This window comes from Pseudomonadales bacterium, from assembly GCA_041395945.1.
GTDB lineage: Bacteria > Pseudomonadota > Gammaproteobacteria > Pseudomonadales > Azotimanducaceae > SZUA-309.
On the sequence record JAWKZN010000002.1, the window covers coordinates 173,014 to 403,699 of the forward strand.

Sequence of the window (230,686 nt, forward strand, 5' to 3'; positions counted from 1 at the left end):
GAATTCCGTCATGTTGGTGCGGCCGATCAGCACCAGACCCGCGCGCCGCAGGCGGGCCACTGCCGGACAGTCCGCCGCTGCAGGTGCTGCTTGCGCAAGCAGTTTCGAACCGGCCCGGGTGATCTGCCCGCGGACATCGAAGAGGTCCTTCACAGAAATCGGAATCCCGCAGAAAGCGGAAGGCGGGGCACCCCTGCGACGCAGTTCGTCCATGGCCTCCGCCTGCTGCAGTGCTCCAGCCGCATCCAGTTGAAGGAATACCCGTGCACCCTCCCCATCCACATCCGTCGCCCGGGCCAGGCAGGCTGCCACCAGCTCGCGGGAGGTGATCGCCCCACCGGCAAGGGCCGCACTCAACTGGCGCAGGGTCTGCAGTGTTGTCCGTTCCGCAACCATGATCTCAATGCACCCCATGCATCCAGCGTTTCAACCAGGGAGACAGCAGCGCAATACCGCAACCCACACCAATCGGCACGACGGCCAGGAGCAGGTAGAAACCGCCCAGGCCTTCCACCACGAAGGTCCATTCGCCGCTCTCCAGACGCAGCGAGTAGCGCGCCACCAGGCCCGCCAGCAGATTGGAGACTGAAAAGGAAAAATACCAGAGCCCCATCAGCAGTGACTGCAGATGCGCGGGCGCCAGCCGGGTTACCATGGAAAGACCAACCGGCGACAGACACAGTTCACCCCAGGTGTAGACCACATAGGTGATCAGCAGCCAGTGCGCGCCTGCCAGTTCCCCGGAGCGCGCCTGCAAGGCGCCGAACACCATGGCAAAAAAGCTCAATCCCAGCAGCCACAGGCCGATGGCGAATTTCACTGGCGTGGCGGGATCCCGCCCGCGCCTCGCCAGCCAGGGCCACAGCAGCGCAAAAGCCGGCGCGAATAGAATCACCGCCGCCGGATTGACCGCCTGGTACCAGGTGGCGGGAAAAGGCCCGCTGAGCCAGCCCCAGAGCGTGCGATCGGTGTGGTGGGCGGCAAATACATTCAACGAGCTGCCCGCCTGCTCGAATGCGGTCCAGAACGCAATGTTGCCGACAAAGGCCAGCACCAGGATCACAGCGATCCGCTGCCACTCGATTCTGCTCAAGCTCCGGCCCACCTTCCGGACTGCCTGCCGGTCTGGAACCTGTACGCGCGCGTTCTCCGGGACGCGGCCGATCTCACCCAGATAGCGGGGTCGCAACCGGACATAACCCAGCAGACCGGCGAGCATACCCAGCGCTGCCGCACCAAATCCCCAGTGCCAGCCGACGGTTTCGCCGAGTGTGCCCGCGACCAGGGGTGCCAGTACCGCACCGAGGTTGATGCCCAGGTAATAGATGGTGAAGCCCGAGTCTCTGCGCGGATCATCCTGGGTGTACAGCTGACCCACCATCACCGCTGCACAGGGCTTGAAGAAGCCGGTGCCGATGACGATGAGCGCCAGCCCGGTGAGAAAACAGATTAGCGCACCGGGTGCCGATGCCAGCACTACGGCGCCATCCACAGCGCCCGCAAACAGCTCTGTCCCCGCCAGCAGCAGATGGCCGGCGGCGATGAGACAACCGCCGATCATCAGGGACCTGTGGGTGCCCAGGAGCCGATCGGCAAGCCAGCCGCCGAAGATGGGAGTGAGGTAAACGGCCCAGGTATAGACCGCGTAGAGCAGGTAGGCGGATTCCTGGCTCCAGCCGAAGCCGGGATTGAGCGCATCGGGTGTGTTTGACGCGATCAGATAGAGCACCAGCAGGGCGCGCATACCGTAGTAGCTGAAGCGCTCCCACATCTCGGTGATGAAAAGCACCCAGATACCCGCCGGCTGCCCCATGCTGCAGATCCACTCCCCTGACACCAGGGGGCGAGCATAGCAGCAGCCTGCTGCACGCCGGTTACCGGTGGCCGCGGATTTCCGGTTGCCCGACTTCACCCGGCGCGGTTAGCATTGGCCCATGTCATCCCGCACGCATCTTCTGTTCCGTAGCAGTCCGGCTTCTGCCCGTCGCTGGTGGGCGCCCGCCCGCTAATCTTCGCACCCGCAGTTTTCCATTCCCCCTTTTCTCTACCCGGTGGCGAGGACTTAAGCCATGCTGCTCATGATCGATAACTATGACTCCTTCACCTACAACGTGGTGCAGTACCTGGGCGAGCTCGGCGCCGAAGTGGTCGTACACCGCAACGACGAGATCACCCTCGAAGAAATCAACGCCCTGGCCCCGACCCGGATCGTCATCTCTCCCGGACCCTGTACGCCGAACGAAGCCGGCATCTCCATGGCGGTGGTGCGACGCTTCGGTCCACGCATCCCCCTGCTCGGCATCTGTCTCGGCCATCAGAGCATCGGTCAGGTCTTCGGTGGCAAAGTTGTGCGGGCACGGGATGTCATGCACGGCAAGACGTCGATGATTCACCACTCGGATACCGGCGTATTCAGCCGGCTGCCGAATCCCTTCGAAGCCACCCGCTATCATTCGCTGATCGTGGCTGCAGATTCGCTGCCCGACTGCCTGGAGGTCACTGCCTGGACGGAAACAGACGGGGAGCGTGACGAGATCATGGGGTTCCGACATCGCGACTATCCAATCCAGGGGGTACAGTTTCACCCGGAATCCATATTCACCCGGGCAGGTCATGACCTGCTGCGGAACTTCCTGCAGTCTGCCTGAGCGCACCTAAGGAGCATCGGATGGATACTCAATCCACCACGGCCATACAGTCCGCCCTGGCACAACTCGCCGAGGGACAGGATCTCAGCCAGGAGCAGACACAGGCGGCATTCCGCGAGGTGATGTCAGGCAGGGCCACCGCCGCCCAGATCGGCGGACTGCTGATGGCCCTGCGGGTGAAGGGGGAAACTCCCGCCGAGATTGCCGGGGCGGCCCAGACCATGCGCGAGCTGTCACTGCGGGTGGCAGTCGAGGTGCCCTACCTTGTCGATACCTGCGGCACGGGCGGCAGCGGCGCCAAGCTCTTCAATATCTCCACGGCGGCCGCCTTTGTCGCCGCCGCGGCAGGGGCAAAGGTAGCCAAACATGGTAATCGCAGGATGACGAGTGTGAGCGGCAGTGCAGACGTGCTGGAAGCGGCCGGAGTCAATCTGGCCCTGCAGCCGGAGCAGATCGCGCACTGCATCCGTGAAGTCGGCGTCGGTTTCATGTTCGCCCAGGCACATCACAGCGCCATGCGCTTTGCTGCACCCGTGCGCCAGGAACTGAAAGTCCGAACGCTGATGAACGTGCTGGGCCCCCTCACCAATCCCGCTGGTGCAAAGTGCCAGGTGATCGGCGTGTTCAGTCCGCAATGGCAGACCAGGCTCGCCGAAGTACTGAAACTGCTGGGTTCCGAACACGTGCTCATCGTGCACAGCAACGGGCTCGACGAGATTACCCTGAGTCATCCCAGTCGGGTAGTGGAACTCAAGGCGGGCGTGATCAGCGACTATGAGATCAGCCCGGCAGACTTTTCGATCACATCAACGTCTCATGACGGTCTCTGTGCCGACACGCCTGAAGCGAGTCTCGCACTGCTCAGGCAGTCACTGAACGAGCCAGACTCCCCTGCGGCGGATATCGTCAGTCTCAACGCCGGCGCGGCCATCTACGCCGCCGGTGTCGCCACCAGTCTCGGTAACGGTGTGCTCATGGCTCAGGATGCCATCTCGACCGGACTTGCCAGCGAGCGGCTGCAGGAACTGGTGCGCATCACCCGACTCATGGGTGAATCGTGAGCGGAACCATTCTCGATCAGATCATCGAACACAAACGCACCGAGGTCGCTGATCGCAAACAGCGCCGGTCGGCCACCGAATTACTCGCGGCTGGATTCCCATCCACACCGACACCCTTTACCGGTGCCCTGAAAAATGCGATTTCCCGGGGCGGATCTGCCGTCATCGCTGAAGTGAAAAAGGCGTCCCCGAGCAGAGGTGTGATCCGCGCCGATTTCGATCCTGTGGAGATTGCCCGCAGTTACTTCGCAGGCGGCGCCAGTGCACTTTCGGTATTGACCGATGAGCGGTTCTTTCAGGGACAGGATGATTATCTGCAGGCGGTGAAGGCGACGGTGCCGCTGCCTGTGCTGCGCAAGGATTTCATGATCGATGAGTATCAGATCATCGAATCACGCGCGCTCGGTGCGGACTGCGTGCTGCTCATCGTCGCCGCACTCGATGCCGGTACACTCGGTGATTTCTACCGTTGCGCGCGGCAACTCGATCTGGACGTACTGATCGAGGTACACGATCGCGATGAGCTTGAAATCGCATTGACACTGAACGCGCCGATGATCGGTATCAACAACCGCAATCTGAAAACCTTCGAAACCCGCCTGGAGACCACCTGGGATCTGCTCGATGCAGTTCCCGCCGGCACTCTGGTGGTCACGGAGAGCGGCATTCACACACCGGATAACGTGACCGCCATGCGTGAACGCGGCGTGCACGCCTTTCTGGTCGGGGAAGCCTTCATGCGCGCCGGGGATCCCGGCACCGCACTGAGAAACCTCTTCGGCTGAATGATGTGCGGGCCCCGCGGGGCGGCCCATTCATCATTTACGCTCACTGCACCCGGGCGGTCCTTCGCCCCGGAGTCGGACAGACCTCAGCGGGTTCCGTACACCACCATGGTCTTGCCCTTCACCGAGACCAGTCCCTGGTCTACCAGTGTCTTCAGCACCCGACCCACCATTTCCCGTGAGCAGCCCACGATGCGCCCGATTTCCTGCCGGGTGATCTTGATCTGCATACCATCGGGGTGAGTCATTGCATCGGGCTGACGGGTCAGTTCGAGCAGGGTGCGAGCCACCCGGCCGGTGACATCCAGAAACGCCAGATCGCTCACCTTCTGGGTGGTGCGCGAAAGACGCTCGGCCATCTGCCGGCCTACCGCGTAAAGCAGATCCGTATGCTTTTCCGCAAGTTCTCTGAATTTGCTGTAGCTGAGTTCGGCAACTTCGCATTCGATCTTGGCCTTTACCCAGGCCGATCGGGGCGTGTCGTCGGTGAACAGCGGCATCTCTCCGAAAAAGTCGCCTTTATTCAGGTAGGAGACGATGATCTCGCGACCGGATTCATCTTCCACCAGAACCGTGACCGATCCTTTGAGGATGTAGTAAATGGAATCGCTCTTGTCGCCTGCGTAAATCAGCGTACTCTTCGCTGGATACTTGCGACGGTGAGCGGCTGCCAGAAATGCGTCCAGATGAGAATTCTCCTCCGGTGCATTGACCTGGAAACCTTTGGCGGCCAGTGGTCGTCCCGGAGTCATTCCGGTTACTGGCGAAGACTTTGGCGAACTTTTCGTAGCAAGCATTTGTAAACGCTCCTTCGTGACATCTTGCACGATTGATACTTGCACAGGGATTGCAGTCAGTGTGAGAACTGGTCGACAAACGGTACAGTTCACAGTTCGGACGGTCGCAGTTCTCTCAGAAAGACCTTAGAGAGTCACGCCAATACAAACCTATGCATCGGAATTGCCGCTCGTGTACGCAAAAATACAATGGATAGATAAGGTTCATTTCAGGGCCCGGGCGGACTCCGGTCATGACGTGCTGATGGATGGACCGGAAAGCAGTGGCGGCAGCAATCGCGGCAGCCGCCCGATGGAACTGGTGCTGATCGGGCTGGGCGGATGCGCCTCCTACGATGTCGTCACCATCCTGGAAAAATCGCGTCAGAAAATCGCCGGTTGTGTGACCGAACTCACGGCCGAGCGCGCCAGCACCATTCCCCAGGTCTTCGAAACCATCCACCTGCACTTCGTGGTGACCGGTAACGGCCTGGATCCGGAAAAGGTGGCCAGGGCAGTCTCACTGTCAGCGGACAAGTACTGCTCCGCGTCACGGATGCTCGAAAAAGGCGGGGTAAAGATCTCCCACGATTTCGAAGTCCGGGACGCTCCTCAGATCTCGTAGGTAGTCCGGGTCATGACCCGGGACGCCAGCGACATGGCATCTTTCACAGGCCGGGGAAATTCCACACCACCGGCTGCAAGTGCCGCTGCACCATGCCTGGCCTCATCGCTGTGCATCTGTTCAATGATGCGCCGGCTGCGCTCATCCTGACTCGGCAGAGATTCCAGATGGGACTCGAGGTGCCGACAGACCTGGTCTTCCGTGGCCTCCACAAAACCGAGGCTGACCCGATCCCCCATCAGCCCTGTGGCTGCCCCCAGCGCATAGGAGGCGGCATAGAACAGCGGATTGAGCACGCTGGGGCGGCTGCCGAGTTCCTCGAGACGCTCTTCGCACCAGGCCAGATGATCCGTTTCCTCCCGTGCTGCAGCCAGCAGAGCCTCCCGGGTGTGCGAATCCCTTGCAGTCAGTGCCTGACCCTCATAGAGCGCCTGAGCACAGATCTCCCCGGCGTGATTGACCCGCATCAGTCCGGCAGCGTGACGCTCTTCTTCCTCGCTGAGCGAGCCATCCCGGACATCCAGCCCCGGATTCGGTCGCTCGGCTGCTACGGCTCCGGTCAGGGTACGCAGCGCGCCGTCCACGCCGCGAATCAGATCATCGACGAATGACATCAGCCAAGTGCCTTCAACTGACGACCACCCAGCAGGTGCAGGTGGATGTGGTAGACCGTCTGGCCACCTTCAGCATTGCAGTTGAAAATCAGACGATAACCGCTTTCTGCGATGCCCTTCTCGACCGCGAGTGCTTTCGCCCGCAAAATCAGCCCACCCGGCACATCGATGTCTGCAACGGTTAAGTCGTTCACTGTTGCGAAGTGTTTTTTCGGAATAATGAGCAGGTGTGTCGGCGCCTGAGGGCTGATGTCGTTGAAAGCGATGAAACCGTCGTCTTCGAAGACGATGTCGGCAGGCAGCTCCCGATTGACGATCTTGCAGAACAGGCAATCTGTGCTCATTGACTCGAGGCTCCGTCACACTCTGGTTAGGATGCGTAGGGCAGGAACTTTACCCCAACGACTACGGGGCGCAACAGGCACGGCAGACGCGGCTGGTGCAACAACGGGCGTCCGGACTTACGGGTTCCGGCAGAAATTTCAGAGCGGATCGGGTCGCAACGGATGGCGGACACCAAAGATCTTAGCATGATCCTCGATGCGAGGATTCCCATCGTCGTCGTGGAGTCCCACGACGAACGGCGGGTGCTGGCACTGCTGCTGCGATTCGCCATGCAGCGCCAGATGGCCTTCTATGAATGGCGCGTCACCCGGGGGCTCGAGCTGGGCGGATTCGGGTCTGCTGTGGCTGACGCGGGCGAGATGGTGGATCCGGAAGCGCTGCTGAAACATATCGCGGTCAATCCGGGACCATCGCTCTATGTGCTCTGCGATTTCCATCCCTATCTCACGGATCAGCCGAAATCGATCCGCTACCTCAAGGACATTGCCCTCGATCACGATCGGCTCAACAACACGATCGTCCTGCTCAGTCACCAGTTCAGCGTACCCCAGGAACTCGGTCGGGTAACGGCCAAATTTCATCTGCATCTGCCGAGTGATGAAGAACTCATGGCCCTGGTGCGCACCCAGGCCAGGGAATGGGCGGAACAGCATCAGGGCCGCAAGGTCCGCACCGACAACCGGACCTTGAAGAAACTCATCGCCAACCTCCGCGGTGTTTCTCATGCGGACGCCCGCATGCTGGTGCGCCACGCCGTTTATGGCGACGGCGCCATCACCGAATCGGACATCCCGGAAGTCAACAAACTGAAATTCGAGCTCCTCGATTCCGAAGGGGTGCTGAGATTCGAGTACGACACCCAGACTTTTGCGGATGTCGCAGGGCTGGACAATCTCAAGGCCTGGCTGGAACTGCGCAGAGACGCTTTCCTGCACGCAGACGACGACCGGCCGCGCGGTGTGATGCTGCTCGGCGTGCAGGGTGGTGGCAAATCCCTGGCCGCAAAGGCAGTCGCCGGGTTCTGGGGGATTCCGCTGCTGCGCCTGGACTTCGGCACGCTCTACAACAAGTTCTTCGGCGAGACAGAGCGCAACCTGCGCAACTCCCTCAAACAGGCAGAACTGATGGCGCCCTGTGTGCTGTGGATGGACGAAATCGAAAAGGGCATAGCCACCGGTCAGTCCGACAACGCAACCTCGAAACGGGTGCTGAGCACGCTGCTGACGTGGATGGCGGAGAACAACAAACCGGTGTTCATCGTCGCCACCGCCAACGACATCAGCGATCTGCCGCCTGAACTGGTGCGTAAGGGACGGATGGACGAAGTGTTTTTCGTCGACCTGCCGGAGTCTGACATTCGCGAGGAAGTCTTCCGCATCCACCTGGGCAAACGCGGACTCGATCCGGCGGATTTCGATCTGATCGAACTCGCCGCAGAAGCCGAAGGCTTTACCGGCGCCGAAATCGAAGAAGCCATCGTATCCGCCCGCTATCTGGCGAGCTCAAAACGGGACAAAGTGACCCAGGCCGATGTGGTGGCCGCCCTGAATCGCACCTATCCGATCTCGGTAATGCGCGCGGAGAGCATTGCCAGTCTGAGGCAGTGGGCCAACGGGCGTACGGTCAGGGCCTGAGTGCTGAATCCGGCAGCAGACCGGGCAATTGGACGCAGCCACCGCCGGTAGCCCAGAATGCGCGGTTATGGCGAAGCAACCGCGAATACTCCGGGGCCTGACCGACTGCAGCGCGGCCCTCTCTCGTTCCCGATCGGCCGTCACGACATGATCGAATCGCTGCTGCTCTCCACGGCGCGCATTCTGACCTTCGACGGTCAGAAAGGGCTGACCAATGCGAGCGGGTTCTTCTTCGCGCGCGACGATCGGCTGTTTCTCGTCACCAGTCGTCATGTGGTCATCGATGAGGCAAGTGGACACAATCCCGACCGCCTGGAGATCGAACTGCATATCGACCCGAAGAACATCGCACACGCGACCGGCTTTTCCATTCCCCTGTACCAGGGCGGTCGCAGTGTCTGGCGCCAGGCCACCGATGCGGCTGGCGAGGTCGACGTCGCAGTCGTGGAAATTCACCGCCCTGCACTGCCTGCAACAGCCTATTTCCGCGCTTTCACGCCGGCTCATCTGCAGGATCCAGCGGACCAGGTGGAGGTCGGTACCTCTCTGCTCGTGGTGGGTTTCCCCCTTGGCTTCCACGACGCCCTGCACCGTACCGCGGTAGTCCGCCAGGCGGTGGTGGCCTCCTCTTTCGGGCTGCGCTTCCAGGGTGAAGGCTACTTTCTCACCGATGCCCGCACCCACAGAGGCACCAGCGGGGCGCCTGTGGTGATGCGCGCCCGGGTAGAGAATCCGGCGCTCGGCGATCTGCAGTGGGTCCTGCTCGGCGTCCACTCAGCACGCCTGGATGTGGGTACCCGGGATCTCGAACTCGACGAAGCACTGGGACTCAACTGCGCCTGGTACTCGGACATCCTGCTGACGCTGACTGAGCACTAGGGCGATCGTCGAGCAGCCACCTCGCCAGCAGCCCGGCTACCAGCCAGCAGCACAGCGCAGACCACAGATCGTGTGAGAGGAAGTGCGCGCCGCGCAACTGCTGAGCCATTCCGAACACGCCACCCAGTATCAGGGGCACAAGCAGCATCGGCACACGACAGGAAGGCGCATAACGGCTGGCAAGAAAATACAGACCGAGCAGACAGAATCCAGCACCTGCGTGCCCCGCCGGAAAACAGTGGCCGGCTACACTGTCCCCGGCAGCGGACTGCGACAGGTCGCCACCATAGCGCGCCAGACTCCAGGGACAGGCATCCGCACTCACCGACTTCCAGGCGGCTATCAGCAGCGTACTCAGCGACATCGAAGCGAGCAGGTAGCCGAGCGGCCTGCGCAATGATCCGAAGCGTGTGCTGCACAGCGTCAGCAGCCACAGGCTCAGCACGGCAACACCGAAGCCGACGACCAGCCAGCGTCCGCCACGATGCAGTCCGAGATCGAGCAGCGGATTCTCCCGCAGCGACCAGGCGCCGCCTTCGAGTCTATAGAGCAGGTCAGCCATCTGCCGATCGAGATCGAAAACCCTGACCGCTGCCAGCGTCAGACCGAAGGCGCAGAGAAGTCGCAGCTGATGGCCGCTGTTCTGCCGGCAGATCAATTGCAGTCCATGCGGTTTCAATCCGTCAACCGCTGTGCAGCGCTGGAAGTTGCCGACGCTCCCAGTCGTTGAGCCGGTGTTCGTATATCCAGGCCGCGGCCTGGTAATAGCTCTGGGCCTTGAGGATGTACGGCGAGTTCTGCGCGACTTCGAGCGTCACTGCCTCGGGAGAGGCATAGTCATACTGCTCCACTCTCCGGCGTGGTTCGAGAATGGTCATCTGTTGGTCTTCCAGCAGCCCGAGGTACTGATAGTTGCCGATGAGCGCCCGGGCGGACGGCGAGCCCTGCAGCAGATCGTCACCGAAGGCACTGGAGTCGTAATCCATGTGCATCAGCCCGAGAAGCGTGGGCGCGACATCGATCTGACTCGCCAGGCGCTGATAATCCTCCGCCACCACATGCCCGGGTGCGTAGACCCACATCGGGATGTGGTAACGCTCGACGGGCAGGGATTCCTTGCCCGCGCTGCCGGCGCAATGATCCGCCACGATGACGAACAGCGTGTTGTCGAACCAGGCGTGATGACGCGCCTGTGTGAGGAATTGCCCGATCGCGAAATCGGTGTACATCACGGCACCCTGCCTGCCGGTTCCGGAAGGGATGGGAATACGACCCTCGGGATAGGTGTAGGGCCGGTGATTCGAGGTCGTCATCAGATGAAAAAAGAACGGCCTGCCCGCCGCCTGATCGGCGTCCGCCACAGACAGCGCGAAGGAATACAGGTCTTCGTCCGCCATACCCCAGGCGTTGCTGAAGCTGATCGCATCGTCCGGAACGGAAGACTGGTCTGAAACCTCGTAACCATTACCGGCAAAAAAAGCGTTCATGTTGTCGAAGTAGCCCCGGCCACCATAGATAAAGCGCGAGTCGTAGCCTTTTTCCCTGAGCACATTGCCCAGCGACCAGAAGCCGCTTTCCCGGCCGAGGCGTTTGACGATGGAACGCCCCGGTGTCGGTGGCATCGACAGAGTCACGGCCTCCAGTCCCCGTGTGGTTCGGGTGCCGGTGGCATACAGATTCGAGAAAAACAGGCTTTTCCCGGTCAGCCGGTCCAGATTCGGCGTGATGTCCGCATGCTCCCCGAACCGGGTCAGATAAGAGGCGCTGAGACTCTCCACCATGATGAGCACAACATTGAACCGCCGCTCCGCACCGGGGTTGTCGATGTGGCGATAGACACCCTGGGGATCCGGATCGAACAGCACCGCATTCGCTGCATCGAGCCGGTGTCTCAGTTCGGTTGAGACCGCCGACCCGTCCGCGGTGAGATAGAGCTGGTCGTAGTCGAGTTCATTGTTGCGGAAGGCGGCGAAAAACTGGAACGGCCCGGAAGAAGCCAGTTCACGGCTGTAGGCATTGTGGAACTGCTCCCGGGGTGCCTGGTCGAGGAGGATGCAGGCAAGCAGCGCGAGTGCCAGAAGCGTAAAAAAGTAGCGGGTCCTCACAGGGAAAGGCTGGCTGCAGACAATGGCCGCGGACAGGCGGCGCCGGACACCGAAGCTGATGGCGAGACTCAGCACCAGAACACCCGACAGCAGCCAGGCGACCGGATAGGATTCCCAGATGTTTTCCGTGACCTCCTGCCGGTAGACAAGATAGTCGACGGCGATGAAATTGAACCGGGTCTGAAACTCTTTCCAGAACAGCCACTCGGCCACGCTGACAAAGCCCAGGGTGTAAATGCAACAGAAGAACGCTCCATGCACGAGTCTGGCGCACAGCCGTGTAGACCACAGCCCTTCGGGAATCAGCCAAAGAATCAGCGCACAGGGTAGACTCGCCAGAAGCAGAAACCCACAGTCGTAGAGTAACCCCGCAGCCAGCACTGCCGGCAGTGCGTCCGCACTGACTCCCTCCGAGCCGGGCAGCTGTGCCCAGAGACCGAGCCGGACAATCGTTGCCAGAAGCAGGTAAACGCCCGCCACCACCAGCATGATGGTGAACCGCCCTGGAACCATTGTCCGACCGCGGAAGCGGCGCGCTATGAAATACGCAGCGCCAGACATCGCATGCAGCCTCAATGTTCAGATCAGTCTTAGAGGCGGCGCTGCCGAAAAAACAATCTGCCCGATCCGCGCATCAACTCGAAGACACCCACCAGGATCAGCCGGTGGCAGTGTCCTCGGCTCTGCACCTCAGTCGAACGTCCAGCGCACGCCGATTGAAGGCACCAGTGGCAGCAGGGTCACAGGCTCGGATATCACCCGATAGTCGTCGCTGTCTTCGATCTCTTCAAGGCTGTATTCGTACGCTCCCACATTCTCGTGATTGAGCAGGTTGGTGATTTCAGCGAACAGCGTCAGGGTCTGCCGCGGCCAGTGCCAGGATCGGGCGATCCGCACATCGACGGACAGATAGTCCGGCAGCCGTGAGCTGTTGCGTTCGAGGGCGAGGAGATTGTCCGCATCGATCAGATCCGGCAGCCGGGTGGTCTGCCAGCCCGAGTGCCAGAGCACGGCGGCGGAAAACGCCCATTGCCTCGCTTGCCAGAGGAAACCGCTGGAGATGGCATGGGTCTGGTCCCAGCCGCGGCGCTGCCAGTCCCCATCAATACGATCCTCCGCCCGGGAGCGCGTGTAACTGAGCCAGCTGCGGAATGCATCGTTCGGCTGATAACGCAGAGTGGCTTCCAGACCACGCACCTGTGCTTCTTCCGGCTCGACAGCCACCCGGTCCGAAGCCAGCTCCGGCATCAGCACCAGTGCATTGAACAGGTTTTCGTAGCGCCGTTTCGGATCTCTGATGCGCTTGTAGAACCCTTCCACGCGCGCGCTCACTCCGCTGTTCGCGAAGCGGTGGCTCACGCCCAGGATGTAGTGATCCGAATACTGGGGCAGCTGGAAGTGCTCGACACCGTCCGCCGCCTGCAGCTCATGAATCTGTTCCGCCTGGTGGAAGCGGCCCGCCGACGCCCGCAGCTGGGTGTCATCGCCGAGATCGATGAGTGCGGAGAAGCGCGGACTGAACTGCTGCTCGAAGTCATCACCAAAATCCTGAAAATCCCAGCGCACGCCCAGTTCCAGCGCGAGCCAGTCCGCAGGCAGGATTCGCACCGACCCGTAAGCGTCGCCGCTTGCTCCATCGGGATCCACCCGCACCCGTCGTGTCTCCTCCTCCGTCAGCCCCGTCAGCTCGGCAAGCTCACCCCGGATGATCTGGGCCCGGGTATCGTACCTGCCACTCTGATAAGCGTACTCGGCACCAAATTCGAAACCGAGCTGATCCGAGTAACGCCACTGCTGGCGATGGCCGATGTTCCACAGATCGAAGGATCGATCGTCATCGAGGGTGCTCGATCCTTCCTCGGGGTCTTCATCTACGATGAATCCTTTGCGTTTGTGCCGGATGTCACCGTAGGAGATCACCGTGCTCGAAAAAGTTCTGGGACCCCACTGATGGTGGAGCTGGGTCCAGACATAGGCGTTCTTGTAACGGGATTCCGCCTGCTCACCTTCCACGCCCAGTTCGCTGCCGGGGAGATCGTCCAGTTCCTGGAGCAGCACGTCATCGTTGTAGACGATGAAGCCTGCTTCCACTTCGGTAAGTGGCGCAAGTTCATAGGCGAAGCTGCCGAAGAGATCCGAATAGGTCGGGTCCCCCACCTGCTTGTTTACCAGATCCACCACCAGATCCAGATTGCCGCGACGCGCGGATGCCGACCAGCGACCCCGACCCTCATCCACCACTCCCACGGCGGAAGCCGAGGCAGTGAGAAAGCTCAGCATCAGTTCAGCGCCGAATCGATCGATGTCGTCCGCCGCTTCGATGTCCAGCACCGCACTCATGCGGTCACCATAGCGCGCCGGAAAACCACCGGTATAGACGTCGACAGATTTCACCAGACTCGGATTGAAGCCGGAGAAGACGCTCTGGAAGTCCCGCAGATGAAACGGCTCGAGCAGCTCGACGCCGTTGAAAAGCACCAGGGTTTCATCCCGCAGGCCGCCCCGGAAATGGGGTGCTGCGGACAGTCCGATGGTTGCGGCTCCGGGCAGATGGTTGGCGACACGCAGTGCGTCGTCGCCGATCTCCGGTACCGCATCGAGTTCATAGGCGTCGATGGTGTGGACACTGCCACCGTGGCTGCCCCGCAACGCATAGCGACTGGAAACAACGATGATTTCCTCGATCTCCGGGCGCGGATCAAGGGGAATTTCCAGCAGGGCGTCCAGGGAGGGGGCTGCTTCGATCTGTCTGCTCTGATAGCCGTCGCGACTGACATGCACAGCCTGAGCCGGCCGCGCTCGAACACCAGAGGCTGGAAACCTGAATCGGCCCTGGGCATCCGTATAGAGCACGAGGCCGCCGATCTCCACACGGACACCGGCCACGGGTTCGCCGGATTGCGCATCCAGCACTCTGCCTTCCACCGACGCCGGTGGCGGCGCGCCCCTTTCCCGGGTATCGATGGGGACAATCAGCCAGCTCTGCCCTGTACCCCGCTCGAGGGTGAGATCCAGTGCTCTGAGTCCCCGACGCAGATCGTCCAGGGAAAACGGACGGCGGTCCGGGACATCAATCAGCGTGTCCGGCCGAATCAGATCGCTGGAGTAAACGAACACTTCGCCGGACGCTTCGAGCGCAGTGATGACATCGGCCAGAGGAAGGCCGTCGACCGGATGCCCGTCGTCCCGACTATGGTCGGGGCCTGACGGGGCCTGAGCGGCAGCCAGGGACAATCCCGGCAGCAGCGCTACCGCAATCAGCCATCCGATTGCCCGCAGGCGGAGTTCCCTAACCCGCAGAGAACCCCACGACAAGCTCATGCACTGCATCCTTTTTGAGCTGGAATCGTGTTGTACGGAGTATCTGCTCCACGTTGGTGTCGGCTTCGCCTTTGCCGAAAAATTCCTGCAATCCTGCCTGCTGCCGCACCAGTTCACTTTCAAATACCAGGCGTTGACCGGTCTCCCGTGCGACCCAGTCGAGGTACTCAGCCACACTGCGTCCTCCCAGGCTGAACAGCGGGCGCGCACTCTGGGTCCACTGCCAGTGGGGGTCGGTGGGCGCGATCGATGTCCGATCCGCCAGAGTCATCCCATCCAGTGCGATCATTTCACCCATGCCCTCGCGGACTCCGGCACGGATCAGCTCACTGCTGGTGGAGACTTCCACATCCCCTTCACGCACTGCGATCGTCAGCCGCTCACCGTCCAGGGAGACTTCGAATTGAGTCCCTATGTCTCTGATCGAGGCATTCGGTGTCGTCACCTGCAGCGATCCTGCGCCAGCAGCATCCACATAGATCCGACCACGATGCAGCCAGACTTCTCTGCCACTGTGGAAGGTAGCACTGCTGAGCTGATCGATCCGCACTGTCACCCCATCACTCAGTTCGAGCAGCACTCGACCCTGGGTCGACGTCTGGACGATGGTGCCGGGTGCGATCCACTCCGCATCCGGTTTGCTGGCACTTCCGCGCACCGTATAGCCGCCGGACGCGAATGCAATGCGTGCCGCTGCAGCGTCATGCCCGCCGATTCCTGCGCCCGCGAAGTAGTAGGCCACAACCACCGCGAACAGCACAGAAGCGGCCACGGCAAAGGCCGGCACCCGAGGCAGCATTGCGCTGACGCGGAATCGATCCCGGCCCGGGTCAGGCAGCGCATCCACAGCGTCCAGTACCGCCGCCCGTACTCTGCGCTCCATCTCTTCAGGGGGCTGGGGTCTCGGGCCGGACGCCGCGAGAAGACGGCGGATGTCTTCGTCCCGCCCTTCGAGTGATGTCCCGGCCGGGATCCCGGGTCCGGTTCGCGTATGCCGACTCATGCTGTTCCTCCAGCAGCTGAAGCGCCAACTTCCAGCTGCACTTCCCTGAACCCGGTGCGGAATGCCGTACGCGCTCTTGCCAGCAACGACTGGGCAGCGACCACCCCGGTATCCAGACGACGGGCGATTTCCTCAACGGTCATTCCTTCCAGATACTTCCACTCGAGTGCGCGGCTGTACTGATCGGGCAGATAATCCAGGGTCAGTTGGACGATCTGGGTGATCATCATCCGCTCAGCCGGATTGTCGTTCTCAAGGCTCAGACTTTCGAGGACAGCCCGCACCTGGGGATCATCGTCCAGACTTACCAGCGGTGCCTGTTTGCGCTCGTGGTACCGATAGTAGTCGCTGATCTGATTCCGGGCGATCTGACACAGCCAGGTGAAGAGGGCGGCCTCCCCCCGGTAGCCTTCGAGATGTCGAATTGCTTTGATCAGGGTTTCCTGCACCAGATCCTCACAGACACTGTCCTGTGGTGCACGCAGGGCGACGAATCGATACAGACGCGGGAAATAGCTGTTGAAGAATTCCTCAGCAGCTCTCCGGTCCTTGCGGACGACGCGCTTCGCGAGTCTGAGATCTTCGTCGTGCACTGACGCTCACCGATCTTCGATACCCCATATAGACCGCCGGGATCCTCCGGATCAATCGTGTGAACCTGAAAATGCCGATTCCGGACGGTAAAAAACGCCCGCAGACCGCTGCCGGCCAGCAAACTACTTTCCGGTAGCGGTCAGCCCTGACGGGCGCGGATGCCCCGCTGCCGCAACAGAAACAGCGCCAGCGCCACGAGGCCCGGATCATCGCCCTGGAGCAGATAGCTGCCGCAGGGATCCAGACTCTCGAGACGTTCACGCAGGCCGGTGGCGACATCGATCCGCACCAGGCTGCTGGCGATGTTGGAGTACCGCGAGGAATCCGGCTGCCCCTGGGGCAGTTTCGCAGCAGCACTTTCGGCGTCCATGGCGCTGAGCAGGAAGCGCTGAAAGTCTGCCGCATCGAGTCGCATCACCCGGATTCTGTCGAGGGCGGTCACCGTAGCATTGCGGGGCCGCCCGGAGAGCAGAGCATCCTCGCCGAAGAAATCCCCGGGGCCGAGGCGCCTGAGCAGCCGCGCGCAGGCCCCTTCCCGGCGATGGATGACTGCACGGCCGGCGGCGAGGATGTAGCAGTGCGGGGCTGCGGATTCCGCGCTCGCCGCACGCGCTACGGTCACAGGCCGCACCGGCATACCTTCCACCACCACATCTGCACCGGCCTCGTACACCCTGGGTTCGAGAACACGCAGCAGACTCTGCCAGCAGGACATGGGCAGCGACGCCATCATGTGCGAGCGCAGGAAGCGCAGCTGCCAGTGATCGCCCGCTTCATCCACAGAGCCACAGCCCGGCAGCCGGCTTTCGAGCAGAAATTCCAGCTCGCTGGAACCGATGCGCAGCATTTCCACGTCTGTGAGTGTGAATATTCCCGCATGGCCGGGAAACAGAGGCGCGCGAGCTTCCGTGCGCGAGGCACGCACCACCCGTTCGGGTGACAGGGTGCGCACTTTGCCGCTGAGCAGGAAATGATGGTGATTCAGCGAGCGCCCGGGGCGCAGCAGCCAGCGGCCGGCGGGAAATCGCACACGACTGCACAGCCTGCTTATGGTGCTGAGCAGAGCGTTATCCAGATCCGCAAAGGTATCGAAGCGACGCAGCAGTTCGTGCATGCACGAAAGCTAACGCGACGAAAAAACCGCCACCGTGAGAGATCTGCGACAGCGCGTGTGCGCCTCAGACTCCGCACTGTGCCAGGCGGGCACCCCTGCGCCGGTCTCAAGGCTGTGTGGAATCCGGTTCAGCTGCGGGAAGCTCCGAGGCATCGAAACCTGATCAGAGATGCCCTAAAGCAGCGCCTTCTCCCGGGCGAGCGCCCGGTGCCCGATATCGCGACGGAAGTAGTGATTGCGCCAGCTTATCCGGCTCACCCCTGCATAGGCTCTGGCCTGGGCTTCCTGTACCGATTCACCGAGACCGACGACACAGAGGACGCGTCCACCGTTGGTGACGACCCGGCCATTCTGGAGAACTGTGCCGGCATGAAACGCTTTGATGTCCGGATCCGACACATCATCGAGACCATCGATAGGATCGCCTTTCTCGTAGTGATCCGGATAGCCACCCGCCGCCATCACCACACCCAGCGCGACCCTGGGATCCCACTCGAGCTCCACTCCGGCGAGATTTCCCGACAGTGCAAGCCGGCACAGTTCAACCAGGTCCGATCGCAGCCGCATCATCACCGGCTGGGCCTCGGGATCACCGAAGCGGCAGTTGAATTCGATGACCCTGGGCGTGCCATCTGCCGCGATCATCAACCCGGCATAGAGAAAGCCCACATAGGGCGACCCGTCCTCGCGCATCCCTGCAATGGTCGGCTCGATCACTTCACGCATGATGCGTTCGTGGATTTGCGGGGTAACCACCGGCGCGGGTGAATAAGCCCCCATGCCTCCCGTGTTCGGGCCCAGATCGCCATCATCCCGAGCCTTGTGATCCTGGGAACTCGCGAACGGCACCGCGTTGTGCCCGTCACACAGACAGATGAAACTGGCCTCTTCACCTTCCAGAAACTCCTCAACCACCACCCGGCGACCAGCCTCACCAAAGGCGCCTCCGGTGAGCATGTCGGCCAGCGCCTGCTGAGCTTCCGCCATCGTGCGCGCCACGACCACCCCTTTACCCGCGGCCAGCCCATCCGCTTTGATGACGATAGGCACACCCTTGCCGGAAACATAGGCGCGCGCTTCATCCAGTGTGGTGAAAGTTCTGTACTCAGCCGTGGGGATTTGATGACGGGCCAGAAAATCCTTGCTGAAAGCTTTGGATCCCTCGAGCCGGGCGGCCGCACGGCCGGGGCCAAAACAGGCCAGTCCACGCTCGCTGAAATAGTCGCAGGCGCCAGCTACCAGGGGGGCTTCCGGTCCGACAATGGTCAGATCCACACCCTTTTCCCGCACAAAGCCGACCAGCGCTGCGAAATCCAGCGGATCGATGGCGACATTTTCACAACCCGCCTCTGCCGCGGTACCGGCATTACCGGGTGCGACGAAAACCCTGTCGACAGACGTTGATTGAGCCGCCTTCCAGGCCAGCGCGTGTTCCCGCCCGCCGCTACCGATCACCAGAATCTTCATCAATCGACCTCGAACAGTGGGAGTGAATGCACGCTCGCCCGCTTCAGTGCCGGAAGTGGCGCACACCGGTGAACACCATTGCCATGCCATGCTCGTCCGCCGCGGCGATCACTTCCTCATCGCGCACGGATCCGCCCGGCTGAATCACGGCGGTAATTCCCGCCTGGGCCGCCGCATCGATCCCGTCCCGGAAGGGAAAGAAAGCATCCGATGCCATCACCGAGCCTGGCACGGTGAGTCCTTCTTCCGCCGCCTTCAGACCGGCGATCTTCGCGCTCACGACCCGACTCATCTGGCCCGCTCCCACACCAATGGTCTGACGGTCCCGGGCGTAGACGATGGCGTTGGACTTGACGAACCAGGCAACCTTCCAGGCAAACGCCAGATCTACCAGTTCGGCCGCGGTGGGCGTCCGCTCGCTGACGACCTTGAGTCCCGCTTCCTGCCAGCACAACTCATCCGCAGACTGCACGAGTATTCCGCCACCCACCCGCCTGATGTCCAGGCCGCGACCACCACGTTCGAGGCTGCCTGTGCACAGCAGCCGAACGTTTTTCTTGCGTGCGGCAACGGCTGCCGCATCCGCCGTGATTTCCGGTGCGAGTACCACTTCAACGAACTGACGATCGAGAATCCCATTCAGCGTATCCGCATCCAGCGCTCTGTTGAACGCAACGATGCCGCCGAAGGCAGAGGTCGGGTCGGTCGCAAATGCGCGCTCATAGGCTTCACCGATGTCCGCACCTTCCGCCACCCCGCAGGGATTGGCGTGTTTTACGATCACACAGGCTGGTTCATCGAAAGCCTTCACACATTCCAGCGCCGCATCCGCATCCGCCACGTTGTTGAATGACAGGGCCTTACCCTGCAGCTGCTCGGCGGCGGCTACCGTGCCGGGACGAACCCGGGGCTCCACGTAAAAAGCCGCCGCCTGATGGGGGTTTTCGCCGTAACGCATGTCGTCGCGCTTGTCCGCTGTGAACGTGAAGGACTCCGCAAACAGCACGCCTGCCCCTTCCGCCTCCTGCGCTGCAAACCAGCCCGCGACCATCGCGTCGTAGCGGGCCGTATGCCGGAAGGCCTTCGCCGCAAACGCCCGGCGCATTGCCAGGGAGGTCGATCCTGATTTGAGGGCAGCTACCACGGCCTGGTAGTCGGACGGATCCACCACCACCAGCACATCAGCATGGTTCTTGGCCGCGGAACGCAGCATCGCAGGGCCACCGATGTCGATGTTTTCAATGGCGAGTTCCCGGGTGCAGTCCGCTCGCGCCACGGTTTCGGCAAAGGGATAGAGATTCACGATCACCAGATCGATGGGGGCAATGCCATGGGCCTCCATCACCTGCGCATCCTGAATCCGGCGACCGAGAATTCCGCCGTGTATCTTCGGATGAAGGGTTTTCACCCGGCCATCCATCATCTCCGGAAATCCTGTGTGCTCGGCGACTTCCCGGACCGGGATACCCGCAGATTTCAGCGCCGCGAAGGTGCCGCCGGTAGACAGGAGCTCCACACCAGTCTCCACCAGCGCGCGGCCGATCTGTTCGATACCCGTCTTGTCCGAGACACTCAGCAGAGCCCGTCTTACCGTTGCCTGCTTGTCCAGATTGGTGTCCAGAGTCGTTACCCCTTATCTGTCGGATTGTGTATGCGGTCCATCAACCAGGCCCGGCAGCGAAGGGACCCTCACGCCGCCACCCTGGGCAGCAGCCCGTCGAGCAGACGCAGCTGGTCGGCTGCGTTATCCAGCGTGTTGAACCTACGGCTGAGATCCCGTCGCCACAGGGGTTCACCCAGTCCGGTGAGTTTTTCGAGATACCACTGCACGTGTTTACGCACCACGCGCACGCCTGCATCACCATAGAATGCCTGCACCAGGGTGACATGCTCACGCAGGGTGAGCAGTTTGTCCGCGAGCGACAGTTCGCCGGTCACACCCGCTATCTGCCCCGGCAGCCAGGGTGCCCCGAGGGCGCCGCGACCGATCATCACCCCATCCGCTCCGGTGCGTTCGAGTACGGCCCGCGCCTGGGCGGCGGAGCCGATGTCGCCGTTGGCGAACACCGGAATATCGACAGCGGCCTTGATGGCCGCTGTCGTATCATGTTCCACCGCGCCTTCGAATCGACAGGCACGGGTCCGTCCGTGCACCGCAATCGCACGCACGCCGAGGTCCTCGGCCATACGCGCGATGGCAGTGCCGTTTTTCTGCCCCGGGGAAAAGCCGGTGCGCATTTTGATGGTTACCGGAATGGGTACGGCGGCTACCGCCGCTGCAATGATGCGGGCAACCAGAGGTTCGTCCGCGAGCAGTGCAGAACCCGCCGCTTTACGGCACACCTTCTTGGCGGGACAGCCGAAGTTGATGTCTATGATGTCTGCGCCGTCCTGCCAGAAACGGCGGGCCGCATCCGCAACCATCTGAGGGTCACCGCCTGCGATCTGCACCACCAGCGGATCGACGCCATCGGCGGCCTGCCGGCGCGCTCGGGATTTATCGGTGTCCCAGAGTGCCACCCTGCTGGCAACCATTTCGGACACCACCAGTCCGGCGCCGAAGCGCCAGGCCAGTGACCGGAACGGCACATCGGTGACACCGGCCATCGGGGCCAGTACCACGGCGTTGCGGAGCTGATGTGAGCCGATAGAAACCAAGACGGGCAGGAATTCGCAAAGGAGTGCCATCATACCCGATCGTTTGGCGGATCCGTATGACTGGATGCAGTTGTGCGACTCCGCAGCGCTCGAGGTACATCCACCGCGGCAGGATCACCTCAGTGGGATCACCGCAGTGGAAGCGCATCAGTGGAAGCGCATCAGCGGAAGGTCAGAAAATAGTTCACCGCTTCCGGTCCGGGATCCTCGATTTCGAGTTCAACCCGGATCGGCGTATGGGGCGGCATCTCGCCCCCGGCCAGATCTCCGGAGAGATACTCGGATGCCTTGAAGCGGCGGCCGGCAACCAGTTCCCCATCGAGGGATTTGAAAGTCAGCTCCAATTCGGGATAGGGCTGTGCATAGTCCCACTCGTTCACGATCACCGCATCGACGATGAGGGCCCTGGCCGTGTCCGGATGACTGCGCACGATCAGATTGCGGGTGCGCATCTGTCGCAGGTCCTGCATCACCGGCAACGTGCAGCCGAGCAGGCTGCAGCTCGCCGCGTACAGAGGGCGCAGCACCGGGTCTCGACCCCAGACCTGAAACTGGTACCAGAAGATCTGCAGCAGCAGGGCCACCACACCGACGACAATCGCGATCGGTACCCACCAGCGTCGCGGTTCCGGTGCGAAGCTGATCGGCTCCCTGAGCACGGCATCCAGACGCCCGACCGGGTCGGTGTCGACTATTTCAGGCGCTTCCAGGCCATCCGCTTTCTCCACCTCCTCAACCGGCAGCGGATCGGGCGCCCCTTCGAAGACATCCCTGGCTTCGGCCCCGGTATCAGCAACCGCTGCAGCGTGCTCCTCCTCCGACCCAGCCCGCGGCGCCGCTGCAGGTTCAGACGCCTGTTCGGAATCGGAATCGAACCCGGACCCGGACTCGATTTCAGGTTCGGGTCCGAGGATCTTGAATGGTGCGTTTTGCCAGCTTTCCAGGTCGTCGTCCCGAGTCGCCTCCTGCTCATCGCCCCGGGAGTCGGTGTCGGTGTCGGTGTCGGTGTCGGTGTCGGTGTCGGTGTCGAAATAGGCATCCGGGTTGACCCGCTGCTGTCCAGCGCCGCCGGGTGTTTCCACCGGTTCCCGTCCACCGAAAAAAGGCGCACTGCGTTTGACCCAGGGTTCGCTGGCCGACGTTTCCTGAGGTGCCGTCTGCTCAGCGGCCGGTCCGGCCGGCGCCTTCTTCCCGGGCATCTGAGGACCGTTCAGCTCTTCGAGCACTTCGTCGAGCACGTCTTCCGCACGGGCACCACCGGCAAGGCTTTCCCTGCCATCCCAGAGCAGATGATCCACACCGTGGAATACCGTCAGACAGGCACCACAGCGCACCCGGCCATTCGCCAGCTGGAGCTGGGTTTCGGTGACCCGGAATCGCGTGCGGCAATTCGGACACTCGGTGATCAGCGGTTCGAGTTCGTCTTCGGCCATTGATACTCGATTGCAATACTCGTGTGACGGCGCCCGGCTCAGATGCGGCGGGTAGCCTCCAGTCTAGCCCACAGGGCACCATGCTCGTCGGCCTCACAGGCGGGATTGTCAAAGTCCATTTGTGGATACGCGGCCTGCACCGCTTCCGCCTGCCCGGCCAGCAGTCCGGAAAGTACGATGCGACCGCCAACCCGCGTCTGCCGGGTGATCTCCGCCGCCAGCTCGATCAGGGGGTTCGCCAGAATGTTGGCCACCACCAGATCGAAGGTCCCATCCCCGGCAGAATCTGCAGATTGCAGATCCGCCGGTTCACCGAGCACCAGCCGCTCGTCGGCCAGCGCATTGTAGGCAGCGTTGTCTTTCGTAGCGAGCAGGGCCTGGGGATCGTGGTCGATGGCGTGCACGCTGTGGCAACCGAGCTTCAGCGCTGCCAGCGCCAGGATGCCGGATCCGCAACCGAGATCCAGAACCTCGAGCCCTTCCAGCGGATGGGTGGCCAGCCACTCCAGGCACAGCCGGGTTGTCGGATGGCTGCCCGTGCCGAAGGCGAGTCCCGGGTCGAGCCGCAACAGGGCGCCCCTGGCAGATCCTTGCGGCGCTGCAGCGTCCCGGGGCAGGACCCAGAGTCGTCCACCGAAACAGGCCTGCACCGCGTGCTGACGCCAGGCGTTCTGCCAGTCGGCATCGCCGAGAATGTCGATCAGCAGTGAATCCGGAAGGAACGCGAAGTGCCGGAGGGCAGCGCGCACACGCTCCGGATCAACCGCTTCTGCAAACAGTGCTTCGACCCGAAGCCGGGCCCACAGCGGCGTTTCCCCCGGGGCGGGTTCCACGATCGGCTCGTCTCCGGCGTCACTGCTGGTCACCGCTAGCGCACCCAGCGCTTCCAGACCGGCTTCCAGCAGTGGCAGTTGTGCAGAGGAAGCCTTCAGACGTACCCGCAACCAGGCCACGATCAGCTTTCGAAGCGCAGCAGTACCTGCCCGGTGCTCACAGCTTCCCCGTCATGTCCGACCACGGCCACGCAGGTGCCGGGCCGGTCGGCGGTGATCTCGTTCATCATCTTCATGCTCTCGATGATGCAGACCACGTCCCCGGCCTCCACCTTCTGACCGGGCTCGACAAAGGGGCGCTGTCCCGGTCCTGGCGCACGGTAAAACGTGCCCGCCATGGGCGAGCGTATTTCCATGATGCTGGTGCGCCGGGCGGGTTGAGATGACGGGCGGTCGTCTGCCGGGACCCCTTCTGCGGCCTCAGCACCCGCGCCCATCGCGCTGCGCGCGGGCATCGAGCCGGCGGGTCGGGTAGCCAGGCCACCGAAAGGCCGCGCGATGCGGATGGTCTCTTCCCCATCCCGTACTTCGAGTTCGGAAATACCGGACGCTTCCACAAGTTCGATCAGCTTCTTGATTTTACGCAGATCCACGCTCATCACCCGCCCTCCGAATCGGCCTTTTCGAGACCCGCAAGGGCGCTGGCCAGTGCGTGCTCGTAGCCCCTGGCGCCCAGACCGGTAATCACGCCAACCGCCACATCACTGAGGTAGCTCCTGCGGCGGAAGTCTTCCCGGGCGTGGACATTGGACAGATGGACTTCGATGAACGGAATGCCGACGCCGAGCAGCGCATCCCGCAGGGCGATGCTGGTGTGGGTGAAGGCGCCCGGGTTGATCAGGATATAGGCAACCCCCGCGTCCCGGGCTGCATGCACGGCGTCCACCAGTTCATGCTCCGCGTTGCTCTGTACACAGGAGAGTTCGTGGCCCGCCTGGGTCGCCAGTTTTTTGAGCCGGTGATTGATGACTTCCAGGGTGTCGCGACCATAGATTTCCGGTTCGCGGGTGCCGAGCAGGTTCAGATTGGGGCCGTGCAGGACCAGCAGTTTTGCCATGATCGTCCTCTTATCCGGAAAGCTACGGAATGTCGGCGGGAATTCTGCAGGATCACGGGCGCCAATGCCACCGTCTGTGCGTGTTAACCGCCTATTGGCCGATGTTAAACGCCATTTCGCCGAAATTATTCTGCTCCAGCTGGGCCAGAACTGCCGCCAGATGCCTCGAGAGGACCTCTGCGCCGACCTCCCCTTGAATTCTTACTTCGGACATCTCGCTGCTATCTTCGCCGAAAAAGACCAGGCTTGGCGGCCCGAACAGACCGTATTCAGCCATCAGCGCCTTGTCCTCGGCATCATTTCTGGTCACATCCGCACGCAGCAGATAAAAACGGGCCAGGCGACTGGCCACCTCTGGTTTCGGAAACACGGAGCGCTCCATCACCTTGCAGGAGATACACCAGTCGGCGTAGAGGTCGAGCAGTGCGGGGCGCCCTTCGGCAGCCGCCCTGTCGAGCTGGCTGCGCAGATCGGCCAGATCGGCAACCGGGTTCCAGACCAGACCATCACCGGCATGCCGCGCCTGGGCAGAGCCCCCGCCAGGTGCGCCTGTGTCGGTCATCAGAATCGGCCCGCCGGCGAAGCGACCGAGGGGATTGAGCGGATCCTCGGCCCCGGACGCCGCGCCGATCAGCAGCAGGACCCCGTAAACGAAGCCAAATGCGCCACAGGCTTTCCACAACTGGCCCCAGCCCTGCCGGGGAGAAAAGTCCATCGCACCCAGATAGACGCCACAACCGATGGCCAGCGCGGCCCACAGCACCAGCGTGAAGGAAGGCGGTACCACCCGCTCGAGCAGCCAGATCGCAACACCCAGAAGCAGCACACCGAACACGGCCTTCACCGTGTTCATCCAGACGCCGGCTTTCGGCAGGAACTGTCCACCGCTGGCCCCGACCACCAGCAGCGGCACACCCATGCCGAGCCCCAGCGCAAGCAGCGCCAGACCCCCGAGCACCGCGTCGCCCGTGGTCGAGATATAAATGAGCGCACCCGCCAGCGGCGCGGACACACAGGGAGACACCACCAGGCTCGACAGCGAGCCCATGACCACCACGCTCAGATGCTTACCGCCTCCGACCCGATCGCCCAGGGCGTTGAGGCCGTTCTGCCAGCTCGCCGGCAGCTGCAGCTCGTAGAAGCCGAACATGGACAGGGACAGCAGCACAAAAACCCCGGCGAAGACCGACAGCACGGCCGGTGACTGCAGGGCCGCCTGCAGATTGAGACCGGCTCCGAACAGCCCGACCAGCACCCCGACGGCAGCGTAGGTCAGCGCCATGCCGAGCACATAGGCCACCGAGAGACTGAGCGCACGGCCCCGGCTCAGATTGTCTGCCTCCCCCACGATGATGCTCGACAGAATGGGCACCATGGGCAATACACAGGGTGTGAATGCGAGCGCGATGCCACCGAGAAAAAACAGCAGCAGTGAGGTAAGCAGGCCACCTTCCGCAAGCATGGTGGCCAGTTCGCGCTCCTCGGTCCGGGGGATTGCGGACGGGGTCGGGCCTGAGCCGCCGCCTGTGTCGGCGCCACCGCCCGCCGCGGCGAGCCGCAGACTCAGCCACTTGGTTTCGGGGGGATAACAGAGTCCCGCATCTGCACAGCCCTGATAGCTGACGCCGACCTCAACGAGACCGGCACCGGAAGCGACAGGCACCCGCGCCTGGGCCTCGTGGTAGTAAACTTCTACTTCACCGAAATATTCATCGATTTTCTGCTTTCCCGGCGGAATCTCCGGCGCACCGAGGGTGACGGGCGAGGTCTTCTCCCCGGCACCCGACCGGGTATCGAAGCCGAAACGATGGCGGTACAGATAGTAGCCGTCGGCCATCGTCCAGCGCACGAGCACCGCACCATCCTGCCCGACTTCGGCGGTCACTTGAAAGGCTTCATCCACGGGGAGAAAGTCCGGCTCTGCAAAGCTCCAGACTTCCTTTTTCCTGCCTTCCGGCAACTCGGCGCCCAGGGTCAGGGGGCTCAGCAGCAGCAGTCCGAGCAGAGCACTCCACAACAGGTTTTTCGGCGGGAGGGCAGACCCCATCGCAGCGGGTTTCCGGGGGCGGGTGAGTTTCTGTCTGTTACCGGCTGTCATCTTTTTCTTTATCCGCTTCCCGCTTCCCGCTTCCCGCATCCGCTTCCTGCAGGCATCTGCTTCCTGCAGGCACACAGCACGTTCTTCGGACACGCCAAATCCTTTGGAGTTCGGCCCTCGACCCGGCAATATAGCGCCCGCCGGCCACCAAAACCGTGAACTGAGCACGGCCATTCTAGGCAGACTCGGAACAGGTAGCCACGCTGACGGGTGGCCGTTTCGCCATTGACCACAGTCGAGCAACACCGCGGAAATCCCTTGCTGTACAGTTTCCCGACCCACGAAACACCCTGGATACAGTCCTTCTGCAGGAATCCGACGCTGATCCCCAGACGCGCAATCCGTTTCACAGTCCGCCTGCTCCTGCCGGTGTTTCTGTGCGGTACCGCCGGTTACGCAACCGCTGAGGGACCCGGGTCGGACGCCGCTCTGATCCGCGGGCTCCTGGATCGCGCGGAAGCCGCTCTGCGCACCGGGCAACGCATCTACCCGGTGCGGGACAGTGCCATGGACCTCTACCAGCAGATTCTCCTGCTCGACTCTGATAACCCGGATGCCCAGCTCGGCCTGACTCTGATCGCCGAGCAGTATCTCGAGGAAGCCCAGATTGCCCTGGATCGCAATGACCTGTTCAGTGCGGATATCGCTCTCTCCCAGGCCCGGCTGGTGTATCCGGAGTACCCGGGTCTGGCCGCCATCGAGCAGCGACTGCGCATGGAGGAGCGCGCTGTCCGTACCCGGGTGGTGCTCGACTGGCGGCTGGTAGCCGAGCGCAGTCCGACCCTGAGTCCCCAGCTTGGCCGCCTCGGTGGCCAGGCAAAAGCCGGTGACTGCCGGGTCATCATCCAGGTCAGCAATGATCCGGAGGGGCGCTGGATCTATCAGCGGATGAACGCAGCACCCGGACCAGGCCGCCTGCGCGCCGAAGTGCGGATCGCCTCCCCGGCGGCGGTCGAGGTCCGATGCTTCCCATCGGATTAGGTCCGATGCTTCCCCTCGGATTAGGTCCGATGCTTCGCATCGGATTGAGTCCGCTGCGACACAGGCCATTGAGCGCTGAGGTTCGTCTGCCGGACGGTGTCGGGTTACCATCACCCTTCACCAACGGAAACCGGAATCAGCTGGGTCCAATGCCTCGAATGATCGTCACCGTCGCCTCGGCCCCGGAATTGATTTCACGCCTGGGCAGAACAATCCTCACTGCAGCGCTGCTGGCCTGGTCAGTATCCGCAACCGCCGGGCCGAACGACCTGCATTTCGACAACGCCCGGATACGCGCTCTGATCCCCGGCCAGGACAAAACGGTCGGCTATTTCGAAGTCCGCAACGAAGGCAGGCAGGACGTCGAACTGGTTGCGGTCAACGCCGCCTCTGCGCGGGCGGCTGAGTTTCACACGGTAGTCCGGGATGGCGACATCATGCGTATGAGACGCCTCGAGCAGGTGATCGTCCCCGCCGGTGGCACACTGAGTTTTGTGCCCGGCGGCAACCATCTGATGCTGTTCGGCGTAACATCTCTGACCGAGCAGAACCCGGTCACCTTCACCACCCATACGGGCGAAGAGGTCGTCCTGTCTTTTCGCCAGATACCCGTGGGAGCAACACAATGAACTGGAAGTTCTGGGAGAGCGTCGACACCAGCGGGTCGAATGCGGGGCTCGCCGCGCGGGCAGCCGGGGGTCTGCTGGTCGCCTATCTTCTCGTCTGCCTGCTCGTTGCCTGGTGGTGGGACTACGAACCGGATCTGTTCGCCGTGCGGGAAAACGCTGCACTGCACGCCGAATCCCATAACCGCACCCTGGTGACCGGCTACATCACCACCGCAACCCTCATCCGCCTCGGTGAAACCCTGCTGAACAAGCGCGGCGGCTTTCTTTCCAACGACCTGTTTCCTCCCGGCGTCTGGCTCGACAACGTACCCAACTGGGAATTCGGGGTGCTGACCCAGATCCGCGACGCCGCCCGCGCCTTCCGTATCGACTTTTCCCGCTCCCAGAGCCAGTCGAAGGAAGACCCGGATCTGTCCGAGGCGGAAGGAAAGTTCTTTTTCGACAACTCGAGCTGGGCCTTTCCCCAGTCCGAAAGCGAGTATCGCGATGGCATCAAGGGCCTCGAGGACTACCTCGCCCGTCTTGCCAACCCCGCCGAGACCGGGGCCCAGTTCTATACCCGGGCAGACAACCTGCAGAAATGGCTGCAGGGGGTGGAAACCCGGCTGGGCAGTCTCTCCCAGCGCCTGTCCGCCAGCGTCGGCAAACGTCAGCTCAACCTGGATCTGGCCAGTGATCCCGCCGCACGGCGCGCAACCGATGCCCCGGAGGAGGAGGAGACCAAAACGCCCTGGTTGGAACTGGATGACGTCTTCTACGAAGCCCGGGGCCACACCTGGGCCCTCATCCACCTGCTCCGGGCCATGGAGCGGGACTTCGGCGATGTGCTGGACAACAAAAACGCCCGGGTGAGCCTCCAGCAGATCATCCGCGAGCTGGAGCCTACCCAGGATGCACTCTGGAGCCCCATGGTGCTGAATGGGGACGGTTTCGGGATTCTGGCCAATCATTCGCTGGTGATGGCCTCCTACATCTCCCGGGCGAACGCGGCAATCATCGATCTGCGATCCCTGCTGGCCCAGGGCTGAAGGAACCGGCTGCCGGGGTTGTGATTATCCCGCTCAAATCAGCGAGGCGGGGCGGGACTTACCAGGACCCCGAAATTCCCGGGGCAGCCGCCGGTTCTTATTCCCCCGCCCCTCCGTTAGAATACGCGCCGCTTGAGGGGGGGCACCCAGTATCCTGTCGAATCCTCGCGACCACGGGCTCACAAGCTAGCGGTCGCACAGCGCCAGGCTGTTGCCCGAATAATTTCTATGTCGTCGAGAGAGTTGGGGATTCCCATGATTGATATAACCCTGATACCGCCCTTGTTCGGTATCGCCGGCCTCATTGTGGCCTTCATCATTTTTGGACTGGTGCTGCGTTACGACGCGGGCAATGAGAAAGTCAGGAAAATCGGCGATGCCATTCACCTGGGCGCCATGGTCTTCATGCGCCGTGAATACAGCATGCTTGCCATGTTCGCCGGCGTGCTGCTGGTCATTCTGTATATCGCCCTCGGCACCGAGACCGCCATTGCCTTCCTGGTCGGTGCCGTGTCCTCCGCCACGGCTGGCTGGATCGGCATGTACACAGCCACCAAGTCCAATGTGCGCACCACCACCGCAGCACACACCAAAGGCGCAGCCGCGGCCCTGAGTGTGGCCTTCTTCGGTGGATCGATCATGGGTCTCACCGTTGCGTCCATGGGCCTGCTCGGACTGGGCTCCCTCTACTATTTCTTCGGCGGCGATCCGGAAACCGCACACAACATCCACGGCTTCGGCATGGGCGCATCCGTCGTCGCGCTGTTTTCCAGGGTCGGTGGTGGCATCTTCACCAAGAGTGCCGACGTAGGCGCTGATCTGGTGGGCAAACTCGAAGCCGGTATTCCGGAAGACGATCCGCGCAATCCGGGCGTGATCGCCGACAACGTCGGCGACAACGTCGGCGATGTGGCGGGTATGGGATCGGACATCTTCGAAAGCTACTGCGGTGCGATGATCGCCACCATCGCGATCGCTTCCACCCTGGCCATCAGCCAGCTCGACATGGCGACCCCCGGCATTGCCGACGAAGCACAGGCCCGTGCCGCGCTGATGGCCCTGCCCCTCATGCTGGCCTCTGCCGGCCTGATCTGCTCGATGTTCGGCATCGGCATCGTCCGCGCCATGTCTGCCCAGCAGCCGGCGGTCGCGCTGCGTTTCGGCACCATCGGGGCGCCCATCGTCTTCATCGCTGTCGCCTACTTCGTGATCGATTCGATGGGCCTCGACAGCGCGATCTGGTGGTCGGTGCTCGCCGGCGCGGTCGGCGGCATCGTGATCGGGCTGGTCACCGAGCACTACACCTCGGGCAGCCCCATCATCCGCATCGCCAAATCCGGAGAAACCGGATCTGCTACGGTCATGATCACCGGTCTGGCCGTCGGCATGCAGTCAGTGGTGGTACCCGTGCTGGCCATCTGCGGCATCATCTATGTTTCGACCAGCCTCGCCGGCCTGTACGGCGTCGGCATCGCCGCCCTCGGCATGCTCGCCACGGTGGGCTTCACCATGGCCATCGACGCCTACGGCCCGGTGGCCGACAACGCCGGCGGTATCGCGGAGATGAGCGGCCTGGGTAAGGAAACCCGCAGGATCACCGACTCCCTGGACGAACTGGGTAATACCACCGCCGCCATCGGCAAAGGCTTCGCCATCGGTGCCGCAGCCCTCGCCGCACTGGCCATCATCGCCGCCTATGTGGAAACCATCTCCCATCACGATCCGAACTTCACCCTGCACATCGGTGATCCCGACGTGCTCATCGGTCTGTTCATCGGCGGTCTGATCCCGTTCCTGATTGCCTCCATCACCATGACCGCAGTGGGTGATGCGGCGATGGAGATGATCCAGGAGATCCGTCGTCAGTTCCGCGAGATCCCCGGTCTGCTGGAAGGTAAAGCCGAGCCGGATACCGCCAAGTGTGTGGACATCGCCACCACCGCCGCACTGCGCCGCATGCTGTTACCGGGCACCATCGCCGTGCTGGTACCCCCCGTCGTCGGTTTCGGTCTCGGACCGGCCGCACTGGGTGGCACCCTCGGTGGCGGACTGCTGGGCTGTGTGCTGCTGGCGCTGACCATGGCCAATGCCGGTGGCGCCTGGGACAACGCCAAGAAATATGTGGAAAAAGGTAACCTGGGTGGCAAGGGTTCACCCGTACACGCGGCGACCGTGGTCGGCGATACCGTGGGTGATCCGTTCAAGGACACCTCGGGCCCGGCGATGAACATCCTCATCAACGTGATGGCGATTGTGAGTCTGGTGATAGCACCCCTGCTGATCTGAACAGACCTGATCGTCTGCGCCGGCGCGCCTGCTCAGGCAGGTGTGTTCAACATGAGCGGGACAGTGCAAAAAGGGGAATCCGCTGATTCCCCTTTTTTTCTGCCCGGGTAACAGACATCCGCGCCGCCGTTATCTGAAGCGCAGCTCCGGGCTCAGACACTCTCAAGAAACTCAAGCTCCGGAACCGGCCTGCCGATGTGGTAGCCCTGCAGCACATCGCACCCGAGTCTCTGCAGCGCAAGCGCAGTCGCTTCGTCTTCTACACCTTCGGCAACCACCTTCAATGAAAAATTGTGGGCAAGATCGATGATGACCTTCACGATCCCGGCATCCCTGGGCTGATCGAGCATTTTCGAGACGAAGGCACGGTCCACCTTCAATTCGTCTACAGGTAAGTCCCGGAAGTAGGACAGGGACGAATATCCGGTACCGAAGTCGTCGATGGCGACACGGATACCCAGAGTTCTGAATTCCTCCATCACCAGCATCGCGGCCTCCGGATCTTCGATCATCGCGTCTTCCGTGATCTCCAGGGTCAGTCGCTGTGGCGCACAGCCGAAAATCGCCAGTGCGTCGGAGACCACCGCCTGCAGGCTGGAATCTCGCAGCAGCACCGGCGGTACGTTTACCGCAACGCCCAGCGGCTCGGGCCAGCGCGAAACTGCAGCGACCGCGGATTTGATGGCAAACCAGGTGATCTGCCGTATCAGCTCAGGTTTTTTCGCGTAGGGAATGAATTCAGCCGGTGGCCGGACACCGTGGGCAGGTGAGTGCCAGCGCATCAGAGCTTCCGCCCCGAGCAGGTTCCGATACGCTGCATGGATCTGGGGCTGGTAGTAGAGCACAAACTCTCCCCGCGCCAGCGCCTGCTCGACTTCCCGCTCCCGCTTCGTTTCGATATCCGTGTGCCGGGATTCCTGAGCATCGCGGATGATGTAGATCCGCTCGGTTCTGCGCACTTCCCGCAGCGCGGCCTCTGCAATCTGAATCCGCTCTTTGTTCCCCAGCTTCTGAATACCGGGAGGCACGAAGGCCGCCCGCACGTCGGGTTGAATATCTTCGCCGAGCAGTTCGATGGGTACTGCAAACAACCGGCCGATTTTCGCACCCGCCAGCTCCAGCATCTGGGGATCCCAGACGTCGCGCAGCACCACGCAGATCTTGTGAGGTTCTATGCGAATGTACTCGTCCTGGGGCCGGACCAGCTGTCTGACCCGTTGTTCGAATTCGTCCAGGAACAGTTCCAGGCAGCCGGCGCCGAGATCGGCTGCCACATCATTCCGATTGGTCAGTTCAATGAGCGCCAGGGTATCGGCCATCAGAGGAAATACTCGTCCGGACGAATACCGTAGGCCCCGACCTCCAGCTCCCGATTGATCCAGAGATCCGATCCGGCATTCTCGGAGCCGTATTTACCGAGATCGACCACCACCAGTTTGGCGTGGCGCTGCTTATCCTGATCCAGGATCACGACGACTTTGGGACGCAGGCGCCTGAGGGCATTCTGGGCAACCACCACACCGACCTCACCCGTGTTGAGCTCGATCACCGAACCGGTGGGAAACAGCCCGATGGCCTGCATGAACTGCTCCACCAGCTCCGCCTGGAACAGGCCGCCTTTGAGATCCGCAAGTTCCTGAATTGCTTCGAAGGATGAGCGGGCGCCGACGTGCGGCCGGGTCGATATCATCGCGTCATAACTGTCGACCAGACCGACGATCCGCGCAAAAAGCGGAATGTCCATGCCGGAAACTCCGGCCGGATATCCGGAGCCATCGAAGCGCTCATGGTGAGCGAGCACAATCGCCTTCACATCAGAATGGGTACCTTCGGTCCGGCTCAGGATATCCACACCCATCTGCACATGACCACGCACCAGCTCACGCTGCGCGACCGTGAATTCGGCGGTCGAGGAAGTCATTGAGTCGTCGAGTCTGGTCATCCCGATGTCGACGACGGCAGCACCGAGCGCGAGGTTCTTCAACTGATCCCGACCCAGCCCGAGCTGACGACCGAGCACCGAAGACCAGACCGCGTTCGCAATGCTGTGGTTGAACAGATAGTCGCCCTTGGCTTTCATGCGGACGAGCGCCGCCAGCGCCTCGCTGTTGCGCAGTACACTGCTCACCAGCGGATCGATGACCTGCTGCATCACTTTCAGATCCAGATGCCGGCCCGAGCGAAGCTTCTCAAATACCTTGCGCATGGCTTCACTGGCGCTTTCGAGCTGCATTTTCGCCATCGGGATTTCACGCTTGAGACTGGTGGCGTCCTTGCGCGCGGCCTTCGTACCGCTGTCCGAAGCTGCTTTCTGGAAATCGCGATTGTGCCGGCGGGGATCTACGAACACATAGGCGCAGTGTTTGGCGACGACATCCACATCACTGCGATCCCGGATATAGAAGCCCTGTACGGCAAACGGCGTATCGAGCCAGGGTCTGTCCAGCTCGGCCACATACATGCCCGGCTGCAGATTGCCCGCAGGCACTTCCAGAAGATTGCTGCTACCTCCATCCATACCGGAAAGTGTAGACAGACTTTGCGAGTTTGCCGGGACCTCGGACTCCCGGGGAGAACTCAGTTACCCGGCCGGTTTAACCAGCCCATGTCGACGACCGGCCTCCCTGCCTTCGGATGCTTACTGCTGGCTTACCGGCAGAGGATTGCCGAACAGCCGATCGATCTCCGCGATCATGTCGGGGCTGTCCCACTGGCGGGCGCCATACACTTTCTGAACCACCCGACCGTCGGCATCCACAATCACGGTGAGGGGCAGCCGCGACGCGCCGAGCATGGTTTCCACACGCAGTCCTGAGTCGATGAAGTGGGGTATGGTCGCGTTTGTTTCGCGCAGCAGCGACCGGGCCCGCTCCGGGAAGTCATCGGTAGAAACACCGATCACGGCGAATTCCGCCGGATGTCCCATCCACGCGAGCCGCTCCAGGGAAGCCATCTCCGCCCGGCAGGGTCCGCACCAGCTGGCCCACACGTTGATGATCAGAGCCCGGCCCCGGTAGGTGGACAACCTGCGCGAGGGTACATTCAGACCCTGTATCCGCACGTCATCCAGCCTTTCACCGGCAGCGATGGCTCGAGGCTGATCCGCCAGCGCTGCAGCGGTGCAGAAACCCAGCGCGAGCAGCGAAACAAGGAGACGCGGCTGTCTGACGATCGAGGTTTTCGACGGGACCGGCCCAACCAGCAACCGCCCAGATGTCCGGATGGAATCCACCTCAATCAAAGCCGCTGTCACTGACCCTGTGACAGCCGCGCCCGCCGCCACTGCAATCCCGGTTCTGGGAGACCGTGCCGTTGCTGCCACCGATATGCTTGTCCTTGCGCCTGAAATCGCCCGCGTGACAGGCCGCGCAATCCGGTGCGTACTGTGGCGTCGGATACACAAAGATCGCATTCACACTCGGTCCATGACAACCGCTGCAGCCTGGGTCCCGGCGGTGGTTGCCGGGGTAGTTGCCCTGGGGATCGTGCAGGAAGGTGGTCGGCGCCCAGCGCTCGGTCGTATGACATTCATCGCACTGCACCGTCGTTGCCAGGTGATTCTGGGGTTTGAACGTCGCCCCGCCACCCGGACTGTGGCAATCGTCGCAGCGCCCGACAGTGCTGGAATCGTGCACCCAGGTGCCGCCAGCGAAGGTCGCCGTGGTATGGCAGAAATGACAGTCCGTCGCCGTATTCAGGTGCGCGGGAACGGCGGAGTCCTTACCGATTGCGCTGACGCCATCATGGCAGGATTCACAGTTATCGACGATGCCGGTGTGATCGAAGCTCGCCGGAGTGAATGCGCGGGTGTTGTGGCAGACGCTGCAGTCCTGGCCTGTGAGCAGATGGCTGTTTGATTTGCCCCTGGCGAGACCGGTGTCATGACAGGACGCGCAGTTGTTTACGATGCCGGTGTGATCAAATGTGGCCGGAATGAAGCCGGTGGTCTGGTGACAGTTCACACAGTCCCGATTGGTCGGCACATGATTGTTGTCTTTGCCGGTGGCCGTATTGCCGTTGTGGCAGGAGGCGCAGTTACCGACGATTCCCTGATGATCAAAATGAGCGAGGGCAAAGCCTGCCGGGGTGTGACATACAGAGCAATCCTGTGTGATCGGGATATGCGGCGGATTGACCTTCGCGCCGGTGCCTGTCGCATCGACACCGTTATGGCAGGACGCGCAGTTGTTCACGATCCCCTCGTGATTGAACAGCGCCGGAGCGAATGTCCCGCCAGGAACATGGCAGACAGCGCAATCCTGACTGGTCACCACATGGGGCGGATTGACCTTGGCATCCTTGCCGGTCGCATTGGTGCCGTTATGGCAGGAATCACAGCGACGACCCACGACATCCGGCCCGGAGTGATCCACAAAGGCATCCGCGAAGCTGGTCGTGTTGTGGCACACCGAGCAGTCACCGCTGGTGTTCTGGTGGACGGGTGTCGCTGGCGCTCCCAGGGCGCCGAGCGCGGCATTCGCTGCGCTGCCGCTGTGGCAGGACGCGCAGTTTCCGGTAATGCCCGCGTGGGAGAAGGTCGACGGGGTGAAGCCGGTAACCCTGTGGCAATTGGAGCAGTCCTGCGCCGTGGGCAGGTGCCCGGATGCTTTGACCAGGTCCCCGCGCGCCGGGAAGAAGCGGCTGACATGGCAGCCTTCGCAGCCTGAGACGATGTCCTGGTGCACGTTCGCAAGGAACACGGTCGATGCGAACACATCCGTGGAGTCATGGCACAGGCTGCACTCCGTCTGCGCCGGGATGTGATTGGTGATCTTCGGCGTGGCGATGCCCGTGGCGTGGCAGGCAGCGCAGTTACCGGGATCTATCCCCAGATGACTGAATGTGATGCCGGCAAAGGTGTCGTAGTTGAAGACATCGTGACACGAGGAGCAGTCCAGCGTTGTCGGCAGGTGATTGAGGGGCTTGCCAGGGGCGATACCCGTGCCGTGGCAGAGTGCACAGTCACCCGTATCTGTGCCCACGTGGTCGAACACCGCGTTCGCGAAGTCAACCGTGTCGTGGCATACCACGCAATCCTGGGTGGTCGGAATGTGGTTGTCGAGCTTGCCGAGTGTGATCGTATTGTTATGGCAGGACGCACAGTTGTTGATCACACCGAAGTGGTCGTAGACACCGGTCGCAAAGGTACCGGGAGTGTGGCAGACGCTGCAGTCCTCCGGCGTCGGCATATGACTGGCGTGCATGCCCGTGGCGGTGACGCCATGGCAGGAAGCGCAGTTGTCCACGATTCCGGTGTGATCGAATACGCCACCTGCGAAACTGTCCGTGTTGTGGCAGGTGCCGCAATCCGCTGTGGTCGCGGGGTGACTGGGCACCGCGGAACCCTTCCCGGGTGCGTTGATGCTGTTGTTGTCGTTGTGGCACGATTCACAAGGCTGCAACGCTGCTTCGATCCTGTGATTGAAGACACCTCCCAGACTGAAGGTGTTGATACTGTGGCAGGCGGCACAGTCGACGAACGGCTGAGGGTGGCCCGCGATCGGTCCGGTTGCCGTCACACCATGGCAGGAATCACAGCGGTTGCCGACCACTGCAGGCCCCGTGTGGTCCGGATACGCGCCTTCGAAGGTTGCCGTCGTGTGGCACGAACCGCATTCAGTATTCGTGTCCGGATGCGGCGGGGTGGGTGTCTTACCTATGGCAATCGCGCCGTTGTGACAACCCGAGCATTCGCGCAGGATGCCTGAGTGATCAAAACTGCCGTCGGGCAGAAGGGTCAGAAAAGCTGTGGTGTTGTGGCAATCATCGCACTCGGCGTTGGTCGCCGCATGGAACACCGACTTGCCGACCGCGACACCGCCATTGTGGCACTCGCTGCAGTTGCCGAATACTTCCTGGTGATCCACCGAAGGGACGACGGCGAATCCCCGCAGCGTCGCCGTATGACAGGTCGCGCACTGGTTACCGGTGGCGACATGATCTGCCGACTTCCCTGGAATACCGCTGAGCGTGCCGTTGTGGCAGGTCATGCAGTTCGAGGACAGGCCTTCATGGAAAGTCTCTGATTCCGGAGGCTCGCTTGCCACCACGAGTTGCACCGAACGGGAACTGGTAACACCATCCGCGCTGACCCTGAGCTGAGCGACATAGCTGCCTTCAAGATCGGCGGTAAAGCTCGGATTCTCGTAACTGGCGTCGTCCAGTTCGGCAGCGCTGCCTCTGGGTCTGGACGTCAGCGCCCACTGAATGCTCAAAGCTGCCGCGGGCACCGAGACTGACTTGCTGCCGTCCAGCAGAGCAGTGTCGCCGGGCCGCACCCTGACGATCGGGCCCGCCCTTGCCGTGACGCTGACCAGTCCGTCTGTGGCCGTATTGGATGGCTGGAACTGGATACCATCCCCATCGCCGCCCCCCGGCGAGCAGCCAGCGACCATCAGGAACGCTATTAACGCAAGTAAACTGTATAAAGACCCTCGGATAGCCCTTCTCTCCACGTGGAGCCGCACGAGACAACTCTGGTGAGAGTCGCTGCTTCCCGGAACTCAATCGCAGATCGATTGCAGCGGGCGGTTCAGTGCGGAAAATCTAAGCCCCGCGTGTAGTTATAGCAGACGAACCCGGCCCGAAAATGAGAACGGGCGCAGGTTCTGCCCGCAGCGATCCTCAATAACTCAAAGTGCGTCGGATTGTCAGGGACTCCGTTCCGCGAGAGGGCGGTTTACCGGACGAAGGGTGTCAGCTTTTTCGCCACCAGCTGATTCTTCAGCCGCACGTACCGGGGCATGCCGTCCCGGTAGGGTGGATAGTCTTCTCCGCGGATGAGCGGCGCCAGGTAGCGACGCCCTCTGGCAGTGATGCCGAAGCCGTCGGCAGAAATGTAGCTCTTCGGCATCCTGCGTTCGATGTTGGCCACCTTCGACAGGGCCACCGAATCGATTTTCCATCGATAAGGGCTGTCACTGGTGCGCACGATAACGGGCATGACCTTGTTCTTCCCCGCCAGTGCGAACTCCACTGCCGCCCTGCCCACCGCATAAGCCTGATCCACATCGGTCTTCGCGGCGATGTGACGTGCCGCGCGCTGCAGATAGTCGGCCACCGCCCAGTGGTACTTGTAACCGAGTTCCGCTCTGATCATCTGCGCGATCGTGGGGGCTACCCCACCCAGTTGCGCATGACCGAAGGCATCCCGGGTGCCCGCTTCCGCCAGGAACCTCCCATCCGCGTACTGGGCGCCTTCGGAAACCACGATCACACAGTAGCCTTTCGCCTCCACGGTCTCCTGCACCTTGGCCAGGAAGCGCTGGGGATCGAAGGCGACTTCCGGCAGCAGAATGATGTGCGGAGGATCTCCGGGTGCATCCTGGGCCAGTGCTCCGGCAGCGGCGATCCAGCCGGCATGGCGCCCCATGACTTCGAGGATGAAGACCTTGGTGGAGGACTCGCACATCGAAGCGACATCGAGAGCGGCCTCCCGGGTTGAGACCGCAACGTATTTTGCGACCGAGCCGAATCCGGGGCAGGTATCGGTGAAGGGCAGGTCGTTATCCACCGTCTTCGGAATACCAATGCAGGTAATCGGATAACCCAGTTGTTCACTCAGGGTGGAAACCTTGTGTGCGGTGTCCTGGGAATCTCCACCACCGTTGTAGAAGAAGTAGCCGATGTTGTGGGCCCGGAAGACCTCGATCAGGCGCTCGTACTCCCGGGGATCGTCGCTGTAGGCGCGCAGCTTGTGTCGGCAGGAACCGAAGGCTCCGGACGGTGTGTAACGCAGTCCGGCGATCGCCCGGGCCGACTCTCTGCCCGTATCGATCAGTTCCTCACGCAGTGCGCCAATGATGCCGTTGCGGCCGGCGAACACCCTGCCGATCCGGTCCCGGTGCTTGCGCGCGGTCTCGATGACCCCGCAGGCGCTGGCGTTGATGACAGCGGTGACGCCGCCGGATTGTGCGTAGAAAGCATTGCGTTTCGACATGGGTTTAAGACAGTCCTTTCCCTGGTCCTGGATTGATATCGCGCGCACATTCTGTGGATCAGTGCGCACATTTCGCGCCTTTGGCGCGCATTCTCCGCGATAGCTGCGTTTTGTGCGAGAATTTCTCCGCAATCACAGACTGAGAATTATGAAAGCAGTACTGCAGCTGTTCTGGCGGATCTGTCTCCTGCGCCAGAGTCCGGAAGTCGTCCCGACTCAGAACTGGTTCGTCGCCACCGTCATCGCCTTGAATCTGCTCGGCAGCATGATCGTGTCATCGTTCCTGGATTCCACCACAGACAGTCTCACCACCCTGACCCGCATCGTCGTCGGTCAGGCGACCAACGCCGGACTGGTATGGCTGGCACTGCAGTTCCGTGAGCACCCCCAGCGCCTGGTGGCGACCCTGACCGCGTTGTTCGGCTGCGATCTCATCATCACGGCCTGTTTCGGTCTGCTGGTGCCCCTGCTGCCACTGTTCGGTGAATCGGGCATGAACTTCCTGTCGCTGGGTTTCTTCGTCTGGTCAGTGGCGGTGGCGGGTTTCATCATGTCCCGCGCGCTGGCGGTGCCGGTTGTCGCCGGTTCAGTCATCGCCATGGGTATGATGGTGTTCAGCGTCGCCATGAGCCAGATCGCCACCCAGGGAGCCGCGTGAGCAGACACATCCATTTTCTTGGCATCGGCGGCACCCTGATGGGCAGCCTCGCCCTGCTCGCGCGGGAGATGGGCATGCGGGTGTCGGGATCGGACAAGGCCATCTACCCGCCGATGAGCGACCAGCTTGCCGCAGCCGACATCGAAGTGTTCGAAGGATTCGATCCCGCCCAGCTCGATCCCGCACCGGATCTGGTAGTGATCGGCAATGCGGGTCTGCCCCGCGGTCACCCGGCGGTGGAACATGTGCTCGAGAGCACGATCCCCTATACCTCCGGTGCTGAATTCCTCGGGCGCGAGATTCTTACCGGCCGCTGGGTGCTTGCGGTCTCCGGCACCCACGGCAAAACCACCACCGCCAGCATGCTTGCCTGGATTCTCGATCAGGCGGGTCTCGAACCCGGGTATCTGATCGGCGGAGTGCCGAAGAATTTCCCCGTATCTGCCCGGCTCGGCGCTCGGCCCTTCTTTGTCGTGGAGGCAGACGAATACGACACCTCCTATTTCGATCGCCGTTCAAAATTCGTCCACTATCGTCCGCGTACCCTGATCATCAACAACCTCGAATACGATCATGCGGACATCTTTCCCGATCTCGACGCCATCCAGCGCCAGTTCCACCAGCTCATCCGCACCGTACCGGGTAAGGGCCTGATCATCGCACCGAGCAATGACGAACACGTCACCGAGACCCTGGCCCGGGGATGCTGGACGCCAGTAAGCCGCTTCGGGGCAGCGACCACCCGCCAGCCGCTGCCTGCAGATATCGGCGAGCGCTGGGACGCAGCGCTGCTGAAACGGGATGGCAGCGCCTTCAATGTACTGCTCAACGACACACCTCTGGGTCTTCTGGAATGGAATCAGGTGGGCGAACACAACATGCACAACGCCCTGGCAGCCATAGCGGCTGCCCGACACGCCGGTGTGCCACCCGCGCAGGCGATCGCCGCACTGTCCCGCTTCGAAGGTGTGAAGCGCCGGCTGGACCTGATCGCCCGGGTCGGTGAGGTCAGCGTCTACGACGACTTTGCGCACCATCCCACCGCCATCCGCACCACACTGCAGGGCCTGCGCCGGAAAGTCGGTAACGAGGAGATCGTGGCGGTCGTGGAGCCGCGCTCCCACACCATGTCGCTGGGCACCCTGCAGGCCGACCTCACCACCTGCTGCGCACCGGCCGATTTCGTGCACTGGTTTCGCGGCGATAACATCAAGTGGGATCTCGGCGAGGTCGTGCAGAACTGTGTCATTCCCGCCGAGCAGCACGACGACCTCGATCGGCTCATCGACACACTGGCGAACCTGCCGACACGCAAGCGTCACATCGTGATCATGAGTAATGGCAGCTTTGGCGACATCTACCGCAAGCTCCCGGCGCGGATGCAGACGGCACTTGCAGCGGCAGCAGAGGGCTGATGGAGCTGCTCGCGGAGAACCTCACCGCAGTGCAGACCCATCTGCAGGAACTCGGCTGGCTGGCCCGGGGAGAGCGCCTCGTCAATCTCACACCCGCTGGTCCGGGAAACATGAATCGGGTGCTGCGGGCACGCAGCGAATCCCGCTCATTCATTCTCAAACAGGCAGTTCCCTATGTTGCCCGCTATCCGCAGATCGCGGCACCGATCGAGCGTCTGGACGTGGAGGCCGCCTTCTACGAAGCCATCGCCCCGGAAACGAAACTGAGCCGCCACACACCGGGCATCTGTGGCTACGATCGAAAGACACATCTGCTGTGTCTCGAAGACCTGGGCGAACTGGGCGACTACACGAGTCTTTATCCCTCTCAGGAGCAGCCTCCTCGGTCCCCTCCCCAGTCATCTGCCGCCGCCAGCCGCTCCCCAGCCACACAAGTCCCACTCCCGGAACTCGGTACATGGCTCGGCGCGCTGCATGCGCTGCCTTTGGACGACACGCTCAGGTGCCGGTTCACCAATCGGGCGATGCGCGAACTCAATCACGCCCACATTTTCGAGATCCCCCTTCAGGCCGACAACGGCGTCGTGCCACTGGAAGGTACCGCTGAACTCGCCCGCGCTTTTGCCTCGGATCGTCGACTGAAAGAGCGCGCCGCCCACCTCGGCACCCTCTATCTGCAGGCCCCGGGGAACAGCGGACGCACGGTGCTGCTGCACGGCGATTTCTACCCGGGCAGCTGGCTGCGGGGCAGCAGCCCGGATGAGGTATTCATCATCGACCCGGAATTCGCCTTCATCGGCCCGGCGGAATTCGACCTCGGGGTGTGGCTCGCCCATCTGCGCCTGCTCGGCAGCGATGCCGCTGCCGAGACCGCCGCCCTCACCGCCTACCCGTACCGCGACCGGGTAGAGGAAGACCTCATTCGACGTTTCGCTGGTATGGAGGTCATCCGCCGGCTGCTCGGTGTTGCCCGGCTGCCGCTCCAGGCGGACGCTGAGCGGTATCGCCAGTGGCTCACCATGGCTCGAGAGGAGGTCTGTGCATGACGGCTCTGATCATCGATACCGATGTGGCACTGGGGGTGCATCACGAGGGTCGGCCGCGGGACATCGATGACGGTTTCGCCATCGTCGAGGCGATCAATTCTCCCGAGATCGATCTGCAGGCGGTCACAACCGTGTTCGGCAATGCGCCCCAGATCGACGTCTATCGCGTAGCCGTGGAGATTGTCAGTCTGAAACAGGCAGACATTCCGGTCAGTCCGGGCGCCGCCGAGCCGCTGCCCGCAGACGGCGCTCTGCCGGTGGCCAATGAGGCCGTGGAGCAGATGGTCGCCGTGTTGCGCAGGCAGTCCTGCCACATCGCCGCCATCGGTCCGCTGACCAATCTCGGCCTGCTCGTGCACCACCATCCGGAGATCCTCGACCGCGTGCTCAGCGTGGTGATCGTCGCCGGCCGCAGCCGGGACAACGAGTTCTTCATCGGCAAGGCCGGGCCTGTGCGGGATTTCAATTTCGAAAACGACGTCCGTGCCACGCGCCTGCTCCTCGAATCCGGCGTGCCCGTGGTTCTGGCCGGCTTCGAACTGACCAGCCAGGTCGTCGTCACCGAAGCCGACCTCGCCACTATCGCCGCCGCCCGCTCACCGGCCGCCGACTACTTTCACCGCAACTCGCTCGCCTGGTGCCGTCACTGGACCGGACAGTTCCCCGTAGACGCTGGATTTCACCCCTGGGACTCGGCCGCGATCTCCTGGCTCAAACATCCCCACTATTTCATCGCCGAACAGCGTGGCTGGCAGATACGACCGGTGGGAAAGAAGCACTGGCTCGAATGTGATTCAGACCTTCCGGGCGCCAGGATCACCTATCTCAGCGGTTTCGCCCCGGATGGCGCGACTGCCTTCGTTCAGGACGTGGTCGATCATGTTTTCTGATTTTCGGATGTCTCTTGCAAGGAGCCTGTATGGGTATGCTCGATAACAAACGCATCATCGTCACCGGAGCCGGTTCCGGCATCGGCCGGGCAACCAGCCTCCTGGCGGCGAGCGAAGGTGCGAAGATCGTCGCCGTGGATCTCACCGAGGCGGTACACGAAACCGCAGCCCAGATCGAAGCGGCCGGTGGCCAGGCTGTGGCTGTACAGGCGGATGCCAGTGACGAATCCGCAGTACAGGCATTCATAGCCACCTGTCAGAAAACCTGGGGCGGTGTCGATGGCATCTACGCCAATGCCGGAGTCTCCGGAGGCAGGAAGACGCTCACCGAGCTCACCGTCGCCGACTGGGAGAAAACCCTTCGGGTGAACACGATCGGCGTGTTTCTCGCGGTCAAGCACGCGGTCCCCGCGCTCACCGCCAGTGGCGGTGGCGCACTGCTGTGTACCGCATCCGTCGCCGGCCTGCGCGCCAACGCCGGCGGCGTCGACTACAGCGCCAGCAAGGCCGGTGTGATCAGCATCGTGCAGACCGTCGCCTATCAGCTCTACGGCACCGGGCTGCGCATCAACGCGATCTGCCCGGGACTGATCGAAACCGGAATGACGAAGCCGGTATTCGAAATGGCAGCAGAGAGAGGCAGTCTCAGCCGTATCGGTCAGATCAATCCGACCGCGCGCGCCGGTCAACCGGTGGAGATCGCCCAGATGGCCTGTTTCCTCCTGAGCGACCGGGCTTCTTACGTGAACGGTCAGGCGATTCCGGTGGATGGAGGCCTGTCTGCCTCCCATCCCTGGTCTTTCCCGAGGCAGCGGACATGAGAGCCGCATTCACGCTGTCGGTACTGCTCCTCGCAGCCTGCGGCGATGGCGGCCCGGCAGCAGGGTCGGGGGGTGAAAGTGCTTCGATGCAGAACAGGGCGCAGGCCGAAACACCGACCCGGTCGGGAGTCGCGAGCGCAGCCGCATCCACCGATGAGGCCGCGGATCCGGCTGAACCTGTCGAGTATGCGCCCGGCGAACAGCTCCTCGCCGGAGCTCCCCCTGGCTGGAAAGAGGCCTTTGCCAGTGAGGCACCCGGACTGCGCATGGCGGAGTTCATACCCGAAGACGAAAGCATCGAAAGCTGGACCCGCAAAATCACCTTCGAATCATCGGCCGGTGCACCGCTGCCCGATCCGATCGAGTTCGTGAAAGGCATCAGTAAGGATCAGGAGGGAACCTGCGAAGGTTTCGAATCCTTTTCGACCTTTTCAGGCTTCGAAAACGGCTACCCCACCTCCGTGCATCTGCTTGTCTGTCATCACAGCAGGATCATTGATCGCTCCCAGGTCACTATGCTGAAAGCCATTCAGGGCAACGAGCGGTTTTTTGTGATCACCCGCGCACTGCGTGGCCCGCCGATGGAAGAAGGCACCCGGGTCATCTCGGCAGACGACATCGCAGCCTGGTCGCTCTACCTGCGCTCTATCACCCTGTGTGATCCGGGTAGAGCCGGGCATCCCTGTGAAAAATCGACCGCTGCAGAACCGGTCTAGAAAGCTTCGTCGGCGAGTCCCATGACACTGGCAGACGCGGACATCACGCTGGCTTCGAGGCCCAGGGTGCGCGGCAGCAGTCGCGCAAAATAGAACTCTGCACAGGCCCGTTTGGCCGTACCGAATTCGTCCTGTCCGGCAACAGTCGCCATGCGTGCTGAAAACCAGGCATAGAGCGTGTATCCCAGCAGATCGAGGTAATCGGTGGAGACCGCTCCCGGCAGTTCCGGATCCGCATTCGCCTGGCGCACGATGTGTGCCGTTGCCTGACGCACACGCTCGAAGGCCCGGGACATCGGCTGACGGTAGGCTTCCGCGAGCGTCTCCGGATCAAATCCTTCGAGGAGCTCTTCCAGAGTTGCCGCGTTATCCCGCAGCACCTTGCGCCCGATCAGATCGAGCGCCTGCACGCCGTTGGTACCTTCGTAAATCTGGGCGATCCGACTGTCTCTGACAATCTGCTCAACACCCCATTCCTGCACGTAACCGTGTCCGCCAAACACCTGCTGGGCCAGCACCGCACAGTCGAATCCACGATCGGTTAGAAACGCTTTGGCAATCGGAGTCAGCAGTTCGGCAAAACGGCCCGCCTGTTCGTCACCGGCATATTTCGCAAGATCGAGCTGCAGCCCGACAAACATGGCAAAAGCCCGACCCGCTTCGGTGAGCGCACGCGCGCTGAGCAGCATCCGGCGCACGTCCGGGTGCACGAGCAGAGAGTCCGCTGCACCATCCGGATTTTTCGGACCCGTCGGTGAGCGGCCCTGCAGCCTTTCCCGGGCATAGCGGGCACCCTGCTGGTAAGCGAGCTCCCCGGCACCCAGCCCCTGCAGGCCGACCGACAGGCGCTCATAGTTCATCATGGTGAACATGCAGGCCAGACCCTGATTCTCTTCACCGATCAGATAGCCCACCGCACCGTCATAGTTCATGACCGAAGTCGCGCTGGCGCGGATGCCCATCTTGTGTTCGATGGAACCGCTGCCGAACTGATTGCGCGCGCCGAGGTTGCCGTCCGCATCGGTCAGAAACTTCGGCACGATGAACAGTGAAATTCCCCGGGTGCCCTCGGGCGCATCAGGTAACTTGGCAAGCACCAGGTGCACGATGTTCTCCACCAGATCATGCTCACCGGCAGTGATGAAAATCTTGGCGCCGGTGATCCGATAACTGCCATCGGCATGCGGCTCCGCCCGGGTGCGCATGATGCCGAGATCGGTGCCCGCGTGCGGCTCTGTCAGAGCCATGGCCCCCGTCCAGCGGCCGCTGTAGAGCCTGGGGAGATAGAGGGATTTCTGAGCTTCGCTGCCATGGGTGTCGATACAGATCGAAGTTCCCACCGTCAACGTGCCGTAGAGATAAAGGCTGGCATTCGCCGCCCAGAACATTTCTTCGAGCAGGCAACCGAGCAGCTTGGGCATGCCCTGTCCTTCGTATTCCGGGTTGCCGGACAGGCCGAGCCAGCCTCCGCCAGCGAGTGCATCGAAGGCAGCCTTGAAGCCAGCCGGTGTGCGCACTTCACCTGCCTCCCAGGTACATCCTTGCTGATCACCGCTCTGGTTGAGTGGCGCCAGTACTTCTGCCGCGAGTCGACCGCCTTCACTGACGACCGCCCGGGCAAGATCCTCACCGAAGTCCGCAAGGGCCGGAATTTTCGCCCAGGTTTTCTGAACCTCGAAGACCTGAAAGAGCAGAAATTCGAGATCCCGCTCCGGTGCCTGATACTCCAGCATGTGTCCCCCGTTTGCGCGGCGCTGCCGCTTATCAGTCTTTTCTGTCGGCTTACGCCGACAGCGCCGCGGCCATTTACCTTTTCTGTCGGCTTACGCCGACAGCGCCGCGGCCATTTACCTTTTCTGTCGGCTTACGCCGACAGCGCCGCGGCGCTTGGCCCCATGAGAGTGTCGGGGCCGGCGTCGATGGCGGCCTTGTGGGCGCGGGTGCGCGGCAGCAGGCGGGCGTAGTAGAACTTCGCTGTTGCGAGCTTGCCCTGGAGATAATCTTCATCCGTGCTGCCGGCGGCAAGTGCGGCGCGGGCGGTCAGTGCAATTCGGCCCCAGCAATAGGCGAGTGCGGCATAGCCGCTGTAGAACAGAAAATCCACTGCGCCTGCACCCACTTCCTGCAGATCCTTCCCAGCCCGAGTACCCAGATCCATCGCCAGTGTGCCCCATTCTCCTGCGATTTTTTCCAGAGATTCGCCCAGAGCGGCGAGTTCCGGATCCGCCTTGAGCGCCGCCGCCGTCCCGCCGATCTCACCGAGCAGCACGATAAGCCCGGGCCCCCGGGTCTGCAGGACTTTGCGGCCGAGCAGATCAAGTCCCTGAATGGCGGTGGTTCCTTCGTAGATCATCGTGATACGGGTATCCCGCACAAACTGTTCCATGCCGGTTTCCCGGATGAAGCCGTGGCCGCCGAACACCTGCATGCCGTGGTTGACCGATTCGAAGCCGAGTTCGGTAAGCGTGCCCTTGACAATGGGTGTCAGGAAATCCAGCAGCGCCTGTGCATCTTCGGCCGCCTTGCCTTCGAGTCTGTCAGCCCGGTCAGCCGCCTGCCCGGCGAAATAAACGAGCGCACGCCCGCCTTCCACCACCGCTTTCTGAGTGAGCAGCAGCCGCCGCACGTCCGGATGGACGATGATCGGATCGGCTGGCTTATCGGGTGCCTCGGGTCCAACAAGGGAGCGCATCTGCAGTCGCTCGTTGGCATAGACCACCGAACGCTGCAGCGCTTCCTGAGCCTGACAGACACCCTGCAGCCCCACCACCAGTCGCGCGCCGTTCATCATCGTGAACATGTAGCGCATGCCCTGATTCACCTCGCCCACCAGATAGCCGCGTGCCTCTTCAAAATACAGAGTGCAGGTGGCATTGCCGTGTATGCCCATCTTCTCTTCTATGGCGCCGCAGACCACTTTATTGCGGCTGCCATCCAGGTCGACCTTCGGCACCACGAACATGCTGATCCCACCTGTGCCTTCCGGTGCATCCGGTGTACGTGCCAGCACCAGATGAAGGATGTTTTCCGCAAGATCGTGCTCCCCGGCAGAGATGAATATCTTGGTACCGCTGATACTGAACACACCCTCTTCGTTCAGGGGCTCTGCTCTGGTACGCGCCAGCCCCACATCGGATCCTGCGTGGGGCTCGGTCAGACACATGGTGCCCGTCCACTCACCTGTGAGCAGTTTGGGCAGAAAACGGGATTTCTGACGCTCGCTGCCGTGATGTTCGAGTGATTCGATCACCCCGCGTGAGAGTCCCGGATACATGGTCCAGGCCATGTTCGCGCAGCTCATCAGATCTTCGAGAAACAGCGTCATGCTGTCCGGCAGACCCTGCCCGCCGTAGCTCGGATCGCCGGAGAGGCCCGCCCATCCTCCAGCGATGTAGGTGGCATAGGCTTCCTTGAAGCCCGCCGGTGTGGTGACTGCCCCATCCCTGAACTCACACCCGGTTTCATCGCCGGAGCGGTTGATCGGCGCGAGTTCGTTGTCCGAAAAGCGGGCGGCTTCATCGAGCACCGCATCGAGCAGTTCACGACCCAGAGGTTCATCGAGCCCCAGTCCCCGATAGTGCCCTTCGTAATCGAGCACATCGTGAATCAGGAAGCGCATGTCTTTCAGTGCGGCTGGCATGGGTTCACCATTTACAGTTACAGGCAACTACAGGTACAGGCAACCATAGGTATAGACAAAAACGGGGGCGGAAACCGGGCCAGAACCTTAGCGATGCTTGCCGGTGCTGTCAAAATACAGCGTCTGGGGGTCGAAACCGGACCGGGCCGGCGGGGGGCGGTGCCCGGAGGCCAGTGTCAGGCCCGCACGTCGAGCAGGAAGCCGAGCACTTCGTCTGCGGTTTCCACCACTTTTGCCGAGGCCTGGACCTGGCGCTCGTAGAGCTTCAACCGGGTGATCGCATCCGTGACGTCTTCAATATCCGCATAGGTTCGGCTGCCATCTTCCGCGGTGCCCGTCTTGTTCAGTTCAGCGACTTCCTGTGCAGCCTGTTTCACACCTCTGATCGCCGAATTCATCCCATTGACGCCAGCGTTGAAAACGCTCTCCATCATCGGATTCACAGCCATCTCGGACCTCTTCCGCCTGCAGCGGTTTTCGAATGCCCGGCCAGCATAGGCCCGGCGGCCGTCGCAACACAGCATCCGGGTGTAAGAAGTGCCTGGATTGTGACCCGAGTCTCACAAGTCGACTTGCCAGACGCCGCTTGGTCGTCTGCGCCACGGCAGCGACACTTGCCGGATGTTCGCGTACCTGCCCGGTCTGATCTGCCTGCTCTGTCACATCCGACTGTCCGTCCGTGAGGCGGGAGGAGCGGGAGAGATCCAGCTCTGCTCCTCCTGCCTTGCCTCTCTGCCCTGGCGAAACAGTGCAGCACCCTTCGAGACCACACCCGATCTCGACCCCCTGATAGCACCTCTGGACTACAGAGCCTGTACAGCTGATTGGGTCGTTCGCGCAAAACGCTCGGCCGGGCTCGTGGAAGCCCGGGTGCTCGGCGCCCTGCTCGCCCGGGCCCTCGTCGACGCCTACCCGTTTCCCGAGAGAAGACCCGAGTTTCTCATACCTGTGCCCCTGTCCTGGCAGCGGCTCTTCCGGCGGGGCCACAACCAGGCCGCGCTCATCGCCGGACCCGTACATCGCGCCCTGGGCATTCCGGTGGCGCACACCGCGGTGCGGCGGACCCGTCACAGTCCCATTCAGCCGGGTCGCGGCAGCAGAGGCCGGCGGGAGAACGTCGAAGCGGTTTTCGCCGCCCGCCGACGTTGGCAGGGTGAGTCCCTGGCCATCCTCGACGATGTGTATACCACCGGTGCAACCGCCGCCGCGCTGGCGCGCTGTCTGCGCCAGGCCGGCGCCGGTGACATACATGTCTGGTGTGCAACGCGCAGCCGTGCAGAATCCGATGAGCCCGCGCGATGATTCCGGCGATCAGGATCTTTCCGGTCCAGTGACTTAGAATGCCGCCCCGAATCCGCGGCCGGAGCGCCACCATGGACAGCCACAGATCCCGAAACCACCCCGCGGAGACGCCGCTCGGGTGTCCAGGTCCCTGCGGCGGCCGCCGGTGAGCGAAACGACCGAAACGCCGTACGACGGACTCACGCCGGATACCATCCTCGATGCCCTGGAATCGGTTGGATTTCTGCCGAGCGGCAGCCTCCTGCCATTGAACAGTTTCGAAAACCGCGTCTACCAGATCGGTCTCGATACCGGTGATTTCGTCGTCGCCAAATTCTACAGGCCCGCCCGCTGGAGCCTGGCGGCAATCGAGGAAGAGCATGCTTTCTCCTTCGAACTGGTGGAGCACGATCTGCCGGTGGTGGCCCCATTGCGCCGGGAGGGCGCAAGTCTTTTCGAGCATGCGGGATTCCAGTTCGCCGTTTTCCCACGCCAGGGCGGCCATCCCCCCAATCTCGAAGATCCGGACGATTTCGAGGTGCTGGCCCGCACCCTCGCTCGCATCCATGCCGTGGGTGCCGTACGTCCATTTGAGCATCGCCCGGCGCTGACCATCGAGCGTCTCGGAATCGAAAGCCGCGAACTTCTGCTCACCGGTAACTGGCTGCCACCAGACACCGAGGCCGCCTATGCCAGCACTACCGAACACCTGCTTGCAGCTATCGGAGAAATCCTTGCGCCGCCGCTTCGCACCCAGCGCATCCATGGCGACTGCCATATGGGCAATGTGCTGTGGCGCGCCGATCTGCCGCATTTTGTCGATCTGGACGACTGTGTGATGGGACCGGAGATCCAGGATCTGTGGATGCTGTTATCCGGAGAGCGGGTCGAACGCCAGGCCCAGCTGCAGATACTGCTCGACGCCTACCTGCCTTTCCACGAGCTGGACCTGCGTTCGCTGCGCTACATCGAAGCCCTGCGAACCCTGCGCATGATGCACCATGCTGCCTGGCTTGCCCGGCGCTGGCACGATCCGGCCTTTCCCGCAGCGTTCCCCTGGTTCGATTCGCCCCGATACTGGTCCGAACACGTGCTCAGTCTGCGGGAGCAGCAGGCGGCTCTCGACGAACCGCCCCTCGAATATTTCGCCTGAGTGCGGGCACACCACGGTGTGCGCGCGCACACCTTGCTGCGAGCTCAGTCAACGAATCCCATTTCCCGCCGGTTGCGGACCAGGTTGGCATATCCTGCCAGCAGCTGTTTGCGCTCCTCGGCCGGAACGCGCGCGAGACGCGCTGTGAAGTCGGCACGGACTGCGGGCAGCCACTCATCGATCCGCTTTACAGGCGGCATACCCAGTTCCGCCGCTGCCGCCGCATGGGTGGGAAACACCTTCAATCCCCCGACAATGGCCTTATCGAGTGCCCGGGCGCAGTCGTCGGCATCCTCGAAATCGCCCGCCAGGGGTGCAGACAGATGCAGCTGCACCCGGCCTTTGAAGCCCGTCATACCGGCCACGATGCTGCGCAGATCCTCTCCAGGCGCCTTCTCGTACTTTCCCTCCCGTTCGATGACAGCCAGTTCATGTGCCTTCATTTCATCGCAGGGATCCAGCTCATAGGTCACGGAGACCGGAACCAGTTGCACTCGCCCCAGGAAATCGCCGAATGCCTCCTGTTCGCCTCTGTAGGCGAGCGCGAGCATTTTCAGAACAGCCGGTTCGGTTCTATCGAAACCATCCTTGGCCCGGCCCTCGCGCTGGGCAATCCAGACCGAGTGGCCCTGTTCCAGCGAGTGGCGGATGAAATTCGAGGAGCGACTGAGAGCCGCATAGATTGCACGCTTACCGGTCACACTGCGCTCAATCACAAAGCTCTTGTTGACCCGCATCAGATCCTCGACATAAGGCTCTGCAAGCAGATTGTCCCCCACCGCCACCCGACAGGTCTGCTGGCCGGACTGATAGAGCCGGTAGTTGAGCAGCCCGCTGTCCATGAAGATATCGCGGTGGTTGGAGACAAACAGATAGGCCGTGCCGGGCTCGATCTGCTCAAAGCCGGTTACCGTCAGCTCCACCACGGTTTCCTCGACCAGCCGGTGCATGTAACCGGCCAGGAATCTCTGCACATCGGCGATCGTGGCCAGATCCCTGGTCCGCCGTAACAGACCCTGCCGCGCCAGCCAGGAAGCGGCGGCAGGTGCAAAACGCGCAAGTCGCGGAGTGAACAGATGGGATGCGCCATTGAGCAGCTGCGGGTTGCTCACCAGTCGGCGCACCACCGGTGGCACCTCGTCATCCGTATACGGGCGAATGGCATCGAATTCCTGCATGCGCGCACGTTAGGGAACCTCTGTGAAATTAGCAATTCCCCTCAGTACAGGCAGATGCTTCCAACCCGCAGCGCATCGGCTACCATGGCGAGCAGGCGCGGCAGACTGTACGCCGGGTCGCACGAGAGGGAAGCACATGGGACTGGGTATCCGGCCTTACCACCAGGGCTTAGAGGATCTGGGTAACGGCGCTTATGCGTGGCTGCAGCCGGATGGCGGCTGGGGGTGGTCCAATGCGGGGCTAGTGACCGACGGTGATTGCTCACTGCTCGTCGACACGCTGTTTGACAAGACGCTCACCGCCGCCATGCTCAAGGCCATGCGCCGGGCCGCCCCCGTGGCCACCCGGCGATTCGATGTCCTGGTAAACACGCACTCCAACGGCGATCACTGCAACGGCAACGAACTGGTGGAAGGAGCGGAGATCATCGCCTCGGCCGCCTGCGCAGAAGAACTGAAGCATGAAAACCCGGCCATGATGGCCACCCTCATCGATCGCGCACCCCAGATGGGAGAGGTCGGCGAGTTTTTCCTGCACTGCTTCGGCGCCTTCGATTTCCGCGACATCCGCCAGACGCTGCCGACCCGAACTTTCGAAGGCGCACTCGACATCTCTGTGGGTGACAAGCGGGTGACCCTGCAGCAGGTCGGACCCGCGCATACAGCCGGAGACATCCTGGCCTTCGTCCCCGCGGACAGAATGGCGTTCACGGGAGACATCCTGTTCATCGAAGGCCACCCGATCATCTGGGCGGGACCGGTGCAGAACTGGATCGGTGCCTGCGACTATCTGCTTGGCCTCGATGTCGATCTGATTGTGCCGGGGCATGGTCCGATCACCGACAAACGCGGTGTGCGTGCGGTACGCGAATATCTCGTATACATCCGCGATGAGGCCCGTCGACGCTACGACGCGGGCATGCCGGCGCTGGAAGCCGCACTCGACATCTCGCTCACCGACTATGACAGCTGGGGTGATGCGGAACGCATCGTGGTGAACGTGACCACCCTGTACAGGGAGTTTTCCGGTGATCAGACCCCCAACGACGTCATGGAGCTGTTCAGCGCCATGGCCAGGGTCCACAAAGCCCGCCGACGATGAATGTGATTCGACCCATCCGCCGGGACGATCTCGGTGCGGTGACTGAGATCTACAACCATTATGTGAAGAACTCCCACGCAACTTTCGATGTGGAACCCTTCACCGTCGAAACCCGTACACCCTGGTTCAGCCAGTTCGGCGACACCCGGCACCAGTGCTGGGTCGCACTCAGTGACGGCCAGCTCACCGGGTATGCCTGCTCCATGCCGCTGAAACCGAAAGCCGCCTATGCCACCTCTGTCGAAGTCAGCGTGTACATGAAGGAGGCCTTCAGCGGTCAGGGCCTGGGCCGGAAACTCTACGAAAAGCTCTTTGCGGCCATCTCTCCGCATGACGTGCATCGCGCCTACGCACTCATTGCCCAGCCCAACGAGCCCTCGATGAAGCTGCACGCGGCATTCGGGTTCCAGGAGGTTTCCCGCCTCAATGAAGTGGGACGAAAATTCGGCCGCTACTGGGACGTGCACTGGCTCGAACGCCGCTTCTGAACGGCCCCCGCTGAGTGCTCAGGCTCCCATCTCCAGCAGACCGCCCAACAGTATCCAGCAGCCCATCAGCAACAGCAGTGCGAAGACGACACGTTTCAGCACCTCGTCGGAGACCGGCGGCGGATTCTCCCGCCCAAGCCAGGTACCCAGCACCACCAGTGGTATCGCCACCATCGACAGCAGCAGCACCTCGGCGGTGAGTCCGCCCTGCACGCCAACGATCAGAGTACGGCTGCTGGAGGTGAGTGCAAAAAAAGCAAGCAGCGAAGCCCGGATCGCCGGCAGACTCAGAGGCTGCCGGTAGCAGAACCAGCCTATTACCGGGCCGCTGGCTGCAAACAGTCCCCCGATCAGCCCCCCGGCAAGACCGCCAGTAAGCGCCGCCCAGGGTGGCGATACCCGGGTGATCGGCTTCGGTCGCAGCAGCATGGAAAGACAGCCGGCGATCAGAAATCCACCCAGAAGCAGCTGCAGCAGCCACTGCAGATTGCGGTCCAGCACGGTCAGCAGCCACACACCGACACCGATTGCGGGAATCTGTCCCAGTGCCAGCCAGAAGACGAGGGGTCGATGCAGCGAGCCGGTGTGTCCCTTGAGCGCGAAGACGATATTCACCAGGGAAATGATACTGGCAGCCGCGGTCAGCACCGGCAGTCCAATCAGGCCGCTGGCACCGGCCACCGCGATCACGATCATGCCCATGGCAAAGCCCGTCACCGCCTGCACATAGCTGCCGATGAACGCCGCACCCAGAAAAATGAGCCAACCCAGCCAGTCCATGGGGGCGGCAGTATACGCGCGCGCCTGATGCGCGCGCGCAGGTGCATGAAGTGTTGGTGATATAGTCCGCCAGGTATCGCAGAACAGCTTCATCACCCATGGAATTGAATCTCAAAGGCCGGCAGGCACTGATCACCGGCAGCTATCGCGGCACCGGACTGATCATCGCGCAGATGCTGCGCAAGGAAGGCGCAGAGGTCTGGGTGCACGGCCTCGAAGCCGGACAGGCGGAAGCGGCGGTGCAGGAAATCGGTGGTGGCACGCCGGTCTGCGGCAACATCATCAGCGAAGCGGGCACCGCACAGCTGATCGGTGAACTCGAGGGCCAGTGCCCCGACATCCTCGTCAATAACTACGGCACCGCCGACGCCGGCACCTGGGAGTCAGCCGACACCGATGACTGGCTCGACGCCTACCAGAAAAACGTGCTGTCGGCCCAGCGCCTGATCCGTCACTGGCTGCCCGCCATGCGTCAGCGCGGCAGTGGCAACATTCTCAATCTCGGTACTGTCGGGTCCACACGTCCGAACGCGCGCATGCCCCAGTACTACGCTGCCAAAGGCGCGCTGGCAGCGATGACACTGAGTCTTGCGAAAGAGGTCGCAGGCAGTGGTATCCGGGTGAATCTCATCTCGCCGGGTCTGATTCTCACTCCGGAAGTGCAGACCGCCTATTTCGAGTCCGGTCGGCGCAAGGGCTGGGGAGAGACCTGGGAAGATATCGAACCCCGGGTTGCCGCAGACATCCCCATCGGCCGGATCGTGACCCGGGAGGAAGTCGCCGCACTGGTCACATTCCTCGCAAGCCCCCTCGCTGCTGGCATCCATGGCCAGAACATCCGTATCGACGGCGGCGCACTGGGCATCGTGACGTGAACGGTCCGGGCTTGTGGCTCCGCGGTACCGGCGTCGGGGTGCTGATCCTCTGTCTGCTCTGGTATGTACCGGGCGCAGACAGCACGGCACAGCGCCTCTGGCTGCCCCTTCTCATGGCGGCCGGTACCTGGGCACTGACACGTAATCTCGCCGCAGTCGCGCTCGGTGGCACGATGCTCGCCGCCATCCACAGTGATCTGCAGGCCACACAGTGGATCGATCGCCTTGCCTATCCTCTACTCGCCCTGCTGGGTGCCCTGATACTCGCTGTGATACTCCTCCGCCGTTTCCGTGCGCGGATCGCCGCCACCCACGATGCGCGCTGGGCGAACCGTCCGGGCAGACAGGACGCCACGGTGGATAAGGGTACCGGCAGCGGGCCCCCACAATGAGTGCAGGCGTGTGCCTGATTACCGGCACCACCCACGGCATCGGCCGGGTGACGGCGAGAGAACTCGCCCGCGCCGGCATGACCCTGGTGATGGCCTGTCGCGATCTCGAACGGGGCAGGATGGTGCAGGAGGAACTCACAGGATGCACAGGCAGCGGACGGATCGAACTGCTGCACTGCGATCTGGCTTCGTTTGCCTCGATTCGCGCAGCATCCGCCGAGTTCCGCGCACGGCACCCGCACCTCGATCTGCTCATCAACAACGCCGGAATGATGGCCAGTACAGCGCATCGTTCCGTCGATGGTTTCGAAATGACCCTGGCAACCAACTACCTGGGTCCGTACCTGCTCACCCGCCTGCTCATCGAATCCATGAGACAGCGGGGACAGGCGCGCGTCATCAATGTCGCATCGAAAGTACACGCTCTCGGCCGGCTTGATCCACAACTGCCACAGCCGGATGGCAGGTTCCGGGGCATGCGGGCCTATGCGAGCTCGAAGCAGGCCCTGGTGATGTTCACATTGAGTCTCGCCGAGCGGCTTGCCGGGACAGACGTTACCGTCAACTGTCTGCATCCCGGAGTGGTGGCGACCAATATCATTCCCGACACCCGACCCTGGCTGAAAAAGGCCGGCCATATTTTCCGCAGATTCATGTTCGACGAAGAGCGCGGCGCGCGCACCACGCTGCATCTCGCGCTGGCGGAGGAACTGGCCGGTGTCACTGGTGCGTATTTCGATGAACATCAGAAGATCCGGCCGGTTGCCGCCGCCGCGCAGGACCCCGCAGCCCGGGAGATTCTCTGGCAGCGCAGCGCGAGCCTGACCGGGATGAGCCCATGACAGACCCAGCACACAACGCTCTCGCCGAACCCGGTGACCTGAAATAGTGGATCGTAACGGACCACCGGGTAAAGGCATTCAGACTCTGGTCCGGGCCACGGGCAGTGAGAAGCTGCGCGACCTCGGTGCGATGACCGGGATGCGTCGCCTCGGCCTGATGCAGGGTCGACTGGAATCCGGCGGGATGGATTGTGAACTGCCCTGTCTCTCACGGGATGAAATGTTTCTGCAGATCATCGCGGGCAGCGGCGCGCTCGAATGCGACGGGCAGCGGGTTGCCCTGGCAGCCGGCGACCTGCTGTCCCTCGCCCATCCGGACAGCGCGCCGATCCTGCGCAATACGGGCGAATCGCCGCTGGTCTGGTTTATGGGTAGCCACGCGCTGGACTGACCCGGAATCGTCATCGATTCCTGGCTGGGGCTGGCGGGCGGGAGCCTGGACAGCGATGCTGGGACTTGGGACGGGTCCTCGAATCCCGCAGAGATTGTCGAAAGCAGTCGTGAGGGAGGGTAGGGCTGAGACCTCGCGCAGCCCTTCCAGGGTGCCACTGCTCTGCGGACTTGCCTCGTGAGGAACACGAGTCAATCCGCTGCCGCAGTGCTGCGCTACAGGGTCCCAGCCCTACCCTCCCTCACGCCTGCCTGCGAGAGCCTGCGCTGTTCGTGACCCGTCCTCTCCCGGAATCTCTTCCAGTGTTGCCTGCGGACAGTCCGAACTACAGGTATCTCCCACCGCAGGAAGGCGCACCTGTTGTGTGATGTCACCTCACAAACACCTGACTGGCTGCGGACCACTCAATTCGACAGCACACACTTTCGAAGACGGACTTGGAGCGCGCTGCAGATGCGGGGGTGGGGCAGGGTATGGCGGACCGTGTAGCGACGCCAACGACGCCGGATTGACCCGCCTCGGGGCAAGCCGGTTGAGGCGGGCAGCGCGGAGCGCCGGAGCGAGGTCCGCCATCCCCTGCCCCACCCCCGCATGTGGATCACCCCCTCCCAGTCCCTTCTTCGAACGTCCGCACCGTCGAATAGATCCGGACCTTTTTCCACCATTCATTCCCCGCGTGAAGTCTTTATCATGGGCGACCATCCACACGAAGGGAGACGGACGTGCCGGAAGGACTGACCAACCACGAGATCACCATCTGCCTGCGCGGCGGCGCCATCCTCGGACCCTTCCGTGCCACCTGGAGCCGGGAGATCGTGAGCGATGTGCGGGAACTGACCAAAGACTACGACGCTTTCCTGCAGGGCCAGAAACAGAAACGCTTCAAATACCATCTGCACGATCAGGAGAAACACCTCTCCCACTCGCTGCTGCTCAATTTCAAACAGGTCACCGCAATCTACGATCGGGTGGAACTGCAGGACTGAACCTCGCAGAGCCGCGGATCAGAGCTCCATGGCCAGGGTCATGATCAGATTACGCCCCGGCATGTTCGTCCCCGAGCCGTGGATCCGATAGTCCCGATCCGTCAGATTCTCGATACCGAGGGTAATGGCGAGCTGGGAACTGAATCTGAAACCACCACGCAGGTGCACGACCGCATATCCCGGGGTACCCCCTGGCGGAATCCGGCTGGTGTCCTGCGCATCCCGCGTGGACAGATCTCTCTGGCCCTCTGCCGCCACCAGTTGCCCCTCCAGCCATAAGCGACCGGGATCCGGACTCCAGCGCAGGCCAATGGCACCGCTCGGTGGCATCAGCCGATCGATGGGCTCACTCGCAGGCACCGGGTTTGAGGTCGGATAGGTCTCCAGACAGCCATCCATCCAGGTCGCATGACCAAAAAGAGAAGTCCCTGCATCGAGCGCCACCTGCCAGGACAGTTCCATACCTTTCACAACACCATCACCCACATTCGCCTTGCTGACCACGAACTCGCCATCGAACACCTCACCCGTGGGCACTCGCGTAATGAGATCGTCGATATCCGTGTGGAAATACGCAAACTGCAGATCAACCCGTTCTGTATGGATCTTGAGCCCTGTTTCCAGCGACAGAAATCGCTCCTCTTCCAGCCCGGGTACCGGCACTTCTATCTCGTTGGTCCGGGCACTGTCGAATCTCGTGAGATCGGAGAGGTTGGGAGCACGATAGCCCTGGGCGATATTCGCAAACACGGACATCCGGTCGGGAGACAGCGCCCAGCTGATCCCCCCGCTGGCGACCGTGGCGGACCAGTCTTCCTCGATTCGGAAGGATTCGCTGGAGAGCGGGTCCAACACCCGTCTGACCCTGGTGTCGACTTCGGTATGTCGCACACCGAGCAGTAACTCACCCCGTTCGAGCCAGCTGAACCGATTCTGCAGATAGACATCCAGATTCTGATATCGCGCATCGTCGCCGACCGGGCCCTGTACCGGATTCGTGGTGGAGGAGGAATCCACCGAATCCAGATAATAGTCCACACCATAGGTCAGCAGACCGAAGGGTGTCTCTGATTGCAGGGCTGCGAGCAGGCCCAGAGTGTCAACCTCGAAGTCGTGTTTTTCGCGGGTGCCGCTGGAGCGGATCCGATCGGTCAGTTCCTTGACCCGCGATCCGGCTGCTGTCAGAGACACGCTCTGCACCACACCCGGGAGACCAGGACTGCTCAGGCGGAGATAGCCGAAGTTCCGCTCCTGATCGAGTTCACGCCGGAGATCGCTTCCCACTGTTGTCCCGTGCCAGGACACCGCCTCCCGGGTGCTGTGGGTGCGGGGCACATTGTTCTGCCGCACCTGCTGCAGCAACCCGTCGAGCGTCCACCCGGCACCCAGCCGATGGGAAACCTTGAGATCCATTCCATGTTCGTCGAAGCCAACACCGCCCTGCTTGCCGACATGACGTCCGCCATCCAGATCATCCGACGTCCTGCCGGTGACTGCCGCAACGAGCGCCGTCTGCGCTCCCGGTTGCCACGCCGCCTGTACCCGACCCGACGCCGACTGCTCGGCGGAAGCCACTCGTGCCAGCACGCGGGAGTCGGCGTCGAAGGGATCGATGGTGAGCGCGTTGACCGTGCCGCCGATGGCATCGCTGCCATATAGGGTGGAGGCAGGTCCCTGCACCACCTCCAGCCGATCGATTCCGAACAGATCTACGGTCGCCCAGTATTGATTGGGCCCATCCCTGAACACCGCGTTGTTCAACCGTACGCCATCGATCAGCATCAACGTGCGGAAGCCTGTGAAACCCCGCAGATGGGGCGAGCCCTGGCCGAAAGCGGTCTCCTGCACCATGATTCCCGGCACGTCGCGAAGCGCCTGCGGCAGCGTCCGAAACTGTCGCTGGTGAATCTGCTGCTGGTCGATCACATATACGCTGAAGGGCAGCCGCAGCGCGGCGATCGGTTCCCGCACCGCCGTGACCACGATTTCGTCGATCTGCGTGTCATCGCCCCAGGCAGCCGTCACCACCCAACCGAGCAACAGCGCAAGCAGCCGACTGCGGCACGACAGTTTGAGCATTCGAACATCCAGCAAGATGTGTGTTCCCTCCGGCACTGGGACACGGCAGCGCTTTTTGCCACTTCCGCTTCAACCAGCTCAGCCAGTTTCGTGCCATTGTTCGATATTTTCGGGATGCAATTAACCCCTGCTGTATCAACGGGTTGTAAGGCGCAATCCCCATCCGGGTGCGAGCCGGACGCGAACCTGTCGAAGAAGCGTACTTGGATTGGGGAACCCGTGGACAACCCGCGGCCTGAGGCCGGCGCAAAAAAGAGCCCGCCTGGGCGGGCTCCCGTTCTTTCGGCAGCAGTCTGAGCAGCGGCGCTAGCGGGCCCTTGCCGAAGGTGTCGCAGACGCCTCGTTGGACGGCGTCGTGGATTCGACCCCATCCACCACCGCTGTGACCACGTAGTACAGGCGAACACCGTTCGTCAGGCCTTCATCCAGATAGGTGGAGTAGGTCGACGTCGTGTTTGCGATCATCGTGTACGGACCACCCGAGCTAGCCGAACGGTAGACGTTGTAGCTGTCCGCGCCCGTGTGAGTCCATACCAGTTGAATCTTGCCGTTCTTCGGTCGGGCGGAGAGATCGGTCGGTGCCGGTGGCGGTTCGACTTCGTCCTGTTCCACCGTCACCAGCAGCGTATCGCTGCCGATACCGCCGTCATCGTCGGTGACCGTCACTGTCACCGTGTAGTCACCGGCCGCCGCATAGACATGACCGCCCGCCACGGTGCCGCTGCCGGCACCCTGGGTCAGTGCGCCCGGCTCCACCGTGCCGTCACCCCAGTCGATGCTGGCCGTGTGAGTATCTTCCACACCCGCATCCGTGAAGGTCGCCGGATCCAGGTTCACCGTGCCGCCGAAGGCCACCCCGGGCTGGTCTGCGCCCGCATTGACCACCGGTGCTGCGTTGTTCACCACCACCGTCGCGGTATCCGAGTTCGAACCGCCCTGGCTGTCCGCCACCGTCACCGTCACCGTATAGGTGCCGTTGTCGGCATAGACATGGCCCAGCGTGAACGCCATACCGGCCAGCGTCAGCGGCTGCACGCCGCTGCCGTCGCCGTAGTCCACCGTCGCCGTCCAGGTATCCGCATCCGGATCCGTGAAGCTGCCGGCACCATTGAAGGTGTCGCCCTCAACGATCGTGGCACCCGCACCCGCATCCGGAACCGGCGCCGTGTTCGGCTGTGCCAGCACTGTCACCAGCAGCGTATCGCTGCCGACGCCGCCATCATCGTCGGTGACCGTCACCGTCACCGTGTAATCACCGGCCGCCGCATAGACATGACCGCCCGCCACGGTGCCGCTGCCGGCGCCCTGGGTCAGTGCGCCCGGCTCCACCGTGCCGTCACCCCAGTCGATGCTGGCCGTGTGAGTATCTTCCACACCCGCATCCGTGAAGGTCGCCGGATCCAGGTTCACCGTGCCGCCAGAGGGTACGGCCGGTCGATCCAGACCTGCGTCGACCACCGGCGGCGTATTGCCCACCGTCACGATCAGTGTGTCGGAGCCGACACCGCCGTCGTCGTCCGTGACCGTGAGGGTCACCGTGTAGACGCCGTCTTCGGTGTACGGGTGAGTCGGGGTCAGAGAACCCGATGCGGCCGCACCGTCACCGAAATCCCACTCGATGGTGTGCGTATCCGCGGTACCCGGATCGGTGAAGGTGCCGCCGAAGGTCACACCGCCACCTTCCGAAATCGAGGTATCGAGACCGGCATCGACAAGCGGAGCCACGTTGTTGACTGTCACCGTTGCCACATCGAAGGCATCCAGCAGCGAATCGGTGACCCGCAGCCCGATCGGATAATCGCCATCGTCCACCCCGAGGAAGCTCGGGCTCGCGCCGAGCGCATCGTCGTATTCGCCATCCGTATCGTAGTCCCACAGGAAGGTCAGCGGATCCCCGTTGGGGTCGCTGGATCCGGCGGAGGTCAGCACAATGGAGCTGCCTTCATCGATCACATAGGGCCCATTGGCGTTCGCGACGGGTGGCAGGTTGGCGACTACGGTTACCGAGGTGAAGTCGACGTCGGTCAACCGTTCCTCGGGATCCTGCAGGCCGTTGCCGTTCACATCGTTGAGCACAGCGTTGTCGTACACCCGCAGGCTGATGGTATGCAGCCCCTCCGCGAATATGGGGGTCGGGTTCGGACCCGTGGCCCCGGTGTAGTCGAACGGGAATCCGTCGAGATCCCACTCATACAGCGTGATAAAGTCCGTCGGATCAATATCGAAGGAAGCGGTCCCATCGAGCGGACAGGGAATGCCGGCGGTGCAGGTGTACGGCCCGGCGGCTTCTGCATGCGGCGGATGGGGTGGAATCGCGATGATGATTTCCACCGTGTCGGTATCCGTCAGCGCCGGTATGTTGTTGTCCGTGACCCGCAGTCGCGCAACGACTGCCTGGGGCAGGCTGGCCTCGGGATAGTCGGCGGTCGTGTAGGTATAGGTGGCCGTCGGCTCGTTGCTCGAATAATCGAACACCCCATCGCCGTCGAAGTCCCACTCGTAGAGCACCAGGGAGCGGAACGGATCCAGGTGGAAGGAACCCGAGCCGTCGAACTCGAGCGGAATGTCCACGCCCCAGACCCGATCGCGCCCGGCGTCCGCCACCGGCGGCTGCTGGAACAGCGAACGGCTCAGCATGATCACGCCCCAGGCGCTGCGCAGCTGGCCGGTGATGAGACTGGTACCCGGGAAGCTGCCGTCCGCCGACTGATCATCGACCAGAGTGCGGGCGAGACCAAGGACCGGATCCCGGAACCAGTCGAAACCGTTGTAGCCAAAATTCTCCACCGCCTCAGGCTCCGCCAGGCGCATGGCTTTGGTCAGCGCATACATCGCATAGTAAGGCCGGTTGCCGGGAGTGATGATGTACTGGGTGGTCCAGTTCTGCGCGACCCACCGTTCTGAGGCAATCCAGCGATGGTCGTTCTTAGTCTGGTCGCCGAGCACCATCTGTACCAGGCCGGAAGGGGTTCCGGCCTGGGTAGCTCCACCACTGGTGTAACCCCAGCCCGGATTGCCGTAGTTGGTGTTCAGCAGAACCTGATTCTGTTCTTTCACCCAGGCAGGGATTGGAATGCCGAAAGTATCTTCAGCCGCCTTCATGCCGATCGCGCCCCACTGCGCGGCCGAGTTATCCGAATCCGCATTCCACGCGTAACGCCAGCCACCCGTGGATGAACCGCTTTCCGACTGTCCCCAGGCGAACTGATCCGCCATGTCGGTCAGGATGTCGAAGTAGCTGCGGCGCAGGATGCCCGCAGCTCCTGTAACGGTTCGGGCGAGCGGATTGCCCGCGCTCGCGATGGCATCCATCACCTGACCGCCCTGGTAGATGGGCTGACCGCCGGATCCATTCAGCCCGGTCTGGATGCCGATGCCGTTGCCGTTGGTGTCGGGTTCGCCGTGCACCTGGGTGCCGATGGCAACTGTACCCAGATCCCGGAACAGCTGACGCAGCCCGCGCGCCACCGTTTCCGCATAGGGATCATCCCGATGGCTGACGCTTTCCAGGTGACCGTTCACCTGGAACGACTGAATTGCCGATGCAGTGGCGCTGGCCCTGGCGTTGCTGGTCCAGTAGCCGGTGTCGAAACCTTCGGCTGTCGACCGCGTCTGAGTCTGGTGCAGATACCACAGGCCTTCGTCGATGGCGATGTTGATCTCGGTTGTCAGATTCAGCGGCCGCACGATGACCGGATAGGTGGCCGATCCGGTGTTGCCGACGCTGTCCGTGACCGTCAGCGTGGCGGTGAACGGCGTGCCGATGGGTGCTGCCGGATAGGTATGAACCACCGACAGGTCGTAGGGATTGGTGACTGGAAGTACCGCGGATGCTGTTCCATCTCCGAAGTCCCACTGATAGGTCACCGGGTCGGCATCACGCACGATGCCCTTCACCCGGATGGCCTTGCCGCTGTAGGTCTCGTGCGGCACCAGCGGATCGAAGGCGACCCAGGGCACGGTGATCACGTCTGGTGCCACATTCTGCTCCACGGCGACCTGAGTCTGGGTGGTCGACGTCTGACCGGCACCATCCTCGACAGTCAGCGTCGCCACGTAGGGACCAAGACTCTCCACCGAGAAGTTGTCGAAACTCGCATCCCCTGAATTGACGACCGCGTGCAGTTTCAGCGGATTCGTGGTCGAGTTGAGCGAGGTATAGCCGGTCAGCTGGGTCCAGTTGGTCTCGCCCGTCTGCCGGATAAAATAGTTCGCCCCGGCCGACAGCAGATCGATGCGCAAATCGTACTGCACACCGCGGATATAGGTGCCCACTGCGCCGCGGTTAAAGCCATTTTCGTAGATGTACAGCGTACCGTTATAGAAATAGAAGGCGTGCGGCATCACCGTGTAGCTGTAGTTGGTGCTGGTGTCCTTCACGCCCCACATCAGGAATCCGTTACCCACTGTGCCCTGCAGCACCTGACCGTAAACGGATTGCCGACCACGATCGAAATTCTGGACGCTGGTCACATAGCGGTTGCCCCAGCCGCTGATTCCGGTCAGGTTGACTGTGCCACCGCTCTGAATCGCACCGGCGCTGAGCCAGACCGAGCTGTCCAGTGCCGGACCGTCGAAATCGTCCTCGAGTATTACTCCGGCAGGTTCCGCGGATGAAGGATAAACATGGAACGGCGTCGCACCCACTGCGTCGATATCGTTGGTGAAATTGCCATCGCCGTCGCTGTCTACATCCGCATCGAAATCCCAGCGGTATTCGGTGATACCGAAATCATCACTGGACGGGGTGGCATCGAAATACACCGGCGGACCATTGGCACCCCCGGTGGTCGGTGCACGCACCGCGGCTACCGGTGCATCACCGACGATGACATTCACCGTGGTGGTATCTGTCCCGGTTTTGAGCGTGTTGTCCGTGACCGTCAGCTCGACGTCATAGGTGCCGACCGTCTTGTAGAAATGCCGGGCAGCTGCACCCCTGTCGGTGTACTCCAGATTCGCCGTCTGCGAGCCCGCTGCGTCCGGTCCGCCGGTCATCTCGCCGAAGCCCCAGTGGTACTGCTGTATTGCATTGTCGTCCGTCGAGCCGGTGCCGTTGAAAGCAACGAAGCTGCCGACTTCGGCCGTGTAAGGGCCTGCCGCTTGCGCTACCGGCGCATCGCCGTCCTCAATGGTGATGGTGGTGGTGTCGAAGGATTCCTGCAGTGCATTGTCACGGACCCGCAGGGTGACGGATTCAACCGTCGGCTCGCTGTATTCCCGTGTCACGACGGCACCCGAGAGATACGGCACCACACTGGTATTGTCGAAGCTCGAGGTGCCACTGTAGACGCTCGCGCCGGGCTGCAGAGGTGATTCGGTCGAATTCAGTGATGTGAAGGCAGTGAGTTGCGTCCAGCTGCCGGCTCCGGCCTGGCGGAGGTAGTAGTCGGCGCCCTGGTCTCGCAGCACGATGCGCACATCGTACAGCGTGTTGGCCGCGAAGCTGCCCTGATAGCCTCGATTGCTGCCGTTTTCATAGATGTAGACACTGGCGCCGGCGAAGTAGATGGCGTGTACCAGACTGGTGTAATTGAAATCGGCTACGCCCACCGGGAAAACGCCGACCATCGTGTTGGCACTGGAGATGACCTGGGTCCTGAACTCGGTGCCCGCCGCCCGCTCGACCGGCGCACCGGCATGCCGGAATCCCTGCAGGGCCCAGTTGCTGCTGCCCGCAATGGTCATCCGCCCGGCGGCTTCGGTGGTATTGCTGCCGACGGTCCACAATCCCGTATCGACAACACCGTCTTCGAAATCGTCGACGGCGGTCGAGGGGAATTCCCAGCGGTAGTCGAATATGCCGGCATCGTCGGTGGAACCGCTGGCATCCAGCGTGGCTGTCCAGACGCCGTAGCTCGCAGCGGCTTCCCCGAACACATAGGGACCCCCGGCATCGGCGTTCGGGCCGGCACCGAGTACCACCTCCACAGTGGTGGAGGTCGAGACAGCCTGACCGGCGTTGTCGGTGATGGTCAGCGTCACCTCGTAGGACCCCGTGGCGCCGTAGTCGTGACTCACCTCGGCGCCGCTGCCGGTGGTTCCGTCACCGAAATCCCATTCGTAGCTGAATATCCCGAAGTCATCACTCGATCCGGTTGCATCGAAGTCCACCGTCCAGAGACCACCGGTGGCGAAACTCTCATCCGCAACTGCCGGTGCCACCAGGTCGGGCACCGGGGGATCGTTGGCCTGCACGTCCACGGTCGTGGTCGCGATGTCCGTCTGACCCGCATTGTCAGTCACTGTGAGTGACAGCGTGTAGGTGCCGGTCGCCGTGTAGCGGTGGCGCATGCTGTTACCACCGAGATAGGTGCCCATATCATTGAAGGCGTTGGCACGACCCAGGGTCTGGATGAGCACAGGTCGGGAACTGACAATGGTGTGCACGCCAGAACCACTGGCGAAGTCAGTCGGTGCTAAAGCCAGGTACTGATCCCGCTGCAGGGTGCTCGCGGGCGCACCATCGATACTGATGTCGGTTGCGTTGTTCGGCGCGAATATGACGATACCGTCCATCAGGTTGTGCAGCACGAATTCGGTGCCAGCACGACCACCGGCAAAGGACACGTCGTCGCCCAGATTGATGATGGCCGTGCCACCCTCGGTATCACCGGCCCAGACTTCCACGTCGGCCGTGCTCGCCAGCCGGAGGCGCCGGGTGCCAACCGCATTCTGATACCACATATCTCCCGCCGCGATGGTGGCGGTATACAGCGAGGCTCCGGTATCCAGATCGAAGACCTCGACATCGGCGGCTTCATGAGCGAACGCCGCGATCGCACCGGTGCCGGCGGTGGTGGCGAAGTAGAACAGGCGTCCGGCGCCGTCGCCGTTACTGGCCGGGACCGTGGTATAACCGCCGACTCCGGTGGTCTGCATGGCCACGTCGCCCGTCGCTACTACCCGGTAGACGGCGTCGCTCAATCCCGAGATCAACTGGTACTCACCCGCCCGGATGTTGAAGCTCCGCAGCGCAGCACCCGAGGTATTGAAGAAGGTGACTGCTGCGTCCTGGTGCGCATAGAGATAGAAACCGGAATTGTTGTCCAGATGGAAGATGAACTCCCTGCCGACCGGGCTGGCATCGAGGGAGGGCATGAACGCACTGTGGTTACTGAGGTCAGTAAAGTAGGCCGCGACCGGTTTGCTGGCCCGCACCTTGTAGTACACACCATCACCGGGAGAGACGCCGTTCCAGGTCTGGAAACGGTTCAGCGTGTTGCTCAGCAGTACGCTTCGGGTCTGCAGATCGATGATCTCGATGAACGTACCATCTTCAGTGGCGACGATGCGTTGCAGACTCGCATCCGTGGTGTCGTAGCCATAGAGATCGGTGCCGACAGCGAAGTAGGTGCCCCGGTTTCCATCGGGCATGCCCGAGGTGTAGACCGTGCCATCACCGAAATCCACCGTATAGCGTTGTATGCTGGTGTCATCGCTCGACGCTGAGGCATCGAGGGCGAATTCCCAGTGCGAACCGTAGGCGTCCGCCTCATCGACTACGTAAGGGCCACCCGGATCCGCAACCGGGGCATCACCAGCGGCCGCGCTCGTGGTCAGCAGCACCGCGTCACTCTGATCCGCATGGTCGCTGATGGTCAGGGTGACGTCATAGTCTCCCGCCGAGGCGAAGCCATGAGTAATGGTACCGAGCGTGGCGCCACCCTGTGTCCAGTCACTGTCGAGCGGTGTCACCTTGACGTTGTCGTAGCGCATGCTCTGGTTGTAGGCGAGCAGGCCAATGCCACCTTCCGGGTGCGCGGCGCTGGTTGCCTCGACCTGTAAGGTCTCGGTGCCACCTTCGGGGGTAACAAAGAGCTGCATGGTGTCGCCCACCACACGCAGACGCATGTGATACCAGCGATCCGGATCGAAACCCACGCCTCCTTCTGCCAGTGTCGCCGCAGTGTTCCAGTCGTAGAACCGCCAGAAATCCCAGCTGTTCAACGAGTAGAGCAGGAAACTGTTCTGAGCACCCGAATTGCCCGCGGTGTTGGGATGGTGGAACGCGATGCCAACATATCCGTCGGTGGTGCCAGGCAGCACATTGAAGTCGAATTCGAGCTCGAAATCCTGATAAGTGCGATCGACATCCTGCAGCCAGCGCCAGGCACCACCCGACGCGATCACATTGACTTCACCGTCGACGACGGTCCAGGTGCCACCGCCGTTCACCGTCCAGCCGGCGTAATCGCCATCATCGAAGTTGTCCGCCGTCGGTGACAGAGTCAGCGACGTACCGTCATCCCAGTCGAGCAGATAGCTGGCTATCCCCTGCACATCAGCGGATGCCGCCACGTCATACCAGCCGGTCCAGGTGCCCAGCGAAGCAGCTGTCTCATCGAGGGTCGCCGGTCCCACCAGATCAGCAACAGGCGTATCGGCACCCTGTGCGGTCACCGTGGTGGTGGTGGTGCCCGTCTGACCCACCTGATCATAGACCGTGAGGGTGACAGTGTAGGTGCCTGCCGCGGCATAGGTCGGACGGGGATAGACCTCAACCGAGTCGACCTGCAGGCCATCGGCAGCGTCGAAATCCCACTCGTAACGGACCACCGGACCATCCGCATCGCTTGAAGCTGTGCCATCGAGAGTGCCATGCCAGTGGCCGTTAATGGCGTTCTGCTCACCGAACACATAGACCCCGCCGGTGTCCGCGACCGGATTGTTGCCGTAGACGACGACCCGCACACCGAAGCTGTCCATCTGGCCGTCGTCATCGGTAACCGTGAGCACCACGGTGAAGTCGCCCTCGTTCAGGAAGGTGTGGTCGACCGTCTCACCGGTGCCGACGTTGCCGTCGCCAAAATCCCAGTCATAGCTTGCGATGCTGCCGTCGTCATAGGACGCGGTCGCATCGAAACTGACGACGCCGCCTTCATTGACCGAAGCAAGATTTGCTGTGGCACGGGCGAATGGCTGCCCGTTGACGCGGCCGACCGGTGCGGCGACACCCATCGAACTGGAAGGCATGGCACTGACCAGCTGCCGCGTTCCAAAGGTGGCATCTCCGTTACCCGGGTAATACCAGATCTGATTGAGCGTGTACGTGCTCGCAACGATGTCCGTGTTCCCGTCATTGTCGAAATCGTAGGGTGCATAGGCACCGTATGTTCCGAGATCGAGACTGGGTTGCAACACCCCGCCGAGGAAGGTGCCGTCACCGTTGCCCTGGTAGAAATAACCGTCCCCGGTGCTGCCGTTAGCGCCGAAGACATCCAGCAGACCATCGTTGTCGAAATCAGCCACCGCGATGCCATATACATCGCTCAGCGTGCCTATCTGACTGGTCGTGAATCCACCCGCGCCGTCGCCCCGATAGAGGTATATCGGTCCGTTGCTCAGGCCCCGGACAAAGTCCATGTTGCCATCGTGATCCACATCGCCCGCATCCATACCCCGGCCTGAACCGGTACCTGCATCGGGCAGTTGCGTCGCCGTGAACCCGGACACCATCCGCGGTCGCGTGAAGCGGAAATCGTCGAACCAGAACTGCTGGCCCGTGGTTGCATTGTTGGCCGTATACCACTCGAATTCAGCCAGTCTGGTCGCGGTGGGATATACGCTGCGGACCGCCTGATAAATGTCGATCTCGGCCGTATGCCAGGCATCATCATCTATCAGTGGCACGGCGTGGGGTGATACCGGGTAGATGCCCGGATCGGCACTTGCCGTGCCGCCGATCTGCACCCATCCCAGCAATGTGCCGTTGATGTCGTAGACGTTCAAAAGCATACCTACCGGGGTACCTGCAGGAATTCGGTAGTCGAATCGCACCGAGGATCCACTGGTGAAGTACATATTCGACGGATTGATGTCGATCGACAGTTCGGTCGGCGTGCCGGTGGCGAACACGCGCATCGACCAGGTGCTGCCGTTCGGAGGAGCCGTGGTGTTATCGCGGGCGAGGGACGTTCGGACGAGCTGGCCGCCCCAACCATCGTTCCCGGTCTCGAAGTCTGCAACCAGGAAATTCTCGGCCTCGGTCACCAGTGGTCCGGTATTTTCGAAATACCAGGCACGTGCGGTGTTGGTGTCGAGCACGAAGTCCATGTCCGCGTCGTTGTCGAAATCTTCCGCTGCCATGTCCATCAGATAGCCGGGGTTCGAACCGTCGAATCCACCCAGATACACGGGTGCCAGGAACTGGCCGGCCTCGCGGCGGAACAGATACAGATCAAGCAGCGCGCTGTTCGGAGTACCGGTGATCAGATCGAAATCGTCGTCACCGTCGAAATCGGCGATGACCACGCCTGCAGTGGTCCCGCCGGTCGATACATCCTGTTCCGGACGGAAATCGAAGGTACCGTCACCGCGGCTGGTACCTGTAAACAGCCGATTGTCGTAAGTGATGGCGCCGATGTAGACCTCAGCACCCATGGTGATCGTATAGGACTGGCTTGCGGTTGCGCCGAAGCTATCGGCTACTTCCACCGTCACGTCGTGGCGCAGAGCAATCCCGGTGCCCGGCAGCCAGGAGATCAGACCCGTCGCCGGGTCGATGGTCATCCCGGCTGGCATCGTGGTCAGAGCGTAGGTGATCACATCACCTACTGCGATCTCCGCATCGGCGACGGCGACCTGATAGCGATAGGGAACGGCTTCCGAGGCTGCCGTGTTTGGTGTCGAGACAATACTGGGCGCAGTGTTGATATCGCCCACCACCACGGTGAAATTGGTGGTGTCACTGTGGCCGTCGGCGTCAGTGACTGTCAGGGTACCCTGATGAAAACCGGGTGCCGTGTACTGATTGAAACTGATGAAGGGACCGGATCCAACATAGCCATTGTCGAAATTCCACGCGTAGCTGACGATACCGACATCGTCCGTCGACAAGGAGCCGTCGAACAGAATGCTCTGGCCCGGAGTGATCTGCAGATAGGGTGCCGCCACCCGTGCCTCTGGAGCGCCCGGTTCGACCAGGCGTATGTCGTCCACCAGCACTGCAGAATCACGGCGACCGTCTCCCAGATCTTCGATCCGCAGTTCCAGGGTGACCAGATCGCTGCCGTTGGCCGAGCCGGCGACATTGGCCACCATGGTGCGGAAGCCGGTCTGCAATCCATAGCCGGTCCAGGGGGCCTCGTAAAAGCTGTCGAAGGTGTCTGAAGTCAGCAGAGTTTCTTCACCGCCGGCAGTCACCAGCACCAGCTTCACACTGAAGGCATCGTTGGCAAAGCTCGGATCCGGCTCGTCGGTGAGGAGGTTATAGTCGATCCTGAGGGTTTCGTACGCCGGATCGATGGTGAAACTGGCGATTGAGATGGTGCTCACGTCCGCATCCGCCGGTGTCGAGCCGAAGTCCGGCTCGGTCGTCAGCAGCAGCGCCTGACCGCCCTCGGTCGCCTCGAGGATGCCGAGACCGGTGACGATCATCGCATCACCGGTAGTCGTCATACCACCCAGACCCGTTTCGAAACTGCCGTCGGCAGCACCGAGGATATTGGTCTCGGCGAGGATGGTGCCCGGCAGACAACTCAGCAAGACCGAGGCAGCGGTGAGTCGACGGATATAGGCGGCTGTTTGTCGTTGTTTATGCATGGCCATCACTCAAACAACCCCGGGCACGCAGGCTCGTCACCGAATAGAGATGGATCGTCCGCGGGTTGCGGTGCAGGATGCTGATCCGAAACGGTGTTTCCCACGAGCGCCAGGAAGGTGAAATAGGACAGATAGATCGCAATGATGTTGGTCGCCAGACTGAACCGTTTCGCCGCTGCCAGTCCGGTCACCAGTCCCAGCGCATACTCCTTCTTGACGAAGTGGTTAAATCCGCAGTTCACATAGTGCGCGGGCTTACCATCATGTTCAGGCAGCCACTTCATCCAGGTGGCCGAGTTATTGGCGTGTATCAGCGATACCACCTTGCCTGCGGTGGTGGACATCTTGTAAACGACACCGTAAGCCTTCTCGACCGCGCCGCCGCCGAGATTGACCACCTGCGTGATGTCCTCTGCATCCAATGCGGCCTCGACAGATGCAGCATTGAATCCGAGCGCCTCCCTGGTCGAGCTCTCGTTCAGACGCAAATTCGGGATATTGATGGCGATCTCGTTGATCTCGTCGTAGACCTCCTTCGCCGGTTTCAGGATCGTGTTGTAGGCGAGGGTCGCCAGTGTCGCCGAGATTGATATCGAAATAGAGATCGAGATCATGCCGAATCGCCCGGTCGGGTCGATTGCGTTCACCGGATTGTTAAACGCGTACTGATACGGGTGCAACGTCATCGGCATGAACGGATCGCCCTGAGCGGGGTCGCGGCTGATGAACCGCGCTACCTCGGGATCGTAATAGCGCTCACGCATATAGTAGAGGCCCGTATCCGGGTCGAGTCGCTGGCCTGCGAACCTAAACTCGTTGGTCGTGGTGACCGTGCTGCCCGCATCGGTACCGTAGGCATCGTAGTCATAGCTGTCTGTTACAGCACCGCTTGCGTTCGTCAGCAGTCGCGCGCTGCCGAGCGCATCCGGATGGAAGTATGCCGCGATACCGCTGCGATCCGAACTCACCAGACCGTGGCCATAGACGTAGCTCGCCTGCACCGTACCAGCCCCATCGCGCTCGAGCAGTGTCTGTGCGAGACCGCTGGGATCGGTGAGGTCCACCACGTAGCCTGTGGTCACGCCGTTGACCGTACGGCTGACCCGGTTACCTGCAGCATCGTAAGTAAACTGACTCACCGTCCCGCCGGGTTCCACGCGTTGAATCAGACGGTTGCGTGCGTCGTAGGTGAAGGTGGTGACATCCACGCCGTCGGTTATCGTCGTGAGATTTCCGCGCGGGTCATAGGCAAAGGACCGGGCGCCAACCGTGAGGATCCGATCATTCACATCGTAGGTTGCCGTTTCGGAGCCGCCACCGGGAAGTGGAATCGAGATGATGTTGCCGACCGCGTCATAGGAATAGCCCGATGTACTCGTGCCATCGGTTACCGAGGACAGCCGGTTGAGCACATCGTAGCTGTAGTCGAGCGTGCGGCCTGCTGTTTCGATGACCTGAACCCGGTTGCCGGCTGCATCGACATCGTACAGATAGTCAGCAAGTACAGTGGTGCCATCCGGCGCAAGGTGAGTCACCCGGGCTGTACGATTGCGCGAATCGTAGGTGAGAACCGCACTCGTACCATTCGGATAGTCGATGCCGGTGACATTGCCGGAAGCATCGTATTCATAGCCGGTCACACCAGCATCGGGATCCGTGACCGAGATGATGCGGTCAACCTCATCGAAGGCATACAGGATAGTGCCCTCGGGCGACGTGATCGAGATGCGGTTACCCGCCGTATCGTAGACGTAGTTCAGCGTCACACCATCAGGCGATGCCGCCGACACAAGACGATCGCGAACGTCATAACCAAAGGTCCAGGTTCCGAGCGCACTGGTGGCAGTAGCGAGCATCCCGCCATTCGTATACGTGTAGCTCTCGACGCTGCTGTCGGGGAAGGTCCGGCTCACGAGCCGGTCGCGGCTGTCGTAGGTGTAGGTTGTCGTCGCGCCGGAGAAATCAACGTGCGTGAGCACGTTACCCATCGCATCATAGGTCCAGGACTCCGCCTGACCGCCCGGCAGAGACTTCGACAGCATTCGGCCGAGCGCATCATATGTGAAGGATGTCGTGCGACCGAGTGCATCGGTCTGGGTGAGACGATTGCCCGCTTCATCATAGGTGTAGCTGGTGACCCCACCCAGCGCATCGGTCACGGTGAGCAGATTGGCTGCCTCGTCATAGGTATAGCTCGTGACATTACCGCGCGGGTCTGTCACCGAAGTCACCCTTCCGTTTGCACCGTAGGTTTTTCCGACCGTCGCACCATCAGGCAGCTGGGTTTGTGTCAGGTACTCGGAAAACAGCATCGTAGTGTCGTACACATAGGTGGTCACGTTGCCGTTCGGATCGGTTTTTGTCGCAGGACTCACCTGATCGAAGTCATAGGTGTAGGTCGTCACACCACCGGCCGCGTCTGTTTCAGTAAGTACCCGGTTCAATCCGTCATAGGTATAGGTGGTGACGTTACCCAGCGTGTCTGTCTGGGTGAGCAGATTGCCACCCGCATTGAATGTACTCACAGTGGTGCCGCCATCGGCGTAGATCACCCTGGTGAGCCGGTCGCCGCTGTCGTATTCGAAGAAACTCGTCCGCCCGCCCGTATCCGTGTGCGCCGTCTTCCGCGAACGCAGATCGTAGGAGAACAGTTCCGACGTGCCATCGGGATGGCTGATACGGGACAGGTTGCCGCGACTGTCATACTGATAGCTGGTCACTCGACCCAGTGAATCGGTCAGACTGGTACGGCGATTGCTGCCATCGTAGGCATAGGTGGTCACGCCACCTAAGGGGTCCGTAATCGTGAGTACATTGCCGTTGCCGTCGTAGGTGTAGGCCGTGGACTCCACCACCGGAGAACCACCCACGGTTCTGGTAATCGCCGACGAGGTGCGCCTGCCCAGCGTATCGTAGTTAAACGACCTGACCAGCCCGTTTGGCGAAGTGATCGTGGTTGCGTTACCGGAAGCATCGTAACCAAGTGTCGTGACCCCGGCAGCCGTGGTCAGTGCGGTGGGGTTGCCCTGCGCGTTGTAGGTCAGCCCCTGCACAAGATCGCCGTTTGCATCGCGTTGCGCGGTCACGTTGCCATTCGTATCAAAGGAGAAGTTCAGCTCCTCGCCACCGGCCGCCGCGATCTGGGTGATGCGTCCGGCCGAATCGTAAGCGTAGCTGGTGAGGTTGCCTAGCGGATCGGTCTCCGAGGTCATCTGGTCATTGGCGTTGTACGTGAACGACCGGACAAAACCGTTCGGATTCGTCTCGGTCAGCTTGTTGCCACGACTGTCGTATGTAAACGTGCTGGCTGCGGCACCCACGCTGCCTGAAACGACATTGCCGTCCTCGTCGTACTGCACCACCCGGATCGTGCCACCACCATCTGTAACAGTTTCGGTGCCGTTGATGACGTCATGGTCGTACTCGCGACGGTTACCAGCACCGTCGATCTGCGCGATGAGGCGTCCGCCCGCATCGTATTCGTTGCGTAGAGGGGTATTCCCCAATGGATCAATTATCTGAGTGAGATAGTGGTCCGGCGCATAGACGAAGGTCGTGGCATTGGCCGCACGATCAGTGACAAGACTCAGATCGCCATTGCTGTCGTAACTGTAAGTAATCGGGTTATTCACCGGATCCCGGATGGTGGTGATGCGGCCCTGACCGTCGCGGGTAAAAGACACGGACTTGCCGCTCGAATGCACAACGCCGCTGTTGCTGATGAACAGTGAATTGCCGTTGGCATCGCCGATGCGTTCGACCCCGTTGATCAGATTGAGATCGTACTCCCGTCCGTCGAGGGTGGTGAGGCGCACATCCTGCGGGTTGTACACCAATCCAAATCGAGAATCGAAGATGTCATAGGTCAGTGAGTCAGAGCCGTTCATCCACGCCACTTCATTGGTGCCGATTATGTCGAGCGTCGCTCCCGGCACGCCGCCAACCTGCACGAATGACACCTGGCCGCCCGTACATCCACCGCTGATTGCACTTCCGAATCCGAAGAATTCCACCTGAAACGCAAATTTGTAAAACTCGGTATCCGAAAAGCGGACTTCGGTGATGTGGAACAGGTCTTCATTCGCGATGCTGCATGGCGGATTGAAGAATCCCCCGCCTGGGGTGATGAACCAACCCGCCCCCAGTTCCCTGTTGTTGGTGTAGGTGCCTTCGTTCTCCACTTCCAGATGCCAGCCGTTGCCGAAATCCTCCACTGCGCTGCGACGTCGACTGTCGTAGGTGCGCTTGATGGTGATCGGTATACCCGCCACCGGTACCTTCAGGTCCGTGTAGGTGATCGTGAAGACGCCCGGTTTGAACTCACCGTCCGCCGTGTATACGCGTATCGTCTGCGCCGACAGTCCGTTGATGTCGATCGCACTCAGGCGGATATCGTAGAGCCCGTTCTCCAGCACGCTGGTGTCGAGTGCGCCGAGCACACCGCTCTCCACCGCCTGGGTGCCGGTATCGAAGGTCGTGAACGGATCTCCGCTGCCGGTAGCCCGGTAGGCGAGTTCGTAGCTCACCAGGGTGAGGTCCGTGGCCGTTCCGGTGAACTCCGCCACACCCGTGATATCACTCCCCTCCGCGGGTGCCGTGATCGACACGACCGGGGGTGCCGTATCCGTCGACGGATCCACCGCGTTGAACACCACGGTATCGGTGCCGGTGTTGCCGGTCGGGTCGGTAGCAGTGGCTACCGCCGTGTAGCTGCCAAGCGTTGGGGGCACGAACTGAGCCTGATGGCTTGCGTCGAGGACCAGCGGTGCACCGTTCACCTCGAGGGTCCGACTCAGCACGAAGACATTGTCGGTGGCGTTGACTGTCAGAGTCACAGTGCCGCCCGGGATCGTAGCACCCGGTACCGCGACCAGATCGACTACCGGTGCCTCGTTGTCCGGAATCCCCGCGGCGACGACGGCCACGACCTGGGTCGCGACGTTACCCGCCGGATCCGTCGCGGTGGCGGTAAAGGTATAGGTACCGGGAATAAACGGCGTGTAGCTGCCTGCACCCGCAGCGTTCAGTGCAATCGGCTGATCCACCGGGCCGCCGGCAGGACCGGTCACCGTCACGCCGAAAGACGCTACCGCGATGTTATCCGTTGCACTGGCATTGATTGCGATCGGATTGGTGATGTCGACCGGATCCGGGGTTGCGCTCAGGGTTACCACCGGATCATCGACATCCGCCAGTACCGTGATCGTCGTGGACTGGAAGCCCGAATTGCCTGCAGCATCTGCAGCTTCGGCAAGCACGGTCAGCGCACCGATGGCAAGCGGCGCATAGTTCGCTGTACCAGCAGAAGTCAGCGGAACGTTGACACCGCCGACGGTCAACGTACGGCTGACGACACCGCGATCATCGGTCGCGGTCACCTGGAAGCTGGCACTCTGACCCTGTGTGACAGTGTCCGGGGTCACGTTGACCGTGACTATTGGATCGGCCACGTCATTGGCCTGCGCAAGGAAGGCGGCCTGTCGGTTCGAGACATTGGCGAGGTTGTCCGTCGAGGTGACGCTGACGCTGTGCACACCGATCTGGCTCGGCACGAAACTGTACTGCCCACCACCGAGATCGGTGGGTGCTGTGGTGCTGGTATCGGGCTGCACGATCTGTACCGAGGTGGATGCCACGCCGTCCTCATCGAAGGTGCTGACCAGGATGCTGACCGTGTCGGTCACCTCAATGTAGTCCGGTGTAATGTCGATCAGAATCCGCGGCGCGGCTATGCCGTTGTCGTAGTAGCGGTTCTGACCCTGGGGTGTGGCCACCAGCAGGTCGAGATCGAAGTCCTCGTCCGCATCGACAAAGGCCACTCCAAAGCTGCGACGATCATCGACCGGCAATTCAGTCGCCGTGGCGTCGCTGAAGGTACCGGCACCGTCGTTCAACAGCAGATGATCCTGGCCGAGCGCTCCTACCAGCAGATCCAGCGACCCGTCGAAATCGATGTCACCGGTCACCACCTTCACCGCAAAGCCGTTGACTACCGGCACCTGCCCCGCGCCCGCCTGCACAAAGGTCCCGGCACCATCACTGTTGATCAGCAGCCCGACACCGGCGCCGCCTTGAGCTACCGCGATGTCGTTGTCGCCATCCCCGTCCGCATCGAAAATCACCGCATCACCGGAGCCATCGAGTGCCACTGGCAACTGTGCTGCCGTTACATCCGTGAATGTGCCCAGGTTGTCGTTCAGATGCAGACGGTTCTGACCGGAAAAGTTGGCAAAGAAAATGTCGGGTGAGCCATCGCCGTTGACATCATCCAGTGCAACGCCGTAACTCAGATCCGTATCCGCCGCGAGTCGTCCTGCCGGAGCACCTGCAAACACCCCCGCTCCGTTGTTCAGCAGCAGTTGATTGGCCGATGCACGATTGGCAACCACCGCATCGATGTCGCCATCGCCATCCACATCGTCCAGCGCCACATCGAGGCTGGTGGCGTTTCCGACCGGCAGACGGGCAGCTGTCTGATCCGTAAAGAAGCCGGAACCATTGTTGATCAGGATCCGATTCTGACCATCTCCCACCAGCAGAGCATCCACACCATTGACGCCGTCGACATCGGCGAAGGCCACAGCCAGCGTGGTGTGCAGCATCGCCGGTAATCTGGTCGCGGTCTCGTCGACAAAGTTCCCGGAGCCGTCGTTCACCAGCAGCCGGCTCTGACCGCGATTGGCCACCAGCACATCGAAACCGTTCACCCCGTCGATGTCAGCGACCGCGAAATCGTAGGAATCATCAGTGTCTACCGGGAAGCGGGTGTCGGTCTGATCGTTGTAGGCACCAAAGGCGGAGCCGATCAGAAACCAGGGCTGCAGCAGCGCGATGATGAGCGCGTAACTTATCGATCTCAGCCCCGGAGTTGTCTTTCTCAATGCTCGCACAGCCTCGTCTCCTGATGACGTCCGTCAGCCGGCTTCGCGGTTCAGATCGGGAACCGCGTCGTCGCCGTCACCTGTTGGTTTGTGTTGTTCGTATAGTTCGCGCAGTGAATGCAGCGCGCTGAAATCCAGATCTGCCGGTAATTGCGACAGATCGTTGAAATACAGGTCCCAGAGTTCTGCGGCATCCATCCACCCGCGGCCGGGGATGTAGATCTGATCGCCGGATTCGTTGTAGCGCAGGCTTGTGGACAGCTGCGCTGAGTCGACGGGCTGGTCGACCGGGCGTTGGTCTGCAGACTGGTGGAGCGAGGAATCCTGGATGGCTGCGGCCCGAGAGGCCTCCATGGCGGGATCCGCCACCTGGCGGGTCGCGGACTTCGGCTCGCCACATCCCCATGACAGAAGCATGACTACGGCAACGAGTCCGTAACGGACCCGGAATACCCTCGTCCCTTTGCTATCGATCAGCTGAACCAACCATCCCCCTCAAGCCCGTACATCCCCTGCAGTCCCGTGCCGTCTTCAGGACCTGCGAATACCCCGGAATTCCAGCCATGGCTCCGTGGACCATGCCGCAAGCAGTCAGAATTCCTCAGGCAGACAAAATTCGGAAAGCAATATTCGAGCCGATTCTGGATGTGCCCCCGAGAAGCCTGTCAAGTCAATGACTTAACTGATGGCACCTCGCCGCATTGATGAATGTTTAGACAGGGGTGTCAGAAATTCCGACACGGGGGATCTCGATTCATCGCCCGCCGATACCGCATCATGGACCGCACTTCGCTTCAGATAGTCAGAAAATTCAGCAGGTTAGTGATCACCCTGCATTGCTTTGGCGGGTAACCGGTGGCACCGGATACCCTGTCGGTTTTCTTTCCAGCCATGCGGAGAAAATCATCAACCGCGCGGATGGACCGCTCCAGGCAATTGCCCGAATGATGTCTGGAAAGCCTCAGCCAGCTCGGCTAGCCTGCCGCGCGTGAAACAGGGCCTGTCCAGAACCGCCGGAGTGGTCGCAATCGCTTTGCTGATGCCGATCATCCCGTTTGTTCTGCTGGGTGAATTGCCAGGCGAGCGCTGGCTTTCGGCAAGTGATGACAACAGCTTGCGATTCGCCCTCACCGGCGCCGGTCTGCTGGTGATCGACGTACTGCTGCCGGTACCGTCGAGCATCATTGCTACCCTGCTGGGTGCCCGTCTGGGGTTTCTCGCCGGATGGCTGGCAGGCTGCCTGGGACTGACGCTCGGTAACCTGATCGGCTACGGGGTGGGTCGGCTGTGGCCCGCCCGCTACGCGCCGGACATCCCAGACCGGCCGACGTTACTCGCGCTGATCCTCAGCCGGCCGGTACCGATCGTCGCCGAAGCGGTAACCATTGCGGCCGGAGCCGCACGGGCGCCTTTTGCCCAGGTTGCTCTCGCAAGCCTCGCCGGTAATCTTGCCTATACCGGAGTACTCGCCGCCAGCGGTGCGGCTCTACTGAGCACGCAGTGGCATGCTGTCGGACTGCTCGTGACACTCGCGGCGCCTGTCCTGGGCTGGCTGCTCTGGCAGCGATCGCGGACCGCACCCTGACGCGGGCTGATCGCGGGGTCAGCTACCGCGATCGAGCCATCGTCCACCGACGCCGGGACAGACCCAGCGCAAGCAGTCCCGCACCCAGCAGCAGGCTGGTGGCAGGCTCCGGCACCGAAACACTCCCGATACTGAGAACCGAGGAAAAGTAGACGACCTCCGCACTGTCCGGATCCGCATGGGCAAGGAAGAACCCGCCCGCAGGCATGATGGTGCTCAGGAGAAAATCGATGGATGCGACCTCACCGGCGGCCAGCACGAAATCCCAACCCAGTGCCATGGAAACGTCATCTACGAGTCCCGCCGGTACGCCATTGGAATTGTCGAGCAGTGACGAGAAGAAGTTGTCAAACACGTCGCCGAACACATACCCGGGCTCGTCGATTTCCCAGCTCTGACCCGCGCTCGCCGCGCCCGAGACAGCACCGTACTCGTTGAAGAAAGTGTTGACCCCCTCGCTCATCTCATGGTCGACGAACAGATCGACCGAATGCATCCCGGCGCCGGTCACGGTAAGACTGAGGGTGCCCAGCCCGGTCCCGTAGTCGAACAGCGTATCGTTGACACCGGCCGCTGAGAGCAGGGCGAAGTCACTGTCACAGGGGCCAAAATTACAGGTCGTGACGCCATCGATATTGATACCGTAATCGAACAGCACGATATCGGCCGCGCTCTGCGCCGCCCACAGCGTTCCGAGCAGCATCAGTCCGGAAATGCCAAGTTTCTGTGAAAAGGTTTTCAACTGCCTACCCTCACCGGTTTTACAATTCGTCTCTTCATACGGCTCCTGTGGAACGTGCCCTGCAGCGAGGCCGCGGTCGCGGAGTTTTTCACGCAAGTTTTGCACCAACCAGAAATAGACATGGTTAATCAATCAGTTAGCAACCCAGACCAGGGCTGCGTGGTGCCGACTGTCTTGCCCGCTTATCACCCCAGGTGCCCTGCTGCTGATGAAATTAACCGCCGTCAGGCGCCTAACCCCATGTTTTCACAGCATATATTGGATATCAGAACGACAGACCGACAGGAACAGCGCCTGGCATAAACTGTTCAGTTTTTCGACACTCACCGTACCTGACTGCGGGAGACGAGCACTTCGACACGCGTGGCCGCCGGCGGCATCAGCGTCGGATTCGCTGTGACGGCACCGTAATCACCCAGCCCGAGGCCGGTACGATGCTGCAGGATGCTGTCCGGATCGTGCACCACACCGATCAGCGTGCCGAATGATTCCGCCATATAGGTGCCATCTTCTGTGAACCGGGAGCCAATGTAGACCCAGTCATGAGTCACAGGCCCGCCTTCGTTGCGCAGCAGTTCCCCGAGCGGATATTCATGCTGCTCACCTCGCTCCAGCCAGCGCACCCTGAGATCCACAGCGTCCCCCCGCAGTACCGCAGGATCGAAATGGTAAGCAGGCGGCGTCGCATGCTCTGCATCGAGGCCGATCAGGATACAGGCGAGGTTGAATGCCACTGCATTCGTATCGAGCTCTATGGTTGCCTCGTAGGCTTTGAATCCACCCCGGGTGACGGCCAGGAATTCGATGGGCATGGCGTCCGTGTCAATTTCGAGCACTGCACCCGGGACGCTGAAACGGCCGGCGCGCTGGTCGATCTCGATGGCGCCGATTCGATACCGCCCTTCACCGAGATCCTCGACATCGGATGCCGGCGCCTGCGCGCGCGCATACTCCTGCGGGAAACCCAGCAGTACCATGAGGGCGATCAGCGCGAGGGCTTTCGATCGAACCATCAGTTTTTCACTCCGCTGACCACACGATGCGGCATCGGTGGCGGAAACGGCTGCACGGTGATCGCCGTCATGCCTGCCTGTCTCATCCAGGCAGCCACATCCGCATCGGCATGCACTCCACCGTCCGGGGCGGTGAGCATCATGTTGATTCCGAACAGGGCCGCAAACGGAGGGCTGATGCCACCCGCATCCGTGAATACGTCACTGACGATCAGCCTGCCGCCCGGCAGCAGTGCGTCCGCCGCTCTTCCGATGAGTCGCCGACAGCTCTCCGGGGTCTCACGATGCAGCAGCCCGGAGATAAGGACGAGGTCGTTGCTGCCCGGGAACACCGTGTCCTGGAAACTACCGGCCAGGGTAGTTACCCGCTCGGCAACGCCCATCGTGGCAATGATTTCCCGTGCGTGCGCTACGATGCCCGGAAGATCCAGTACCACGGCGCGCAGCTCTGGGTGGCGTTGTGCGAACAGGGCCGCATAGGTGCCCGGACCACCCGCCACATCGAGCATCTGTCGGACACCCTCGAAGGGCACCAGCTCCACCAGCACCCGACCGATACCCAACGCCCGGTCGTGCATGCCGTAGACGAAATCCCTGGTCACCGCGGTATCCTCACCCAGATACGTGGCGCTCCCCAGCTGCGGCTCATCGTTGCGCAGTGCCTGTTCGAGCCTTCCCCAGGTCTGGTAGAGATTGTCGCTGTAGCGGATTGCATTGCCCAGATAGCCGGGTTGTCCGGACACCAGAAATCCAGCCGCCAGCGCGCTGTTCGCATAGCATCCGGCATCCTCTGTCAGCAGGCCGAGTCCGACACAGGCATTCAACAGCAGCCGGGTGGGGCGCGGTGCCGTGGCGAGCCTCCCGCACAGAGTCTCGAGGTCGGCAGGGCCATCCGCGAGCCGTTCGAAGACACCGATCCGATTGGCAGTCAACAGCACCTGGGATTCCCAGAACGCGGTCGACAACGCCATGACCGGTCCCGGATCCTGTCCCGGGACGGTTCCATGCGACGGGGAGGAAGCTGTGGGCTTCACGACGCGCTGCCGCCCGCAGCGCATTCCGCGTCGATGTCACACTCCATCTGCATGTAGGCGCAGCGACGACACATGAAACCGTCCCAGAATTCGACACCGTGACGTTCACGAACAGCCCGGTAACCGATCATCAGTCGTTCGAAGTAGCTGCGCAGACGGGACAGGTACTCCGGATGATCGCGACCGCCGATCGGCCAGTAGAGGGAATAAATCGGAGTGATACCGCGGCTGCACAGATCTTCCGCTCCCGCGATCGCAAGATCCGCCGCCTGCTGCCAGTCGAGTTCGAATTCGGGTTCGAGCTCGATTCCGGCAACCATGGCGCTGTACACACGGCCACGGCCCCACAGTCCGACAGCGTATTCGAGCGCCCTGATCCAGCGCTCGTAGCCGACGTAACGATCCTTGCCGGGGCAGATCTTCGAAAACAGCGGCTGCGACCAGACTTCCAGATTGAAGGAGACCGAATCGACGAGTTTGTCCCGATGCAGCGCCTCCATGCAGTCGTCGGGCAACGCACCGGAACCGCAGGCCACCGGAATTCGCCGTTCGTTGACATCCTGTACGGCGCCAGCGATCTCGAAGTAACGTTTGCCCTCTTCCCGCCAGTCGGTCAATGAACCGGCCACCAGATAGAGATGCCGGGGTGCGGATTCTGCGATCACGGCGCGCAGGGTTTCCCCCAGACGGTGATAGGTGCGGGTCGGCAGCGACGTGACACCGGCGACCTGGCCGAGGTGTTGCGTGCGTTTGTCCGGCGCACCGTAAGCACAGAAGGTGCATCTCATGGACACACCCTGCTGCTTCTGCAGAAAATACTCGCAGCCGGGTGCCACGTTGATGACCGCCATGTCGCCGTGCAGGCTCACTCCTGTCTGCGCCATGGGAAACCCATCCGAGGTCGTTGCCTGCATCCATTGCGGCCGCGGTTCAAATTCGATCGGCAGACCCTCGCCACCGCCGTCGCGCAGCAATCGGTAACCGTCCGCAGCACTGCCCATCACATGCCAGGGTGACTCCGCAGCACCTTTGATTCTGACCATAGTGCCATCTGCGGTCCGCAGCATGTAGGGGATCTCGACCTTTCCCTCTCCCGTAGGATCGTGCTCTCCGGGTGCGAACCGGTAGGGGTAAAAATTGGGAAACGAACGCTCCGCGGCCGCACCGAGGGAGTCGGTGTAACGCAGGCCTTCAAACAGCAGATCCAACTTCAGACTCGCAACCGGACCGAGAGACTCAATCACAACCGCTCCCTATTCCTGTACCCAGAATTTCCTGCACCCCGAATTTCCTGTACCCCGAATTTCCTGTACCCCGAAACCCGGCGCCGCCGCAACCGAATCGAGCTGCAGGCTCGAATCGAGACTTTCCATCAGTGGTTCCGACGATCGCCAGTATAGCTTATGGTTGTCCATCGCAATGCGCAGCCCAACGGCCTACGAAGTTCGCAAGTGAAGTCCGGCATCAGTCTCTACCTGCGGGTTTTCCTGCCGTTCTCGGCAACACTCGTCATCGCCATGCTGGTCGCCTGGTGGGCGGCTTCCGGTCTGCTCGCCGGTGCCCTCGAAAACAGGGTGCACAATCAGATTACTCATGCTGCGGAAATCATCGCGCAGGGCACCTTTCCATTCACCCGCGACCTGCTCGTGCAGATCGGAGCTCTGCAGAACGCTCACTTCGCGCTGCTGCGCGCGGACGGCACTATCGGCCTGGCGACATTCAGCGAGTCCGAATGGTCCACACTGGCAGGGATCGTAGAGTTCGGCAGAACGCATCCGCAACAGAAATTCACCGAAGATCACGCCATCGTGATTGCACCCTTCGCGAGCGGACGCGCCAGCGAGTACACCCACGTTGCAGGCCTGGCATCCCTGACGGTTGTGCAATCCGCAGCCCGCCGCACGGCCCTGATTCTCGGGCTCCTGACCCTCGCCGGAGTAGCTGTGGTTGCCTGGTGGGGACATCGCCTGAGCAGCGCTGTCACCCGACCGATCCGCGAACTCGCCGATATGGCGCGCAGCATTGCCGGTGGCGGCCGGGAGCCAATCAGCGTGCCCAGGAAGGTGCGGCCAGGCGTGCGGGAGATCGCCGAGCTGGCACAGGCCCTGGACGATATGACCACCCGACTCGGCGACTATGAACGCGATCTGTTACGGGCAAATCGCCTCGCCAGCCTCGGCGAAATCACCTCACGGGTAGCGCACGAGATCCGCAACCCGCTGACCGCCATCAAACTGCAGCTGCAGCTGCTCGAGGAGCGGCTCGACGGACACGACGAGGCAGTGCTTGCCGGACGGCTGCTCGCGGAAATTCAGCGCCTCGAGCTGATCGTGGCCAGCACGGTCGCCATCGGCCGGCCCCAGGTCATCGAAACCCGCCTGGAAAACCTCAGTACGGTGGTAGAGGACGTGATAACTCTGATCGGGCCTCAGTTCGAACATCTCCGAATCGAACTCCAGCCCCGACTGGAGACCATCGCACCGATCGCAATCGACAGCGCCCGCCTGAAACAGGTGCTTTTCAATCTCCTCACCAACGCCACCGATGCCATGCCGGCGGGCGGCACCGTGCGGATCACCACCACGAGAGATCAGGCGCAGGTACTGCTGCAGGTCGAGGATTCGGGTCCGGGTTTCCCGAAAGAATTCCGCACCGCCGATCTCTTCGCGGCCGGTGACTTCGGCACAACCAGTACCAAACCCAATGGTCTCGGACTCGGGCTCGTCGTCTGCCGGGAGATCATCGAGCTGCATGGCGGCACCATCGCCATTGACCGCAGCCCGTCCCTGGGTGGTGCCCGCTTCACCATCCACTTGCCGGTGCAGGACGGGTGATGAGGTACACTCTCTGCCCACGTCAGTCACCCTGATATGTCACCCATGGCGAAGATCCTGGTCGCGGACGACGAACGTGCCATCTGCGAAGCCTTCAGCCTGCTGCTTAAGACCGAAGGCCACACACCGCTGATCGCCTCCACCGGCCGCAGCGCGCTGGATGTTTTCCGTCGTGATCGACCGCAGGCAGTCTTTCTCGACGTGCAGATGCCCGACATGTCAGGGATCGACGTCCTCCAGCAGATCCATCTCGACGAGCCGGATCTACCGGTGATCATCATGACGGCGCATGGCTCCGTGCAGACGGCCATGCGCGCAATGCAACTCGGTGCTTTCGACTACCTGGGTAAACCACTGGAACTGCCGCAGATCAGGGCCCAGCTCAAACGCATGCTGCATCAACCCCGCGGCGAACCCGAGGCCAGCACCGCTGCATCCTTCGACGTCGCAGATCAGCGGATCCACATCATCGGCAGCAGCAGCCCGATGCAGGATCTGTTCAAGATGATGGGACTGCTCACAGACAACGATCTGACCGTGCTCATCACCGGAGAAAGTGGCGTCGGCAAAGATCTCGTAGCCCAGGCAATCCACCACCATGGCCCCCGCCACGAGCTGCCGTTCGTGGCAATCAACTGCGCGGCGATACCCGAGAACCTGCTGGAAAGCGAACTGTTCGGTCATGAGAAAGGCGCATTCACCGACGCCCACACACGCCGTATCGGAAAGTTCGAGGCCGCGATGGCAGGTACCCTGTTTCTGGATGAAATTTCGGAGCTGCCTCAGCACCTCCAGGCAAAACTGCTGAGGGTCCTGCAGGACCACAGATTTGAACGGGTCGGGGGTTCGGAATCGATTCCGCTGCGAGCCAGAATTATCGCGGCGACCAATCGCCAGCACCAGCCGGACTCAGCGCAACGACCGCTGCGCAGCGATTTCTACTACCGGCTCAGTCTGGTCAACCTTCACATCCCGCCGTTGCGGGAGCGCCGTGGTGATATCCCCGAACTGGCCCGCCATTTCCTGCGCATGGCAAACGCAAGCCTTGGCCGCACACTGCAGAGCATCGAACCCCAGGCGATGGCTCGGCTGCTTGAACATCCCTGGCCCGGCAATGTCCGGGAACTCGAAAATACCGTCAAACGATCGGCGCTCATCGCCAGAGGCGACATCCTCACGGAGCAGGATCTGCAGTTCGATCCCGTGCCGTTTCTGGAGCCTCACCCCCAGGGCACCGTGCGGCAGCATCTCGACCAGACCGTGCGCACCGCAATGGCCGAACTTCTCGAGGAAACACCCCGGGTAACTGCGCCTTATCGCACCATCGTCGAGCAGGTGGAGCAGACACTGATCGACGAAGCTCTGCGACGCTGCGACGGCAATCAGGTCGCCGCATCCAGTCTGCTCGGCATCAACCGCACTACACTGCGCAAAAAACACCAGGGATAGTTCGCCTTTACCGGGGGCAACGAAGCACCGCTTGGAGCAGGCGCTGTACAGGTACTGCACAGCGCCTGTACCAGTTTGCACGGATAGAAACCCTGTACCACGCGGTGCGAATCTACACCGCCAGCACATACATCTGTTAATTCAACGGCTTAGGCTTACAAAACCAGGCAACGCAGCTGGCACAATACCTGCCTTACAGTTAACTGCTTTCGACAGGGTGGAGTATCAATGGCTGCAACACAGCAGAACCTGGGAATCAGCGCAGTGCCTGTCCCGGCGACACCATCACTCCACCGACAACCGAGGTTTCCACGATCATGAAACTCCTCCTCGCAACGTTGCTGTTGCCGGTCAGCCTGACTGCAATTGCCGCCACACCCGAGCCCATGGATGCCGCTTTGCGCGAACGCGCCGGCCGCTCGGTAGATGCCGGTCTGCACTATCTCCGCTATCAACAGGCCCCGGATGGTTCCTGGTCCGATTCCGTGGGTATCACGGCTCTGGCAGTGCGCGCCTTTCTCGAAAGCCACCGCGGCTACGACGATACGGACGGTCCATTCATCACGCGACCTATCTCCTACATTCTCAGCTACGTCAACGACGATGGTTCCATCAGCGAATCGAACCAGAATCGCAGCTACAACACCGCGGTGGCGGTCACCGCTCTGGTCGCCACTGACAATCCCGCTCACGCAGAGGTGATCGCAAACGCCCAGCGTTTCCTCAGCGGCCACCAGATCGACGAAGGCGAAGGCTATACACCGCAGCACCGCTATTATGGCGGCATAGGCTATGGTGGTGATGAACGCCCGGACATGTCGAATCAATATCTCGCGATGGAGGCACTCTCCAGATCGAAACTGTCGGCGGATGATCCTGTCTGGCAACGGGCATTGATCTTCATCTCCCGGTCGCAGAACCTCAGCGCTACCAATGACCAGGAGTGGGCGGAAGACGACGGTGGCTTTACCTACATGCCCGGCAGCAGCCCACACGGCGGCACGGGATCTTACGGCGGGGTCACCCACGCAGGACTCATCAGCCTTTTATTTGCCGGCGCCGATCGCAGCGATCCGCGGGTGCAGGGAGCCTACAACTGGATTCGTGCGAACTATACCCTCGACGAAAATCCCGGCGCACCGGACAAACAGGGTCTTTTCTACTACTACACCGCGTTCGCTAAAAGCATGAAAGCCTTCGGTGAGATTACAGTCGTGGATACCCAGGGTGTGGAGCACAACTGGCGCAACAATCTGGCTGCCAAGCTCATCAGTCTGCAGGCTGCCGATGGATCCTGGGTCAATGATCTGTCTCCGCGCTGGATGGAAGGAAATCCACATCTGTGCACCGCAAGATCGGTGATCTCGCTCAATCAGGCACTGGCAAAGTAGCAGCACAGCAGTGAAAACTGTCATCATAATTCTGGTTCTTGCACTGGCCCTGCCGGCCGCTGCCGCAGAATCTGCCGGGATTGAATCCGTGGTGGTAACCGGCAGCCGCCTGCACGGCACATCGACCGACATTCCAGCTCACGTGACCATTATCGATCGTGCCATGCTCGAAGCGAGGCAATCGCGCGACGTACTCGACGCGCTGCGCTCGGTCGCCGGTCTTCAGGTGACTGAGAATGGCGGACGTGGTGGCATTTCGTCGGTCTACCTGCGCGGTGCAGAGGCAAATTTCACAGTCGTGCTGATCGATGGCATGCGTGTCAACGATCCGAACAACACCCGGGGCGGGTCCTTCGATTTCTCGACGATCAATCTGGCGGAAGTCGAGCGCATCGAAATCGTTCGTGGCGCGCTAAGCTCCGTGTACGGGGCGGACGCACTCGCCGGAGTGATCAACATCATTACCCGGGAAACCAGCAGCGAATCGAAGCTGGCCATAGATGCCGAACTTGGAGAAGACGACTTCTATCGGGGCTCGATTTTCCTGAATGCCGCCATGGGCAGATCCACTCAGATAAACCTCACGGCAACGGCGACTGACGAAGGCGACGCGATCGAGGGCAACTCCTTCTCGAGCCAGACCATGACAGGTCGCCTGTTCAGCGCACCCGGCGACACGGTGGAGCTGGAGTTGTCCGGCCGCTACATGGATTCGGACGCGAGGGCATTTCCAGAAGACAGCGGTGGTCCGCAGCTTGCAGTCCTGCGCAACACGGATCGACGGGATCAGTCCCAGTTGAGTATTTCAGGAAAAGCGCGGTGGGCGGCAACCGGGGCCCTGCTGTTGAGCTTCGATGCCGGGTATCTGGAGCATGATGAAACCTACGTATCTGCGGGGATCGCCCCCGGTGTGCTGAGCGGCGTGCCTCCCAACAGCTCGGGCTCCGATCTCGAGCGCACCTCACTTGGAGCCAACGCGACCCTTGATGCCACGGACTGGCTGCAGACAATCATCGGCATCGATTTCATGGACGAGCGAGGCAGACAGGAGGGCGAGGTGGAGCTCTTCCCTGGCTTTTCGTTACCAACGGATTTCGATCTGGATCGGGATATTCTCGGGCTGTTCACAGAGCTTCGCGCCGCGGTTCCGGCTGGCTTCCTGTTCAGCGCATCCCTTCGCCATGACGATCCCAGCACTCATTCCGCAAGAACCACAGGTCGCATCGGAGTTCAATATCAGCGCGGCGACACCCGTCTGTTCGCCAGCTGGAGCGAGGGATACAAACTCCCCAGTTTTTTTGCATTGGGTAATGCACTGGTCGGGAATCCTGACCTGCGACCGGAATCCAGCACCAGCTGGGAGGTGGGTGCTTCCCAGTCGGCCCTGGATGGCAGACTGGATCTGACCATCGCTGCATTCAAGGCCGAGTACGAGGATCTCATTGATTTCGACTTCGATCTGTTCACCAACATCAATCGTGACAAGGTCGACACCCAGGGATTCGAACTTACCGCCACCGCCCGACCGGCACCGCAGATCGATCTGACCATGCATGTGACGTACGTGGATATCGACGTCGCAAACTCTGACGTTACCCTGCGTCAGCGACCGGAGTGGCGCGGCGGCCTGTCCGCGTCCTGGGACATAGCACCTGATGTGACAATCAGTGCGGACTGGCTGAACGTGGGTTCGACATTCGATTCATCCGTGCCCACGGCCGGTCTGACGCTCGATGGCTACGATCGGGTGGATGTCGAGATATCCTGGCGTCCTGCGGAGGATCTGCGCCTCTGGCTCGCGATCGACAATGCACTCGATGAGAACTACCAGGAAACCATCGGATTTCCAGCGCTGGGAACCCGCTCCCGGCTGGGCTTCCGGTACCGGTTCTGATCAATCGGCTCCCGGCGCGATGAACCAGCCCGTCGGTGACTGCGGACTGTGTCGCGTCTCCACCTCCGCCAGCTGTGCCTGATGTGCCCAGCGCACGGCATTGCACAGTACCCGACCGATCTGCGGCTGGTGATAGATCGGATAGGTTTCATGGCCGGGACTGAAATAGAACACCCGGCCCTTGCCGCGGTGGAAACAGCAGCCGCTGCGGAACACCTCTCCACCGCTGAAGTTACTGACGAATACCAGCTCATCCGGCACCGGAATGTCGAAATACTCGCCGTACATCTCATGGCCTGGCAGCTGGATCGGCTGGCGGATGCCCTGAGCGATGGGGTGCGTGGGCGCCACGCACCAGATCAGTTCCCGGTCTTCGGCTTCCCGCCAGCGCAGATTGCAGGTGGTGCCCATCAGCCGGGTGAAGATCTTCGACAGGTGGGCCGAGTGCAGCACGATCAGTCCCATGCCCTGCAGCACCCGATCCTGCACCCGTCTGACCACCGCGTTGTCCACCAGATCATGGCCGAGGTGCCCCCACCAGATCAGGACATCCACGGTATCGAGACGCGCTGCAGTCAACCCGTGTTCCGGCTGATCGAGGGTGGCGGTCCCGATCACCGCCTCCGGCAGTCCAGTCCGGATCTGGCCGGCGATTGCCGCATGGATGCCATCCGGATAGATGCTCCGCACCGCCTCATCGCGCTTCTCATGCAGAAACTCGTTCCAGACCAGAACATTCACCAGCCGCTCTCCACGCCTATGGGAATTTTCGATTCGTCGCATAGAATACCCGCACTGACAGGAGACGCGAATGGCAGGCAAGGCGACGGCAGTCAGGAATGAAATCGGCCCGCTGCTCGATCAGCTGATCGTGCAGCTGACCCTGGAAGGCAGCGCCACCCAGCGCGCCTATTTCGATCGGATCCGCCGCTCGCTGCATCTGGCGAGCCTCGACACCGATCTGGCGCCGCCCATACTCGCCCTTTCCACCAGCGCTGCCGTGGGCTTCCGCTTCTCCCGGGAAGCGGACGCGCTCGTACACCGGATCCTCGAGAAAGCCGTGCAGCTGACCGGGCTGACCGAAGATCCGCACCCCAGAATCCACTGATGGCGCAGTCCCGACCAGACCCGGACCCGGAGCTCATCACCGGCGGCTGCCTGTGCGGCCGCTACCGGTTCGCAGCCAGACCGCATCCGCTCTGGATCGCCCACTGTCACTGCCGATCCTGTCGGCTCGCAACCGGTGCTCCGATTGCCACTTTTGTGGGATTTCCGCAGGGTCAGGTGAGCTTCGAGCCGGCACCGCCAAAATTCGCCTCATCACCCCCCGTGCTGCGGGCTTTCTGCGAGCGCTGCGGCACAGCACTGAGCTACGAGGCCGAGTTCCATCCGGGTGAGATCCACCTCTACCGGAGTACCCTGGATCGGCCGGCAGACTTTTCCGCTACACGGCATGTCCTCTTCGATGAGCGGGAGCCGGATTTCGACGTCTGGGACGACCTGCCCCGCTACGGCAGCGGGAGTCGCGCTGCAATTGCCTGGGGGCCGAAACCCGCACTGCGCGTTCTCTTCCTGTGCACGGGCAATTCCGCCCGCAGCATTCTCGCCGAAGGGGTGCTGAATCGTCGTGACGCCGAACTGGATGGGCAGCGGGTGCTGGCACACAGCGCAGGCAGTCAGCCGACGGGTAAGGTGCATCCGGACGCCCGTGCGCTGCTGCAGGATCGCGCCTGGCAGTTCGATGCGCAGCGCAGCAAGTCCTGGGACGAATTCCGGCTCGCGCCCCATATCGACTGGGTGATCACCCTGTGCGGGCAGGGGGCAGAAGGCTGCCCCGTGTTTCCGGGCAGGGCGCAGCGGCAGCACTGGCCGCTGCCGGACCCGGCCAGCGGTGCTGCCAGCTTCCCGGATACCCTGCAGGCGATCGAGCAACGGGTGGATGCGTTCCTCGATGAGCTCGGGGCAAGCCCGATCAGTTGCCGGTCGGCACCTCGTTGAAGGGAATGCCCTTGTCTACCCGCACATCCTGGGGCAGACCGAGTACCCGCTCGGCGATGATGTTGGCCATGATCTCGTCGGTGCCACCGGCAATCCGTAGTCCCGGAATCGCCATGTAGGTGCCCTGATAGATGCCGGCTTCTTCGGCGAACTTGTCGTCCCAGATCGCCCCGGACTGCTCGAGCAGATCGATGGCGAAGGAGGCCATGTCCTGGGTCTTGGGTGCTCCGACCAGCTTGCCGATGGAGTTCTCGGGACCCGGGATCGCACCCCGGGACAGCGCCGACAGGGTGCGGTAAGACGTGTACTTCAGACCTGCTTCCTGGCAGTACCAGTCCGCCAGCCTGGCTCTGACCGCATCGCTGCGGATGGCCGGCTTGCCATCGATCTGCACCCTGGATGCGAGTTCGAACACCGAATCGAAACCGACGTTGGAACCACCCGCGCCGATCGACGCCCGCTCGTTCATCAGGGTGGTCAGTGACACCTGCCAGCCCTGCCCCACCGCGCCGAGGCGCTGGCTGTCCGGAATGCGCACGTCGGTGAAATACACCTCGTTGAAGTTCGCATCACCCGACAGCTGCTTGATCGGTTTGATCTCCACGCCGGGCGACTTCATGTCCAGATAGAAGTAAGTCAGGCCCTTGTGCTTGGGCACGGTGGGATCCGAACGTACCACCAGGATGCCGTAATCCGAGTAGTGAGCGCCGGATGTCCAGATCTTCTGGCCATTGATGACCCACTCATCGCCATCTTTCACCGCCTTGGTGCGCAGTGCGGCCAGGTCAGAACCACCGGCCGGTTCGGAAAAGAGCTGACACCAGATGTCTTCACCACTGGCCAGCCGCGGCAGGTAGCGCTTCTTGGCCTCATCGTCCGCCCAGGTCATGAGGGTCGGTGCAGCCATGCCCTGGCCGATGCCGAATACGCCGCCGGGAAGTTCGTACTTCGATTCTTCCTGGTTCCAGATCACCTGCTCGATGGTGCTGGCACCGCGACCGCCGTATTCCTTTGGCCAGGTGATGCACGCCCAGCCCGCGTCGTATTTGCGCTTCTGCCAGAGTTTCGCCTGCTCGATGTAACCCAGACCTTTGAGTTCTTTCTTCTTCGGCACATTCGCCTTCAACCATGCGCGGGCTTCTTTGCGGAATGCTGCTTCTTCCTTGGTATCACTGAAATCCATGCTGCTGCTCCTGAAATTCTCTACTCAAATATTCTTACGCCGTGATGCGGGTGCGTTTATGCGGCCCGGCTTGCCTCGATCGCGCTGATCAGCCGGTCCTGCCAGAGACCTTCACTGCCGATGTTCACACTCAGCACCTTCGAGCGGCGATAGAAGAACTGACAATCGAACTCCCACGTGTAGCCCATCCCGCCATGGGTCTGGATGTTCTCTTTCGACGCGAAGTAGTAGGCCTGGATCGCGGATACCCGGGCGGTGGCGGCCGCAATCGGCAGTTCGGCCGCGTTGGTATTCAGGGCCCACGCGCCGTAGTAACAGTTGGACCGCGCCAGGGTGTTCTTCACGTACATGTTGGCGAGTTTGTGCTTGATGGCCTGATAAGAAGCAATCGGTCGACCGAAGGCGTAGCGGCCGAGTGCATAGGCCTTGGCCTGTTCCAGCGCCGCCTGGGCGCCCCCCACCTGTTCCCAGGCGAACAGTACCGCCGCCCGATCGAGGAGGGTGTCGAGCAGACGCATGCCGTGCCCGGCCCGGCCGAGGGGCTGGGCCTTTGCAGCAGCAAACTTCACCCGGCTGTGACCCCGGGTCGGGTCGAGGGTCTGCACCGGGGCGATGTCGACCTTCTTTCCCTGATCGAGCGTGACCAGCTGCAGGCTGGCGCCGTCACCCCCCGAGTGGCGGGCGAGCACGATGGCAAAGTTGGCGATGGCACCGTCCGCCACGGGAATCTTGGTGCCGCTGAGTTTGCCGTCCTTCACCCTGGTCGTGAGTTCCTTGGCATTGAGACGCCCCGGGCCTTCCGCAAAGGCAAAGGTACCAATGGCCTCTCCGGTTGCCAGTTTCGGCAGCCACTCCTCCTTCTGGGCTTTGGAGCCGGCGAGCAGCAGGGCCTCGGTGGCGAGATAGACCGAAGATGAAAAGGGTACCGGTGCCACCACCCGGCCGAGCTCTTCGGCAATCACACACAGCTCCAGGTAGGAAAGGCCGAGTCCGCCGTATTCTTCCGGAATGACCGTGGCCGCCCAGCCCATTTCCGCGATTTTTCCCCACAGGCCGGCATCGTAGTCGCTGTTGCCATCCAGGACCTTGCGGACCAGCCCGGGCGGGCAATTGTCCGCCAGAAACCCCTGCGCCTGTTCGCGCAGCATGTTCTGTTCTTCAGAAAACTCGAAGTTCATGACATTCCTTACCGATAAATTCGAGCCGCCAATAATGGCCAACTCCTCTGGAAAAGGCGAGTCGGTAGAACCACGGGGTCCGACACCGGTGTAGAATTCATCGATGAATCCAGCTCAACCCCGCCACAGGGCGACTGATTTCGGCGAACTCGGTTTCCTGCGCGTCGCTTCGATCGCCCCTGCACTGCACCTCGCAGATCCGGAAGCGAACGCAACCCGGATTGTCGAGCAGCTGAACGCGCTGCAGCAGCAGGCTGTTGCCCTCGCCCTGTTTCCGGAACTGTCTGTAACCGGCTACACCTGCGAGGATCTGTTTTTCAGTGACGATCTGCACCAGCGCACGCTCACCGCGCTGGCCACCATTGCCACGGCCTGCACAGACATCGCCGCCGTCGTCGGTGTGCCCTGGCGTCTGCGCGACGGTCGTCTTCTCAACTGTGCGGCCGTACTCTCCGACGGCCGCCTGCGTGGCCTCGTACCGAAATCCGAGCACCCCAACTATGGGGAGTTCTACGACCGTCGCTGGTTCGCCCCGGGTGCCGGTGTGCATGAACTCATCGACGCAGCAGACCCGGTGCTGGTTGACCACCGGCAGCTCTTCGAGATCGCCGGCGTCTGCTTCGGGATAGAGATCTGTGAGGACTTCTGGGCACCGGAACCACCCGGTATCCGTCACGCTCTGGCAGGTGCGGAGCTCATCGTGAATCTGTCGGCAAGCAACGAACTCGTCGCCAAAGCCGAATACCGTCGCGAGCTGGTGCGCATGGCCAGTGCCCGGGGCATCTGCGGTTATCTTTACGCCGGCAGCGGCCCGCTGGAATCCACCAAGGACGTTGTCTACGGTGGACATCTGCTGGCGGCGGAAAACGGTGTGATTCTCGCGGAGAGCGAACGGTTCAGTTTCAGCACCAGTGTGCTCATCACCGAATTCGACGTGCAGAAACTGCGCCACGACCGGATGCAGAACAGCACCTTCGCCAATGCCCGCCGTCCTGAGGGTTACCATCGGGTGTGGATGGGTACGAAAGTCGCGGAGTTGCCCGAACTCCTGCGACCCATCGACGCCCATCCTTTCGTGCCGGCGGACGAGGCACAACTGGACGCCAGGGCCAGCGAGATTCTCAACATACAGGCCACCGGGCTGGCCAGGCGCATGCTCTCAACAGGCGGCAGCGAACTGGTCATCGGCCTGTCCGGCGGACTGGATTCCACACTGGCCTTCCTGGTATGCCTCGATGCGCTGAAAAAACTCGAGGAGCCTCTCGACGCCCTGCATCCGTTGACACTGCCGGGCCCCGGCACCAGCGAACACACCCTGCACACGGCACACCAGCTGGCCCGGGCCGCCGGTGTGCGACTGAAAGAAATCGACATCTCCGCTGCGGTGAAGCAGCACCTGGAAGATCTCGGTCACACCGACCGCACCGATGTGGTATTCGAGAACGCACAGGCCCGGGAGCGCACCCAGATTCTTTTCAATCATGCCAACAAGGTACGCGGACTGGTGGTCGGCACCGGCGATCTGTCGGAACTCGCCCTCGGCTGGTGTACGTTCAACGCCGACCACATGGCGAGTTACAACGTCAACGCCAGCGTCCCGAAAACCATGATGGCTTACCTGCTGCGCTGGTATGCGGTGCATCGCGCCAATGACGCCCTGGCCGCAGTCCTGGAACGGGTACTCGCCACTCCGATTTCACCCGAACTCATCGAACCCGGGCAAGGCGCTGAGCAGACGGGAGCCATCGTGCAGCGTACCGAAGAGATTATCGGACCTTACGAACTTCACGATTTCTTTCTGTTCCACTTTCTGCGCAACGGGGCCGGCGTGAAGAAAATATTCGCACTCGCCACGGTGGCATTCGCCGGTTCCTATCCGCCCGAAGTCATTCAACGCTGGCTGCGTATTTTCGTGCAGCGCTTCTTCTCCCAGCAGTTCAAACGAACCACCCTGCCACCAGGTCCCAAGATCGGTTCGGTGAGCCTTTCACCGCGCGGTGACTGGCGCATGCCGGACGAAGCTTCCGCCGCAGGCCTGCTTGCGCAGATCGACGCACTGTCGGAGCAACTCTGAAGGCGCGGATGATCGATCAGCGTCTCCCTGACCACTGACCTCCCGGAGTCACCCGTGACCAGAATTCTCCATCAACGATCCATCGTGCAATTTGTCGCCGGCCTCGGCGCTGTGTGTTTCACCACCCTGCTGGCTTCAGACGCGCTGGCAGCCAGCGGCTCCCGGCAGTGCGGAGCGGAAGGCGTCTGGGTGCAGATTCTGGGTGCCGGCGGATCCGAACTCGATGATGGACAGTCGGGTTCGAGCTATCTGGTGTGGATCGACAACCAGGCACGGCTGCTGGTGGATACCGGCCCGGGATCGTCTCTGCGTTTCGACGAATCGGGCGCCGTTTTCCGGGACCTGGATGCCATCGTGTTCACCCAGTTGCACGCGGATCACACCACTGACTTTCCCGCCTACGTGGAAGGATCCGAGTTTGCCGAGCGGGACCGGCCGCTCCCGGTCTACGGCCCGGAAGGCAACGCCGATTATCCGGATACCGAAACCTTCATCACCCGTCTCATCGGGCCCAGTGGTGCGTTTTCCTACCTGCAGGACTTCCTCAGCCATCGCTCCAGGGGCGGCTACAAGATCAACCCGCGCAACGTGCCTGCAACCGGTCAGAGACGCTGGGCGCGATTCGGCAGTGAATTTCTGCGCCTGTCTTCAATCCCGGTTACCCATGGCAACGTCCCCGCCATCGCCTGGCGCGTGGAAATCGGCGAGCAGAACATCGTCTTCACCGGCGACTTCAACAACACCAAAAACGTGATCCCGGAGTTCGCGGCAGGGGCAGACGCCTTGGTAGTGACCCACGCGATACCCGACAACGCCCGCGGCGAAGCCCGTGACTTCCATGTGACACCGACCCAGATCGGTCGTATTGCCCGCCAGGCCCAGGTCCGCATGGTGATTCTCAGTCATCGCATGAATCGCACCCGGGGCAGAGAATCCATGAGCCGCAGCGCGATCGAAGCCGAGTACATGGGTCCGCTCATATTTGCCAACGACCTGGAGTGCTGGGGGATCTAGTGGCCGAAGCGCTGCTGCACTTCTGGTTTGGTACGTTCACCGATGGTTTCTCGGATTCCGCACACAGAAAGCGCTGGTTCTCGGGTGGGGCGGACTTCGACGAAGAGTGCCGTCTGCGCTTCGGTCCGCTGAGTGCGGCGATCATCGCCGGAGAGCATGAAGACTGGCTCGATACACCCCGCGGCCGCCTTGCCTGCATCCTGGCCTGTGATCAGTTGCCACGGAACATTCACCGCGGCACAGCGGCCGCATTCTCGGGAGACGCCCGGGCACTGCAGATCGCAAAGTTGGGCGTGGAACTGTCTCTGGATCGGGATCTCGAATTCGATGAGAGAGCGTTTTTCTATATGCCCTTCGAGCATTCGGAGCGTCTTATCGATCAGCATACGAGTGTCGGGCTGTTTACCCGGTTGCGGGACGCAACGCCCTCCGGCAGACGTCATCTCAGCGGCAGTTACCTGCAGTTCGCCCAGCAGCACCGGGATCTGATCGAGCGCTTCGGTCGCTTCCCCCACCGCAACGGTGTGCTTGGAAGAATCTCGACTCCGGAAGAGCTGGAATATCTGCGCGGTGGCAATGACTTCGGTCAGACAAGCCACTGAACGCCAACTGGTCCGTCCGGATCGGTAGGGCTTTATTCGATCCGCACCACGTAACTCAGCGTGAATTCCGCCTGCCCCGGGACACCGGGCGCAGACATGGCGCCCGCAGGTGCCACCCGCACATAGCGGACGGCCGGATCGAAGCCGGCGCCATCGGGCACCGGCGTATAGCTGTAGTCCACCCCATCCAGCGAGTAGGTCACATGGGTGGCATAGCTGTAGGTCAACCCTGTTGGAATCGGCGATGCGGAAGCGTCATAGGCCACCGGATCAACCGGCGTGCAGGGACTGACACAGGTACAGGCCGGCAGCACGCACATCTGCACTGTCGCTGGAATCTCGTCCACCAGAATCACACTGTTGTTGTCCGCCGCACTTGGCCCCTGGTTCACCACCCGAACCTGATAGCGCAGCCAGGAGCCCGGCAGATCCTTGGGCAGACTCCCTCCGGCAGGATCCTGCAGTGTGGAGATCGTCTTGGTGAGCTGCATCCGGGCACCGGCGAGGATGAACGTCTGCTCGTCGATGTTGAAGTAGTTGGCCTGGATCTGGGGTGCCGCCGGCTGACCGGGAATCCGCAGCAGGCCATTGGCCAATCCCCCAATGGACACCGAACCGTCCCGGACAAAGGTCCGCACCCGCCAGTTCGGACCCGGAGTATCGGCCACCAGAAAACTGTAGGTGGGATCCGCAGGCACACTGCCGTTGTTACTCCAGATCAGATCACCGGCCACCGCATCACCGTGTGTGCCATCGTTGTACATGCGGATGCCACTCACCACCAGCGCGCCGCTGTTGTCATAAAGATCTGCAGTCACTGCCGTGGCACGCGCATCGGCTATGGTGCGCAGGGAGAGGGTCTGTCCGCTGGAGTACTGTGTGGCGGGGCCTGCTCCGGTGTCCGCCGGTGAGATCAGATTGGCCCCGAAAGCCTGGGCCGCACCCAGGGTCGCGTTCTGCCGGCTCCACTGCACATCATCGACCTTCACCCAGCTTCGATAGGAGTTGTCACTCGCCGAATGCCAGGTCTCGATGCGGAAATTGATAGTGGTACCTGCATAAGCAGAGAGATTGAGTCGTGCGCGCTTCCAGCCGAAATCGAGTATTGAACTTCCGTAGTTGTTCCGTCCCAGCCTGCCGGTTTCGATGATCAGCGTCGGCGAGCCTGTGTTCACGATGCCCAGTGCGGTGTGATTCACGGGGCTGCCGTTCACATTGAAGGTGACCCAGTCGTAGTTGGTCGAGTTGGCGATGCCGTCAAAGGACTGAACCTGAAAATAGAATTCGAGCTCACCGGCCGCTGCACCCGCTGGTACAGCGATGTCCCTGGACAGCCGCACCCTTTCGTTACCCGAGCCATCTTCGCAGTTGTTTCTGTAACCGAGCAGATGCCAGGCTTCACCGGTCGCGTTGCCGGAAATGGAGTTGGGACTGGTGTTAAGACCATTGGCCGCGTTGTTGCTGCAACCGGCTGCAAGATTGATGGTGCTGCCGAGGGTCGTCCGATAGACCTCGTTGTTCTGATCACCGCCGGTATTCACACTGGACACCACCCAGCCGGTGGGCGTGCTGCCGGCGGACTGTTCGAAGTGTCCGTTGATGACAGTCACACCCGGGGCCGCCGGCTTCGCGCCGTTACCCACGATATCGAAATACAGGAAGTGCGCGGCTGTGTCCTGTGCGATGAAGCGCACTTCACCGCGCCCGTTGCCCGCCGCATCCAGTACCCCGCCGTAGACCCGGTCGGTGAATTCCTGGCGGGTCGCCAGGGTGCCATTGCCGCGCACCACCCGAACCGAGGATTCATCGAAGTCGACGGCCGCCGTGTTAACGCCCAGCGTGGTGAGCAGTGCATGAAAGTCCACGTCGGCCACCACGGTGCTGTTCACCGTCGTGGGCGCCGGCAGGGTCAGCGGTACCCGGTAGTGCCATCCGCCGGGAACGCCCGCCTCGGTGTACCAGCCCGGCACGGCAAGATCCGCGCGCACCGACACGCTGCACAACAATGCGAGCAGCAGGCAGGCGCGGACAATCAGCAGGGGATGGATGTGCCAGTTACTGGACACGTGGCATCCTGTTCACGTGTGAAGACCCATTATTCGGTTTCCGGTCAGTCAGGGGCGTGAACCAGATCACATTGGTGCAAGTGTGCAGCCGGGAGTCCGACGCGCAAATGCCCCGGCCGCGTCAGAGTCCCGCTGCCGCGGCAGACACGAAAAGATCCGACCTGCAGCCGGACCTTCACCCGTCGTGCCAGACCCGCTGGATAATCACGCACTGGCCGGCAAGTCGTCCAGCGATGTGCGATACACTCGCCCGCCGGATGAATTCAGACCACTGACCCACCAGGTTGTTTAAGGAGAAGGAATTGGGATTCGATACCGCCATGACCGATGAGCTGCTTGCCACCACACGTGCGGTGCGCAAGCGCCTGGATCTGCAGCGGCCTGTACCAAAGTCCATCATCGAAGAGTGTCTGTCTCTCGCGGTGCAGGCACCGACAGGATCAAACTCCCAGACCTGGCGCTGGCTGGTCGTGGATGATGCAGAAAAACGCAAGGGCCTCGCCGATCTCTATCGCAAAGCGGCCGAAGGCTACCTGTCCACCGCAGGGAAGAAAGCGGGGGATGCCCAGACCCAGCGCGTACTCAGTTCTGCCGCGTACCTGATGGAGCATCTGCACGAGGTACCCGTACATCTGATCCCCTGTGTGAAAAGCCGACCGCCGGCCAATTCCCCCGCAATCGCCTACGCAGGTCTGTTCGGCTCGATTTATCCCGCGGTATGGAGTTTTCAGCTCGCCTTGCGATCCCGGGGACTGGGTTCAGTGCTCACCACCCTGCATCTGGCCCACGAAGCCGAGGCTGCCGAACTGCTGGGTATTCCCGACAATGTGATGCAGGTGGCTCTACTGCCGGTGGCCTATACCCTGGGCACGGACTTCAGGCGGGCCAACCGGCCACCGGTGAGCACGATTACCCACTGGAACGAGTGGTAGCTGTACATTCAGGGCAGACGGTCTGAACCCCGGCGTGCCGGAGGCTTGAGAACATCCGGGAACGGCGGGATTCTGATAAGAGATCAGGGACGCCCCAGCCGGCGCGCCATTTCTGTCTCGAATTCCGGAAAGTAACGGCCGATCTCCTCCAGATCGAATTCCGGAAGAATCGACGTATTGGCCTCCCGCTCCAGGAGGAAGCGGAAGGCCTGCACGATCACCCACTCCTGGGTCATACCACCGCCGCACAGTTTGCGGTGATATTCCGGAGACAGACCGACCCGATGCACGGTCTCGACGGGTTTTTCCACCACCACTTCCCAGACGTTTGCCGCCACCATGGAAGCGCTGATCACCGTCCTGTCCGCCGAACCCGCTGACCTTCGAGCTCAGTAGCCGTTGTCGACATCGCCGTCTGACAGCCGGAAACGGACCGTGCTCAGTACATCCTGCACCGCTTCGGCCTGCCCTTCCCGGATTCTCGGATTGTACCGCCAGGATCGCACCGCAGAGAGCGCGGCCTCTTCGAACACGCCGGCCGGATCGGCTCTTTCCACCCGCACATTTTCAACGGCACCGGTAATCGAGATGTCGTAACGCACCACGACCTCGCCTTCGATCCCGGCGGCTTTTGCCTCGGCGGGATAACTGGGGCCTGATCCGGCGATCAGCTGCATGGGACGGTTCTGTGCACCCATGCAGCCGCTCAGCAGCAGCGCGGTGAGCAGGAGCAGTTGTCGCAGCCGGTGTCTATTCACGATCCCTGTCCTTAGATGGTCCGCCGAGGGCGACGGACTGACTGCGCAGGATCGCATCGGGAATCCTGCGCCGCAACTGTTGCGATGCGTCGCTCCCGTAACGCTGCTGTCACAACCCGCCGCAGTGACCAGATCGGGTCCTGTACGGTGTGGCACGCGGCAGTCATGCTAAGCTCGCGCGATGCCGCAGCGACAACAGGTTCTTGTGCTCTATCTCGCCAGTTCCGCTCTGGATACCGGCGTCATAGCCTGGGCAAATTACGATGGTACCGGACGGGAAGCGCACTGGGCGGGAGATGGTGAAGCACCACCTTACAAAACGGGCCTTCACGCGCTGCGTGATGGCTGGCGTCTGTTCCAGGCCAGCCAGTTGTTACCCCACACGAGCGGCGATGAGTTCCGTACCGGTTACCTGAAGTACGAATTTTTTTTCGAGAAGCTTATCGACGTGCCGCAGGACAGCGAAGGTGCATGTGACGACGACTGACAGCCTGCGTCTCACCACCCGCCAGATGGCGGAATTTGCCGCGAAGGGATATCTGCGCCTCGACTCGGTGGTGCCCGAAGCCCTCAATCAGGCATTCCTGAGTGAGATCGGCCATACCGAAGACGTCGCCAGCGTCGCCGAGCACTACGATCGCATCATGGGTTCGAGCGCCATTCCGATTGTCCCTTCCGGCACACCACTGGCCCACGCCTATCCTCAGGGATCCGCGCTGGGACGCATCATCGATCTGCCCGCGGTGCGCGGTGCCATCGAGAGTCTGGTCGGCCCCACCAGCCGTATCGACCATCATTTTCTGCACATCACCTTTCCGCCGAGTCTCACCGGCCGCGCGCTGCCAGCCCAGCACACCCACCAGGATTCCACCATCGATCCCCGCCGGGCGTTTGACGTGCAACTGATGTACTTCCCCCATGCTGTGACCCGGGAGATGGGTGGCACCCGTTTTGTCCCCGGTTCCCATCTGCGCATCGTCAGCGAGGCTGCCATCGGTCGCTACCAGAACATCGTCGGCCAGCAGCACATGGTATGTGATGCCGGCACTGTGCTGATCGTGCACCATGGCATCTGGCACGGAGGTGGCGCCAACCGATCCGATCGCCTGCGCTACATGTTCAAGATCCGTCTCTGCCCCACCCAGCGTCAGTGCCGCCTCTGGGATACATCGGACCTGGACACCAAATCGCCGCAGAAACCGACCTTCTGGCTGGGTGCGCAACCCGATCCGGCGGACGTGCACACCATTCTCACCCGCCCGGAGCCCTGGCACGAAGCGGATACCGGGCGCCTCGAATATCTCAATCGCATACACTTCTGGCGTTATCTCACCGGAGACGAAACATTTGACGCCGACTACTGGGCAACCCGGATCGAAAATGAATACACCTGAAAAAAAACCCGAATCAGACAGCGATCGACTGACCCTGCTGCAGATGATCGGCAGCACCCTGGCTGCCGCCTTCGGTGTGCAGTCGAGCCGCAATCGGGAGCGGGATTTCAGCCGCGGTAAACCGCTCCACTTCATCATCATCGGCGTGGCTTTTACCGCACTGTTCGTACTTGCCGTCGTGGGCGTGGTTCGCCTGGTACTCGGCAATCTGACCTGAGCCTGACTCCGCTCAGCCCGGTCCTTTCAACTCGACCGTATTGCCTTCAGGATCCCGCAGATACATCGAGGGACCAGTTCCGGTCGCACCGTAGCGCTTGCCGATTTCTCCCGGATCGACGCCGTTGGCGCTCAGGTGCGCGGATATCCCTTCGGCATCCCAGGGTGATACTGCAAGACACAGATGATCCATGTTCGGCGCACCGGGATCCGGTGTCCCGCCGCCCTGTCTGCCGAGAACACCAGCCACATCGATCAGGTCGATCAGCGACCGGCCAGCCCTGAGCTGCCACAGACCGAGATCGTCGAGATGCCTCTCCAGTCGGCAGCCAAGCACGTCGCAATAGAACTCGAGCATTCGTAGCGGATCTTCGACGCGCAGCACCACATGATCGATCCCGGTGATATTGATGGGGTTCACTGTCCTCATATTCTCGCTCCTTCACCCGGATCCAACCGGATCCCGTGGGATTCGCACGGATCCGCCAGCCGCTTCCCACTTCAGACAACCTTCGCCAGACCGCCGTCCATATTGATCGCGCATCCGGTGATGTAGGACGCCGCATCCGAGGCCAGAAAGTGCGCCAGATTCGCGACCTCCTCCGCTTCACCCATCCGACCCAGAGGCAGTCGCGCGCCCGCAGCAGCGACAAACTCCTCGAAGCTCTTGTCAGTACCCGATGCCGTGAAGCGACGCTGAATCTGATCGCTCTTGATGAATCCGATGAGCATCGCGTTCACCAGGATGTTGTGCGGCGCGCCCTCGCCAGCGAGAACCTTGGTCAGAGCCATACCCGCTGCCCTGCTGACCGAAGTCGGCGCTGTGCCGGCATCCGGCGTCTTCGCGTACACGTTCAACAGATTGATGATCCGCCCCCAGCGCTGAGACTGCATGTGTGGCCAGGCGAGCCGGCTCAGCCGGATCGCCGCAAAGAGTTTCAGATCCAGGTCTTCCTGCCACTCGGCATCCGAGATTTCAGGGAAGGGCTTTGCCGCCGCATGACCGGCGTTGTTGACAAGGATATCCACGCCGCCCAGATCGCCGGTGACTGCATTGAAAGTGGTGCTCAGTTGACCGGCATCAGCAACATCACAGACATAGCCGATCACCTTCGCCCCATCCGGTGCCTGTTCCGCGTTCAGCGTACCGCAGGCATCATCCAGCGGCCCCTGTCGCCGGGCGAGAATCGCTACCCGGGCCCCGGCGCTGTGAAAGGCCCTGGCCATCGCGTAGCCGAGACCCAGACTGCCGCCGGTGATCAGCGCCGTTCGTCCGTTCAATCCTGTGTTCATGACCTCCCTCCTTCAATGAATTCTGCTCACTTGAGCACGCCTTCGATACCGGTCAGAGCGCCCCTCAGCCCGGTTACAGCGGCTTCGATGGATTCCAGCAGCGCGAACTGCCGCCGCGCCCGCTGGAGGTTGTCACCCCGTGCTGCCACCTTGAAATAGGTATCATCGTCGAGATGATCGGTGAGGTAGCGCACACCCAGCATGAAGGTCATGTAGCGGGGTGCTGCTGTCAGCTCTCCAGCCGTTGCCCTGATGCCCGACCCGGTCAGAAACCCTCGGGTTACCGCGGCAAACGCCTGTGGCCACATATCAGGCCGGGTCGCGGTGAGTACCGAGCGCACCAGATCCCCGTAATCCCAGGCCCAGTGACCGAGCATGACCGTATCGAGATCCAGCACACAGCGTACCTCGGACCGGGACCCATCGAAGAGCAGATTGCTGAGTTTGCAGTCACCGTGAATGTGGCCGGTCGGATCGGACAGATGCTGAGCAAGATCCCGATGGCGATCGACGAAGGCGGCATCTTTTCCCCGGTCTGTCCGCTCGGCTGCTGCCACATGATCGAACCTGAGCAACACCTTTTCGAGCTCATGAAAGCCCGGGATAACCGGCGCAAGGGGTGGCTGGGGGAGATCCGCGAGCACCTGCTGAAATCGTCCGAATGCGAATCCTGCCGCTTCCGCGAGCGCTGTCTGTGTCACCTGACTCACAACCCGGCAATCGCCGACTTCCTCCCAGAGCCGCCACACACGACCCCGCTCATCCGTATGAAATCCGTCACCGGAACGGCTCCGGACGAGAACCGGCGTCAGTCCGGGCGCGTGTGCCGACGTGTGCGCCGTCACCCGCATGACGTTGTGCATCACCTGCACAGGGTCGGCGAACACCCGGTCGTTGATCCGCTGCAGCACGAACCGCGCACCCCTGGCGTCCGTCGCCCGGAAGGTGTCGTGAATGTGACCTGCGCCCAGCGGTGCAACGTCTCTGGCAACGAACCAGCCTGCCGCCAGGACTGCCTCAGGGGAGTTCAAGGTGATTCCATCAGCCAGGCGCGCAGTTGCGGTCCGATCGCCAGCATCAGTTCACCCTGCGGACGACTCAGCGCTTCCATCCGCGCCAGCTCGATCCGCTTTCCTGTACGCAGACGTTCGTCCATTGCCCGGGCAAGTTCTCCCAGCGCCTCCTGCAGCGGGCGCAAGGCACCGGCCTGACCGCCCCCACCGGGTCCGGCAGCGAGCCGCTGCCAGGTCTGTATAAGACGCGCCAGTTCGTCCCGGTCCGTCTGATTGAGTGCGTCTGCGGCGGCCCGCGCGCAGATGGCCTCGATCCGGGACGAAAGAAAGCTCTCCGGCGGCAGATAGTCGGCAACGCCTCTGAGCGGCGTGTGGGTCTGATAGGGTCGCGCCTTCGGCATCTCGCTTCCCTGGATGCGTGCCGCCAGCGCGCGGGCGCCGAGCAGTCGACCGTACCACTTCACCGGCTCGAGCATGTCCAGCAGCGGACGCCAGTGATCGTCGAGACCCAGACCTGCGAGCTGACCGCGGCTGCGCTGCGCAACATCGACACCACCCAGGGGATGAATCTCCGCAAGATACCAGGCAAGACGCCCGGTAAGACCTTCACCGGAACACTCCCGGTCCGTCGACCAGAAGCGTTCCGCCAGCGCCGGAAGACGCGACCACAGCCGAACGTCGAGTACTTCCGCATCCACCAGCTCTCCCCATAGACAGGCTTCGCCGCCAAGCACCAGTTCATCGAGCACGGTCCGCTCGACCGGTGCCACTGCGTCATCGCGCCACTGCAGTGTCCAGCGCAGACCGTCCGCCACATGGGCCAGACGCGGATCGGCCATCTGCTCGTCTTCGAAGCGCAGCAGCGTCTGCTGATCTGCACCGGGATCGAAGTCGTAGTGCATACCCGCGGGAAAGCTGAGATCCAGATAGTAGGGCGCCGAAACCAGTACCCGATTGCCTCGCGCCGCCGCCCGATCCCGCGAGGTCGCACCGCGCCATGCCTGCACGATCCAGTCCCGGGCAAGGTCATCGTGGAGCACTTCGTCCCAGCCGATCACCTGCCGATCCCGATCCAGGACCAGTTGTCGAACCCGGGCATTGAACTGCGCCTGGAGATCCCGGGGCCCTGTCAGGTTGTGCTGCGCCATATACGCACGGATGTGCGGATCTTCGGACCACCAGCGGTGATGGACCTCGTCTCCGCCGATGTGAATGCAGGGATCCGGAAATACCGCAGTCAGCTCGTCGAGCAGACCACCGATTGCTTTGTAGACCACCTCACTGGTGGGATCCAGGCAGGCTTCGTGGACCCCGAAGCGCTCAGAGGCTGCAGTCTGTCGGCAGCCCCACTCCGGATACGCGGTCAGCCAGCTGGTCACATGCCCTGGCATATCCAGTTCGGGAATCACCCTGATGCCGAGATCGGCCGCCGTCTCGACCAGGTGTTCGAGTTCATCCCTGGAATAGCAGAGTGTACTCGGCAGCTTCGGGTAGGCGGCGGACGGGAAGCGGAAACCCTGATCGTCCGACAGATGCAGATGCAGCACATTGAGTTTGCACAGCGCCATGCCGGCGAGGGCCCGCTCAATCGTGGAGGTGTCGAGAAAGTGCCGGGCCGGGTCGAGTAACAGGCCACGCCACGGGAACCGGGGCGCATCTTCGATGGCCACATGCGGCACCCATCCGGGCCTGGTGACCGTCTGCAGCAGCGTGACCAGACCGCGCAGTACCCCCCACTCGGTCGGTGCCTCGAGATAGATGCCCGCATCATCGATCGCCAGCCAGTAGCTTTCGTCTTCCACGATTCCGGGATACCGGGGACTGAGTTCCGCGCAGGAGATGCGTATCTGTGTCGCCGGTTCCTGCAGCGGCAGGCCGCTGCGGGCCGCGAGCGCCCGGGTAAATCTCTCCACCGCCTTTTCCAGTCGCAGGCTGCGGACACCGGTAAATTCAGCGCTGACCCGTGCGCTCGTCAGCCGTTGCCGACCCGTCCCGCAATCCACCGCGCGCGGCAGGGGCAACAGCTGCGGGGGTATTGCAACATCCAGTTGACTCGACATGCGGCTCGCTTCAGTCTCACAACGCTTATCACAGGGCGATGAGTGTACCCCGCTCGAGGGCTCACTGGCTCGCAGAAGGAAGCTTGAGCACCATGGATATCAGACAACGCATGCGCGCCGTCATCGAAGCCGAAGCAGATGCTATCCGCGCCATCGACGTGAACGACGACTTCGTCCGTGCCGTCGAAGTGATGAAGAACTGCGAAGGCAAAATCATCACCACCGGTATCGGCAAAGCCGGCCACATCGCCCACAAATTTGCCGCCACCCTCTGCTCGACGGCGACACCCGCGGTGTTCGTACATCCCGCGGAAGCCGCTCACGGCGATCTCGGTCTGGTGGACACCCACGATGTGATGATCGCCTTTTCCACCAGCGGCAAGAGCCGGGAAGTGCTGGAAATTCTCGAACTCGCCCGGCATCTGGGTGTTGCGACCGTCATCGGCGTCACCTCCCACCCGGATTCAGATCTGCGCAGACTGTCTGATTTCGTGCTCGACATGGGCGAAATCAAGGAACCCTGCCCTCTCGGCCTGACACCCAGCGCGAGCATGGCGGTGATGCTGGCAATCACGGACGCTATCGCACTGGCGCTGCTGGAGCACAAGGGTGTCACCAGAGAAGACTACGGCCTGCGCCACCATGGAGGTTATCTGGGTCGGGCGGCGCGGGCGGACAACGTGCCTCACTCGAAGTGAGGCTGACCAGGAACCACACACAGCATCATCGATGACCACGAACACCGCGACCCGCTCTTCCCTGCTCGGCCTGCTGATCTTCCTCAGCATTCCCATCGCGCTCTATGCCTTCGTGTTCCAGAGCGGCATGGCCGGCGGCACGGATTTCCACGAACGTTTTGCCACCATGCCGGTATTCGCCGCCTGCCACATTCTCGGCAGCGGCGTTGCCCTGCTGCTGGGCGGATTTCAGTTCCTGCCCGCTCTGCGCCGGCGCCGGCCCGAGCTGCACCGCTGGCTCGGCCGCACCTACCTGGTGGCGGTGTGTGCGGGCGGAATCGGCGGGCTGGTGCTGGCCAGCAACGCGACCGGCGGTCTGGTGGCCCGGGTCGGTTTTTCCGGTCTCGGTATCGTCTGGCTTTACAGCGGCTGGCAGGCCTATGCAGCCATACGCAGGCGGGACATCCGCAGCCATCAGCGCTGGATGGTGCGCAACTTCGCCCTCACTTTCGCCGCAGTGACCCTGCGCATCTACCTCGGGCTGTCCGAAGCTGCCGGTATTCCGTTTCAGGAATTCTATCCGGTCGTCGCCTGGCTGTGCTGGGTGCCGAATCTGATCCTGGTGGAGTGGCTGCTGCTGTCCCCGCTCAACCCGGTACCGCCAGGGAGACTCTGATCAGGCCTCCAGGCCTCAACGGCTGCCCTGCGCAAAGTAGCGGTGGCAGATCCCGATAAAGCGCTTCGCACCTTCCGACAGCGCCTTGTGTTTCTTGTAATACACGCCGACTTCCCGATCGAAGGAGGAAACCTCCAGCGATTCAATCGGATGATAGCCGGCAAGGCTCGCAACCAGGCTGTCCGGCAGATAGGTGATGCCTCTGCCGGCTTCGCACAGCGCCAGCCGCAAACCCAGATGGCTGACCTCCCAGACGTCCTGCACCATGTCCCGGATACGCTGACTGCCCGGGCGTTTGACCGGATCGTCGAGAAAGGACGTCAGCAGAGTCTGAGATCCCAGCATGGAACCCGGGTCACGCCTTAAGGCGTGGAAGTTCGGGTGATTCTCGTGCACGACCAGTCGACGGGTTTCCTCAAAGAAAGGCACGCACTCGAAGTGTCCGGGCATGCGGGTCTGAAACGGACCGAAGGCGATTTCCCAGCGATCCTCGTCCACTCCGTAGACCATCTCCCGGCTGGGTGCGACGTCGAGCTTCAGACGGGTCAGCGGATTGCGCTCACAGAACTCGAGCAGCAGAACTTCACCGTAGAAACGATTGACCGCACTGCTCATCGCCAGATTGAGGGTTGAAAGCTCGCCCAGGCGGATACGATGAATGTCATCCAGCGCCTGCTCTTCTTCATTGATAACCGTGCGTGCAAAACTGAACAGCCGTTTACCCGACTCGGTGAGTTCCGGCCGGCGCCCGCGCAGCAGCAGCTGACACTCCAGCTTGTGTTCGAGATTGGCGATGGCCTGGCTCACCGCGGACTGGGAAACATCCAGTTTCTCTGCCGCGCGTGAGAACCCACCTTCCTCGACAACGGTGGCAAAGATACGGATTTCATGGCGTTCGATCTGCATGGACTGACACTAAGATGACTCAGATCAAGTATCAATGTCCCGGAGACCTTCGAAAGAAGAGAATCTCATTCTGCACTTATCCAACGATAAGCAGGGCTTATGCATAAGCGGAACTTCAGCATCCGCAAGTCTGAGGGTCTGGGAGCCTGCCGCACTGGAACATAAGCTCTTCGTCAGATTGTCCGGAGTCGAGTACCGGACAAAAAAAACCGGAGGCCGACATGACCGAGACGATGAAGATAGCGAAGGGGCTCGAAGGCGTGGTGGTGGATACGACCGCCATCTCACTGGTAGATGGCGACAATGGCATACTGAGCTATCGTGGCCACCCCATCGACACCCTCGTGGACCGACCCTTCGGCGACGTGGCCGCCCTTGTCATCGATGGTGAATGCTCCTATCGCCTTGCCGGGGAACTGGCGCTCGAGGCGGACCTCTCCAGGCGCGAACTGGCGCTGGTGCTGTCCCTGCCCCGGGACACCCATCCGATGCACGTGCTGCAGGGTCTCACGCCTCTGCTCGACCGGACGAAAGCCTTTGCCGATCGGGGGGAAGCGGCCCAGGGTTTCGCCGTTGCGGCAAAAATGCCCGCGCTGCTGGCGAGTTTCCTGCTCGGGGCTGCACCCCCGGCGACGGATCGCATGGATCCTGCCGGACGCTTTCTGCATCACATCGGCGCACCGGACACGGACATCGCCAGGCGCGCCTACAACACCACCCAGATCCTGCAGATCGAACACAGCTTCAATGCCAGTACCTTTGTCGCCCGGGCTACTGCAAGCACCCTGGCCCCGGTGGAAAACGCACTATCCGCCGCCTTCGGCGCCCTCCACGGCGTGCTCCACGGCGGCGCCGATCAGGCTGCACTGGAAACTGCAGATGAAGTCGGCTCACCCGAAGCGGCCCCCGCCTTCGTCGATGCCTGTCTCGCCGGAAAGCGCAAGGTCATGGGTATGGGACACCGGGAGTACCGGGTGCTGGATCCGCGAGCCCGCCATCTCAAAGCCCTCGCAGAGTCACTTTGCGCAGGCACACCACACGAACGCACCTACCGCACCCTCGTCGCCATCGAGGCGCGATTCACCGAACGCATGGCGGAACAGAACAAGTCGCTCTATGCGAATCTGGAATTCTACAAAGGTGTGATCTACCGGGCGCTGGGATTACCCGGCCGGTTCTTCACGGCGAATTTCGCGATGGCCCGGGTGTTCGGATACCTGGCCCACTTCATCGAGTCCAGGGAAGACAACCGCATCGTGCGGCCGAAGGCGGCTTACATCGGACCGCCTGTTATCGATCACCGAGAAGCCGGCGGGTTCACTCCGGTGTCAGCGTAAACAGCAGACCGCCATCCACGGCCACAAAGCCTGTACGGGCGAAGAGTCCGCGCAGTGGTACGCCGGCCACAAAAATTTCCCGGCCACCGTTCGTTTCGGTGAGACCGATCGCATGGCCGAGCAGCCAGCGGCCCAGTCCCGCGTGTCGATAAGGTCTGGCGACCACCAGCGTGCACAGCTCCGTGCGGATGTCGGAGCGTGGGCGGATCACGTAGGCGCCTATCGCCACCCCATCGTATTTGGCCACCCGGATCAGATCCGGATCGGTGTAGGCCATCACCCGGTGTTCATCCGGATCCGCTTCCAGCAGCAGGTCCCAGGGAATCTCATCACTGTAGGGGCGATAGATGGTCGCGTCTCTGACACTGAATGTCCGGTTCACCGGTTGGACCTCAATGCCAGCTCTGCCACCACTTGCGCAGCCGGCCGGCGGCACTGCTGTCACTGCGCGAGGCCTTCTCCGGCGGTGCCATCAGATGTCGCATCAGCACCGGCGCGAGCAGGTCATAGTGGGCCCAGTCGTCCTTCACTGCGTAGGTGTCCGCACCGAAGACCTCGCGATAGTCGTCAAGGAAATGCGGGTAGTAGTGGTCGGTGAAGGCCTGACCCCGGGCATTGAGCAGACTGCGTTCGAATCGACCCCCGCAGGCGGCGATGAAGAACTCAGCACCCGTTATCTCCCGATAGCGCAGGCGCAGCAGCAGCGATTCATGCTGCTGCTGAAAGTCGGTATCGAGCAGATGCAGATTGGCGCACCAGGCGAGGTACATGCCGGTCGGAACTGCCGCCGCTGCGAAATCGTCGGCTTCGCCGAGATGACGTTCGATGTCGTCATACATGCGGGGCTGCATCGGGTCAGGCTGCATCGAGTGCCTGGTTCAGGTCATCGAGCAGATCACTGCCGGTCTCGATACCCACAGACAGCCGCAGCAGACCGGCACTGATACCCAGCTCCTTCTGCCGCTGGGCGCTCAGGCTGGCATGCGTCATCAGTCCCGGGTGTTCGATCAGGGATTCCACGCCGCCCAGACTCTCTGCCAGGGTGAACACCTTCACCGCACCCAGAACCGCCCGCGCCGCGGCCAGGCCACCTTTGAGCTCCATCGACAGCATGCCGCCATGTCCCGACGTCTGCCGGCGGGCCAGCGCATGCTGCGGGTGGGAGGAAAGACCCGGATAAGCGACCGAAGCCACCTTGGGGTGTACGTGCAGCATTTCGGCTACCGCCTGGGCATTGGCGGCATGGGCCTGCATGCGCAGGGCAAGAGTCTTCACACTGCGCATGCACAGATAGGAATCGAACGTGCTCTGGATTCCACCCATGGACTTGTTGAGAAATCCGAGGGACTCGGCCAGAGATTCGTCGTCCGTGACCACGATGCCGCCGATCAGATCGCTGTGCCCGTTGATGTACTTGGTGGTGGAATGCAGGACCAGATCTGCGCCCAGTGCCAGCGGCCGCTGAAAGTAGGGGCTCATGAAGGTGTTGTCCACCATCAGCCAGGCACCTGCCCCATGCGCAATCTGCGCCAGCCGTTCAATATCGAGCAGCTTCATGAGCGGGTTGGTCGGGGTTTCGATCCATACCATCCGGGTGTTCGGCCGCAGGGCGGTGCGGAGCGCTTCGGGATCGGTCAGATCCACATAGTCGAAATCGAGGCCCTGTTTGCGGAAGACCTGTTCAAAGAGCCGATAGGTACCGCCATACATATCGTCGCAGCACACCACATGATCACCCTGAGCAAGCAGGTGCATGGCGGTGGTCGCTCCCAGACAGCCGGACGCGAAGGCGAAGCCGAAGCGCGCTCCTTCGAGGTTGGCCACACAGCGCTCATAGGCCGCACGGGTGGGATTCCCCGCGCGGGAATAGTCGTAGCCCGCATACACGCCCGGTTCCGAATGCACATAGGTGGAGGTGAGATAAAGGGGTGTGACCACCGCACCGGTGGTCGGATCCGGCGCCTGCCCTGCATGAATGGCCCGGGTCTCGAAACCGAATATTTTGTCTGACCAATCCATCGCAATACCTTCACTGGTTTGTCCGCTGGCACGGAAAATCGCCGGGCACAGTAGCCGCTGGGCGCGCTGTGAACAAGTATCTGTCGCGCACGGGTCTCCAGGAGACGGATTCTGGTGGCCTGCAAACAGCAGGTTTTGCGATAGACTCCCCCCGAACCCTTCTCCTGGAGAAAGCCCGTGCCCGCCGCTGGAAAGTTCCGCCCGCTCCTGTCTGTGCTCGTGCTGCTGCTCTCGGCGCCCACCCTGAATGCGGCGGGAACACCCGGATCCACCACACCAGACGCCCCGCCCGCGGGCGAGGCCGCGGAGTCCCAGGCACTCACACTGCATCGATCGGGTATCGAAGCGAAGGAACTGGCCTGGCAGGCGGAAGCCCGGGCAGCTCAGACCACGGATCCCCAGGCGAAGGAGGCATTGATCCAGGAGGCACAGTCCCACTACCGGCAGGCGGCGGACGCCCAGGGTGCGGCCCTGAAAATCGATCCCCGCTACGCCGAAGCCGCGAATGAACTGGGCTATGCTCTGCGCCGCGCAGGTGACTATCGCAAAGCGCTCGGTGCCTACAACTACGCGCTGATGCTGAAGCCTGATTTTCTTGAAGCGGTGGAATACCGGGGGGAAGCCCTGCTCGGTATCGGCGATCTCGACGGCGCCAAGGCCGCCTACCTGCGTCTGTTCCGCGAAGCACCCGAACTGGGTGAGCGTCTGCTCAGTGCGATGGAGACCTGGCTGGAACAACAGGTGGCGGAATCAGCCCAGCTGCAGGCTTTCGGGGACTGGGTCGAGGAGCGACGGGTACTCGAAACCGCGACCCGGGAAGTCAGCCAGGCATCCGTACGCCACTGGTAGAACGCTCAGCCGCTGCCGGCAAGCGGCACCTCACCCCGCACGATCACACGCTGCATTTCCCGGCGTGCGCCCGGATAGTCGTTCAGCGGGTTGTGCAGCAGGCAGCGGTTGTCCCAGATGGCCAGGGTTCCGGCCCGCCAGCGCAGTCGGGTGCAGTTTTCGGCTCGAACAATGAGGGCATGCAGTCTTTCCAGCACAGGCAGACTCTCCGCACGGGACATGCCGACGATGTGGGCGCAGTGGATGAGGCTGACATAGAGGGCGCGGCGTCCGCTGTCCGGATGCAGCCGGACCAGCGGATGATCCGCCTCAGTCGCCACCGCTGCCGGCCGTCGCGCAACGCGCTCGCCGGCAACCGCGGCGTGAGCGCCCTGGGCGTCATGCACCAGCGACGCTGTACAGTGCACGCGCATTGCATCCAGGCGTTCACGTTGAGCAGGCGCCAGACCTGTGCAGGCCTCCTCATAGGCACCGTACAGATCCGCAAACAGGGTATCTCCGCAGATTTCCGGCACCTCCTTTGCATAGAGCAGGGTGTAACTCGGCGGCCGCGTGAGATAGGCGGTATCGGTATGCCAGGCGCCGCCGAAGTTGGCCCGGTCCTGGGGTTCCTTCAACACCCGCACCACATAGGGGGCGTCGTCCAGAGGCTCGGCAAAGGGATAGCGATCCAGCTCTCCCAGCCGGGCGGCGAACTCGGTCAGCGTGGCCGGCGTGAGCTGCTGATCGCGAAAGACCAGCAGCTGGCTGGCCGTCATCGCCCGACGCACATCCTCCGCCGCAAGCGTGCGCACATCAATACCGCGACACTGCGCACCGATAGCGCCGATGAGCCTGGTGCACGGCAGATCAGGCACCGCCGACAGACTGCGCACTCACCCCGACAGGGCGCGCACCCTGGATGGTGATGCGGTGCATCCTGCGGTGCTGGGGAAAGAAGTCGTTGACCGGCTTGTGCTGGGTCGAGCGGTTATCCCAGATCGCCACAGTGCCCGGCGACCAGTTGAGGCGCACGGTGAATTCATCCGTGACCACATGCCGGTAGAGAAAGTCCAGCAGTGCGCGGCTCTCGCCCCGGCCCAGACCCTCGATGCGGGTGGTGAACAGCGGGTTCACATAGATGGCCTTTCTGCCGGTTTCCGGATGCACGGCGATCACCGGGTGGAGCAGCGGGGGATTGGCAGCAGTCGCTCCGGCCAGACGCTCCGGGCCACCCGGCTCTGCCAGACTTTCCTGGAAGCCGTGGCGGAAATCGTGGACAGCCTGGAGTCCGTCCAGCAGACCCTGCAGCGGTGCAGAGAGCGCATCGTAGGACGCGGTGATGCTCGCCCAGAGGGTATCGCCTCCAAAGGCTGGAATGATCTGGCCGTGCAGCATGGTGATCATCGGCGGTGTGCTGCGGAACGTCATGTCCGTATGCCAGGCCTCGATCTTGCTCGGCGCGGCTGCCGTGCTCTCCAGTATCTGCACCTGGGGCGCTTCGGCCACCACAGGATAGGCCGGGTGTACTTCGATCCGTCCGAAGCGTGCACCCAGGCGCTCGTACGCTCCGGGTGTCAGTTCCTGGTCCCGGAAAAACAGTACTTCGTGTTCGAGCAGCGCCGCATGCACCTCGGCGAAAGCGTCGGCAGACTCTGCGACTTTATTCAGCTGCACGCCCTCCGCGAAGGCGCCCAGCGCTCCTGCTGCTTTTTTAAACCGCAACGTGGCATCCTTGACTGCAAGATTGAAGGGAAGATCCGAAGCGGATTGTAACCAGTGGCGGATTCCGAAGGCATCATACGTTTCGCCTACGACCTGCAGCCGAGTGTCTCATCCATCGTGGACGAAGAACTCTTCGCTCAGCTCAAAGCCTGGCGCACCATTCTCACCAAACTGTCCCTCCTGGGCCGGCATCCGCGCCGCTACGATGGACTCGGATTCGGCAACCTCAGCCTGCGGGATCCTGAGCGGCCGGGAGAATTCATCATCACCGCCAGCCAGAGCAGCGGCATCCGGCGCATCGATCAGCGCAATATTACCCGCATCACGAACTACAACCTGCAGCGCTTCTGGGTGGATGCCTGCGGCGAAGAGCCGCCCTCCTCCGAGACCATGACCCACGCCATGATCTATGCCGCCGATCCGCGGATCTCCTGGGTATTCCACGCCCACAGTCCGGAAATCTGGAGTCGCGCCGCGGCGCTGGCGCTGCCCTGCACGCCGGATACCGCGGTGAACGGCAGCGGCGAACTGGTTCAGGCCGTGTCAGATCTGCTCAACCGCTACCACTCGCGGCCGATCGTTTTTGCCACCCTCGGACACACGGACGGCATCTTCGCCTGCGGACCGACCGCCCGGGATGCAGGCGGTCTGCTGGTGAGTTACCTCGCCAAGTCGCTGGTCTAGACGGGGTGACGGTGCCATCCGCCATCGTCTGGGAAGCTGGCAGGCTGCGGCTGCTCGATCAGCGGCGCCTGCCGACGACGGTCGAATACCTGGATATCGACAGCGTCGACTCTGCATTCCAGGCCATCCGCACCCTCGCGGTGCGGGGTGCACCCGCCATCGGTATCGCGGCCGCTTACGCGCTGGCGCTGTCCATGCAAAATGCCGGTGCCGCACAGTTCCGTACCAGACTCGAGGAGAACGCCCGGCGTCTGAAGTCCGCGCGTCCGACCGCGGTGAATCTCGCCTGGGCGGTAGATCGACTCCTGCGGGCCGCATCCCGCTGCGCCGATTACCCCACCCTGGCACGGGAAGCGGAAGCCATTCACCAGGAAGACCGCGCCCTGTGCCGGGCCATCGGCCAGGCGGGGCGGGTACTGATCACACCCGGTTGCCGGGTGCTCACCCACTGCAATGCCGGCGCACTTGCCGTCTCGGAGTTCGGTACCGCCACTGCACCCCTCTACCTCAGCCACCAGGAGGGTGTGCCCTTCAGGGTCTACGCGGACGAAACCCGCCCGCTGCTCCAGGGTGCCCGGCTGACCGCCTGGGAACTGGGCCAGGCCGGCATCGACGTACACCTGCTGTGCGACAACGCGGCAGCAAGCCTGATGGCCGGTGGCGGCATTGATCTGGTGCTGGTGGGTACAGACCGGGTGACCGCCAATGGCGATGTGATCAATAAAATCGGGACACTGAATCTGGCGATTCTCTGCAATTACTACAACATCCCCTTCTATGTCGCCTGCCCGGCTTCAACCTTCGATCCGGACACGTCCTGTGGGGCCGATGTGGTGATCGAGCAGCGCGATCCCGAAGAAGTGATCGGACCCCACACGGCCCAGGTACCCGTCTACAACCCCGCCTTCGACGTCACACCCGCCGCACTTGTCCGGGGTCTTGTTACCGATCGCGGTCTGATTCCTGCGCCGGGCACCCGGAACCTTAAGGACATATTCTCCCGCACCTGACACCGCCTCAGTGGGTGTTCTGATGCTGAATTCGCTCCGGTCTTTTGAAGGGATTGATCAGCGTGGTGTCTTTGCCGCAGAAACGCACGTTGGGGAATCCCATATTCATGATCTCCCGCACCCGCGCCCTGGTCCGGTCGTTGACATCCACCATGATCAGGTAGCGGCCGGCTTCTATTTCATGATGGAACGGTTCGAGTTTGTAGTTCTCGCGGGACAGACCCACCATGCCGCCCTGCCAGGCACCGAAGAAGGCACCCACCAGGGTGCACAGCACGACAGTCATGCCGCTTGGCGCCCAGGGCAGAGCGTCTGCAAGATAAAGGGCCATCCCCACTGTGAACCCCACACAGGCGCCGATCATCGCCCAGCGCTCGCCGGTGTGAATGATGTCGAGCTGCTGGTAGGTATTGGCTGAGTGAATGTGATGCTGATAGAGGCCGCTTTCGTTTCTGGCCACCACATGAAAATTCCAGTCGGTGATCCCTTCATCGTGCAGCGTTTCGGAAATCGCCTTGGTCGTTTCAAGACTGTCGGCAATGTAGTAGAGACGGCGCATGGCTAACCCTCCTTGCTCGCTGTCATCGAGTATACGCAGGCCGAATCGGAGCGTTAGACTCATTCTTTCTATGGGAGCGGGCTCATAAACAGCATGTGGTCTGACATTCTGCCAGCGCAGCACCGGCCCGTCGGGCTTCCAGAGGCATGAGCCGTTACCGGCCACCCTCACCCAGGTCTTCGCCCTACATCACACCGGCCGGTCATGCGCGCCTGCAGCAGGAACTGAAGTATCTGTGGAAGGAGAAGCGCCCCGAGGTCACCCGCAAGGTGTCCGAAGCCGCCGCGATGGGCGATCGTTCTGAGAACGCGGAGTACATCTACGGCAAGAAACAGTTGCGCGAGATCGATGCCCGGGTGCGATTTCTCTCAAAGCGCCTGGATGAAGTTCAGGTGATCGACAAACCTCCGAGAGATCCGAGCCGGGTCTTTTTCGGCGCTCTGGTCACCCTCGAAGACGAGGACGGTCACTGTTTCCGCTATCGCATCGTAGGGCCGGATGAGTTCGATGCAGCACCCGGCTACATCAGCATTGACTCACCCATGGCCCGCGCGCTGCTGAAAAAGCAGATCGATGAGGAAGTGGGGGTCACCCAGAAAGACAAGGTGAACGTCTACACCATAACCGCAATCGCCTACGAAGACCTCGACTGAAGGCCTCAGCGGACGCCGGTTGCAGTACCCTGTGCGGCGCTCTGTGCAGGGCGGAGGGCCTGCTGAAAAAATCCGGTGGTCCGAGTAACGGACGCCGCCCGGGCGACGGGATCCGACCGGAAACGCACCACACCGCCACGACCGAGATGACTGAATGGATCCTCCAGCTGCAGGTCGGCACCGAGTGCGTTGAACCCGTGATAGGCGTCCGCATACACAACCACTTCGAACACACCCCCATAGCGCCGGGACAGTTCGGGACAGGTACCGGGCTCGTCGTAGTCGTCCCTGGCACCCGTCTGCAGCAGCACAGGTGCTGCGGAAAGCGCGCCGAGTTCGTAGCCCGGCACCCGATCATAGACCCAGCACACCGGATAAAAGGGCGCATGGGCAGCAAAGCGTCGACCGCCGCCGTATTTCTCGATGTTCTTTTCGGTGGCCGCCAGCATTGTCATCACACCACCCCAGGAAAAGCCCATCACGCCGATCCTCGCGCCATCCACTTCCGGCATGTCTGCCAGGAACTGCAGGGCCGCAAAGGCATCCGGCAGCGTCTCCGGCACCCCGGATGGACGACCGCTGCGATCGGCCATCCAGCCCCGTGCGGCCCACAGGTCCAGTTCCAGAGTGACAAATCCAGCCGCATTGAGCGCCCGGGCGTGCAGTTCACCGCGGCTGTCCACACCCGCCGATCCATGCAGGATCAGCACGGCCGGCGCAGGCTGCTGTGCAGTCACGGGATAGCGCAGGTTACCGGCAACCGACCGGGTGCTGACTTCCCCGACACCCGGTTCCTGCCGGACACCCGGCTCCTGCCGGACACCCGGCTCCTGCCGGACCACAGGCACACTCACATAGGACGACCGCACCGGGTCAGCACAGGGCTGCAGGCTTGCGACCACATCGATTTCCACCGCGATGGCACCACCGAAATCGAGGCCCGGCACCAGACTGCGCGCGGGCAGCCGCGCACCCCGACTCTCGAAGTAGGCACGATAGAGTTCGTTCATCCGGGGGATATCCGCCGGATCATTGAGATAGACCGTGATTTTCAGCACTTCGTGTACGGAAGTGCCTGCCACCTCCAGCGCAGCGTCGAGACGCGCAAGGGCACGCGTCATCTGGGCATCGAAAGCGGGAGGCGGCCCGTCGCTGCCGGGATCAACCCCGATCTGACCGGAAATAAACACCAGTTCGCCACCGCGTGTATAGGTGACATAAGGCGCGGATGACACATCCGCACTGCGATCCGGCGTACAGACCCCGCCCGTCAGGGCGGCGGCCGCAGGGACCGCGGGCCAGAACGCGAGGGAAACCAGCAGAAGTATCGACATCACAGCTTCTTTCAGTCTTACCAGCACAGAATTCTCCGCTGCATGTTCAAAAGCGGCGCTACTATAGCCGAAAGACTGCATGCGGATTTTTTCTGCACCGCTGCGACGGGTTTGCTGTCGAACTTCGTAAGAGTCAGCAACACAACCAGGAAGATGCTCATGAAACACCCATCCCCATTGCTCCGGCCCCTGCTCACCGCAGCGGCCCTGGTCACCGCTCTCGGCGCATCCGCAGAGGATGCCAACCAACCCGGTGAGCCAGCCGCCACCCGGGAGCATCGTTTCCCGATCAGCGTGGCTGATCTCGAAGCCCGGGCAACTGCCATGTTCGCCAGGATCGACGGCAATGCAGACGGCGTGATCGACGCCGCTGAGTTCGCAGCCCATGACCCCGGTAAAGGCCGCCACGGCGAACACCGCGGATTCCGTGCCCCGGGTGCGCCCCACATGAGAGGTGAAAGGCAGTCCCCAGGGGCAGCGGGTTCCGCGCGAGCAGCGAATCGCGCGGAACACGAAGCAGAACTGTTCAAACAACTCGACCAGGATGCCGACGGCGCACTCTCTGAAGCCGAATTCGCCGGCCTGCAGGCTGCACGCAAAGTGCTGATGCAGCAGAGAGCGTTTACCCGTCTCGACGCCAACGGCGACGGCGTGCTGGACCGGGAGGAATTTCCACCGCGCAAACTTGCCGGTCTGGATGCCGATGGCGATGGCGAAATCAGCCGTGAAGAGATGCGCAGTCAGGTTCGCGGCGCCCGGCAGTCCGGCAAGCAGCAGAAAGCTGGCTGACAGTCCCCCGGTGTCATCCCGGCAGTGCGCCGCTGCAGCGGAGGCCTCCACTGTGGTGGGGGTCTCCACTGTCGTGGAGGCGTCAGCGGAGGCAGACGCCTCTGCCTGCGCCGACGATGCTCTGCTGCAGCGTGTGCGCGATCGCGACGAGGCTGCGTTCGCCGAACTGGTACGTCGACACCTCGGAGCGGTCCACACTTATCTGCTGCGGATGACCCGCTCGAGCGCCGATTCGGAGGATCTCGCCCAGGAAACTTTTCTGCGGGTCTGGCAGAAGGCGTCAGCCTATAAGCCCGGCAAGGTCAGAGCGACGACCTGGATACACCGTATCGCGCACAATCTCTGCGTGGATGGTTTCCGTCGACACAGCGCAAAAGGCGGACACCTGGTGGATTCCGATTTATCCAACGCGGGCGGTGGCTCTGACGAGCTCGCGGACACAGGCAGCGATCCCTTTCTGCAGCAAAGTGCCACCGAGACCAGATCTCTACTGCTCGCCACGCTCAGCGCGCTTCCCGAATCCCAGCGCGCGGCCTTTGTGCTCTGCCAGATGCAGGGATTCAGCAATGCCCAGGCTGCTGACATCCTGAGGGTGGATGTGCGTGCGCTGGAATCCCTGCTCGCCCGCGCGCGCCGGACTCTGCGGGAAGCAATTTCTGACGGCAATGAGGTGAATGCCTGAGACCAGGAGTACAACGAATGAACGAAAGCACTTTTAACGACCTGCTCGATCAACACGGCGCCGACCTGTCACAGTGGCCGGCGGATGAGATCGCCGCCGCACAAGGTCTGCTCGAGCGCTCTCCGGTCGCACAGAGATCCCGGGCCGCAGCAGAAACCCTGGAGCGGGTGGCCCGTGAACTCGGGGCGGCAGACACCCCCACCGGCCTGCAATCACGCATCCTCGCAAGAGCAGGCGAACCTGATGTTTGGGAGCGATTGGCAGACTGGTTCCAAGCCGCCCTGTGGCGGCCGCTGACCGCGGGCGCACTGCCCCTGCTCATGGGTTTTGTGATCGGAATGCAGAGCCCCGCCTCCACCGACACCGCGCTGCTGGCAGAACTGAGCGCACTGCCGCTGACACCGACCATCGAGGACATCGGGTATGACGAGTAAACGCTGGATGATCTCTGCGCTGATTCTGTCCCTGGTCGCAAACGGGGTCCTCATCGGCTACCTGCTCGGCAACTTCTCAAGGCATGAATTCAGGCCCCCGCTGGTCAATTCCATGGTGGGAGCACGCCATATTCTCGCTGAGCTGCCGCCCGCACGCCGGGATATGCTCGAGCCGCTCCTGAATCAGCACCTGCGCGACCTGCGCCCGAACCTGCGGGAAATACGCAGCGCCCAGTCAGATATCCGCGCGGCGATACTGGCGGATCCTTTCGACCCCGAAGCGCTGCGTGCAGCTCTCAACCGTTTTCAGCAGCGGCTTGGAGCATCCCAGGCTGGCGGCAATGACTCCTACGTCGCCTTTGTCGCAGCGTTGAATCCCCGGGAACGGGAAATTCTGGTGAAGGGCATGAACCGATCGCCGGGCAGGCTCCCCAGCTATCCGGAACACCGCTTTGGTGGTCATGCAGACAGGGACGACCGTCCGTGAGGGTCACCCACGCACTCACGAATTTCGTAGACGCTTACTGCAGGACCTATCCCGTTCTGGACACCGCCTACGATCCGGAGTGGACGTCTCCCTGCGAGATCGGCGAACCCTATTCGGGATCGGACGGTGAGCGGCGCATCCACTGGCGACCCATCGCGCGGGAATCCGCCGACGGGGATTTCGCACCGCTGGAACGCGCGCTGGAGACAGCCGTGCATCCCGACATCAAGGCCTACTACGGCGCCTACTGGTCCGGCAGTCTCGAGGCGGAGGCCCCGGACGGGCATGTCAGTCTGCTGTGTCTGTGGAATCCCGACGACATCCAGCGGCTGACGGAAAATCTCATCGGTCACGTACTGGCCGGTCGACGCGCGCGGGGCCCACTGAGCATTTTTTTTGCCTGCACCGAACCCGACTCCGAGTACTTTCTCAGCGTCGAAAACGCCACCGGCGCGGTATTGCTGGAGCGGCCGGGCTCAAAGCCCGTGCGCCGGGTCAGCGACTGCCTTGCCGATTTCATCACCACACTGGTACCCGCCCTGCCCCCGGGCACCCCGCTCCCCAGGACTGTGGGAGGCTCAACACCCAATGCGTGAACCAGTTGCTGGCGCCCGTCGACCCGGGAGCTAGTATCGACGGCATACGGGGACAGAAACATGCCAGTCGGATATCTGAAAAACAGTCGCATCATGCAGACGATTCGCTCGCGGGTCGCATTCCACATCCGCCAGCACGGTTTCGACCATTGCATGCAGCGCATCGTGGACGGTCAGGAGCGGCCGATCCCGGGCAGTCTCATCGCCGAGGCTTTCGCGCAATGGGGAGACCCCTTAAGCGCCAGCGATGAAGGCTATCTGCGCAGCTGTCTCGCCGAAGTCTCAGCCACCAGTGGCGCCATCCTGCAGTGTGGTGCGGGATTGTCGACACTGGTGCTCGGTGCCATATGTCATGGCAGCAACACCAAGGGCCACCAGCTCTGGTGTCTGGAACATGATCGACACTGGGCCAGCACCATCCGCTCCTGGCTCACCGAATACCGGGTCGCGAACACCCATGTGATCCACAGCCGGGCCCAGATGTTCGAAGGCTATACCTGGTACTCGGTAGACACTGCCAGACTGGCGAAAACCTACAGTCTGGTGCTCTGCGAGGGCGTCCGGGCCTCCCCCCGGGGGGCATTCGGCGCACTGCGGCGCCTCGAAGGTCATCTCGCCTCTTCCTTCGTGATGCTGGCGCGGGATGCCGGACAGGCAGCCGACCTCAAACTGCTGAAAAGCTGGGCCGATGCGAATGAGGCCAAGTTCGTCCTGGTAGACCGCCAGGAAGGGTTTGTGAAAATTTCCCGTCAGGCCACCCACCAGGTCAACGCCGCTGGAGTCCAGGCGAACTCGAAGATGAAGCGCGCTTACTGAGCCGACTCGCCCGCATGGGTGCGATGGTGTTTAATGCCGCGCCATGCGCACTCTCACCCTGAAACCTGCGGCCGCGCTGGCCGGACATGTCACCATCCCGGGCTCGAAGAGTATTTCCAATCGAGCTCTGCTGCTTGCGGCCATGGCCGAGGGTGACACACGCCTGCACAACCTGCTCGACAGCGACGACATCCGCTTCATGCGCCTTGCATTGCAGAAACTCGGTATCGGGCTGCGGGAAGGCGTCGATACCTGCCTGGTCGAAGGCCGTGGTGGTCCGCTGGTGACCGACGCCCGCGAATGCGAACTCGATCTGGGCCTTGCCGGCACTGCCATACGACCGCTGGCTGCCGCACTGACTCTGGGCAATGGCACCTTCACCCTCGACGGCATCGAGCGCATGCGCGAGCGGCCCATCGGACCTCTGGTGGACGGTCTGCGCCAGCTTGGCGCGCGCATGGATTACCTGGGTGTCAGCGGTTACCCGCCGGTACGCGTGCAGGGCACAGGTCTGGCCGGTGGCCGCATAACCATGGCCGGAGATCTGTCGAGCCAGTTTCTCACCGCCCTGCTCATGGCAGCCCCCCTGGCACGTGGGCCGGTGCACGTCGACATCGACGGTGTCCAGGTATCCAAGCCTTACCTTGCCATCACCCTGCATCTGATGAGCCGTTTCGGTGTGATGGTCGAGCACCAGGATTTCCAGCGCTTCGACATCACGCCCGGTCACTACCGTTCGCCGGGAGATTTTCTGGTCGAGGCAGATGCCAGTTCAGCATCCTATTTTCTCGCAGCAGGTGCCATCGCCGGCAATGGTGTGACCGTGCACGGTATCGGTTCGGACAGCGTGCAGGGCGATGTTGCGTTCGTTGACGTGTTGAAACAGATGGGCGCACGTGTGGACGTTCACCCCGCCAGCATCAGCGTGCGACCTGGAAAGCTGCACGCAGTCGATCTTGATCTGAATGCGATTCCAGACGCGGCCATGACTGCCGCAGTGCTGGCCCTGTTCGCGACAGGCACCACCACGCTGCGCAATATCTACAACTGGCGGGTGAAGGAAACCGACCGACTGGCCGCCATGAGTACCGAATTGCGGAAACTCGGCGCCACCGTGATCGAAGGTCGGGACTTCCTGTCCATCACCCCGCCAGGGAAACTCTTCAGCGCGGCAATCGATACCTACGGCGACCACCGCATGGCGATGTGTTTCTCACTGGCCTGTCTGGGGGGAGTATCCGTCGACATCCGGGATCCGGACTGCGTGAGCAAAACCTTTCCTACCTACTTCGAGCTTTTCGAAAAGCTCCGGGTTGATCAGGCTGGCTGAACCCTGGGCTGGAGTTTGATCCGGGGCTTCTGAGTCTCCGCCGCAGCAACCGCACTGAACCTGCGCATCAATCCCGCCATGGCCACATGCCTGTCTTCGAGCCCGGCAAAGGGGCCCAGTCGCGACTCCACAAGATCCGGCAGCAGGGCTTCGAGCAGCTCCAGCGCGATCAGCACCAGTGCGCGGCTGCCGGCGTCGGCCGAATCCGGCTGGGGCAGCCAGCTGTTCAGACTTTCACTCAAGCGCAGGGGCATCGACCGACCGCTGCCGGACAGCCCTGCCAGCAGCTGCCAGGCTTCGACCCGGCAGGCGTCCCGCTGCCAGGGCGGCTGGGACAGTTCCTCCCGCAACTGCTCCAGGCAGTCTTCCAGGGCTGCATCAAAGAGTGCCTGCTTGTCGCCGAAGTAGTGATAGAGCATGCGTTTGTTGACGTCTGCATTAGCGGCTATGGCATCCACCCGGGCACCTTCCAGCCCATCCCGGGCAAACGCCCTGCGGGCGGCATCGAGAATCCGGCGCTTCTGGATTTCCGGGGTACGTCGCATGGCGCGACTATAACCATCCGGTTACTTCCAGGTCCAGTACTTCCAGGTCCACTGCTTCGTCGCCCACTACTTGCGGATCCATGCTTTCCAGGTCCAACACTCCGAGGAATCACGCCCCTCTCGCGAAGCGCAAAGCATGCTCCCGAAGCCACAAGCCGGATCCAGAAGTAACCATTTAGTTAAAACCAGCCGTACAACGTTCAGCTCAACCTCCAGGAAGTGATCCGTCACCAATTCGGGGCATCTGGCAGGGTGGCAGCGAGGCACTGAGACCTCGCGCAGCCCTTCCAAGGTGCCACTGCTCTGCGGACTTGCCTCGTGAGGAACACGAGTCAATCCGCTGCCGCAGTGCTGCGCTACACGGTCCCAGTGCCTCCCTGCCACCCGCCTGCCGCAACAGCCTTCCGGAGTCAGTCGCACGCCCTCCCCCAGCAATCCGTTTCGTTTTCCCTTAGGACGAACGGCTGCCCACCATCGATACGCAGCACAACCCTCGGAGCAGACTACGACCGCACAGCGGGTCAGCGCAGTATTTCGCTGGGGTTATGGATCAGGCGCTGGATCACGAAGCTCGGAAGCATTCATCCAGCGTGGTCGAGGACGGGCTACCCCGGGCCGTGTAGCAAGGGCACAGCGGAGCTGCCGAGCGAGGCCCGGGGTAGCCCGTCCTCGACCACACTCTGATCAACCTCTTTCCGTACTTCTTGAACCGCGCCAACGTACATCGGCAACGGATTCAGTCTAGCCTTCCCGGGCAAACAGCCCCGAGTGACTGCGCTCGAGATCGAGCAGGAAGCGTTTGGCATCGAGACCGCCACCGAATCCGGTCAGTGAGCCGTCACTGCCGATCACCCGATGACAGGGGATCACAATGGGAATCGGATTGTTGCCATTGGCACTGCCGACCGCACGCACCGCCTTTGGATTCCCCACCGCCACCGCGATGTCCTGGTAAGAGCGGGTTTCGCCATAGGGTATCTCCTGCAGTGCACTGAGCACGGATCTCTGAAAGGGTGTCGTATCCGGTTCGAGGTCGAGTTCGAACTGCCGGCGGCTGCCTTCGAAGTACTCTTCGAGCTGCCGCCGTACCTTGCGGAATGGCTCGTCATAGCGCTCCCAGGCCTCTTCCGCGCCCCGGGCTTTAGCCCCCCGGGGAAAGCCGATGACCTTCAGGCGCGCGCGGTCTCCGGCCAGCAGCAGGCGGCCGACCGGGCTGTCCATATAGGTGTAAAACATCATCGCTCTCCTGTTCTGTTACCGATTCCGGCGCAGTTGCTCCGTACGCCACAGGTACATCACTGCATAGGCCCGCCACGGCCGCCAGGCTTCCGCCAGAGTCCGTGCCCCGGCGGCAGTTTTTTCGAGCACCTTAAGGACCACCCAGTCATTGTCGGGAAACGCATCCGGATCCCGGGCCACCCGCATGCCGACATAGCCGGCCGTCCAGGGACCGATGCCGGGAATGGCGCAGAGCCGTTCGCGCAGCTGCAGCGGATCTACGCTTTCATCGAGGATCAGATCCCCGTCGAGCACCGCTCGCGCCAGGGTCTGAATGGCCGCCGCCCGCCTGCCCGGCATGCCCAGAGACACAACATCCGCTTCGGCAAGCGCCGCAGGATCCGGGAAACCACCGGCACCAAAGCGCTCACACATCTGCGTGGCCAGGGCGGTCGCCCGGGCAACGCTCACCTGCTGGCCGAGCACGGCCCGCACCGCGGTTTCGAAGCCGTCCCAGGCTCCCGGTACCCGCAGCCCCGGGTCTGCGGCCACCGCCGTGCGCAGCTGTCGGTCTGCACCCAGCACCGCTTCCAGCGCGTGAGGGTCGGCGTCCAGATCGAAGAGGCGCCGCACCCGTTGCAGAAGGGCACCCAGGTCAGTGACCGCCTCGGCGGGTACCGCAAGGTGCAGCGCGCCCGCCACCCAGCTCACCTGCAGCCAGCCCGGGCACTCGCCTGCCCCTTCTGTCGCAACGAGCCTGCGCCGATACGTATGTCCCTCCACCTCTTCGAGGCCGGGCAGGCCACGCTGACGGAGAAAATCGAATACCCAGTCCGCATGATAGGGCTCACGTACCGGCAGAGTGAGCTGCAGCAGCTGATCGCCGGCAGCCAGGCCATCGGCGGCTTCGTCCTGGGCCGGGGAACGGGCAGCACCGGTCTTTCTCCCCGGGGGTCTCCCCCGCAGAGTGCGGGCCCGCAGGATGCGGGGGGCGCGACCGTAGGTCGTCCGAATCTCATCATTGAAACGCCTGACGCTCCGGTAGCCGGCCCGCAGGGCGACATCCGCAAAGGGCAGCGGACTGTGGTCGATCAGGCGCTTGGCCAGCTGCACCCGGCGCACCTTGGCAAGGCTCTTCGGGCTCGCACCAAGTTCGGCATTGAACAGGCGATTGAGATGTCGCGTGCTCAGCGCCAGCTCGCGTGCCAGGGCGTCCAGATCCCGGTCGTCGAGAAAACCGGCGTCGATCAGGCGCAGACCGCGGATGACCGTCTGGCTGGTGAGGGTCCACTCGGGCAGACGCCGCGCGGTTTCCGGCCGGCAGCGCAGGCAGGGCCGGAATCCCGCTTCCTGGGCGGCGGCCGGGGTCTGGAAGTAGCGGACATTGTCTTCCGCCGGGATCCGGGCCGGGCACACCGGCCGGCAATAGATTCCTGTGGTCAGCACACCGACGATGAACCGGCCATCGAAGCGGGGGTCCCGGGACAGGCGCGCCCGTTCGCAGATTTCCGGCTCCGGTAACATGGGAACTCCCGGATGTTGAGGGATGAGAAGCGACTATAATGGCCGGCCGCGGAAAAAACTCGCCGAAACCGGACATTGCTGCGAAACCATGAATCCCCACCCAGCATGAAATATCCAGACAGTGACAGGCTGCTGGAAACCGCCATCCACGCCTGGCGCAACCGCTTGCCTGCCCCCCCGCCAGTTTCACTGCGGCTGGATCGACCCTGGTCCGAGTCCGGCGCACCGGCCGATCTGCACCTCGACTATCAGTGCCGCGGCAATCCCGAGGATCCGGATCTGACCTTCACGGTGGACGGTGTGACATTCGGCCTCCAGGATCCTGTTGCACTCGAGGCCGTGCCGATCGCCAAGCCCTGGGGGCAGGAAATCTGGTACACGGGCATCGAGGCACGGGGGGAGAGCCGGGTGGTCGGGGCCGGTGGTACGGTCAGCCTTGCCCACTATCTGGCTGCAGCGCCGGACGCCCTGTGTCGGCGCCAGGCCATTGTGCTGCTGAAGGTGCTGGATCCGCGACCGGAGCCCGTGCTTGGTGAGCTCTATTTCGAAGTCCATGAAGAGAAACGCGAGGTCTACGTGGTGAGCCACGTGGACGCCGGGGCCTGGCCAGAGGGTCAGGGCGCCATCCGCTTCGGCATGGATCAGAGACGGCGCGAAGCAATGGGGGATGAGGCGTTCAGGGCCGCCTTCCTCGACGCCGTTGCCCGCTATGAGCGCCTGCGCGATCAGGTGGACGCCGGCAGCCGGGAGCTGGGTGAAGAAGAAGCCGCGGCCAGGGACGCTGTGCACGCCTTCACCGCGCTCAGACCGCTCCGGGTCGGGGACGTGGTGGTGGTTCCGACCTGGACACCCCACGCCCTGCTGCACGGTGTGCGGGTCGTCGAGTTTCAGACACCCACCTACGAGCGCCATATCATTTCCTTCGGCCAGAAAGTGCTTACCCAGGCACACTGGGACAGCGCGCTGGCCATATCCCGGATGCAGCTCGAGCCACCGGAACCTGCACAGTTCGAACCCATCACTCCGGGCGTGAGCCGTATCGCCCGCTTTCCGGATTTCGGCGTCTGGCGCGCGGCTGTGGAGCCCGGCGGTCGCCTGCAACTGCCCGCAGACCTGCCCTATGCGCTGTGCCTGTGTGTCGACGGTGAGATTGAGCTCGCGGGCCGCACCGGCAGTCTGAACCTGACCCGGGAAAAGGCGGCCTTCATTCCGCATCGTGCCCTCACTGCAGCAGTCGCCAACGCATCCGGAACACACCCGGCCATCGTTCTCATCGCGGCTCCTGGACTGTGAGCGACGTCCGTATCAGCAGCGCCGGCGGGCGACACTGGCTGCGTGCCCTGCAACGGCGCGCGCTGCCCCTGCTGGTGGTGAACCTGTTCTATTTCGGCGTGCTCGTCTATCCGGTGCTGCGCATCTGGAGTCTCCTCACGCCTGTGCCACCGGGCACCGTCGCCCTGCTTGTGATCATGGTGGGTCCGATCATCGGACGCCTTGCCTGCGAATGGCTGCCGGGCACTTTCACCCGTCTGCTGTCCGCGCTCGCGCTCACCTGGCTCGGCCTGTGTTTCATGGCTTTTACCCTGGTCATCTGCTGGGAGGTCTTCGGCTGGCTGCTGCCACTGGAGGATCGAACCTGGGGTCTGATTCTGCTCGGCGCAGTATCCCTGGTCGGGCTCTATGCTCTGCAGAACGCACAGACCCTCGCAGTGAAAACCGTGCCCATGACCGGGCCTGCCAGCATGCGCGGTCAACGCCTGGTGCAGATCAGCGATATCCACGTCGGCTCCAGACACGGCCGCTTCCTGAGCAGAGTAGTGGAGCGCGTCAACGTGCTGGCACCGGATCAGGTGCTGATCACAGGCGATCTGATCGACTTTGCAGATATCGGAATCGACGAGATCGCCGCCCTTGGCAGACTGAACGCCCCAGCCACTTTCATCATCGGCAATCATGAGCGCTATGTGGATCTCGAGGCGATCTGCCAGCGCCTGCGCAGTCTCGGCGTGCGGGTGCTGCGCAATGAAACCGCAATCGTGGGCCCGATGCAGCTCATCGGCATCGACGACGCCGAGCCGAAAACCCAGGTGGCAGCCGAACTCACCCGCCTCCGCCCCGCCGGCGACAGTTACCGCATCCTCCTCTATCACCGGCCGGATGGTGCCCAGGACGCCGCAGACTGGGGCGCGCATCTGATGCTCTGCGGGCACACCCACAATGGTCAGATCCTGCCATTCAACCTGCTGGTGCGGCGCATTTTTCCGCGCATCTGCGGGCGCTATGAGGTCGATGGCATGACACTCTATGTCTCACCCGGCACAGGCACCTGGGGACCGGTGCTGCGCCTGGGCTCGCGCTGCGAGATCAGCCTGCTGACATTTGCGTGAAGGGCTGTTTTCATGAGCGGTGCGCAACAATGATTCACCTGCGACAGAGGGCTCTCAGATGCCGGAGATCGATTCAGAAGAACAGGAACTGATCATCGAACAGATCGAGATCGGTCCGATGCAGAATTTCACCTACCTGGTGGGAAGCCGCACCACCCGTGAAGTCGTGGTGGTCGATCCCGCCTGGGACATCGCCGCACTGACCGAGCACATCGCCAGCCGCGACTACAAACTGCGGGGCGCCCTGATCACCCACTACCATCCGGATCATTGCGGTGGCTCCTTCGGCGGCCATACCGTGGAAGGGGTCGCCGAACTCCTCCAACACCAGGGGCTGAAGATCTATGCGCATCGTGAGGAAGCGGCAGGTCTGAAAAAGGTCACCGGCATCTCGGATACCGACATGATCAAGGTCGACTCGGGAGACACCCTCGATATCGGCGAGATCTGCGTTGAGTTTCTACACACTCCCGGACACACGCCGGGGTCGCAATGTTTCCGTATCAGACACACGCTGGTATCCGGCGATACCCTGTTCATCAACGGCTGCGGGCGTGTCGATCTGCCCGGGTCGAACACCGAGGACATGTTCCGCAGCATGCAGAAACTGAGCGCCCTGCCCGACGATACGCTGCTGCTGCCCGGTCACAACTACGCCCACGTACCCAACGCCACCCTGGCCGAGACGAAGAAGCACAATACTTATCTGCGTATCCAGGATCTGGCCACCTGGAAGACGATCATGGGTTAGCACGGGGAGCACATCATCAGAGTCTTTATCAGTGTCGACATGGAGGGGATTTCCGGCCTGGTGCGCTGGATGGATGTCTCATCCAAAGGTATCGACTTCGCGCGCAACCGGGATCTCATGACCCTGGATACCAACGCCGCCATCGAAGGTGCTTTCGCAGGCGGGGCCACTGAGGTCACTGTCGAGGAGAACCACGGTGTGGAAGACCTCTGTGTGCTCAACATGACGCTGATCGATTCACGCGCCCGGGTGATCCGCGGCGCCGGTCGGCCGGGTGCGACCACCATGGCAGGATTGAATGAGCAGGTAGGTGTTGTGCTCCTCATCGGTCACCACGCCGGTGCCGGTTCTTTCCCGGGCATCATGGCGCACACGATTTCGTACGGCGGATTCAGACTGGTCCGACTCGCCGGATCCCCCATTGGCGAACCGCATTTTTTCGCGATGCGCGCCGGTGAGCTGGGTGTGCCGATCGGCATGGTCAGTGGCGATCAGGTAGTCGCCGCTCAGGTATGCGACCTGTGTCCCTGGGCGGAAGCGGTGATCGTCAAACAGGCCCTGGGAAACCAGGCAGCGGACTGCCTTGCCCCGGCGGCGGCCCGGAAGCTGATTACTGCAGGCGCCCGGCGCACCCTGGAGCGCGCAACAGGCGGCGAACTGCAGGCGCTGAGCGTTTCGGGACCTTACGAATTTGAAGTCGAGCTGCGTAAACCGGTCAGCGAAACCATGCGCGACAATCTCGACTCACTGCCGGGATTCGAGATCATCGATGAAGCGGTGATCAGGGTAATCGCACCGGACATGGATCTGGGATTCCGCCGGGTCGCCTATCTCGGCTATGCAGACCGGGCGGGAGTGACGCGTCACTGAGTCGGTGTACAGGCGGGCTCATCGATACCGGAAGTGCTGATCATTTTGAGGATGTCTTCATCGCACACTGCTACCGGCAGCAGTCCTGTGCTGCGACCCAGCCAAGGCATGCCGAGGATGAAGCCGCGGACGTGCAGTTCATTGTCTTTCACCCGGATCCGCGCGCTGAAAGTGCGACCGCTTTCCGGTGAATAGACCCTGCCGGACCAGCGCCCCCTGCGGAATTCGAAATCGCTGAACAGCTCCAGGCCGAGCAGCGGACGCTCGCGCAGAGCAGGATCCGGATTCTGATCATCAACCTTCACGGCACCCACCTCACCGCGCCCGTCTTTGCGACGATACAGCGGATGCTTGAGGGCAATCAGCCTGGCGCTCAATGACGCCCCCTGGGTCGTCACCTCGATCAGGGTACCGCCGGTGGACCAGCGGCCGATGGGCGCCTGGCGCTCCGCGTTATCCTCGGCTTCGCTCGCATGCATCACACCCGCCCACAGCAACAGCACGAACACGGACAGTTGCGCCCCAGGGGCAGCAGATCGCACTGAAATCACCCTCCGTAAAATCTCACCCGGCCTCAGTTCGGCCAAACTGCCGGCGCCGTGGGCAGTTGCCATCGCAAAGGTGCGGTGCTGGCGCCAGTGACTGAAACGCGGTATGAAACCACAACCAATCTGAATCGCACATTAATCCGAGAGGGGGAGCAACGATGAACACCGGCAGTTTCACCGGATTCGACCTGAGCCTGCGCGAGCCCGGTATCGCCTGGTTCCAGTTCAACACACCGGCACGACTCAACGGCATGACCACCGCCATCAAACGCGATCTGATCGAAGCCGTGACCCAGGCGCAGATGGACAACGCCGTCCGTGTCCTGGTGTTCACCGGTACCGGCCGGGCCTTCTGTGCCGGTGATGATCTGAATGCCTATCGCGACGCGGATCTGCCAGGCACCCGTCTCGTTCCCGACATTCCCCCGGGGCACGACAACGCGCTGGGTACCTACAACGGACTGCGCACCATATCCCAGCAGCTCAATACCGTGGTACGCAACCTCGACAAGCTCACCATCGCCGCCATCAACGGCGTGGCGATCCAGACCGGATTTTCCCTGGCATTGTCCTGTGATTTCCGCATCGCCGCCGAAGGGGCCCGCATGGGCAGCGCCACCCTGCGCTTCGGCCTGCTGCCGGACGAAGGGGGCCAGTGGCTGCTGGTGCAGTTGCTCGGCGTTGCCCGCACGCTGGAATTTCTCATGAGCAAAAAAATCGTGGACGCGGAGGAGGCCCTGTCCCTGGGTCTGGTGAACCGGGTGGTGCCGGCCACCGAACTCGAGTCTGCCGCCATGCACTGGGCACAGGAACTCGCCGCTGGGCCCCAGGTCTCCATGCGACTGCTGAAACGCTCGGTGTACAACGCGGCGGAACTGGGCTGGTCCCAGGCACTGGACGAAATCGCCGCCAAGACTGCGATCTCCGATCATCATCCGGACGCCCGGGAAGGGGTCATGGCGTTCCGGGAAAAACGCACCGCAAAATTCAACGACTGGCTGGAGAAGCGCTCATGAGCGATGCAAGCGACGTGGTGACCTACGAGTCCGCAAACGGGATCGCCATCATCACCATTAACCGGGCGGACAAGATGAACGCCTTGAACGAGGCGGTCATTCAGGGTCTGCGCGCAGCCTGGCAGCGGCTCGAGGATTCCGATGACCGCGTCGCCGTGCTGCACGCTGCCGGTGATCGGGCGTTTTCGGTCGGTGCGGACATCAAGGATCCGCCTGCGGAGATGTGGCAGGGCGTGCCGAGCGTGGGTGAGGCGGTGAGCAAGCCGGTGATCGCCGCCGTGCATGGCTGGTGCATCGGCGGCGCTTACGTGATCGTGCAGATGTGTGATCTGGTGGTGGCCTCGGAGACCACGATTTTCAAATACCCGGAAGCCCAGCTGGGCTTCACGGGCGGGCTTATCGCCAGCGCAGTGGCGCGTATTCCCCACAAGATCGCCATGGAGTTCATGCTGCTCGGCCAGGATCTCGATGCCAACCGCGCCGCCGCCGTGGGCATGGTCAACCGGGTTGTGCCGAAAGGCACTGAGCTCGCCGCCGCACTCGAATACGCCGAAATCCTGAAAAATTCAGCGCCACTGGTCGTGGCGACCCTCAAGGAATTCTCCCTGCACACCATGAATCAGAGCCCGGCGGAAGCCGCCGCAATCGCCCGGGATCAGCTGCTCGGGGTGCGCAACAGCGCAGACGGTGCCGAGGGCCGGCGTGCGTTCGCAGAAAAGCGCACACCGAGGTTCCAGGGGAGGTGATCCGCTAACCACTCACCGGTGGATTTCTAACAGGCTCGTGAATACAGAGTCCTGGGAAATTCCATCCACTCACTGTAGCAGGCTGGTCAACACCAGCCTTGCCGCCAGGCCTGGTACTCGGCCGGGCGCAAGCGGTAGCGCGCGATGTTGCCTTCGTGAAGGCTCATTATTTCGGTCTCCACGACCTCGACAAATCGCGCCTGGTCCGCCGGTGGTACCTGCTCCGCCCCGCGTTGTCGCGCCAGCGCGGTCGCGGCTTTCTTGTCCATTCCCGTGCGCACCACCGCCGCAACGAGCTCGGCGACCAGCGTCCGGTACCGCAGGCGGAACGGGTCTGGCTCGCCGAGGGATTGGCGCACTGCAGAGTACCGTGCGCTCGAGCGTCCGCAAGCCCAGACGAACACGTCGCGCAACAGCTCGACGCGATTCAGCTCATAGATGGCCAGCACGCCGTCAATGTAGGCTCGCTCCGGCACGTCCACAAAGGACAGGGGGCAGAGATTCTCGCGGATCAGCGGAATGTTGGCGGCAAGGCGAGAGACCCGCTTGTTGACATCCTCGAAGCCCTGCAGATAGGCGAAGTGCACGAGCCCGAAGAAGGCCTGCTCAAAGGGATCCGTGATCGCAGCTGCGGTATTCAGGATCTTCTCGAAACATTCCTCGATCAACTGAGGCAGCTCCGGCGGATGGTAGACCGTGCCGTCGATGCCCACTGGAATCCGCCGCAGCCGGCCGCCGGCCTGGGGGTCGGCAAGCAGGTTATCCGCGAGCAGCGCGTGCAGATTCAGGATGGTGTAGCGGTTGAAACCAATCTCCCCGGCCTCGCTGACGAGCAGTTCGATGGCAGCCTTGTGGTTCAGGATCATCTGCGCTTCCAGTGCATCCTTGCCCTCGGCGGTCTCGCCAAGCTCCAGCAGACGCTCGGTTTCCAACAGCGAGTAAGTGTTGCCTTCCAGGCGGCTGGAATTCCATGAAAGGTCGATCAGCAAGCGACTGTAGATCGCACGGGCATAGGTTCCCGCCGGGTGCTCGCCGTCGGATGGACGGCCCAGTTCGAGTAGCCGTCGGCGCGTCGCCGTTGACAGGTAGTAAGTTTCGTTGGGCCGGTAGTCATCCAGAAAAGCGCGCTGGTAGCCGACCGGGCGCCGTTGCTGGATCGGCAGGCGAACCGCTTGCCTGATCGCTGCCGCCTCTGGCGAGATCGGCACATAGACCTCTCCCCCTCCCTCGATGCTCGCACCACCCGCGACCAGATTCCCTGCGCCGGTTATCGCGACGGGGATCCGATAGCGACGGCCCTTGCGCTGCCCTGAGGCAATCAGCCGCTCCAGTTCCACCAGCAGAGCGAGGCGGCGCTGCAGCATCCGCGGCGGCATGTCGAACGGCAGGCCCTCCCGGATGGTACCGACACGCACACCCTCAGGGTGTGCCGCGACGACTGCGAGGATGGCATCGAGCTCTTGTTCGGGGATCCGCTTCGGCATGTTGCGGATTATATGTCGCTAAAACACCTTATACGACATATAAAACACGCTATATGACGCATATTGTCTTTTATGTCGTAAAAAACGCTTTTGTCGTCGCAAACGTACCGCTCTTAACAATCCTTCTTGCGCATCGAACGTGCGCATCGAACAGGGAAGCCGCCAGGTTCGCGGTCGCATGGACGCCGTACAACACATCGTGCGGCATCGCCGCTCTGACCGAGGGTGGATTCCAATCGGCGATCGGAGCTGAGTATTCCGGCGAGTCGATCAGACCCACCAGTTGTTTCTAGTCGGTTGTTGAAATCGCGTTTGTTACCGTTGGACAAAAGAAGATCTATCGGTGATTGAGCCTGACCTTTAAGTGTTTCGGAAAGTCTCGACCAAATTGTCTTGGGAGCTTAATTTAGACTTCGGTACTAGAGTAGATTGTTAAGACCAACTCATGCTCGTCTAGTCTGATCTCCTCTATTGCATCCCATGTTAAGTAGAAATTCCTGGGCTTTATGATCGGGTTGCGGTGAAGGGAAACGTGTACGCCTCCCACTTCAAACAACGCAGCCAGGTGGTATGGTTCGCCGGAGATCGAGCCAATCCCTTCCGTATCTGATTCCGATTCACTGTGGAGGTGTCGTATAAATCGGCGGTGGAGTGGGAGTCCGAGCCTGCGCTGCTGTCGGTATCGCAGTTCGCCCGCAACCTCATGCTTGAGCATCAGCGTGCGCGCAGCACCACATGGTAGCTCCAACCGCCCTTCAGTTACCTGGCATCCTCAACCAGGCAATAGATGGGCCACCGCGTCACGCTCTTCGGTCAACTCCTGCTCGGTCGCCTGCATCTTCGCGCGGCTGAATTTGTTGATCTCCAGCCCCTGCACAATCTTCCAGTCGCCGCCTTTGCAAACCACCGGGAAGGAGTAGATGAGTCCGGGCGCCACGTCGTAGCTGCCGTCCGAATACACTGCCATGCTCACGGTGCCCTGACTGCCGAGTGCCCAGTCGTGCATGTGGTCGATGGCGGCGTTGGCCGCTGAGGCGGCACTCGAGGCGCCTCTGGCCTTGATGATCGCAGCACCGCGCTGCTGCACGGTGGGAATGAAGTCTTTTTCATAGTAGGCCATGTCCACCAGATCGAGCGCCTTCTTGCCCGCCACGGTGGCGTGGTGAATGTCCGGATACTGGGTGGCGGAATGATTGCCCCAGATGGCCAGACCCGCAACGTCCGTCACCTGCTTGCCTGTCTTGCCAGCGAGCTGTGCGACCGCCCGATTGTGGTCCAGGCGTGTCATTGCCGTGAACTGACGCGGATTGAGATCCGGCGCGTTGCGCTGGGCGATGAGACTGTTGGTGTTGGCCGGGTTGCCGACCACCAGCACTTTCACGCCACGGCTCGCGTGATCGTTGAGCGCCTTGCCCTGTACCGAGAAGATGGCCGCATTGGCTTCGATCAGATCCTTGCGCTCCATACCGGGTCCGCGCGGACGCGAACCCACCAGCAGTGCATAGTCACAATCCTTGAAGGCCACGTTGGCATCGTCGGTGGGGATCAGACCCTGAACCAGGGGAAAGGCACAATCCTCGATTTCCATGATCACCCCTTTCAGGGCATCGAGGGCCGGGGTGATTTCCAGCAGCTGCAGAATCACCGGCTGGTCTTTGCCGAGCATCTCACCCGAAGCGATTCTGAAAAGCAGTGCGTAACCGATCTGGCCGGCCGCACCGGTCACTGTGACTCGTACGGGTTTTTTCATGTGGTCTCCCAACCGTTGGCTGTCAGTGAGTTAGTATCAAAGCGGGCGCGCATTGTATGCCAGCGGGCCGCAGGGTGAAAAATGTAACTTGTCCGCTGTGCCTGGACTCAATCCCACGCCAGTTCCTGATACCAGTGGCCGCGAGCCCTCAGATCCAGGGCGGTTGCGATCCAGGGCGCCATGGGGCCCGGCAGATTTTCCACATCACACCAGACCAGCAGATCGAACACCGGCTCATTGATCCGCGGCTCACCATCGAAGCCTGAGCTGGCGAACACCAGGTTGACACCCTGATGTCGACCGGATCGATAGGGCAGCACACACAGCGGCGCAACCTCGAGAGGGCACACACCGAGCTCTTCCTGGCACTCCCGGCTGATCGCAGCAAGAGGACTTTCGCCCGCTTCCTGATGCCCGCCCGGCAGCGCGTACCAGCCGTCCATGAAACCCGTGTTGGCCCGTCGTAACAGCAACAGGCGATGCTCGCTGAGTGCCAGCAGATGCACGACCACCGGAAACCGATCCCTCTCCATGCTGCCTCCAGCCCCTCTCAATGCCGCTCATCGTGCAGCCGGTGAAAGGCGGCGTCCACCCGCACCAGGACCCTGCCCGGGATTCCAGGCCTCTGAGTCGTGCACTGCCGGCACCTTCTGAATTAACCTGACCGTCATCCGAGCATCGCCCAGGAACCCAGACATGATCTACCCCGCGACCCAGACGGCTGCCGGGCTGCCCCCACCCATACCGGGGCAGGCCCGGGAAACCGCGACGGGCCGCCAGTTCGTGGGCGCTCTCGGACTGCTGCTCGGCATCCTGATGCTGATCACCGGCTGTGACCGGACCGTTCAGGATTCCCTGACCACCGGCGTATCCCCGCAAACCCAAAGGCTCGCCGCCACCGCGGAACGCATCACCATTCTGCGCGACGACTTCGGTGTACCCCACATCTACGCCCCCACGGATGCGGATGCCGTGTTCGGCCTCCTTTACGCCCAGGCCGAGGATGATTTCCCGCGCATCGAGCGGAACTACATCTGGGCCATCGGCCGCCTGGCGGAAGTGCTGGGCGAAGCGGCCCTCTACAGCGACCTGCGGGCCCGACTCTACATGAGCCCGGAGGAAGCCCGGGCCGCCTACGACGCGGCACCCGACTGGCTGCAGGCCCTGTGCGATGCCTTTGCCGACGGACTGAATTACTACCTGCTGACCCACCCCGAGGTGACACCACAACTGCTCAACCACTTCGAACCCTGGATGCCCTTCTACTTCTTCGAAGGATCCATCGGTGGTGACATCGAGCAGATTCCCCTCGAAGGTATCGAGGCCTTTTACAGCCTCGGGCGCAGTGTGGAAGACACACTGCCCGGCCCGGATCGGTCGCTCCCCGCAGCTGCACAGGCGCCACGCCCTGTCCAGGCCAGCTCCCCTGCCTCAGTGGCCGAACGCTTCGCAGAACCCCGCGGATCGAACGGCATCGCCGTTGCCGGACATCTCACTGCCTCCGGTGCACCCATGCTGCTGATCAATCCGCACACGTCATTCTTCTTCCGCGGCGAAGCCCATGTGGTGAGCGAGGAAGGGCTCAACGCCTATGGCGCGATCACCTGGGGCCAGTTTTTCATCTATCAGGGTTTCAACGAGCACACCGGCTGGATGCACACCTCCACCGGTGCCGATTTCATGGACGAATTCGTGCAGCGCATCGTCCGGGACGGATCCGGACTCTATTCGGTTTACGGCGGACAAATGCGCCCGGTCACGGTTTCTGAAGTGAGCCTGAAGATCCGCGAAGCCACCGGAGTCAGCCAGCGAACCTTTCCCATCTACCGCACCCATCAGGGACCGGTGACACACCGCAGCGAGGGCCGCTGGGTAGCCACCCGTATCAACTGGGACCCGGTCAATGCACTGCGTCAGTCTTATCTGCGCATGAAAAACGCAAACTATGCCGAGTTCCGGCAGATGATGGACATCCGCACCAACTCTTCGAACAACACCGTGTACGCCGACAGTGCCGGTAACATCGCCTACTTCCACGGCAACTTCATGCCGAGACGTAATCCCGACATCGACTACGGAAAGCCCGTCGATGGCAGCGATCCCGCTACGGACTGGACGGGATTGCACAGCCTCGACGAGACAATCCAACTGCTCAACCCGCCGAACGGGTGGATCCAGAACGCCAATTCCACACCGTTCACCGCCGCCGGCAGCCACAGCCCGAAACCGGCGGACTTTCCAGCTTACATGGCGCCGGACGAGGAGAATCATCGGGCCGTGCACGCCATTCGGGTGCTGGAGGAGGCCCGGGACCTGACCCTGGAGGGACTCATCGAGCTGGCTTACGACCCATGGCTGCCGGGTTTCGAGCAGCTGATCGCCGGCCTCATCGACGCCTACGACACCCGCAGCGAGCCGGACAGCTGGACGGAGCTGGCAGCGGCCATCGACGTGCTCCGGGAATGGGACCTGAAAGTACGGCTGGATTCCGTGGCCCTGTCCCTGGCCCACTATTACGGGCTGAACATGCTGGAAGGCGTCGAGCTGCCTTCCGGCTACACCCGCATGGCCACCATCGACTGGCTGGGTACCGGCAGCGATCCCGGGCAGCGTCTGCAGATTTTCGCCGGGACACTGGCTGAACTCACCACGGACTTCGGCAGCTGGGCCACCCCCTGGGGCGAAATCAACCGCTACCAGCGTCTCGATGGCGCCATCGAACCACACTTCGACGATTCGGCCGCCAGTCTGGGGATCCCGATGGCGTCCGGAAACTGGGGCGCACTCGCCTCCTTCGGCGCCCCGCGCCGGGACGACGTGCGCCGCCTCTATGGCCGGTCCGGCAACAGTTTCGTTGCCGTGGTCGAATTCGGCGAGCGGCTCAAGGCAAAATCTCTGCTCGCCGGCGGCCAGAGCGGCAGTGCGGATTCGCCACACTTCAGCGATCAGGCCGAGCGTTACGCGGCCGCGGACTTCAAGGAAGTGGCCTTCTATCGCGACGACGTGGAGCGTCGGGCTGCACGCCGGTACCGTCCCGGCCAGGACGCTGCCACCCGATGACCCCGAACATCCCTCCGCGGCGCATCGAAGAGGCCTCCATCAATGCCTGGCCGGCACTGCGACAGATGCTGTTCGATGGCTGGCTGCTGCGCTTTTCCGGCGGTTTCACCAAGCGGGCCAACAGCATCCTGCCGCTTTACCCATCGGAACAGCCACTGCCTGAGAAGGTGCGCTACTGCGAGAACCTCTACGCCAGGGAGCGGCTGCAGACAGTGTTCCGGCTCACTTCCATCGGCGCGGCTGGTGAGATCGACGATTATCTGGACCGGCGCGGCTACCGGCACGACGATCCAACCGAGGTACTGTGCGCACCCGCCCCGCGCACCGCATCCTTCGAAGGGCCGCGAATTCACCTCTGCAGTCGCGAGCGCTGGCTCGATATTTACACCGAACTCACCCATCTGCCTGCCAGCGCCCAGCCGCTGCACCGGGCCATTCTCAAGGGCATCCAGACCGAGTGTGCCTACGCAAGCCTGGAAATTGACGGCGTGCCCCTGGCCTGCGGGCTGGGGGTAATCGAACAGGATCTCCTCGGCCTGTTCGATGTCTTCACCCATCCCGAGCAGCGTGGCAGGGGCCTGGCCCGTGCGCTCGTGAGTCAGCTGATGGCATGGGGCGCCGACCAGGGCGCGGGAATGACCTACCTCCAGGTCTCCGCCGGAAACGCCGCGGCGAAAGCGCTCTATGATCGGCTCGGTTTCCGGATGAGCCACCACTACTGGTATCGGATCTCCGGCTGACCGGCAGAAATGTGCAGTTGACCCTTTTCTTCCCGAATGCGCCGGGCTTCCCTTGATTCGGGGCCACATATTTGAGATGTTTCGCCCTTCGTGCGGACCGGGCACCACCGGTCCGCACGAAGTCGCGCCCCAGTACCGTACGCCTGAAAACAACGATATAAAAAGCTGACAGGCGGGTAAAAGATTGATCCGGGCGCACCGGTGGCTTCAGGACACGCCGCGCACTCACCGGCACGAGCAATTCCGACAGGTCCGAACCGCTCGGTACACCGAGCAGACGGCGGGTTGCGCGCCAATCTGAGGCGGCACTGTCAGCCCATCCGCCAAGGGGCACTGGCGGCCGATGGGATATGTGTAGATTTGAGGTAGGAACTGCATGAGCACAACCACGCCTGTGGAAAGGACGGACGGACTGACCGGTGACGGCAGAGCGTACGGCTTTCCGCAAAAAAGCGGTCTCTACGATCCGGCTGAAGAGAAGGACAGCTGCGGCGTTGGCTTCATCTGCGATATCAAGGGTCGCCCGAGCCGCGGGATTGTCACCGACGCCCTCTCCATGAACTGCTGCATGGAACATCGGGGTGGCGTCGGCTACGAGAAAAATACCGGTGATGGTGCCGGCATTCTGGTCGGTATGCCTGAAGCGTTCCTGGCCAAGGTCGCCCGTCGCGACCTGGATATCGAGCTTCCGGCAAAAGGCCAGTTCGGCGTGGGCAATGTGTTCCTGCCCAATGATGCCCGTGCGCGCAGCCATTGCATGGCGGTGATCGAGGCACAGATTGCAGCCGCAGGTCAGACGCTGCTCGGCTGGCGCGAGCTTCCCGTGCATCCGGACGGCGCCGGTATCGGCAACGCTGCACGCGCTGCAATGCCCGCCTTTGCACAGCTCTTCATCGCTGCAAAAGGCGTATCGGGCGATGACTTCGAACGCAAACTCTATGTCATCCGCAAACACGCCACTCATCTGCTGCGCGGAGACGAGAATCTGGCGGAACGGAAGGCTTTCTATGTCTGCAGCCTGTCCTCCAAAGTCATCATCTACAAGGGCATGCTCACTCCGGAACAGGTCGAGCGATTCTATTCAGACCTGAGTGATCCGGACTTCCATTCCCATCTGGCAATGGTGCACTCGCGGTTTTCGACCAACACCTTCCCGTCCTGGGATCGTGCTCAGCCCAATCGCTTCATGAGCCACAACGGCGAAATCAACACGCTGCGCGGTAACGTCAACTCCATGAACGCACGCCAGGGCAACATCAGCTCGCCCCTGTTTGGCGCGGATATCGAGAAACTGTTTCCAATCGCCGAGAAGGACTGTTCCGACTCCGGAAACTTCGACAACGTCCTCGAATTTCTGCTCATGTCCGGCCGCACCCTGCAGGAAGCCGTGCTGATGATGATTCCGGAAGCCTGGCAGCAGCATCCGACGATGGATGAAGCCAAGCGGGCGTTCTACGAATACAACTCCTGCCTGATGGAGCCCTGGGACGGTCCGGCATCGATCGCCTTCACCGACGGCAACTACATTGGCGCCGTACTGGACCGTAACGGCCTGCGTCCGAGCCGCTACTACATCACCAGCGACGACAAGTGCATCATGGCCTCGGAAGTCGGGGTGGTGGACGTCGATCCGGCCACGGTCATACAGAAAGGCCGGTTGCAGCCCGGGCGCATTTTCCTCATTGATTTCGAAGCGGGCCGGATGATTCCGGACGAAGAGATCAAGGCCCAGTGGGCGGGTGCCAGACCGTACAAAAAATGGCTCGACGAACAGCGCATCGATCTCGACCACCTGGACCCGGCCAGCCGTTCACACGGCTTCTACCCGGAAACTCTGCGTCCCCGCATGCAGGCCTTCGGTTACACCGTGGAAACCATGCAGATCATGCTGCAGCCCATGGTGACCGAACTGCGCGACCCACTGGGTTCGATGGGCAATGATGCGGCACTCGCCGTCATGTCCGACAAACCGCGCATGCTTTACGACTACTTCAAGCAGCGTTTCGCCCAGGTGACCAACCCTGCCATCGATTCGATCCGGGAAGAGGTCATCATGGCGCTGAACTGCTATGTCGGCCCGGAGCAGAACCTGCTGGATCCCACCGAAACGAACTGTCATCGACTGCGGATCGATCATCCCATCCTCTCGAACGAGGAACTGGCCGCCCTGAAGGAGATGGACCATAGGGGCTGGCGCAGCAGGAAGATCGACATCACCTTTGCCCCTGGATCCGGAAAGAAGGGTCTTACGGAAGCTCTGGATCGCATCTGCGCGGAAACGACACTTGCTCTCACCGAGGGCTACAGCCTGATCATCCTGTCGGACCGCAAGGTCGATCACGATCACATGCCGATCAGTTCACTGCTGGCGGTAGGCACAGTGCACCATCACCTGATCCGCACCCATGCCCGCACCCGGATCGGCATCATTGTGGAAAGTGGTGAAGCGCGGGAAGTCCACCACCACTGCCTGCTGATCGGTTACGGCGCAGACGCAATCAATCCCTATCTTGCCTTCGAGGCCCTCTGGGATGTCCGCGCAAAAGGCTACCTGGACGATGCGCCCCACATCAATTCGGATCAGGATGTGGTGGCCGCCTACCGCAAGGCCACGGCGAAGGGCATTCTCAAGGTGATGGCCAAGATGGGCATCTCCACGCTGCAATCCTACAAGGGTGCGCAGATTTTCGAGGCAATCGGCATCGCCGATGATCTGATCGAGCGCGCCTTCGTCGGAACTTCCTCCCGGGTTCAGGGGGTCGGGCTGGAAGTACTCGCGGAAGAGACACAGCGTCGTCATCAGATCGGCTACCCCAGTCGCTCAAATAATGTGGCCGTGCTCCCGAACCCGGGCGACTTCCACTGGCGCAAGCATGGCGACACTCACATGTGGGATCCGGAATCCATCGCAGAGCTGCAGGTGGCCGCGCGGGTCGGCAGCGAGGACGCCTACTGGCGTTTTGCGAACCATGCGAACAACGAAACCACCCGCCACAGCATGCTGCGCGGACTGCTGACTTTCCGCGAGGGTACCAACGGCGGTCCGATTCCGATCGAAGAAGTGGAGCCGGAAAAGGACATCGTCAAACGCTTCGCCACTGGTGCCATGAGTTTCGGCTCCATCAGTGCGGAAGCGCACGAGTCGCTGGCAGTGGCGATGAACCGCATCGGCGGCAAGTCCAATACCGGTGAAGGCGGTGAGGACTCCTCGCGCTTCATCCCCCTGGCCAATGGCGATTCGAAGCGCAGCGCGATCAAACAGGTCGCCAGTGGACGTTTCGGTGTCACCATCGACTACCTTACCAATGCAGACGAACTGCAGATCAAGATCATTCAGGGCGCGAAACCGGGTGAAGGCGGCGAACTGCCCGGACACAAAGTGGACGATGTGATCGCCAGCATCCGTCACTCCACACCTGGTGTCGGTCTGATCAGCCCGCCGCCCCACCATGATATCTATTCGATCGAGGATATCGCCCAGCTGATTCACGATCTGAAGAATGCCAACCCCCTCGCCCGCATCAGTGTGAAGCTCGGTGCGGAAATTGGCGTTGGCACAGTCGCGACCGGTGTCACCAAGGCACGGGCCGACCACCTGGTGATCGCGGGCGACACCGGCGGTACAGGGGCATCACCACTGACTTCGATCAAACATGCAGGTGTGCCCTGGGAACTGGGCATCGCGGAGACCCACCAGACGCTTGTGATGAACAATCTCCGCTCCCGGGTGGTGCTGCAGACCGACGGTCAGATCAAGACCGGGCGGGATGTGGCCATCGCCGCCCTCCTCGGCGCGGAGGAGTTCGGTTTCGCCACGGCGCCCCTGATAGCGCTCGGCTGCATCATGATGCGCAAGTGCCACCTCAACACCTGTCCGGTGGGTATCGCGACTCAGGATCCGGCACTGCGCAGGAAGTTCGCCGGCAAGCCGGAACATGTCGTGAACTATCTGTTCATGGTGGCGAAGGAGTTGCGGGGCATCATGGCGGAAATGGGATTCCGCACCATCAATGAGATGGTCGGTCGCGTGGACGCCCTGGAGGTCAACGCAGCAGTCGACCACTGGAAAGCCCGGGGTCTGGACCTTTCAAGTCTGCTCACCCCGGCGAAGGTACCACCCGAATTTCTCGGTTCCTATGCGATTCACCAGCAGGATCACATGCTGAAATCGGCTCTCGACAACGAGCTGATGGAACTGGCCGAACCTGCGATCGCCCGGGGAGAGAAGGTCTACGATGAGCTGACCATTGTGAACACCAACCGGGTCGTGGGCGCGATGCTTTCCAACAGGATCATTCGCGAAGTCGGTCCACAGATGCTGCCCGACGACACCATCCACTTCAAATTCCACGGCAGTGCGGGCCAGAGTTTCGGCGCCTGGCTGGCAAAAGGGGTAACGCTGGAAGTGGAAGGCGATGCCAACGATTATGTCGGCAAGGGTCTGTCAGGGGGGCGTGTCGTGATCTACCCGCCGAAGGACTGCCTGTTCAAACCCGAAGAAAACATCCTCGTGGGCAACGTCGTGCTTTATGGCGCCACCAGTGGTGAGTGTTATCTGCGCGGGGTGGCCGCCGAACGCTTCTGCGTCCGCAACAGCGGAGCCAGCGCGGTGATCGAAGGTGTCGGAGATCACGGCTGTGAGTACATGACCGGTGGCAGAGTTGTCATCCTCGGGCCCACCGGGCGCAACTTCGCTGCCGGTATGAGCGGAGGAATGGCCTATGTGTGGGATCCCCGCAGACAGTTCCCGCGCCAGTGCAACATGGAAGGTGTAGAGCTCGAAGCGGTCGAGGCTTCGGCAGATATCGCCGAGCTCAAGACCCTGATCGAGAACCACTATCGATACACCGAATCCAGTGTCGCTCGCGCCGTGCTGGACAACTGGGAACGCAGCCTTCGGGAATTCGTGAAGGTGATGCCTACCGACTACAAACGGGTCCTCGAACAGCGCGACGCCGTCAGCGCGGGTTGAAAAGAGTCAGCGCGGGTTGAAAAGAGTCAGCGCGGGTTGAAAAGAGTCAGCGCAGGGTGAAGAGAGTCAGCGCGCAGTAAAGAGCGACTGCGCGGGTTAATCAGAAGGTTCTTCAGGTAGTTATGGGAAAAGTCACCGGTTTCATTGAGTTCGAGCGCAGGACCGAGTCGTACCGGGAGCCTGGCTCCCGCCTGCTCGACTTCAAGGAGATTTACACCGAGCACGACACTGCGCAACTGGAGATCCAGGGATCGCGCTGCATGGACTGCGGGGTGCCGTTCTGCCAGTCAAACGAAGGTTGCCCGATTCACAATCTGATTCCGGAGTGGAACGACCTGGTCTATCGCGGCCGCTGGCGGGCCGCCCTGGATCGCCTGCACAAAACCAATAATTTCCCGGAGTTCACCGGCCGGGTCTGCCCGGCACCCTGCGAAGGCGCCTGTGTGCTGGGCATCACGGACCCGGCGGTCACTATCAAGAACATCGAGATGGCCATCGTCGACCGCGGCTATGCCGAAGGGTGGATTGTGCCCACGCCACCGCTGGAGCGTTCCGGCAAACGGATCAGCATTATCGGTTCCGGCCCCGCCGGGCTCGCAGCCGCGGATCAGCTCAACAAGGTTGGCCACAGTGTTACCGTTTATGAGCGCGCCGACCGCATTGGCGGGCTGCTCATGTACGGTATTCCGAATATGAAGCTGGACAAGCTCGAAGTCGTGCAGCGGCGCATCGACCTGCTCCGGGAGGAAGGGGTGACCTTTGTGACCGGCGCCCATGTCGGCGACGGCGAGAACGGCACTCTGTCGGTGAAGGCTCTGATGGATGATTCCGATGCCCTCCTGCTGGCGACCGGTGCTACGGTACCCCGCGACCTTCCGATCCCCGGCCGCTCCCTCAACGGGGTGCATTTCGCCATGGATTTTCTGACCCGTAATACCCGCAGCCTTCTCGACAGCAATCACGAGGACGGTGCGTACATCAGTGCGAAAGACAAACACGTGATCGTGATCGGTGGCGGCGATACGGGTACCGACTGCATCGGGACTTCCCTGCGCCACGGTTGCCGCAGCCTGGTCAATTTCGAGCTGTTTCCCCAGCCGCCGGAAGGGCGCGCGCCGGATAATCCCTGGCCCACCTGGCCGAAGATCTACCGGACCGATTATGGTCATCAGGAAGCCGCGACTCGCTTCGGCGCCGATCCCAGGGTCTACAGCATCTCCTCCACCGAGTTTGTGGATGACGGTGCCGGCAATGTGAAGGCAATCCGCACTGTCGACGTGGTCATGAAGAACGGCAAATTTGAGAACGTGCCAGGCAGTGAACGGGAATGGCCGGCGGATCTGGTGCTGCTAGCGATGGGCTTCCTGGGCCCCGAGCACCTGGTTTCGGACCCGATCGGTGTGCAGTACGACCCGAGATCGAATTACCTGGCCGAATATGGCGTGTACCAGACCAGCACCGCCAAGGTGTTTACCGCCGGTGACTGCCGGCGCGGACAGTCCCTGGTGGTGCGGGCAATCAACGAGGGGCGCGAAGCGGCCCGGGAAATCGACCGCTTCCTGATGGGAGAAACCCAGCTGCCTTGAGCTGCTGCTGCCGGGCCTGCTGATTCCGGCTTACCGGCGCATCCTTCGGCCTTCCGTTCCTGCGCTACTGCCGTTGCACCGTGCGGATTGCCGTATGCACCTGCGCCAGTGTTCTGATCCAGGGTTTCACCTTGGCCGCACTGCCGGTCAGCGCCCGGGCAGCTCTTTCTGCCTCCGCTTTCGAATCAAACACACCGTAAACCACCACATGCAGTGTCCTGCCATCCCGCGCCAGCTGGTAGGTGGCAAAACGCTGGGGTTCCGCCTGCTCCGCAACGAACGCGGCCGCGCGCTCTGCCGACGACAGCGTGACGAGCTGGACCGTATACGCACCCGGTGGCTGCTCGAGCAACCAGCGACCGTCCTTCCCACCGGCAGCAGAAGGCGCCGGTTTCGGCGCAGGAATCGGCGTCTGCGACTGAGGCACTGCGCTGACTGCTGGAGAAGGACCGGAGGCTGCGACAGTGGGTGCTGGTCTGGATTCTGACACAACGGCAGCCCGCCCGGGCACCACGGGCGCAGCCGCGGATGAAGTCACATCCCGGCCGGCCAGGGAGGTCGGTTGCTCTGCGACTTCGGCAGTTGCAGACGCTGCCGCTTCGACCGAATCGGTTCCCGCGGTTTGCCGGGCGGCAGATGCTGCGCTGCCTACAGGCGCAGGGCCGCTCACCACAGATCCGGTGTCCGCCGCGGTTTTCGTGCTGCCGACCGCCGGCGCAGGCAGGGGCACTTTTACCACCTCAGCGGGAGTTTCATCTCCGCCATCGTCGGTGAACAGCACCCAGCCCAGCGTCGTCAGGATGATCAGCAGAATTAGCAGCGATGTATGCAGACGGGGAAAGCCCGGTCGGGACTGACCAAAACCGCCGCTCTCCAGTTTCACCAGCAGTACGTTGGCCATCTGATTGATTCGCCCGGGCAGCCCTTCCGACAGCCTCACGATCTCTTTCACCTGCTGGTCGGTGAAGGGTATACGGCCGCGATAGCGTACCTGACGGAAGCGCCACTCCAGATATTCCCTCGTATCCGCCTCGCCATATCCGGAAAGACGGATTTCATGCCAGCCTACGCCGGCTCTGTCCGCGGCCCTTTCAATACCGGCAACCAGCCGTACCTCACCGAACAGCACCATGCGCAGTCCGGACCGGTCTGCCAGGTTGATCAGTTCATCGATCGCCCGCGGTTCCAGCAGTTGCGCGTCATCAATCAGCACCACACACTGGCGCCCGCCCTTTTCCTGTTCGCTGACATGATCCTCGATCAGGGATTTGAGCAGCTGGACGTTGGCATCCGCAGGTGCCGCCAGCCCGAAACCCCGGGCGATCGCCATCACAACTTCATGGCTGGTGTTGATAAGGGCAGCGTTCACCCGGGCAGCCTTCACCCGCGGCTCCAGACTCGCCGAAAGCTGACGGTACAGGGACGTCTTGCCCACCCCTTCCGGACCGGTAACCAGCAGCACGCGTCGCGACCAGTGACTCAGATGACGCAACTGTTCGAGGTGGGTCTTGCGGTCACCACGGTCAAAGAAGCCCTGATCCGGCTTGCTGAAGGGATTGTGTGTCATTCCGAGAAAAGTGCGTTCCTTTTCGATTGGCCTGCCGTCCGGGGAACTTTCTACAGAAGACACAATGATTCACCTGCGCTCAGAGTTGCTCGCAATTCCCGTTGACCCACGTCCTGGGCGACATAGGCTTCTCCGATACGACGGGCAAGGATCAACCGTAACCTGCCATCCACCACCTTCTTGTCCATGCCCATGGCCAGCGCCATCTGCTCAGCCTGCAGAGGGGGTGGCGCCACCGGCAGGCCGAAATCGGCAACCGCTTTCCGGATCTGCCGCGCGTCTGCGGCCTGCAGCACGCCCAGCCGGGCAGACAGATCGGCCGCCATGACCATCCCGATCGCTACCGCTTCACCATGCAGAAGACTGCTGTAGTGGGTGAGTGCCTCGAGGGCGTGTCCGAAGGTGTGACCGAAATTGAGCAACGCCCGCACACCGGCCTCCTGTTCATCGGCCGCCACGATCTGCGCTTTGATTTCGCACGAGCGCGCCACCGCATGAATCAGCAGCGTTTTTTCCCTGGCCAGCAGACCGGCACGGTTCGCACACAGCCAGTGGAAAAATTCACTGTCGGCTATCACCCCGTATTTGAGCACTTCCGCGAGCCCGGCACGGAACTCCCGATCCGGAAGGCTGTTGAGCAGATCGAGGTCTGCCAGCACGAGAGCCGGTTGATGGAAGGATCCGATCAGGTTCTTGCCTGCGCTGTGATTAACGGCCGTCTTACCGCCCACCGATGAGTCCACCTGGGCGAGCAGGGTGGTGGGAATCTGAATGAAACGAACCCCCCGCTGGTAGGTTGCCGCCGCAAACCCGGTGATGTCTCCCACCACGCCACCACCAAGCGCTATCAGGGTAGTCGTGCGGTTGTGTCGCTGTGTGATCAGGAAATCGATGATCCGTGTGTAGTTCGCCAGGCTCTTCTGAGCTTCACCGTCCGGCAGGGTGAACACATCCACCTGCGCATTGCTATCGAGCAGACCGCGCAACCCCTCCAGCATGAGAGGACCAACCACATCGTTGGTTACGATCGCCACCTGGCTGCCTGCAATGTACTGACGCAGAATGTCCCGGGCTGACTCGCGACCGGCGGCCAGCATCCCGGTTCCGATGAAAATCGGGTAGCTGCGCTCGCCCAGATCCACCAGGACTGTCCGCGCAATGCCTGGTGTGCTGCTCATTGCGCCGCTCCGCGCGCTGCTCATACGATGCTGTCTTCCTTGAGTTGCCGCACGATGTCGCGCACGAGTGTTTTCGGGGTCTGTCGATCGGTGAGGAACCGGTAGTCGGCGATTTCCTGATACAGCGGATCCCGTTCTTCACGCAGCCTGGTCAGTGTCGCGGCTCTGTCGACGTGCTGCAACAACGGCCGCTTCCGATCTTTCGCGGTGCGCTCCAGAAGCCTCTCCAGCGGGCTGTCCAGGTGCAGCACACAGCCCCGAGCGGCCAGCATGCAGCGATTCTCCTGACGAACCACAGCCCCGCCTCCGGTTGCCACCACGACAGCCGGCCGGCTGGTCAGATCATCGAGAACCTGGGTTTCCCGCTCCCGGAACCCCGCTTCTCCTTCCACGTCGAATATCCAGGCGATGTTTGCCCCGGCCCGCTTTTCGATCTCATGATCGGTATCGAAAAACTCGTAGCCCAGCGCCTGGGCGAGCAGACGTCCGACGGTGCTCTTACCCACAGCCATCAGACCGACGATGAAAATGCTTTGATCGCTCATAAAAAAACGGCGCCATATGGCGCCGTCTAGTGTAGTCCTTAGCGGACGTCAGAGCGACGTGACGCTGTCCTGGATGATCCTCGGAGTGATGAAGATCAGCAGCTCGGTCTTGTCATCCCGCTCCAGCGTTCTGCGGAACAGCCGTCCGATGTAGGGCAGGTCGCCGATGAAGGGGGTCTTGGTGACCGAGATGTTCTTGTCGGTCTGGAAGATGCCGCCCAGGACAACCGTCTGACCGTTATCAACCAGTACCAGGGTCTCGATCTGATTGGTATTAATGGAGGGCACTCCGTTGAACACCTGACCGACCGTGTCCTGTTTGACATTCAGCTCCATGATGATCCGGTCATCCGGCGTGATCTGCGGCGTCACTTCCAGGGCCAGGGTGGCGTCCTTGAAGGATGTCGAGGTCGCGCCGCTGCTGGTGGCCTCCTGATAGGGAATCTCCACACCGGATTCGATGGTGGCAGGCGACTTATCGGCGGTGATCACCTTGGGTCGGGCAACCACTTCCGCCTTCCCATCCGACACCAGCGCCGACAGCTCGAGGTCGAGAATGTAATCCGCGCCGGTGACGCCGATGCCGAAGGTCGTGGCACTTCCCGAGGTAGAACCCAGGTCTACAGCCAGATACTCAGGTGAGGTAACTGCGCTGCCTGTCTGCAGTTCATTCAGCGTCTGCAGTGAACCGCCTATTCTCACAGCGGTGTCACCATCATCGTCGAGAGCCGCACCGCCCCAGCGTATGCCGAGTTCTTCGGAGAAGGTATCGGATGCCGTCACGATGCGCGCCTCGATAAGCACCTGCCGTACCGGAACATCCAGCTGGTTGATCACGCGCCGGAATTCCTCCAGGCGATCAGCGGTCTCGGTGAGGATGATCGCATTAGTACGCTCATCGACAATCACACTGCCACGCTCGGAAAGCACCGACTGAGTGGATCCACCCGCACTGTTGAAAAGCTCAAAGAGCTGAGTCGCACTTGCATAGCGGATCTGAATGAATTCAGTCCGAAGCGGTGCGAGTTCCGAAATCTGCTTCTGGTTTTCGAGTTCGAGTTTTTCCCGTGCCGCAATTTCAGCGGCGGGTGCGACCAGCAGGACGTTGCCCACCTGACGCTTGTCGAGGCCCTTGGTCTTCAGAATCAGTTCCAGCGCCTGATCCCAGGGCACGTTCTTCAGCCGCAGGGTGATGCGACCGCTTACGGTGTCACTGGCAACCAGGTTCAGATCGGTGAAGTCGGCAATGAGCTGCAGAACCGAACGAACCTCGATGTCCTGGAAATTCAGAGAGAGCTTCTCGCCCGTGTACTTGAACAGGTCCTTACGCTGCTCGACCTCTCTGTTCGTCAGCGGACGGACATTGATGGTCAGCGTGTTGTCCGCCTGATAGGCGAGATAGTCATAATCACCATTGGCGGTCACCGTGAAGGTGGTGTGCTCGCCCTCCTGCAGTGCATCGACGATGCTCACCGGGGTCGCGAAGTCCCTCACATCGAGGCGCCGGCGGAATTCAGCCGGAAGCTCCGTGTTGCGTACTTCAACCTTGACCTTACCGGAAGAACTGGTGACGTTGACCGGCGCCTTCGGATTGGACAGCTGCACGATAATCCGGCCATCACCCGAATCGCCGCGACGGAAATCCACGCCGGTGATCCGGGATTCCTTGAGTGAGCGCGACTGAAAACTGGAGTCGGTTGCGGAACTGAGCTGCTGTGATGCCGGCATCCCGGAGGAAACGCCCCCCCCGACAGTCACATAGAGAGTGTTCCCCTGAATCTCGGTCTCGTATCCGACCAGCTCGGTGAGGTTCACAATGGCCCGGGTGCGGTCCTTGGTGGATATCACCGAAACCCGACGCGCATTGCCAATACCCAGATCGTGGTGCTTCTCATCAAGCGTGCTCTGCACGCCTGGCATATCGAGCACGATCCGGGCGGGTTTTTCGATGGTATAGCCGGTGGGCTCCGGCGGTGTGCCGTCGAACTGCAGGCGGATTTCTGTTTTGTCACCTGGAAGTGAGGAGAACTCGATCGACTCGAGCGTCGATGCAGCCCAGGCAGGAGCGACGAACAGGATCGCCAGCAGCCCGAGCAGCCGCTTCGCGGTGTCCTTGAAATTCGCGTTGCCTCCGTCAGCTAAGGAGTCAGCCATAGAGTTTGCCAAAGAGCTGATCATTATTTTCATCCTCTGTTTCCAAGACCCAAACTGACGGTGCGAAGGCGTTCCACCCAGCCACCCGTTCCGTTCGGGACAATCTCGACGAGTTCAATTTCCGTTTCGTCGATAGTCTGAATCCTGCCGTGATCCGTGCCGATGTAATCCCCGGCCTGTACACGATGCACGCCACCCTCGCCATCCTTGATGAGAGCATACATCGCACTGCCCTGGGAGAGGGTACCCACCATGGACAGCGACGATATGGCGAACTGCTCGAGATACTGCTTGACCCTGTTGAAGTTGGGCGTGACTTCCGGCCCGCCGTCCGGGCGATCCGGCACCCGCACCACTACCGGTGGTTCGAACGGGCTGCGCAGGCCGCTGGCATTGTATGCGAAGGGCTCCACCTGCTCGAAAGAGGGGAGCGGCTCGATGGTCCCCTTGGGCCGGGCATCCACCTCATCCATGAATGCCTGCAGATCGGAGAAGTCGTCATTCGAGCTGCAACCTGAAGCCAGCACGGCAAAAAACAGCAGCCCCAGCCCCCGGAAGAGAGACCCCGACCATGCAGACAGAGATTCACTCAGCATTTTGGTCATCCTTACCAAGCCCAACCTTGCCATGCCCATCACTGAGCCACATCCAGGTAGCGATAGGTCTTCGCAAGGATCGACATTTTCAGAAAGTCCGGCGAGCCCTGCGGTTGAATATTGAAGTCGTGCAGCGTGACGATTCGGGAAAGCGCTGCCACCCCGCTGACGAAGGAACCGATCTTGTGATAGTTACCCTCAACTACGATGTTGATGGGCAGTTCCGCATAGAATTCGGTGCGCTTCTCTTCACCCAGATCGATACTCTCGATGGTGAGTTCATTGTCCACAGCCGTACGCGTAATGTCGTCCAGCAGACCCGGAACTTCCGTATCTTTCGGCAGCTGCTTGAGCAGAGCTCCGAATGTGGCTTCCATCTCCAGCTTCTGTGCCCGGAGTTCTTCGAGATTCGCCGCCTGACGGCTCTTGCTCTCGTAGTCCCGGCGCAGATCCAGTTCTTTGGCGGCAACCTGCTCGAGTGTGCGCTGCTTGTCGGTCAGATAGAAGTAGTAGCCACAGCCCAGAATGAGCGCCAGCAGCAGCGTCATGATGATGGCTTTTACGGCGGTCGGCCATGCTCCGATGTTGTTGACGTCCAGATCATTGATATCAAAGTTCCGGAGCTGTTCGAGTGTGTCCTGCAAAGCCATTCGATTAACCCCCCTCGGCCTGTTCAGCTGCCTGGCCGGGACTGACCTGAACGAAGGTCAGATCGAAGGTACTGGCTTGCGGGCCGTAATCCGCATTCTTCGGATCTTCCTTGATGCTGCGAAGATTCGGTGACGCGAACCACTCAGACTCATCGAGATTGCGCATCAGGGAAGAAATGCGATTGTTGGATTCTGCCGCGCCCTGGACCTTGAGATTGTGCCCGGCCATCTCCAGCTTTCTGTAGTGCACGCCCTTCGACAGCGTCCGCACCATCTCATCGAAAACTTTCACGATCACCGGCCGGTTGCCCTGCAGCTCCTGGATCACCCGCATCCGTTCGAGGAGTTCCTGACGCTGCTTGCGCAGATTCTGGATCTCCGCGATGCGCTGATCGAGTGCTGCGATTTTTGTTTCAAGAAAGCCGTTGCGGTTCTGCTGGTTTTCAATGTTGTTGTCGAGCACCCATCCCCCGAGGAAGACGAGCATCGCGCCCAGCACCAGAACACCGGCCAGGTTGCCGAAGAATTCCTTCTTTTTCCGCTCGCGTTCCCAGTCGCGCCAGGGAAGCAGGTTGATATGTGCCATCTAGTCGAAGCTCCTCATGGCCAGGCCGCAGGAAATCATCATCGCCGGAGCATCATTCGCCAGAGCGTCCGCATCGACCTTGCTGGAGAGCGACATTTCTCCGAAGGGATTGGCAATGATGGTCGGCGTGCCGAGCTTGTTCTCAATCATCTCTGAGAGACCATCGATGGAGGAGGTGCCCCCAGCCAGCACGATGTAGTCCACATCGTCGTATTGGGAAGAAGAAAAGAAAAACTGCAGCGAGCGGGTCACCTGCTGGAGCACAGCCTCCTTGAAAGGCTGCAGCACTTCCTCTTCATAGTCATCCGGAAGACCACCCTGCTTCTTGGCAAGGCCCGCCTCCTCGAAGGAAAGGCTGTAGCGGCGCTGAATTTCTTCCGTGAGCTGTTTGCCCCCGAAAAGCTGTTCCCGGGTGTATATCGAGCGGTCGTCCGCCAGCACTGAGAGCGTGGTCATGGTCGCGCCGATGTCTATGATTGCGACCACCATGTCATCCGCGTTCCCACCCAGCTGGGGCTTCAGCAGTTCGAACGCGCGCTTCATGGCGTGTGCTTCGATATCCACCACGGCAGGCTTTACCTGGCCCAGGTCCAGTGCCGCCTCCCGCATTTCGACGTTTTCCTTCCGGCAGGCTGCGAGCAGAACTTCCACCTGATCCGGATTGCGCTCGGAAAGGCCCTGAATTTCGAAGTCGATGGCGACTTCATCCAGCGGATACGGAATGTACTGATCCGCCTCGACGGTGATCTGGTTTTCCATCTCCTCATCGGACAGGCCGGCATCCATCTCTATGGTCTTGGTAATGACGGCAGAGCCGGCAACCGCGACTGCGGCAGCCCGGGATCCGCATTTCGAACGGCTGATCACCCGTTTGATTGCTTCACCTACCCCTTCCACATCGCTAATATTCTTCTCGACCACGGCATTAGGCGGCAGAGGCTCCACCGCGTAGGCTTCGACCCTGTACCGGTCGTTGGTCTTGGAAAGTTCGAGCAGCTTTACGGAAGTGGAGCTGATATCTAATCCAAGAAGGATATTGGACTTCTTACTCAGGAATCCCAGCACGGTAAAATTTCCTTACGTTCGCGGGCACTTACATCCAATTCATGCAGTTCAACATTAAATACCAGGATTACCTTATCCGCAATCCGATCCCTGTATCGTTGCCGCGACCATGACACCCAGGTCCCGACGCGTCACGTTCCGTATTATGTGGCTGGCCCTGGCCGGTGTATGTGCCACAGTGCTCAGTCTCGCGGGCATGTATCTCTATCTGGACCCCCAGATCCCCAGAGCCGAGACCTACAGGCACGTAAAACTGGAGACTCCACTTCGAGTGTATACGGCCGACGCCCGGCTTATTGCAGAATTTGGTGAACGACGTCTCATACCTGTAACCCTGGCTGAGGTGCCCGGGCACTTCATCAGCGCCCTGCTGGACACCGAAGACAAGCGTTTCTACGAGCACAACGGGGTCGATTTCGTCACCCTGACCACCGCAGCGCTGGATCTCGTGATGAATATGGGTGAGATTTCCCGCGGTGGCTCGACCATTACCATGCAGCTGCCGAGGAATCTGGGGACTTTTTCCCGGGATCAGGTCTTCATACGCAAATTCAAAGAGATTCTGCTGGCTCTGAAGATGGAGCGGGAGCTCTCGAAAGACGAGATCCTCGAGCTCTACATCAACGCCGTGCCCTTCGGTAAGCGGGCCTACGGTGCCCAGGCCGCCGCCTATACCTACTACGGCAAACCCCTCGCGGAGCTCACCCTCGCTCAGCTTGCCATGCTGGCGGGCATACCCCAGGCACCCACCGCGGGCAATCCGATCAACGGACCCGAGCGGTCCATCAACCGCCGCAACCTGGTATTGCGGCGAATGCTGGAGCAACGCTCGATCACCCCGGCAGAGTTTGATGTGGCCGTCGCAGCCCCCATTACCGCCCGCCTGTACGCCCGGGAACTCGATGTGCCCGCGCCCTATGCGGCCGAATGGGTCAGGCAGCAGCTCATCCGTCGATTGCCGGACCTCTATTCCGGTGGCTACGAGGTCTACACCAGCCTGCAGAGCGAGCTCCAGGCGGCTGCAGACAGCGCACTGCGCAAGGGGCTGCTGAGCTACGATCGCCGCCACGGCTATCGCGGCCCGGAAGCGCAGCTGATGATTCGCGAAGACGAGCCACTGGATGACACCCGCATTCAGCAGACCCTGGCCGAAATGCCGCTGTACGGTAATCTCGAAGCTGCTGTCGTCAAACAGGTTGATGAAAACGCCGCAACCGTCCAGCTCGCCGGCCGTCGGGAGGTCGTGCTCGACCTGGACGCTGTGCGCTGGGCGCGCTCATTTATCGATGTGGATACCAGAGGACCCGTCATCACCCGGGTTACCGACGTGCTGGGCCCGGGTGATCTGATCCGGGTCGAGTACCTGGGGAAGGTGGCCCGGGAGATCGACGACAGCCAGGCTGCGGAAGCCGCGGCGGCAACCGGAGGCGGTGCCCTGGCTTCCGCTCCCGTAACCGAGGTTCTGGTGGACGCCTGGCGCCTCGCCCAGCTTCCGGAAATTCAGGGCGCCCTGGTCTCCCTCAATCCGGATACGGGCGCGGTGCTTGCGCTCTCCGGTGGATTCGATTTCGGCATGAACCAGTACAACCATGCCATCCAGGCCGCCCGTCAGCCCGGCTCGGGTTTCAAACCCTTCGTCTACTCGGCGGCTCTGAATTCCGGTGTCACGCCGGCCAGCATATTCATGGATGCCCCGCTGGTCTTCGACGATAAGAACCTGGAATCCGAGTACCGACCTGACAACGACAACAATCAGTACAACGGGCCGACCCGCCTGCGCGTCGCCCTGTACCGGTCCATCAACCTGGTGTCGATGCGGGTGCTGCTCGATGTCGGCGCCGGCAACGTGCTTTCCCACGCCCAGCGTTTCGGCTTCGATACCTCAACTTTCCCCCGCAATACCCAGCTGGCTGTCGGTGGCGGCACCATGGCCGTGACCCCCCTGCAGATGGCCAGCGCCTATGCCATCATCGCCAATGGCGGCTGGAAGGTAGAGCCCAATCTCGTCACGCGGGTGGTCGACATCACCGGCACGGAAGTCTTCAAACCCATGTATTCGGTCGTGTGCAGAGAGTGCAGCGAAGACGCTCCGGCATCTCCAGCGAGCGAAGAACCTTCGAGTCTGGAAGATCTGCTGGCACAGACGGCCGAAGGCGGAACACCCGCCGCCGTGGTACCGCCTGCGCCCAGAACCATCGACGCCCGCAATGCCTGGATCATGAACAACATGCTGCAGGATGTGATCAAGCGCGGCACCGGACGCCGGGCCGCAGTCGAATTGCAGCGCTCGGACATCGCCGGCAAAACCGGAACCACCAACGACGCAGCCGACACCTGGTTCAACGGCTACAACCCGGACGTCGTCACCACGGTTTGGGTCGGCTTCCCGAATCACCAGGCTCTGGGCTCCAGAGAATACGGATCCAACACCCCGCTGCCGATCTGGATCGACTATATGAAAGTGGCCCTGGCGGATCGACCCCAGATCTCCCGGCCGCAACCTCCGGGTATCGTCACCCGCAAGATCAATCCGCGCACGGGCGAACTGGCGAGCGCCCAGGATTCAGATGCGATATTCGAATACTTCCTGCAGGAGCATGTGCCGACCACGTCGATCGCCGAGCGGCGGATTGAGCGGAAGGATGATGAAATCAAGGCGGTCGATATTTTCTGATCCTGTCTACTGCACGATCTTCACAAAATCCCCCGCCCGGGGTTCCCCGATCGGGTGCATGCCATTGATCACCCGCAGGGTCTCTGCCGGATAGGTCTTGATCGAGGATTTCTTCGCAAGACTTGCAAAAGTGTCCGAAGGACTGGCGACTACGACCTTGATCCGTTGACTGTTGGCAACCTTGAGATCCTCCGCCGTCATCGCACGGAAGGAACTCAGGGTAGCCAGCCAGTCCTTGCCGAACTGTTCCAGGTCGCTCATGGGTCCTGCCTCACCCCGGAACAGATAGACATTCGATTCCTTGAACACCACGGCAATCGTCCGTGCTTTCGCCGAGCCGTCGGTGACCTCGATGCTGGCGAGAAAGGCCTTGTAGCCGTTGATGTCCAGCTCCTGGCCATCCACCACATCCTGCTTGAGGGTTTCAGCGACATATTCCGCTGGTGTCTGGGGTGTCGCGGGACCCGGCATCAGCCGCACGCTGATATTTGCATCGCTCGTGCCGGGCGCCTTGCCGAGCACTTCTGTTGCAGTATTGGCCACATCCCAGTTTTCCGGGAAGCCGATCACCACCCGCAGTGACCCGTGGTAGTAGGAAGTGCCTTTGATCAGTCCTGTTGCCGCCTCATTGCCATAGACCAGACCATCGATCATTTCCCAGAAATCTCTTTCCGGCTCCCGCAGTTCCTGCGGAAACAGGTGCAGTGATTTTTCCACCGCCTCGTGGAGGCGTTTGTCATTCTTGGGGTGGCTGGCAAACAGACCGTGATACACGGTGGGCTGCTTGAGCACGTTCTTGGCAAACAGCGAATGGTCCTTGAGCACATGGATCACGTCGATCATCGCGAGCGGGTTGTATCCGGCCCTGGCCAGAAACTCCCCGCCATACTCATCCGACTCGAGTTCGAAGTCCCGGCGGTAGCCCGAGGTGATGGTGGCCGTCGCGGTGTTGGAGAGATCCGCGATGGCTGTGGTGCCGGTAAAGATCGAGCCGATGATGCCCGCGACCGTACCGAATGCACCCATGAGGTTCGAGCGCTTCGCGTGCTCTCCCACCACATGGCCGATCTCGTGTCCGATGACACCGGCAAGCTCGTCCTCCGAGCGCATGTAGGCGATCAATCCCCGATGGATGAAGATGTAGCCATCCGGCAGCGCGAACGCATTCACCGAGGTGTCGTCGATCACGTAGAAGTGGTATTCCTTGCCCGCATCTGCACTGACCGCGACCAGTCTCTGGCCGATTTCGTCCACATACGCCTGCCACTCGGGATCGTCGTAGAGACCGCCGCTTTCGAGCAGCGACTGATAGGTCTTGGATCCGGGACCCGCCCAGCACAGAGCGCCTGCAAGCAGCAGCAGCGGGAAAAGCCTGGCAATGCGTTGGGCGGTCGTGGTCAAGCAATCACCTGAACTGCGGCACCCTGTCCGACAGGTACCAGCACGTCATACTCAGTATCGGCCCGACATTAGACCGCAAATACTGAGCCGGTTCAGCTCGAGCTGTTCCGGGAAGGTGATTCGAAAAAAGTGGGGAAGCTGAGGGTCCTCAGTTCCCGGGAAAGACGGCTGACCTTACTTGCTCAGGCCGCGCGTACCGAAACGCTTACGGAAGCGCTCAACCCGTCCGCCTGTATCCATCATCTTCTGCTTGCCGGTATAAAACGGGTGGCAGGCGGAGCATACGTCCAGATGGATGTCGCTGCTGAGCGTCGAGCGGGTTTCGATCACATTACCGCAGCTGCAGGTAGCTTTGATGTCCTGATACTCGGGGTGGATGTCCGGCTTCATGGTCTTTCCAGTCTTCCCCCGGTGGCCGCGCAGCCCCGTATTCGGGCTCGTTCCAGGGCACTCGAGGGTATTAAAAAAGGCCGCGCAGTGTAGTCAGATGCCGCCGGGAAGGCAATCCCTGGGGTAGTATCCTCGGCCCATGACGCCCAGCTCCAGCAACCCGGCACCAGCCAGTCCACCCCCCCGGGTCGCCCGGGTGGCGGTCGCCGTGCCCCTGCATCGGCTGTTCGACTATTCGGTACCGGCGGAACTGCCGATGCCTGCCATCGGTGCCCGGGTCGCGGTGAAGTTTTCCGGACGGCGCACCGTCGCAGTCTGCGTCGCGCAGAATCCGGCCGACGCCCACGACCGTCTGAGCCCTCTCATCGAGGTACTCGATGACGACAATCTGCTTGGCGAAGATCTCTGGCGGCTTGCCCAATGGATGGCCGACTACTACCAGCACCCCCTTGGGGAAGTCATCGCCACCCTGCTGCCCAGTGCCGCCCGGGTGCCGAAACGTCTGAAGATCGTCCGACCCGAATGCTGGGAGATCTGTGGCCCGGCGGGTGACTTAACGCGTGCCCCCCGCCAGGCCCGGCTCTACGAATGTCTGCTGGCGGCCGGTGGACGGTTGCAGACCGAACTCCTCTACGAGGCCGGCTTTCAGCGCTCTCACATCGTCGCACTGGCTGCCAGGGGCCTGATCCGCAAGGCACAGGGTGTTGCGACCGGCTCCCTTCGCGCCTCGCTTCCCGTGGCAGGCCGCGCAGATCAGCTGGAGCTCAACCCCGAACAGGCGCTGGCACTGGCAAAGCTGGGTGCTGCCAGTGGCTTTAAGCCCGCGCTTCTCGATGGCGTGACCGGCAGTGGCAAGACAGAAGTCTATCTGCGCCTCATGGAAGAGGTGCTCAAACTCGGACGTCAGGTGCTCGTGCTGGTCCCCGAGATAGCACTCACCCCCCAGACCCTGTCCCGTTTCGAAGACCGCTTCGGCAAAGCCGCCGTGCTCCACTCGAATCTGACGGACCGCGCGCGCCTGCAGGTGTGGCTCAGGGCCCGGGCAGGAGAGGTCGGCATACTCATCGGTACCCGATCCGCGGTGCTCTCGCCCTTCGCTGACCTCGGCCTGATTGTGGTCGACGAAGAACACGATGCCTCCTTCAAGCAGTCTGAAGGCCTGCGCTACTCGGCACGGGATGTCGCGGTCAAGCGCGCCCAGAATCTGGACATACCGCTGATACTCGGCAGCGCTACACCTTCCTTTGAAAGCCTCCACAACGCCCGCAGCGGCCGCTACCAGCACCTGCGCCTTACTGAGCGTGCCGGTCGGGCCAACATGCCCACATACCGGCTGCTCGATATCCGCGGACACAGCCTGCAGGACGGTTTTTCCGATACGCTGGTGCGCAACATCGAACGGCACCTCGAAGCAGGCGGACAGGTGCTGGTCTTCCTCAATCGGCGCGGCTTTGCGCCCGCCCTCTTATGCGGTCACTGCGGTTGGCAGGCGGAGTGCGCGGCCTGCGAACGACGCATGACCATGCATCGCAAGCCACCCTGCCTGATCTGCCATCATTGTGGCCGCAGAGCAGATCTTCCCGATGAATGCCCCGACTGCCGTCATCAGACGCTCATCGCCGTCGGCCTGGGTACCCAGCGCAGCGAAGCCTTTCTCAGCGAACGGTTTCCGGAGGTTCCCGTGTACCGGATCGATCGGGACACCGTTCGCAGCCAGCGCCGTATGGAGGAGCGGCTTGCCGCCATCCACAGCGGCGAGCGGGCGATTCTGGTAGGTACCCAGATGCTCGCCAAGGGGCACCACTTTCCCGACGTATCCCTGGTCGCCGTCATCAATGCAGACGGCGGCTTCATGAGCCCCGACTTCCGCGCGCCGGAACGAACCGCACAGCTCATCGTGCAGGTGGCCGGCCGGGCGGGTCGCGCCGAGCGCCCGGGCGAGGTACTGATTCAGACCTATCAGCCGGACAGCCCGCAGCTCAGAGCTCTGATCGAAGAAGGCTACGGCGCATTTGCGCAACGGGAGCTGGCCGGGCGGGAAGCAGCAGACCTGCCCCCTTATCAGCCGATTGCGCTGGTGCGGGCGGAGAGCGGGGACGCCGATCTCGCCCGCAGCTGGCTGGAATCCATCCGCTCGCAGCTGGGGAAAGATCTCGAATGCTTCGGGCCGGCGCCCGCACTGATTCCCAGAGTGGCAGATCGATGGCGCTTCCAGCTCATGGTCGGCGCTACCACCCGGGCTGTGCTGCATCGCGGACTGCACCCGCTCCTGGCGGTGGGTAACGGACCCCGTAATCTGCGCTGGTCTCTGGACATCGATCCGTACGACACTTTCTGAGCCCGCCGCAGTGATTTCTCCCTGCGCCTGTGCCGACGCGCAGTAACCGGGAGTCATCCCGAGCATCATTAAACAACTGCAGGCTTTTTAAGCGGGTGAGCCTTGCCTATGATGCGTTGCCATGACCAGAGACTACGCAAACCGCACCGCCCCCAAGAGCAGGCCTCGCAGGAAGCCGGCCGCTCGCGTTGACCGCCGCGGTCCGTCGAGAGTCTCCCGGGGTGTATTCAGCGCACCGAGTTTCTCTGCCGGTGTGGTATTCGGGGCCGGACTGGTGCTGCTGGCCGCCTATGCACCCGCCATCTTCGAGGAGACCCGCACGGCCGTTCGCGGTGAGGAAAAACCAGTCAAGCCGGAAATCACCTTCGACTTTCCGGACGTACTGCGGGACAGCAAGGTCCTCACCAACCCCGAGGCCTACAAGTCCGGCACCCCGGAGCAGCACGATTCCGGGCCCCAGCTCTACCTGCTCCAGGCTGCATCCCTGCGAGCCGACACTGACGCCGAAGCCCTCCGGGCCCGGCTGACCCTGCAGGGACTGCCTGCCAGTTCCGACAAAGTGGTCCTCTCCAGCGGCACCTGGTACCGGGTGACGGTGGGGCCTTTCACCAGTCAGGTGGAGGCGAACCGGGCGATGACGCGGCTGCGGGAGATGAACCTTTCGGCGCTGATGCTCAAGCACGGTTGATCGCTTCTCCACTCGCGATTTGCCACTCCCAGGTCCGCAGAGCGCTGGCACCGCGGAGCGGCTGCGCGCGGCACAGCACCGTCTGCCACACGACACCCCTGGAAGCGCATGATCAGAAAATCTATCGCGCACCAGTATCCGATCGATTGCGGCGGAGGTCGCATTGAAAACCCCTCCCCCCGCCCCCACTATTCCCGATTCGACCTAAAAGGATCTCCATACCGTGATTGAATCACCGCACGGCACCACCATCGTCTGTGTGCGTACCGATACCCAGGTGGCCATGGGCAGTGATGGCCAGGTGTCCCTGGGTCAGACCATCATGAAGGGCAACGCGCGCAAGGTACGCCGCCTCTACGACGACAAAGTGCTGGCAGGGTTCGCTGGGGGTACGGCCGACGCCTTCACCCTGTTCGAGCGCTTCGAAGCCTCGCTGCAGAAGTTCCATGGCAATCTCACCCGGGCTGCGGTGGAGCTGGCCAAGGACTGGCGCTCGGACCGCGCGCTGCGGCGGCTGGAAGCCATGCTCCTGGTCGCAGACACTACCGCATCGCTCCTGATCAGTGGTACCGGAGACGTCATCGAGCCGGAAAGCGGTGTGATCGCCATCGGTTCCGGTGGTCCATTCGCACAGGCTGCCGCCCGTGCGCTTGCAGAAAATACCGAGTTGGATGCGAGAACCACAGTGGAAAAAGCACTCACCATCGCTGCGGATATCTGCGTTTATACCAATCATCACCGAACCATCGAGGTACTCGACCTCCAATGACCCAGATGACCCCCAGAGAAATCGTTCACGAGCTCGACCGTCACATCATCGGCCAGGACGACGCCAAGCGTGCAGTCGCCATTGCCCTGCGTAACCGCTGGCGCCGCATGCAGCTCACAGAAGAGATGCGCGATGAGATCACGCCCAAGAACATTCTCATGATCGGACCCACCGGCGTCGGCAAGACCGAAATCGCCAGACGCCTCGCGAAACTGGCAAATGCGCCATTTCTGAAAGTGGAGGCCACCAAGTTCACCGAAGTCGGCTATGTCGGGCGGGATGTGGAATCCATCATCCGGGATCTCGCGGACGCAGCGGTGAAAATGCTGCGGGAAAGCCAGATAGCCCAGGTGCAGCATCGGGCAGATGACCTGGCCGAAGAGCGCATTCTCGACGCCCTCCTGCGCCCACCGAAGAAGTCGGGTACTCAGGCCGAAACAGAACCCGCCGACAGCACCACCCGACAGCTCTTTCGCAAGAAGCTGCGCGAAGGAGAGCTCGATGATAAGGAAGTGGACATCGAACTCGAGGCCGCCACAGTAGGGGTGGAAATCATGGCGCCACCCGGCATGGAAGAGATGACCAGCCAGCTGCAGAGCATGTTCAGCAACTTAGGCGGTGGTCGAAAGCGCAGCGCGCGTCTGAAGATCCGGGAAGCGCTGAAGAAGCTGCGCGAACAGGAAGCTGTAAAACTCGTCAACGAAGAAGAGATCAAGAGTCGCGCTGTCGAGGCAGTGGAACAGACCGGCATCGTCTTCATCGATGAACTCGACAAGGTGGCCAAACGCAGCGAAAGCGTCGGCGCAGATGTTTCCAGGGAAGGGGTGCAGCGCGATCTGCTGCCGCTGATCGAAGGCTGCACCGTGTCCACCAAATACGGCATGGTGCGCACGGATCACATCCTCTTCATCGCTTCGGGTGCGTTTCATCTCGCGAAGCCGTCCGATCTCATTCCGGAACTGCAGGGTCGGCTGCCGATCCGGGTAGAACTCGGCGCCCTGACCACTGAAGACTTCCGCCGCATTCTGGTGGAACCCAACGCCTCGCTGACCGAGCAGTACCAGGCACTGCTGGCCACCGAAGGTCTGTCGCTCACTTTTACCGATGATGGCATCGCACGCGTCGCCGAGCTGGCCTGGCAGGTAAATGCCGGTACGGAGAACATCGGTGCCAGAAGGCTTCACACCGTGATGGAACGCCTTCTGGAATCCGTCTCTTTCAACGCATCCGAAACCACGGGAGAGGCTGTGCACGTATGTGTAGACGCCGCTTTCGTGGACGAACATCTGGGTGCGCTGGTGAAAGATCAGGATCTGTCCCGGTTCATTCTGTAGTTTTTCCGGAGATTTTCGTAAACAGGTCCGGCGTCACCATGCAGCCCCAGAAGATCGTCTACCACAAACGCTCGAAGACACTGGAACTCGGCTTCCCGGGAGAATCCCTTTCCCTGCCTGCCGAACTGCTGCGCGTCTACTCTCCTTCGGCGGAGGTGCGCGGCCATGGCAACGAAGCGCGAAAACTGCAGACCGGCAAGAAGCACATCGGCATCACGGCCATCGAGCCCGTGGGCAACTACGCGATCCGCATCACCTTCGACGACGGCCATGATTCGGGCCTGTATGCCTGGGACTATCTGCGGGACCTTGGCGAGAATCTGGATCGCTACTGGCGCGAGTACCTGGACGAGATGAAGGCGGCAAACGCATCCAGGCTGCCGGTGATTCCGCTGGGCCACTGGACGCCGCCGAAGGGGTAGCGACTGCTCGCCGGTTCGCAATGTTGTGTTCATGGCTTGAGTGGCGGGTTTGGTACCGCCCCCTCACCAGCGTAAACTCCCAGCTCGCACCAATTCACAAACGCAAGTACCCATGGATCCCGTCGATTTCGGCTTCAAAAAGGTCTCCCCGGACGAAAAAACCTCCCTGGTCCGTGGCGTATTCGACAGCGTGGCCGATCGCTACGACCTGATGAACGATCTGATGTCCTTCGGCACTCATCGGCTGTTCAAGCGCATGACGCTGCAGATGTCAGGTGTGCGATCCGGGCAGAAGGTTCTCGATCTGGCTGGGGGCACCGGGGATCTTGCCGCCCTGTTCGCGCCGGTGGTCGGCAGCGAGGGGCTCGTGGTGCTGACCGACATTAACGACGAGATGATGCGCGTCGGACGGGACCGGCTGCTCGATGAAGGGCTTGCCCAGGTGCAGTTCTGCCAGGCCGACGGCGAGCAGTTACCGTTTCCGGACGCCAGCTTCGACTGTGTCAGCATCGGCTTCGGCCTGCGCAACTTCACCGACAAGGCCCGCGCGCTCAAAGAGCTGCTGCGCATTCTGAAACCCGGCGGTGTGCTGCTGGTGCTGGAATTCTCGAAGCCCGAAAATCCCCTGGTTGACGCCGGTTACCGGATGTTTCAGTCGTTGTGGCCGGGCATGGGGCGGTTGCTTGCCGGTGACAGCGCAAGCTATCAGTATCTGGTCGAGTCCATCCGTGTGCACCCCACCCAGGCCGCCCTGAAGCTGATGATGGAGGATGCAGGCTTCCAGGACGTGGAGTATCACAATCTGTTGAGCGGTGTCGCAGCCATCCACCGTGGTGTGCGCGGGTGAACGGCTCTTCACCAGCGGCCGATCTGATCCGCCTGCTCAGCGGTGCGCTGAGCGCGCTCAACGGTCCCCTCGGCACCATCGGCAACAGAACTCTGGCTCTCGATCCGCGCAGCCGGGCGAGGCTCGCCGCGCTGGACACGGCCGTCGTGCAGTTCGAAATCGTACCCCCCGCCGACGGCCCCGATACTCTGGTTGTTCTGGAGATCGAAAACGCCACAATCAGCTTCCACACCTCAGGCCGGGCTGCTCCGAACGCGATCGTGCGGGGCACCCTGCCGGCGATGATCGGCTGGCTGGCCAGCGGCACAGGCACCGCGCCCGCAGGCATCACCTTTGAAGGCGACGAAAATCTTCTGCGGAATCTCGCCGCTGTTGTCCGCAGTTATCGACCGGATCTCGAGGAACCGCTCGGGCGGCTGCTCGGACCTGCAGCTACCCGGGAATTGCTCGGCGCAGCTGAAACAACGGTGAACTTTCTGCGCTCGGCACTCTCGAGTCTCAGTGGAGCCGCCACCGCCTCAGCTCAGGCTACCGCCAGGGCCGGTTTCGTTGCCGAGCCCGATATGCCGGAAATGCTCGACACTCTGGACGCTCTGCAGTTGCGGGTGGATCGACTCAACGCGCGGGTGCGGGAGCTCGAGGGCAGGCTGCCGCAGCCTTCTGCGGAAACCGCAGGAGAGTGAAAACACTCCAGTCAGCGCGCCGGGTGATGCGCATCTCCATCACCGCCGCACGCTACCGGCTCGATGCACTGGTCACCCCCTTTGTCAGTGAGCGCTTCAGCTGGCTGCTGCGCTGCTCGCCGCTGCGGCTTATCAGGGAAGGAGACCGGGGGCGCGGTGAGCGCCTGAAACTCGCTCTGGAAGAACTCGGGCCAGTATTCGTGAAGTTCGGTCAGATGGTTTCCACCCGTAGAGACCTGGTACCCCACGACATCGCCGATGCCCTCGCCAGCCTGCAGGATTCGGTTCCCCCGTTTCCCAGTGCAACAGCCCGCCAGCTCCTCACCGATGCGCTGGACTGTCCGATAGAGCAGATCTTCAGCACCTTCGAAGAACAGCCACTGGCCTCCGCTTCGGTTGCGCAGGTCCATGCGGCCACCCTTCGCACAGGTGAAGACGTCGTCGTGAAAATCGTTCGACCCGGTATTGCCCAGGTGATTCGCGACGACATCGAGATGCTCAAATCCCTGGCGGAGTTTCTGGAACGTCACGTCGCAGACGCCAGCCGGCTGCACCTGTCGGAAGTGGTCGCCGACTACGAGGCCACCATATTCAATGAGCTGGATATGGGCCACGAAGCCGCTAACACGGAAAAACTGCGGGGGAATTTCGCAGGCTCTCCACTGCTCTACGTGCCTCGCGTGTTTCGCGAACACTGCCGGCAGAACATCCTGGTACTCGAGCGGATCTATGGTGTGCCGATCTCCGACATCGCTGAGCTGCACAGACGCAACACCAATCTGCGGGTACTCGCAGAACGCGGTGTGGAGACCTTTTTCACCCAGGTATTCGAAGACAATTTTTTTCACGCGGACATGCACCCGGGAAACATTTTCGTCAACGTCGACGATCCGCAGAATCCATCCTATATCGCCGTGGATTGCGCCATCATCGGCTCGCTTACCCGCAGCGATCAGACCTATCTGGCCCGCAATCTTCTGGCCTTTTTCAATCGCGATTACTCCCAGGTGGTGCGGCTGCACCTCGAATCCGGCTGGATCCCCGAGAGCACCGATCCGGTGGCGTTCGAACGCGTCATTCGCGAGGTCTGTGAGCCGATTTTCGCCAAGCCCCTGCATGAAATCTCCTTCGGCCAGTTCCTCCTGCAGCTGTTTCAGACCGCGCGTGAATTCGACATGGAGATCCAGCCGCAACTGGTGCTGCTGCAGAAAACGTTGCTCTACATCGAAGGACTCGGGCGTGAGCTCTACCCGCAGCTCGATCTCTGGCAGACGGCGAAGCCTTTCATGGAGCGCTGGATGGCCGAGCACCTTGGCCCAGCCGCCGCTCTGCGGGAGTTTGCGGAACATGCACCCGCCCTGCTGGACCAGCTTCCCGAGTTACCCGGCGCTCTGCTGTCTGCTGTCAGCCGCCTGAAGTCACTCGAGCGCACCAGCCGCAGACACGCCAGCAGCCTTGCCCTCCTGGAAGCCGAGATCACCCGGGTGACACGCCGACGCCGCCTCCAGCGTGCCTCCGGAACCGCCCTGCTCATCGTCGCCGGACTGCTGCTGTTCGAACCGATTGCGCAATCCTTGAATAACGGCGACGATCTCGGCACCTCGGCGGGTCTCGTCAGCGCCCTCGCCGGCGCCCTGCTGCTGCTGCGATCCTGATCCGACCCTCACCCAAAGGCGCTACATGGACACTCTCGACAAACTCACCGCCACCCTCATCGAACGCCGCAATGCCGCGCCGGAAGACTCCTATGTGGCCTCGCTTTATCACCAGGGACTGAACAAGATTCTTGAGAAGGTTGCCGAGGAATGTACGGAAACGCTCATCGCCGCGAAGGATGCGCAGCGCAGCGGGGACAATTCGGATCTGATCCACGAAGTGGCAGACCTCTGGTTTCACACCATGGTTCTGCTGGTGAGCCGGAATGCCTCCCCGGCCCAGGTACTCGAAGCTCTGGAAGCCAGAATCGGGGTTTCCGGCCACGATGAAAAGCGCGCCCGGCCAGGGTCCGGCGCACCTTCGGAATGAACGCACACTTCCATCACCGGCAAACGCCTATAATGGTCCGGTAACTCACGGAGATATCCCATGTTTGGAGGATTTGGACTTACTGAACTGCTGGTCATCCTGGCCATCGTGCTGCTGGTTTTCGGCCCGAAGCGCCTGAAAAACATCGGCTCGGACCTCGGCAATGCGATCAAGGGATTCAGAAAGGCCGTAACCGACGATGAAAGCGCCGCTGCGCCGGATAAGGATCCCAGTGTGATCGAAGGCAAGGCAAGCGAATCAACTTCCGAAACCCGGAGCAAACAGAACAGCAATGTTTGATATCGGTTTTCCGGAACTGGTACTGGTCGCCATCGTCGGCCTGCTGGTGATCGGACCCGAGCGGCTGCCTGAAGCACTGCGCACTCTGGGCCTGTGGTTCGGCCGTATGCGCCGCAGTTTCACCGCGGTAAAGGCTGAAATCGAAAAAGAGATCGGCATGGACGAGGTGAAGCGCCAGCTTCACAACGAAGCCATCATGGATGAAATGAAGCGGATCGAGTCGGAAGTCCGCAGTACCGCGACCAGTGCCAAGAAGAGTATAGGCACTTCCCTGGACAGTGTCGGTTCATCCATCGACGCAGCCCGCAAACCGCCAGCCCGGTCAGGCAGCGATACCGCGCATCAGGACGCGGCGGAAGCGGATACGGACGCTGCCTTGCCGCCAGCGGAGACCCCGGTATCCGACGAGCAAGTCAACGCCACAGGCCCCGGCAGCGGGAATTCCATCCAACCTCCCGGCGACAGCAGCAAAGTCAATCGTGGCTGATTCAGGACTGCCGAAAACTACATCGCGGGAAGAGACCCCCAGCGAGACGAAGTCCGCTCACGATGAACTGGTGGACAGCCGCGAGCAGCCATTCCTCGATCATGTGATCGAGCTGCGCTCCCGCATCCTGCGCACCCTCATGGTGATGCTGGTGCTGTTTTTTCCCATCTACTACTTCGCGAACGACCTGTATTCCTTCGTTGCCGCGCCGCTGATGGCGCACCTGCCGATCGATTCGAGCATGATCGCCACGGAAGTCGCATCCCCCTTTCTGACCCCTTTCAAGCTCGCGATATTCGCAGCGATCTTCGTCGCCATGCCTTACCTGCTGCATCAGATGTGGGGGTTCGTGTCACCGGGCCTGTACCTGCATGAAAAGCGTTTCGCGATGCCGCTGCTGCTCTCCAGCATCGTGCTCTTCTATGTCGGCGTTGCCTTCGCGTATTTCATCGTGTTTCCGCTGATCTTCCAGTTTCTGGCAGGGATCACGCCAACTGGCGTGACCATGATGACCGACATCAACCGCTACCTGGATTTCGTGCTGAAAATGTTCTTCGCCTTCGGTTTCGCTTTCGAGATACCGGTCGCTGTGATGCTCCTGTCTCTTACCGGCATCCTCAGCGCGCAGAGCATGGCGGCCAAGCGGCCCTATGTTATTGTCGGCTGCTTTGTCGTCGGCATGCTGCTCACGCCACCGGATGTGATCTCACAGCTGCTGCTGGCGATTCCGATGTGGATACTGTTCGAGGTAGGCGTTTTCTTCGCCGGATTCGTGGAGCGCAACCGTAAAGAAGTGATGTAACGCGCGGCAGTCCGCAATTGCCTGCGGCCCGCACTGCTCAGCGCTCGAGCAGAAAGGTCACCGGTCCATCGTTGACCAGCGATACCTGCATGTCGGCCCCGAACCTGCCTGTCTGAACATCCGGCCAGCGCGTGATCAGCGCGTCAACGAACGCAGCAAACAGCGGCTCGGCCACTTCCGGAGGCGCTGCGGTAGAGAAGCCGGGGCGCCTGCCGCGACTGAGATCCGCCGCCAGGGTGAACTGGGAGACCACCAGCAGGGATCCCTGCACGTCCATGACACTGCGGTTCATCGTTTTGCCGGTACCGCCGGCGGCACTGGACCCGGCAGCAGCCGAGTCCTGTACGGCGGCCGTATCCGGGAATATCCGCAGGCCGACAATCCTGTCTGCAAGCCAGTCGATCTGTGGCGCACCGTCACCGGGGAAAATACCGGCCAGCACCACCAGCCCGGTGCCGATCTGAGCGATCGTCTCGCCCTCCACGCTGACACTCGCCCCGCTGACTCTCTGCAGCACGACCCGCATCGAATATTGGCCGTCAGCTCGCCATGCGTCCGGACTCAGCCCGGCGGCGGTCGTTTTCGCGCAGCAGGAACTTACGGATGCGGATGGTCTCCGGAGTGACTTCCACGAGTTCGTCGTCGTCTATGAATTCCAGCGCCTGCTCCAGTGTCAGCCGCAGCGGCGACGTGAGCAGGATGTTCTCATCGCTGCCGGAGGCGCGGACGTTGGTGAGCTTCTTTTCTTTCAGGGGATTCACCGGCAGGTCGTTGTCCCGGCTGTGTATGCCGACCACCATGCCTTCGTAGATCAGATCATTCGGACCGACCATGAGCCGGCCGCGATTCTGCAGATTGAACAGCGCATAGGCGACCGCCTTGCCCTCCGCCATGGACACCAGCACGCCGTTGCTGCGCTGGCCGACCTCCGCATCACAGCGTGCACCGTAACCGGCGCTGCCGAAAGTGAGGATTCCGGTACCCGAGGTGAGTGACAGGAACACCGGCCGGTATCCCATCAGTCCGCGGGTCGGAATACGGAAACGCAGTCGCACCCGGCCACGACCGTCCGGGAGCACGTCTTCCAGTTCCCCGCGTCGCTCGCCGAGGCTTTCCATGATGCGGCCCTGGTGCGCCTCTTCCACATCCGCGGTCACCAGTTCATAGGGCTCGAGAATTTCACCGTCGATCTCCCTGGTGATCACCTGGGGCCGGGTCACCGCCAGCTCATAACCTTCCCTGCGCATGGTTTCGATCAGTACGGACAGATGCAGCTCGCCGCGACCGGAAACTTCGAAGCGATCCGGGTCTTCGGTCTCTTTAACATTCAGGGCAACGTTGTGTGATGCTTCCCGCAGCAGTCGTTCGCGCAACTGCCTGCTGGTGAGAAAGGTGCCTTCCTTACCGGCAAAAGGTGAGGTGTTCACACAGAACATCATCGTCAGGGTCGGCTCATCCACGGTCAGTCGGCGCAGTGGTTCAATCTTTTCAGGCGCGCAGAGGGTGTCGGAAATACTGATACCGTCCACACCGGTGACACACACGATGTCACCGGCACCCGCGGTTTCGAGTTCGATTCGATCCAGACCGCGATAGCCGAGTATGGTCTGGACCCGGGATTTACGGGGTTTGCCGTCCCGGTCCACCACCACAACCGGCATATTGCGCTTCACCGTACCCCGCTTGATCCTGCCTATGCCCATCACACCCACATAGCTCGAGTAGCCGAGCGAGCTGATCTGCATCTGCAGCGGACCTGCCTCATCCACGGCGGGCGGCGGCACTCTATCGATGATGAGGTCGAGCAGCGGGGTCATATCCTCTGCCAGGGCATCCGGTTCCATACCCGCTTTGCCGAGCAGAGCCGAGGCGTAGATGATCGGAAAATCGAGCTGGGTGTCGTTGGCACCGAGATTGTCGAACAGATCGAAGACCTCATCGATCACCCGATAGGGCTCCGCACCCGGGCGATCGACCTTGTTCACCACAAGAATGGGGTTGAGTCCTGCCGCAAAGGCTTTCTGGGTGACAAAGCGGGTCTGGGGCATGGGACCTTCCACTGCGTCCACCAGCAGCAGCACCGAATCCACCATGGACAGGATACGCTCGACTTCTCCGCCGAAGTCCGCATGACCCGGGGTGTCGACGACGTTGACCCGGTAGCCGCGATATTCGATGGCGGTGTTTTTGGCAAGAATGGTGATCCCGCGCTCACGTTCGAGATCGTTGCTGTCCATCACCCGCTCTACTTTCGCATTGGCCGCAGACAGACCGCCGGTCTGCTGGAGCAGACGATCTACGAGGGTAGTCTTGCCATGGTCGACGTGCGCAATGATGGCGACATTGCGAAGCTCAGTGTGGGACACGAGGGAAACCTCTGGCGAATTGCCTTATCAAAGGAGGGCGCTACATGAGAAGCTTTGAGCGGGAGGAAGCTGTCGATCGGTGGTCATCTGCGATCGAAGGCTTCCTGGATTGTTGCTCGGCGGTTCTCTAGACTGCCCGGCCGGAAAAAATGGTGCGCAATTATGCCCAAACAGCACAAGGCTGTCGCGTTGATTTCCGGAGGCCTGGATTCAATGCTGGCTGCCCGGGTGATCATGGATCAGGGCATCCACGTGGAAGGGGTGAACTTCTTCACCGGCTTCTGTGTGGAAGGTCACACCCACGCCATACGGGAAAAGCAGCGCGCTACCCCCAGACGCAACAACGCCCTGTGGGTAGCGGAGCAGCTGGGTATCAAGCTGCACATCATCGACGTGATCGAGCCCTATAAGGACGTTCTCCTCAACCCTAAACACGGCTATGGCGCCAATCTGAACCCCTGTCTCGACTGCAAGGTGTTTATGGTGAAAAAGGCCGTCGAGCTGTGCCTGACCGGCATCGACGGATACCTGGACAGCCACGATTTCGACTTCATCATCACCGGTGAGGTGGTCGGTCAGAGGCCGAAGAGTCAGCGCAAGCAGACTATGCCCCTCATCGCCAGGGAGTCCGGCGCCGAGGACCTCCTGTTGAGGCCGCTGTGTGCAAAACTCCTGCCGGAAACCCTGCCCGAACGCGAGGGCTGGGTGGATCGGGAAGCCCTGTTCGCTTTCAACGGCCGCAGCCGCAAACCCCAGATCGAGCTGGCGGAAAGCCTCGGGTTCACCGACTGGTCCCAGCCGGCGGGCGGCTGCTGCTTCCTCACTGACGCCAGCTATTCCTCAAAACTCACCGACCTGTGGCGCGCCCGGGGCAGCCGGGAGTACGAACTCGACGATGTGATGCTGCTGAAAGTAGGCCGCCACCTGCGGCCAGCGCCGCACTTCAAGCTCATCATCGGCAGGGAAGATGGAGAAAACCGTTATCTGGAGGGCTACAGAAACCGCTTCGTGTCGCTGCAGAGCACCAGTCACAACGGACCACTGTGCCTGGTGGACGGCACGCCCGGTTCTGCCGATCTCATGCAGGCCGCAGAGATCCTGGCGCGCTATGGCCAGGGCCGCGAGGAAGCCGCAGTTACGGTGCAGGTTCGCACGCCCGAAGGGGTCTGCAGTGACCTCCAGGTCACGCCTGCCGCCCCGGAGGCCATCGAGCCGGACTGGCACATCGGTGCTTGAAACATTGGATACGAGAGGGTTACTGTGCCCGCTGCCCGTCATCCGGACACAGGATAGAATTCGCAACCTGGCGCCCGGTGCCCTGCTGGAGGTCATAGCGACCGATGCAGGCACACTGCAGGATATTCCTGCCTGGTGCCGGGTCCACGGCCACAAGCTGGAAAAAACACAGGCCGAGGAAGATACCGCCGGGGGAGCGAGGACCTACAGGTTCCAGATCCGTGTCGTTCGCTAGTGCACCAGCACAGTGCGCGGACGCCTGTGATCCCATCGGATGACGTCCTTGACTGATTTGCACCGTTTTGGTGCGAAATCAGCGCAAGGTGGGGGTTGGAGCCCGCAATTGCACCAGAAAAGGGCGCAAGCGAGCGGGTACTAACCGAGACATCCACGGAACCTCTCAAAATCCCCGTGGCACATTTATTGCGTTCTCCCATAGCCAGTGTGGAGACGCAGGGTGAAGGTGCACCCACCCGATTCAAGGGGCACGCGCACGCAAATCACGCGCGCAATCGACCGTTCGAGACTTTTCGGGTCTCCACTTAAAAACAACTACTCACACATCCGATGCGAAGGAGCTGGACCAGGAAATGGCTGCAAATACACTGAAAATGATCAAAGACCACGACGTGAAGTGGGTCGATCTGCGATTCACCGATCCGAAAGGGAAAGAGCAGCACACGACGGTACCTGCCGAACGTGTGGATGCCGACGCGATGAGCGACGGCTTCATGTTCGACGGTTCGTCGATCTCCGGTTGGAAGACCATCAACGAATCCGACATGATTCTCATGCCGGATGACGACACCCCGGTGATGGACCCTTTCCGCGACGACAACACCCTCATCCTGCGCTGCGACATCGTCGAGCCCAGCACCATGCAGCCCTACGACCGGGATCCGCGCTCCATCGCCAAGCGCGCAGAAGCCTATCTGGCTTCCACGGGCATCGGTGATACCGCCTATTTCGGCCCGGAAAACGAGTTCTTCGTGTTCGACGACGTCCGCTGGAAAGTCGCGATGAGCGGGGCCTCCTACGCGATCAGCGCAGAAGAGGCTGCCTGGGAATCCCATTCCGAATTCGAAGGTGGCAACCTCGGCCACCGCCCCACCATCAAGGGCGGCTACTTCCCGGTTCCACCCGTGGATTCACACGCGGATCTGCGCAGCGCAATGTGCAACGCCATGACCGCCATGGGTCTGAGTGTGGAAGTGCATCACCACGAAGTCGCCACAGCCGGACAGAATGAGATCGGCGTGCGCTTCAACACCCTGGTGAAGAAGGCGGACGAGGTCCAGATCTACAAATACTGCGTGCACAACGTGGCGGACGCCTATGGCAAAACGGCCACCTTCATGCCCAAGCCCATCGTCGGTGATAACGGCAGCGGCATGCATGTGCATCAGTCGATCGCCAAGGGCAAAAAGAACATCTTCGCTGGCGATGCCTATGCGGGTCTTTCCGAAACAGCGCTGTTCTACATCGGCGGTGTCATCAAGCACGCCCGGGCAATCAACGCCTTCTCCAATGGCAGCACCAACTCCTACAAGCGTCTGGTGCCCGGCTTCGAAGCCCCCGTGCTGCTCGCCTACTCGGCCCGTAACCGCTCCGCGTCGATCCGGGTGCCCTACATCCAGGGCGGCGACCCGCGCGCCTACCGGATCGAAGTCCGTTTCCCGGACAGCACCGGCAATCCCTACCTGACCTTTGCCGCACTGCTGATGGCTGGCCTGGACGGTATCAAGAACCAGATCCACCCCGGCGATTCCTTCGACAAGGATCTCTATGACCTGCCGCCGGAAGAGCTGCAGGGTGTACCCACCGTCTGTCATTCCCTCGAGCAGGCGCTGGATGCCCTCGACCAGGATCGCGATTTCCTGCGCGCGGGCGACGTATTCAGCGATGCCATGATCGACAGCTACATCACTCTGAAGCGTCGGGATGTGGAATACCTCAACATGACCACCCACCCGGCCGAGTTTGAGATGTACTACAGCCTCTGAGCGCAACAGCGCCGGGCGCCGGATCCGCTTCCGGTGCCCGTTAACAGGGTCAAAATCCCCGAAACGCTTACGAATCGACTCAAATCGTTTGCGAATCGGGGCTTTTTTTTGCCCATTCGCTGTCACAATGTCTGTTGCGAACCGGCTTTCCGGGTGCACTGGTCGATGTCAGACCGGTATCCGGGTCGGACAGACGGAGTGCGGAACCCATGCAGAACCATAGTTTTACCCTGATCCTGCCGCTGGTCTGCGTTGCAGCTCTGCTGGGGCTGGCGGGCGGTGCCCTGGCGGAATCGAAGATCTATCGGACCGTGGACGAACAGGGCAACGTCGTCTTTACAGATATCGCGCCCAGAATCGATCAGCCGGCGGAGACCGTGGAACTTCCGAGCACCAACTCCTTCGGTGTCGAGGAATCACTCGGCGAACGCCAGGAATGGGTGGTGGAAGGTGCTGGAGATGCAGCGGCCGGCGATCCCAATGAGGCTTCCAGTTACGGTTCCCTGGTCATTGTGTCGCCATCCAACGATGCAACCATCCGCGAAAACACCGGCAATATCAGCATTCAGGCCCGGCTGACACCAGAAATCCGGCCGGGCCATCGCATGCGTCTGCTCCTCGACGGTGCTGTGGCAAGTGAGAGTGCAGGCGGCACATTCGCTCTGCAGAATGTGGATCGCGGTACCCATTCGGTGGTGACGGAAGTGCTTGACCAGTCCGGAAATGTCCTCATCCGCAGCCCGGCCACGACCTTTCACCTGATGCGCTACGCTCAGCCACCACCGCCTCCGCCGAAGCCCGCACCCCGCTCCGGATAAGCCGTCCCGAACGGGCTGCACCGCCAATCCTGTACCGTCGCACCAATTTGGTGCATCATTTCGGCGCCTCCATAGCCACTGTCTGCCAGCGGGCTCACAAAGAGAATGCTCTCCTGAGTAAGTGATCGCTTACTTTATTGTCAATGGCAGTCAACCGCAGTTGGACCGGATCTTGCCGGGTAAAGGAGTGAAGTCGGGGAAAATTCCCGGCCAGGTACAGGAACACCGCGGCCATGACACGTGCACCAGAACAGATGGATGTCAGCTCAGGGGATCTGCTCGATACCCTGAGCACGGCCATCCTGGTCATGGACCGCCGGCTGCGCATCCGCTATCTGAACTCCGCCGCCGAAAGTCTGTTCGGGATCAGCTGCGCGCGCGCCCGCGGCACAGCGGCGGGTGAACTGTTCCAGGACGGTGTGGCCATCATCGAGCGGCTCAGCGTCCTGCCGGAAGCGGAGCAGTCGGTAACAGAGCGCGCCGCAGAATTCGAAACCCGCAGTGGCCAGCACGTGGTCGCGGACACCACCATCACTTTCGACTCGGAAACCGGCCAGCTGGTGGCCGAACTTCAGCCCCTGAACCGCCTCCATCGCATCAACCGGAACGACCAGTCGCTGCATTCACTGCGGACCTCGCGGGAACTGATCCGCGGCCTCGCCCACGAAATCAAAAATCCACTCGGCGGTCTTCGCGGTGCCGCCCAGCTGCTGGAACGGGAGCTCGACGACTCTGAGCTCACCGAGTACACGAGCATCATCATTGACGAGGCCGACCGCCTGACCCGTCTGGTCGACCGCATGCTCGGGCCTTCACAACAGCCCCAACTGAGCTGGTTCAACATTCACCGGGTACTGGAGCACGTGATACGCCTGCTCGACGCGGAAAAGCCTGGTGCAGTCGATTTCCTGCGCGACTACGACCCCAGCCTCCCGGAAGTTTTCGGGGATGAATCCCAGATCATCCAGGCTGTGCTCAATATCGCCCGCAACGCCTGCCAGGCGCTCGAGGATGCCGGAACCCGCCTGCCAACCATTACGATTCGTACCAGGGTGGTCCGCACTTTCACGATCTCTTCGACCGTACACAGGATCGCGGCACAGGTGGATATCATGGACAACGGACCCGGCATCGGTGCGGACATCATCGACAGAATCTTCTATCCGATGATCAGTGGACGCGCCGCCGGTTCCGGACTCGGACTTGCGATCGCTCAATCCATCATCGGTCAGCACCGGGGGGCGATCGAATGCGAAAGCCATCCCGGCAGGACCTGTTTTTCCATTTTCCTTCCGCTGGAAGCACAGCCAGGAGGTGTCGTGAAACCGGAGCAGAACCAGTCATGACCAGCCCGGTATGGGTCGTCGACGACGACCGCTCAATAAGATGGGTGCTCGAGCGTGCCATGACCCAGGCCGGACTCAGCATCAAGGCATTCGCTTCCGCGGACAGCGCCATGCACCATCTGGACGACGAAAGACCCAGCGCGGTGATCACCGACATACGCATGCCGGGGACCGACGGACTGGACTTCATCGGTCACATTCACAAAGCCTATCCGGATCTGCCGGTCATCATCATGACCGCACATTCAGACCTCGACAGTGCCATCAGCGCCTATCAGAGCGGCGCCTTCGAGTACCTGCCGAAACCCTTTGATGTGGACGAAGCGCTGGCTATCGTGCAGCGCGCCATCGCCGCGAGCGAGGCGGCGCATCCCATCACACCCGAACCCGCCGCCGCAGAACCCACTCAGGAGATCATCGGTCGTGCGCCGGCGATGCAGGAGGTATTCCGTGCGATCGGCCGCCTCGCCAATTCCAACGTCACCGTGCTCATCCGCGGTGCGTCCGGATCCGGTAAGGAACTGGTCGCGCGTGCACTGCACCGTCACAGTCCACGTGCCAGCGGTACCTTCGTGGCGCTCAACATGGCCGCGATCCCGAGAGAGCTGGTGGAGTCCGAGCTGTTCGGTCACGAGAAAGGCGCCTTCACCGGCGCCAACAACCGCCGTATCGGCAGATTCGAGCAGGCCAACAGCGGCACCCTGTTTCTCGATGAGATCGGCGACATGCCGGCGGAAACACAGACACGCCTGCTGCGCGTACTGGCCGACGGAGAGTTTTACCGGGTCGGTGGACACTCCCCGATCAAGGTCGACGTGCGCATCATTGCCGCCACCCACCAGGATCTGGAGATCCGGGTACGGGAGGGCGGCTTCAGAGAAGATCTGTTTCACCGCCTCAACGTGATCAGTGTGCATGTGCCGACACTCTCGGAACGCCGCGCAGATATCCCCGTGCTCGCCCGACACTTCCTCACGCTGGCCGCCCGGGAGCTCAACGAGGACCCCAAGATCCTGCGCCCGGAAACCAGCGAATATCTCTGTTCGCTGCCCTGGCCGGGAAACGTCCGCCAGCTGGAAAACACCTGCCGCTGGCTGACGGTGATGGCCTCAGGCCGGGAAATCCACATCAGCGACCTGCCACCGGAACTGAGATCCGACAACGCGCCGGAGCACCCGATCCATGTGGGCTGGCAGCAGTCTCTGGAACTCTGGGCTGCCCGGGCCGCTGCGGAAAACCCTGCGAAACCGCTGCTCGACGTCGCCATGCCCCAGTTCGAGGAGACCATGATCCGGGTGGCTCTGCGTCAGACCGGAGGCAGAAAACAGGATGCTGCAAAACTGCTGGGCTGGGGTCGCAATACCCTCACCCGGAAGATGACAGAGCTGAAGCTGACGGATCTGTAAAGCCCGGTGCCGGCTCACCCTGCACAGCGGATCACAAGCCGACCCGGGAAGATCAGGGCGACTCGCGCCAGAATATGATGCGGTCGTGACCCCTGAAACGTCCGAAGGTGGCCAGACCCGAAGGATCCTGGTTGCCCGCGCCTGACCAGTCGAATTCAAGCCAGTCCGGCACATCCGCGCTGAGCATCAGGACACCGGCGGCACCGCCGGCCGGTGCCATCAGATTCAGATTGAAATCACCGCCCAGTGGTATCGCGCGGTACTGATCCGCAGCCGCACCCGCACTGCTGCAGGCGAATGCGCCGCTGGCACCGGCCGCATCCCAGATGCAGGTGTCCCCCGGCAGGAGGGTGTCTGTGGTGTCGGCGTCCGCGATCGCAACCGTGCTGATGCTGGTACACAGGTCTGCGGCGTTGTCCTGAAAACGGGTGGTGGGGCCGGCAAAGTACTCGATACGCATCGGTACCGGCAGGGTCTGCAACTCGGATCCGAAGGCATTGGCAATGCGCACCCGGCCATAGCGGATCGGCACACCGCTAGGTGAAAGCGTCTGCGGTAAGCCGATCGCCGTTGTGCCGTCTTCGGTATCGGTAACCGCCATGATCTCGCGGGACACATCGCTGACGAACTCGCCAACCAGGCTGTTCGGGTCCCGTGCGTAGGTGAAGGTATCGCCACTCAGGTTCAGCAGCAGCGTGCCATCTGAGTTGTCCGTCAGATTGCCGGAGCCCATGACATGACTGATCCCGACCGGTGTTACACCATCTGCACCTGGCGTGCCCGCATCGGCGCTCAGGCTGGAAAGTACGATTTCAGACACCGAAAGCTTGTTGTAAGCGCCGGTGTAGTTGCGGGTGATCGCGCCACTGGCCGCTCTGGCGGAAATCAGGATCGCCGGATCCGTCGCATAGCCTATGGCGGTGCCGGCATAGCTGAACCCGCTGCAGGTATTGTCGAGCGCACCGTGATCAGGCACCACCACTTCGAACCGGCCTGGAATGAATCGCCCCACCCAGGGGGAAGCCACAGGGTTCGCAAAATCGCACCCGATGAGACCGCTTCCATCCGCCACATTGGCTACGCTGCCGGGGATACAGTCACCCGACTGATCGACCGCGGTAAAGGTCGAATCGCGTATGGCTTCCGGCAGAAACCGGAAACTGCCGACTTCGCTGTAACTGAAACCGTTTCCGGTCGCGACACCCGAAGCGATATCCGCAGCGCTGAATCCCCCGCCCAGTGTCCCGACTGCGACAGCTCCCGCATGCGCCTGGAGCGGATCGGCTGCAATGGTCGGGGTGCCGCCATAGCCGGGTGTGGACGACACAGAAAGCTCAAAGGCAGCCTCGACTTCGTGAGCTGGAGCGCCCGACGACCCCGCATTGTTCAGCGCAGGGGTTTGCAGCGTGAAGGCGGCGGGTCGCACCGAAAACCTGTCTGTGGAACAGCCGACCACGGCAGGGGTTTCATTGTTGTCCGTAACCCTGCAGCCCAGAGACGGGTATGCGCGGGCAAGACTGAAGCCAGCGCTGGACTTGCGACCGGCGTCCGCAGCCTGAAACAGGACCGATTGGGAAGCCGGTGGCGACAGTGCGGGCAGCGCCTGGCAGGATCCAGCGGCGGAGGTATCCACCAGCTCCACACTCACAACACGATCTTCCACCTCGGCAAAGCGGGGTTCTATCGCGTCGGCGACATTGTCATTGTCGCTGTCCTGCAGCGCCACCACGTCGAAAACGAAGGATGAGCCGACCAGTCGGGTCGGCAGCCGGCCATTGATCGCGTCGGCACCGGGGGCTACGCAGTTGAAGGCGAATGCAGGCTGGTTCGGATCTTCGTAGGATGCACAGATGTGGGTTTCGTTCCGCAGGGCGGCGAGCTCGACACCGCTCAAGGGACGCTGAAATATGGTGACTTCGTCGATCTCACCATCGAAGCGCCATCGCGGCACCCCCTCGGAGGTGCCGTCGACTTCTCCACCGACACTCGCAGGACCCGGATCCGTTCCCCAGGAACCTGTATAGGTCGCCTGGGCCACCGGAGTCGTACCGCCATCCACATAGATGCTGCGGGTTCTGTTGACCACATCGTGGACGACGGCTACGAACTGCCAGGCACCGGCTGTGATGACCGGCGGACTGTCCAGGCTCACCGGGGATACCCGACGCGAGAAGAATCTCAATCGACCCGCACCACCATCTCCGAGACTGAATGCGTAACCACCGCTGTTGTTGCGATCATCGGCGAATATCCGCTGATCGCCGGTTAATCGATTCGGGCGTATCCAGGCGGCGATGGTGAAACTGCCGGTGAGATCCGGCAGAGTCGGAAAACTCAGATAGTCGTCCTGCCCGTCGAATACACCGTAGCGGCAGGTGCCGGGGGAATTCGGCACGATCGGATCATCGAAACTGGTGACCGGGCCATTCGCTGCCGCCCCCATGTAGCCATTACCCGAGCTGTCATTGACGTTGTCCCAGCTGGTCTCATCCAGATGCCACACCGCCAGGGCTTCGCAGGTCAGCGAGGTTTCCAGTCCGATTTCCGCAGCACCCGTGTAGGTGTCACCGAAATTGTCGGTCGTGTGCAGGCGGAACAGACGCGCAGTAGCCGGCGTGAAATTCCAGCTCTGGGATGCGACCCCCTGAGCGGCGGAGAACAGATAGGACGGTCCCACAGGATCTCCCAGTACCTCGAACTCGCGGGCACCGATGTAAGAGCTGTCACCGTGATTGTTGAGCGTACGCACCCTGACCGCCACGACACCGCTGACCACATCTTCCGGATCGAGCACGAAGGTCTGCCGTACCGACGAGTCGGCTGCCTCGAAGGTGTGGGACGGGGATACGGAAGCGCCGAGCAGGCGCAGCTCCCGGATTCCCGTATAGGTGTCGCCGTAATTGCTGATGGTCTGCAATCGAACCGCCGTTACCCCGGTCGGCCGATCGGCTGGATCGATGACAAACACCTGCTCCGCCGACCCCTGTGTGGCTTCGAAGGTTGTACTGCGGGTAACGCTGGCACCCAGCACCTTGAACTCGCGTGCGCCGGTGTAACTGCTGTCGCCATAGTTGTTGATCGCTCGCAGCCGCACAGCCGTCACCTGAACCGGCTGCGCAGCCGGTGGGAGGTTGACGATCTGTTCTGCCGCGCTCTGGGCGGCGGTGAAGGTATGACTCGGGCCCCGGGCATCTCCAACCACCTCCAGCTCGCGAACGCCCGTGTAGGTATCGCCGTAGTTGCTGAGCGTACGGAACCGGACGCCTGAAACATTGCCTGGCACCGCGACAGACCAGCTCTGTACCGCACTGTCCTGAGCAGCGTTGAACACGGTGCCGCCCCCTGGTGCTGTAACTGCCTGCCACACTCCACCACCCCGGCGCACATCGATCTCGAAGGTTGCTACCGAGCGGCTGCTGCCGTAGTTCTGCATGCGCAGGGTGGCGAAGTCCACTCCATCACCCGTAGTGCCATCCAGCCTGGTGTCGAAGGCGAATTCCAGAGTATTGGTCTGCCGATCACTCAGCCAGATCGAGTTGGGGCTGCCGTCGTGGATGTTGGCTGCTGCCCAGCTGGTGCTGTTGAGTTCGCGATTGATGGCGGTCAGCCGACCGCCCTCATGCACTGACAGGAAATTGAATCCCGGGTCGCCGGAGCCGCTGCCGGGCACAGTCAGTTTCGTCCACACCGGCACTGCCGCAGTCATCACTTCGACCTGGTAGTCTCTGATCGATCTGGCGCTGCCATAGTTTTCCAGCGCAAAACTTTCGAACCTGAAGCGATCCCCGGCGCCGCCCGTGCTTCCGTCACCGTCGGTATCGAAAACGAAATCGAGGCGGTTGTTGGCCTGGCTGCTGAGCCAGATGGTCTGGCTGGAACCATCATGAACATTGGCCGCCGCCCAGCTCGTGCCGTTCAGCTGGCTGTCGATCACATCCAGTCGGCCACCCTGGTGCGACAGCAGAAAATTGAAATCCGCTGATCCCGGGACACTGCCCGGCACCGGAATGGCTTTCCAGGCGGGCTCCATCGCCGTCTGAACCAGCACCTGAAAGTGACGTACCGAACGGCTGCCGCCATAGTTTTCAATGGCAATGCGCTCCAGCGTGAAATAGTCGTCCGCGTCGCCATTTAATCCGGTCGTGCCGTCGCCGTCCGGGTCGAAGGAAAAATCCAGATTGTTGTTGGTGCGATCACTGAGCCAGATACTCTGGCTGGTGCCATCATGAATGTTTGCAGCCGCCCAGCTTGTCGCATTGAGCTCCCTGTTGATGACGTCGATCGCGCCACCTTCGTGTGTCAGCGCAAAATTGAAATCTGCCTGACCACCGCCACTGCCCGGAACTTCGAGGCGCTGCCAGGTAGTACCGTCCTGACTCACTTCGACCTGAAACCGCGCGATAGAACGCGTACCACCGTAGTTGTGCAGAGCCAGCTCGCGCACATTGATCGCATCCCCCGTGGCGCCGTTCCAGTCAGTATCGAAGGCGAATTCCAGTGTGTTGTTACCACGGTCGCTCAACCAGAAATCGCCGAGGTTGCCGTTGTTGATATGCGCGGCCGCCCAGCTGGTGCTGTTGAGTTCACGATTGATGGCCGTCAACCGACCACCCTGTCCCCAATGCAGATGATTGACGAGTCCGCTCGGGGTCTGATCGGCAACGATAGGCGTCCAGCCGTTCGTGCCGGTATCCGCACTCAGCGATGCATCCATCGTGTGCAGCAGCATGAACTCCCGGATCGATCGATTGCCACCATAGTTCTGCAGTCTGAACTCGCCGAAGCAGCGCGCTGCCATGGCCGGGTTGAAGGCGAAAATCAGATCATTGTCACGCCGATCGGAAAGCCAGCGGGTCGAGCCGTTGTCATCCAGCAGATTCGCCGCCGCCCAGGTGCTGTTGTTCAGTTGTCGATCGGCCAGCGTGATGAAGGCCGGATACGTCGGATCCAGGAGATCGTAGGCCTGAACCTGACCCGCCAGCAGCAGGCCGAGCAGACAACGGCACAGAGTTCTGCTCATGGTTTGGCCCTCACCAGTACGCGGCGCTGAGCCACATAGCCACCCAGATCGCAACGGCCATCGCTCTGCACCGTGTAGTAGGGCACGCTGTCGACCACTTCACTTCGACACTGCACCGCTGCCTGACACGCGCGCAGCCCGATGGTCTCAAAGGTGAAGGTCCAGCCGGCACAAACGCCACTGCCGGAAGGTGCGAATATCCGGTTCAGACCGAGCTGGGATCCGGACTCGGCAGCCAGGAACGCCCGGTAGTTGAGCACATTCTGTGCAAACTCATCTCCGGATGTCCGCACCATGGACGTGATGGCGACCACCAGCAGGCCCACCACCACGATCAGGAAGATGGCTGACACCAGGCCGATACCCGTCTGCTTAAGGTACATTGCGCACCTGCACGAGGTCATCGATTCGCACGCTGTCGGTGCCGCGAACGAACTCCATTTCTATTTTCACCACCGCATTGCGGGTGAGGCTGGCCACAGCGATGGTGAAGGGCGCAGGATTTGCCACGCTCTCGGCGATCAGCGCGCGGTCTGGTCGGCCGGCGGGGAGATCGACGGCCACCGGCTGGGCGGGGAGAAACCCATAGTTCTGATAACGCCACAGGCGTCCGCCATCCACGCAGTAGCTGATCGGCGCGTCTACGAGGAATACCCGTTCGCTCGGAGACTCCAAGCTGAACTGATGCGGCGCCGCCATGGTCACCGTCACTTCATTGTTGGCATCCGCAGCCGAAACGCTGACCGGCCCGCTGATGACTCCGGGTGAACTCATCGAGTACAGACTCGCACCCGGATACACCACAGAACGCAGCCCCGCAGGAACCGGGAGCGGGTCAAACGGCACCGCCAGGAAGCTGCTGGCCGCAGCCGCAACCGGGAGCGTACGGTAGCTGGAAGCCGCCACAACCGGCACAAACTCTATGCAGGAGCCCGCAACCCGTACCGAATTGGGCAGCGCATCCCGCAGACTCCGGCTGATCCGTTCGACAGCGAACAGCGTATCGCCGGCAAGTTCGGAGCGGGAAATGGTGGAGGCCAGACCGGAAGTGGAGTCCGTGATGAAACGTACTGTGCCGATGGACAGAATGCCCAGCACCATGATCACAGTGATCAGCTCGACCAGCGTGAATCCCTGCTGTTCCCGCCCACCCATCAGAAATTCGTCCGCAGCACGGGGAAGCTCATCGTCGACCCGCCGGGAGGAATCACGGAAACCAGTACGAGCTTGGCGTCGGTCGCATCATCGAGGTTGAGCGCACCGATCTGTCCGGCATTCATGTATTCGACCGAGATCAGCACCCGATAACCTTCATATCCCGGGCGCGCACTACCCTGGGCATCCCGGGGCGGGGATTCATTCAGACCGTCATAGTCATCGACATCGTCGAACAGTGCGCGTGACTCTCCTTCAGGACCCGGTGCTGTGCAGGCCGTGGTCGAAGCGGAACAGGGGGGTACCCCACCCACCGGAGTCATCTCATCAAATCGACGGGCACTGATTTCTTCGATGTACGACTGTGCCAGTGCGATACTCTTCACCTGCCACAGCCCGTCGCTCTGGTGACTGAAGGCAAAGCTCAGCGCATAGCTGATACCGAGTACGGCCACACTGATCAGCATCATGGTGACGATCAGCTCCACCAGCGTGAAGCCGCCCATGGCTTTGAGATCAGATGCAGGCGGCACTGGCCGAGTACCCGGACGGGTGGATACAGACCTGGCGGTCGCTGTCACCGGCAACGAGGAGATCGACACCCAACGTGGCATCACCCACCGTTGTGCCAATGAGCACAGCACTGAGATCACCGGATTGTGAGTAGCCGACAGACAGGGCCGTCGCCGCAGTGATGAAAGCACTCGCACCGCCGCTGGTTGCCTGTATTCGGGAGTTGTCCGCATCCACCAGCTCAGTGCGAAGGACGCCATCGACGTCGGTGCTGACCTGCATGCGCCAGTCACCACCCTGCCGGTCCAGCCGCAGTGAGACTCTGGCATCGGCCCGGGACACTGCCAGCTGCTGAGCGATCCGACTCTCGGCGACGAGCTTCTGGCCGACGATACCCGGCACGAAGGCACTGGGCTGAACAAACCTGGCCATGGCGACCATGCTCAGAATCCCGAGCAGAATGATGACCGTGACCAGCTCGACGATGGTGAATCCACCTGCAGCGGATACCGGCGCGCCCCGGTCAGTGCCGGGGTGCAGATCATTGATTGCCGGAACCTCCATCACAGGCACACCCGCGAGTCGGCGGAATCATTACAGCGTGGCGGTAGTCGCCGTCACGATACCGGTCGTTGAGTCGTAAACCAGCATCGGGATGACGTCTCCAGCCCTGTTGCCCTGGGCCGTGTAGTAGTAGTTGCAGTTCGGGGCCACCTGTACCGCTGTGAAGTCTGTGGTGCGGCCGATGACAGCAGCTGCTGTAGCTGCGGCGGAAATTGAAGGGCCGCCCTGCAGAACGCCCCGGAAGACCTCCATGCAGTCGGCCGACGTCGTGACGTTGCTGGTCCCCGCACTGCGGTTCGCCTGACCATAGGGATAGCCGGCAGCATTGGTTCTCAGGTTCCCGTACTCGGCGACCCGGGTGTTCGCACTGGGTGCGCCATTGGCGATCCATTGCGCGTGAAACAGGGAAACACCCGTCTGCAGACCGCCGGTTACGCCCTGCACAGCGGCAGCATGGGCGTCGTCGTCCACATCGATGAATCTCGGCAGCGCGGTTGCGGCGAGGATCCCCAGAAGGATGATCACCACAACCAGCTCCACGATGGTAAATCCGGTTGAAATGCGTTGCATGAAAAGCTCCTTGCGTTCTATAGCGACTCAGTCAGAGGCGTACCCACGGGGAATACCCGAAGACTGGCTCGACTCTGACTTAAGCGTAGAAGAGATCTGGAAACTTGCGCGGCGATGATCGACCGATACTGGAAAGCCTCAACGCCTCGTCGCGACCGATGACAGATCCCACAGCGGCAGGAAGACTCCCAGTGCCAGTATCAGCACCATGATGCCGATCGCGATGATGAGTATCGGTTCCACCGCGTCGGTAAGTGACTTCAGTTCGTAATCCACTTCCTCTTCATAGAAACTGGCCGCCTGTTCCAGCAGTTCATCCATGGAGCCGGTCTCTTCGCCTACCGCGATCATCTGCAGAACCACGGGTGTGAACATGCCGCTCTCTCTGGCAGTCTGGGACACACTCGAGCCACGCTCTATCCCCTGGCGCATGCCGGTCACCCGATCGGCCATGTATTCATTGCCGATCGCTTTGGCGACCACAAACAGGCCCTGGGTGATGGGCACACCCGCGCGCAGCACCATGGCGAACGTCTGGCAGAACCGGCTCAGATTGATCCTTTCGAATATGCTGCCGAGAATCGGCAGACGCAGCTTGATCCGGTCCCAGTGAAATCGACCTTCCGGTGTCTGCAGATAGCGCAGCACCGCATAAGCTGAAGCGGCAGCGCCCGCCAGCAGGAACATCCAGTAGTCCACAAAAAAATCCGACAGCCCGATGATGGCCCGGGTCTGCCAGGGCAGCTCGGCATTGAATTTGGCAAATACCTGTGCAAAGGCCGGGATCACAAAGATATTCAGAATCACAATTGCGATGGCGATCGTTGCGAGCACAAAGGACGGGTACCGGGTTGCGGCCTTGATGCGCTTTCTGGTTTCCCGCTCAATCTCGAGATAGCGGGCGATCTGACGAAAGGCCGTATCGAGTCGACCGGTGTTCTCGCCGACATGAATCACGCTGGCATAGAGCTCTGAAAATACCCGCGGGTGACGACGGAAGCTTGTTGCCAGGTCGATGCCGGACTCCAGGTTGGTGCCGATATCCGCAAGTACTTCCGAAAAGTAGGGATTCTTCTGCGATTCGGACAGTCCTCTCGCTGCACGCACGATGGAGATACCCGCCTTGGTCAGGCTGTGCATCTGTCGGCTGAACAGAATGACCTCATCGATCGACACCTTCGGTGCAAAGAGAGGAATGCTCGAGACACTGTGATCCTCGACGATTTCCTGCTCGACAATAGACAACGGAATGGCGCCGGCACCGCTCAACTCCCGGGCGAGTACTCCGGCGGAGGGCGCCTCGCGATGACCGGAAACCGTCTGACCATCCGGCTCCCGCGCTGTAAAATTGAATTTCGGCATCTGTCAACCCACGGCTAGTGCCGCGGACCTGCCTCTCCCGGATGGATCGATCCCGGATGAATAGATGCCTCCTGCGTCATGCCACGGAAACCGGGCGCACCTTCGATCTGCAGATCTTCGACCTGCCCCGAAAGCGCCAGCACTTCGCTGATGGCCGTGTGTCCTTCTATTGCGTAGTCGAGGGCACTCAGCACCAGCGGTCTGTAGCCGGGCTGCTGCCTGGCCCGGGTAGCGAAGCCCACTGCATCATCCGCTCGCAGAGCGTTGGCGAGATCCTCATTGAGCTCCAGCAGCTCGAACACCCCGATGCGTCCACGATAGCCGGTCTGATTGCAGTGGTTACATCCCCGACCTCGAAAGAATGTCAGCGAATGCGCGCGCTCGTCACCGACAATGGCATCCAGCCAGGCATACTGCTGATCATCGAGCACGGCGGGCTCATTGCATCGCTCACAGAGCCGGCGTACCAGCCGCTGTGCGATCACCCCCCGCAGGGAACTCGCCGCAAGATAGCCTTCGACACCGATATCAAGCAGTCGTGTGGCGCTGGAGATGGCATCGTTGGTATGCAGCGTGGACAGCACCAGGTGCCCGGTCATGGACGCGCGCAGCGCGATCTCCGCTGTTTCCCGGTCGCGGATCTCGCCAACCAGCAGAATGTCCGGATCCTGGCGCAGGGTCGCCCGCAGCACGGCAGCGAAGGTCAGGCCGATCTTCGGATTCACCTGGACCTGGTTGATCCGCTGCAACTGATATTCCACGGGATCTTCCACCGTGATGATCTTTTTTTCCGGCGAGTTGAGTTCGTTCAGTGCGCCGTAGAGCGTGGTCGTCTTACCACTGCCGGTCGGCCCGGTCACCAGCACCAGGCCGTTGGGTCGTGTGATGAGAAAGCGGAATCGCTTCAGCATGGCGTCGGACATACCCAGCTGCTCGAGACGTCCGGCTGCACTCGAATGGTCTGCCAGCCGCATAACTACGGATTCACCGTGACTCACCGGCATGGTCGACAGGCGGACATCGATGCCGCGGTCCTTGACCCGGATCTCGAAGCGGCCATCCTGGGGCAGGCGCTTTTCAGAAATATCCAGACCGGCCATCAGCTTCAGCCGGGAAACCAGCGCCGATGCGATTCTGGTTTCCTTCACTGTCTGTTCCTGCAGCACACCGTCGACCCGCTGACGGATTCTGAGCACGCTTTCGTCGGGTTCGATGTGTACATCGGAAGCGCGGATCTGTACCGCATCTTCCATGATCGAATGCAGCAGCCGGGCAACCGGAGTGCTGGCGTCGTCCTCGCCTGCTTCATAGCTCAAGGTGAACTGATCGGCGGACAGTTCACCTTCGAGTTCGCTGGCAAAACTGACGATGTCGCTGGTGCGGCGATAGGCCATGTCGAGCATCGCCAGCAGCTCGCTCTCCCGTACCACGGCCACGCTGATCGGCTGACCGAGCTGTCGTGACAGCTCGTCGTAGGCGAATATGTCCATGGGATCGACCATGCCCACGATCAGTTCACCCTCCTTCTCTTCGAGTACCAGTGCCCGATATCGCCGCGCATAGGTTTCCGGCAGCCGGGATACCACTTTCAGATCGAAGTTGAAGGCCTTGAGGTCGTAAAAAGGTGCTCCGAGCTGCTCGGAAAGAAACATCAGGAAGCGGTCTTCCTCGACGAAGTCCCGGTCCACCAGGATCCGGCCGAGTTTCAGCCCCGACTTCTTCTGCTCCGCGAGTGCTTCCTGAAGCTGAGCCTCGGTAATCTCGCCCTTGCTGACGAGCAGATCACCGATGCGAACCTTGTGTCGGGCACTCGACATCAGGTCACACCAGGTGCTGTATCGAGTCGATCCAGGGCCAGTCGCTGCAGATCACTGCCTTCCTCGGTGAGGCGTACCACTTCTTCGTAGATGGCGGTGGCATCCGCGCCCAGACGTTCCTGGCACACCGCGAGCCCCATCCACCAGCGCGAATCCAGCCGGTCCAGCTTGATGAGTTTCTCGTAAACCAGCAGCGCTTCCCTTGGCAGCCGCTGCTCCAGAGCAGCTACTGCCAGCAGAGCCAGATACTCTTTGTCGTTACCGGCTACCCGCACGTTCCGCATCAGCACCCGGAAGGCCCGACCACTGTCACCGCCGTTGAGCGCCTTGCGGGCTTCACGCCGCAGTGCAACGACTTCCTCGCTCACACGAGGGGTAGAGTTCGAGACAGCTCGCTTCTCCATTGATGCTTCCGGCACCGCCCCTGACACTGGCGCTCGCTCGCTCGATGTCTCATCAGGCCGTGCATTGACTTCCCGGTCACTCGAGCGTTCTGCACTCTTTACTGTCGCGATTCCGGACACCGCATGTCCGGCCACTGGGGCGGAGGACCTCCGGACTTCTGACAGTGGAGGCGACACAGCCTTGTCCACCGACTCACGCCCGGGCTGCCAGCGTCCGGCCATTACTTCGCTCTCGCTCAGCGCGGCATCGAGATCGACCCTGAATTCACTGTCGGTAACGAGTGATGGCACCGATGCCAGGGGTTCAAATGCGATGGGAAGTACAGACACAAGGGCAGCATCGGCTCGATAGAAGCCGCCGGTGAAGAAGAGGATCCCGAGGCTCCACACGAGAAGATAGGCCGGGTACTGCAGGGCGCCGGCTGTTCGTTCACCTTTCATGCCGCCTCCTTAACTAACCATTCGAATTCAGTACGGAACGAAGGGTCTTGAGGTTTTTCAGACTGTCGTTGAGCGCTTCGACCTGGACTTTCTCATCCACGATCATGGGCTTGAGCAGAATCACCAGTTCGCTCTTCGTGCTGCTCATCGCTTTCTGTTTGAACAGATTTCCGACACCGGGGATATTTTTGAAAAACGGCACCCCGGCGCCGTCGTCAAACGCTATGTTCTGCATCAGTCCACCGATCACGATAATCTGCCCGTTCTTCGCCCGGACGATGCTGTCCGACTCCCGAATGGTGCTCATTGCCAGCGGAATGATCTTTCCGGCGATGTTCTTCTGCTGTTCTTTGACTTCGCTGATCGTCGGATGGATGTGCAGGATCACGTCTCCCAGGTCGCTGATCTGGGGCGTGACATCGAGCGCGATTCCGGAGAAAAACGGGGTCAGTTCCGGCGAGTCGTTGGTGTTGATCGAACTGCCCGCTGTGATCGTATTCGACGAGATATCGGTCACGAAGAACTCGTCTTCGCCGACCTTGATGACCGCCTTCTGGTTGTTCACGGTCGATATCCGCGGACTGGAAAGCACCTGCACAGACCCCTGGGTTTCGAGCAGATCGATCGTGATCTCGAAGTCGGAGAAACTCGCATAGAAGGTAAAGGCCGAGCCCAGGGGATTGAAGAACTCAGCCGCTCCGGGTACCAGTTCCGCGCCCAGATCCTTGCTGCTTCCGGGCCGCACCACAGTGTTGCCGTTGGCATCAACCGTAGACGTCGGATAGAAAGTGCCGCCGGACTCCTTACCGAAGTTATTCCAGTCGATGCCCGCCTCGAAGCCTTCCTTGAGTGTCACTTCGAGAATCTTCGCTTCGATGATCACCTGACGGTGCAGGGTGTTTTCCACCTGGGAAAGATAGGAGCGCACGGCATACAGCGAATCCGGCTTGGCCCGGACCACGGCCAGCCCCACCTGGGGCGTCACCACGATCGACGAGCCTTCGTCACCGGCAATGATGGTCTGCAGTGTCGACTGCAGTTCCGCCCAGAAATTCGTCTGCGCATCGGTATTGACCTTGGTACCTACAACGGTGCCGCCACGATTGGTGCTGGTGGCATAGACGCCGCTGGCGGAAAGTCCGGAGTAGCCTTCCTCGATGCTCCCCGACCCTCTGGTATCCGATACCCGCCCCGCACTTACCTGCATTTCCGAGCTGCCCTTGCGCTCCACGTTCAGATAGTCGATCTGAAACACCTCGGTGCGCAGCACATTCGGATAAACCCGGTAGAGGTTACCGCTGCGTTCGTAGTCATAGCTGTAGACGTCGCGCATGATTTCCATGACTTCCGCCACGGTCACATCCTTCAGATCGAGGCTGACCTGACCATTCACATCCGGATGCACTACCATGTTGTAAGGGGTATCGCGCACCAGCCCCCGGAAGAACTCCTGTGACAGAATGCCGTTCACCGACAGGTCGAAGCGCGGATCCGCATCCAGCGCTTCGGCATCCGGCTCCGGAGTCAGCGCATCGAGCATCGCCCGGGAAACCGCCCGGGATTCCGCCGCCAGGCCCTCGTTCACCGCCACACCTTCTTCGATCGCGGCAATCTGCTTGTCAGCGCTGTCTGAGTCCCGAGCAACCGTTGGACCAATCGTTGCGCATCCGGACAGCAGCAGCAGAGTGCCCAGGCCGAACAGTCGTAGATTCATGATGTAGTCGTTCACCGGTTTTCCTTGATCACATTCGCCCTGTCCAGACGCACAGTCACAGGAGCACTGTCATTGAGGGTCAGTACCACCCGATCCGATTCCACCTTCCACAGCTTCATGCCCGCGCGCATTTCACCTTCCGCCATCACCCGGCCATCGAGCACTGCAAGCTTCCGTCCGCTTCCGAGCAGTACCGAACTCAAGGTCGGCAACTCCATGGTTGCCTGGGGCTGTACTGCACTCCAGCGCTCCGGCCGGGTCGGATCACCGCGCCCTGCGCGCAGGTCCCGGACCGAATCGCCGGTTGCGACACTCGAGATCAGACATACCATCAGCGCAATCGAACCCGGCACCGTGCGGAGCGAAATTCGGCAGTCGGATTTTTCAGGCTTAAACACCAATCCACCCTTTCTCTCGACTGAGCGTTTCTATCTCCACTGCAACTGCGGCACGGGGATATTCCTCCACCAGATAATCGAGTTCGCGCCAGCCAAGCTGCCACTCGCTGCTCTCCAGTTCCGTGAGATAGGCGAGTACCTGAAAGTACTCACCTTCAAATTCGAGACGCATTGAATGCCGATAGATGGCCAGCGGTGGCTCGGATTCCGCTTCCGGATCCGCATTCATGGATATGGCTTCGACGGGCAGCTTGGAAATCTTTTTCAGCTTCAGCCCATCGTGATGTCGGATCACATCCCTGAGCAGCGCCGGCATCTGCTCCGGTGGCACGAAACGATCCAGGACGCCGCCGAGTTTCACACTGAGCAGCTTCAGCTCCCGGTCGATCGCCTGGCGTTCCTGCTTGAGCGCCGCATCCGGGTCATGCAGACGCGCCTGCTGCAGCCGGGTCTGCTCTGCGACTTCTGACTGCAGCTGTATGTAGACTTCATTACTGCTGGCGCTGATTTCAGCCTTGGACCGCTCGAGAAATCCACCCACCGTGATGCTCCAGATCATCCAGGTAGCGGAAAGCACGGCCAGGCTGACAAGTACCCGTTCCCGCAGCGAATACGACCTGTACCGTTCCCGAAGTCCGGTGCCATTCAGACTGATCTTTCGGGTTGAGGATTCACTCATTCAGCCATCCCCTTCCGGCCCGTTGATCACAAACTCCAGCAGACCCGTTTCGATCTCCTGTAGCGCGAAGCCATCAAAACGATGTCCGTTGAAGCTGTGCCCTTCCGACAGTGCCACCAGGAACTGGGGCACGTGCCTGGGATCCGTTGTGAGACCTTTGAGCTGTATGCGCCGGCCACCCTGATCGAAGCGGATCTGTGACAGCCACATGCCCTTCACCTGGTGGTCGGCGAGGTCGTTGAGATATCCCGAGAAACCGTTTGCCTGATCCGACTGGTAATCCTTGAGCAGCAGTACCAGCTGCTGCTGCTCGGCCCTTGCGGTCCGCAGCGCTTCCACCTCATGGCGCAGGCCACTGTCGGTGCGGGACTCGTTCTCCTGCTTGAGTTGTTCGTTGGATGCATCGATCAGCTCCCACTGGGCCCGGGTTTCGGTGAGCTGCGATGCCATCCGCCAGATTCCGATACCCTGCCAGCCGCTGAACAGCGCCAGCACCACACCCAGAAATGCCCAGGCGGCGAGAAGATGACCGAGGCCGAGCGGTTCTCTTCGCGGGAGCAGATCATCGCTGAGCAGATTCACCTGCTGTTTCATGCCGCAGCCTCCAGTGCGCCGCTGCTGCGATCCCGCAGTCGTCGCAACAGCCCGCCGAGTGCGGGCAGTGCGGCACTCAATGCGTTGCGCTGGGCTACCGAGATCTGGTCCCAGTCAATTTGAACCGGTTCCGGATTATGCAGACGGATGTCGAACAGGTTGCGCAGTTCATCCCGGATCGGACGTATCGGAACCGGCAGCATTTCGCCCAGGTAATCGCACACCGGGTCCTGCCAGCCGTGGGTGGCCGCAACCAGGCAGCCGTTGCAGGGAGGCTGGGACATTGCACTTTCGTAATAGTCGATCGATCGCTGCACCTGCAGCAGCAGTTTTTCGCGCAGGCCGTCCCAGACGGCGGCATCGTATTGCGATGGCAGCGTGGAGACGCGCCGTGAGAGAAACAGCTCATCGCCCCGGGAGATGTTGATCACCCCGCTCGCCGCGGTCAGCCGCAACAGCGCGACACCCTGATCCGCTTCCGGAAACAGACCGTGCACGATGTTGCGCAACGCCAGTTCCGAAATATCGACACTGCTGACTTCGATACCGGCTTCATGAACCTTGGAGAGCAGCACCTTCAGAAACTCGGTCTGCATGGCCACCACGAACACCATGGGTCGGGTCCGGGAGGCGGAATCCGGCAGCGGGAAGACATCGAGAGTCGCCTGCTCCACCGGGAAGTCGACGTTCTCCTGTACCTGCCAGCGCACGGCATCTTTGAGGTCGGCTTCCGCCACCTGGGGTTTTTCCACCAGAGACACGCTGTAGAATTCGGGTGCGAGCACCAGGTTGCAGGCGGTATTGCGCAGGCCGACATCCTCACTCTGGCGTTTGAGCATGTCCCGGGACTCGGCCAGTGCTTCGATCGGATCCGCCCGAAGTTCCACCTCAAAGCGGCCATCACGGTAAACGCCCTTCGCCACCGCCACCCCGGAACCGGAAATATAGACGGCCGCCGGTGGACGGGCGTCCGCCGGAGCCAGATTCAGCCAACGTGGAAGCCAGCGTTCGAGCGCTCGCAATCCGGTACTCCTTTTCCTACTCTGTCATTGAGTATAGGAACGGATTCCATAACTGCCGGGTTTCGAAAAGAGACACCGTTCAAGGATTCATTCCCGATGCCGTTTCACATCGTCCTCTACCAGCCGGAGATTCCCCCGAATACCGGCAACATCATCCGTCTGTGTGCCAACACAGGCGCCAGCCTGCATCTGGTGCAGCCGCTGGGGTTCACTCTGGACGACAGCAGACTCAGGCGTGCCGGACTCGACTATCACGAGTGGGCACGGGTGCAGGTACACGATTCTCTGGAGAAAGCACTGGGGGTGACCGGCGTCGACCGGGTGTGGGCCTTCAGCACCCGGGGTTCGCGTCAATTTAATGACGCGGTATTCAGTCTGAACGACGTACTGCTGTTCGGCCCTGAGACGTCGGGACTGCCTGCTGAACTGCTGGAGAGCCTGCCTGCAGACCAGGTGCTGCGTGTGCCGATGCGCGAACATTCGCGCAGTCTCAATCTTGCGAATACGGTTTCGGTTGCGGCCTATGAAGCGTGGCGGCAGCTCGGCTATCCGGGCGGTCAATGAGGCTGGCTACTGGCCTTTGACTGCCTGAGGGCTTCTTCGTACGCGGCCTCGAAATTCATGGGCGCCAGGTTCAGCGGCGGAAAACCGCCCCGCACCGTGAGTGAGTCCACCGCCTCCCGCACGTAGGGGAACAGGGTGCCCGGGCAGAGGGTGCCCAGGGTCCGGTGCAGCTGGGCGCTGTCCAGACCGCGGATCAGAAACAGGGCCGCCTGCTGCACTTCGACTATGAAGGCCGTCTTGCCCGCTGTCTCCGCCCTGGCAGTCACGGTGAGCACCACCTCGTAATGTTCCTCACCGATCTTCTGGGAGCGGGTGTTTATCTCCAGCCCGATGTCGGGTTTCCAGGTTTCCTGAAAAACCGTGGGCGCATTCGGGGATTCAAAGGAAGCATCCTTCAGGTAGATGCGTTCAAGACGCATCTGGCTGCGGGCATCGCTCACGTCTTCACCACCGGGAGATTCTGATTCCGCCACTCGGCGATACCCCCGGTCAGTCGGCTGACGTTAACGAAGCCCTTTTTGCGCAACAGGGTCCCCGCAGCACCGGAGTGCTGGCCCATGCGGCAGGCCACCACAATCGGTCGCTCGCGGTACCTGGCGAGCTCATCCAGGCGGGCCTCAAGGGCGCCGTAGGGAATATTGACTGCGTCCACTATGTGGCCGGCTTCAAACTCTTTCTTATCCCGCACATCGAGAACCAGGGCGTTTTCCCGATTAACCATGTCCACCAGCTTCTGCACCGAAACGGACTGGCCGCCGCGGCGGGTCTCATTGCGGATGAAGAGGGTGAGCAGGATGATGAAGGTGCCGATCAGGAACGGATGATTGGTCACGAATTCGATGAACTGGTCCATGCGATTGGGGCAGCACGCTTTTTCAAGAGGGCGCGATTATACACAGCTGCCCCCGGGTGCCGAATCGCGTTGCTGTTTGGCCGGTGGCTCCCTAGAATCCCCGGTCCCAGCCACCGGCCGGCGCAATCCTTCCAGCAGTGCCGGCGACAGGGACACTGATGAAGAACACTACCGTGCTCGTGGTACTGGACGGCTTCGGCCACAGCGACAGCCCCGAAGACAATGCCATCTTTCATGCCCGCACCCCCAACTGGGACCGCTACTGGGCAGAAAACCCCCATAGCCTGATCTCCGGATCCGGTACCGATGTCGGCCTGCCGGATGGGCAGATGGGCAATTCCGAAGTCGGGCATATGAACCTGGGGGCAGGCCGGGTCGTCTACCAGGAGCTCACCCGCATCAACCTCGCGCTCGAACGGGGTGAGTTTGCCCGCAACCCGGCCCTGAACCGAACGTTTGATCGGGTCCAGAAAGCGGCAGGCACACTGCATGTCATGGGCCTGCTGTCCCCGGGCGGCGTGCACAGCCACGAAGATCAGATTTTCGGCCTGTTACGCATCGCGGCAGCCGCCGGAGTCGAGCGGGTGCTCCTCCATGCCTTCCTGGACGGCCGGGATACGCCACCCCGCAGCGCGCGGGACTCCCTCGAACACGCACAGGCTCTGCTGGCAGAGCTGGGCAATGGCCACATCGCTTCAATCTGCGGTCGCTATTTCGCCATGGACCGGGACCGGCGCTGGGATCGGGTGATGCGCGCCTACAATCTGCTGGTGCGGGGGGAAGCCCCTTTCCACGCGACCAGTGCGGTTGAAGGACTGGACGCAGCCTATGCCCGGGACGAAGGGGATGAATTCGTGCAGCCTACGGCCATCCATGCGGCGGGCGAAATCCCGGCGCGCATGCACGACGGCGACGCCGTGATCTACATGAATTTCCGGGCAGATCGCGCCCGACAGCTCACCCGGGCGCTGATCGACCCCGGCTTCAGTGACTTTGAGCGACGCAGCGTCGTGGCGCTGAGCGATTTTCTGATGCTGACCCGCTATGCCGACGACATCGATGCCTCCTGTGCCTTCGAACCGGCGACCCTGACCAACACTCTCGGCGAGTATCTGGCCCACCAGGGGAAAACCCAGCTGCGTCTGGCAGAGACCGAAAAGTACGCTCATGTGACCTTTTTCTTCTCCGGAGGCAGAGAGGATCCCTTTGAAGGAGAGCGCCGGATTCTGATTCCGTCACCGAAAGTGAGCACTTACGATCTGTGTCCGGAGATGAGCGCTAAAAAGGTGACGGACGAACTGGTCGGTGCAATCCGCTCCGGAGACTATGACTTTATCGTCTGCAACTATGCCAACGGCGACATGGTCGGCCACACCGGTGTGTTCGCAGCGGCGGTATCCGCCGTGGAAACCCTGGATGGCTGCCTTGGCCGCATAGAAAAAGCGCTCATTGAGACCGGCGGCCAGATGCTCATCACCGCCGACCACGGCAACGTGGAAAAGATGCGCGACCACGGCACCGGCCAGGCACACACCGCCCATACCAGTGAGCCGGTGCCCCTCGTCTATATCGGTCCCCAGGAAGTCGAGTTCGCAGAAGGCGGTTTACTTTCCGATGTGGCCCCCACCCTGCTGGACCTGATGCATCTCGACAAGCCCATCGAGATGACCGGACAGTCTCTGGTCAGCATGGCCAGGCGTGCTCTGGTCAACGACGCCGCCCCGTAAAGCGCTTGAAAGCCCGCCCCGGTCTTTGCCAGTCCCTGCTGATACTGACGCTCGCCGCCGTCGCTGCGCCGGCGGCCGGTGCGGCTCCGGCCACCAGCATCGAAGACCCGGCCGCGGCCCGGAAAGCCCTGGACGGTGTCGCGAAGCGACTCAACGCCCTGGATGAGTGGTTTTCCGACGCGGGCAGGCAGCGGGTGCGCTGGGAGAAAGATCTCCAGACTAAAGACAACGAAGTTGCCAAGGTCGCCCGGGAGGTCGAAGAGGCAGCCGGCGCTCTGCGGGCGGTGGAGCAGGACCTGCGCCGGCTGACCAGCGAGCAGCAGGAGCTGGAAAAACAGCGGGCCACCCAGGCCCAGCACATCGCCGACCATCTGGCTGCCGCGTACCGGATGAGCGGCGAAGATTTTGTAAAACTGCTGCTCAATCAGCAATCGCCGGACACCGTCGATCGTATGGTCCGCTACCACCGCTACTTCACCGAAGCGCGGCTGGAGGCTCTCGAAGCCTATCAGCAGACCCTTGATGCCCTGGCCGAGAACCGCTTCCAGCTGGAAACCCGGGCGGCCGCTGAGCAGGAAAAACGGGACGCACTGGCGACCCGTCAGCGCGCCCTGATCCGGGAGCGGGAAGAGCGAAAGGCGCACATCGCCGAACTCAATGTCGAGATGGAAGACAAGACCGCCGAGCGCAAACGCCTGGAGGCTGACCGGGCACGACTGGAACAGCTGTTTGCGGAACTGAAGAGCCGGGCAAGCAAACTCGACGGCACCGGCTTCAAGGAACGTAAGCGCGCCCTGCCCTGGCCCCTGACCGGCAAGGTCGCCCATGGCTTCGGCCAGCCGCGGGCGGACGGGCGGCTGGTGTGGCATGGCATGGTGATCAATGCCGAAGAAGGCACACCGGTGCAGGCCGTGTTCCGCGGGCGTGTCGTCTTTGCCAACTGGCTGCGCGGGTTCGGGCTGCTCACCATTCTGGATCATGGCGGCGGTTATATGACCCTCTACGGACATGCGGACGTGCTCACCAAAACCGTCGGGGAATCGGTGGAGAGCGGCGAGACCATCGCCCGGGCTGGCCGCAGCGGCGGCCAGCAGACCAGCGGCCTGTATTTTGAAGTACGTCAAGAAGGTGTCGCTCAGGATCCGATAGCATGGTTACAGAAGCGCTGACCCGACCCACCCGCGCTTCTGACCGCTGAGCAGGCTCGACAACGGGCGGATCGAAACATGCCCGGCGCTGGCTCCCTCACAGACAACCTGAGACACTCACGCCATGCAGCTACGACCGCTCACCCTGATTGGCATCGTGATCAGCATGGTCACCGGTATCACTCTGGGCATCGTCAGCTACCACGCCTGGCTCGAGCAGCACTGGGAGAGTGCCGAAGCACGCACCTTCGACGAAGTCCTCCATCAGGTTCAGTCCAGCTACGTGGACGAAGTGGCCCGCGCCGAACTCATGAACAACGCCCTGCGCGGCATGCTCGATCATCTCGACGATCACTCCAATTTTCTTGACGCGAGAGAACTGCATGAACTCCAGGAGGAAACCACCGGTCGCTTCGGTGGCATCGGCATCGAACTCGGACTGGTCGATGATCTCTTCACGGTAATCAGCCCGCTGGATCACACACCCGCCAGCCACGCAGGGCTGCAACCCGGAGACCGCATTCTCGAACTCGATCACCAGTCCCTGCTGGGCAGAACGCTCATGGAGGTGGTGGATGCGCTGCGTGGCGAACCCGGCTCCGAAATTCATCTGCGGATACGACGCGACAAACGGGATTTCGACGTACAGATCGAACGTGCCGTGATCGAAGTCGCCAGTGTCACCGGTCGACTGCTCGAGCCCGGCTTCGGCCTGGTGCGGATCAGCCAGTTCCAGAACGCCACCGGTGAGGAATTCGACAAAGCCCTGCAAAGCCTGGTAGAGGACAACGGCGCCCCGCTCGAAGGCCTTGTGCTCGACCTGCGCAACAATCCGGGCGGTGTACTGCAGGCTTCCGTGGACGTGACTGATGCTTTTCTCAAGGAAGGCCTCATCGTCTATACAGAAGGCCGACTGCCCTCCAGTCATCTGAAATACCGTGCGTCGGGCAGGGATCTGCTCGACGGCGCACCGGTTGTGGTGCTGATCAACGAAGGCTCCGCCTCGGCTGCGGAAATCGTTGCCGGCGCGCTGCAGGATCATGCCAGAGCGCAGCTGCTCGGCAGCCGCAGCTATGGGAAAGGATCCGTGCAATCGGTGATGCCGATCAGTGGGGACAACGCCCTCAAGCTCACCACCGCCTACTACTACACACCACGCGGCCGCTCCATTCACAAGACGGGGATCGAACCCGATGTACTGGCCCAGGCAGGGGATATACCGGAAGAAGCAGAAAGCCGGCTCCTCGAACAGGCGCTGTCGATGCTCAAGGCCGCACAGCCTGCCTCATCGGGCGCACTGCACGCCCGACTCTAGGCAGACTTCCCGTCACTGAAGATCGATCCGCCGACTGCGCGGATCGAGACCCGGCGCACAGAAAAGCTGGCTTTTCTCAACACCGCTCCGTAACCTCCTGCTCTTAACGGACGACGCGTGCGAATCCATTGCCCAGGCACCCGGTCAGACTACCCGGCCCAGTCTTTCTCTCCCTGGCGCTGTATTGCGCCCTCCTCGCGACTCCGGCCTCCCGGGCCGATGATTCACTCCCCGCCAGCCACTCGAAGACCGCCTATCTGGTGATCGTGATGGACGATCTCGGCTACAACCTGCAACGCGCCGAACAGATTCTCGACCTGCCACATCCGATCACATTCGGTGTACTGCCCCATGCACCACACAGCGCACAGATCTCTGCACGCGCAGCCGGGCATGGCAGGGAAGTGATCCTGCATCAGCCGATGGAGCCGGAAATTTTTTCCCACGCGAGGGTGGAACGCGGCACACTCGAAACCGGCATGACGGCCGAAAAGTTCGACAGCCAACTCAGCGCCGCGCTGGCCCAGGTGCCCGAGGCAGTCGGAGTCAACAATCACACCGGCAGTCGGCTGACCGCGCATCAGGCATCCATGGATCTGCTCATGCCGCTGATCCGCACCCGCGGACTGTTTTTTCTCGACAGCCGCACCACACCCAACACCGTCGCGGAAAATACTGCCCGGGCGTGGCACGTGCCGACGCTGCGGCGCGATGTCTTCCTCGATCATGTGCTGACCCCGGAAGCACTGACAGAGGAATTCGCCCGGGCTCTGGCAGTGGCGCGCCGGCAGGGACATGCGGTGGTGATCGCCCATCCCCACCCACTCACACTGAACTTCCTCGAGCAGCACCTGCAGGCACTGCCTTCCGGCATTGCGCTGACATCACTGCAGGCGCTTGTTGACGGAATCTACGGACGCGCGATTACGCCGCGCGATCGAGCAACGCTTGCCCGGCGCGAAAATCCAGGGTTCCCGAATAGATCGCTCGGCCAGTAATCGCGCCGAACAGTTTTTTCTCCGAGCCTGCAAAGGCTTCCAGCAGCTGGCTCAGGTCTTCGAGACTGGTTACCCCACCCGATGCGATCACCGGAACATCCGTGCTGGACGCCAGCGCCAGGGTCGCCGCCACGTTGACACCACTGAGCATGCCGTCACGAGCAATGTCTGTGTAGACGATGGCAGCGAGATCCAGGCCGGCAACGGCCTGTGCGAAATCGATCGCCTTCACCGTCGAGGAAGCCTCCCATCCCGCAACCGCCAGCAGGCCATCCCGGGCATCGAGGCCGAGGATCAGTCTGCCCGGAAACGCCGCCGCGGCTTCGTTGAGAAATCCCGGGTCTTCCACCGCACGGGTACCGATGATGGCCTGAGCGACGCCGGCGTCCAGATAACCGCGGATCGTCTCGAGATCCCGGATGCCGCCTCCAACCTGCACCGGCACCTCGCCCAGCGCGGCAACTATGCCTTCGATGATGTCCCGGTTACGCGGCGCGCCAGCCACAGCACCGTCGAGATCGACCAGGTGCAGCCGGCGGCAGCCCTGTTCCAGCCAGTGCCGGGCCATGGCGATCGGGTCGTCGGAGAACACGGTCACCTCGTCCATGCGGCCCTGCTTGAGTCGCACACAGCGGCCGTCTTTGAGATCAATCGCGGGAATGAGCAGCACCTGGGGTCAGAGGCTCCCTTTGCTGGAAGGCACCTTCCCGCTCATCCGCGCATCCCGGGTCAGCGCCATGCGCAGCGCCCGGCCGAACGCCTTGAAGATGGTCTCCGCCTGATGGTGGGCATTGTCCCCGCGCAGATTATCGATGTGCACGGTCACCTGAGCGTGATTGACGAACCCCTGGAAGAATTCCCGCAGCAGATCGACATCGAAGTCAGCAATCCGGCCGCGCACATAGTCCACCTTGTAGGTCAGCCCGGGCCTGCCGGAGAGATCCACCACCACCCGGGACAGCGCCTCGTCCAGCGGCACATAGGCATGTCCGTAGCGGGAAATGCCCCGTTTATCGCCGACCGCCCGGGTCAGAGCCTGGCCCAGCACGATGCCGACATCTTCCACCGTGTGATGGGCGTCGACTTCGAGATCGCCGGTGGCTTCTATTTCCAGGTCGATCAGACCGTGGCGCGAGATCTGGGTGAGCATGTGTTCGAAAAAGGGCAGCCCGGTGCTCAGACTGGCCTCGCCACTGCCATCCAGGTTCACCGCCACGGTAATCCTGGTTTCCTGGGTATCGCGACTTACCCTGGCTCTGCGCGGGGCCGCGCGCTCATCAGTCATCATCTATGGCTCTAATGGGGGAGGAAAAAATGCGGCGCAAGTATACTCCAGCGACACCTTAAAAATTTCCGATCTGACGACGTTCTCAGCCATGCCCTGGTCCGGGGAGAGAATCAGAGCCGGTCCAGCAGATTGCCATGGGGCAGATACCGGTTGTCGGAATTCGACCGGATCCAGCGGGTGAGATCCTTCGGGTAGGCGTTCCGGGCCTTCAGTTCCACCGCCAGCGGCACCACGGGGGAGTTCGCGCCCGACTCCCAGCCGGGCAGTTTCTCACCCAGGGTAAAGAGGCGGATCAGCGCCTCGATCCCGGCGTTGTCGAGTCCGCGGGCCGCGGCCTCCCAGTCGGCCCTGCCCTGCCGCACGGCGGGCGCCAGTCGGGCGACCGCCAGCCGATCGAGGCCGAACATCGGTTCATCCAGACGGCCCGCAGCCCGGAGCAATTCCGCCAGCACGGCACCTTCCAGGACTATGGTGTCCCTGGATGGATCAAAAGATTCAACACTCATCGCCGGTATTCCACTCCTTAGGGCTTTCGATCCTACATTCTTATACATAAACGTCCTCATTGTGTGGTGCAATATGCGCGCGGGACTCTGCCAGGAAGGCGGGTATCTCAGGCTAACGGACAGCGATCACGTGGACATTCAGCAGTTATGGACTCCCAGCGCATTTATCAGGGCGAAGACGGTCAATGGTATTTCGGTGTGCGTGGCAATCAGGTGAAAGGACCTTTCCCCACTGAGCACAACGCATCAGTCGCCCTCGACGCCCACATTCGGCAGTGCCGCCGGCACCTCGATACACCGCTCTGGCCGAGCAACTGGAGCCTCTTCAAGCCCCGGCGCAGCGCGACCTCAACACCGAATCACTCATAAGGTGCAGCGGGTATAAGGTTCAGCGGGCTTATCTTCGGCGGATTCAGCTGACCGTCAGCTGCGGGCATCTATAATGCGCCCACTCTTACTCCCCGGTGGACGCTCATGCTCCGTTTTCTTCTGCGTACGATACTCACCCTCGGCATCCTTCTGGCCATCCTCGTGGGGGCCGGTCTGTACTTCCTGCAGGATCCCAACCGCTTCAAGCCCGAGATAGAGGCCCAGATCGAGGCCCAGACCGGGGTGCCGGTGAAAATCGGCGGGGATATTTCCTGGAAGCTCCTGCCACCGATCTCACTCGCCGTGGCGGATGTCAGCGCCCGGCACGAAGGCGCCGACTACAGCCTGGCCACCCTCAAGCTCGATGCGAATCTGCTCAGCGTGATCCGCACCCGGGACATCAATCAGTGGCAGATCGACGCCCTGGTGATCGATGACCTCATCCTGCGTCAGAGCGGCGATATCACCCACATTCACCAGGCCCGGCTCACCGATTTCAGTCCGGGCAGGGCATCGCCCTTCGAGGCGAAACTGACCTTCACCGCCGCGGCCCCGGACGCCGCCGGCGAAGATGCTCGAGCATCCGGCGGCGGCGACGGCACCATTCCTCTGACCGTGAAGGGCAATGTCGCCTACGACCTGGATGAAAGCCGCCTGTCGCTCACCGATACCCGCTTCGACACCGCCTATGACACAACCGAAGCCGCCGGACTCTGTGATCTCGACCTGGTGATGAAGCCTGGCGTGCTGCCCCCGGACGCGGCGGACGCCATCATTCCCCTGACGGTGTGGCGGGGATTCGACTGGACGGGCAGCTGTCTGCTCGACCGGCTGAAGGTTGACGACGAAACCTTCCGCAACGTAGCCGTTACCCTCAAAAACACCGGCGGCAACAGCACCACGGCGCTCAACGCGCCGGAGTTCTTCGGCGGCAGCGCCGGCATCACCATCGACATCAACGCCGCCAGAACACCGGTTGCCTGGAAGATCGTGCCCGATCTGCAGCGGGCGGACAGCCAGGCACTCATGGGCTGGCTCGATCAGCGGCTGAAGTGGATTGCACCGCTGGCCTACAGCGGCGCCATCACCATGACCGGCAACACGGAAGCAGAACTGGTGAATTCGGTGAGCGGCAAGACAACCTTCGATGGCGGCAAGGGGCGCATCGACATCTCCCAGATGAAGCAGCCGGTACTGAATCTCGCCCGGATGCTCAACGACACCCAGCGCGTGGAGCAGTGGCCGGACATGTGGCCTTACGAACGGCTGATCGGCGAGTGGGTGGTCAACGGCAAGACGCACGCCATTGATCTGGCCCTGGACAATCTCACGGCAAAACTGAATGGCGACTACGATCCGCTCACCGACGCGCTGGATATGACAGCCCGGGTGCAGTTTTCCACCCTGCCGGATATCCGCGGCTTCGATGTGAATCCGCTGCTGCGGGATCTGCCCATCCCGGTGAACTGCCGGGGTACCCTGGAAGTACCGGATTGCGCGATCGATCCGAAAGCCTCCCGGGAAATCGTCGCCAGTGTGCTGGCCGGCGAAAAGGGCGACGAAGCGCGGGCCGAGATCAACCGCCAGATCGATGAGAAGGTGCCGGAAGAGTACCGGGAGACCGCCCGCGGATTGCTGGACCTGCTCGGCGGCGGGAAACGCAAGGACCCTCAGGAGTAAGCTTCGAGCGGCTCAGAAGAACGGGATTCCAGTACGCATGGACTCTTTTGCTGCAGATCTGCTCGACTGGTTCGACCAGCACGGACCGCGCGATCTGCCCTGGCAGCGGGAGATCTCGCCCTACCGGGTGTGGATCTCCGAGATCATGCTGCAGCAGACCCAGGTCGCCACGGTGATTCCCTACTTCGAAAAATTCATGACGCGTTTTCCCGATGTGGCCGCACTGGCGGCAGCGCCACTGGACGAGGTACTCCATCACTGGACCGGCCTCGGCTACTACGCCCGTGCGCGTAATCTGCATCGCGCAGCCCGGCAGTTGGTCGCCGAATCCGGCGGCCGCTTCCCGGAGTCTCCCGAGGCACTCGAAACTCTGCCGGGCATCGGTCGCTCCACTGCCGGTGCTATCGCGGCCATCGCCTGGGGAGTGCGTGCCCCCATCCTCGACGGCAATGTGAAGCGCGTGCTCGCCCGCTGTCACGCCATCGACGGTTATCCCGGTGAGGCCGCAACCGCAAAACGTCTCTGGGCCGAGGCGGAAGCGCACACACCCCAGACACGGGTGGGCGATTACACCCAGGCGATCATGGATCTGGGTGCAACGGTGTGTACACGCAGGCGCCCGGCCTGCGACCGCTGCCCGTTCGAGGCGCGCTGCAGGGCACGGAAAAGCGATCGGATCGCTGACTATCCAGGCCGCAGGCAGACAAAGACCAGACCGGTACGCCGGGCGCGGATGTTCCTCTTTCATGACAGCGCCGGTGGCTGCCTGCTCGAACGCCGACCACCCCAGGGCATCTGGGGTGGCTTGTGGACACCTCCGGAGCGGGCAGTCGAGGTATCAGGCGCCGACACGGCGGCGCTGCTCGGCTATGCGCCCTACGAGATCCACGGAGAACGCGCGGCGCCGACCTTTCGCCACACCTTCACCCATTTTCACCTCGATATCGAACCGGTGTATGTCGAGGTCCCCGGACCACCTGCCGCCTGCAGGGACGCAGACCATCTGCGCTGGTATGCGAGAGGCAGCAACGAAGCCATTGGCCTGTCCGCCCCAGCCGTTAAACTGCTCGCCACACTCAAGTCCGCAGCATCTACATGACCCGCACCGTGCATTGCCGTAAATACGGCACCGAACTCGAAGGCCTCAGCGCCCCACCGCTGCCCGGACCACGCGGCCAGGAAATCTACGAAAAGGTTTCGAAAAAGGCCTGGCTCGAATGGCAGGCGCTGCAGACCATGCTCATTAACGAGAAGGCACTCAATCTGCGGGATGCGGACGCACGGAAATACCTGACTACCCAGATGGAGCGCTTCTTCGATAACGAGCCCACCGATCACGCGGTGGGATACGTGCCACCGAAACGTTGATTTATCAATGAGCGTGCAGGTCAGCGCAGGGAAACCCGAGGCCGAAGTCGCCATAGACCTCAATCTGGTGCGCGCGCTGATCGAGGATCAGGCACCCCGGTTCGCCGACCTGCCAATCACACCGCTGACGGAGGGCTGGGACAATCTCATTTATCGGCTCGGAACGGAACTCAGCATCCGCCTGCCGCGCCGCAGGCTCGGCGCTGAATTTATCCGCCACGAACAGCGCTGGCTGCCGCACCTCGCCGCACAGCTGCCCATCCCCGTTTCCGCGCCTGTCCACATCGGCGTACCGGGCCGGGGTTACCCCTGGCACTGGAGCATATTGCCTTGGTTCGACGGGGTCTGCGCCGACGAGCAACCGCCCGCCGCCACCGAGGCCCCCGCATTCGCCCGCTTCCTTAAGGCACTGCATCAACCTGCGCCACCCGATGCTCCGGTCAACGTTTATCGGGGAGTGCCGATCAGCGACCGCTACGAATCGACTGTGGAGAGACTGGAGCGCCTGGGGACTGACCCCGCAGCAACCAGCAGACCACTGCTGCGTTGCTGGGAAGCGGCGCTGGCTGCCGAGCCAGGTCGGGAGTCCCGCTGGCTGCACGGCGATCTGCACGCCCAGAATGTGCTGATCCGGGACGGCCGCATCAGTGCGGTGATCGACTGGGGCGATATCACCGGCGGTGACGTGGCCACCGATCTGGCCGGCATCTGGAGTCTGTTTCCCGAGCGCGAGGCGCGACGTCAGGTACTCGAACTGTACGCGCCCGACCCGGCAACCCTGGCCAGGGCTCAAGGCTGGGCCTTCGTGTTCGGGGTGGTGCTGGTGGATTCCGGTCTGATCAACAGCCCGCGGCATGCAAACCAGGGCCGGCAACTGCTGAAAAGACTGGCTGAGGACGTGAAATGAGTAGTCCTGGACTTAGCGGCCCTTTCGGCTTGCAGTTTGCCCGGCAGGTCGGATAATACGCACCCTTCGCGGGTTGGGACTTCTACCTCAAATAGATCGAGCGTAGAGCGGCACCTCACACCCTTCGATTCCGGCCAGGTAGCTCAGTCGGTAGAGCAGCGGACTGAAAATCCGCGTGTCGGCAGTTCGATTCTGCCCCTGGCCACCAATCAAAACAACGACTTGCGTGGTTCTCGCTTTTAGTCCGGCTCTACCCGATTAATGGGGGATGGGCCGTTGTTCACTAAACCCGGTTGATGATGCCATCCCAGCCGCAGTGGGTTAAGACCCGCAGCCGGTAGTTCTCAAAGTTTCTGAACCCGTAGGCTCTTCTCGACATCATTTCCATCTTGGTGTGGAAGCCCTCGGTGATGCCGTTGCTGCGCGTGAATCGCCACATGGCGACGATGGGTGCAAGCCATGAGGTGAGTGTTTTTGCGAGCCGGTGGAGCGGACTGACGTGGAGCTGCTCAATCAGCGTAAGGAACTCGGGCAACGTGCTTCTGGCTTTCCTGGCGTTCAGTGCTTTCAGCAGCAGGAGGCGGTTCAGCCGCTGCTTGGCATCGTACAGCGCCTTGAGCACGGGCCATTCTCCGAGATAGCTTCTGAGGTTGTCGCGCTGCTCATCGGACAGATACCACTCGTGCCGACGCATCAGACTCAGTAATCCGCGGTTGCTTCGACCCTCGGGATCCTGTTGTTGCCAGACCTTGAGAAAGTGCTGGTTTACCAGCCGGATTACATGGAAGCGATCGGCGACGATCGTGGCCTGGGGGAAGTACCGGCGGGCAATGCTGCGGTAGGTCTCGGACAGATCCATGACGATGACCTTTACCTGATCCCGGCCCGGTAAACGCCTCAGATAGCGTCTTAAGCTCGGTTCAGAGCGTCCGAGTGCCACGTCGAAGACTTTGTGGTTCTTCAGATCCACAAAGCTTGTTGCATACCCTCGTCGGCGGGTGAAGAAGTGTTCATCGATACCCAATACCCGTGGACAGGGGCGGTTCGACATCTCAGAGCACCGTTGCCGACAATGGCTCTGATACCAGCGCTCGACGGTTGCCGCACTGATGCCGTGGGTGCGCGTGATCTTGCGCTGAGTGACGCCGCCATCATGCGCTTCGAACACCTCGAGCCGAAACGCTTCCGACGCTCTGAAGCGCGGCCGAACGCCCTTGAACCGGTGGCAGAAATAGCGCCCGCACTGTGGGCAGTGGTACTTGGGCGACTTCAGGTGCAAGGTCATCACCTGGTTACCCTGACGCGTGTGCTTGAGGGTTCGTTGACGGGTCGCCTTGATCCTCACCCCCTCGTGCTCGCAATGAATGCACGAGGGGCGTCTGGTAGGCCGGGCATAGACCTTGATGCCCTGGTCCCGATCAACCTTCTCGATCTCAAGGTCAGATATGCCTAATATGACTCCTGCGTGGGACATCGGTGGTATCTCCATTAAACGATCTTCGCAAAATCAGTTTAATGAACACCGGTGTCCCCCATTAACGATGAAGAGCCTTTAGTCCGCGTGTCGCTCGGTACACTTTCGGAACACTTGGGTTCCGGATCACGCAGTGGCGACTATCCGCAAAACACCTTCAGCAACCTGGAAAGCCGTGGTGCGCAAGCGCGGCTGGCCGGCAGTCATCAAGACGTTCCGCACCAAACGCGATGCACAGGATTGGGCGCGACGCACCGAGGATGAGATGGTGCACGGGGTCTATATTGATCGCGCCAGCTCAGAGCGGATGCTGCTCAAATCCGCACTGAAGAGATACGCGGCCGAGGTGATCCCCACCAAGCGCCTATCGACAGCCCGACGCGAGAAACCAGCGAGAGACAATCTCAACGCTGTGCTGGGGCACTACAGTCTCGCCGCGCTCTCACCCGACATTGTCGCCGGCTACCGGGATCGGCGCTTGGCTGACGGTCTCTCAGCCAGTACCGTACGACTCGAACTTGCGCTGCTCTCGCACCTGTTCACCGTGGCAATTAAGGAATGGCGTATCGAGCTCGTTTACAACCCGGTAGCCAACATCCGAAAGCCTGCACCGCACCGCGGCCGTGATCGGCGCCTCGGCGCCGAGGAGGAAAAGAAACTACTGGCTGCCTGCGACAAGCACTCCAATCCCATGCTCGGGCAGATTGTGCGGGTTGCTCTCCACACCGGGATGCGCGCAGGTGAGATCCACTCGCTGCGGCGCAGCCAGATTAACCTGCTCAAACGTGTCGTCACGTTGACTGAATCCAAGAATGGATCGACGCGCACCGTACCGCTATCAAATGCAGCCTTAGCGGCGCTTCGAACTGCTCTCGCCAACCCCATACGACCCATCGACACCGACCTGGTGTTCTTCGGTGAACCGGGCCGCGACGGCCAACGTCGTCCATTCGAGTTTCGCCCCGCCTGGTATCGCGCGCTGACTTCGGCGGAAATCTCAGGTTTACGATTCCATGATCTGCGGCATGAGGCCGTATCACGACTTGTGGAGGCTGGGCTCGCCGATCAGGAAGTGGCCGCAATCTCCGGCCACAAATCTATGCAGATGTTGCGTCGATACACACACCTTCGCGCCGAAGATCTTGTGCACCGATTGGATCAATTGGGGGTGCGTTAGCCAGGACTACGGGTGGGAAACCCAGCATAGGATTGTTCGGGTTAATCATGGCTCAGTGATGATTCGATGGGTTCTCCTATGGCTGCACGTACCAGAACCATTAAGGAGATCCTATGCAAGTCACGACAAGTCCAGCGCAAGTCGACCTGGCGACCCAACTCACTGAGCGGTTCGGTCCGCTGCTCACCCAAACGCAGCTGGCCGAACTGCTTGGCCGCTCACCCGGCGGATTGCGCTACAGCCTGTGTTGTCCGAGCGATGCGCGTACGCGGGCGCTCAAGGCGAGCGGTCGCAAAGTCGGCCGTCGCGTGTACTACCCAGCCATAGAGGTGGCGTCCATCATCAGTGGTGGTGATACACAATGATCTGAGCTGTTTTCTTCCACTGATCACACGGTGATCACTCAGAAACGATCAAATTCTGAGCACTACTTCGCCGTGACCATTCGGGCCACCACATCCCTGATGGCAATGCATTCTTCTACAGCACGACCGATTACGTACGGGACTGGCGTATCGTCTGCCCGTGTCACTACCGGCGCAGCGGGTAGTGACGCGGGCGCCAATCCCAGGAACCACGGCGGATTTCGAAGGATTTTCGAAGTGACGGCCGGGTGATGGAGGTAATACGCTCCTACCCACAGACGATTCATCCGCTCGCCACGGCGGTTAACGTGGCAAGGCGTCTCGGATCGTGAAAGACGCTGCGACTTCCCAGTCGCCGATCTATTTTCTGCCCCACGGCCTTCGGCCGATCTTAAGTGGCCTGATGGCTGCGATAACTGCGTCCGCTGCTAGCGCTACCAAACTCGGGCTTTTCTAAACCACGCGAACCTGAGTTCGCACCGACAACCAAGGAGGTCTCTCTACGTTCAACTCAGACCCATCGGGGTCTGCTGGCCTGCGCCGGACAGCTCCCAACAGGGGACCACCGGTGTTGCCTACATCCAGGCACTTTCAGGTTGATGGGAGTCGTGTCCCGTGATCCGCACTGCTCTGCAGGCTGGATTGGCTATGGCCATCCAGTGGATCAAAAACACTTACCGATTGATGAAACACGAAGAAATCTGAACCACCAGCATGAGTAACACAGCGCCACCCAAGAGCAGGGCAGCTCGAATCAATCGCTTGCCTGCAACTTGCGGGAAGCAACCGGCCGTGCACTACCGCACCGCTTCACGCCGCATTGAGTTTCTATGTTTCGGGGAGTTCTGAGCGCAGCATTTCCCAGAGTGCGTTCTCACGCTTATGGGCATCGGAGGCAAGCGCGGCCTCCCCTTCACTCAACTGGGTTAGAAAGGTATAGCCCGTGGTGCATGCCTTCGTTGTCTCTTCTGGGACGATCTTCTCAGCCCTGTTCACGAGATCATTTAGATCTGACCAGTCGAATGAACTGCCATCTTCAAATTTCCCGATCAGCCTTGCAGGGTCGAAGGAGTCTCCCGATTGCCAGACCTTCAGGACAACCAGCCGCCGAATGAGCGCCTGATTGAGCGGCCTCGTTGCGAAGACGCCCAGGTCATAGATGTCGCGCGCCTTATCCCGCTGGTAACACGCCCTGATTTTCTCCGCGATGACTTCTTCCAGGGCGAGACTTGTGATCTCCCTCGGTACAAATGGGAGCTGCGGGAAATAGCTCTGCTCACATTGCGCCAGTGACTGCGTCTCCAAGGTTGGCACCTCCCGCATGCTGACTTGCAGCTTTATCTCGCTGTTACCGCTGGGGTTCCAATCATGTTTGTAGACCGGGGTGATACCCCAGGACAGGTTATCCTGAGTCGTGTAATAGGCGTCATCTTCGAGAGCAAAGGTAATGCCATGAAACGGTTCTTCAAACGCGCTCATCATTTCGAGGATGATGTCGTCTGGCTCATGCTCCCGTATGGCCGTGAAGTCCAGGTCGGTGGAGAAACGCCCCTGACTGCCAAGATGCAACTTTCTTAGACAGGTCCCACCTTTGAACGCCAGTAGGTCGAGTATTCCTTTTTCGCCGAAAAGTTGGAGCACGTAGGTAAGAATGACTTCCTGCTCGGCAATCGTGATGTTGCGCAGGCCGGACTGGCTGGCGTAACGCTGCAATTGGGGCAGCGTGAGCATAGTCAGCGCTCCCTGCTTACTTTGTGACGCTTTGCCAAGCCTGCGCTGTCCGCCAGATCCCTTTCGGAGATGTTCACCCTCAGCTTCCATGCGCTTTGAGTCCCCAGCGTATCCTTCGCCGGAGCCTTCGGCCCGAGTGTAGTAGTGCTACGCCCTTTGCCCGCCGTATCCAGCAACATTGCCCTCAGCTCCGGGGGTATGTCCGCACCGGTGTGATCCACAAGCCAGCCAAATTTGCGAACAAGTGCGATCGAGCCGATCTGGTCCAGATATCCAGCAACTTTTTCCCAATCCATATTCCTGCAAGCACGCGCAAGAATGTAAGCCGCTTCGCTGATGCCACCAGCGAGGTCGGGTCGGTCGATGCAGTCGAGTGCCGTCTTCTCGCGGTCGGACATCATCACCTGATACCCCAGCACGTTGACTGCAGAGAAGCCGAAGAACTTTTTCCGACTCAGATTGACGATGCGCACCTCTGTGTTGAGCAACCGCCGATCTCGTAGATGGAGAGGGGTCACCAGCCAGATCACATTGCGGTGCTGGGTTGTCATCCCATAGTGGCTCGCCGCAGATCCGTATCCGACGTAATACGGGTCCGCTATCTGGCTCGCGAGCGCGAACACATTGCTTTCCCCGAGGGCTTCTGGCCCCTGATCGGGGGGGATAAGCAAATATTTACCCCAGCTCGCCCGCTCCAGCCATCCCTTCTTCCTAAGCGACCGGATAACGTGGTCGGCAGCTTCCGGACTGACCTTCAGGAGATCGATGATGTCTCTCCGCGTGATCTCGCGCGTATTCTGTTCCGCGAGGACCAGGACAACTCGGCTTTCCAGCGCGGATAAGGAACGTATGGGGAATTCTGCGGCTTCCATTGCACGAAACCTATCAAATACCTTTCTTTCGCGAGAAGAATGGATCTATTTCGCTGTTCTTGTCAATCTTCAATTCGCACAAAACAAAGGTTTTCTCTTTGTTTCGTGCAAACCAGCGACAGGAGTAGTGCTGCCGAATTAGTGCGGGGACGCTTGGAGGCAGTGCTTTTTTGAATTGCTCGCCCGCTTATCCTCGCAATTCTAGAGCGTCACTCCACAAATGCACGAATGCTTCCTCGCCCCCTCCAGCCTGCGCTCACCGCCGCCCTGACCGAAAACCCGGCAGAAGCGCTGCTTGGGCCGCGTCAGGTCGGCAAGACCACGCTGGCCCTGAAGGTGGCAGAATGATGGCCGGCCATCTATCTGGACCTCGAATCCGAGGCGGACCGCGCCAAACTGACCGAGCCTGAGCCCAATCTCTCACTGCGCGCGGACCAGCTCGTGATCATCGACGAGATCCAGCGCGCGCCGCCGAGGGAAACTGGATAGCCCCGTCGTCTCTGAATCACCCTAAAGCAGAATTCGATAGCGCCTGTTGTCCGCGTCCGAAGACTTAAGAATGCGGTACTCCATCCCACTAGCAACAGCGATCTGCTGAGCAAAGTCACTCTTGGCCTGCACGACAACGTCCTCGATCTGGTTGTCGGCCTTAACCTCGACGATTACGTACTTCAGGCTACCGTCCGGCTCTTCCCTTTGGAAAATGAAGTCCGGATAGTAGCTGCGCACTGTGCGTGAATCCGGGTCTATGTACTGGATAAAGAAATCGGATTGGCCGTGAGTCAACATCCCGGTGAAGTAGAGCTTCTTCACGCGTTGTTCGCGTAGCAGATCCCAGAACAGCCAGTTTTCTGATCCTGAGTCGAAGCAGTAGGTGTCGAGATGGAAACTCTTGGCACGCTCCTCGTCCTCAATCTGCGCGTCGGCCATCCGGACGATCTTGTCCTTGGCCGCTGTGACCTCGTAGTAGCCGTTCGGTGGCAGCTTGATGAGATCGACCTCGTGCTCCTCAGTCTGTTGCAACTCATCCAGATCGTACAGCTTGCGAAACAAGCGAGGAATGATCTCGCCGTAGAGCACCTCATTGAACTCGTTCGAGGCTGCAATCAACTCGCCAAGACCTTCTTTAGTAGACTCGAGAATCTGCTCAATCTCCAAAGGCGGGCGGTTCAGGTATCTAGATACCTCGGCCACGAATGTAATTGGTGAAAACTGTCTCTTTGTTCGTACATGTGTACGTTCTTCGGTTCGAGAAAGAGCCCCGTCCGCGACCAATCCCGTTTGCACAGTCTCAATCAGCCGATATTTTTCAACCAAAGCCGACCACTTTTCTGGGTCGTAACGATCAATGCCAAGCGCTTCTCCAGGTAAGAGCTGCCTTTCACGCATCTGATACTGCTTGCGCACCCGTACCAGCTTGATTTTTACCGGAGGCTCGACCACACGTACTTCTACTCGCTCTTTGTCACTACCTGTTTTTTGAAGTTCGTCGGCGGTGATGCGAAAGTTTTGCTGCAACTCGTCGTTCAGAGTGTTCAGGTTGTCGTCAGAAAGAAAGACATGGGCCGTGTGCTGAGCTTCGCCGACGGCGCGCAGGCAGCGCATTGTGGATTGAAGCACAAACACCTTTGACTTCGGTTCGCGGAACAAACCCACACCAAACAACGAGCGACAGTTCCAGCCCTCACGACCTTTGTTGACCAGTAGAATGAACTGCTTCTCGGAACCTTCGGTGTCGAGCCGATTGAACTCCCGGATGTCGTCGTTGGTCGTCAACTTATTGTCGCCGACGTTAATCAGGATGCGCGAGGTCGGGATGCCGTGCTTGAGCAGTGCCCGCTCGACTGCCGGTCTCAGCTCGCCGGTCAATTCATCGATTGTGGCGGCAAAAAACGCCAGCTTGGGCAACATACCTTCCGGGCGTAGTTCGCCCGACTTCTCCAGAAAGTTCCCGATAGCCATGCTCACAAACTCATCAGTGCGGGTGTTAGCGTAACCGTGCAGCACCACCTTCTTGAGATAGGCCTTGTCGATTGCCTCCTTCAGGCCGTAGCCGTATACCACCTCAGGCAGCACCTCGCGTCCGACGTAAGGCGTACCGGTGTAGTTGTAGCAAGCCACCACCCGCGTTCCTGCCGCGTTTAGATTGGCCGCAAGGATGTCGATGGTAGTCCGAAGGCTGGTGTCAGCTGTCTTTGCACCGACACCCATGTCCTTGGCGAGCGCCTTACCGAACGCATGGTGGGCCTCGTCCACGTAGATACCCAATTGTTCCAGACGGCGTAGCTTCTCGAAGCGCTGGTTGGTGGTCAGTTCGCCTTCCTCTTCCGGCTGATCGAAGTTATAGAGATCGGCGGCTTCGGCGTATACCCCGCCAGCCGAGTGGACTTCTCCCGTAGCACCGAAGAGTTTATCGACGGAATTCTGCTCCTTCCGCTTTCGTTTGAGGATGATCTTCTGTGTGTTGGAGACGATAATGTTAAAACGCGAGCGATCCAGCGTATCCAAAGAGGTACCCGCTTCTTCAAGGTAGTGGAAGCGCAAGTGCGTGGTCAGAAAATTGACGTACTCAGGCGGTACAACCCGTGTCAGGTCAAAGGACTCGATTTCTCTCAGCGATTGAAGCACTGTCTTGTCCGGTGCAAACACCAGTGCATTGTGGCAATAGAGTGCGTCTTTCTCGAATTTGTTGCCCAACAGAAACTCGTAGAAGATGCAGGTCGCCATCAGAATTGTTTTCCCGGTACCCATCGTCAGCGCGAATATGTAGTTCGGATAGGCTCGCGAGTTCTTACGCATCTTCTCGAACAGAAATTTGTACGAGTTAAGCTCCAGCTCGTCGCTTTCCCCGAACTCAAACATTTCCTGTCCAGCCGTACCAAGGAAGGAGCCAAACTTGCGCCCTTCGAACCGGCCACTTCGCTGATACCAAGCCTTGAAGACTTCCTCGACTTTGTCATTCGCGAGGAACTCCTTCAGGAAGACGTAAATTTCCAACGCTTCGAACTGCGGCTGCCGAAGGAAGGCCTTTGGATTCTTATCCGGATTGTTGAAGTCGAGGAACTTTCGAGTCAGCTCCTTGTAGTTCTGCCGGATCGCGCCTCTGTTGTGCTGATAGAACTGCCAGAGAAACCGAAAGAAGGCGAAGTCAAGCGTTACACTCGACGGACTGGCCGTTTTCGCTCTGGCGTCGGGTCTGGTAGACGTGCGCCTACGTTTAGTCGTCACTACCAATGCTCCCTTCCCAGGATTCCGAGAGCAGGTCAGTTATCTTCACACGAATCGTGCCCGCATCACGGGGCACACTGTATTCTCCTTTTACAAAATCCTCCTTTCCTGGGATGTCCACCATAGTCGGCTGGAACACAGCACCGTCATAATTCCAATCGATCATTACGCTTTCGGTCAGCCCTTTCCAGTCTTCGACCGATTCTTTCTGGAGGGAAAGTTTTTGCAGCAGGTTCATCGGGTAGAACCTCTCGATGACCAGCTTTCCTTCGCTGAACGCCACTTTAGCCTGAGAATCTCGTCTAAACTCCAAGTCTGCCTTGTCACGCAAAATGTCCACAACCTCAACATCGATCTTGAAGGGTTTCGCGGTCAGTACTAGGTGCGCAGCTAAATCCGGTTCATGCCCCATACAGATGAGAGAGATCTTCTCGACCGGGCGGTTCTGATTTTCGCTCTGTTTACGCTCCCATGCCTTGTAATCAAAGCCTGCTATCAGGTCGTTCAGATCAGCTCGAGACGCGATGCGGTTAATGGGCATAATCTTTACCATGCGCCCGTCCTTCTCTCCGTCGAACACTGTGTTGAACTCCAACTTCTGTACCTCCAGCGCTTCAATCAGGAGCTCTTTCGCCTGAATCGGATTGCGAAAGATCTCGTAGTGATTGACGTTGTGAACCTCGAACCCTGTGTAGTAGATTTTTTCACCTTCTACCGATACTCGACGTAGTTCATTGGCAACCCCATTCAGCCGCTTCGTTGTTGTCTGGACCGCACCAAGATTTATGTCTGCACCGATGAATCGTCTACCGTGTTTCATAGCGACAGATTGCGTAGTTCCCGAACCCATAAAGCAGTCGAAGATTAGCGAGTTAGGATTCGAGGAGGCTAAAAGGATTCTTTCAACAAGATGCTCGGGCTTCTGCGTGGGGTAAGAGAGATTCTCAGTCTTATCTGCTGGTTGAAGCATTGATAAGCGCCATACATTGTCGATCACGCGCGTATCGCTCATCCGATACATTACATTGCCATCCGCGTCCCTGGCATTGACCATCTTCCCACCAACCTTTTTTCTTACTAGTTGCTTGACCGGCTCCGGACGTTTCTCAGTAAGCGGGTTAAAGATCGCTTTTGACTTATCTTTTGCGTACCACAGAATCGTGTCTGTTGCGCGAGGGAACATACCTTTTCGAGAATCCGGCATTTTGTTGTAGTAGTACCAGTACAACTCATTCCGGAAGTTCCCTGACCCGAATATTTCATCAAGCAAACAGCGAAGGTGATGGCTTTTATTCCAATCACAATGCAGATATATACTCCCCGAGTCACTCAATAATTCGCGCATAAGAATCAGGCGCTCGAACATAAACTGTAGATACTCATCATTCGTCCAGATGTCTCCGTACTGCTTTTCCTCAAAGCTGGAAAAGTAGCCTTCGGAAACGTGATCCTTAATTTGGATTTTTTTCTTATAGTTAGCCTTTGAGTCAAATGGTGGGTCGATGTAGATTAAGTCAACTTGGCATCTAAACTGTTTGAGTAGATGGCTCATCACCTGAAGGTTGTCGCCCCAGAATATCTTATTCCGCCAGCCATCCACCTCTTCTCCGTGTATTTCCTTCAGCTGCGCGGGGTAATATTGCGTCGAAGTGAACGGACGTTTACCCCGCCAGTTCAGCATCGGGAAGCCCTTAATCGGTTCGAACTCATATTTATCGACGTCGATGGTACCGCCATCGGGCGTGGCCAATTGCAGGCCTTCCTGTCCTGGCGTTGTGCTTTTAATCATTCTTCGATCTTCCTGAAATTCCAATTTTTACTATCGCAATAGGCACGCATGTCACAGTTCTGGCAAAGCTTGGCTGGGCGCGCCACGATCTGATAATCCTGCCTCTCAATGCGCGCCACTACCTCGTCAAACTGCTCTATGGTCTTACCGATGGCGCGATTATCCTTGGTGAAGGACACATATGGGTTCTCGCCATCCTCGCCAGTGTAATAAAGGTGCATCCGGCTCACCTTCTGGCCGGTTCTCTCTTCGACCAGGTGAGCATAAACCTCGAGCTGGTGTTGATATTGACGAAGACGACCGCGATCCTTTTCCATGTCGGGCTTTCTCTCCGACTTAAAGTCTATGATCTCTACCGTGTCGTGTTCACCCCTTATGAGGTCAACGCTACCCTTGAGGATGTACTGATCCTTGACCAGAGAGATCTCGACTTCGGCTTCCTTGATCCGATCCCAGTTCCCATCCTCTCGTCTGTAGTAGCCTAAAACGTGGTTTTCCACCGCTTTGAGGGTTTGCGGGGCAAGGTACTGCCTTTCCCTTTTTGAAAGAAACTGGTAGTTGATACCGAGCCAGTCTTGAATCCGCTCCGGCGTGAGCTTCGCCTCTTCGCCCCGCAGCACCGCTTTGTGTATGTCTTCGATAGTCTGGTGTACGAGTGTACCGAAGAGCTGGGCACCGGCGCGTGTTGGATTGAACTCAAGTTCCTTGAAGAAGCGGTACTGCTCGGCACAGGATTCGAACACCGTGATGTGCGAGGTGAAGGAGTACTCGCGCTTGAGGTTGATCTGCTTAACCGCGTCGTAGCTGAGCAACGCAATATCGACGTCGCGCCAGCTGGGTAGCTCGTAGAACAACCGTTCGAAATACTTAGACGGGGATTTACCTTGCCCTTGCTTTTCCTGAGCGGCCAGCACCAGGAGATTCTGCGCGCGAGAGTAAGCGGTGTAGAAAAGCCGCCAGAAATCAAAGTGTTTGATGCGGTCGAGCGGTTCAAAGCGTTCCTTCGAGAGATAGCCGCCGTCCTCCAGTAACACATCCAGCGCACTGTATTGCTTGCGGGGCACCGCCTCCAACGAACCACAGACAACAACCGGGAACTCCAGACCCTTGGACTGGTGAATGGTAAGGAAAGACACGCAGCCTCGCGGCGCATACTCCGCCTCGTCTTCGTACTCGCCGATGCCGCCGTCGATCAAAAAACGCAGGAACTGGTTGAACAGATCACGGATGTTTTTTTCCAGCCACTCCGGATTAAGCACGCTGACGAAATGCAGGTACTCGAACTTGGTGAGCAGCTTGGAGAAGGTGCCGAGATTTCGTGCTGCACGGCCCTTGTCCACGCCCCGTACGGTGTCCTCTGAGAGGAAGCGCGAAAACAAGGGGAACTGGAGTAGTTGGTAGAACAGACCGGAGAACGAATAGTCGGTGTTCCGGGTTAACACAACATGGCGCTTAGCCAGAGGGCGCGCCCAATCCAGCAAGGGCTTGTTTTCTGACTTTCGTAGCTCCGCGGTGAAAGCCGCGAAACACTGCCGGTCGTAATAGTCCCAGATCGGCAGCGTGGCGCCTTCAGCCCACGCCCGCACCTTGGGGAACTGCGGAAACAGAAAGATGAGCGCACCGATCATCAGACGGATTTCCTCACGCTCGAAAAACATGTTCGAGCGCGGTGAGAATACTGGAATACCCTCGGAATCGAGGAATCGCGCCAGAGCGACTACTTTCTGGCTTTTAACTGAGCGGAACAGAAAGGCAACCTGATTCCAGTCCGACAACTGACCTGATGACTTCAAGCCATTGAGAAACGCCAGCACTTCGCTATGCCAGTTGGTGGTTTCGCCCTTGCTGTCGGTGGCGGCAAGCCGTAACGCCGTGGACACGTTTGGAAAGTCTTCTTCGCGCGGGACGATCTGCTTGGCGAAGCGGAAGACTCTCTTGCCCTCTTCCCACGATTGCTCGCGCATCCACTCGTTGTAAAAGCGGATGATGTCGGGGTGCGAACGGTAATTGATGGAAAGAGTAACCCGCTTGCACTGACCCTTGTCGAACAGCGTGGGAAACTCCAGGATGTTGCGGATAGTGGCTCCACGAAATCGGTACAAGCCTTGATCGTCGTCTCCTACGACACAAAGATTGCGTTTCTCACCCGCCAGCAGCAGAAGGATACGCTCCTGAATGGTGTTAGTGTCCTGGTACTCGTCTACCATAAGGTAAGTCAAATTCTCGCGCAGTTGAACCAGCACCTCGGGGCGATTCTCCAAAAGTTGCAGCGCCTCGTATTGGATGCCGGAGAAGTCGAGTGAGTTGTGCTCATGCAAAAGCTCCTGATACTTGGAAAAGCAGGCGGCCAGTGCTCGGATTTCCACTTCGGGAGCAGCTGCCAGCACAGTGGGGTCCAGAGCTTCCTCGCTGACTTTATTGAGCCACTTGAGAAGGTTCTCAGATTGCCCCCATCGACCTGACTGGTCGTCACCCATAACAAGCTGTGAATCGGTCAGTTCGCGGAACACCTTGAGGCGCTGATACAGGAAGTATTGCTGGTCAAACTGGTCGAACAGCGTGAAGCTTCGCTTGAGTCGCGTGAACTCCTGAAAGTCTCTCAGGATGCGCAGGCAAATCGAATGGAAGGTCCCAAGGTACATTTCATTCAGATTGAATTTGATGCCGAGTTCGGCCAAACGATTGGATATACGAGTGGTCAGCTCACGCGCAGCCTTGTCCGTGAACGTGACTACAAACAGCGATTCAGGTTTAACGCCTTTGTGTGTGATGAGATAGACGATGCGCTCAACGAGTGTGAACGTCTTCCCGGAGCCCGGTCCAGCGATGATCAGCACCGGGCCGTCTGTGGCGAGAATCGCTTCCATCTGCTGTGGATTTGCTTTGCTTGCTAGGAGTGGAGCAGCGCTCGTCATGATTGGCCTTGGTCTTGTTCAGTACTAGCCCTACCGATACTGCTGGAAAGCCAACGCTCCGGCTCACCACGACCGGATTGCCAAGTGCCGCCGGATTGGAAAGTCGGGACCCGGTGAATCGTGGCAAATCGGTCAGCCGAGCGCTCATCTACCTCAAAGTAGGGGGCAACTTCATCAATGGCAGTGTTTTCATCTAGCCATTCGCGCATCCGATCACCTTTTTCATCCGCTGCTCGGATAGTCTACCGACGCAGCCTGTCATACGATGGCACGACAGCACAGAATCGGGCAAACGTGGCATCGGACAAAATGCCATAAAACAGCATTCAGGAGGGGCTGTGGCATCCAATTACGAAGCCATTTTCGGAGAAAATCGCCAGCGATATGGTACTGACATCGCCAGAATTGGCCCGATGTTGCTCGCAGAACGCTACGACGACCGGACACACTTCATCTTCGAATTGCTCCAGAACGCAGAGGACGCACTCAGCCGGCGCGGTAGTTGGAGCGGGCCTCGACGAGTCACGTTCGAGCTGACTGCAATCCGTCTAGCACTGTCTCACTTCGGCAGGCCATTCGACGAGGCTGATGTCCGGGGTATTTGCGGCATCGCGGAGAGTACCAAGGACAAGCTCTCCATCGGCCGATTCGGAATTGGATTCAAGTCCGTCTATACCTTCACCGACCGCCCTGAGATTCATTCTGGGGAGGAAGATTTCGTCGTCGAGAACTATGTGCTGCCAAAACGAGCGGATCGCAAGGACCGTGATGCAGAAGAGACGCTAATCATCCTCCCTTTGAAGTCAGAAGACGTAACCGCCAAACAGGAGATTTCTAAAGGACTCCAACGTCTAGGACCCAACGCATTGCTCTTCTTGCGGCACATCGACGAGATCAGTTGGAGTGTCCGAGGTGGCCCATCAGGGGTCTACCTCCGCAGCATACCTGAGCCGCTTGGCCCCAACGTCGAACGAATAACCGTGATAGGTCTGGAAAGCGGACAACCTGAGGTCGATCAGAACTGGTTGGTCTTCCACCGAGACGTCTCTTCCAACGATGGGGAGAGAATCGGACGAATAGAGGTTGCTTTCTCTGTTCACCCGGTGGAGGACGAACCTGGTCGCTGGTCGGTGCAACCAGTGGCTACTTCGCCTCTAGTGGTCTTCTTCCCGACGATTGTGTCGACCAATCTTGGATTTCTTGTTCAGGGACCCTACCGGACGACGCCGAGTCGAGACAACATCCCGAGAGGAGAGCCTTGGAATCAGTTTCTGGTCATGGAAACAAGCAGTTTACTGGTGCAGGCAATGCGATGGCTTCGTGACAAAGCGATGCTGGACACTGCTGCCCTACACTGTTTGCCCCTGGACCGCGCGCAGTTTCCAGAAGGTTCTATGTTCGAGCCGCTCTTCGATGCCGTCCGCTCTGCGCTCCTCCAAGAGGAACTGCTTCCCCGTTTTGATGGCGGTTATGTTGCTGCCACACAGGCGAAGCTGGCACGAACTCAAGAGCTCCGTGAATTGTTCAGTCCCAAACAGGTTGCAGCTCTGTTCAACTCGGAAATTTCCGCTTGGTTGTCTAGCGACATTACCCAAGATCGAGCACCTGAGATTCGACAGTATCTGATGCGCGAGCTCGGCATCGCGGAACTGACGCCAGCGAACCTAATCCCCGTTCTCAATCAGGAGTTCCTTGAGGCGCAGTCGGACGAATGGGTCTTACGGCTGTACGAATTCCTGAGTGGCCAGGAAGCAGCATCACGCCGACACCTCGATACAATTCCGCTCATCCGCCTAACAGATGGCTCACACGTCGTCGCTGTCGAAAGCGGCAAGCCCAATGCGTTTCTGCCAAGTTCCATCGAAACGAGCTTCCCCACGGTGCGCAGCGCTGTCTGCTCCACGGCAGAGGTACGCGTCTTTCTGACCTCACTCGGCATCACGGTGCCAGACCCTGTTGATGACGTCATTTGGAATGTCTTGCCGAAGTACAGGCGAGAGGAAGTCGAGATAGGCGATGATGCTTACGCCGCTGACATCGAGCGCATTCGCTCAGCATTTAACGTCGATTCGAGAAACCAGCGGGAAAAGCTGCTTTCAGAGCTGCGCGAAGTCAATTTTGTGATGGTGATCGACACCGGCGACGACAAAGAATATGTCGCGAAGCCCGAAAGCATCTACATCGCTACCGATCGCTTGAAGCAGCTCTTCGCGGGCGTTCCCGACGTTCTCATTGTTGACGACAAGTACGATTGTCTGCGCGGCGAGGGCATACGCGATTTGTTGGAAGCGTGTGGTGCTCTGCGATGTCCCCGTCCTGTGGAAGCACCGGAGGCGCTCACGAAGGAAGAGCGTCGAGAACTTCGACGGCAAACGGGACACGAAATAACTTCAGGGAAAAATGACCGGATCGTCGACTGGTCTCTCCATGGATTCGAGGCACTGATTGCACTGCTGCCGACGCTTGCACCTGAGCAACGCACCGAGCGCGCTCGCCTGATATGGGAAAGTTTGGGAGACCTCGAAGAGCGCCGCGGTCGCGGCACATTCGACGGCTCGTACAGTTGGTCGTATTACGGCGAACGCCGAACCCCTCCTTTTCCAGCCGCCTTTTTGCGCCAGCTCAATAGGGTGGCCTGGGTACCGAACTCTGAGGGCGAACTTTTGCCACCAGGTCTTGTGGTTTTCGACACTCTTGGCTGGAAGCCCAACCCATTCCTTCTGACAAAGTTAATCTTCAAGCCACCGATCATTGACCAACTAGCCAGAGAGGCTGGCATCGATCCAGCCGCCCTTGATCTGCTGCGCAAACTCGGCATCACCAGCGTAGCCGACCTGACTTCACGACTTGGCATTATCAACTCTCCCCTTGAGGCTGAATCGGAAGCGGAACCGGAAACCACGTCCGATATGGAGACCAACCCAGAAGATTCATCCGGCGGTGATGTCTATGACGAAGCGAAGGATCTGTATGGCGATGATATGCCAGAGATTCCACCCGGGCAGCCAGATCCGGATGGTGGCAAACTGGATGCGGGTCGCGCCGATCGAACAGGCCAAAGACGTACCAACTCCGATGGACCACACGGACAAGGCCGGGGTAATGGCGGAAGCGCACACGGAGGTTCAGGCGGCCACAACACCGCACTCGGCAGCAAAGCTGGTGGAGACCATCGCAAGCGGTCCCCTGGTCAAGTCGGGGGGCGACCGTTCATTTCATACGTGGGGATTCATCCTGACAACGAGGAGGCCGATCCAGATGGCCTCGATCAAGTGGAACGGATGCAAATCGAAGATCGGGCCATCGAAGTGGTCACCGGTCTTGAGCCAATGCTGCGCCGCTCACCAGAAGGTAACCCCGGTTTCGACCTTTACGAAGTGGACGGTAGCGGAAAGCAGATTCGCTGGATTGAAGTTAAGTCGATGACGAGCAGCCTAGAAGACCGGCCAGTGGGACTATCCCGCGCGCAATTCGACTGTGCCAGGGAACGTGGTGCCGGTTATTGGTTGTACGTTGTCGAATTCGCGACCGACCCGTCGGAGGCCCGGGTGCTCCGGATTCAAGACCCGGTTGCACACGCCCGAACGTTCACTTTCGACCGAGGCTGGAGCCAGATTGCTCAAACTGATCCTCCCAGTTGATCGACGCCACGATCAGATCTCTGAATGCACTCCCTCATTCGCGGCCACCAATCGCCATGCCTTAGCGCACAGTATCTGCGGCGAGTGCTGGATTCGGATTCTGTGAATGAAGATTGTTCATGCGAATTTCCGGTACACCTGCGGAACACTGCCAAAATTCCGTTTTCCGCGCGTGGCTAACTTAACCTATTGATTCAGCTTGTTTTTCACTAACTGTTCCGCAGATAGCCCACTCCAGAAAAATCAGTAAGTTATTGATTTTAAAGGCACTGAAAATCCGCGTGTCGGCCCGTTACGGCCGTCGATTCTGCTCCCGACCGGAACGGTCGGCGACCACCATACGAAGCAATCAGCTATGCAATTCGCATAGCGAATTGCCGACGTCACCGACCCAGACCTCATTCGCAAGATCCTCGACCATGTTCAGCAGCGCGCACCACCACGGCTACCGCCACGACAGGCCTGCGATCTCCGAGCAATCCCGATCGATCTGCAGCACCTGAACGGACACAGCCCGCGACGCCGACTGCTTCCATACTGCTGGCAACACACGAAAAGACCCGCTATCTGACGATAAAACCGCACCAGCTGCGGACCAACTTTCATTTCGTGACAAAGCGGCGCAACTGCTGCGAATATGCATGCCATAACAAACTCGGGAAAACGCCATGAACGACATACCAGAAGTCAGAGTGGCCATGCCCGAAGAAAAAGCCAGGCTCATCAGCACCCTGGTACTGGGTTTCGCCAGTGATCCCCTCGCCCGCTGGGTGGTCGGCCAGGCCCACGACTATCTCACCGCGATAGCGGAATTCTTCGAGTTGTTTGGTGGCAAAGCCTTCGAACACGATTCTGCTTATGTGGCCAACGACGGTCAGGCCGTCGCGCTCTGGTTACCCCCTGGTGTGGAACCAGATGGCGAATCTATGGCTGCCCTAATGACGCGAACCACATCACCGGACAGGCTTGATGACCTGTTCTCGATCTTCGCAGGCATGGACTCATATCACCCGCATGAAGACTGCTGGTATCTGCCGCTGATCGCAGCCGATCCCAACAACCTGGGCCTTGGTCTGGGTAGCGCTCTCATGAAACATGCTCTGGCACGCTGCGACGCAGAAGGGCTGCCGGCTTACCTGGAATCTTCGAACGAGCGCAACGTCTCGCTGTATGAGAAGTTCGGATTCGAAGTGATGGGCGAGATTCAACATGGCACCTCGCCCGTTGTTCGACCGATGTATCGCGAAAGGCGATAGTTTCCAATCCGGGAAAGGGCCTCCTGCAGGCGCCATGGTGCGCGGCTTCACAGGCTGCCAATACCTATCGCAGGAGCATGGATGTTTCGATTAATCCTGGGCGAACGCGGTCAGATTGGCATTAATGGCGGTCGATCCCCGTTTTCCTTCGATCCTTGCAATTCTGGAGCAACATTCCATAATTGCACAGATGATTTCGCGCCGACTCCTGCCCGCGCTAACCGCCGCACTGGCCGAGGCCCCGGCCGTCGCGCTGCTCGGGCCACGTCAGGTCGGCAAGACCACGCTGGCGCTCGAGGTGGCCGAGTCCCAGCCGTCCGTCTATCTCGACCTCGAATCGGAGGCGGACCGCGCCAAACTGTCCGAGCCTGAGTTGTACCTCTCGCAGCACACGGACAAGCTGGTGATCCTCGACGAGATTCAGCGCACGCCACAGCTCTTCCAGAGCCTGCGCGGGCTGATCGACGCCGGACGGCGGCGCGGGCAGGGCCAGGGTCGCGGCAAGGGCAACGGCCGTTTCCTCGTGCTGGGTTCAGCGTCCATCGACCTGCTTAAGCAATCCAGTGAAACGCTCGCCGGGCGCATCCGCTATCTGGAACTGTCATCGGTCGACGCCGGCGAGGTTGGCCGCGATCGTCTGGATGCCCTCTGGCTGCGGGGCGGCTTTCCGGACAGCCTGCTGGCTGACTCCGATGCGGCGAGCCTGCGCTGGCGCGGCGACTTCATCCGTACCTACCTGGAACGGGACATCCCGCAACTCGGGCCACGTATTGCGGCCGAGACCCTGCGCCGGTTCTGGACCATGCTGTCACACCAGCAGGGCGCTCTGCTCAATGCCGCAGTACTGGCCCGTGCGCTTGCGGTGGATGGCAAGACGGTGGCGGCCTACCTGGACCTGCTCGTGGACCTGCTGCTTGTCCGCCGACTTGCTCCCTGGCACGGCAACGTCAAGAAGCGCCTGGTCAAGTCGCCCAAGGTCTACGTCCGCGACAGCGGCCTCGTGCATGCACTGCTCGGCATCGGCGACCACGAGGCCCTTTTTGCCCATCCGGT

195 protein-coding genes and 1 tRNA gene (2 of these 196 running past the window's edge) are annotated in these 230,686 nt (G+C 61.2%); 97 read left to right on the forward strand and 99 right to left on the reverse strand.

All coding sequences use genetic code 11. The annotated features are described in order from the left end of the window. Both R3E82_17550 and R3E82_17555 read right to left on the reverse strand, forming a co-directional pair. Window positions 1-396, reverse strand: the start of a protein-coding gene (locus R3E82_17550; GenBank protein ID MEZ5552690.1) for an amidase. Its footprint begins 1,005 nt before the window's first position; the window shows 396 of its 1,401 coding nt (coding positions 1-396); it begins with the start codon at window positions 394-396; its stop codon lies off the left edge, out of view. 4 nt (window positions 397-400) lie between these two features. Beyond that, the gene (locus R3E82_17555; GenBank protein MEZ5552691.1) at window positions 401-1,813 is read right to left on the reverse strand and encodes a peptide MFS transporter; all 1,413 of its coding nucleotides are present in this window, start codon (window positions 1,811-1,813) and stop codon (window positions 401-403) included. A 256-nt stretch (window positions 1,814-2,069) separates the two neighbouring features. Here R3E82_17555 and R3E82_17560 point away from each other — a divergent pair, with 256 nt between their 5' ends. The 3 genes from R3E82_17560 to trpC are packed head-to-tail and all read left to right on the forward strand — an operon-like array spanning window position 2,070 to window position 4,494. After that, window positions 2,070-2,648, forward strand: coding sequence for an aminodeoxychorismate/anthranilate synthase component II (locus tag R3E82_17560; protein ID MEZ5552692.1), 579 nt, complete (start codon window positions 2,070-2,072; stop codon window positions 2,646-2,648). Between the two features lie 20 nt (window positions 2,649-2,668). Then, window positions 2,669-3,709 carry an anthranilate phosphoribosyltransferase gene (gene trpD, locus R3E82_17565; protein MEZ5552693.1) on the forward strand — a complete coding sequence of 347 codons (1,041 nt, stop codon included), beginning with the start codon at window positions 2,669-2,671 and terminating at the stop codon, window positions 3,707-3,709. Next, a complete protein-coding gene (gene trpC, locus R3E82_17570) occupies window positions 3,703-4,494 on the forward strand; it encodes an indole-3-glycerol phosphate synthase TrpC (GenBank protein MEZ5552694.1) in 792 nt (263 codons plus the stop codon). Before trpD ends, trpC begins: the two co-directional genes overlap by 7 nt. 86 nt (window positions 4,495-4,580) lie before the next feature. Here trpC and crp read toward each other — a convergent pair whose 3' ends face one another. Then, on the reverse strand, window positions 4,581-5,291 hold the full coding sequence (crp, locus tag R3E82_17575) for a cAMP-activated global transcriptional regulator CRP (protein ID MEZ5552695.1): 711 nt from the start codon (window positions 5,289-5,291) through the stop codon (window positions 4,581-4,583). 172 nt (window positions 5,292-5,463) lie between these two features. Here crp and R3E82_17580 point away from each other — a divergent pair, with 172 nt between their 5' ends. Then, entirely contained in the window at window positions 5,464-5,895 is a 432-nt protein-coding gene (locus R3E82_17580) for an OsmC family protein (protein ID MEZ5552696.1), read from the forward strand. Here the strand turns inward: R3E82_17580 and coq7 are convergent. Both coq7 and R3E82_17590 read right to left on the reverse strand, forming a co-directional pair. Next, complete coding sequence (coq7, locus tag R3E82_17585) at window positions 5,883-6,509, reverse strand: 2-polyprenyl-3-methyl-6-methoxy-1,4-benzoquinone monooxygenase (GenBank protein ID MEZ5552697.1); 627 nt, start codon at window positions 6,507-6,509, stop codon at window positions 5,883-5,885. The two genes, R3E82_17580 and coq7, sit on opposite strands and share 13 nt — an antisense overlap. Beyond that, a complete protein-coding gene (locus R3E82_17590) occupies window positions 6,509-6,853 on the reverse strand; it encodes a histidine triad nucleotide-binding protein (GenBank protein MEZ5552698.1) in 345 nt (114 codons plus the stop codon). The genes coq7 and R3E82_17590 overlap by 1 nt, the downstream gene beginning before the upstream one ends. A gap of 186 nt (window positions 6,854-7,039) precedes the next feature. Between R3E82_17590 and R3E82_17595 the strand changes: the two genes are divergently transcribed. Then, window positions 7,040-8,488 carry an AAA family ATPase gene (locus R3E82_17595; protein ID MEZ5552699.1) on the forward strand — a complete coding sequence of 483 codons (1,449 nt, stop codon included), beginning with the start codon at window positions 7,040-7,042 and terminating at the stop codon, window positions 8,486-8,488. Window positions 8,489-8,635: 147 nt separating this feature from the next. Further along, window positions 8,636-9,367 carry a serine protease gene (locus R3E82_17600; protein MEZ5552700.1) on the forward strand — a complete coding sequence of 244 codons (732 nt, stop codon included), beginning with the start codon at window positions 8,636-8,638 and terminating at the stop codon, window positions 9,365-9,367. Here the strand turns inward: R3E82_17600 and R3E82_17605 are convergent. From R3E82_17605 to dsbD, 14 genes are all read right to left on the reverse strand, one after another. Continuing rightward, entirely contained in the window at window positions 9,318-10,046 is a 729-nt protein-coding gene (locus R3E82_17605) for a phosphatase PAP2 family protein (protein ID MEZ5552701.1), read from the reverse strand. The two genes, R3E82_17600 and R3E82_17605, sit on opposite strands and share 50 nt — an antisense overlap. A 4-nt stretch (window positions 10,047-10,050) precedes the next feature. Then, on the reverse strand, window positions 10,051-11,985 hold the full coding sequence (locus R3E82_17610) for an LTA synthase family protein (GenBank protein ID MEZ5552702.1): 1,935 nt from the start codon (window positions 11,983-11,985) through the stop codon (window positions 10,051-10,053). Between the two features lie 177 nt (window positions 11,986-12,162). Further along, window positions 12,163-14,793, reverse strand: coding sequence for a TonB-dependent receptor (locus tag R3E82_17615; GenBank protein MEZ5552703.1), 2,631 nt, complete (start codon window positions 14,791-14,793; stop codon window positions 12,163-12,165). Continuing rightward, window positions 14,762-15,796, reverse strand: coding sequence for a FecR family protein (locus tag R3E82_17620; GenBank protein MEZ5552704.1), 1,035 nt, complete (start codon window positions 15,794-15,796; stop codon window positions 14,762-14,764). The genes R3E82_17615 and R3E82_17620 overlap by 32 nt, the downstream gene beginning before the upstream one ends. Further along, entirely contained in the window at window positions 15,793-16,389 is a 597-nt protein-coding gene (locus tag R3E82_17625; protein MEZ5552705.1) for an RNA polymerase sigma factor, read from the reverse strand. Before R3E82_17625 ends, R3E82_17620 begins: the two co-directional genes overlap by 4 nt. Before the next feature lie 140 nt (window positions 16,390-16,529). Then, window positions 16,530-17,504 (reverse strand): cyclic nucleotide-binding domain-containing protein, encoded by a 975-nt coding sequence (locus tag R3E82_17630; protein ID MEZ5552706.1) that lies wholly within the window; start codon window positions 17,502-17,504, stop codon window positions 16,530-16,532. A gap of 174 nt (window positions 17,505-17,678) precedes the next feature. Then, a complete protein-coding gene (gene purD / locus R3E82_17635) occupies window positions 17,679-18,971 on the reverse strand; it encodes a phosphoribosylamine--glycine ligase (protein ID MEZ5552707.1) in 1,293 nt (430 codons plus the stop codon). A gap of 43 nt (window positions 18,972-19,014) precedes the next feature. Further along, window positions 19,015-20,580 carry a bifunctional phosphoribosylaminoimidazolecarboxamide formyltransferase/IMP cyclohydrolase gene (gene purH / locus R3E82_17640; protein MEZ5552708.1) on the reverse strand — a complete coding sequence of 522 codons (1,566 nt, stop codon included), beginning with the start codon at window positions 20,578-20,580 and terminating at the stop codon, window positions 19,015-19,017. 80 nt (window positions 20,581-20,660) lie between these two features. Next, window positions 20,661-21,659, reverse strand: a complete 999-nt coding sequence (gene dusB, locus R3E82_17645) for a tRNA dihydrouridine synthase DusB (protein MEZ5552709.1) — start codon at window positions 21,657-21,659, stop codon at window positions 20,661-20,663. Window positions 21,660-21,790: 131 nt separating this feature from the next. Continuing rightward, entirely contained in the window at window positions 21,791-23,062 is a 1,272-nt protein-coding gene (locus tag R3E82_17650) for a DUF3426 domain-containing protein (GenBank protein MEZ5552710.1), read from the reverse strand. 38 nt (window positions 23,063-23,100) lie between these two features. Next, window positions 23,101-24,015: a 50S ribosomal protein L11 methyltransferase gene (gene prmA / locus R3E82_17655; GenBank protein ID MEZ5552711.1), complete on the reverse strand. Its 915-nt coding sequence runs from the start codon at window positions 24,013-24,015 to the stop codon at window positions 23,101-23,103. A 2-nt stretch (window positions 24,016-24,017) separates the two neighbouring features. Next, on the reverse strand, window positions 24,018-24,494 hold the full coding sequence (gene accB / locus R3E82_17660) for an acetyl-CoA carboxylase biotin carboxyl carrier protein (GenBank protein MEZ5552712.1): 477 nt from the start codon (window positions 24,492-24,494) through the stop codon (window positions 24,018-24,020). Further along, window positions 24,494-24,952, reverse strand: coding sequence for a type II 3-dehydroquinate dehydratase (gene aroQ, locus R3E82_17665; GenBank protein ID MEZ5552713.1), 459 nt, complete (start codon window positions 24,950-24,952; stop codon window positions 24,494-24,496). Before aroQ ends, accB begins: the two co-directional genes overlap by 1 nt. A gap of 91 nt (window positions 24,953-25,043) precedes the next feature. After that, entirely contained in the window at window positions 25,044-27,143 is a 2,100-nt protein-coding gene (gene dsbD / locus R3E82_17670; protein MEZ5552714.1) for a protein-disulfide reductase DsbD, read from the reverse strand. Between the two features lie 165 nt (window positions 27,144-27,308). On the opposite strand from dsbD, the gene R3E82_17675 reads away from it, so the two are divergent. From R3E82_17675 to R3E82_17690, 4 genes are all read left to right on the forward strand, one after another. Continuing rightward, complete coding sequence (locus tag R3E82_17675) at window positions 27,309-28,031, forward strand: hypothetical protein (GenBank protein ID MEZ5552715.1); 723 nt, start codon at window positions 27,309-27,311, stop codon at window positions 28,029-28,031. A gap of 29 nt (window positions 28,032-28,060) precedes the next feature. Beyond that, complete coding sequence (locus R3E82_17680; protein ID MEZ5552716.1) at window positions 28,061-28,660, forward strand: copper chaperone PCu(A)C; 600 nt, start codon at window positions 28,061-28,063, stop codon at window positions 28,658-28,660. Next, window positions 28,657-29,688 carry a DUF2333 family protein gene (locus R3E82_17685; GenBank protein ID MEZ5552717.1) on the forward strand — a complete coding sequence of 344 codons (1,032 nt, stop codon included), beginning with the start codon at window positions 28,657-28,659 and terminating at the stop codon, window positions 29,686-29,688. The genes R3E82_17680 and R3E82_17685 overlap by 4 nt, the downstream gene beginning before the upstream one ends. Window positions 29,689-29,943: 255 nt before the next feature. Beyond that, on the forward strand, window positions 29,944-31,974 hold the full coding sequence (locus R3E82_17690) for a sodium-translocating pyrophosphatase (protein ID MEZ5552718.1): 2,031 nt from the start codon (window positions 29,944-29,946) through the stop codon (window positions 31,972-31,974). 152 nt (window positions 31,975-32,126) lie between these two features. On the opposite strand, the gene R3E82_17695 is transcribed toward R3E82_17690, so the two are convergent. The 5 genes from R3E82_17695 to R3E82_17715 form a co-directional block, all read right to left on the reverse strand. Next, the gene (locus R3E82_17695) at window positions 32,127-33,293 is read right to left on the reverse strand and encodes an EAL domain-containing protein (protein MEZ5552719.1); all 1,167 of its coding nucleotides are present in this window, start codon (window positions 33,291-33,293) and stop codon (window positions 32,127-32,129) included. Continuing rightward, a complete protein-coding gene (locus R3E82_17700; GenBank protein ID MEZ5552720.1) occupies window positions 33,293-34,492 on the reverse strand; it encodes an HD-GYP domain-containing protein in 1,200 nt (399 codons plus the stop codon). Before R3E82_17700 ends, R3E82_17695 begins: the two co-directional genes overlap by 1 nt. A gap of 120 nt (window positions 34,493-34,612) precedes the next feature. Beyond that, window positions 34,613-35,179, reverse strand: a complete 567-nt coding sequence (locus R3E82_17705) for a TlpA disulfide reductase family protein (GenBank protein ID MEZ5552721.1) — start codon at window positions 35,177-35,179, stop codon at window positions 34,613-34,615. 28 nt (window positions 35,180-35,207) lie between these two features. Then, a complete protein-coding gene (locus tag R3E82_17710) occupies window positions 35,208-38,369 on the reverse strand; it encodes a hypothetical protein (GenBank protein MEZ5552722.1) in 3,162 nt (1,053 codons plus the stop codon). Window positions 38,370-38,653: 284 nt separating this feature from the next. Next, a complete protein-coding gene (locus R3E82_17715) occupies window positions 38,654-39,913 on the reverse strand; it encodes a 6-phosphofructokinase (GenBank protein MEZ5552723.1) in 1,260 nt (419 codons plus the stop codon). Window positions 39,914-40,061: 148 nt separating this feature from the next. Here R3E82_17715 and R3E82_17720 point away from each other — a divergent pair, with 148 nt between their 5' ends. From R3E82_17720 to R3E82_17745, 6 genes are read left to right on the forward strand one after another with little or no spacing between them, the layout of a single operon-like run. Further along, a complete protein-coding gene (locus R3E82_17720) occupies window positions 40,062-40,571 on the forward strand; it encodes a hypothetical protein (protein ID MEZ5552724.1) in 510 nt (169 codons plus the stop codon). Next, entirely contained in the window at window positions 40,568-41,986 is a 1,419-nt protein-coding gene (gene mpl / locus R3E82_17725) for a UDP-N-acetylmuramate:L-alanyl-gamma-D-glutamyl-meso-diaminopimelate ligase (GenBank protein ID MEZ5552725.1), read from the forward strand. The genes R3E82_17720 and mpl overlap by 4 nt, the downstream gene beginning before the upstream one ends. Further along, the gene (locus tag R3E82_17730) at window positions 41,986-43,032 is read left to right on the forward strand and encodes a phosphotransferase (protein ID MEZ5552726.1); all 1,047 of its coding nucleotides are present in this window, start codon (window positions 41,986-41,988) and stop codon (window positions 43,030-43,032) included. Before mpl ends, R3E82_17730 begins: the two co-directional genes overlap by 1 nt. Then, the gene (locus R3E82_17735) at window positions 43,029-43,922 is read left to right on the forward strand and encodes a nucleoside hydrolase (GenBank protein ID MEZ5552727.1); all 894 of its coding nucleotides are present in this window, start codon (window positions 43,029-43,031) and stop codon (window positions 43,920-43,922) included. Before R3E82_17730 ends, R3E82_17735 begins: the two co-directional genes overlap by 4 nt. Before the next feature lie 35 nt (window positions 43,923-43,957). Further along, entirely contained in the window at window positions 43,958-44,743 is a 786-nt protein-coding gene (locus R3E82_17740) for an SDR family NAD(P)-dependent oxidoreductase (GenBank protein ID MEZ5552728.1), read from the forward strand. Beyond that, window positions 44,740-45,459, forward strand: coding sequence for a hypothetical protein (locus tag R3E82_17745; protein ID MEZ5552729.1), 720 nt, complete (start codon window positions 44,740-44,742; stop codon window positions 45,457-45,459). Before R3E82_17740 ends, R3E82_17745 begins: the two co-directional genes overlap by 4 nt. On the opposite strand, the gene R3E82_17750 is transcribed toward R3E82_17745, so the two are convergent. From R3E82_17750 to R3E82_17760, 3 genes are all read right to left on the reverse strand, one after another. Further along, window positions 45,456-47,192 (reverse strand): acyl-CoA dehydrogenase C-terminal domain-containing protein, encoded by a 1,737-nt coding sequence (locus R3E82_17750; protein MEZ5552730.1) that lies wholly within the window; start codon window positions 47,190-47,192, stop codon window positions 45,456-45,458. The genes R3E82_17745 and R3E82_17750 overlap by 4 nt on opposite strands. 131 nt (window positions 47,193-47,323) lie before the next feature. Beyond that, a complete protein-coding gene (locus R3E82_17755; protein ID MEZ5552731.1) occupies window positions 47,324-49,099 on the reverse strand; it encodes an acyl-CoA dehydrogenase C-terminal domain-containing protein in 1,776 nt (591 codons plus the stop codon). Between the two features lie 176 nt (window positions 49,100-49,275). Next, window positions 49,276-49,548, reverse strand: a complete 273-nt coding sequence (locus tag R3E82_17760; GenBank protein MEZ5552732.1) for a flagellar biosynthesis protein FlgE — start codon at window positions 49,546-49,548, stop codon at window positions 49,276-49,278. A 172-nt stretch (window positions 49,549-49,720) separates the two neighbouring features. On the opposite strand from R3E82_17760, the gene R3E82_17765 reads away from it, so the two are divergent. Together R3E82_17765 and R3E82_17770 are read left to right on the forward strand one after the other, a co-directional pair. Continuing rightward, on the forward strand, window positions 49,721-50,401 hold the full coding sequence (locus R3E82_17765) for a hypothetical protein (protein ID MEZ5552733.1): 681 nt from the start codon (window positions 49,721-49,723) through the stop codon (window positions 50,399-50,401). 145 nt (window positions 50,402-50,546) lie between these two features. Beyond that, entirely contained in the window at window positions 50,547-51,533 is a 987-nt protein-coding gene (locus tag R3E82_17770; GenBank protein MEZ5552734.1) for a serine/threonine protein kinase, read from the forward strand. Between the two features lie 44 nt (window positions 51,534-51,577). On the opposite strand, the gene R3E82_17775 is transcribed toward R3E82_17770, so the two are convergent. Then, window positions 51,578-52,711 (reverse strand): 1-acyl-sn-glycerol-3-phosphate acyltransferase, encoded by a 1,134-nt coding sequence (locus tag R3E82_17775; GenBank protein ID MEZ5552735.1) that lies wholly within the window; start codon window positions 52,709-52,711, stop codon window positions 51,578-51,580. Between the two features lie 136 nt (window positions 52,712-52,847). On the opposite strand from R3E82_17775, the gene R3E82_17780 reads away from it, so the two are divergent. Both R3E82_17780 and R3E82_17785 read left to right on the forward strand, forming a co-directional pair. Further along, window positions 52,848-53,813, forward strand: a complete 966-nt coding sequence (locus tag R3E82_17780) for an MBL fold metallo-hydrolase (protein MEZ5552736.1) — start codon at window positions 52,848-52,850, stop codon at window positions 53,811-53,813. After that, on the forward strand, window positions 53,810-54,301 hold the full coding sequence (locus R3E82_17785) for an N-acetyltransferase family protein (protein ID MEZ5552737.1): 492 nt from the start codon (window positions 53,810-53,812) through the stop codon (window positions 54,299-54,301). The genes R3E82_17780 and R3E82_17785 overlap by 4 nt, the downstream gene beginning before the upstream one ends. A gap of 18 nt (window positions 54,302-54,319) precedes the next feature. On the opposite strand, the gene R3E82_17790 is transcribed toward R3E82_17785, so the two are convergent. Further along, the gene (locus tag R3E82_17790; protein MEZ5552738.1) at window positions 54,320-55,081 is read right to left on the reverse strand and encodes a TSUP family transporter; all 762 of its coding nucleotides are present in this window, start codon (window positions 55,079-55,081) and stop codon (window positions 54,320-54,322) included. 98 nt (window positions 55,082-55,179) lie between these two features. On the opposite strand from R3E82_17790, the gene R3E82_17795 reads away from it, so the two are divergent. The 5 genes from R3E82_17795 (at window position 55,180) to R3E82_17815 (ending at window position 58,567) form a co-directional block, all read left to right on the forward strand. Continuing rightward, window positions 55,180-55,956 (forward strand): SDR family oxidoreductase, encoded by a 777-nt coding sequence (locus R3E82_17795; protein ID MEZ5552739.1) that lies wholly within the window; start codon window positions 55,180-55,182, stop codon window positions 55,954-55,956. After that, on the forward strand, window positions 55,953-56,348 hold the full coding sequence (locus tag R3E82_17800) for a hypothetical protein (GenBank protein ID MEZ5552740.1): 396 nt from the start codon (window positions 55,953-55,955) through the stop codon (window positions 56,346-56,348). The genes R3E82_17795 and R3E82_17800 overlap by 4 nt, the downstream gene beginning before the upstream one ends. Continuing rightward, entirely contained in the window at window positions 56,345-57,190 is an 846-nt protein-coding gene (locus R3E82_17805) for an SDR family oxidoreductase (protein MEZ5552741.1), read from the forward strand. Before R3E82_17800 ends, R3E82_17805 begins: the two co-directional genes overlap by 4 nt. A 46-nt stretch (window positions 57,191-57,236) precedes the next feature. Then, entirely contained in the window at window positions 57,237-57,581 is a 345-nt protein-coding gene (locus R3E82_17810) for a hypothetical protein (GenBank protein MEZ5552742.1), read from the forward strand. Between the two features lie 722 nt (window positions 57,582-58,303). Continuing rightward, a complete protein-coding gene (locus tag R3E82_17815; protein MEZ5552743.1) occupies window positions 58,304-58,567 on the forward strand; it encodes a hypothetical protein in 264 nt (87 codons plus the stop codon). 18 nt (window positions 58,568-58,585) lie between these two features. On the opposite strand, the gene R3E82_17820 is transcribed toward R3E82_17815, so the two are convergent. The 4 genes from R3E82_17820 to R3E82_17835 all read right to left on the reverse strand — a co-directional run bounded on the left by R3E82_17820 (window position 58,586) and on the right by R3E82_17835 (window position 79,440). Further along, a complete protein-coding gene (locus tag R3E82_17820) occupies window positions 58,586-60,646 on the reverse strand; it encodes a TonB-dependent receptor (GenBank protein ID MEZ5552744.1) in 2,061 nt (686 codons plus the stop codon). Window positions 60,647-60,952: 306 nt separating this feature from the next. Then, window positions 60,953-72,190, reverse strand: a complete 11,238-nt coding sequence (locus R3E82_17825) for a PKD domain-containing protein (GenBank protein MEZ5552745.1) — start codon at window positions 72,188-72,190, stop codon at window positions 60,953-60,955. Between the two features lie 5 nt (window positions 72,191-72,195). Continuing rightward, window positions 72,196-79,080, reverse strand: a complete 6,885-nt coding sequence (locus R3E82_17830) for an FG-GAP-like repeat-containing protein (protein ID MEZ5552746.1) — start codon at window positions 79,078-79,080, stop codon at window positions 72,196-72,198. A gap of 24 nt (window positions 79,081-79,104) precedes the next feature. Continuing rightward, complete coding sequence (locus tag R3E82_17835; protein ID MEZ5552747.1) at window positions 79,105-79,440, reverse strand: hypothetical protein; 336 nt, start codon at window positions 79,438-79,440, stop codon at window positions 79,105-79,107. A gap of 619 nt (window positions 79,441-80,059) precedes the next feature. On the opposite strand from R3E82_17835, the gene R3E82_17840 reads away from it, so the two are divergent. Next, window positions 80,060-80,656, forward strand: coding sequence for a hypothetical protein (locus tag R3E82_17840; GenBank protein MEZ5552748.1), 597 nt, complete (start codon window positions 80,060-80,062; stop codon window positions 80,654-80,656). Window positions 80,657-80,678: 22 nt separating this feature from the next. On the opposite strand, the gene R3E82_17845 is transcribed toward R3E82_17840, so the two are convergent. The 4 genes from R3E82_17845 to R3E82_17860 form a co-directional block, all read right to left on the reverse strand. Next, complete coding sequence (locus tag R3E82_17845) at window positions 80,679-81,398, reverse strand: PEP-CTERM sorting domain-containing protein (protein ID MEZ5552749.1); 720 nt, start codon at window positions 81,396-81,398, stop codon at window positions 80,679-80,681. 323 nt (window positions 81,399-81,721) lie between these two features. Further along, on the reverse strand, window positions 81,722-82,411 hold the full coding sequence (locus R3E82_17850; GenBank protein ID MEZ5552750.1) for a YdjY domain-containing protein: 690 nt from the start codon (window positions 82,409-82,411) through the stop codon (window positions 81,722-81,724). Beyond that, window positions 82,411-83,382 (reverse strand): methyltransferase, encoded by a 972-nt coding sequence (locus R3E82_17855; protein MEZ5552751.1) that lies wholly within the window; start codon window positions 83,380-83,382, stop codon window positions 82,411-82,413. The genes R3E82_17850 and R3E82_17855 overlap by 1 nt, the downstream gene beginning before the upstream one ends. Before the next feature lie 59 nt (window positions 83,383-83,441). Continuing rightward, window positions 83,442-84,689, reverse strand: coding sequence for a hypothetical protein (locus R3E82_17860; protein ID MEZ5552752.1), 1,248 nt, complete (start codon window positions 84,687-84,689; stop codon window positions 83,442-83,444). Between the two features lie 207 nt (window positions 84,690-84,896). Between R3E82_17860 and R3E82_17865 the strand changes: the two genes are divergently transcribed. The 4 genes from R3E82_17865 (at window position 84,897) to R3E82_17880 (ending at window position 91,013) form a co-directional block, all read left to right on the forward strand. Further along, on the forward strand, window positions 84,897-86,279 hold the full coding sequence (locus R3E82_17865) for a HAMP domain-containing sensor histidine kinase (protein ID MEZ5552753.1): 1,383 nt from the start codon (window positions 84,897-84,899) through the stop codon (window positions 86,277-86,279). A gap of 45 nt (window positions 86,280-86,324) precedes the next feature. Beyond that, window positions 86,325-87,728, forward strand: a complete 1,404-nt coding sequence (locus R3E82_17870) for a sigma-54 dependent transcriptional regulator (GenBank protein ID MEZ5552754.1) — start codon at window positions 86,325-86,327, stop codon at window positions 87,726-87,728. Between the two features lie 317 nt (window positions 87,729-88,045). Then, entirely contained in the window at window positions 88,046-89,119 is a 1,074-nt protein-coding gene (locus R3E82_17875) for a prenyltransferase/squalene oxidase repeat-containing protein (protein ID MEZ5552755.1), read from the forward strand. A 10-nt stretch (window positions 89,120-89,129) separates the two neighbouring features. Next, window positions 89,130-91,013, forward strand: coding sequence for a TonB-dependent receptor (locus tag R3E82_17880; protein MEZ5552756.1), 1,884 nt, complete (start codon window positions 89,130-89,132; stop codon window positions 91,011-91,013). On the opposite strand, the gene R3E82_17885 is transcribed toward R3E82_17880, so the two are convergent. Beyond that, entirely contained in the window at window positions 91,014-91,754 is a 741-nt protein-coding gene (locus tag R3E82_17885) for a ThuA domain-containing protein (GenBank protein MEZ5552757.1), read from the reverse strand. A gap of 70 nt (window positions 91,755-91,824) precedes the next feature. On the opposite strand from R3E82_17885, the gene R3E82_17890 reads away from it, so the two are divergent. Next, window positions 91,825-92,121 (forward strand): hypothetical protein, encoded by a 297-nt coding sequence (locus R3E82_17890; protein MEZ5552758.1) that lies wholly within the window; start codon window positions 91,825-91,827, stop codon window positions 92,119-92,121. After that, the gene (locus tag R3E82_17895) at window positions 92,121-93,011 is read left to right on the forward strand and encodes a GFA family protein (GenBank protein MEZ5552759.1); all 891 of its coding nucleotides are present in this window, start codon (window positions 92,121-92,123) and stop codon (window positions 93,009-93,011) included. Before R3E82_17890 ends, R3E82_17895 begins: the two co-directional genes overlap by 1 nt. Here the strand turns inward: R3E82_17895 and R3E82_17900 are convergent. Together R3E82_17900 and R3E82_17905 are read right to left on the reverse strand one after the other, a co-directional pair. Continuing rightward, on the reverse strand, window positions 92,986-94,194 hold the full coding sequence (locus tag R3E82_17900) for an acyl-CoA dehydrogenase family protein (protein ID MEZ5552760.1): 1,209 nt from the start codon (window positions 94,192-94,194) through the stop codon (window positions 92,986-92,988). The genes R3E82_17895 and R3E82_17900 overlap by 26 nt on opposite strands. A 56-nt stretch (window positions 94,195-94,250) precedes the next feature. Next, window positions 94,251-95,372, reverse strand: a complete 1,122-nt coding sequence (locus R3E82_17905; protein MEZ5552761.1) for an acyl-CoA dehydrogenase family protein — start codon at window positions 95,370-95,372, stop codon at window positions 94,251-94,253. A 103-nt stretch (window positions 95,373-95,475) separates the two neighbouring features. Here R3E82_17905 and R3E82_17910 point away from each other — a divergent pair, with 103 nt between their 5' ends. Genes R3E82_17910 through R3E82_17920 form a run of 3 tightly spaced genes read left to right on the forward strand, consistent with a single transcriptional unit; the run spans window position 95,476 to window position 99,062 of the window. Further along, a complete protein-coding gene (locus R3E82_17910; GenBank protein MEZ5552762.1) occupies window positions 95,476-97,446 on the forward strand; it encodes an NAD(+) synthase in 1,971 nt (656 codons plus the stop codon). Window positions 97,447-97,500: 54 nt separating this feature from the next. After that, window positions 97,501-98,460 carry an MBL fold metallo-hydrolase gene (locus tag R3E82_17915; protein ID MEZ5552763.1) on the forward strand — a complete coding sequence of 320 codons (960 nt, stop codon included), beginning with the start codon at window positions 97,501-97,503 and terminating at the stop codon, window positions 98,458-98,460. Further along, on the forward strand, window positions 98,460-99,062 hold the full coding sequence (locus R3E82_17920; protein ID MEZ5552764.1) for a DUF924 family protein: 603 nt from the start codon (window positions 98,460-98,462) through the stop codon (window positions 99,060-99,062). Before R3E82_17915 ends, R3E82_17920 begins: the two co-directional genes overlap by 1 nt. A 32-nt stretch (window positions 99,063-99,094) precedes the next feature. Here the strand turns inward: R3E82_17920 and R3E82_17925 are convergent, their stop codons facing one another. Next, window positions 99,095-101,128 carry a hypothetical protein gene (locus R3E82_17925; GenBank protein MEZ5552765.1) on the reverse strand — a complete coding sequence of 678 codons (2,034 nt, stop codon included), beginning with the start codon at window positions 101,126-101,128 and terminating at the stop codon, window positions 99,095-99,097. 302 nt (window positions 101,129-101,430) lie between these two features. Here R3E82_17925 and R3E82_17930 point away from each other — a divergent pair, with 302 nt between their 5' ends. Then, the gene (locus R3E82_17930) at window positions 101,431-102,060 is read left to right on the forward strand and encodes a nitroreductase family protein (GenBank protein MEZ5552766.1); all 630 of its coding nucleotides are present in this window, start codon (window positions 101,431-101,433) and stop codon (window positions 102,058-102,060) included. An 83-nt stretch (window positions 102,061-102,143) separates the two neighbouring features. Here the strand turns inward: R3E82_17930 and R3E82_17935 are convergent, their stop codons facing one another. Beyond that, the gene (locus tag R3E82_17935) at window positions 102,144-102,416 is read right to left on the reverse strand and encodes a hypothetical protein (protein ID MEZ5552767.1); all 273 of its coding nucleotides are present in this window, start codon (window positions 102,414-102,416) and stop codon (window positions 102,144-102,146) included. Window positions 102,417-102,449: 33 nt separating this feature from the next. Further along, window positions 102,450-102,818: an energy transducer TonB gene (locus tag R3E82_17940; protein MEZ5552768.1), complete on the reverse strand. Its 369-nt coding sequence runs from the start codon at window positions 102,816-102,818 to the stop codon at window positions 102,450-102,452. 181 nt (window positions 102,819-102,999) lie between these two features. Between R3E82_17940 and R3E82_17945 the strand changes: the two genes are divergently transcribed. From R3E82_17945 to R3E82_17955, 3 genes are read left to right on the forward strand one after another with little or no spacing between them, the layout of a single operon-like run. Then, the gene (locus R3E82_17945; GenBank protein ID MEZ5552769.1) at window positions 103,000-103,305 is read left to right on the forward strand and encodes a hypothetical protein; all 306 of its coding nucleotides are present in this window, start codon (window positions 103,000-103,002) and stop codon (window positions 103,303-103,305) included. Continuing rightward, window positions 103,286-104,212 (forward strand): phytanoyl-CoA dioxygenase family protein, encoded by a 927-nt coding sequence (locus R3E82_17950; GenBank protein ID MEZ5552770.1) that lies wholly within the window; start codon window positions 103,286-103,288, stop codon window positions 104,210-104,212. The genes R3E82_17945 and R3E82_17950 overlap by 20 nt, the downstream gene beginning before the upstream one ends. Beyond that, window positions 104,199-104,429, forward strand: a complete 231-nt coding sequence (locus R3E82_17955; protein ID MEZ5552771.1) for a DUF2970 domain-containing protein — start codon at window positions 104,199-104,201, stop codon at window positions 104,427-104,429. The genes R3E82_17950 and R3E82_17955 overlap by 14 nt, the downstream gene beginning before the upstream one ends. Window positions 104,430-104,441: 12 nt before the next feature. Here R3E82_17955 and R3E82_17960 read toward each other — a convergent pair whose 3' ends face one another. The 4 genes from R3E82_17960 to R3E82_17975 form a co-directional block, all read right to left on the reverse strand. Then, entirely contained in the window at window positions 104,442-104,858 is a 417-nt protein-coding gene (locus tag R3E82_17960; protein ID MEZ5552772.1) for a VOC family protein, read from the reverse strand. A gap of 71 nt (window positions 104,859-104,929) precedes the next feature. Further along, complete coding sequence (locus R3E82_17965) at window positions 104,930-105,721, reverse strand: SDR family oxidoreductase (GenBank protein MEZ5552773.1); 792 nt, start codon at window positions 105,719-105,721, stop codon at window positions 104,930-104,932. A gap of 26 nt (window positions 105,722-105,747) precedes the next feature. After that, a complete protein-coding gene (locus R3E82_17970; protein ID MEZ5552774.1) occupies window positions 105,748-106,752 on the reverse strand; it encodes an aminoglycoside phosphotransferase family protein in 1,005 nt (334 codons plus the stop codon). Continuing rightward, window positions 106,749-108,794 (reverse strand): family 20 glycosylhydrolase, encoded by a 2,046-nt coding sequence (locus R3E82_17975; GenBank protein MEZ5552775.1) that lies wholly within the window; start codon window positions 108,792-108,794, stop codon window positions 106,749-106,751. The genes R3E82_17970 and R3E82_17975 overlap by 4 nt, the downstream gene beginning before the upstream one ends. A 92-nt stretch (window positions 108,795-108,886) precedes the next feature. Here R3E82_17975 and R3E82_17980 point away from each other — a divergent pair, with 92 nt between their 5' ends. Both R3E82_17980 and R3E82_17985 read left to right on the forward strand, forming a co-directional pair. Beyond that, window positions 108,887-109,492 (forward strand): SIS domain-containing protein, encoded by a 606-nt coding sequence (locus R3E82_17980; GenBank protein ID MEZ5552776.1) that lies wholly within the window; start codon window positions 108,887-108,889, stop codon window positions 109,490-109,492. 31 nt (window positions 109,493-109,523) lie between these two features. Then, the gene (locus R3E82_17985; GenBank protein ID MEZ5552777.1) at window positions 109,524-110,147 is read left to right on the forward strand and encodes a DUF2306 domain-containing protein; all 624 of its coding nucleotides are present in this window, start codon (window positions 109,524-109,526) and stop codon (window positions 110,145-110,147) included. A 15-nt stretch (window positions 110,148-110,162) separates the two neighbouring features. On the opposite strand, the gene R3E82_17990 is transcribed toward R3E82_17985, so the two are convergent. Then, window positions 110,163-111,053: a LysR family transcriptional regulator gene (locus R3E82_17990; GenBank protein ID MEZ5552778.1), complete on the reverse strand. Its 891-nt coding sequence runs from the start codon at window positions 111,051-111,053 to the stop codon at window positions 110,163-110,165. Between the two features lie 221 nt (window positions 111,054-111,274). On the opposite strand from R3E82_17990, the gene R3E82_17995 reads away from it, so the two are divergent. Further along, on the forward strand, window positions 111,275-112,390 hold the full coding sequence (locus tag R3E82_17995; GenBank protein MEZ5552779.1) for a citrate/2-methylcitrate synthase: 1,116 nt from the start codon (window positions 111,275-111,277) through the stop codon (window positions 112,388-112,390). On the opposite strand, the gene R3E82_18000 is transcribed toward R3E82_17995, so the two are convergent. From R3E82_18000 to R3E82_18010, 3 genes are read right to left on the reverse strand one after another with little or no spacing between them, the layout of a single operon-like run. Further along, a complete protein-coding gene (locus R3E82_18000; GenBank protein ID MEZ5552780.1) occupies window positions 112,371-112,772 on the reverse strand; it encodes a GNAT family N-acetyltransferase in 402 nt (133 codons plus the stop codon). The two genes, R3E82_17995 and R3E82_18000, sit on opposite strands and share 20 nt — an antisense overlap. A gap of 10 nt (window positions 112,773-112,782) precedes the next feature. After that, entirely contained in the window at window positions 112,783-113,256 is a 474-nt protein-coding gene (locus tag R3E82_18005; protein ID MEZ5552781.1) for a hypothetical protein, read from the reverse strand. Next, window positions 113,246-114,409 (reverse strand): aminotransferase class I/II-fold pyridoxal phosphate-dependent enzyme, encoded by a 1,164-nt coding sequence (locus R3E82_18010; protein ID MEZ5552782.1) that lies wholly within the window; start codon window positions 114,407-114,409, stop codon window positions 113,246-113,248. Before R3E82_18010 ends, R3E82_18005 begins: the two co-directional genes overlap by 11 nt. Before the next feature lie 177 nt (window positions 114,410-114,586). Between R3E82_18010 and R3E82_18015 the strand changes: the two genes are divergently transcribed. Then, a complete protein-coding gene (locus tag R3E82_18015; GenBank protein ID MEZ5552783.1) occupies window positions 114,587-115,258 on the forward strand; it encodes a tetratricopeptide repeat protein in 672 nt (223 codons plus the stop codon). A gap of 5 nt (window positions 115,259-115,263) precedes the next feature. Here the strand turns inward: R3E82_18015 and R3E82_18020 are convergent, their stop codons facing one another. Next, the gene (locus tag R3E82_18020; GenBank protein ID MEZ5552784.1) at window positions 115,264-116,115 is read right to left on the reverse strand and encodes a TauD/TfdA family dioxygenase; all 852 of its coding nucleotides are present in this window, start codon (window positions 116,113-116,115) and stop codon (window positions 115,264-115,266) included. After that, window positions 116,108-116,962: a TauD/TfdA family dioxygenase gene (locus R3E82_18025; GenBank protein MEZ5552785.1), complete on the reverse strand. Its 855-nt coding sequence runs from the start codon at window positions 116,960-116,962 to the stop codon at window positions 116,108-116,110. The genes R3E82_18020 and R3E82_18025 overlap by 8 nt, the downstream gene beginning before the upstream one ends. 54 nt (window positions 116,963-117,016) lie before the next feature. On the opposite strand from R3E82_18025, the gene R3E82_18030 reads away from it, so the two are divergent. Together R3E82_18030 and mtnA are read left to right on the forward strand one after the other, a co-directional pair. Next, window positions 117,017-117,646, forward strand: a complete 630-nt coding sequence (locus R3E82_18030; GenBank protein MEZ5552786.1) for a class II aldolase/adducin family protein — start codon at window positions 117,017-117,019, stop codon at window positions 117,644-117,646. A gap of 5 nt (window positions 117,647-117,651) precedes the next feature. Continuing rightward, window positions 117,652-118,656 (forward strand): S-methyl-5-thioribose-1-phosphate isomerase, encoded by a 1,005-nt coding sequence (gene mtnA, locus R3E82_18035; GenBank protein MEZ5552787.1) that lies wholly within the window; start codon window positions 117,652-117,654, stop codon window positions 118,654-118,656. Between the two features lie 7 nt (window positions 118,657-118,663). Here the strand turns inward: mtnA and R3E82_18040 are convergent, their stop codons facing one another. Further along, on the reverse strand, window positions 118,664-119,215 hold the full coding sequence (locus tag R3E82_18040) for a hypothetical protein (protein MEZ5552788.1): 552 nt from the start codon (window positions 119,213-119,215) through the stop codon (window positions 118,664-118,666). Between the two features lie 146 nt (window positions 119,216-119,361). Between R3E82_18040 and greB the strand changes: the two genes are divergently transcribed. Continuing rightward, window positions 119,362-119,868 (forward strand): transcription elongation factor GreB, encoded by a 507-nt coding sequence (gene greB, locus R3E82_18045; GenBank protein ID MEZ5552789.1) that lies wholly within the window; start codon window positions 119,362-119,364, stop codon window positions 119,866-119,868. A 5-nt stretch (window positions 119,869-119,873) separates the two neighbouring features. Here greB and R3E82_18050 read toward each other — a convergent pair whose 3' ends face one another. Further along, on the reverse strand, window positions 119,874-121,202 hold the full coding sequence (locus R3E82_18050; GenBank protein ID MEZ5552790.1) for a Rid family hydrolase: 1,329 nt from the start codon (window positions 121,200-121,202) through the stop codon (window positions 119,874-119,876). A 159-nt stretch (window positions 121,203-121,361) separates the two neighbouring features. Between R3E82_18050 and R3E82_18055 the strand changes: the two genes are divergently transcribed. Genes R3E82_18055 through aroA form a run of 7 tightly spaced genes read left to right on the forward strand, consistent with a single transcriptional unit; the run spans window position 121,362 to window position 126,336 of the window. Continuing rightward, window positions 121,362-121,991, forward strand: a complete 630-nt coding sequence (locus R3E82_18055) for an EF-hand domain-containing protein (GenBank protein MEZ5552791.1) — start codon at window positions 121,362-121,364, stop codon at window positions 121,989-121,991. 55 nt (window positions 121,992-122,046) lie between these two features. Further along, window positions 122,047-122,673, forward strand: a complete 627-nt coding sequence (locus R3E82_18060; GenBank protein MEZ5552792.1) for a sigma-70 family RNA polymerase sigma factor — start codon at window positions 122,047-122,049, stop codon at window positions 122,671-122,673. Between the two features lie 17 nt (window positions 122,674-122,690). Then, window positions 122,691-123,107: a hypothetical protein gene (locus tag R3E82_18065; protein MEZ5552793.1), complete on the forward strand. Its 417-nt coding sequence runs from the start codon at window positions 122,691-122,693 to the stop codon at window positions 123,105-123,107. After that, window positions 123,097-123,594, forward strand: a complete 498-nt coding sequence (locus tag R3E82_18070; protein MEZ5552794.1) for a periplasmic heavy metal sensor — start codon at window positions 123,097-123,099, stop codon at window positions 123,592-123,594. The genes R3E82_18065 and R3E82_18070 overlap by 11 nt, the downstream gene beginning before the upstream one ends. Next, on the forward strand, window positions 123,591-124,190 hold the full coding sequence (locus tag R3E82_18075) for a SecY-interacting protein Syd (protein ID MEZ5552795.1): 600 nt from the start codon (window positions 123,591-123,593) through the stop codon (window positions 124,188-124,190). The genes R3E82_18070 and R3E82_18075 overlap by 4 nt, the downstream gene beginning before the upstream one ends. A gap of 60 nt (window positions 124,191-124,250) precedes the next feature. Then, the gene (locus R3E82_18080; GenBank protein MEZ5552796.1) at window positions 124,251-125,006 is read left to right on the forward strand and encodes a hypothetical protein; all 756 of its coding nucleotides are present in this window, start codon (window positions 124,251-124,253) and stop codon (window positions 125,004-125,006) included. A gap of 43 nt (window positions 125,007-125,049) precedes the next feature. Further along, complete coding sequence (gene aroA / locus R3E82_18085) at window positions 125,050-126,336, forward strand: 3-phosphoshikimate 1-carboxyvinyltransferase (GenBank protein ID MEZ5552797.1); 1,287 nt, start codon at window positions 125,050-125,052, stop codon at window positions 126,334-126,336. Here aroA and R3E82_18090 read toward each other — a convergent pair. The 3 genes from R3E82_18090 to R3E82_18100 form a co-directional block, all read right to left on the reverse strand. Beyond that, window positions 126,324-126,881 carry a helix-turn-helix domain-containing protein gene (locus R3E82_18090; protein ID MEZ5552798.1) on the reverse strand — a complete coding sequence of 186 codons (558 nt, stop codon included), beginning with the start codon at window positions 126,879-126,881 and terminating at the stop codon, window positions 126,324-126,326. The genes aroA and R3E82_18090 overlap by 13 nt on opposite strands. Before the next feature lie 741 nt (window positions 126,882-127,622). Beyond that, complete coding sequence (locus tag R3E82_18095) at window positions 127,623-128,120, reverse strand: methylated-DNA--[protein]-cysteine S-methyltransferase (protein MEZ5552799.1); 498 nt, start codon at window positions 128,118-128,120, stop codon at window positions 127,623-127,625. Between the two features lie 15 nt (window positions 128,121-128,135). After that, window positions 128,136-129,623: an AlkA N-terminal domain-containing protein gene (locus tag R3E82_18100; GenBank protein MEZ5552800.1), complete on the reverse strand. Its 1,488-nt coding sequence runs from the start codon at window positions 129,621-129,623 to the stop codon at window positions 128,136-128,138. Window positions 129,624-129,728: 105 nt separating this feature from the next. Here R3E82_18100 and R3E82_18105 point away from each other — a divergent pair, with 105 nt between their 5' ends. Genes R3E82_18105 through R3E82_18120 form a run of 4 tightly spaced genes read left to right on the forward strand, consistent with a single transcriptional unit; the run spans window position 129,729 to window position 133,631 of the window. Beyond that, window positions 129,729-130,916: a hypothetical protein gene (locus R3E82_18105; GenBank protein MEZ5552801.1), complete on the forward strand. Its 1,188-nt coding sequence runs from the start codon at window positions 129,729-129,731 to the stop codon at window positions 130,914-130,916. Further along, window positions 130,913-132,010, forward strand: a complete 1,098-nt coding sequence (locus R3E82_18110; GenBank protein ID MEZ5552802.1) for a metallophosphoesterase — start codon at window positions 130,913-130,915, stop codon at window positions 132,008-132,010. Before R3E82_18105 ends, R3E82_18110 begins: the two co-directional genes overlap by 4 nt. A gap of 58 nt (window positions 132,011-132,068) precedes the next feature. Then, window positions 132,069-132,761, forward strand: coding sequence for an MBL fold metallo-hydrolase (locus R3E82_18115; GenBank protein ID MEZ5552803.1), 693 nt, complete (start codon window positions 132,069-132,071; stop codon window positions 132,759-132,761). 27 nt (window positions 132,762-132,788) lie between these two features. Continuing rightward, on the forward strand, window positions 132,789-133,631 hold the full coding sequence (locus R3E82_18120; protein MEZ5552804.1) for a M55 family metallopeptidase: 843 nt from the start codon (window positions 132,789-132,791) through the stop codon (window positions 133,629-133,631). On the opposite strand, the gene R3E82_18125 is transcribed toward R3E82_18120, so the two are convergent. Further along, window positions 133,625-134,173, reverse strand: coding sequence for a DUF2147 domain-containing protein (locus R3E82_18125; GenBank protein ID MEZ5552805.1), 549 nt, complete (start codon window positions 134,171-134,173; stop codon window positions 133,625-133,627). The two genes, R3E82_18120 and R3E82_18125, sit on opposite strands and share 7 nt — an antisense overlap. Window positions 134,174-134,337: 164 nt before the next feature. Here R3E82_18125 and R3E82_18130 point away from each other — a divergent pair, with 164 nt between their 5' ends. Together R3E82_18130 and R3E82_18135 are read left to right on the forward strand one after the other, a co-directional pair. Beyond that, on the forward strand, window positions 134,338-135,195 hold the full coding sequence (locus R3E82_18130; protein ID MEZ5552806.1) for an enoyl-CoA hydratase/isomerase family protein: 858 nt from the start codon (window positions 134,338-134,340) through the stop codon (window positions 135,193-135,195). Then, a complete protein-coding gene (locus R3E82_18135) occupies window positions 135,192-135,941 on the forward strand; it encodes an enoyl-CoA hydratase-related protein (GenBank protein ID MEZ5552807.1) in 750 nt (249 codons plus the stop codon). The genes R3E82_18130 and R3E82_18135 overlap by 4 nt, the downstream gene beginning before the upstream one ends. Window positions 135,942-136,027: 86 nt before the next feature. On the opposite strand, the gene R3E82_18140 is transcribed toward R3E82_18135, so the two are convergent. The 3 genes from R3E82_18140 to R3E82_18150 all read right to left on the reverse strand — a co-directional run bounded on the left by R3E82_18140 (window position 136,028) and on the right by R3E82_18150 (window position 139,708). Next, window positions 136,028-137,425: a Fic family protein gene (locus R3E82_18140; GenBank protein MEZ5552808.1), complete on the reverse strand. Its 1,398-nt coding sequence runs from the start codon at window positions 137,423-137,425 to the stop codon at window positions 136,028-136,030. A 772-nt stretch (window positions 137,426-138,197) separates the two neighbouring features. Then, complete coding sequence (locus R3E82_18145; protein ID MEZ5552809.1) at window positions 138,198-139,175, reverse strand: malate dehydrogenase; 978 nt, start codon at window positions 139,173-139,175, stop codon at window positions 138,198-138,200. 107 nt (window positions 139,176-139,282) lie between these two features. Next, window positions 139,283-139,708, reverse strand: coding sequence for an NUDIX domain-containing protein (locus R3E82_18150; protein ID MEZ5552810.1), 426 nt, complete (start codon window positions 139,706-139,708; stop codon window positions 139,283-139,285). Window positions 139,709-139,871: 163 nt separating this feature from the next. On the opposite strand from R3E82_18150, the gene R3E82_18155 reads away from it, so the two are divergent. The 4 genes from R3E82_18155 (at window position 139,872) to R3E82_18170 (ending at window position 149,533) form a co-directional block, all read left to right on the forward strand. After that, a complete protein-coding gene (locus R3E82_18155) occupies window positions 139,872-142,235 on the forward strand; it encodes a penicillin acylase family protein (GenBank protein ID MEZ5552811.1) in 2,364 nt (787 codons plus the stop codon). Further along, window positions 142,232-142,975 (forward strand): GNAT family N-acetyltransferase, encoded by a 744-nt coding sequence (locus R3E82_18160; protein MEZ5552812.1) that lies wholly within the window; start codon window positions 142,232-142,234, stop codon window positions 142,973-142,975. Before R3E82_18155 ends, R3E82_18160 begins: the two co-directional genes overlap by 4 nt. A 376-nt stretch (window positions 142,976-143,351) precedes the next feature. Continuing rightward, window positions 143,352-147,947, forward strand: a complete 4,596-nt coding sequence (gene gltB / locus R3E82_18165; protein MEZ5552813.1) for a glutamate synthase large subunit — start codon at window positions 143,352-143,354, stop codon at window positions 147,945-147,947. Window positions 147,948-148,069: 122 nt separating this feature from the next. Then, complete coding sequence (locus R3E82_18170) at window positions 148,070-149,533, forward strand: glutamate synthase subunit beta (protein MEZ5552814.1); 1,464 nt, start codon at window positions 148,070-148,072, stop codon at window positions 149,531-149,533. Between the two features lie 64 nt (window positions 149,534-149,597). Here R3E82_18170 and R3E82_18175 read toward each other — a convergent pair whose 3' ends face one another. The 8 genes from R3E82_18175 to R3E82_18210 are packed head-to-tail and all read right to left on the reverse strand — an operon-like array spanning window position 149,598 to window position 157,874. Continuing rightward, a complete protein-coding gene (locus R3E82_18175; GenBank protein ID MEZ5552815.1) occupies window positions 149,598-151,163 on the reverse strand; it encodes an AAA family ATPase in 1,566 nt (521 codons plus the stop codon). Then, complete coding sequence (aroB, locus tag R3E82_18180; GenBank protein MEZ5552816.1) at window positions 151,151-152,278, reverse strand: 3-dehydroquinate synthase; 1,128 nt, start codon at window positions 152,276-152,278, stop codon at window positions 151,151-151,153. Before aroB ends, R3E82_18175 begins: the two co-directional genes overlap by 13 nt. 20 nt (window positions 152,279-152,298) lie before the next feature. Further along, window positions 152,299-152,823: a shikimate kinase AroK gene (gene aroK / locus R3E82_18185; GenBank protein MEZ5552817.1), complete on the reverse strand. Its 525-nt coding sequence runs from the start codon at window positions 152,821-152,823 to the stop codon at window positions 152,299-152,301. Between the two features lie 48 nt (window positions 152,824-152,871). Then, a complete protein-coding gene (gene pilQ, locus R3E82_18190) occupies window positions 152,872-154,977 on the reverse strand; it encodes a type IV pilus secretin PilQ (GenBank protein ID MEZ5552818.1) in 2,106 nt (701 codons plus the stop codon). 29 nt (window positions 154,978-155,006) lie between these two features. Continuing rightward, window positions 155,007-155,573, reverse strand: coding sequence for a pilus assembly protein PilP (locus R3E82_18195; protein ID MEZ5552819.1), 567 nt, complete (start codon window positions 155,571-155,573; stop codon window positions 155,007-155,009). A 38-nt stretch (window positions 155,574-155,611) separates the two neighbouring features. Continuing rightward, entirely contained in the window at window positions 155,612-156,223 is a 612-nt protein-coding gene (gene pilO / locus R3E82_18200; GenBank protein ID MEZ5552820.1) for a type 4a pilus biogenesis protein PilO, read from the reverse strand. Window positions 156,224-156,227: 4 nt separating this feature from the next. After that, window positions 156,228-156,809 (reverse strand): PilN domain-containing protein, encoded by a 582-nt coding sequence (locus R3E82_18205; protein ID MEZ5552821.1) that lies wholly within the window; start codon window positions 156,807-156,809, stop codon window positions 156,228-156,230. Beyond that, window positions 156,810-157,874 (reverse strand): pilus assembly protein PilM, encoded by a 1,065-nt coding sequence (locus tag R3E82_18210; GenBank protein ID MEZ5552822.1) that lies wholly within the window; start codon window positions 157,872-157,874, stop codon window positions 156,810-156,812. It lies immediately after the preceding gene. 145 nt (window positions 157,875-158,019) lie between these two features. Between R3E82_18210 and R3E82_18215 the strand changes: the two genes are divergently transcribed. Beyond that, window positions 158,020-160,548: a PBP1A family penicillin-binding protein gene (locus R3E82_18215; protein ID MEZ5552823.1), complete on the forward strand. Its 2,529-nt coding sequence runs from the start codon at window positions 158,020-158,022 to the stop codon at window positions 160,546-160,548. 6 nt (window positions 160,549-160,554) lie between these two features. Here the strand turns inward: R3E82_18215 and R3E82_18220 are convergent, their stop codons facing one another. Together R3E82_18220 and rpmE are read right to left on the reverse strand one after the other, a co-directional pair. Further along, window positions 160,555-161,949, reverse strand: coding sequence for a M48 family metalloprotease (locus R3E82_18220; protein MEZ5552824.1), 1,395 nt, complete (start codon window positions 161,947-161,949; stop codon window positions 160,555-160,557). Between the two features lie 174 nt (window positions 161,950-162,123). Further along, on the reverse strand, window positions 162,124-162,339 hold the full coding sequence (gene rpmE, locus R3E82_18225) for a 50S ribosomal protein L31 (protein ID MEZ5552825.1): 216 nt from the start codon (window positions 162,337-162,339) through the stop codon (window positions 162,124-162,126). A gap of 139 nt (window positions 162,340-162,478) precedes the next feature. Here rpmE and R3E82_18230 point away from each other — a divergent pair, with 139 nt between their 5' ends. The 12 genes from R3E82_18230 (at window position 162,479) to tatC (ending at window position 173,034) form a co-directional block, all read left to right on the forward strand. Further along, window positions 162,479-164,677, forward strand: a complete 2,199-nt coding sequence (locus R3E82_18230; GenBank protein ID MEZ5552826.1) for a primosomal protein N' — start codon at window positions 162,479-162,481, stop codon at window positions 164,675-164,677. Between the two features lie 121 nt (window positions 164,678-164,798). Further along, on the forward strand, window positions 164,799-165,365 hold the full coding sequence (locus R3E82_18235; GenBank protein ID MEZ5552827.1) for an SPOR domain-containing protein: 567 nt from the start codon (window positions 164,799-164,801) through the stop codon (window positions 165,363-165,365). 226 nt (window positions 165,366-165,591) lie between these two features. Then, a complete protein-coding gene (gene hslV / locus R3E82_18240) occupies window positions 165,592-166,134 on the forward strand; it encodes an ATP-dependent protease subunit HslV (protein MEZ5552828.1) in 543 nt (180 codons plus the stop codon). Then, on the forward strand, window positions 166,131-167,468 hold the full coding sequence (hslU, locus tag R3E82_18245; GenBank protein ID MEZ5552829.1) for an ATP-dependent protease ATPase subunit HslU: 1,338 nt from the start codon (window positions 166,131-166,133) through the stop codon (window positions 167,466-167,468). Before hslV ends, hslU begins: the two co-directional genes overlap by 4 nt. Before the next feature lie 38 nt (window positions 167,469-167,506). Further along, window positions 167,507-167,890 carry a DUF971 domain-containing protein gene (locus tag R3E82_18250; GenBank protein ID MEZ5552830.1) on the forward strand — a complete coding sequence of 128 codons (384 nt, stop codon included), beginning with the start codon at window positions 167,507-167,509 and terminating at the stop codon, window positions 167,888-167,890. A gap of 112 nt (window positions 167,891-168,002) precedes the next feature. Continuing rightward, window positions 168,003-168,737: a bifunctional demethylmenaquinone methyltransferase/2-methoxy-6-polyprenyl-1,4-benzoquinol methylase UbiE gene (gene ubiE / locus R3E82_18255; GenBank protein MEZ5552831.1), complete on the forward strand. Its 735-nt coding sequence runs from the start codon at window positions 168,003-168,005 to the stop codon at window positions 168,735-168,737. Next, window positions 168,734-169,420 carry a hypothetical protein gene (locus R3E82_18260; GenBank protein ID MEZ5552832.1) on the forward strand — a complete coding sequence of 229 codons (687 nt, stop codon included), beginning with the start codon at window positions 168,734-168,736 and terminating at the stop codon, window positions 169,418-169,420. Before ubiE ends, R3E82_18260 begins: the two co-directional genes overlap by 4 nt. Beyond that, a complete protein-coding gene (gene ubiB, locus R3E82_18265; GenBank protein ID MEZ5552833.1) occupies window positions 169,417-171,075 on the forward strand; it encodes a ubiquinone biosynthesis regulatory protein kinase UbiB in 1,659 nt (552 codons plus the stop codon). The genes R3E82_18260 and ubiB overlap by 4 nt, the downstream gene beginning before the upstream one ends. A 25-nt stretch (window positions 171,076-171,100) precedes the next feature. Next, window positions 171,101-171,445, forward strand: coding sequence for a phosphoribosyl-ATP diphosphatase (locus R3E82_18270; GenBank protein ID MEZ5552834.1), 345 nt, complete (start codon window positions 171,101-171,103; stop codon window positions 171,443-171,445). Window positions 171,446-171,505: 60 nt separating this feature from the next. Further along, the gene (gene tatA / locus R3E82_18275; GenBank protein MEZ5552835.1) at window positions 171,506-171,745 is read left to right on the forward strand and encodes a twin-arginine translocase TatA/TatE family subunit; all 240 of its coding nucleotides are present in this window, start codon (window positions 171,506-171,508) and stop codon (window positions 171,743-171,745) included. Then, window positions 171,738-172,232, forward strand: a complete 495-nt coding sequence (tatB, locus tag R3E82_18280) for a Sec-independent protein translocase protein TatB (protein ID MEZ5552836.1) — start codon at window positions 171,738-171,740, stop codon at window positions 172,230-172,232. The genes tatA and tatB overlap by 8 nt, the downstream gene beginning before the upstream one ends. Then, window positions 172,225-173,034, forward strand: a complete 810-nt coding sequence (gene tatC, locus R3E82_18285) for a twin-arginine translocase subunit TatC (GenBank protein ID MEZ5552837.1) — start codon at window positions 172,225-172,227, stop codon at window positions 173,032-173,034. Before tatB ends, tatC begins: the two co-directional genes overlap by 8 nt. A gap of 37 nt (window positions 173,035-173,071) precedes the next feature. Here tatC and dtd read toward each other — a convergent pair whose 3' ends face one another. Then, window positions 173,072-173,560 carry a D-aminoacyl-tRNA deacylase gene (dtd, locus tag R3E82_18290; protein MEZ5552838.1) on the reverse strand — a complete coding sequence of 163 codons (489 nt, stop codon included), beginning with the start codon at window positions 173,558-173,560 and terminating at the stop codon, window positions 173,072-173,074. Between the two features lie 13 nt (window positions 173,561-173,573). After that, window positions 173,574-175,400: a translational GTPase TypA gene (gene typA / locus R3E82_18295; protein ID MEZ5552839.1), complete on the reverse strand. Its 1,827-nt coding sequence runs from the start codon at window positions 175,398-175,400 to the stop codon at window positions 173,574-173,576. A 162-nt stretch (window positions 175,401-175,562) separates the two neighbouring features. On the opposite strand from typA, the gene R3E82_18300 reads away from it, so the two are divergent. The 6 genes from R3E82_18300 (at window position 175,563) to ntrC (ending at window position 182,209) form a co-directional block, all read left to right on the forward strand. Further along, window positions 175,563-176,636: a hypothetical protein gene (locus tag R3E82_18300; GenBank protein MEZ5552840.1), complete on the forward strand. Its 1,074-nt coding sequence runs from the start codon at window positions 175,563-175,565 to the stop codon at window positions 176,634-176,636. Further along, the gene (locus R3E82_18305) at window positions 176,629-176,871 is read left to right on the forward strand and encodes a sulfurtransferase TusA family protein (GenBank protein MEZ5552841.1); all 243 of its coding nucleotides are present in this window, start codon (window positions 176,629-176,631) and stop codon (window positions 176,869-176,871) included. Before R3E82_18300 ends, R3E82_18305 begins: the two co-directional genes overlap by 8 nt. Window positions 176,872-177,226: 355 nt before the next feature. Further along, window positions 177,227-178,639: a type I glutamate--ammonia ligase gene (glnA, locus tag R3E82_18310; protein MEZ5552842.1), complete on the forward strand. Its 1,413-nt coding sequence runs from the start codon at window positions 177,227-177,229 to the stop codon at window positions 178,637-178,639. A 209-nt stretch (window positions 178,640-178,848) separates the two neighbouring features. Further along, on the forward strand, window positions 178,849-179,457 hold the full coding sequence (locus R3E82_18315; GenBank protein MEZ5552843.1) for a DUF4124 domain-containing protein: 609 nt from the start codon (window positions 178,849-178,851) through the stop codon (window positions 179,455-179,457). Between the two features lie 233 nt (window positions 179,458-179,690). Continuing rightward, entirely contained in the window at window positions 179,691-180,803 is a 1,113-nt protein-coding gene (gene glnL, locus R3E82_18320) for a nitrogen regulation protein NR(II) (GenBank protein MEZ5552844.1), read from the forward strand. After that, window positions 180,800-182,209 carry a nitrogen regulation protein NR(I) gene (ntrC, locus tag R3E82_18325; protein MEZ5552845.1) on the forward strand — a complete coding sequence of 470 codons (1,410 nt, stop codon included), beginning with the start codon at window positions 180,800-180,802 and terminating at the stop codon, window positions 182,207-182,209. Before glnL ends, ntrC begins: the two co-directional genes overlap by 4 nt. Window positions 182,210-182,261: 52 nt before the next feature. On the opposite strand, the gene R3E82_18330 is transcribed toward ntrC, so the two are convergent. The 14 genes from R3E82_18330 to R3E82_18395 all read right to left on the reverse strand — a co-directional run bounded on the left by R3E82_18330 (window position 182,262) and on the right by R3E82_18395 (window position 198,462). Next, window positions 182,262-187,229, reverse strand: coding sequence for a LamG domain-containing protein (locus R3E82_18330; GenBank protein ID MEZ5552846.1), 4,968 nt, complete (start codon window positions 187,227-187,229; stop codon window positions 182,262-182,264). Further along, the gene (locus R3E82_18335) at window positions 187,226-187,612 is read right to left on the reverse strand and encodes a hypothetical protein (GenBank protein MEZ5552847.1); all 387 of its coding nucleotides are present in this window, start codon (window positions 187,610-187,612) and stop codon (window positions 187,226-187,228) included. The genes R3E82_18330 and R3E82_18335 overlap by 4 nt, the downstream gene beginning before the upstream one ends. Beyond that, a complete protein-coding gene (locus R3E82_18340) occupies window positions 187,602-188,384 on the reverse strand; it encodes a type II secretion system protein (protein MEZ5552848.1) in 783 nt (260 codons plus the stop codon). The genes R3E82_18335 and R3E82_18340 overlap by 11 nt, the downstream gene beginning before the upstream one ends. Continuing rightward, window positions 188,384-188,917: a prepilin-type N-terminal cleavage/methylation domain-containing protein gene (locus R3E82_18345; protein MEZ5552849.1), complete on the reverse strand. Its 534-nt coding sequence runs from the start codon at window positions 188,915-188,917 to the stop codon at window positions 188,384-188,386. Before R3E82_18345 ends, R3E82_18340 begins: the two co-directional genes overlap by 1 nt. After that, complete coding sequence (locus tag R3E82_18350) at window positions 188,901-189,461, reverse strand: hypothetical protein (protein ID MEZ5552850.1); 561 nt, start codon at window positions 189,459-189,461, stop codon at window positions 188,901-188,903. Before R3E82_18350 ends, R3E82_18345 begins: the two co-directional genes overlap by 17 nt. Before the next feature lie 30 nt (window positions 189,462-189,491). Next, window positions 189,492-190,031 carry a type II secretion system protein gene (locus R3E82_18355; GenBank protein MEZ5552851.1) on the reverse strand — a complete coding sequence of 180 codons (540 nt, stop codon included), beginning with the start codon at window positions 190,029-190,031 and terminating at the stop codon, window positions 189,492-189,494. Between the two features lie 138 nt (window positions 190,032-190,169). Continuing rightward, window positions 190,170-191,393, reverse strand: a complete 1,224-nt coding sequence (locus R3E82_18360) for a type II secretion system F family protein (protein MEZ5552852.1) — start codon at window positions 191,391-191,393, stop codon at window positions 190,170-190,172. Between the two features lie 14 nt (window positions 191,394-191,407). Further along, window positions 191,408-193,210 carry a GspE/PulE family protein gene (locus tag R3E82_18365; protein MEZ5552853.1) on the reverse strand — a complete coding sequence of 601 codons (1,803 nt, stop codon included), beginning with the start codon at window positions 193,208-193,210 and terminating at the stop codon, window positions 191,408-191,410. Beyond that, window positions 193,210-194,055, reverse strand: a complete 846-nt coding sequence (locus R3E82_18370) for a hypothetical protein (protein ID MEZ5552854.1) — start codon at window positions 194,053-194,055, stop codon at window positions 193,210-193,212. The genes R3E82_18365 and R3E82_18370 overlap by 1 nt, the downstream gene beginning before the upstream one ends. A 13-nt stretch (window positions 194,056-194,068) precedes the next feature. Continuing rightward, window positions 194,069-195,784 carry a pilus (MSHA type) biogenesis protein MshL gene (gene mshL, locus R3E82_18375; GenBank protein ID MEZ5552855.1) on the reverse strand — a complete coding sequence of 572 codons (1,716 nt, stop codon included), beginning with the start codon at window positions 195,782-195,784 and terminating at the stop codon, window positions 194,069-194,071. Next, window positions 195,781-196,101, reverse strand: coding sequence for a hypothetical protein (locus tag R3E82_18380; GenBank protein ID MEZ5552856.1), 321 nt, complete (start codon window positions 196,099-196,101; stop codon window positions 195,781-195,783). The genes mshL and R3E82_18380 overlap by 4 nt, the downstream gene beginning before the upstream one ends. A 58-nt stretch (window positions 196,102-196,159) precedes the next feature. After that, the gene (locus R3E82_18385; GenBank protein MEZ5552857.1) at window positions 196,160-196,846 is read right to left on the reverse strand and encodes a hypothetical protein; all 687 of its coding nucleotides are present in this window, start codon (window positions 196,844-196,846) and stop codon (window positions 196,160-196,162) included. Beyond that, a complete protein-coding gene (locus R3E82_18390; GenBank protein MEZ5552858.1) occupies window positions 196,847-197,440 on the reverse strand; it encodes a hypothetical protein in 594 nt (197 codons plus the stop codon). Further along, window positions 197,437-198,462 carry a hypothetical protein gene (locus tag R3E82_18395; GenBank protein ID MEZ5552859.1) on the reverse strand — a complete coding sequence of 342 codons (1,026 nt, stop codon included), beginning with the start codon at window positions 198,460-198,462 and terminating at the stop codon, window positions 197,437-197,439. The genes R3E82_18390 and R3E82_18395 overlap by 4 nt, the downstream gene beginning before the upstream one ends. A gap of 96 nt (window positions 198,463-198,558) precedes the next feature. On the opposite strand from R3E82_18395, the gene trmL reads away from it, so the two are divergent. Beyond that, window positions 198,559-199,026: a tRNA (uridine(34)/cytosine(34)/5-carboxymethylaminomethyluridine(34)-2'-O)-methyltransferase TrmL gene (trmL, locus tag R3E82_18400; protein ID MEZ5552860.1), complete on the forward strand. Its 468-nt coding sequence runs from the start codon at window positions 198,559-198,561 to the stop codon at window positions 199,024-199,026. On the opposite strand, the gene secB is transcribed toward trmL, so the two are convergent. Both secB and R3E82_18410 read right to left on the reverse strand, forming a co-directional pair. Beyond that, the gene (secB, locus tag R3E82_18405) at window positions 199,020-199,499 is read right to left on the reverse strand and encodes a protein-export chaperone SecB (protein ID MEZ5552861.1); all 480 of its coding nucleotides are present in this window, start codon (window positions 199,497-199,499) and stop codon (window positions 199,020-199,022) included. The genes trmL and secB overlap by 7 nt on opposite strands. Further along, window positions 199,463-199,879: a rhodanese-like domain-containing protein gene (locus R3E82_18410; GenBank protein ID MEZ5552862.1), complete on the reverse strand. Its 417-nt coding sequence runs from the start codon at window positions 199,877-199,879 to the stop codon at window positions 199,463-199,465. The genes secB and R3E82_18410 overlap by 37 nt, the downstream gene beginning before the upstream one ends. 158 nt (window positions 199,880-200,037) lie before the next feature. Between R3E82_18410 and gpmI the strand changes: the two genes are divergently transcribed. The 4 genes from gpmI (at window position 200,038) to R3E82_18430 (ending at window position 205,067) form a co-directional block, all read left to right on the forward strand. Then, window positions 200,038-201,606 carry a 2,3-bisphosphoglycerate-independent phosphoglycerate mutase gene (gene gpmI, locus R3E82_18415; protein ID MEZ5552863.1) on the forward strand — a complete coding sequence of 523 codons (1,569 nt, stop codon included), beginning with the start codon at window positions 200,038-200,040 and terminating at the stop codon, window positions 201,604-201,606. 5 nt (window positions 201,607-201,611) lie between these two features. After that, window positions 201,612-202,775, forward strand: a complete 1,164-nt coding sequence (locus R3E82_18420) for a peptidoglycan DD-metalloendopeptidase family protein (GenBank protein MEZ5552864.1) — start codon at window positions 201,612-201,614, stop codon at window positions 202,773-202,775. A gap of 103 nt (window positions 202,776-202,878) precedes the next feature. Further along, window positions 202,879-204,069, forward strand: coding sequence for a S41 family peptidase (locus R3E82_18425; GenBank protein MEZ5552865.1), 1,191 nt, complete (start codon window positions 202,879-202,881; stop codon window positions 204,067-204,069). Window positions 204,070-204,197: 128 nt separating this feature from the next. Next, complete coding sequence (locus R3E82_18430; GenBank protein ID MEZ5552866.1) at window positions 204,198-205,067, forward strand: divergent polysaccharide deacetylase family protein; 870 nt, start codon at window positions 204,198-204,200, stop codon at window positions 205,065-205,067. Here R3E82_18430 and hisA read toward each other — a convergent pair. The 3 genes from hisA to R3E82_18445 form a co-directional block, all read right to left on the reverse strand. Beyond that, complete coding sequence (hisA, locus tag R3E82_18435) at window positions 204,994-205,737, reverse strand: 1-(5-phosphoribosyl)-5-[(5-phosphoribosylamino)methylideneamino]imidazole-4-carboxamide isomerase (GenBank protein ID MEZ5552867.1); 744 nt, start codon at window positions 205,735-205,737, stop codon at window positions 204,994-204,996. The genes R3E82_18430 and hisA overlap by 74 nt on opposite strands. A gap of 6 nt (window positions 205,738-205,743) precedes the next feature. After that, the gene (gene hisB, locus R3E82_18440; protein MEZ5552868.1) at window positions 205,744-206,352 is read right to left on the reverse strand and encodes an imidazoleglycerol-phosphate dehydratase HisB; all 609 of its coding nucleotides are present in this window, start codon (window positions 206,350-206,352) and stop codon (window positions 205,744-205,746) included. A gap of 113 nt (window positions 206,353-206,465) precedes the next feature. After that, a complete protein-coding gene (locus R3E82_18445) occupies window positions 206,466-206,861 on the reverse strand; it encodes a hypothetical protein (GenBank protein ID MEZ5552869.1) in 396 nt (131 codons plus the stop codon). A 474-nt stretch (window positions 206,862-207,335) separates the two neighbouring features. On the opposite strand from R3E82_18445, the gene R3E82_18450 reads away from it, so the two are divergent. The 5 genes from R3E82_18450 to R3E82_18470 all read left to right on the forward strand — a co-directional run bounded on the left by R3E82_18450 (window position 207,336) and on the right by R3E82_18470 (window position 211,393). After that, window positions 207,336-208,910 (forward strand): AsmA family protein, encoded by a 1,575-nt coding sequence (locus R3E82_18450; GenBank protein MEZ5552870.1) that lies wholly within the window; start codon window positions 207,336-207,338, stop codon window positions 208,908-208,910. Between the two features lie 37 nt (window positions 208,911-208,947). After that, entirely contained in the window at window positions 208,948-210,009 is a 1,062-nt protein-coding gene (gene mutY, locus R3E82_18455; GenBank protein ID MEZ5552871.1) for an A/G-specific adenine glycosylase, read from the forward strand. Continuing rightward, entirely contained in the window at window positions 210,006-210,278 is a 273-nt protein-coding gene (locus tag R3E82_18460; protein MEZ5552872.1) for an oxidative damage protection protein, read from the forward strand. Before mutY ends, R3E82_18460 begins: the two co-directional genes overlap by 4 nt. Window positions 210,279-210,285: 7 nt before the next feature. Continuing rightward, window positions 210,286-211,185 carry an aminoglycoside phosphotransferase family protein gene (locus R3E82_18465; GenBank protein MEZ5552873.1) on the forward strand — a complete coding sequence of 300 codons (900 nt, stop codon included), beginning with the start codon at window positions 210,286-210,288 and terminating at the stop codon, window positions 211,183-211,185. 132 nt (window positions 211,186-211,317) lie between these two features. Further along, window positions 211,318-211,393 (forward strand) — tRNA-Phe (locus R3E82_18470). Between the two features lie 75 nt (window positions 211,394-211,468). Here R3E82_18470 and R3E82_18475 read toward each other — a convergent pair. Further along, window positions 211,469-212,659, reverse strand: coding sequence for an ISL3 family transposase (locus tag R3E82_18475; protein MEZ5552874.1), 1,191 nt, complete (start codon window positions 212,657-212,659; stop codon window positions 211,469-211,471). A gap of 133 nt (window positions 212,660-212,792) precedes the next feature. Here R3E82_18475 and R3E82_18480 point away from each other — a divergent pair, with 133 nt between their 5' ends. Together R3E82_18480 and R3E82_18485 are read left to right on the forward strand one after the other, a co-directional pair. Then, on the forward strand, window positions 212,793-213,836 hold the full coding sequence (locus R3E82_18480; GenBank protein MEZ5552875.1) for a site-specific integrase: 1,044 nt from the start codon (window positions 212,793-212,795) through the stop codon (window positions 213,834-213,836). 113 nt (window positions 213,837-213,949) lie between these two features. Further along, the gene (locus R3E82_18485; protein MEZ5552876.1) at window positions 213,950-214,201 is read left to right on the forward strand and encodes a hypothetical protein; all 252 of its coding nucleotides are present in this window, start codon (window positions 213,950-213,952) and stop codon (window positions 214,199-214,201) included. Window positions 214,202-215,029: 828 nt separating this feature from the next. Here the strand turns inward: R3E82_18485 and R3E82_18490 are convergent. From R3E82_18490 to R3E82_18510, 5 genes are all read right to left on the reverse strand, one after another. Then, window positions 215,030-215,932, reverse strand: coding sequence for a nucleotidyl transferase AbiEii/AbiGii toxin family protein (locus R3E82_18490; GenBank protein ID MEZ5552877.1), 903 nt, complete (start codon window positions 215,930-215,932; stop codon window positions 215,030-215,032). A 2-nt stretch (window positions 215,933-215,934) separates the two neighbouring features. Beyond that, window positions 215,935-216,804 carry a type IV toxin-antitoxin system AbiEi family antitoxin domain-containing protein gene (locus R3E82_18495; protein MEZ5552878.1) on the reverse strand — a complete coding sequence of 290 codons (870 nt, stop codon included), beginning with the start codon at window positions 216,802-216,804 and terminating at the stop codon, window positions 215,935-215,937. A 510-nt stretch (window positions 216,805-217,314) separates the two neighbouring features. Continuing rightward, window positions 217,315-220,032, reverse strand: coding sequence for a DEAD/DEAH box helicase family protein (locus R3E82_18500; GenBank protein MEZ5552879.1), 2,718 nt, complete (start codon window positions 220,030-220,032; stop codon window positions 217,315-217,317). Next, a complete protein-coding gene (locus R3E82_18505; protein MEZ5552880.1) occupies window positions 220,022-221,821 on the reverse strand; it encodes a site-specific DNA-methyltransferase in 1,800 nt (599 codons plus the stop codon). The genes R3E82_18500 and R3E82_18505 overlap by 11 nt, the downstream gene beginning before the upstream one ends. Then, entirely contained in the window at window positions 221,818-224,688 is a 2,871-nt protein-coding gene (locus R3E82_18510) for an ATP-dependent DNA helicase (GenBank protein MEZ5552881.1), read from the reverse strand. The genes R3E82_18505 and R3E82_18510 overlap by 4 nt, the downstream gene beginning before the upstream one ends. Window positions 224,689-225,074: 386 nt before the next feature. On the opposite strand from R3E82_18510, the gene R3E82_18515 reads away from it, so the two are divergent. The 3 genes from R3E82_18515 to R3E82_18525 form a co-directional block, all read left to right on the forward strand. Next, window positions 225,075-228,377, forward strand: a complete 3,303-nt coding sequence (locus R3E82_18515) for a DUF3883 domain-containing protein (GenBank protein ID MEZ5552882.1) — start codon at window positions 225,075-225,077, stop codon at window positions 228,375-228,377. A gap of 668 nt (window positions 228,378-229,045) precedes the next feature. Next, on the forward strand, window positions 229,046-229,633 hold the full coding sequence (locus tag R3E82_18520; protein ID MEZ5552883.1) for a GNAT family N-acetyltransferase: 588 nt from the start codon (window positions 229,046-229,048) through the stop codon (window positions 229,631-229,633). Between the two features lie 124 nt (window positions 229,634-229,757). Continuing rightward, window positions 229,758-230,686, forward strand: the 5' portion of a protein-coding gene (locus R3E82_18525; protein ID MEZ5552884.1) for an ATP-binding protein. It continues 322 nt past the right edge of the window; only the first 929 of its 1,251 coding nucleotides appear in the window; its start codon is at window positions 229,758-229,760; the stop codon falls past the right edge of the window.

Excerpts from the sequence above, each read along its gene's own strand:
- R3E82_17855 (MEZ5552751.1), bottom strand. The coding sequence starts at position 83,382 with ATGGCGTTGTCGACCGCGTTCTGGGAATCCCAGGTGCTGTTGACTGCC.
- R3E82_18160 (MEZ5552812.1), top strand. The coding sequence starts at position 142,232 with ATGACCCCGAACATCCCTCCGCGGCGCATCGAAGAGGCCTCCATCAAT.
- dusB (MEZ5552709.1), bottom strand. The coding sequence starts at position 21,659 with ATGGCACTCCTTTGCGAATTCCTGCCCGTCTTGGTTTCTATCGGCTCA.
- R3E82_17755 (MEZ5552731.1), bottom strand. The coding sequence starts at position 49,099 with ATGCCAGCCGCACTGAAAGACATGCGCTTCCTGATTCACGATGTGCTC.
- R3E82_17650 (MEZ5552710.1), bottom strand. The coding sequence starts at position 23,062 with ATGGCCGAAGACGAACTCGAACCGCTGATCACCGAGTGTCCGAATTGC.
- R3E82_18520 (MEZ5552883.1), top strand. The coding sequence starts at position 229,046 with ATGAACGACATACCAGAAGTCAGAGTGGCCATGCCCGAAGAAAAAGCC.
- R3E82_18070 (MEZ5552794.1), top strand. The coding sequence starts at position 123,097 with ATGACGAGTAAACGCTGGATGATCTCTGCGCTGATTCTGTCCCTGGTC.
- R3E82_17875 (MEZ5552755.1), top strand. The coding sequence starts at position 88,046 with ATGAAACTCCTCCTCGCAACGTTGCTGTTGCCGGTCAGCCTGACTGCA.
- aroB (MEZ5552816.1), bottom strand. The coding sequence starts at position 152,278 with ATGAGCAGCACACCAGGCATTGCGCGGACAGTCCTGGTGGATCTGGGC.
- R3E82_18050 (MEZ5552790.1), bottom strand. The coding sequence starts at position 121,202 with ATGTCGATACTTCTGCTGGTTTCCCTCGCGTTCTGGCCCGCGGTCCCT.
- R3E82_17955 (MEZ5552771.1), top strand. The coding sequence starts at position 104,199 with ATGAATACACCTGAAAAAAAACCCGAATCAGACAGCGATCGACTGACC.
- R3E82_17965 (MEZ5552773.1), bottom strand. The coding sequence starts at position 105,721 with ATGAACACAGGATTGAACGGACGAACGGCGCTGATCACCGGCGGCAGT.
- R3E82_18365 (MEZ5552853.1), bottom strand. The coding sequence starts at position 193,210 with ATGTCGAGTGCCCGACACAAGGTTCGCATCGGTGATCTGCTCGTCAGC.
- aroA (MEZ5552797.1), top strand. The coding sequence starts at position 125,050 with ATGCGCACTCTCACCCTGAAACCTGCGGCCGCGCTGGCCGGACATGTC.
- gltB (MEZ5552813.1), top strand. The coding sequence starts at position 143,352 with ATGAGCACAACCACGCCTGTGGAAAGGACGGACGGACTGACCGGTGAC.
- R3E82_18145 (MEZ5552809.1), bottom strand. The coding sequence starts at position 139,175 with ATGAAAAAACCCGTACGAGTCACAGTGACCGGTGCGGCCGGCCAGATC.
- R3E82_17615 (MEZ5552703.1), bottom strand. The coding sequence starts at position 14,793 with ATGAGCTTGTCGTGGGGTTCTCTGCGGGTTAGGGAACTCCGCCTGCGG.
- ubiE (MEZ5552831.1), top strand. The coding sequence starts at position 168,003 with ATGGATCCCGTCGATTTCGGCTTCAAAAAGGTCTCCCCGGACGAAAAA.
- R3E82_18505 (MEZ5552880.1), bottom strand. The coding sequence starts at position 221,821 with ATGATTAAAAGCACAACGCCAGGACAGGAAGGCCTGCAATTGGCCACG.
- R3E82_18330 (MEZ5552846.1), bottom strand. The coding sequence starts at position 187,229 with ATGAGCAGAACTCTGTGCCGTTGTCTGCTCGGCCTGCTGCTGGCGGGT.
- R3E82_17620 (MEZ5552704.1), bottom strand. The coding sequence starts at position 15,796 with ATGAGTCGGCATACGCGAACCGGACCCGGGATCCCGGCCGGGACATCA.
- R3E82_18450 (MEZ5552870.1), top strand. The coding sequence starts at position 207,336 with ATGCTCCGTTTTCTTCTGCGTACGATACTCACCCTCGGCATCCTTCTG.
- R3E82_18150 (MEZ5552810.1), bottom strand. The coding sequence starts at position 139,708 with ATGGAGAGGGATCGGTTTCCGGTGGTCGTGCATCTGCTGGCACTCAGC.
- R3E82_17960 (MEZ5552772.1), bottom strand. The coding sequence starts at position 104,858 with ATGAGGACAGTGAACCCCATCAATATCACCGGGATCGATCATGTGGTG.
- R3E82_18155 (MEZ5552811.1), top strand. The coding sequence starts at position 139,872 with ATGATCTACCCCGCGACCCAGACGGCTGCCGGGCTGCCCCCACCCATA.
- aroQ (MEZ5552713.1), bottom strand. The coding sequence starts at position 24,952 with ATGGCAAAACTGCTGGTCCTGCACGGCCCCAATCTGAACCTGCTCGGC.
- R3E82_17735 (MEZ5552727.1), top strand. The coding sequence starts at position 43,029 with ATGACGGCTCTGATCATCGATACCGATGTGGCACTGGGGGTGCATCAC.
- dtd (MEZ5552838.1), bottom strand. The coding sequence starts at position 173,560 with ATGCGGGTCGTGCTGCAGAGAGTCAGCGGGGCGAGTGTCAGCGTGGAG.
- R3E82_18315 (MEZ5552843.1), top strand. The coding sequence starts at position 178,849 with ATGCAGAACCATAGTTTTACCCTGATCCTGCCGCTGGTCTGCGTTGCA.
- R3E82_17790 (MEZ5552738.1), bottom strand. The coding sequence starts at position 55,081 with ATGGACTGGCTGGGTTGGCTCATTTTTCTGGGTGCGGCGTTCATCGGC.
- R3E82_18105 (MEZ5552801.1), top strand. The coding sequence starts at position 129,729 with ATGAAATATCCAGACAGTGACAGGCTGCTGGAAACCGCCATCCACGCC.
- glnA (MEZ5552842.1), top strand. The coding sequence starts at position 177,227 with ATGGCTGCAAATACACTGAAAATGATCAAAGACCACGACGTGAAGTGG.
- R3E82_17600 (MEZ5552700.1), top strand. The coding sequence starts at position 8,636 with ATGATCGAATCGCTGCTGCTCTCCACGGCGCGCATTCTGACCTTCGAC.
- R3E82_17895 (MEZ5552759.1), top strand. The coding sequence starts at position 92,121 with ATGGCGCAGTCCCGACCAGACCCGGACCCGGAGCTCATCACCGGCGGC.
- R3E82_18170 (MEZ5552814.1), top strand. The coding sequence starts at position 148,070 with ATGGGAAAAGTCACCGGTTTCATTGAGTTCGAGCGCAGGACCGAGTCG.
- R3E82_18215 (MEZ5552823.1), top strand. The coding sequence starts at position 158,020 with ATGTGGCTGGCCCTGGCCGGTGTATGTGCCACAGTGCTCAGTCTCGCG.
- R3E82_18090 (MEZ5552798.1), bottom strand. The coding sequence starts at position 126,881 with ATGCGACGTACCCCGGAAATCCAGAAGCGCCGGATTCTCGATGCCGCC.
- R3E82_18445 (MEZ5552869.1), bottom strand. The coding sequence starts at position 206,861 with ATGAGTGTTGAATCTTTTGATCCATCCAGGGACACCATAGTCCTGGAA.
- R3E82_17945 (MEZ5552769.1), top strand. The coding sequence starts at position 103,000 with ATGCCGCAGCGACAACAGGTTCTTGTGCTCTATCTCGCCAGTTCCGCT.
- R3E82_17980 (MEZ5552776.1), top strand. The coding sequence starts at position 108,887 with ATGGATATCAGACAACGCATGCGCGCCGTCATCGAAGCCGAAGCAGAT.
- coq7 (MEZ5552697.1), bottom strand. The coding sequence starts at position 6,509 with ATGTCATTCGTCGATGATCTGATTCGCGGCGTGGACGGCGCGCTGCGT.
- R3E82_17890 (MEZ5552758.1), top strand. The coding sequence starts at position 91,825 with ATGGCAGGCAAGGCGACGGCAGTCAGGAATGAAATCGGCCCGCTGCTC.
- R3E82_17750 (MEZ5552730.1), bottom strand. The coding sequence starts at position 47,192 with ATGCTGGAGTATCAGGCACCGGAGCGGGATCTCGAATTTCTGCTCTTT.
- trmL (MEZ5552860.1), top strand. The coding sequence starts at position 198,559 with ATGCCGTTTCACATCGTCCTCTACCAGCCGGAGATTCCCCCGAATACC.
- R3E82_17720 (MEZ5552724.1), top strand. The coding sequence starts at position 40,062 with ATGAAAGCAGTACTGCAGCTGTTCTGGCGGATCTGTCTCCTGCGCCAG.
- R3E82_18250 (MEZ5552830.1), top strand. The coding sequence starts at position 167,507 with ATGCAGCCCCAGAAGATCGTCTACCACAAACGCTCGAAGACACTGGAA.
- glnL (MEZ5552844.1), top strand. The coding sequence starts at position 179,691 with ATGACACGTGCACCAGAACAGATGGATGTCAGCTCAGGGGATCTGCTC.
- R3E82_17990 (MEZ5552778.1), bottom strand. The coding sequence starts at position 111,053 with ATGCAGATCGAACGCCATGAAATCCGTATCTTTGCCACCGTTGTCGAG.
- R3E82_18010 (MEZ5552782.1), bottom strand. The coding sequence starts at position 114,409 with ATGGATTGGTCAGACAAAATATTCGGTTTCGAGACCCGGGCCATTCAT.
- R3E82_17905 (MEZ5552761.1), bottom strand. The coding sequence starts at position 95,372 with ATGAACTTCGAGTTTTCTGAAGAACAGAACATGCTGCGCGAACAGGCG.
- R3E82_17595 (MEZ5552699.1), top strand. The coding sequence starts at position 7,040 with ATGATCCTCGATGCGAGGATTCCCATCGTCGTCGTGGAGTCCCACGAC.
- R3E82_18390 (MEZ5552858.1), bottom strand. The coding sequence starts at position 197,440 with ATGAAACAGCAGGTGAATCTGCTCAGCGATGATCTGCTCCCGCGAAGA.
- R3E82_18005 (MEZ5552781.1), bottom strand. The coding sequence starts at position 113,256 with ATGCAGCCTGACCCGATGCAGCCCCGCATGTATGACGACATCGAACGT.
- R3E82_18370 (MEZ5552854.1), bottom strand. The coding sequence starts at position 194,055 with ATGAAAGGTGAACGAACAGCCGGCGCCCTGCAGTACCCGGCCTATCTT.
- R3E82_18195 (MEZ5552819.1), bottom strand. The coding sequence starts at position 155,573 with ATGCTGAGTGAATCTCTGTCTGCATGGTCGGGGTCTCTCTTCCGGGGG.
- R3E82_18485 (MEZ5552876.1), top strand. The coding sequence starts at position 213,950 with ATGCAAGTCACGACAAGTCCAGCGCAAGTCGACCTGGCGACCCAACTC.
- hisB (MEZ5552868.1), bottom strand. The coding sequence starts at position 206,352 with ATGACTGATGAGCGCGCGGCCCCGCGCAGAGCCAGGGTAAGTCGCGAT.
- R3E82_17760 (MEZ5552732.1), bottom strand. The coding sequence starts at position 49,548 with ATGGCTGTGAATCCGATGATGGAGAGCGTTTTCAACGCTGGCGTCAAT.
- R3E82_18080 (MEZ5552796.1), top strand. The coding sequence starts at position 124,251 with ATGCCAGTCGGATATCTGAAAAACAGTCGCATCATGCAGACGATTCGC.
- R3E82_17590 (MEZ5552698.1), bottom strand. The coding sequence starts at position 6,853 with ATGAGCACAGATTGCCTGTTCTGCAAGATCGTCAATCGGGAGCTGCCT.
- R3E82_18475 (MEZ5552874.1), bottom strand. The coding sequence starts at position 212,659 with ATGTCCCACGCAGGAGTCATATTAGGCATATCTGACCTTGAGATCGAG.
- accB (MEZ5552712.1), bottom strand. The coding sequence starts at position 24,494 with ATGAGCGTGGATCTGCGTAAAATCAAGAAGCTGATCGAACTTGTGGAA.
- R3E82_18495 (MEZ5552878.1), bottom strand. The coding sequence starts at position 216,804 with ATGGAAGCCGCAGAATTCCCCATACGTTCCTTATCCGCGCTGGAAAGC.
- R3E82_18235 (MEZ5552827.1), top strand. The coding sequence starts at position 164,799 with ATGACCAGAGACTACGCAAACCGCACCGCCCCCAAGAGCAGGCCTCGC.
- R3E82_18460 (MEZ5552872.1), top strand. The coding sequence starts at position 210,006 with ATGACCCGCACCGTGCATTGCCGTAAATACGGCACCGAACTCGAAGGC.
- R3E82_18095 (MEZ5552799.1), bottom strand. The coding sequence starts at position 128,120 with ATGATGTTTTACACCTATATGGACAGCCCGGTCGGCCGCCTGCTGCTG.
- R3E82_17700 (MEZ5552720.1), bottom strand. The coding sequence starts at position 34,492 with ATGGATGGAGGTAGCAGCAATCTTCTGGAAGTGCCTGCGGGCAATCTG.
- R3E82_17975 (MEZ5552775.1), bottom strand. The coding sequence starts at position 108,794 with ATGTCGAGTCAACTGGATGTTGCAATACCCCCGCAGCTGTTGCCCCTG.
- R3E82_17820 (MEZ5552744.1), bottom strand. The coding sequence starts at position 60,646 with ATGCTCAAACTGTCGTGCCGCAGTCGGCTGCTTGCGCTGTTGCTCGGT.
- R3E82_17765 (MEZ5552733.1), top strand. The coding sequence starts at position 49,721 with ATGTTCGCGTACCTGCCCGGTCTGATCTGCCTGCTCTGTCACATCCGA.
- R3E82_18425 (MEZ5552865.1), top strand. The coding sequence starts at position 202,879 with ATGCAGCTACGACCGCTCACCCTGATTGGCATCGTGATCAGCATGGTC.
- R3E82_17730 (MEZ5552726.1), top strand. The coding sequence starts at position 41,986 with ATGGAGCTGCTCGCGGAGAACCTCACCGCAGTGCAGACCCATCTGCAG.
- R3E82_17560 (MEZ5552692.1), top strand. The coding sequence starts at position 2,070 with ATGCTGCTCATGATCGATAACTATGACTCCTTCACCTACAACGTGGTG.
- R3E82_18205 (MEZ5552821.1), bottom strand. The coding sequence starts at position 156,809 with ATGGCACATATCAACCTGCTTCCCTGGCGCGACTGGGAACGCGAGCGG.
- ntrC (MEZ5552845.1), top strand. The coding sequence starts at position 180,800 with ATGACCAGCCCGGTATGGGTCGTCGACGACGACCGCTCAATAAGATGG.
- R3E82_18335 (MEZ5552847.1), bottom strand. The coding sequence starts at position 187,612 with ATGTACCTTAAGCAGACGGGTATCGGCCTGGTGTCAGCCATCTTCCTG.
- R3E82_17740 (MEZ5552728.1), top strand. The coding sequence starts at position 43,958 with ATGCTCGATAACAAACGCATCATCGTCACCGGAGCCGGTTCCGGCATC.
- hslU (MEZ5552829.1), top strand. The coding sequence starts at position 166,131 with ATGACCCAGATGACCCCCAGAGAAATCGTTCACGAGCTCGACCGTCAC.
- R3E82_18230 (MEZ5552826.1), top strand. The coding sequence starts at position 162,479 with ATGACGCCCAGCTCCAGCAACCCGGCACCAGCCAGTCCACCCCCCCGG.
- rpmE (MEZ5552825.1), bottom strand. The coding sequence starts at position 162,339 with ATGAAGCCGGACATCCACCCCGAGTATCAGGACATCAAAGCTACCTGC.
- R3E82_17710 (MEZ5552722.1), bottom strand. The coding sequence starts at position 38,369 with ATGGTCGCTGGCTGCTCGCCGGGGGGCGGCGATGGGGATGGTATCCAG.
- crp (MEZ5552695.1), bottom strand. The coding sequence starts at position 5,291 with ATGCTTGCTACGAAAAGTTCGCCAAAGTCTTCGCCAGTAACCGGAATG.
- R3E82_18115 (MEZ5552803.1), top strand. The coding sequence starts at position 132,069 with ATGCCGGAGATCGATTCAGAAGAACAGGAACTGATCATCGAACAGATC.
- R3E82_17785 (MEZ5552737.1), top strand. The coding sequence starts at position 53,810 with ATGAATGTGATTCGACCCATCCGCCGGGACGATCTCGGTGCGGTGACT.
- R3E82_18065 (MEZ5552793.1), top strand. The coding sequence starts at position 122,691 with ATGAACGAAAGCACTTTTAACGACCTGCTCGATCAACACGGCGCCGAC.
- R3E82_17775 (MEZ5552735.1), bottom strand. The coding sequence starts at position 52,711 with ATGCAGGAATTCGATGCCATTCGCCCGTATACGGATGACGAGGTGCCA.
- greB (MEZ5552789.1), top strand. The coding sequence starts at position 119,362 with ATGAGCCGTTACCGGCCACCCTCACCCAGGTCTTCGCCCTACATCACA.
- R3E82_17995 (MEZ5552779.1), top strand. The coding sequence starts at position 111,275 with ATGACCGAGACGATGAAGATAGCGAAGGGGCTCGAAGGCGTGGTGGTG.
- mutY (MEZ5552871.1), top strand. The coding sequence starts at position 208,948 with ATGGACTCTTTTGCTGCAGATCTGCTCGACTGGTTCGACCAGCACGGA.
- R3E82_17795 (MEZ5552739.1), top strand. The coding sequence starts at position 55,180 with ATGGAATTGAATCTCAAAGGCCGGCAGGCACTGATCACCGGCAGCTAT.
- pilQ (MEZ5552818.1), bottom strand. The coding sequence starts at position 154,977 with ATGGCTGACTCCTTAGCTGACGGAGGCAACGCGAATTTCAAGGACACC.
- R3E82_17555 (MEZ5552691.1), bottom strand. The coding sequence starts at position 1,813 with ATGGGGCAGCCGGCGGGTATCTGGGTGCTTTTCATCACCGAGATGTGG.
- R3E82_18100 (MEZ5552800.1), bottom strand. The coding sequence starts at position 129,623 with ATGTTACCGGAGCCGGAAATCTGCGAACGGGCGCGCCTGTCCCGGGAC.
- R3E82_18465 (MEZ5552873.1), top strand. The coding sequence starts at position 210,286 with ATGAGCGTGCAGGTCAGCGCAGGGAAACCCGAGGCCGAAGTCGCCATA.
- R3E82_17745 (MEZ5552729.1), top strand. The coding sequence starts at position 44,740 with ATGAGAGCCGCATTCACGCTGTCGGTACTGCTCCTCGCAGCCTGCGGC.
- R3E82_18385 (MEZ5552857.1), bottom strand. The coding sequence starts at position 196,846 with ATGAGTGAATCCTCAACCCGAAAGATCAGTCTGAATGGCACCGGACTT.
- R3E82_17870 (MEZ5552754.1), top strand. The coding sequence starts at position 86,325 with ATGGCGAAGATCCTGGTCGCGGACGACGAACGTGCCATCTGCGAAGCC.
- R3E82_18410 (MEZ5552862.1), bottom strand. The coding sequence starts at position 199,879 with ATGGACCAGTTCATCGAATTCGTGACCAATCATCCGTTCCTGATCGGC.
- R3E82_18270 (MEZ5552834.1), top strand. The coding sequence starts at position 171,101 with ATGGACACTCTCGACAAACTCACCGCCACCCTCATCGAACGCCGCAAT.
- R3E82_18355 (MEZ5552851.1), bottom strand. The coding sequence starts at position 190,031 with ATGCAACGCATTTCAACCGGATTTACCATCGTGGAGCTGGTTGTGGTG.
- purD (MEZ5552707.1), bottom strand. The coding sequence starts at position 18,971 with ATGAAGATTCTGGTGATCGGTAGCGGCGGGCGGGAACACGCGCTGGCC.
- R3E82_17695 (MEZ5552719.1), bottom strand. The coding sequence starts at position 33,293 with ATGGCCGATACCCTGGCGCTCATTGAACTGACCAATCGGAATGATGTG.
- R3E82_18140 (MEZ5552808.1), bottom strand. The coding sequence starts at position 137,425 with ATGCCGAAGCGGATCCCCGAACAAGAGCTCGATGCCATCCTCGCAGTC.
- R3E82_18510 (MEZ5552881.1), bottom strand. The coding sequence starts at position 224,688 with ATGGAAGCGATTCTCGCCACAGACGGCCCGGTGCTGATCATCGCTGGA.
- R3E82_18340 (MEZ5552848.1), bottom strand. The coding sequence starts at position 188,384 with ATGGGTGGGCGGGAACAGCAGGGATTCACGCTGGTCGAGCTGATCACT.
- R3E82_18490 (MEZ5552877.1), bottom strand. The coding sequence starts at position 215,932 with ATGCTCACGCTGCCCCAATTGCAGCGTTACGCCAGCCAGTCCGGCCTG.
- R3E82_18300 (MEZ5552840.1), top strand. The coding sequence starts at position 175,563 with ATGCCCAAACAGCACAAGGCTGTCGCGTTGATTTCCGGAGGCCTGGAT.
- R3E82_18040 (MEZ5552788.1), bottom strand. The coding sequence starts at position 119,215 with ATGCGCCGTCTCTACTACATTGCCGACAGTCTTGAAACGACCAAGGCG.
- R3E82_18360 (MEZ5552852.1), bottom strand. The coding sequence starts at position 191,393 with ATGCCGAAATTCAATTTTACAGCGCGGGAGCCGGATGGTCAGACGGTT.
- R3E82_17680 (MEZ5552716.1), top strand. The coding sequence starts at position 28,061 with ATGCTTCGCATCGGATTGAGTCCGCTGCGACACAGGCCATTGAGCGCT.
- aroK (MEZ5552817.1), bottom strand. The coding sequence starts at position 152,823 with ATGAGCGATCAAAGCATTTTCATCGTCGGTCTGATGGCTGTGGGTAAG.
- R3E82_17985 (MEZ5552777.1), top strand. The coding sequence starts at position 109,524 with ATGACCACGAACACCGCGACCCGCTCTTCCCTGCTCGGCCTGCTGATC.
- R3E82_17805 (MEZ5552741.1), top strand. The coding sequence starts at position 56,345 with ATGAGTGCAGGCGTGTGCCTGATTACCGGCACCACCCACGGCATCGGC.
- R3E82_17850 (MEZ5552750.1), bottom strand. The coding sequence starts at position 82,411 with ATGGTTCGATCGAAAGCCCTCGCGCTGATCGCCCTCATGGTACTGCTG.
- R3E82_17910 (MEZ5552762.1), top strand. The coding sequence starts at position 95,476 with ATGAATCCAGCTCAACCCCGCCACAGGGCGACTGATTTCGGCGAACTC.
- gpmI (MEZ5552863.1), top strand. The coding sequence starts at position 200,038 with ATGAAGAACACTACCGTGCTCGTGGTACTGGACGGCTTCGGCCACAGC.
- R3E82_17685 (MEZ5552717.1), top strand. The coding sequence starts at position 28,657 with ATGAACTGGAAGTTCTGGGAGAGCGTCGACACCAGCGGGTCGAATGCG.
- R3E82_17610 (MEZ5552702.1), bottom strand. The coding sequence starts at position 11,985 with ATGGTTCCAGGGCGGTTCACCATCATGCTGGTGGTGGCGGGCGTTTAC.
- R3E82_18380 (MEZ5552856.1), bottom strand. The coding sequence starts at position 196,101 with ATGGTATGTCTGATCTCGAGTGTCGCAACCGGCGATTCGGTCCGGGAC.
- R3E82_18350 (MEZ5552850.1), bottom strand. The coding sequence starts at position 189,461 with ATGGAGGTTCCGGCAATCAATGATCTGCACCCCGGCACTGACCGGGGC.
- tatB (MEZ5552836.1), top strand. The coding sequence starts at position 171,738 with ATGTTTGATATCGGTTTTCCGGAACTGGTACTGGTCGCCATCGTCGGC.
- R3E82_18055 (MEZ5552791.1), top strand. The coding sequence starts at position 121,362 with ATGAAACACCCATCCCCATTGCTCCGGCCCCTGCTCACCGCAGCGGCC.
- R3E82_17825 (MEZ5552745.1), bottom strand. The coding sequence starts at position 72,190 with ATGCATAAACAACGACAAACAGCCGCCTATATCCGTCGACTCACCGCT.
- pilO (MEZ5552820.1), bottom strand. The coding sequence starts at position 156,223 with ATGGCTTTGCAGGACACACTCGAACAGCTCCGGAACTTTGATATCAAT.
- tatA (MEZ5552835.1), top strand. The coding sequence starts at position 171,506 with ATGTTTGGAGGATTTGGACTTACTGAACTGCTGGTCATCCTGGCCATC.
- R3E82_17780 (MEZ5552736.1), top strand. The coding sequence starts at position 52,848 with ATGGGACTGGGTATCCGGCCTTACCACCAGGGCTTAGAGGATCTGGGT.
- R3E82_17630 (MEZ5552706.1), bottom strand. The coding sequence starts at position 17,504 with ATGCACGAACTGCTGCGTCGCTTCGATACCTTTGCGGATCTGGATAAC.
- R3E82_17690 (MEZ5552718.1), top strand. The coding sequence starts at position 29,944 with ATGATTGATATAACCCTGATACCGCCCTTGTTCGGTATCGCCGGCCTC.
- R3E82_17715 (MEZ5552723.1), bottom strand. The coding sequence starts at position 39,913 with ATGTCGAAACGCAATGCTTTCTACGCACAATCCGGCGGCGTCACCGCT.
- R3E82_18130 (MEZ5552806.1), top strand. The coding sequence starts at position 134,338 with ATGAACACCGGCAGTTTCACCGGATTCGACCTGAGCCTGCGCGAGCCC.
- R3E82_18135 (MEZ5552807.1), top strand. The coding sequence starts at position 135,192 with ATGAGCGATGCAAGCGACGTGGTGACCTACGAGTCCGCAAACGGGATC.
- trpD (MEZ5552693.1), top strand. The coding sequence starts at position 2,669 with ATGGATACTCAATCCACCACGGCCATACAGTCCGCCCTGGCACAACTC.
- R3E82_17900 (MEZ5552760.1), bottom strand. The coding sequence starts at position 94,194 with ATGGATTTCAGTGATACCAAGGAAGAAGCAGCATTCCGCAAAGAAGCC.